Below are 230686 nucleotides of genomic sequence, written 5' to 3'. Positions count from 1 at the left end.
TTGCAACAATAATGTCGGCGCCGGCTTTTTCCGCTAAACGTGTATTTTCAGGTGTCGGATTAATATCGCGGTAAATAATTGCAATACCCGACTCTTTTAGTTCATTAAACAGCGAAGTGATAATAGCTCCTTCTCCGTAACCGGTATAAACAACAGCTTTTACTCCCTCTTCCTTTATTACCTGTAGGATAGGCGGAGTCCAGATGTCGTTTTCAGGGGTTGGAATAAGGTTCACCCCGAATGGTTTTTCGGTAAGTTTTTTGGTTTTACGAATTTCTTCACGCATTTTTTCTGCTGTTTCTTCAGGCGTTGATACAGCAGTTTCCGCTGTTAAGCCCGCATTTGGGCCAAGCACACCCAAACCACCGGCGTTGCTTACGGCTGCAACCAGTCTTGCATCGGTAAGCCAGGACAGTGGGCCTTGTATAACAGGTTTTTCGATACCCAGGATCTGGCAGATACGGTTGTACTTCATGACGTGATCTCCTTCGAACAAATTTTCAGCCAGCCTTTTAGGCGACTGTGGTAGTTAATTAATCTGAAGAAGATCTTAAACCTCTTTATTGTTACGAAAAACCATCCAATCTTTAAAACAGAATTACTGATAAAGTAACAATCTTCAGGTCGGGTATGCACGAAAGAGCGTTATCAGAGATGTGCATCCGGACCAAAAACCTCGCACAGCCAGTCGATGAATACGCGGACTTTAGGTGCCAGATACCGACGATCCGGGTAAAGCAGTGAAACCGGTTTTGGCGGGGGCGGGAAATCAGTGAGGATCTCTGTCAGCTCTCCACTGGCAATAAAGGGTGCAAGAGACGGACGCAATCCGTGTAGAACACCCAACCCCGCCAGCCCGCATGAAAGAAACGCTTCTGAATTGTCTACCAGGATGCTGGAGGGAATTTTTATTGACGCGATACTGCCATCAACCGTGAATTTCCACTCCATTATCTGCAGGCTGTGATTACTGAAAAAATTTACAGCCCGGTGGGACTTCATCAGCTCATCGATAGAGTGCGGCGTGCCATGCTTCGCAAGATAAGATGGCGCAGCACAAGTCACCATGGCTGCCGTACCCAGACGTCTGGCAACAAAACTGGAGTCATTAAGCTCACCAAGTCGTATGACGCAGTCCACACGCTCGGCAATCAAATCAATCTTGCGATCGGACGTGCCAAGTACAATCTCAATATCCGGGTATCGGTTCTGAAAATCTCCAAGAGCCGGAATGATGACTGCCCGGGCGAGCGTAATAGGGACGTCAAGGCGCAGGCGGCCTTTCGGCGGTTGCGTGCTGGAAAATAATCGCCGGACGTCGTCCAGCTCGCTTAAGAGCGACAGGCAACGCTGGTAAAACTCTTCCCCTTCATCCGTCATACTGACCTGTCGTGTTGTGCGATGCAGGAGCTTAACGCCCAGATCATGTTCCAGATTCTGAACAGCGCGGGTAACAGCAGGGCGGTGCAGTTCAAGCACCTCCGCCGCGCGGATAAAGCTCCCTTGCTCTACCACATTGACATAAATATTCATGGCTTCCAGCATATTCAGCTGCATCTGTTCTCAGTCCTCAACCATTATTTGTGTCGAAGGGGGAAGCTCCTTATAACATTCCTGTCTGCTGGAACATATCCCTTTCTGAGCTGCTTGTTTCATCTGGAGTAACATACTGCTATCGATATATGACTTTTACCGGGTGATTGAGGTAAGACATGCCATTTGTAAAATCGCTACCAATTCTTCGCAACCTTTTTGGATGTTCGGCTGCGCGTATACAAAAACAAACAGGCCAGGCGATACGGTTACGCATGTGCAGGTCATGCCAGGCGCGACGCTAAAATACGAGCCGATTATGTTTGACCGCCGCCAGTGTAGGTGGCGAGTGTGAATGCAAGACATTGGCAGACAGTGAATAATCAAACCTCATGAAATGAGGTTCCCATTGATTTTTTAGCCCATGTCAGCGCAGCGCAGGAAAATTGCCCGTCGTCTGGAAAGCCCGTCATTAAAACGGGAACTGTCGGAAATGGCTGTTGAGTCCTACGGCGATGCCGTGTTATCTGCAGCGCGTGAAAAGAGTTTTCCGTCTGAAATGCCGTGGGCGCTCGCTGATGCGCTGCGCGACGATTTCATCCCGGACTGACACACTGACAGTGACGAATCAGTCACAATGGCCGGTTTTTTATGCCTGCGCGGCGTGTGCTGCGTGAAATCGTGTGCAGGATAGCGGGTGCAAATCAACAGAATTCGCGCAGCGTCACGGTAGGGAAGGGATCAAACTTATGGGCCAGAAGTTTTTTGACATGCACGAATCCAGCCGCCTTAACATGTCTTTTAAATGTTCTGGTGTATTTAACATAATATACATTATGCGCACCATAATAGCGGAAGGCGAAAAGCAGCCCCCCAGCGTGAATCAGTCAGTTTTTGCGAAACGGATTAAGCAAATGCTTTAGCGGTGGTTCTGGCGGATAGTATGTTGTGATCGAGAAATTCCCTTTATCTACATTGAATGTCGTAAAAAAATCATCCATCAATGCCAGTGCTTCATCATCTTCCAACCGCAGATCTGAATCCAAATCTGTTGACGGTGTCAGTTCTTTTTTCTTAAAAAGGTAAATTCCATCATGGCTTCTTACCAGTTCATAAATCCGCTGTTCAAGAGTATCACTTACCATATTTTATCGCTTCCTCTGGCAATGCGTTTGAAGGACGAGCGCCGAAATGCACCTCCGCTTTGGTGAGGCTGAATCAGTCTTTGGTACATGATGAGTTAAGCCGCAGGGCTATCGGGAAGTATATCGAGGTCTGGCACTACCCGGATGGTCTTAAAGAACTCCGCCTTAATGACGCTGTTCTTCCCTACTCCACCTGTGATCGGCTCCTGGAAATCGGCCAGGGGGCTATCGTAGACAACAAACGACTCGGACGCACACTTGAATTTACCAAACTGGTTCACGAATATCATTCACCGAGGGAAGATTGCATTTTCTGAGTTTAATCGCCAAAAGAAAGCAGTAATAAAAATGATTCAGAATAAGAAGCTCATGCAGCGGTTTCATGATACTCCCATATAAAACAAGAGTGATGATGAGAAATGCAATCTTCCACACGTTCCTCAGGATAACGCTTCAACGTTGATCAGGACCTTAACGAAAAACGATTTTCGGTTGTAAAGCTCTGGCAAAAGTGATGGAACATCTTCCATCCGAACCTGCCGGGTAATCAATGGGGATACATCAATCTTTCCAGAACTGAGATAATGGATGGATGTCTGCCATTCTTTTCCAGGAAACGGTGCAGACATAGAGTTCCAGGAACCAATGACTTTCAGTTCATTACGCACAATTTTTTCAAAATTCAGCCGGGGTAAAGCAACGTCCCCATAAGGTATGCCCAGCAGTACTACCGCGCCGCCTTTTGCCGCCAGAAGCAGCGATGAGCTAATCCCAGCAGCATTACCAGATGATTCAAAAACGATATCGACACCTTTGTCATAGGTGATTTCATGGAACCGGGATAAATAGTTTTCATCTTTGACGCAGAAAGTTTCCGTTGCCCCTGTTTTCGTCGCGACCGCGAGTTTAGCTTCGTCGGTATCAAATGCGAACACGTCCCCCGCACCGCAGATTTTTGCCCATTGAACGGCAAGTAAGCCGATAGTCCCGCACCCGACAATGGCCACACTGCTACCCGGCTTGATATCAACTTGCCGCATGCCATGCACAACCACACTGGATGGCTCAATAAATTTACAGTAGTCGCAATGGAAGCATGGAAAGCAGTTACAGGCCGTAACGCGGTCGCCTTTGCTGACCGATGTAACCCCCCTCCCCGTGCTCTCCACGATACCGGAAAACTCATGCCCCCATGTCAGACCGGGATTATATGATCCTATTTTCCCGAAACGAGATATATCAGACCCACATATACCCGCTGTATTTACTTTAATCAGAACATCATTTTCTTTTTCAATTTCAGGTTTCCGCACGTCTTCATAGCGGACATCCTGTACACCATACAAATTCAGTGCCTTCATCGTGATCTCGCTTCTGTATCAGGTTAAACACACGAGTTTGAGTAAATGTCGCCCCCTAAAGGGCGACAACGACAAACGTACCGGCCATACCAGGGACTACTGCGTTGAATTCAGATCCATGGACAGCTGATGCCAGCTTTCCATGGCTGTTCTCTCAAACATTAAAGGCGTCACAGACACATATCCTTCTGAAACCGCACCGGCCTCACTATGTTCAGGAAACTCGGTGACCCCATGTTCCACGCGGATCCAGTAATAATTTTCTCCGTGTGGATCTGTTGTGGGAAGAACCTGTAATCCTTTCACCTTGCCGATACCCTGGCGCGTGGCTTTAATTCCCTTGATTTCTTCCATTGGCAGATCAGGGAAATTAATACTCAGGCAACAGTCAGTAGACAATCCCCGGCTTATTAACGTATCCAGTACGGGCAGACAAAATGCTTCTGCGGTTCGCCAGTTCACAGCATCCTCAGGTCGTTTGTCCTGACTTAATGCAACCGACGGAACACCGAGCAAGAGGCCAGTAATTGCCGCCCCGACCGTCCCGGAAAGAACTGTCTCAAAACCGATATTGGAACCATTGTTAATCCCTGACAATATCAGCTGCGGAGGACATTCCTTCATCAACTGCCGAACTGCCATCGTGACACAATCAGCCGGAGTACCATGCACGGCATACCGGCGCTCCGCTCGTTGTTCCACCCGGACAGGCTCCCTGAGGCTGACAGAGTTAGCCACGCCGCTTTTATCAGTTGCAGGTGCTACTACCCAGACTTCATCAGCAAGTTGTTTTGCCACACGTTCAAGCAATTTAATTCCCGGCGCATCAATACCGTCATCATTGACAAGTAAAATCCGTTGTAAATATTTTTGAGCCACAGCATTACCTCCCTTTCAGGGATAAATTGAGACCAGTCAGGGATATAAATTTTCCCGGAAATAAAGGGGTTTATTCTTCTTTTTCGCCAAAGCCACTGGCAAATAATTCTTTTATTTCATCCATCAGAATTTGTTCGTCAGGACCCTCGCAGATGATTTCAATACTGGACTTTCCTTTTACTCCGGCTCCTAATACACTCATCAGACCTTTAATAACGGTTTCTTTACCATTATTAATAAGCGTAACAGAAGACTCATATTTTTTTAGTGTTTTAATAAATGTGGCAGCAGGACGTGCGTGCAGGCCCGTGCTGTTTACAACACGAATATTTTCTCGAATCATTTTTACATCCAACTCTACTTGCTGAATTAAAAGAAAAAGTGTCAGGATGCCTTGTTCATCATCAGAATTTTACTGTAGACATCTGCTTCCACAGCTTCTTTCGCTCCCGACATTACTTTTGCCAGATTCGCTTCGTTGTTATTTTTCGTCCAGGCTTGCCCAACAGTGGTAATAAATGCCTTACGCAGATCACTGGCAATATTAAGCTTAACAACATTATATTTCACAAAACTACGGATGATAGCTTCATCGATCCCGGATCCTCCATGAATAACCAGCGGGCACGGACATACTTTGGCAATCTCCTGTAATAAAGGGATATCAATACGCGGGATATCTTCCAGTCCGTGAACGTTTCCGACGGAGACCGCCAGCATGCTGCATCCGGTCTCTTCCACAAAACGACGAACCTGATTAACATCCGTCTTACAGTCCGCTTCGCTGACGTGGTCATCTTCTTTACCCAGAATCGCGCCAAGTTCCGCTTCTACAGGTACGCCAAACGATTTACAGAAATCTACAGCCTCTTTAGTAAACGCAATATTTTCTTCATACGGCAACTCTGCACCATCAATCATCACGGATGTGAAGCCGGCACGAACAGCCCGCTTAACATCATCCAGCTCTTTACCATGGTCAAGGTGAAGACTGACTGGCACATCCATGGTCGCAGCGCGTTTCCGTACGATTTCATAGATATAATCATAACCTGACAATTTTGCGTTTGTTGGTGCAATCTGAATAAAGTTAGGCAATCCTGAACGCTCAATTGCGTCCAGGATAGAAATGGTTGTTTCCAGATTAGTGGTATTGAATGCACCTGCCAGAACACGTTTTTCACGAATGCGATCAAGCAGAATATTACCGTTTACTAATGGCATAAGATTTACCTCTTTCTTCGTTGAAGTACAGTACCTAAATAATATTTATCTGATTTCAGCCAGACATTACCGAAATCAAATGGCATGTGATTATCGAGGAATACCAGTTGTTCCAGATGAAGCACTGGCGCTTCTTCATTAACTTCCAGATAGTGTCCTCGTTCGCTGCCCACAATTTTTGCAGCGTAGCGGCTTTCCGAATATTCAATTTTTCGTCCCGTCATGGCTTCGACAGTCTGAAACAGGTTGTGCTTATTGAAATCAACTTCAGTTATTCCCGGGCACAGCGAAATATTGATTCTGTTTTCAATTAACATAACCCTTTCCCCATCCACACTCCGGATACGCTTAAGATAAAAAATGGGTGTTCCAGGTTCTATCTGTAACTTTGCAGCTACCCCTTTTGACGCCTTCTCTATGTAAGCATCAATAACCTCAGTCGTAAAAGATAAGTGCTGGCTTTCAAGCGATTCAGCGAAAGATAGCAACCCTTCGCCAAGTGAGTAGGAGATATTTTCCTTTTTAACAAAGGTTCCCTTTCCCTGCACCTGAACCAGTAACCCCTCATTTACCAGCATGGTGACACCTTTCTTTACCGTGCCCCGGCTGACCTGTAGGATTTCCATGATCTGATTTTCAGACGGGATCCTGTCCCCTTTACCCAGCTCACCTTTATAAATTTTTCCGCGAACCCATTCTGAAACCTGCATATATAATGGAACTTCAGAATCCTGCAGTATGGTACTCATGTGATGCTTCTCCCGTGTTTAGATCATCTGTATACAAGTATGAACAACTCCTGATAGTACAGCGTTTTTAAAAAATTAACTATATGACCTACTTCACAGTTTCAGCTCACACACTTAAAACCATACGTTAACCTTTACATTCTGTTGAGATGAGAGCCCCTGCACAGGCATACAGAGGCACATCCGTCATTCGTCAGCTTTGATAATGACTTTCAGTACGTCATTATCCGGATTGGAAGCAAAATCAATTGCTTCAGCAATACGGGACAGTGGCCAGGTATGAGTGATCATGTCCTTCGTATTGATTTTGTCTTTTTCCACAATCTCAATCGCTTCCTTCATGTCATATGGCGTCAGTGAATAAGTGCCAACGATTGAAATTTCGTCGCGGAACAACCTGCCAGCATCAATTTCTACGACAGGATTCTTATCAAATGGTGAGAACACAACGATTCTTCCCCCGCGACGTACAACGTTCACGGCCTGAGAAACCAGTGACGAGACCCCGGCGGCGATGATGACGACATCCGGACCTTTACCCTGGGTGATTTCTGCCACGCGGGTTTCAATATCTTCTTTTGCCGGGTCGATCGCGTGGGTTACTCCCACCTTCAGTGCCAGTTCACGCTTGAACCGGGAAAGGTCAGAAACAATCACGGTCGAGGCACCTTTCAGCGCCGCCAGCTGAGCGCTGACCAGCCCAATGGTCCCGGAGCCCAGAACCAGCACCGTATCTTTTGGATGAATGTTGGAAGATTTCAGACCATGTAAGCAGCAGGCAACAGGCTCAATCATTGCTGCCCGGTCCCAGTCAAGACTGTCGATAATACGATGCGTCAGATGTTCAACATGCTGGCGCGGGATACGAATAAACTCACTAAACCCACCGGGTTCCAGATTCGTTTTCTTGAACTGATCACACAGAGTGAAGAACCCCCTGTCACAGTAATGGCAGTTAAAGCAGGGAACATGAATGGCAGTCACTACACGTTCGCCAACCCGGTAGCGTGTAACATCCTTGCCAACTTTCACCACTTCTCCCGATACTTCATGACCGAGGATAATCGGACCGGTCACCGTCTGGTGCTGCGCTTTATGAATGTCAGTACCGCACAAGCCACAGGAGTGCATTTTGATGAGCATGTCCCCGTCGCCAATTTCTGGCTCCTCAACATCTTCATAGCGGATATCATTTTTACTGTAGTAAACACTGGCTTTCATTAGTTAACTCCATTGCAGAGACGCTCAGTACGCATCTTGGATTCATAAAGCGGTTTGTAGACCTGAGTGTAAATTGCCTGATAGTGAGTCACGGCATCACTCTCCGGCAGGTAGCGTCGGGTCTGTTCTTCACTTGTTCCGGGCAGGCACTCCACTTCCACACCGACAGCTTTCGCAGCCAGCATGGCGGCCCCTTTGCTCACGGCCTCATTGACATTACATGCCACGATTTCCCGGTTAAGAATATTGGCCTTAAGCTGTAACCAGTATGGGTTTTTGCAGGCAGCGCCAATCACATTCACTACAGGGTAATTATTCCCTGTCAGCGTTTCGTATAAATCCAGCAGATTGCGAAGTTCAAAACACAATCCCTGGAACACAAAGCGCAAAACATCCTGCGGTCGGGATTTATCATCAAGACCGTAAATTAATGCCCGGGACCAGGTATTTCTGTCCGGGGGACCGCTGCCCCGCAGATGGGGTATAAAGATACCGTCAAGCGCACTGGCCACAGCCATATCCTGCTCGTTACGCAGGGTATCCACCATTCTCAGGAATGCGGACATATCCAATTCAAAAAGGTTTCTGAACCATTCAATGGCATACCCGGCAGAAGGCAGTGAGGCATAAAGGGAATGAAGCCCCGGAAGCACATGCACACCATTAGACACTCTGGCGCGGAAAAAACGTCCGGAGTTATTGACCGATTCGGTCACCACCAGTAATCCCTCCGTCGTTCCTGTTGAATTAAGGATCTGATCTTCACGGGTCAGTCCCACCGCTACGGAACCGCACATATGATCATGCCCTGCGATGGCGACATGGGTATGCGTAGTCAATCCAGTCAGTTCAGAAACATCAGATGTGACGGTACCAATCGCCACCCCGGCCTGGACCAACGGACTGAATAAAGAAGGAGAAAGTTCAGCCGCATGAATGAGCTGCTCATCCCAGTTCATATCAGTGATGTTTAATGCCATCGTCCGTGATGCCAGGGAATATTCCGAGCGTTTCACGCCGGATAATTTGAAGGCAATATATTCCGCCAGACATAACCATTTCCAGCCTTCGTGGACACTGCTGATATTATCCTGCAACCACTTAATTTTGTTGATGCTGTAATTCGAATGCGCAGGGATACCTGTAATTTCATAGATATGCTCTATATCCATGGCAGAAATAATGTTTTCCAACTGCTGTTTCGGACGGGTGTCATACCAGGTCAGTGCCGGGCCCACAACATCATCATTATTATCAAGCAGGACACCGGCTTCGCCAACACTGGCGACCGCTACTGCACGAATTTGCTCTGCATCACCCAGATTATTGGTTATTGTTTTGAGGCCATAAAGAACGCCTTCCCAGATGAGGCGAACATTAAAATCAGTATTTTCTCCGTCTTCAATTTTGGGCGTCTCAAATCTGTACTGATTAATTAATTCCAGAGAAGGAATTTCGAACAAACACACCTTACAATTGGTCGTGCCAATATCGATCCCGATCGTATACATCACTCTCCCCTTTTTTTTGCAAGGGACAACGTTTGTTTGATTCAGAAGCAGAACTTTCTGCTTCTGAATAGACAGGCTTATTTTGCTACCGGAATATCAGTCGAGATTGCTTCATTTTCTGCTATCTCGTCTGCTTTTAGCTGTTTTTTGGTGACACGATATAGCCACAGGCACAACAGGAAGATGACGGGAATAAGCACCAGGGCAATGGTATTTCCTTCAAAGATTTTGACTGCCCAGAAACGATACGGGTTACCACCGTCCAGCAGGCTAGAAATTTCACCGCCTGTTTTCACTGGGAAATTCATATCCCGGGCAATTTTCGTCAGTATCGGCGCTGCTGCTGAAGCCACATACAAATTCACTGCCAGGCATGGAATACCAATGATAAATGCTCTGACAATATTGCCACGACAGGCCAGCACTACCATGGAAATCGGTACCCAGATGTTCGCCAGGTCACCCAGTGGCAGCAAGCGGTTACCCGGCAGAACCACGGATAGCAATACAGCGACCGGGATCAGCAGGAGTGCTGTGGACAGTACGGACGGATGCCCAACCGCAACGGCGATGTCCAGGCCGATATACAAATCGTGACGATCAGGGTAACGCTTCTTAAGGAAGCTACGCACGGCGTCTGACAGAGGCAATAGACCTTCCATCAGTAACTTAACCATGCGGGGCATAATCAACATCACGGCCCCCAGACTCATCGCCAGGTTAAGGACGCCTTTGAAATCGTATTCTGCCAGCAGGCCAATCCCTGCTCCCAGAATGACCCCTAACATCATCGGCTCGCCAAAGACACCAAAACGTTTCTGGATCTGATCTGGATCGGCATTCAGTTTGTTGATGCCCGGTACTTTATCAAGCACCATATTACCTAACACACCGATCGGGAAGAAAATAACCGATGATAAAGTTGGCAGGGAAATTCCCGGTAGATTGAAATATTTCTGAATCATCGGGGCACACCAGTCAGCCATCACAAACGTAATTGCTGCTGTGGCACCGGCAATCAGCAGGCCAAAGAAGAAATTACCGGTTACCCCGTAAACCATGGCGCCAACCATCGAGAAATGCCAGAAGTTCCAGACATCAATATCAACCGTCTTGGTCCAGTTCAACGTCAGCATCAAAACGTTAATACCAATCGTCATAGGTACAACAAACGGCGCGATCTGAGAAGCCCATGCAATAGCTGCCAGTGGAGTCCAACCCAGGTCTACAACCGGTAAATCGATTCCAGTGTGGTTGACCATTTCTTTGGCTGCTGGCCCCAGACTGTCGACCAGTAAGCCAAAAACCAGGAAGATACCGATGAAACCCATGCCGATGGTCAGCGCCGAGCGTATTGCCCGGCTAAAACCGGTCTGAAGACACATTGCCATGATAAATATAATTATCGGCAACATGACCGTCGGACCGAGCCCCAGAATATACTGGACGGCGGAAAATACTTTATCCATCATGCTCACCTTTATTTTTTCAGGATGGCTACGATTTTTTCCAGCAACTCTTCTTCGCCAAATCCTGTCAGCAGAGGAAGGCCATTAAGAACGGGCGTCTTCAGTTCTGTTTTAACCGCCGATGTCACGATAATTAAATCGGCCATGCCATCCTGTTTACCAATTGTGCCAATATTCGACTGTATTGGCTCAACGTTAATCCCTTGAGTTTTGCAGAACTGAACTACTTTTTCAGTTGCTACCGCAGAAGTCGCAATACCACTAGTACAAGCGAAGATAATTTTTTTGTTCATTTCAGACTCCAGATATTAATTAGGGTAATGGGGTAATAAAAAACTCAAGCTTAGAATTTTTAATAAAGATTCTTTGCCAGAAGTTCCATAACGTCATCCTTTGATTTCGCCCAAAGAATTTGGTCCATTTCATTGCTGCGCTGAAAAAGCGAAATTAGCTTCATCAGAAATTCAAGATGCGCATCTTTTTCCTTCAGCAGTAAAAAGAAAATGACATTCACTTTCATGGTGGAGTCGGGATCTTCAGCCTGATTGAATTCGATACCTTCAGGACAGGTGACCACAACCAGTTTTTCTTCACGGACATGCTCAACATCGACATGAGGGATCGCAACCCCCATTTTTTCCAACTGCATTGCTGTGGGGTGATTTTCTTCCCGGGCGATCAATGCCTCCGGATAACTCTTTTCTACATAGTTCTTTGAAAGCAATAAGTTACTGACAGAATTGAAAAGGATATTTCTGTCCAGGGGGGGCTTCATTCAGGAGAATGAGTTCGGGTTCGAGTCTGGAATTCAAAGACATAACACTTGGCCTCATAATGGCTGTCAATGTTTAAGGATTTAAACTGATGACAGGTATGCTTGTCTATATACAACTATGTTCAACTTGTCTAAAAGTTACTCCCGACCACGCGATTAACGCAACCAGAGTCGTTGAAATTTGAGTCTGAGTTCACAAAAAAGCTTTTAACTATTTTTTATCAGCATGTAGTAACTCAGAAAAAGACGTTTTAAATTAATTAGTTAATGAATTTTCACGTTCTATTAATGCACAAGAATTTAGCCATTAGCTTCATTCATTCAGAGCTACCTGAATCCGTGTTTTGGCATCTCCTGTTTGGAACGTGCGATGTCTGATCTGAACTTCCAGGCAATCTGCTTAATTCCAGCTCTATCCAAGAACGTATGGAATGCAACGCCCTGACGTTTCAGTTGCACCAGGTAAAGGAATTCCGGATCTGTGTGATTTCTTCAGTGGACGCAGTAATGAATATGCAGATGAATGTTAGGTTCTGGACATCTGAACTTAGCCTTGAAAAAACCGTCAGCTGCCCGCATCACTGACCGGGCTGGAGCTGAATCCCCTTCGTGAAGGATGCTTTTATTAGTACTATTAAAGGTGCTATATTTAGTCATCAACCAGGAGGTAAATTATGGCATTTCAAATTTTAACGACTACTGCAGCAAGCATTACAGAACTGAAACGTGATCCAATGGGAACTTTCAATGCCGGAGATGGCGCTCCAGTTGCCATTCTTAACCGTAATGAACCGGCTTTCTACTGTGTGCCTCCGGCACTTTATGCTCATCTTATGGATATTCTTGAGGATGAAGAACTCGGTCGTATTATCGATGAGCGTGCGAATGAACGCGTCATTGAGGTCAACATTGATGACTTATAAGCTGGCATTTAACGAATCAGCACTAAAAGAGTGGAAAAAACTGGGTCATACCATACAGGAACAGTTTAAAAAAAAGCTAAGGGAACGGCTTGAAAACCCTCGGGTTCCGGCTTCTCAATTACATGGAAGAAAGGATCAGTACAAAATTAAGCTGCGTGGTGCAGGATACAGACTGGTGTACAGCGTCGAAGATGAAATTATCACGGTAACTGTCATTGGTGTTGGAAAGCGTGAAAATGATGCCGTCTACAAAATGACACGACACAGAAGCTAATCACTCAGGAAATGCTCTCTTTCCCGTCAAGCGATACGACAAACAGGCTCAGTTCTTTTATGTGACGGCACCTTGACATATGCCACGTATATGAAACTATGACCTACGTTGTGTATGTGACATTCATTTTATTCCCGCCCGAAGTGTTTACGCTATCTGAGGATAACATTATGACGCAACGTATCGCGGTTTTTCCTGCTGACCGCCATTCTCTGTATGAGGAACATGGGTATTCCGCAGCCATCCGTTCTGGTGATTTACTGTTTGTTTCAGGCCAGGTAGGCAGTCACACAGACGGCACGCCGGAGCCTGATTTTCAAAAACAAGTGAGGCTTGCTTTTGAAAACCTGAAAGCAACACTGACTGCAGCAGGATGCACATTCGATGACATAGTGGATGTCACCACCTTCCATACCGATCCAGAGCAACAACTTAACGACGTGATGGCGGTGAAACAGGAGATATTTGCCCATCCCCCTTATCCTAACTGGACCGCTGTTGGCGTTAGCTGGCTGGCCGGCTTTGATTTTGAAATAAAGGTTATTGCCCGAATCCCCTGATGTTTATTCTCGGCAAAACCGGTAGCATTATATGTACCGGTTTTATTTTATTCACCCCTGCCCTTCATCCTGTATGATTAACATGCAATCACCAAACATATCGAACTGACATGACTGGATATCTTCTGAGGCATAGGCCTTCATGAGTAGATCAACCCCAGCAAACTGACCGGTTAACACCATATGCGTCGTTTTTGGCTGATGTAAGTTCGTTAGCAGGCAGTCAACCACTTTCAGTTGATAACCTGGATGTATATAAAGCGCAGTCCAGCCAGAACTTGCTTTGAGGCAATTGTGCTCCCTCGAATACGCGGATTCCAGGCATCGTGTAACGGTAGTTCCTACGGCAAAAATACGTCCGCCATTTTGCTTCGCAGTATTAATGATATCCGCTGTTGCTTGCGGAACCTCGTAGTATTCTTCGTTGATAGTCACTTCCTCTACACATTTTGTTTGTATTTTTCTGTTGGACAACATTTCTGTTGATGCAACATGTAAAGTAATAAAAGATATTAACCCACCTTTATCTTTGATTCTTTGGATAAGATCCCAGGTAAAATGAATGCCGGCAGAAGGTATTTCCAAAGAACCATACTTTTTAGAAAAAACGGAACGGTAAGCATCTGGATATTTATAAAACAAGCTGGAATCCACATACTCATCAAGACGCTCACCATGACTGGCTAAATAGCAAATTAAGGTCTCATGATTTTCTACAACGGCCCGGTACTGGCTCTCCTCGCTAAACTTTTGCTCTACCTTAATGGAAATTTCAGGGTTATCAACCAAATAGAAAACATCATTCGCGTTAAGCCTTTCTTTTAAAAGTCCGGAAATAATTATTCTATTATTTGGTAAAAATCCCTCTAAAACAATTTTAATTAACCTATTCTGTCTTGTTTTACAGATAAACATATGGTTTATTATAGTACTGTCGTTAAAACAGATTACATCACCTTCTTTGATATAATCTGTTAATTTACTAAAGTCTACCTTATGAATTTCCCCTTTACTCCGGTTGAGGACAAGCATTTTACACTTTTCCCTGTATGAATCATTGGCTATCCAATGAGGTCTGAGTGGGATAGTCATCTGATCGGTAATGCGAAAATCATATTTTTCGGTAAGCATATATTTACCCTTTGAAAAACCATTGATACGGCGATTGTTATATAGCCGTATTCTGCAGTATACGTTGGCCTTTCAAAGGGTGAAAATTAACTCAATAAATGTTGTTATTATATTTACTTTGCTGGCTATTTAATCAATGTCAGATACCGATATTAAGCTGGACGATCGGATTTGACCGCCCTTTTCTTTTGCTTATTCCGGCATTGAAGCATCGCTATCCATTGCATCGGCAAACTTTTGCATTAGCCGAACAAAGACATCAAGTTCATCCTGAGGCCAGTCTTTAAAAACAACGTTGCCCATTTGCTCTCGCGCAGCGTCTATACGCTCCGTCATCGCCTTTCCTGTACGGGAGATAACGGCCTCGCGTATACGACGATCGATGGCATTATGCTGCCGTATTATCAATCCCAACTTCTCCAGTTTGGCAACCTGTCGGCTTACCGTCGTATAATCACGACCGGCACGTTCGGCTAACTCAACAACGCCAATCGGCCCTAAACGTTCGATACTAATAAGGATCGAAAATAGCGCGCGATCGAGTTGTATCCCCGCCTCTGCAATTAATTTCTCATCATTACGAGGCCGGTTAAGCGCGCTCACCACGCGAATCAACGCACCGTGAAGCGCCTTCATTTGCTCGGAAATATGTGTATCTTGCACATTTTTATTTTCTGACATAGCATGTCTCCTCTTATGTGCATAATACACATATCGGAGAGACGATGACAAGATACACCACTACAGATGTACTGATCTGCGGCGCTGGCGTTACCGGGCTTACTTTAGCCATCGAACTGGCGCGTCACGGGGTCTCATTTCGCCTGATTGAGAAAAGAACGACGCCTTTTATCGGCTCCCGCGGTAAAGGTATTCAGCCGCGAACGCAAGAAATCTTCGAGGATCTTGGGATACTCAATAAAGTGGTCGCCGCCGGCGGGCTCTATCCCCGATTACGAACCTACCGTCATGACGGAAGCTACGTAGATTCAGATATTGCGCATCATACAAAACCGACCCACGCCGAACCCTACCATCTGCCATTGATGGTTCCACAGAACGTGACAGAAACGATTATGCGGGAGCAATTAAAAGCATGGGGACATCGGGTGGAGTTCGGCTGCGAGTTACGACATTTTGCGCAAACCCCACGCACGGTCACCGCGTATGTTGCCGGGCCGGCTGGAGAAGAGGTCATCATCGCGCATTATTTGATAGGCGCGGATGGCGGCGGAAGCTTTGTCAGAAAGAAATTAGGCGTTAACTTCCCCGGTCGTACGCTGGGAATCCATGCGCTTGTGGCTGACGCTTCGCTTTCCGGTCTAAACCGGGATGTATGGCACCATTTTAACGATGGCGATATGGCGCGGATGATAACGATTTGCCCTCTCGCCGGCACGCAGCTCTTTCAAATCCAGGCATTGTTGACCCCGGACGACTCGCAGAATTTCTCAGCCGACGTGCTCACGGCTTTTCTTACTGAACGAATCGGGCGGACGGATGTTCGCATCCATTCGATTCCCTGGGTATCGAAGTACCAGATGAATGCGCGCATAGCGGAACATTACCGTGTGGGTAAGGTATTTTTAGCCGGTGATGCCGCTCATGTGCATCCGCCGACGGGTGGGCAAGGGTTAAATACCAGCATCCAGGATGCCTATAACCTGGGATGGAAAATGGCAGCCTCGCTGCGGGGCGCAGGAGAAGAGCTTCTCGATAGCTATGAACAGGAACGCCGCCCGGTAGCCGAATCACTGCTCCACCTTTCTACCCGATTACTTGACTCTCAAAAACAGGGTGGCATCAAACGAGAACGCGACGTTCAACAACTTGACATCCAGTATACCAACTCCCCCTTAGCCCACACGTTGCCCGAACGTCAGCATGGGTTACAAGCGGGAGAAAGAGCTCCGGATGCACCTCTTTTGGGCGCCGGCGGCCAATCATTACGATTATTTCAGTTACTACAAGGTCCGGACTGGAATCTGTTGGCCTACGAAACCCACGGTAAGGTCATCGATGCGCGGCGAGGACTGCGTATTCATCACATTGGCGAGCAGGACGAGCTCATCGATACCCTGGGGCACTTCCGGGAGTCCTATCATCTGGCCCCGGGTCAATGCGTGCTGATCCGACCCGATGGCTATGTCGGCGCATTCTTTCACGGCAAACAGAGCAACGATATTGAAAATTATCTCTCTCGTTTTGCCATAGGGATTAAAGATGAATACTAATGTCTATGAGAACACCGACAGCGAAACTATTACCCCGCTCAACAAGCGGCGTATTTTGCCTGTTTTCCTGCTTGTCGGCCTTTACGCCGCCAGTACAGCGGCTGTAATGTCGGTACTGCCTTTTTATATCCGCGAGATGGGCGGTTCGCCGCTTATCATTGGAATCATCATCGCCACTGAGGCTTTTAGCCAATTTTGTGCGGCGCCCCTGATTGGCCACCTTTCCGATCGCGTTGGCCGCAAGCGAATACTGATTGTCACGCTGGCTATTGCGGCGATAAGTCTACTATTACTCGCCAACGCGCAATGTATCCTGTTTATCCTGCTCGCCCGCACGCTTTTTGGCATTAGTGCCGGGAATTTGTCAGCCGCCGCAGCCTATATTGCCGATTGTACGCACGTCAGAAATCGGCGCCAGGCAATCGGTATCCTCACAGGCTGTATTGGTTTAGGCGGTATTGTCGGGGCAGGCGTTTCAGGGTGGCTATCGCGTATCAGTCTGAGCGCGCCGATCTACGCCGCCTTTATACTTGTCCTTGGGTCTGCCCTGGTCGCGATTTGGGGGTTAAAAGACCCTTCCACAACATCACGTACCACAGATAAAATAGCGGCGTTCTCTGCCCGCGCTATTTTAAAGATGCCAGTCCTTCGCGTCTTAATCATCGTAATGCTTTGTCATTTCTTCGCCTATGGCATGTACTCTTCACAATTACCTGTTTTTCTTTCTGACACCTTCATCTGGAATGGGCTTCCCTTTGGGCCAAAAGCGTTAAGCTACCTGTTAATGGCGGACGGGGTTATTAATATTTTCGTTCAGCTATTTCTGTTAGGTTGGGTGAGCCAATATTTTTCGGAGCGAAAGCTAATTATCCTCATCTTCGCCCTTCTTTGTACTGGATTTCTCACTGCGGGTATCGCCACGACCATACCAGTGCTTATTTTTGCTATCGTTTGTATTAGCATCGCTGATGCGCTAGCCAAACCCACTTATCTTGCCGCCTTGTCCGTCCATGTATCGCCTGCCCGACAAGGTATCGTCATCGGAACGGCACAGGCATTAATCGCAATCGCTGATTTTATATCCCCCGTATTGGGCGGATTTGTCCTGGGTTATGCTCTGTATGGCGTCTGGATCGGTATAGCTATCTCTGTCGCCATTATTGGTCTGGTGACGGCAATGATTTACCTTTCAAAAAGTTCAGTGCTAATAGTGAAACCAGAAACAGAATAATGTGACAACGTCACAAATATTATTACTCCCTTCTTCCGTTATTTATCAAAAGTATTGTACTTATATTGAATGTTTAGGAGGTATTTATGGAAATTATGCTGGTTGGCATTTGCCCTTGTAACGCGCGGGGAAAGCATGAAAAAAATATATCTCGTTGTTATCGTACTGTTTTTCATTTCTACAAAAGTTTATACACTACTTCATAACAACATCTTCTTTTGTCGAAACAGCCCGGAGTGTGATTTGTCTCATGTTCTCCACGACTACCGGGAGCAGATTTCAGGCACACCGCTAAAATATACCTTGATTAATATAGCTCCATTAGCACAGGTGGTAGTCAGACACTATGAATTATTATCGCAACACTGGTCGCCAGATGACATGGTAACCCCTGCGCAATGGCGACATAACGTTGATATTTATATCCCTGAAACGGCAAAAGAGCACCATGCTTTGGTGGTTGTAAACAACGGAATTAATTATGATAAAGGCGTACAAATCACTGGTAAACCTGGTGATTTCCCCCAGGAAACACTGGCAAGCATCGCCCGTGATACGAATACCATCGTAATATCAGTGAGTGATATACCTAACCAATATTTAACCTTTCAGGATGACAAAAAACCATTGAAAGAGGACGAAAGCGTTTCCCGAAGCTGGGCATTATTTATGGAAGCGCCGGAGAAACGTGAGTTAATGCCTTTAAATATTCCTATGGTCACTGCCATATCGCAAGCGATGAGATTAGCAAAAAAGGAGTTAACGCAATGGAATATAAATTCCTTTATCATTACAGGTATTTCAAAGCGTGGGTGGACCACCTGGTTGTCAGCTATTGCCGATCCTGATGTTGAAGCAATTGTTCCCTTCGCCATTGATCTACTTGATATTGATGCTTCACTTGAGCATATTTATCAATCATACGGTGGAAATTGGCCCATTACATTCTACCCCTACTACCAGCAAGGCATAGATGAGAAAATAAAATCCCCCACATTTACCCAGCTAAGGCAAATAATAGATCCGCTAAGATATCTCAACACTATTTATCAACCCCGCCTTGCAATACCGAAATATATTATTAATGCAAGCGGCGACGATTTTTTCGTACCAGACAATACTCGCTTTTATTATAGCAAACTTCCTGGCGTAAAATCATTACGTATAGTGCCTAATATGAACCACTACTCAATTAACCAGTTCGCTGAAGAAAGCCTCGTTCCTTTTATTAATAGGTTTCAAAGTAAAAAAACATTACCACAGTTGATCGGCCTTATTCACCACCATCTTCTTACGGTCTATTTCTCAGAAGCGCCGGTAAAAGTCGTTCGCTGGACAGCCAACAATCCAAATGCGCGTGATTTCCGTTATGCCTGTGGCATCCGCTATCAGCCGCTTACAATAGATATTCCCGCCAACAATAAGATCAGTATTACGTTAAATGAACCGAAGACAGGTTGGGAAGCTACCTATATCGAAGCCACTTTTAATGATGGCTATGTCGCCACGAGTCAGGTTTATATTACGCCCGATGAAAAATACCCACAGACAGCGCCACCTTCCGTTAACGCCGCATGTCAAACGTTACCGGGGCGTGGATTAGGGGAAAACGATAGCCCCGATTGAATTTTCAAGTAATTGTCTGATTTTAAATAATTTTATCCATCACGCTTGCGATGGATAAAAATCCTCTGCGATAAATTTTGTTATATTGATCACGTTCTAACCACAAGAGAGGTGATTTGAAAATAACCTTAAAATATTGTGGTCAGGCCGCTAGACCACAATAAGAGGATTAATCATGAAAAGAAAAACAATGGGATGGCTTATCGTTTTTCTTCTATTTATAGTTTACATGCTCAACTATATGGATCGTTCAGCATTGTCGATAACTGCCCCCTTGATCGAAAAGGAGTTAGGATTTAACGCCGCGGAGATGGGAATGATCTTCAGCGCATTTTTTATCGGATACGCCCTGTTTAATTTTATTGGTGGCTGGGCCAGCGATAAAGTTGGGCCAAAAACCGTTTTTCTCATCGCAGCGTTACTATGGTCTGTATTTTGTGGCTTAACTGGTTTGGTCACCGGATTGTGGACAATGCTTATCGTGCGCGTTCTTTTCGGTATGGCTGAAGGACCGGTCAGCGCTGCCGGAAATAAAATCATCAATAACTGGATTTCCCGAAAGGAGTCTGCCACGGCGATCGGAATTTTTAGCGCTGGTTCCCCGCTCGGCGGCGCGGTGTCCGGGCCGATAGTGGGCCTGTTGGCGTTATCCTTAGGCTGGCGCCCCGCATTTGGCATTATTTTCTTATTTGGCCTGGTCTGGGTATTGCTGTGGTACTTTATCGTTAGCGATAAGCCAACAATGAGTAAACGCCTGGCGCCGGAAGAACGCATTGATTTTGAAAATCATGAGGACGTTATTTTATCTGATGATGGCCGGGCTACGCCTTCACTCGGCTATTACATGAAACAACCAATGGTATGGGCGACAACTCTGGCTTTTTTCAGCTACAACTATATTCTTTTTTTCTTCCTGACCTGGTTCCCAAGTTACCTGAACCATTCGTTACATCTCGATATTAAAGAAATTAGTATCGCCACGGTAATTCCCTGGGTCATCGGTGCCATTGGTATGGTGCTCGGCGGCGTCTGTTCTGATGTAATTTATCGGATTACCGGTAATGCTCTGCTCTCACGTCGACTTATTCTGGGCGTATGTCTGGCAGGCGCGGCGGTATGTGTTGCCGTTTCCGGTACTGTTAGCACTATCGGCAGCGCAATTACGCTCATGTCAGTTTCACTCTTCCTGCTCTATTTAACGGGCCCAATTTATTGGGCGGTTATTCAGGATGTTGTTCATAAAGATAAGGTAGGGAGCGTCGGCGGAGCCATGCATGGCCTGGCTAATATATCTGGCATTATCGGTCCGCTTGTCACCGGTTTTATCGTTCAATTTAGCGGTAAATATGACTATGCGTTCTATCTGGCTGGTGCTATCGCTATCGTTTCAAGCCTGTTGGTCTTCGTGTTTGTAAAAAGTAAAGGATTCAAAGCCAATGAAAGTCAAAGCTGTGTTCATTAATAAGCCTGGTGAAGTTGAAACCCGCTGGGTGGATTATCCCCATAAGAAAGAAAATGAAGTATTAATTAAGGTTGATGCCGCAGGCATTTGCGGATCGGATATCGGGGCTTTTCGTGGAACGAACCCACTGGTTACTTACCCAAGAATTATTGGGCATGAAGTGACCGGAATTGTTCTTCAGGAAGGTACCGGAATGCCGGACAATATTAAAAAAGGCGACCGCGTGATTGTTGACCCCTATATTTATTGTGGTCACTGCTACCCTTGCTCTGTCGGCAGAACTAACTGTTGTGAAAATTTAAACGTCATTGGCGTGCATGTCGATGGCGCAATGCAGGAGGTGGTTACTCATCCCGCACATTTAATTCATAAAATACCAGATAATGTGCCTTCTGAAATGGCGCCGCTGGCAGAACCGCTGACCATCGCTCTGCACGCGCTGCACCGGGCAAACGTTAAGGCTGGGGAATATGTTGCCATCATCGGCGCGGGGGCCATTGGTCTTATGGCGGCATTAAGCGCGCGACATTACAAGGCAACGCCTATTCTGATCGATATTGTGGAAGAAAGGTTACGCTATGCGCAAAAGCTTGGCGTTCCCTATGTGCTGAACGCCGCTGACGATCAGGTTATCGACGCTATTAAAAATATCACCCACGGCACCATGGCGCAGGTCGTGATAGAAGCCTCCGGCGCAAATAGCGCTATTCGAAATACGCTTGATTTAGCATCGTTTGCTGGTCGTATTTCGTTTACCGGATGGCCAAAACAGGAAACGTCGCTGCCGACGAACCTGATCACCTACAAAGAACTGGATTTACGCGGTTCCCGCACCAGTGCCGGTGAATTTGATGAGGCATTACGCATGCTGTCAACGCTGGAGATTAATCCGCAAGATATTGTCAGTAAGGTCGTCAATCTTGATGAGATCCCTGATGCAGTTAAAGAACTTGATCGCTATCCGGAGCGCTACTTAAAGATTAATGCTGTTTTCCATTGATTTACGGCGAGTTCTACCGCATGGCATATCCGCCATGCGGTGTTATTTACCGACAAACTTAGCCGCCGACAATCTTTCTCACATAGCGTAAATGTTCCAGAGATCCCTCATAGGCGCTGTCAGCATCAGACTGGCGCATCGCATCCACTATCGCTTTATGTTGTTTGTTGAGATTAAGTAAAACATTTCTGTCTCCAGACTGCTCATCGAGCCCGGCATAAGGGATATTAATCCGTTGTTCCCATAACATACGGGACATATCGAACAACACCCGGTTACGGCTGGCCTCAGAGATCGCAAGGTGAAACTCTTTATCCAGCGAGTAAAAGCCGTGGACGTTATTATCGTTAATGGCTTGATCCATACGATGATAAATCGCCTCTATTTGATTGATGACGTCAACGTTATCGTTTTGTGCGGCTAAGCGCGCACAATGGCTATCGACCAGCTCGCGAGTAGAGAGAATTTCTTCGATGGTATAGTCGCTGGCAAGGTGTTTTTTATCTGAAACGATAACCCCATTACCGGACTGAATCACGATCCATCCGGAGATCTCCAGTACAATAAGGGCTTCTCGCAAGGAGGCGCGGCTCACGCCAAGCTGTTTTGCCAGTTCGCGTTCTGGCGGTAAAAAAGTTCCCGGTGGAAAAATATTATCATTGATCAGCTTAATGATGAGGTTGGCTATCTTCTGATAGAGCCTCTCCTGCCTGACCTCAGGTATAACCATGCGCCCTCCAATCCATATCCAGGGGATTTTGAATGGATTTAGCATACCATCCTGGCGCTGGTGATCGTGATAATTAATTACCGTGCATGATAAAGAGAAGCAACCGCCGGTAGCCTCCATTACCTTCGCCGAGACTACCGGGGAAACTAAACCGAGATGAGCTATTTATCCTTTGACGTTGATTTTCTCGAACACGGGCGCTGTCGCGTTCTTAAACTGAGAAAGAGACCAGGTTTTATAGTTGATATCATTGTAGCCGCGCACCATCATCTCACCGTGCGTTAAGTCAGACAGCGTTGTCCAGACCGTATATTCTGAGACCGGTTTGCGGGTGGCGTTGCCTTCCCCTTCACTCCCCATATAGTCAACCGTAATATTTTTCGGACGATCGAAACGGCTCATAATATGCGCAAGCGTATTCATTGCATCGTGGGCAGATGTCGCTTGCGGCGCATATGTGGTGTAATAAACGCCGCGTATAAAACGGGAAACCGACGTATCGGACGATGGCAAGTCTGCAATAGCAATCCCGCTATCAGGCTGCATCACTTTTATCCCGCCCAGTGTGCCTGAAGAGCGGTCCACATTGGTTAATTGCGTATAATTATTCAGATTTGTCAGATGCCAGGGGAATGCGGGACCATTTGTCATCACGCGAGTGGGATTGTCATAGACATGGAATTTGCCATTTTCCACTTCAACGACAATGCTTCCTCCTTTCTTGTCGTAAAACGCATAATGAAATGGCGATTTCAGATCGCCAAACCGATGCAGTTCCGGTGACCAGAATTTGCCCTCTTTTATTGCCTGTTTTACCTCGCCGACAGTAGCAAAACGGGCCAGCGCCCATTCTCCCAACGAGGTGACAGGAATTGCCTGTTTATATTCACTCGCGGGCAATGGCGGCAACTGCGCATTCATGATCATGTTTTCACTAAATGACAATCCCGCGCTATTCATGCCTTCAAGTATGTCTCTGCTATCGCCATCAGTAATGGTGGAAGTAATGGCCAGTATCGGATACTTCGCCTGATAGCTTATCCCCTGGCTGCCATCCGGCGTTTTTTTATCAAACTGTGTTCCCGCCGGGTAATACGTTAACCATGAGGGTAAATCCTGCATATATTCCAGCGTACGCCCATGAAAAATATCGCCTTGTTTATCCTGAATAGCAAGGGTTGTGCAGGCCTGTGCAGCCAGGGCGTATGAAAACAGCGCCGGAGCGATAAATAACATTGCTTTACTTTTTTTCATCATGCTCTCCTTGTTTGTAAAATGGATTGGATGAATATATTAAATTAAACCTATCAATGGTTATGCGGCACGTAATTAATTGTGATCTTATTTTACAAGCTAATAAATTTAACTGACGGGTTTAAAGGAGAGTTAAACACAGCGAACTAACATGAAACGCGTTATTCGTGTGACCATTTTAAAAAATCCCACCATGTTATAAATAAAAAACACGGTTTCTTATCAACATTAAGAGATATCTTCACAACGCTATATTTACTCTACAACACCAATAACATTAAATTAATTTATGTTTTTGAGTAATGTGAGTAGCACACATGTAATCGGTTGTTACGAATTAGAAACATAATTGCTACTAAAACACGTTGAGAAAGACAAGAAATGCAACATATGATGCCCACACTAACTATAGTGGTTTGGGATAAACGTTATGCAAACACAAGATACATTTTATCAAGTTATGCGTAGACACGGCGTGACAAGGCGTAGCTTCCTCAAGTTTTGCAGCCTTACCGCAACGTCTTTAGGCCTGAGCAGTTCGATGATTCCTCAGATAGCTTATGCCCTGGAGAATAAACCGCGTACGCCAGTGATATGGCTGCATGGTCTTGAATGTACCTGCTGTACCGAATCTTTCATTCGCTCTGCGCACCCGTTGGCAAAAGATGCCATTTTGTCGCTCATTTCCCTGGATTATGACGACACCATTATGGCCGCCGCAGGGCAACAAGCTGAGCAGGCGTTGGCGGATGTGATGCGTGAGTACAAAGGAAATTATATCGTTGCCGTGGAAGGTAACGCGCCGCTGAATGAAGATGGGATGTTTTGCATACTGGCTGGCGAGCCGTTCCTGGAGAAGTTAAAACGCGTCAGCGCGGATGCTAAAGCGATTATCGCCTGGGGGTCCTGCGCATCATGGGGCTGCGTGCAGGCAGCCCGTCCCAACCCAACTAAAGCCACGCCGGTTCACAAGTTAATTACCGATAAACCCATTATTAAAGTGCCCGGCTGCCCGCCTATACCTGAAGTGATGTCCGCCGTTATCACCTATATGCTGGCATTTGATCGCATCCCTCCCCTTGATCGTCTTGGACGACCAAAAATGTTTTATGGCCAGCGAATTCATGACAAATGCTACCGACGCGCGCATTTCGATGCCGGTCAGTTTGTGGAAGCGTGGGATGACGAAGGCGCCAGAAAAGGGTATTGCCTGTACAAGATGGGCTGTAAAGGCCCGACCACCTATAACGCCTGTTCAACCGTTCGCTGGAATGATGGCGTGTCTTTTCCTATCCAGTCGGGTCATGGATGCCTCGGATGTTCGGAAGATGGATTCTGGGATTACGGTTCTTTTTACAGCCGGGCAACGGGCATTCCGCAAACCGGCATTGAGGCTACCGCCGATAAAATCGGACTGGGCGTTGCTGGCGTCGCGGGCGCTGCCGCCATCGCTCACGCCACGGTGAGCGCCATAAAACATGCCCGCAATAAAAACAACACGTCATCAGAAAACGCTCCGGAAGAGAAAAAATAATTATGGCATATCCTTATCAGACTCAGGGTTTTACGCTGGACAATAGCGGACGGCGAATTGTGGTCGATCCGGTTACTCGCATCGAAGGGCATATGCGCTGCGAAGTGAATATCGACAGTAATAATGTTATTACTAACGCCGTGTCGACCGGCACCATGTGGCGCGGCCTGGAGGTTATCCTGAAAGGTCGCGATCCGCGAGACGCCTGGGCATTCGTTGAACGCATTTGCGGCGTCTGCACCGGTACACACGCTCTGACCTCAATCCGTGCCGTAGAAAATGCGCTGGGAATCGCGATTCCTGACAACGCAAACTGTATCCGTAATATGATGCAGGCTACGCTACACGTTCACGATCACCTGGTGCATTTTTATCATCTGCACGCGCTGGACTGGGTTGATGTGGTTGCGGCCCTGAAAGCCGACCCGCATCAGACCTCCGCCATCGCGCAAAGCCTTTCCGCATGGCCGCTATCCTCGCCGGGATATTTCCGCGATTTGCAAAATCGACTGAAGCGGTTTATCGAGTCCGGTCAACTTGGCCCTTTCCGTAATGGCTACTGGGGACATCCGGCGATGAAACTTCCGCCGGAAGCCAATTTGCTGGCGGTCGCCCACTATCTTGAAGCGCTCGATTTTCAAAAAGAGATCGTAAAAATTCACACCGTTTTCGGTGGTAAAAACCCGCATCCTAACTGGCTGGTGGGCGGCGTTCCTTGCGCCATCAACCTTGACGAAACGGGCGCGGTCGGCGCAGTGAATATGGAACGCCTGAACCTTGTCAGTTCCATCATCCAAAAAGCTCGCCAGTTCTGCGAACAGGTTTATCTTCCGGACGTCTTGCTGATTGCCAGTTATTACAAAGACTGGGCAAAAATCGGCGGCGGGTTATCGAGCATGAACCTGCTGGCTTATGGCGAGTTTCCGGATAACCCTAACGATTATTCCGCCAGTAATCTTCTGCTTCCGCGTGGGGCTATCATTAACGGTCGTTTCGACGAAATTCATCCTGTCGATTTAACCGCCCCCGATGAGATTCAGGAGTTTGTCACTCACTCCTGGTATACCTATGGTAACGGCAATAACGATAAGGGCCTGCATCCCTGGGATGGTCTGACCGAACCGCAACTGGTCATGGGCGAACACTATAAAGGCACAAAAACTTTTATCGAACAGGTGGATGAGTCCGCTAAATATTCATGGATTAAATCGCCGCGCTGGAAGGGACATGCGATGGAGGTAGGTCCGCTGGCGCGTTATCTGATTGGATATCATCAAAATAAACCGGAATTTAAAGAGCCCGTGGATCAACTGCTGAGTGTATTAAAGCTGCCTAAAGAAGCGCTCTTTTCTACATTAGGACGTACTGCCGCGCGTGCGCTGGAATCCGTATGGGCAGGCAATACGCTGCAATATTTCTTCGATCGTCTGATGCGTAACCTCAAGTCCGGCGATACGGCGACGGCAAACGTCACGCTCTGGGAACCCGATACCTGGCCTACATCGGCAAAAGGCGTTGGTTTCAGCGAGGCGCCGCGTGGCGCGCTGGGGCACTGGATAAAAATTGAAAATCAGAAAATCGACAGCTATCAGTGTGTGGTACCGACAACCTGGAATGCCGGGCCACGTGACGATAAAGGTCAAATTGGCGCGTACGAAGCGGCGTTAATGGGGACTAAACTCGCCGTTCCCGATCAACCATTGGAGATTTTACGTACTCTGCACAGCTTCGAGCCCTGCCTGGCCTGCTCCACCCATGTTATTGATAATCATGGAGGGGAGCTGGTCAGGGTTCAGGTACGATGACGACGATTCGGAGGTCTCAATGCATCTCAAAGAAATAACCAGCCAGGGGTACTATATCTATGAAGCGCCGGTCCGTTTATGGCACTGGATCACGGCGTTATCCATTGTCGTCCTGGCTGTTACAGGATATTTCATTGGCCGCCCCCTGCCATCGATTCAAGGTGAAGCGACCTTTATGTTTTGGATGGGCTGGATACGACTGATCCATTTTACCACGGCGTATATTTTTACTGTCGCGCTGCTGTTTCGTATTTACTGGGCATGTGTCGGCAATGAGTACGCCAGGGAGATGTTTCTGGTTCCGTTCTGGCGCCGCGCCTGGCGCAAAGGCGTTATCAGCGAAATCCGCTGGTATTTTTTCCTCGAAAAAGAGGCCCATCGTTACTATGGACATAATCCGGTAGCGGGACTGGCGGTAATGTTCTATTTCTGGATGTCCGTACTGATGGTGTGTAGCGGCTTTGCGCTCTATGGCGAAGGACTTGGAACAGACAGTTGGGCGTATCAATGGTTTGGCTGGATGATTCGCCTGACTGGCAACGATAGCCTCGCGCTGCATTTCTGGCACCGGCTGGGCATGTGGTTCATTATCGCCTTCGTCATTGCGCATGTTTATACCGCTATCCGCGAAGACATTATGAGCCGACAAAGCGTGATTTCCGTCATGATAAGCGGCTGGCGCTGGTTCAGGTGATAACAATGGCAGAAGTAACAATCTTAGGGCTTGGCAACCTGCTTTGGGCAGATGAAGGGTTCGGCGTCAGAGCGGCGGAAAAGCTGTTTGAACAGTATGCCGATGACGAGAAAGTTGACGTTGTTGATGGCGGTACGCAGGGGCTGGCGCTGCTGCCCTGGCTGCAACAAACCGAAAAACTGTTAATCATGGATGCTATCGATTTTGGTATGGCGCCAGGTTCGCTGGCGATGTTTCGTGATGAACAGGTTCCCGCCTATCTGACGGCGAAAAAACTCAGTTTACATCAGACCAGTTTTTCTGAAGTGCTGGCATTGCTGCAATTAACCGGCGGCCAGTTATCGGAGATTGTGCTGATTGGCGTGCAGCCGGAATGTCTGGATGACTATGGCGGGAGTCTTACGCCGCAGGTAAAGGCGCAACTGATGCCTGCGGTCTGTCTCGCGCAGGAAGTGCTGGCGCAATGGGGTATCACCGCCTCTTCAGCGGCCTTGCCCACTGAAAGACTCAATCATTACAGCCTGTGTATGGAACGCTACGAAGATGAACGGCCAGATGCGCAAAGCGCTTGCCGGGTCGGCGATATTCGGGTGCTACAGAGAGAGAAATCATAATGTGTATCGGCGTTCCTGTGCAGGTTATTTCACCCGGTCAGTGGTTCGCCAAATGCCGCGACCGACACGGCAAGCTTATCGACGTTGATATTCGGCTTGTGGCTCCCCCCTTAGCAGGCGCATGGCTGCTGACATTTGGCGGCGCAGCACGACGAGAAATGGACGAAACGGAAGCCGTTGAGGTACTGGCGGCGCTGGACTCGCTGGAACAGGCCATGCTCACGCAAAGCGATCCGCTGACCGGTTTTGCCGATTTATTGTCTCGCACGCCTGAATTACCGGAGCATTTAAAAAAATGACTATCTCACCCCAAAATCCTGTTTGTCCACTGGCGGATAAAGGCTTTCTGGTTACCGATGCGCAAACGCTCCCGTCGTTGATTAATGCGCATCCGACTCTGCTGGTTTTGCTGCAAAGCGACCCCAACAAACATCCGGAAGTCGCCGACAGTTGGGTCATTATCCCGGAGCTCCTCAAGCAATTTCCGGCGACGTCTTATACCGCGGCATTTGCGGATAGCGAACAGAGTGAACTGATCGCCCGGGAGTATCGCATTCTGAAATATCCGGCGCTGCTTTTCTTTCGCCAGCACCGTTTTGTCGGCAGTCTGGCGGGATTATATAGCTGGCAAGAATACTCTCAGCGGGTGGCCGCATTGCTGACTACACCGGGCTATCGTCAGGATATTCCCGTTATTACGCAATAGAATGAAAGGTAACACACGTGAATCATTCCAGGACTATTCCAGTCGTTAATATTGCCGGACCAGGCTCGCAGCCAGAAGAGGAAGACTTTAACTTTCTTCCTATCCCCGCCGGCATTAATCTCCCACTGACGCCGGTTTTACCGGAACAGGCGCTGCCCGCTGAGCTTCGTGTTGCCAGACACATCCTGACTACGCTTATTCGCGATATGGATAACCCGGTGGCAACGCTCCCCTTTCCCCTGAGCTATAAGCTGAATGCCACTGAGCAACAGAATAGCGGTTTGTTGGATCAACTGCTCGGCGAAGGTGAAATCTCCGCCCGGGTACTATTATCCGATGGAAAAGAACAGCGTATTCAGGAGACGGTTTTTACGGGCGTCTGGCGTGTACGTGAATATAACGCTGACCAGCAACGGGTTGCCGATGAAATTATCATTGGCCCGATCCCGGAGAGCATCTGGCAGACGCATCCGCAGCCGCCGATTACGCCAGAATTGCCGCCGCAACCGGCGGGATTGATGAATGGCGCCTTTATCGCGCATGAAATAGCCGAGCGCGTAAAACAGCCGGTAAAAGAGCCGCATATCATTAACTTAACGCTGTTGCCAGTAAACGATGCCGATCGCGAGTATCTGGATCATTTTTTAGGCGAAGGGTGTAGCGCTATTTTTTCACGCGGATATGGTAAATGCCGGATTGTAAGCACGTATTTTCCCGGCGTATGGCGGGTCAATTATTTCAATGATATGAACACATTACTGCAAGATATGATTGAGATAGCGGACATTCCTGATATCGCCGTTGCAGGCATCGACGATATCGAAGATGCCTACGCGGGGCTAAAAAATACGTTGGAATGGTTGAAAGAATACCCGGTCACAGAAAATGAGCCAGTGGTGCGCATGGAGTGCAAAGTATGTTGGTGGGTTTACGACCCTGCGCTGGGCGATGATGTATGGCAAATTCCACCCGGCGTGCCCTTCAGCCAGTTACCTGATTACTGGTGCTGTCCGGTTTGCGAAACCAGTAAGTCCGGGTTTATGGTGATCGATGAAGGTAATAATTCGTGCAAAGATTGACCGTCTATTCTCACCCGCTACGGATTACCTGGCAGGAGGCGCCGATCGGTCGTTTGTTACAGGGCGCAACGCCGGTATACGCAAAAACGCTTATTTCACGTTTGTTTACGTTGTGCGCTCAGGCGCACAGCGCGGCGGCGGCTTTACTGTTGTTTCCTGAAGAGAAGCCAGATATGCAGGCCGCACAACAAGAGCTGGCGCGAGAAACGCTCCGTCGCGCGTTGACCGACTGGCTCCCCCTGTTTAGCCACCGACAGGCAACCGCTGAAGAATGGGCGTTGTTACGTCGCGGAGAGTTATCGCCGCTGGCAAGCACAATCTTTTTTGACGATGATCCTCAGACCTGGCTTGCCGCTGGCGTAAAGGGCTGGGAAGCCTGGTTTTTGCAAGAGCGTTCTGAAACCGCCCGCTGGCTGGCGGCAGTACAGAATATCATTACACCTACACTACCGATGGCGTCGTCCCCGGACCATACGTTAATAACCCATGGTCCCCTGGATGTCTCGCCTCTGGCTATCGAATATCCGCTGCTGTCAGCCTGTTGTCTTAGCGGAAAAACGACTGCGCTACGTCTGCTGGCCCGCTGCATTACGCTCGCCCGAAGTTTGAGCGCCCTTCCTACCCTGCGCTGGAATCGTTTTGATGATGGCGAATGGAAAATAGCGGTAGTGGAAACCGCCCGAGGATGGTTAGTTCATCAGGCCAGACTGACGACGTCAGGCAATATTCTTGATTACCGTATTATCTCGCCTACCACACGTCACGCCCAACCTGACGGCGTCATTGCTCGCGAACTGGCCACTATTCCACTCTCATTGTGGTCGCAACAGTTACGGGTAATTGATCCTTGTGTCGCCGTAAATATTGTTGAATGAAGGAGCTGGCCCATGCATGAATTAGCCCTGGCGCAAAATATTATCGAATTGCTGGAGGAACAGGCAGTAAATCACCAGTTCAGCAAGGTAAAGCAAGTCTGGCTGGAGATTGGCGTTATGGCCTGTGTTGAGGTGCCGGCGCTGCATTTTGGCCTGGACGTCGCCGCTCGTCATACCCTTGCTGACAATGCGAGTTTCCACATTACTATCGCACCGGCGCAAGGTTGGTGTCTGTCCTGTAATCAACCCTTCACCTCTCAAACATCCACACTCTGTTGTCCCTTTTGTCATTCAGGCAAAGTGCAGATAGATGACAGTAGCAGAATGCGCATTCGCGAGATCGAAGTCGAATAGTCAACGAATAATCAATAAAAAAGGACGCCAGAAGCGTCCTGAAATAATAAAAGAATAAATTAACAATAATAAAGGTTAAGCAGTGACACAGTTTTGGGAAAAGGAGGGTATCCCTAAACTGTCTTAATCAGCAAGTTTTATCAAAACTCGTAGACTAAGCCGAGCGCCACGGTGTTGTCTGTATTAGGATTCGATGGGTTGCCATCTTTTAGCAGATTGATTTTGTAGTCAACATACGCGGACATATTTTTATTGAAGTAGTAATAGGAACCCACATCAATATATTTCACAAGGTCGAACGAACCCAGTCCATCAACATCATTGGCTCTGGATTGCAGGAATGCCAGTGACGGGCGTAAGCCATTATCAAATTGATATTGCCCTACCATTTCCCAGTTATCGGTTTTATGTGCAAAGCCGCCCAATGTATCGCCCATATAGGTCATATCATAAGTACGGGTATAGTTTGCCGCCAGGTAAATATTATTGGCATCATACTTCACGCCGCCAGTCCAGGCTTCAGCGCGGTCGCCATTGTCGTATTTATCTTGCGTCATCTGATCAAGCGTGCGTTTGGAACTGGTATAGGCTGCCCCCAGGCTCACCCCCATGCCCAAATCATATGTCGCTGATGCCCCGAAACCATCGCCATTCTGGTACGCGATACTTTTTCTGGCATTATTACTTAAAGGATCGCCTTCTTTCGACAGGCCGTCATTTTTACCCTGATACTGCAACGCAATATTCAGACCATCAACCAGACCAAAGAAATCATTATTGCGATAAGTCAGAACGCCATTCGCGCGCCCGGTCATAAAATTATCGGAAGCTTCATACGAATCATTACCAAATTCAGGCAGTACGTCAGTCCATGAACCAATGTCGTATAACACACCATAGTTACGACCATAGTCAACAGACCCCATATCAGCAAATGCCAAACCAGCAAAACCGAGACGCGTCCAGCTTTGCGGGGAACCGCTGGAGTCACCATCTTCCGGACGATTGGCGTTGACCTGATACTCCCACTGTCCAAAACCGGTTAGTTGATCGGTAATTTGAGTCTCGCCTTTAATACCCATACGGATATAAGATTGATCGCCATCCGTACTATGATTACTGGAAAAATAATGCAGGCCGTCGACCTTGCCATACAAATCCAGTTTATTGCCATCCTTGTTATAGATTTCTGCTGCGTTGGCGGCTCCAGCCATCATCACGGCTGCGGCTACCGCAGATAACACCACTACTTTTTTCATTTTATATGCCTTATTTGTCTTATTTTTGGACTTTCCGCAAAACCTGCTCGCGGAACTGTCCGGGACAATATCACTAACAATTACCGTGCGTTAAGTTTCAAAGTGTAATATTAGCTTGCTATGTATTAGTGATGTTAAAATGCAAGTTAAGCATGGCTACATCAATGGTGTGCCCTGTTTTCTGCTGTAATAACAAGGGGGTTACCAGTAAAGAACTGGCTTACAGTCGGGGATGCCAGGGCGAGAATGGCACTGAACACTCGGCTGGCATTCGTTAAGACGGAATCATAACCAAGTCAGTTGAGGCCACAGTCCTTCTTATTTTTGCGTATAATTTGTTACGTTTACATTTATTTTTAAATTAGCGTTATGAAAATATCAGTACTACTGAAATAGTACTTCTTCGCTTCGCGTATTTTTACCATGGTTAATTATCACATAGCGCAAACGGTCATTTGTGTATCACTATTCATAAGATTAACTATTTACCAGTGGTAATAAACATAAAAATAAGTCAAAGGACAACAACAATACTGAAACTCTAAATGTTGATATTTTGAGTCATGTCGTTACAAACAAATACGATATTCTTAATTGCACTACTCCCTTTTCGGGGTAGTTTTATAGAAGGATGTTTTTATTGTTCGTGAGCCATGTTCCTTTAGTATAAAAGTGAACGTAACAGGAAAGATAAAGCGTCTCAAAAACAGACCATATGGGTATAACTATTATGCAAAAAACGTCACTATTGTTTTCGGCCGCCGCGATAACGTTAACTCTGATGGTGTCATCGGCATCAGCGGCAACGCCAACCGCCGCACAAAATGAAGCTACGTCGACCGTTAAACAAGAAATTACAGAAGGCATTAACCGTTACCTTTATTCAATAAATAAGGCAGACCCAACGTTAGGCAAGCAGCTCTTTTATGTTTCACCGGAAACCAGTTTTATTCATCCACGCGGTCACGAACGCGGATGGTCGCAGATCGCTGAAAATTTTTATGGCACCGCTATGGGTAAAACTTTCAGTAAACGCACATTAAAACTGGACGCTCCCCCTGCTATTCATGTGTATGGCAATGCCGCCGTTGCAGAGTTCGACTGGCATTTTACCGCGGTACGCCGTGATAATGGGCAGACTCAACACACGACAGGCCGCGAAAGCCAGGTGTGGGCGAAGATACCAAACACAGGATGGCGAATCGTTCATGTCCACTACTCCGGTCCAGCCAAAACCGGCGTTGGAGAAGGCTATTAAGCTTTGCTCTTCAGGTTATGGCGCAGATGAACATTCTGCGCCTGTTAAGACAAACTCAGGTCAGTTGATAGCGCTTATCCGGTATCCGTTTTGCCGGAATATCCCTTTCATCATTCATTTGCAGTAAATCGATTTCTATCGCATTGCATATCGCATCCAGCGGTAAATCATTATTTTCAGTACCGAACGGATCTTCCAACTCTTCCGCTAACGCATCCAACGCGATAAACGTATAAGAAATAAGCACCGAAATAAACGGCGTCATATAGTGCAGATCAACCACCAGTGCAAATGGCAACATAATGCAGAAAAGATAAACTGTACGATGCAAAATTAACGTATAGGCAAAAGGCACCGGCGTATTGGCGATGCGTTCACAGCCGGCCAACACTGACGACATATCATTTAAGCGGTTGTTGAGGCTATGAAATAAAATATCGGAAAGCTTTCCGCTGCGGCGGCGAATCGCCAGCCACTCTCCCATCAGCAATAAGATACGGTTAGCGGGGGAATGGGAAGCGACAACTTTCTGTAACGCCTCCTGGTCAAGATAGTTTCCCAGAACTTGCGTTTGAGGCTGTCGACGCAATGTCATACGCAAACAGTGGGCAAAAGCGATTTGTAACCGAACAAAATCCTCGATACCGCGTTCATCAGGTAAGGTTGTTTTCACCTCACGCAGTATTGAGCGTGAAGCGATCATCAACTGCCCCCACAAATGTCGCGCTTCGACGTAACGCGCATAACAGGCATTATTGCGAAACCCAAGAAAAATGGCGATAGCGACGCCCAGTATGCTAAACGGCGCAAGGGTAAACTTAATACCCAGCATTGTGTACCAGGGCAGCATGATAATAACGGCGATAGAAAGAAGAAAGTTAAGGAGCAGTCGTGAAAAGATTTTAGATAACACGGAACCATGCCAGACAAATATCAGGCGAATCCAGTGCTGTTGTGGTCTAACGATCATGATTATCTTCAGCAGGTAAAAAAGCACTGTCATTAAACGTGATCCAGATCAAGGTTGCAAGCTTCTGGTGATACACGGCTCCCCTGCCCTGTAGAACATTTTTTTGCACGGTGCTGACAGGCATTGAAAAAAAACAACCAAATGTATGTTGTAACTAAAAAGACACTTCAGCACATGAGATATATGACGGTCAACGGCTGCTATCAGTGGTATAGGGTGATTTATCGGGGAAAGCGTCAGCAACGACGCGCTGCTCTACCGCTGATTCATTTGTATGACCAGCCAGTAATGGATAACGCTGACAATATACTGTTGCTGCGCTTCGCTCAGCGGTTCTCCCTGAGGTATCTGGTGCCACTTCGCCAGGCACCCGCGACAGCAGGTTGCCGTCGCATGTTGCGCGATAAATACCGGATGGCCCCGCATCGGCGTTTGCTTACCATCATTCGCCGGGTGAGCTGGCGCCAGTCGCTGGGCGATAAAATCGGCGGCGTGTTTATCAATCACCTCCGCGCCTTTATCCCAGCAATATTGTCTTTCTTTTATCCCGAGACGAAAACGCGAACGAAATGTCGATCGCGCCAGGCGGGCAAAGAGCGGTTCATGCGCATTCATCAGTATACCGAACGTCCTAACGTTTGTGTTAATTGCTCAAGCGCGGCGATACCTGCCAGAGAGTTTCCCGCAGGATCCAGCTCCGGACTCCAGACGGCAATCGCCATTTCATGCGGCACTATGGCGACAATACCGCCGCCCACGCCGGATTTAGCGGGCAATCCCACCCGCCAGGCAAACTCTCCGGCATTCTGATACATACCGCTGGTCGCCATTAGCGCATTAATCTGCCGGGCCTGCATGGGGGTAACTACCGGCTCGTCGAGATGAAACGCCTCGCCCTGATTCGCCAGAAAGACAAACGTCCTCGCCAGTTCCATGCAGCTCATTTTCAACGCACAGTAGTAGAAGTAATTTTGCAACACGGTAGGCACATCATGATGAAAATTACCGAATGATTTCATCAGCCAGGCAATAGCGGCGTTACGGGCGGAATGCTCAAATTCAGAGCGCGCGACCGTAGCGTCATACGTAATATCCGATACGCCGCAAAGCGCGCGCACAACTTCCAGCATCCGCTGACGCGGCGCGCTAAGCCGCCCTTGCAACATGTCGCATACCACCAGCGCGCCCGCATTAATAAATGGATTACGCGGGATGCCTTGTTCCATCTCTAACTGAACCAACGAATTGAATGGCGAGCCGGAAGGATCTTTTCCGACGCGCTGCCAGATCTCCTCTTCCGGATAATGACGCATCGCCACCACCAGACTGAGCACTTTCGAAATAGACTGAATAGAGAAGCGTTCGTGCGCATCGCCCGCCTGATAATGCTGCCCGTCCACGGTACAAATCGCTATCCCCAGCTTTGAACCCTCGACGGACGCTAATGCCGGAATATAGTCAGCGACTTTGCCCTGGCCAATGAGGGGGCGAACGCGCTGTAAAATCGTCTCTAAAATTGCATTATCCATGGCCCTGGCCACAACATGCTCCTTGCTCGCAGGTCTGAAAAGGCCTGCGAGTATAGCAGAGGGCGCCACGCGACGTCAGGGCGATTAGACGCGGTTCTTCCAGACGGTCTGCACATTACAAAATTCGTGTAAACCAAAGTGCGAAAGCTCGCGACCGAAGCCGCTTTTCTTCACCCCGCCGAATGCCACACGCGCATCGCTGGCGCTGTACCCATTAATGAATACCCCGCCGCACTCAAGACGCGCCGCCATCTCCGCGGCCAGCGTATCGTCGGCGGTAAAGATCGTCGCCGACAGGCCAAACTCACTGTCATTCGCCAGCGCGAGGGCGTGCGCCGCATCTTTTGCAACGGTAATGGCGGCAACAGGCCCAAAAAGTTCCTGACGAAATGCCGTCATGTCAGGTGTGACATCCGCCAGAACGGTCGCGGCATAATAGTTGCCCTCCCCGGCGATTTTCTCCCCGCCCAACAGTAGCCGTGCGCCTTCGGCGACGGAAGCCTGCACCTGTTGATGGAGTTCATCACGCAAATCAAAGCGCGCCATCGGCCCCAGGTCATTCTCTTCAACCAGAGGATCACCTATCTTTAATGCTGCGGCAGCCGCCACAAAGCGATCGGTAAACGCCTGAGCAATGCCCTCTTCGACAATAAAACGTTTGGCGGCGGCGCAGACTTGTCCGGTGTTTTGATAGCGTCCGGCAACCGCGGCTTTTACCGCCAGTTCGAGATCGGCATCATTGAGTACAATAAACGGATCCGAGCCACCCAGTTCCAGTACGCACTTTTTCAGCGCCGCCCCAGCCTGAGCGCCAATCGCCGCGCCGGCGCGCACGCTACCGGTCACCGTCACCGCCGCGATTCGCGGATCGTTAATCATCTGACTCACGCCCTCATTATTGGCGTTCACCCATCCATAGACGCCAGCGGGAGTACCGGCTTCCGTCAATATTCGGGCTATCATCTGCGCGCAACCCGTGACATTGGGCGCATGTTTTAACAAGTAGCTATTCCCCGCCAACAGTATCGGCACTGCCCCGCGTAACACCTGCCATAAAGGAAAATTCCACGGCATTATCGCCAGGATGACGCCCAGCGGACGGTATTCAATCACCGCCTGCTGATTTTCTACCAGCGTAGGCTCAGGATTCAGCATTGCCGGACCATGTTCCGCATACCAGTCGCATAACGCGGCGGATTTCGTCACTTCCGCACGCGCCTGCTTTATGGGTTTACCCATTTCACGCGTAATACATTGCGCCATCTCTTCTGCATGAGCGCGAAGCGCCTGACCAATATCGCGTAATGTTTGCGCCCGTTGCGCTACTGATGCCAATTTCCACTTCTTGAAACCGCTCGCCGCCAGACTCAGCGCATGTTCAATCTCTTGCGCGTTAGCCCAGGGCATTGCCGCCAGCGTCTGGCCGGTCGCAGGATTCACGGATAACGCCTGTGTTGCAGTCATCATGGTCATGTTCTTTCTCTCGTTATCAGGGGAGTTGTACCATCATGACGCCCTTTACCCTTTCTGAAAAATGAATAATATTAACCAGACTATTCACGAATTGAGAAAACCATGGACCTGACGCAACTGGAAATGTTTAACGCTGTCGCTCTGACGGGCAGCATTACGCAGGCGGCGGCAAAAGTGCACCGCGTTCCGTCCAACCTGACCACGCGTATCCGTCAGCTTGAAGCCGACCTGGGCGTCTCTCTGTTTATTCGCGAAAACCAGCGACTCAGGCTGTCACCAGCCGGGCATAACTTTTTACGTTACAGCCAGCAGATCCTGGCGCTGGTTGATGAAGCCCGCATGGTGGTTGCCGGAGAGGAACCGCAAGGACTGTTTTCACTCGGCGCGTTAGAAAGTACTGCCGCCGTACGTATCCCCGCGCTGCTGGCGGGTTATAACCAGCGTTACCCTAAAATTCAGTTCGCGTTAACGACCGGTCCTTCCGGCGCCATGCTGGATGGCGTGCTCGAAGGAAAGCTGAACGCCGCCTTTATTGATGGCCCGCTAATGCATCCGGGGCTGGAAGGTATACCGGCTTACCAGGAAGAGATGATGATCGTCGCGCCACACGGCCATTCCGTCGTTTCGCGGGCCAGCGAGGTGAATGGTTATAACATCTATGCTTTTCGCGCCAACTGTTCTTACCGACGGCATTTCGAAAGCTGGTTTCATGCCGATGGCGCGACCCCCGGTACGATTCACGAAATGGAGTCATATCATGGAATGTTGGCGTGCGTAATTGCCGGCGCAGGTATTGCGCTGATGCCAGCAAGTATGCTCAACAGTATGCCAGGACATCATCAGGTGGAAGCCTGGCCGTTGGCGGAGAAGTGGCGCTGGCTTAACACATGGCTAATGTGGCGGCGCGGGGCGATGACGCGTCAGCTTGAGGCCTTTATCGAGTTACTTAACGCCCAACTGGCGAGCGTCGACTGAAGACGAAACGGCCTGGGAAGTAAATGAGAAGCAGGTCACAAAATGATTGTCTTTTCGCCAGTAAACGTTTTAAGATCGCGGTCTCACCTTCTCGCAACTAACCCGAAATATTTTTATGACAATCAATCCAGTTTCCCGCAAGGTCGCGTGGCTACGGGTAGTTACGCTTGCTATTGCCGCTTTTATTTTCAATACCACAGAATTTGTGCCGGTTGGTTTGCTATCAGACATTGCTGAAAGCTTTCATATGCAAACCGCGCAGGTCGGCATCATGCTAACCATTTACGCCTGGGTAGTTGCCGTCATGTCGCTGCCTTTTATGCTTCTTACCAGTCAAATGGAGCGCCGTAAGCTACTCATTTGTCTGTTTGTTTTGTTTATTGCCAGCCATGTGCTCTCCTTTCTGGCATGGAACTTTACCGTGCTGGTCATTAGCCGTATTGGTATCGCTTTCGCCCACGCTATTTTCTGGTCGATAACCGCCTCGCTGGCGATCCGCCTGGCCCCTGCCGGGAAACGCGCGCAGGCATTAAGTCTGATAGCGACCGGCACCGCGTTGGCCATGGTGCTTGGGCTGCCCATAGGTCGCGTTGTTGGTCAGTATTTTGGCTGGCGCACCACCTTTTTTGCCATCGGCATGGGCGCATTAATTACGCTGCTATGTCTGATTAAGCTTCTACCGAAATTGCCGAGCGAGCATTCCGGCTCACTAAAAAGTTTACCTTTGCTATTCCGACGCCCGGCGCTGATGAGCCTCTATGTACTGACCGTCGTTGTGGTGACTGCGCATTACACAGCTTATAGCTATATTGAACCGTTCGTTCAGAATGTCGCCGGGCTCAGTGCGAATTTTGCTACCGTCCTGTTACTGATCCTCGGCGGCGCCGGGATCATCGGCAGCCTTGTGTTTGGTAAACTGGGTAATCGTCATGCCTCGTCGCTCGTCAGTATCGCTATTGCCCTGCTGGTTGTCTGTCTGCTTCTGCTGCTGCCTGCGGCGGATAGCGAAGCGCATCTGGCCATACTGAGCATTTTCTGGGGCATCGCGATTATGGTGATAGGGCTCGGTATGCAGGTGAAAGTACTGGCGCTGGCCCCGGACGCGACCGATGTCGCAATGGCGCTATTTTCAGGCATCTTTAATATTGGTATTGGCGCTGGCGCGCTGGTAGGTAATCAGGTGAGTTTGCACTGGTCAATGTCGGCCATCGGCTATATTGGCGCCATACCCGCCTGTGCCGCGCTGGTATGGGCTGTGCTCATATTCCGCAAATGGCCAGTGACGCTGGAAGAACAACCGCATTAAGACATTCGTCTGCCGGGAACAGGTTTCCGGCAGACGACAATGCGCCTTAGTGGTACGTTTTAATAATTTCCAACACGCCGTTGATAATAAATTGCACGCCCATACACACCAGCAGGAATCCCATTAAGCGGGAGATCGCTTCAATCCCCCCTTTACCCACCAGCCGCATAATAGCGCCAGAACTGCGTAAGCATCCCCACAGGATCACCGCCACGGCAAGAAAAATAATCGGCGGCGCGACCATAATGACCCAGTCGGGAAACTCGCCGCCATGACGCACCGTGGAAGCGGAACTGATGATCATTGCGATGGTCCCCGGTCCTGCGGTGCTTGGCATAGCCAGTGGAACAAACGCAATATTGGCCGTCGGTTCGTCTGCCAGCTCCTCCGATTTGCTTTTCGCTTCCGGCGACTCATGCGCCTTCTGCTGCGGGAAAAGCATTCTGAAGCCGATAAACGCCACGATTAACCCCCCGGCGATCCGTAGCCCTGGAATCGAAATACCGAAGGTGTTCATAACTAACTGCCCGGCGTAGTACGCCACCATCATAATAGCGAAGACATAAACCGAAGCCATATAGGACTGCCGGTTGCGTTCCGCACTATTCATATTGCCCGCAAGGCCAAGAAACAGCGCCACGGTGGTTAGCGGATTGGCTAACGGGAGCAGTACGACCAGCCCCAATCCAATCGCTTTAAACAAATCCATCATAATACTATCTCTTACCCATCAGCGTTTCATGAACCGGAAGTATAAAGTGAAATTGCCCAGGCGCGCCATTTCGCCAGTGTGCAAATTAATATCCTCTACAACCTATAACCTGTAATTATCAATTAGTTACAAGTTATCACAGCACAATACTCCGGACGCCTTTTAGCAAATCGTGGCATCGGCCAATTCATTTAGTTGACTTATACTTGCCTGGGCAATAGTATCTGACGAAATTAATTACTTGCCGGGGCAACCATTTTGAAAAGCACCAGTGATCTGTTCAATGAAATCATTCCGCTGGGTCGCTTGATCTACATGGTAAATCAAAAAAAAGATCGCCTGTTAAATAACTATTTATCCCCGCTGGATATCACCGCAACACAGTTTAAAGTGCTGTGCTCGATACGCTGCGCGGGATGTATTACCCCGGTTGAACTTAAAAAAGTGCTGTCTGTCGATCTCGGCGCATTGACGCGGATGCTCGACCGCCTGCTGTGCAAAGGCTGGATCGAAAGACTGCCGAATCCTAATGACAAACGCGGCGTACTGGTGAAGCTAACGCCGGACGGCGCGGCAATTTGTGAGCAATGTCATCAACGACCAGGGCAAGACCTGCATCAGGAATTAACAAAAAACTTAACGGCGGACGAAGTGGCAACGCTTGAGTATTTGCTCAAGAAAATTCTGCCGTAGACAAAAAAGAGGTATGACGATGTCCAGACGCAACACTGACGCTATTACTATTCATAGCATTTTGGACTGGATCGAGGATAACCTGGAGTCGCCGCTCTCACTGGAAAAAGTGTCTGAGCGTTCAGGATATTCCAAATGGCACCTGCAACGGATGTTTAAAAAAGAGACCGGTCATTCATTAGGTCAATACATCCGCAGCCGTAAGATGACGGAAATCGCGCAAAAATTAAAAGAGAGCAACGAGCCCATTCTCTATCTGGCGGAACGCTATGGCTTTGAGTCACAGCAAACATTGACCCGGACGTTCAAAAACTATTTTGATGTGCCGCCACACAAATACCGGATCACCAATATGCATGGCGAATCACGGTATATGCTGCCGCTGAACCATGGCAACTACTAGTTTGTTTATGCGCCACGCGAAGAGCACCATGAAAATGCTGTTTCCCGCCCTGCCGGGTCTGTTACTTATCGCCTCCGGATATGGCATTGCAGAACAAACTTTGTTACCTGTGGCGCAAAATAGCCGCGATGTGATGCTTCTGCCCTGTGTGGGCGATCCGCCAAATGACCTTCACCCCGTGAGCGTGAACAGCGATAAGTCAGATGAATTAGGCGTGCCCTATTATAACGACCAACACCTTTAACCTCTTTGCCCCGTTTTGCGGGGCATTTTTTTAGTACTGTCTGGCGATGACAAGTCCGCCGCTATTACCTCGCGGCATGGTCTGAAATTAGCGTTTGTCTTCTTAGTAACATAATGCCTCATCCCCTGACGCGCGCAGTACGGCGCACACGAAATCCAAACATATTGATATAGAGTCCAGCCATAATCAGTACTGCGCCCGCAAGTTGCATCCCGGTCAACGTTTCCCCGAGTAACACCGCGGCGCTCGCCAGCCCGACTACCGGCACCAGCAATGATAACGGCGCCACGCGCCAGGTCTCATAGCGTCCCAGTAACGCGCCCCAGATACCGTAGCCAAGGATAGTGGCAACAAAAGCCAGATAAAGCAGCGACAATATCGTCGTCATATCGATGGTAATAAGGCTTTGCGTAATGTGATCCGCCCCCTCCAGTAGCAGCGATGACAGCAGGAACGGCAGGATCGGGATCAGCGCGCTCCAGACCACCAGCGACATCACCGCCGGGCGCGGACTATGTTGCATAATTTTTTTATTAAAGATATTGCCGCAGGCCCAGCTAAATGCCGCCGCCAGAGTCAGCATAAATCCCGACATCGCTATATGCTGTCCGTTGAGACTGGCTTCAATCAATACCAGTACACCTATAATCGCCAGGGCGATTCCCGCCAACTGCTTACGTTGTAACCGCTCGCTAAAAACAAACGCCCCTAACGCCATGGTAAAAAAGGCCTGCGCCTGTAATACCAACGACGCCAGTCCTGCGGGCATACCAAACTTTATCGCGCAAAAGAGAAAGGCGAACTGCCCAAAGCTTATCGTCAGCCCATAGCCCAGCAACAGCGTAAGCGGGACTTTAGGCCGGGCGACAAAGAAAATTGCCGGAAACGCTACCAGTAAAAATCGTAATCCTGCCAGCAATAATGGCGGCATATGGTGCAGGCCGACTTTGATGACAACAAAATTGAGCCCCCATACGACAACCACCAGTAACGCCAAAAAACCGTCTTTACGCGACATCATCGGCCCCTGTCATTATTAAAATTTTGTAAAAAGGTAAGTTATCGGAAATCAGTGCGCCATAACAGGACTTTTCTTTTTACCGTGAGCATGGCATTGAACAACACACGATGGGCAAAATCCTGCGTTATGGTATGTTAAGACTACGCTATAGCGTACAGACATCATGCTTTTGCGGGCACGGTAGATTAAAACGTCCCGATACGTAACCTCCATTTCAGGCAGGAAAAATGAATCCAGGATTGAGACGTTCGACGTTGGCTCTACTCGCCTCATCGCTGTTATTGACAATTGGACGCGGCGCCACGCTCCCCTTTATGACCATCTATCTTAACCGTCAGTACGGTTTAGGCGTGGATCTGATTGGCTACGCGCTGACCAGCGCGTTAACGATCGGCGTCATCTTTAGTCTTGGCTTTGGGATTCTGGCGGACAAGTTTGATAAAAAGCGCTACATGTTACTCGCGATTATCGCCTTCGCCTGCGGATTTATCGCCATCCCAATGGTGCATAATGTCGTACTGGTTGTCCTGCTTTTTGCGCTTATTAACTGTGCCTATTCGGTTTTTTCTACCGTCCTGAAGGCCTGGTTCGCCGATAACCTCACCGCGACAACAAAAACGCGGATTTTTTCGCTCAACTATACCGTACTCAATATCGGCTGGACGGTTGGCCCGCCGCTCGGCACGCTGCTGGTGATGCAAAGCATCAATTTACCCTTCTGGCTTGCCGCCATCTGTTCCGCATTTCCGCTGGTCTTTATTCAGGTATGGGTGACACGATCGGTTGCCGCCAGCGAGGGGAAAAATGCCGCTATCTGGTCTCCCTCCGTTCTGCTGCGCGACAAAGCATTATTGTGGTTTACGCTTTCGGCATTTCTGGCCTCCTTTGTGGGGGGCGCCTTTGCGTCCTGTATTTCACAGTACGTTATGGTCGTTGCCGATAGCGGCTTCGCGGAAAAAGTGGTAGCCGTCGTCCTGCCGGTTAATGCGGTTATTGTGGTCAGTTTGCAATACGCCGTGGGCCGTCGACTTACCGCCGTCAATATTCGACCAATGATGACGACCGGCACCGTCTTTTTTATCGCCGGGCTCATCGGATTTATTTTTTCAGGCGACAATCTGTTTTTTTGGGGACTTTCAGCGGCAGTATTCACGATTGGCGAAATTATTTATGCCCCCGGCGAATATATGTTAATTGACAACATTGCGCCTGCCGGGATGAAAGCCAGCTATTTTTCAGCGCAATCGCTGGGCTGGCTGGGTGCGGCGGTAAACCCGCTGGCCAGCGGCGTCATCCTGACGACGCTTCCCGCCTGGTCGCTTTTCGTTGTCCTGATAATCGCCATTGTGTTCGCCTGGGCACTGATGTTAAAAGGAATGCGGATTACCCCTACGCAACAGGCTATCACCTGTTAATTATCTGCAGCCAGTGATGTGCGCAGTTTCTGGCGCACCGGGTTAACCCTATATATTGCAGGCTAATTATCTGCTGTCACTGCGGTAATTCAGGAATATTCCTGGGCGCTGACGAAAATATTCTAATGCTTTACCCTTCCAGTAAAATAAATACGCAATTCAGACTTTGCTTAAGTATAAATTAGTACTATAGTCTGTACGAGGTTTTTTAAAAAAGAGGATGCACGCTAAAATAAGGAGAAACAAGATGTTAGGCAGTATTAACCTTTTTATCGTTGTATTAGGAATTATTTTATTTTCCGGATTTCTGGCCGCCTGGTTCAGTCACAAATGGGATGATTAATGAACGGAGATAATCCCTCGCAGAGCCGGCCCCTTGCTGCATCGTTGCGCAAGGGGCCGCTTTTGTCTGGATGGCAGGCAAAAAAAAACCGCCGGTTCACCAGCGGTAAATGCTTGCATGGATAGATTTGTGTTTTGCTTATACGCTACCGGGCAAATTCTTGCGAGGATAACGGATCGCTAACGACTGTAGCACCGTCAATATCAATGAAGCTTAAACGATACGCAACCAGACCTGAATAAGACATTATGGGACCTTTTGTCCCCCAGGCGCTTTTACAAGACCCATGGTATCAGGCCAACCGCATGCCCCGTATGGCTGACCTGGAGATTGTCGGTTAGCGCGCGTTATTTTTGCAGTCGGTTCACGCGAACAAGCGGTTCCTTCGCTTTCTTGTCCAGACTACCGTTAATGTTGATCATTTGATCCGGCTGAACTTCCCGCCCATCAAATACGGCGGAAGGAATTATCACGTTAATCTCGCCGGATTTATCACGAAATACATAGCGATCGTCGCCTTTATGATCAATAAGGTTGCCGCGCAGCGAAACGGTCGCGCCATCATGCAGGGTTTTTGCCTGTTCGATGGTCATTTTTTCTGCATCATCCGTACCGCGATAACCATCCTCAATAGCATGAGGCGGCGGCGGTGCCACGTCTTTTTTTAATCCCCCTTGATCATCCGCTAGCGCGTAAGGCATTATCAGAAAACTTAAAAATGCAGCCACCTGTAGTTTCATGCTCTCTCCTTAATAACGTCTATTTGACGTATTAAGTCTGGCCGCTATTTTTAGTTTTTACAAACATGAATTTACCCGCAGAATATTAAGCAATAAAATCAACCCATCCGGATTAATATGCAACCGATATCAGCGCCGGTGAGCGCGAAAGCGTAACGGCGTAATAGAGAACTTGCCACATAGCTGAAGTCATATGCATCAACGTTTTGATAGCAATTCAGAATAATCGTCTTTATTTTTTGAGGATAATGGCCTTACGCATAATCAATGACAGTCATCGCCGCAGGAAAATAGTCATTCACTGACAATGTCATAAAATAAATATGCCATACTTGAGAAGAACGAACATATTTCATTTGTCTCTGTAACGGAAAAATAAACGATGAGATTAGAACAGCACGATATTGTCACCCTTGATGAAGCCGAATCCGTCGATAGCCTGACAAAAAAACTTGGTGATTTACTGGTTAACCAGAAACTCCGTCTGACCACTGCAGAATCCTGCACTGGCGGGAAACTGGCTTCAGCATTGTGCGCAGCAGAAGATACGCCCTCATTTTACGGTGTGGGTTATGTCACCTTTACTGATGAAGCCAAAGCAAAAATCTTACGCGTACAACGCCACAGTCTTGCCGAACATACCGCCGTCAGCGAAGCGGTCGTTACTGAAATGGCACAGGGCGCTAAGGATCAGGCTGAGGTCAATATCAGCATAGCGATCAGCGGCTATGGCGGTCCGGAAGGCGGCGAAGATGGCACGCCGGCGGGCACAGTTTGGTTTGCCTGGAATATTAACAATACAACTTTTACAAGCCGACAACATTTCAACGGAGATTGTCAGGAAGTATTGGAAAAATGCGTACGCTTCGCCCTCGCTGAATTGCTTTTTCTGTTAACGAAGAAAGCATAAACAATAATTTCATCTGACCGGTCAGAATAACTCCCGGTCAGAATAAAAAAATGCGAGCCTATGGCCCGCATCGTATGCGCAATATTTCAGAATATATTTATGAAATATCAGCAGTAAAATTAATTGCCGGATTTCCGTCCGCCACTGTGGCTATTCTGGCCACCTTTTTTACCCGCTTCAGATGCACGCTGTGGGTCGTTTTTAAAGTTCCCACCGCTATGCTGGCCGCCTTTACGACCTGCTTCTGAGGCTTTCTCTTTATCTTCTGCAAAATTACCGGAACCGCCGCGATGTTCTGCCATAATATAATCCTCATGATGATGTTGCGTTTTAAATATGATATGTCTTCTCATATCATGTGATACAGTTCTAAATCTAGTCGCCCTGTGCGCAGTGTCAAATTCATTTCTGCATTATTTACATAATGCCAATGCATGGCGGAAAATATATTTTTTGAAAACATCAACAGCGAAGCGGTAATAAATCTTTGGCAATCAAGCCACCACGGGAAAATAAGTAGAAAAATCCGAATGCACGCCCTCTTTATATTCAGACAATTTAACCCCATAAATTTAACTGGCTGTCATCAGAAGTGCAGGATTCATTTTCAGGCGGTTGTTCGACAGTGCCGAACAACCGTATCAGCTTAGCGATCGAGCCCACGATATTGCAACATGGGGTCAATATGCGGTTCATGTCCCCGCCAGGCTGAATAAAGCGTTTCTAAATCAGTACTATTCCCCCGGGAAAGGATAGCATCACGAAAACGCTGCCCGTTTTCACGCGTCAGGCCGCCCTGCTCTACAAACCATTGATAACCGTCATCCGCTAACATTTGCGTCCACAGGTAGGCGTAGTATCCCGCTGCGTAGCCGCCGCCGAAGATATGGGCAAAATAACTGCTGCGATAGCGGGGCGGCACTGCCGGTAAATCAAGATGCTCGGCGGCCAGCGCCTGCTGCTCGAACTCAGCGACAGACTGCTCTGCTACGCTCTCCTCCAGCATATGCCAGCGCATATCCAGCAATGCGGCGCCGAGCAATTCAGTCATATCGTAACCTTTATTAAATAAACTCGCCTTGCGCATTTTTTCCTGTAAATCAGCAGGCATTTTTTCACCGCTGTCGACATGACGCGCGTAGCGTTCGAACACACGTGGATGGCTCGCCCAATGCTCATTAATCTGGGAGGGAAACTCGACAAAGTCGCGGGGCGTATTGGTACCTGAAAGCGTGGCATAGCGCTGGACGGCGAACAAACCATGTAACGTATGACCAAACTCATGGAAGAGCGTAATAACGTCGTCCCAAAGCAGTAATGCAGGCTGCCCATCAACCGGTTTCTGATAGTTACAAACATTGTATATAACGGGCCGGGTTTCGTTGAGTGTGGATTGCTCGACAAAATTCCCCATCCACGCGCCACCGCTTTTCGAGTCCCGCGCGAAGAAGTCGCCATAAAATAACGCCATGCCGACACCATCGGAGTCGAAAATCTCCCACACCCGAACATCAGGGTGATACACCGGAATGTCAAAACGCTCGACGAAGGTGATGCCGAATAGCTGGTTGGCGGTCCAGAAAACCCCCTCTTGCAAGACCGTATTTAAGGCAAAATAGGGCTTCAGTTGCGCTTCATCTAACGCATATTTTTCCCGCCGTACCTGTTCGGCATAGAACATCCAGTCCCAGGCCTGAACGGTGTAGCCGCCCTGCTCACCATCAATGACGTTCTGAATTTCCGCCTGTTCATTGAGTACACGCTGACGCGCTGGCGGCACAATGCCACGCATAAAGCTCAGTGCGGCTTGCGGCGTTTTCGCCATCTGATCGGCCATTTTCCATGCGGCATAATTGGGGAAACCCAGCAGTTTTGCCTGACAGCGACGAATCTCTACCAGACGCTGAACGATAGCGCGGGTATCGTGGGCATCTCCTTTTTCCGCCCGAGTCCATGACGCTGCGAATAAATTTTCGCGGGTCTGGCGATCGCGCAGCGTAGCAAGCGCAGGCTGTTGCGTCGTATTAAGGAGCGGAATGAACCAGCGCTCCTCCAGGCCTTTTTCACGCGCCGCTTCAGCAGCGACGGTCATTTCTTCCGGGCTTAATCCTGCCAGGCAATGCGCGTCATCTACCGCCAGCCCGCCCGCTTTACTTGCCGCCAGCAGACGCTGATTAAACTGACTCATTAAGGTCGCGGATTCAGTATTCAATACCTTCAGTCGCGCTTTATCCTCTTCGGCAAGCTGCGCGCCTGCCAACACAAAACGCTGATGGATAACATCGACCAACCGTAGCGACTCATCATCCAGCCCCAGTGAGTGACGCTGTTGCCAGACGGCGTCCACGCGAGCGAATAACGCGCTATTCAGATAAATATCGTTGGAGAGCGCCGCCAGCTCGGCAGAAAAGGCCTCATCCAACCGCTGGAGTTCATCGTTAGTGTGCGCAGCCGTCATCGCGAAAAAAACGCTGGTGACGCGTGACAGAAGCGCCCCGCTTTGCTCCAGCGCCAGAAGCGTATTCGTAAAGTCAGGGGCCGCCGGATGATTGACGATGGCCTCGATTTCTACGCGTTTTTGCCGCACGCCCTCATCAAAAGCAGGACGATAATGGCAATCTTTGATCCGATCAAAACGCGGTGCCTGATAAGGCAACATACTCTGGTCTAACAAAGGATTCGTCGACATTTTTCACTCCTGAAAATAGGTTGATCATAAGAGTAAGCTTCCCCCTATGCTGACCGCAACCGTGTTAACCAGGATTACCCTTTCATAAACGCCGCGTGCTATGGTAATACAACACAAAAAGCGTTGAGGAACTGTGTGATGATCGTTTTAGTAACTGGAGCAACCGCAGGGTTTGGCGAGTGCATTGCACGCCGTTTTGTTGAGAATGGACATAAAGTCATTGCCACGGGACGTCGTCATGAACGCCTGCAAGCGTTAAAAGATGAGCTTGGCGAGAACGTATTGACCGCCCAACTGGACGTGCGCAACCGCGCGGCCATCGAAGAGATGATGGCCTCTCTGCCTGCGCAGTGGCGCGATATTGATGTGCTGGTCAATAACGCCGGTCTGGCGCTGGGTCTTGAACCGGCGCATAAAGCCAGCGTAGAAGACTGGGAAACTATGATCGATACTAATAATAAAGGCTTAATTTATATGACCCGCGCCGTGCTGCCAGGAATGGTCGAACGTAATCGCGGTCATATCATTAACATCGGTTCAACCGCCGGCAGTTGGCCTTATGCTGGTGGCAACGTCTATGGCGCGACGAAAGCCTTTGTGCGCCAGTTTAGCCTGAATTTGCGCACGGATTTACACGGCACGGCGGTTCGCGTGACCGACATTGAACCGGGTCTGGTTGGCGGTACCGAGTTTTCCAGCGTCCGTTTCAAAGGCGACGATGAGAAAGCGGGTAAAACTTACGAAAATACCACCGCGCTCACGCCAGAAGACATTACCGAAGCGGTATGGTGGGTGGCCACGCTCCCCGCGCATGTGAATATTAATACCGTTGAAATGATGCCTGTTACCCAATCCTTCGCAGGGCTCAGCGTCCACCGTAGCTAAGGGGTTATACCCGGTCTGCGGGCCGGGTAATCCCTGGCAAACGTATCTGCAACCAGAAACATGATCGGTATAGACCGCCACGGAAAAGTGGTAGAGTATCCGGGTCAACCGCCTAAAAAGTAAGAATGAATGACCGTCGAAACGCAGCTTAACCCTACACAGCCTGTCAACCAGCAAATTTACCGTATTCTTCGGCGTGATATCGTGCATTGTCTTATCCCGCCTGGCACGCCGCTATCAGAAAAAGAGGTCTCAACCCGTTTTAACGTTTCGCGTCAACCGGTGCGCGAGGCTTTTATAAAGCTGGCGGAAAATGGGTTGATTCAGATCCGCCCTCAGCGCGGTAGTTATGTGAATAAGATTTCGCTTTCTCAGGTACAGAATGGCTGTTTTGTACGGCAGGCGATCGAATGCGCGGTGGTCCGCCGTGCGGCGGCGATGATTACCGACAACCAGTGCTATCAACTGGCGCAAAACCTGCACCTGCAACATATTGCCATCGAGCGCAAACAGATTGATGATTTTTTCCAGCTTGATGACGATTTCCACCAAAAGCTGGCGCAGATCGCCGATTGCCAGTTAGCGTGGGATACCATTGAAAATATCAAAGCGACAATCGACCGGGTTCGCTATATGAGTCTGGATCATGTTTCTCCGCCGGAGATGTTGTTGCGCCAGCACCATGATATTTTCTCCGCGCTGGAAAATCGTGACGGCAATGCGGTTGAGAGCGCAATGACCCAGCATTTGCAGGAAATTAGCGAATCCGTCCAGCTTATCCGTCAGGAAAACAGCGGCTGGTTTAGCGAAGACTAACCCCCCTTTAACGTCGGGGTGAGACGCCTTCTCCGCTTTCTCACCCTGCACATTCCCGCCTAAAAAGCCGTGAGCTTGATCAAAAACAAAAAAAATTCGCAACGATAAGCGTATTTATATGACGCCCGTCATGCGGGGAAACCTGCGGGCTTTGGCTGTAAGTTTGAAAGGAGAAAACACCATGATGACATACGATCGTAACCGTAACGCAATCACTACCGGTAGCCGGGTCATGATAAGCGGCACGGGTCATACCGGGATTATCAAAGCCATTGAGAGCGAAGGTCTGGATGCAGGTCAAATTCGCCGCGGCAAAACGGTGATTGTCGAAGGTTGTGAAGGTAAATTCGCGCCGGTCGAACTGATTCGTCTTGGCATGAACTGATACCACTGGCCGCTAAGAACCGCTCCGGCCTTCCCGGTAGCATAATGCTACCGGGTCTCTGTTGCGCTACTTCAACCGCTCGGCATATTTCGCCACGCTCGCTTTCGCGCCATATGTCAGTAAACTGTCATAGGCTTCTTGCACTTTTTGCGTAAACCGCGCCACCTGCGGCAAATCGTTGCCGAAAATTTCAGCCATTCCCAGCAGCGCCTTAACACGACTGGCGCCTTCTTCACTGTTTGCCACGGCGCGCTGAATAACCGGCAATAGCGGATCGCTAATGTCGATCGCCTTGCCCTGTTCATCCACGCCGCCAACGTAACGCATCCACCCCGCCACGCCCAGCGCCAGCAAATCAAAATCGCTATGATTAGCAAGATGCCAGCGAACGGAGTCCAGCATACGCTGCGGAAGTTTCTGGCTACCATCCATCGCAATCTGCCAGGTACGATGACGCAGCGCCGGATTACAGTAACGCGCAATCAACTGATCGGCATAACGCTGTAAATCTACCCCCTGGACTTTCAGCGTTGGTGCCTGCTCGCGTAACATTAACGCCTGCGCGGTCAGACGATAGTTGTCGTCGGCCATGCAGTCATTAATATGCTGATAGCCGGCAAGATACCCCAGATAAGCCAGGAATGAATGACTGCCGTTAAGCATTCGCAGTTTCATCTCTTCAAACGGAACCACGTCGGCGACCAACGTCGCGCCCGCGTTTTCCCACTGCGGACGCCCCGCCACAAACGTATCTTCTATCACCCACTGGCGAAACGGTTCACAGGCAACGCCCGCCGGATCGCGCACGCCGGTCAGCTGTTCGATTTTATCCAGCGTCTCCGGCGTGACCGCAGGGACAATCCGATCAACCATGGTTGACGGAAATGTCACGTTTTGCTCGATCCATATCGCCAGTTCCGCATCCACCTCCCGGGCGTAAGCCGTCACAACCTGACGCGTCACATGCCCATTTTCCGGCATGTTATCGCAGGACATCACGGTAAATGCCGATAAGCCTGCGGCTTTACGACGCGCTAACGCTTCGACAATAATACCCGGTGCCGTTAGCGGTTGATGCGGATTTTGCAGGTCGGCGGCAATCATGGGATGTTCCAGCAGAAGTTGGCCCGTGGCTGGCGAATGACAATACCCTTTCTCGGTAATAGTCAGAGACACAATCGCTATTTGCGGTTCGCACATCGCCGCCAGCACACGTTCCAGACCATCAACCTGAACATGCAACGCCGCTTTGACGACGCCCACCACACGCGCCGTCCAGGCATCCGCCGACATCTCCGCCACGGTATAGAGGTTATCCTGCTGCTTTAGATCGGCAATCTGCTGTTCGCCGCCAATAAGATTAACCTCATAATAGCCCCAGTCGCTATGCTGCTCCGCAGCCAGAATATCTGTATAAACCCCCTGATGCGCGCGATGAAACGCGCCAAAACCGAGATGGACCATCCGCGCCGCCAGCGCCGCGCGATCGTAATCAGGAAGCGTCGCCTTTGCCGATAAAAGCCTGTTTTGCATTTTATAACCTCTATATTCTGAAAGCGGAACAGTCGCAGAGTAACGCCTGCCCTGGTGCATTTGGATTTACGCTAATTAAACAAAAGTGACCGGACAGCATGGCCGAAACCGCATTAGCGTTCCGGCCATACCGCCAACACGATTTAACTCGTCTGAGTTGCGGAGTGGCGTAACTTCTCTGCCGCTGTCGCTTCCGCCGCATCCTCAGGCAAGCTCAGATCGCGATCTCTGACCTCCGGCATCAACAACGCAGAAATCAGACCAATACACGAGTAGAGCACCAGCATAATTAAGATGGGCAGCCAGGAATCGGTCATGTTACAAAAGATCCCTGCGAGGACGGGGCCAAAACCGACCGCCACCAGCCCCCCTGCCTCTTTTGAAATCGCCATCCGGGTGAAGCGATTACGCGATCCGAAAATTTCCGCCATGGTGATGTTTTCCAGCGCAAATAATCCCAGCACGGCAAAGTTATGAATAACAATGAGCGCCGCCATAATTACGCCAGGGCTATACGTTTTATCTACCACAATAGACAGCATCGGCCAGGCGAGAATAATCGCGGAGATATTCAATATTATATACGGCAGCCGACGGCCGTATTTATCGGACAACTACCCTAATAGTGGGATAGTGATAAAACCAATTACGGAACTTATCATTAACGCATCGGTTGGGATAGATTTGTTAAATAATAACGTCTGAACTAAATATCCGGCAAGGAAGGTTTGAATAAGTCCGGAATTCCCCGCTTGTCCAAAACGTAAACCTGTGGCCAGCCAGAAAGATTTGCTGGTAAACATCGCGCCCAATGTATTTTCTGACGCAGGCGTTAACGCTGGCGATTTTTCACCTTCGCTTACTTTTTCGAATACCGGACTTTCTTTCAGATTCATTCGCAGCCAGATCGCGAATATCATGACAACGACGCTCGCCAGGAAAGGAATACGCCATCCCCAGGCGATCAGTTGTTCGCGTTCAAGCGCAAAGAACATCACCGCCCAGATCGCCGTCGCGCTCAACGTACCGCAGTTGGTGCCCATCGCGACCAGCGAGGAAATGATGCCACGCTTTCCTTTCGGCGCATACTCGGCCAGCATGGTACCCGCGCCGGAAATTTCCGCCCCGGCGCCCAACCCCTGTATAATTCGCAATGTCACCAGTAATACTGGCGCAAAAATGCCGATTTGCGCATACGTCGGCAGTACGCCAATCAGCGTGGTGCAGATCCCCATCATGGTGATGGTAATAAACAATACTTTTTTTCGTCCGATGCGGTCGCCCATTTTACCAAAAACAAAGGCGCCGATAATTCTGGCTATATAACCTGCACCATAGGTGCCCATTGCCAGAATAAGCGCCATCGCGGCAGACTGTTCCGGAAAAAATATCTCATGGAAGACCAGAGCCGCGCCTAGTGAATATAACTGAAAATCCATAAATTCAAGCGCGGTGCCTAACCAGCCAGATACGGCAGCGCGCACTAAATCCTGAGTCGATCGTTCATGCTTTATTTGTGTCATATAGGCAATCTCTAAGAGGTAAGATGCGTACCACTTACTCGCAATTATTTATATTATTTCGCAAAAGTGAGTAAAACTTTGCAGCATTGACGCTGGTCTTTTTCAAATAATTCAATCGCGTCAGTGACATGTTGATAATCAAATGTATGCGTTATCAGCTTATCCGGATCAATAAGCCCTTTACTCAGCCAGTCAATCACGACCGGGAATTTATTGGCATTAAGACGCGATGAATAAATAGCCAGCTCTTTTCCGGTAATACCCTGCTGTACAATCTCACACGGGTCGCTGGAAAATCCCATCAGGACAATGCGTGCCGCAGGCGATGCAAGGGTAATCGCCTCTTGCAGGATAGCGGGATGACAGGCGGCATCGACAATCAAGGTCGGTTTTAGTGCCTTCTGCTGTAGAAATTCCGCCAGTGAATGTTGACCATTATTGAGGGTCCAGTCAGCGCCGCTCTGCTTCGCCATCGCTAAACGCTCTTCAATGCGATCAACGACTATGACCGTTTTGACCTGATAAACCCCCTTCAGCGCCTGTACGGTCGTCAGTCCCATCGGGCCTGCGCCATAGATAAGCGCCACGTCCTGCTCGGTCGGATTCACTTGCCCCGTCACATTTGCCGCAATGGTAAACGGCTCAACCATGACGGCATGATGATCTGCGATGTTGTCCGGTATGCGATGAGCATTACGGGCCGGCGCCACCGCATACTCGCTGAAACCGCCGTCACGATGCACGCCCAGCACCACCAGCGAGGTACACACATTGGGTTTACCGACTGAACAAGGGTAACAATGCCCGCAACTGATCACCGGATCGACGGATACCCGTTCTCCTATCCGGTCGCAATTGACGTTGTCGCCTACCGCGTCGATGACACCGAAAAATTCATGGCCTATGACACGGGGATATTTTGCAAAGGGATTATGTCCCCGATAAATATGACTGTCGGAACCGCAGATACCCGCCAGTTTCACTTTAATACGAACTTCACCCGGCGCAGGCTGCGGAAGCGCGCGCGTTTCGATAGTTAATGTATTCGGTTTTTCGATTACGATGCTTTTCATTTTTCGCTCCTTACCAGTTCCACAGTGTGCCGTCTTCCAGGCGGGCCACCGGCAAATAGGCTGGATCGTACGGATATTTCGCCGCCAGTTTTTCATCGAACTCAATGCCCAGTCCTGGCTTGTCGCCCGGATGCATATAGCCGCCCTCGAACGTCCAGTTATGCGGGAAAACCTCCAGCATCTGTTCGGAGTAGCCCATATACTCCTGTACGCCAAAGTTAGGCACCCACAGGTCGAAATGTAATGCCGCGGCCATACAAACCGGCGACAGATCGGACGGCCCATGCGAACCGGTACGCACCTGGTAGAGCGAGGCAAAATCGGCAATGCGGCGCATCCCGGTAATACCACCGGCATGGGTAAGCGTGGTGCGGATATAGTCAATCAATTGCTCTTCAATGAGCTGTTTGCAATCCCAGATACTGTTAAAGACTTCGCCTACGGCAATCGGCGTGACCGTATGCTGGCGGATGAGGCGGAAGCACGCCTGATTTTCAGCCGGCGTCGGGTCTTCCATCCAGAACAAACGATAGTCTTCAATACATTTGCCAAAGCGGGCAGCCTCAATAGGCGTCAGCCGGTGATGCATATCGTGCAGAAGATGTTCATTAAACCCGAACGTATTACGCACGGCGTCAAACAGCTTTGGCGTAAAATCGAGATACTTTTCTGTTGACCACAATTGTTCTTCCGGCCACTGGCCTTTTGTCGCGGGCTCATAGGCCAGCCCCTTGCCTTTCGCCATGCCGTAGGTGGTTTTCATCCCCGGAACGCCGCACTGCACGCGGATTGCTTTGAACCCTTGCTCTTTATGACGCGCGTAGTCTTCCAGCACATCGTCGATGGTGTGGCCTGTGGTATGGCAATACACCATGACGCCTTCACGCGAAGCGCCGCCGAGTAACTGATACAACGGCATATTGGCGGCTTTGGCTTTAATATCCCATAGCGCCATATCAACCGCGGAAATGGCGGACATGGTGACAGGGCCACGGCGCCAGTACGCGCCTTTGTAGAAGAACTGCCAAATATCTTCGATGCGGCGAGCATCCCGCCCGATGAGCTGTGGGCACAGGTGATCGGTAAGGTACGAGGCCACCGGGAGCTCGCGTCCGTTCAGGGTGGCATCCCCCAGACCGGTGATCCCGTCTTCCGTGGTTATCTTTAAGGTGACGAAGTTACGCCCTGGACACGTAACAAAAACTTCAGCCCCTACAATCTTCATTTTTATTCCTTACATCGCATTATGGGATGCAGGAAATTTACCCAACTGAGCTACTACCATACAAGTATATTGATGTAAAAAGCGCTGCCAGATCACAAAATGTTCTGGTCGCGCGGCAATGTTACGTACGTCCCCATCCGACGACGATAATCAGCATTCCACACAGCGCGATCAGCGCGCCGCACCAGTCATAAACCGTGAGCCGGACGCCATCGACAACACGTAACCACAGGAGCGCAGTACAGACATATACCCCACCGTAAGCCGCATAAACCCGCCCACTCGCCGCCGGATGCAAGGTCAAAAGCCAGACGAATAACGCGAGTGACGCGGCGGCGGGCAGAAGCCACCACACGCTGGCGCCGCGCTTAAGCCATAGCCAGGGAAGAAAACATCCAATGATTTCACAGAGGGCGGTGACAAAGAAAAGCAGAGTCGTCTTTAGCATGAGATTCATTTGGTTACGAAATGATAAGTGATAATACAACAGAATATCGTTACGGTTATCCGGCCATTCTTGTGTATATGCCAGGCATAAGGATTGGTGTAGAATTTACAGGTGGTTTACCGCTTTTTCCCCTCTAATGAAAGGATGTTGTGATGAACAATACGCTGAGCAAACGCCTGTGCCTGACGGCAATGCTTACGTTGGCGGCCGTTGTATATACTACTTCCGCATTCGCTGAAACCAGTAAACTGGTGATTGAATCGGGAGATAGCGCACAAAGTCGTCAGGAAGCGGCGATGGAAAAGGAACAATGGAACGACACTCGCAGTCTGCGTCAGAAAGTGAATACCCGCGCAGAAAAAGAGTGGGACAAAGCCGATGCCGCCTTTGATAACCGCGATAAATGCGAGCAAAGCGCCAACATCAACGCCTATTGGGAACCCAATACGCTGCGGTGTCTGGATCGTCGTACAGGTCGCGTTATTACGCCCTGATGCAGGATAACTAAAAGGAAGTGTAAGGATACAGTATGACAAGTGACTACAAGGTCAGACTGCGCCCGCTTGAGCGTGAAGATTTACGATTTGTCCACCAGCTTGATAATAATGCCAGCGTTATGCGTTACTGGTTTGAGGAGCCGTATGAGGCTTTTGTCGAACTGTCGGATCTCTACGACAAACACATCCACGACCAAAGCGAACGGCGCTTTGTCGTCGAATGCGATGGTGAAAACGCCGGGCTGGTAGAACTGGTGGAAATTAACCATGTGCATCGGCGGGCGGAATTTCAGATTATTATCTCGCCGGAGTACCAGGGAAAAGGCCTGGCGTCACGCGCGGCCAAACTGGCGATGGATTACGGATTTACCGTACTCAATCTCTATAAATTGTATTTGATCGTCGATAAAGAGAATGAAAAAGCGATTCACATCTACCGTAAACTCGGCTTTAGAGTAGAAGGCGAGCTGATTCATGAGTTCTTCATTAACGGCGAATACCGTAACACCATCCGCATGTGTATCTTCCAGCAGCAGTATCTGGATGAACATAAAACGTCCGGTTCTACGCTCCTGAAACCCACCGCGCAGTAAACGCGGCGCGGCAGTCACGGAGAGTCGCACCGCGCCCGGTTTAGTAGTAATCGATACGATTTTTAATGGTGTAATGGTGGGATACTGCCGGCTTAACGCTCTCATCGACGATAACAAGCCGGCAGTCAACAGGGTTCGCGTACGCATCATATTCGCAGCTCTGTGTGACGTTGCCGACCTGTCGATCATCCACCCGGCTGACTGCCGTGTAATCCAGCTTTTTACGCGGGTCCGCGGAGGGTTTTGCCGTCACAGAGAGCGTATTCTGCGAGTTTATGGTTGTCTTACCTAGCGGATAACCTTCGCTATCATAGCGATACTCGACTTTCATCTCTTTGCCCGTCGCCGATACCACAAAACCGTTGTCGTCCGTTTCCCAAGTCACGCCCGCCGAAGGCAACGCCGCCAGCTGGCACTTACCCTGTAACTGCACCTTTTTTTCCAGCGTCTGAGCATCCCGGTAATAATTGGCATCCAGCACGAGCGCCAGCCCCGTATTATTCTCCAGATCGTGTAACTCAAGCGTATCAAAACAGCCTTCCTGTGAAAGCGTACCGGTGACCTGCTTCGCCACTTCGCCATTCTCACTCATCAATGTCTGGCTGAAATCCTTTACCGGACCACGTAATGGATCAAAATCAAATTCGTTCGAAAAACTGGCCATTTCCGGCGTAAAAGACTCAAGGGATTTCGGGTTATCACAACCTGCCAGTATCATGCACAATAACGTCAGTAGAAGGGGTTTCTTCACACGTATCACCAGGATGAAAAGATATTTATCATCATATTAGCAAATACAGTTATTTACACGAAAAATGCTAAGCTTAGAACATCGTCATTAATCACAGGAGTTCATGATGAAAATCGCAACTGCAATAGCCGCTCTGGCGTTAGTCAGCGCCCCCTCGCTGGTGATGGCGGCACCGGGATCGTGCGAGAGAGTAAAAAGCGATATTGAACAACGTATCATCAATAACGGCGTGCCGGCGGATAATTTTACGCTCACTATCGTTCCTAACGACCAGGCCGATCAGCCGGACTCACAGGTGGTGGGCCATTGCGCGAACGACACGCATAAAATTCTTTATACCCGCACCAGCAGCGGCAATGCGCCAGCCAATACCTCTCCCGCTCAGGACGGTTCATCCGCCGAACCGCAATAACCTCCTCCTGCCCTCCGGGTCCGGAGGGTAACGCTCTTTGACATGGATTAATAATCCTTACTCCCAAAGGGGTAAACTCATTACATCATTAGCATGTTAATAATTTCGTTATAGTTATCAATATATAGCGAAATAATAACGACAATGGAGTGAGTGATGCCCGGAGAAAAGCAACAAACAGGCGTTAGCCGCAGGACGTTAGTGAAATCAGCGGCGCTTGGCTCACTGGCGCTGGCTGCCGGAGGCGTATCTTTACCGTTTGGGATGCGTACCGCGGCCGCGGCGGTGCAGCAGGCCATGCGCAACGAAGAAGATAAAATCGTCTGGGGCGCCTGTTCGGTCAACTGCGGCAGTCGCTGCGCTCTGCGTCTGCATGTAAAAGATAATGAAGTCTGGTGGGTTGAAACTGATAACACTGGCGACGATGTCTACGGCAATCATCAGGTTCGCGCCTGTCTGCGGGGCCGTTCAATCCGTCGGCGCATTAACCATCCGGATCGCCTTAACTATCCCATGAAACGCGTTGGCCGCCGCGGCGAAGGCAAATTTGAACGCATTAGCTGGCAGGAAGCGCTGGACACCATTAGCGCCAGCCTGAAAAAGACCGTAGAGACCTACGGCAATGAAGCCGTTTATATCCACTATTCATCCGGCATCGTAGGCGGCAACATAACCCGCTCGTCGCCTGCCGCCTCGCCGGTGAAGCGTTTGATGAACTGCTACGGCGGTTCGTTGAATCAATACGGCTCATACAGTACCGCGCAAATTTCTTGCGCCATGCCCTACACCTATGGTTCCAACGACGGCAACAGCACATCTGATATCGAAAACAGTAAACTGGTGGTCATGTTCGGCAATAATCCGGCTGAAACACGCATGAGCGGCGGCGGCATTACCTGGTTTCTGGAGCAAGCGCGTGAACGCTCAAATGCGCGCATGATCGTAATAGATCCGCGCTATACCGATACCGCTGCCGGACGTGAAGACGAGTGGATACCGATTCGCCCCGGCACCGATGCCGCGCTGGTGGCGGGAATTGCCTGGGTATTGATTAACGAAAATCTCGTTGACCAGCCTTTTCTCGATAACTATTGCATCGGCTACGATGAAAAGACCCTTCCGGCTGACGCGCCCCCCAATGGCCATTATAAGGCTTATATTTTGGGCCAGGGCGAGGACGGTATCGCCAAAACGCCGCAGTGGGCATCGCATATTACCGGCATCCCCGCCGATCGGATTATCAAACTGGCGCGCGAGATAGGCAGCGTCAAGCCGGCCTACATCTGTCAGGGTTGGGGCCCGCAGCGTCAGGCGAACGGCGAACAAACCGCTCGCGCCATCGCCATGTTACCGATTCTGACCGGCAACGTCGGCATTCATGGCGGTAATAGCGGCGCACGCGAATCCACTTACACCATTACCATTGAACGTCTGCCGGTCCTGGAGAATCCCGTTAAAACCGCTATCTCCTGCTTTAGCTGGACGGACGCCATTGCGCGCGGCCCGGAAATGACCGCCCTGCGCGACGGCGTACGCGGCAAAGATAAGCTGGATGTCCCGATCAAATTTCTATGGAACTACGCTGGCAACACCCTGATTAATCAGCATTCGGATATTAATAAAACCCATGAAATTCTTCAGGATGAAGCAAAATGCGAAATGATTGTGGTCATCGACAATTTTATGACCTCTTCCGCGAAGTACGCCGATATTTTACTGCCGGATCTCATGACCGTCGAACAGGAAGATATCATCCCCAATGATTACGCCGGCAATATGGGATATCTGATTTTTATCCAACCGGCGACGACGCCTAAGTTCGAGCGCAAGCCCATCTACTGGGTACTCAGCGAAATCGCCAGACGCCTCGGCGACGATGTGTATCAGCGGTTTACCGAAGGCCGTACACAGGCGCAATGGCTGCAATATCTGTACGCCAAAATGCAGGCAAGAGATCCGGCATTGCCCGCGTATGACGATCTAAAAAAAATGGGCATCTATAAACGTAAAGATCCCAACGGCCATTTTGTCGCCTATAAAAAATTTCGTGAAGATCCGCAGGCCAATCCGTTAAAAACGCCGTCCGGTAAAATCGAAATCTACTCAAGCAAACTCGCTCACATCGCCAGTACCTGGGAGCTGGCGGAAGGCGACGTGATAAGCCCACTGCCGATTTATACCCCTACTTTTGAAGGATGGGACGATCCGAAACGGAGCACCTTCCCGCTACAGCTGTTTGGCTTTCACTATAAATCCCGTACCCATTCAAGCTACGGCAATATTGATGTTCTGCAGGCCGCCTGTCGCCAGGAGGTGTGGATAAATCCGCTTGATGCGCAAAAACGCGGTATCGCGAATGGCGATAGGGTTCGCGTCTTTAACGATCGTGGAGAGGTGCGTCTACCCGCCAAAGTCACGCCGCGTATTCTGCCGGGCGTCAGCGCGATGGGTCAGGGCGCATGGCATAATGCGGATATGGCTGGCGATAAAATTGACCACGGCGCCTGCATCAATACGCTCACGACGCTGCGTCCTTCTCCCCTGGCAAAAGGGAATCCTCAACATACAAATCTGGTGGAAATCGAAAAAATCTAAGCCGCCTGCTCCGGGACGTTTTTACGCGCCCGGCGCTCCCCGTTTTGCGAACACAACGACATTTAAAACTCTTTTTTGGATGAGCATAGTGAGCTGTTATGAAAATCACCAACCCTGAGGCATTAATGGCGGCCAGTATCAGCCGACGAAGCCTGGTGAAAACCTCCGCTATCGGTAGCCTTGCGCTTGCCAGTAGCGCTTTCACCCTTCCGTTCTCCCGCATCGCCCACGCCGCAGCAGACCTCGCATCTGGCAATGTGGCAGAAAAAGCGGTCTGGAGTTCATGTACCGTTAACTGCGGCAGCCGCTGCCTGCTGCGCCTGCACGTAAAAGATGACACCGTATATTGGGTTGAGTCGGATACCACGGGCAACGATGAATATGGCAACCATCAGGTACGCGCCTGCCTGCGCGGTCGTTCTATTCGTCGCCGGATGAATCATCCCGATCGCCTGAAATATCCGATGAAACGCGTTGGTAAACGAGGAGAAGGCAAACTCGAACGTATCAGTTGGGATGAAGCGTTGGATACCATCGGCGATAACCTGAAACGTATCCTCAAGGATTACGGCAACGAAGCGGTACATGTCCTTTACGGTACCGGCGTGGACGGCGGCAATATTACCAATTCTAACGTACCGTATCGCCTGATGAACGCCTGCGGCGGCTATCTCAGCCGTTACGGTAGCTACAGCACAGCCCAAATCAGCGCGGCCATGAGCTATATGTTCGGCGGCAACGACGGCAATAGTCCGGATGATATCGCCAATACAAAACTGGTGGTGATGTTTGGCAATAACCCCGCGGAAACACGTATGAGCGGCGGCGGCGTGACATACTATGTCGAACAGGCGCGCGAACGCTCCAACGCCCGGATGATCGTCATTGACCCGCGTTATAACGACACTGCTGCCGGCCGCGAAGACGAGTGGCTGCCGATTCGCCCTGGTACCGATGGCGCGCTGGCGGCGGCAATCGGCTGGGTGCTGATTACCGAAGATCTTATTGATAAACCGTTTCTGGATAAATACTGCATCGGCTACGACGAAACCACTCTGCCCGCCTCGGCCCCGCGTAACGCGCACTATAAAGCCTATATTTTGGGTCAGGGCGACGACGGTATCGCCAAAACGCCGCAATGGGCCGCGCAGATTACCAGTATTCCGGCGGAAAAAATCATTCAACTGGCGCGGGAAATCGGCTCGGCGAAACCGGCTTACATTTGCCAGGGCTGGGGACCGCAACGCCACTCTAACGGGGAGCAGACCGCACGCGCAATCGCCATGTTGTCTGTACTCACCGGTAACGTCGGCATAAATGGCGGTAATTCCGGCGTGCGCGAAGGTACCTGGGATCTGGGCGTCGAATGGTTTTCTATGCTGGAGAACCCGGTAAAAACCCAGATTTCGGTCTTTACCTGGACCGACGCTATCGATCATGGCGCGGAAATGACCGCCACACGCGACGGCGTGCGGGGAAAAGACAAGCTCGACGTGCCGATCAAATTTTTGTGGTGCTACGCCAGTAATACGCTGATCAATCAGCATGGCGATATCGCCCACACCCACGAGGTGCTTCAGGACGACAGTAAATGTGAAATGATCGTCGGCATCGAGCACTTTATGACCGCGTCGGCAAAATATTGCGACATTCTGCTGCCTGATTTAATGCCGACCGAGCAGGAAGATCTGATTTCCCACGAATCCGCAGGCAATATGGGCTATGTCATTCTTGGTCAGCCCGCCACCTCGCCGAAATTTGAAAGAAAGCCCATTTACTGGATGCTCAGTGAAGTGGCTAAACGGCTTGGTCCGGACGTATACCAGACCTTCACAGAAGGCCGCACGCAGCATGAGTGGGTCAAATACCTGCACGCAAAAACCAAAGCGCGTAACCCGGAAATGCCGGATTACGAAGAGATGAAACAAACAGGGATTTTCAAGAAAAAATGCCCGGAGGAGCACTACGTCGCTTTCCGCTCATTCCGCGAAGACCCTGCCGCCAACCCACTGAAAACGCCGTCCGGTAAAATCGAAATCTATTCCGAGCGTCTGGCAACCCTCGCCAACACGTGGGAGCTGAAGAAAGATGAGATTATCCATCCTTTACCCGCCTATACGCCAGGCTTTGACGGTTGGGACGATCCGCTTCGTCAGCGCTACCCGCTACAGCTAACCGGCTTCCACTATAAAGCGCGTACCCACTCCAGCTACGGCAATATCGACGTCCTGCAACAGGCGTGTCCGCAGGAGATCTGGATCAACCCGATTGATGCGCAAGCGCGCGGCATTCAGCACGGCGACACCGTGCGGGTCTTTAACCAGAACGGAGAGATGCTCATTCCGGCAAAAGTCACGCCGCGCATATTGCCTGGCGTCACCGCTATCGGCCAGGGCGCCTGGTTAAATGCCGACATGTTTGGCGACAAAGTCGATCGCGGCGGCTCCATTAACATTCTGACGTCGCACCGGCCTTCCCCACTGGCGAAAGGTAATCCGTCACACAGTAATCTTGTTCAGGTTGAAAAGGCGTAAGGAGTAACCGATGACAACCCAGTATGGATTTTTTATTGATTCCAGTCGTTGCACCGGTTGCAAAACCTGCGAACTGGCCTGCAAGGACTACAAAGATCTCACTCCCGACGTCAGTTTCCGGCGGATATATGAATACGCGGGCGGCGACTGGCAGGAAGATAACGGCGTCTGGCACCAGAACGTCTTTGCCTATTATCTCTCCATTTCATGCAACCACTGCGAAGACCCGGCCTGTACCAAAGTCTGCCCGAGCGGCGCGATGCACAAGCGCGATGACGGTTTTGTGGTAGTGAACGAAGAGGTCTGTATCGGTTGCCGCTACTGCCACATGGCCTGCCCGTACGGCGCGCCGCAGTACAACGCCGCCAAAGGTCATATGACCAAGTGCGATGGCTGTTATGACCGGGTGGCGGAAGGCAAGAAACCGATTTGCGTGGAATCCTGCCCGCTACGGGCGCTGGATTTTGGCCCGATAGACGAACTGCGTAAAAAACACGGTGAGCTGGCTGCCGTCGCGCCGCTGCCGCGCGCGCATTTCACGAAGCCGAATATTGTGATTAAACCCAACGCCAACAGCCGCCCGACCGGGGACACTACCGGTTACCTGGCCAATCCGAAGGAGGTATAAGATGGGAAGTGGATGGCATGAATGGCCGTTGATGATCTTCACGGTCTTTGGTCAGTGCGTGGTCGGCGCGTTAATCGTTAGCGGACTGGGCTGGCTGACGGCAAAAGACGATACCATCGCCCGTCAGCGCATCGTGCGCAGCATGTTTTTTCTGTGGCTAGTGATGGGACTGGGATTCCTCGCGTCGATTATGCATCTCGGCTCGCCGATGCGCGCGTTTAACTCGCTTAACCGCGTAGGCGCTTCCGCACTGAGTAATGAAATCGCCGCAGGATCGGTGTTCTTTGCCGTAGGCGGCATCTGGTGGCTGGTGGCGGTACTCGGTAAAATGCCCCCGGCGCTGGGTAAAGTGTGGCTGCTGGTCAGTATGGCGCTCGGCGTTGCATTCATCTGGGCAATGACGCTCGTTTATCAGATAGATACCGTGCCAACCTGGTATAATGGCTACACCACGCTGGCCTTTTTCCTCACGGCATTCCTGTGCGGCCCGGTGTTTGCAGCGCTACTGCTACGCATCGCGCGCGTCCCATTTTGCAGCGTGACGTTTGCCAGTATTAGCGGCCTGGCATTGGTGGTGTGCGTGGCGGTCATCGTACTACAAGGACTGTCTCTCTCAACCATTCACAGTTCCGTGCAACAGGCCAGCCATCTCGTACCGGATTACGGTATGCTACAGGTCTGGCGCATTGTCTTGCTTGCTGCCGGATTAGGCTGCTGGCTATGTCCGCTAATCCGTCGCCGCGAACCGCATACCGTTGGTTTGCTGCTCGGTGTCGTGCTGGTGCTGGCAGGCGAAATTATTGGCCGCGGACTTTTTTATGGCCTGCATATGACCGTAGGTATGGCCGTCGCAGGTTAATTTATGCGTGCGGGGCGACCCGCACCTTTCGGGATTGTTTGAATGACCACTTTTTTACAACGTGATGATTTTTCAGTAACGGCGCGTGTTCTCGGCGCGTTGTTTTATTATTCGCCGGAAAGCCACGAAACCGCTCCTCTGGTTCAGGCGCTATTAACCGACGACTGGCAGGCGCAGTGGCCGCTTGATGCCGAGGCGCTTGCGCCTGTGGCGGCTATGTTTAAGACCCACAGCGAAGAGTCGTTGCCACAGGCCTGGCAGCGTCTGTTTATCGGCCCTTACGCTCTGCCGTCTCCGCCGTGGGGTTCCGTCTGGCTGGATCGTGAGAGCGTATTATTTGGCGATTCTACGCTGGCGCTACGTCAGTGGATGCGCGAAAACGGAATTCAGTTTGAAATGCAGCAAAACGAGCCAGAAGATCATTTTGGGTCGCTGTTGCTGCTGGCGGCCTGGCTTGCCGAGAATGATCGTCATCATGAATGCGAACAACTCCTGGCCTGGCATCTGTTTCCGTGGTCGTCCCGCTTTCTGGACGTATTTATCGATCATGCCGGGCATCCGTTTTATCAGGCGTTGGGGCAACTGGCGCGTCTGACGCTGGCGCAATGGCAAGCTCAACTTATTATTCCCGTCGCTGTAAAACCGTTATTCCGTTAATCCCCACAAAAGGCAGGATTTTACCTGCCTTTTCTCCCATTGCGGCCTATTTTTATCTACAAAAAGTGACAACGTCACACTACGCTTCTATTTTTAAGATAATTCTTTATCGTGAATGTTCACGCTAAGCCGCATAAGGGCAAAACATAATTGTTAATAGATGTTTAACAGTGTTAAACATCACGCTCCGCTGGAATCCTTCCCAACCTGTTGCTATAGCTCAAAGCACCCTGCCGGAACATGGCATAACAACACGCGACTCTTAACGTCGCCATAACACATGCAAACAGGGAGACACACCGCAATGCACACCCTCACCCTAAAACGTGTACTTGGGTTCACTATCGTCATTTTGCTGTTACTGGCGCTGTTTATCTGGGGAATCGGTCTGGAGACGCTGAAAGCACGTCAGGTCGATCTGCTGTATCTCGGACAACGGCATTTGATGCTGGTCTTTACGTCCATGTTTTTTGCTTTACTGGTCGGTATCCCGAGTGGGATTTTACTCAGCCGTCCTGCGGCAAAAGGATTTGCTGAATATGTCATGCAAATCTTTAATGTTGGTAATACCTTGCCGCCACTGGCCGTCCTGGCCTTAGCGATGGTGATTATCGGGATCGGCGATACGCCCGCCATTGTCGCGCTATTTCTGGCTTCTCTTCTGCCTATCGTCCGCAATACCTATGCGGGCCTCTGTTCCGTTCCCGCCTCACTGATTGAAGCGGCGAACGGGATTGGGATGACAAAATGGCAGCGGCTTCGTCAGGTAGAGCTACCTAATGCGTGGCCAGTGATGCTGTCCGGTATTCGCATCGCGACCGCCATCAATGTCGGCACCGCGCCGCTGGCCTTTCTGATTGGCGCCAGCAGCTACGGCGAGCTGATTTTCCCGGGAATTTATCTCAACGATTTTCCGACGTTGATCCTCGGCGCAACGGCCACGGCGTTATTCGCGCTGATTCTTGACACTCTGCTTGCCTGGTTTGGGCGACGCCTTAGCCCTCATACCGTCTGAACGCATAAATAACAATAAGGAGCGTTAAATGAGATTCAAAAAACACCTGTTGGGATGGCTTGCCGCAACGCTGTTGTTCAGTAGCCAGACGCAGGCCGCGCCGCTGGTTCTCGCCACCAAAAGCTTTACCGAGCAGCATATTCTTTCCGCTATGACCGTTCAGTATTTGCAGAAGAAAGGCTTTCAGGTTCAGCCGCAAACCAATATCGCCGCGGTGATTTCACGTAATGCGATGGTGAATAAACAAATTGATATTACCTGGGAATACACCGGTACATCGCTGATTATTTTCAACCGTATCGATAAGCGCATGAGTCCACAGGAAACCTACGACACGGTAAAACGCCTGGATGCGAAGCTGGGCCTGGTATGGCTCAAACCGGCTGACATGAACAATACTTACGCGTTCGCGATGCAGCGCAAACGCGCCGAGTCGGAAAATATCACCACCATCTCGCAAATGGTGGCAAAAATCGAACAGGTCCGGCAGAACGATCCTGACCACAACTGGATGCTCGGCCTCGATCTGGAATTTGCCGGGCGCAGCGACGGAATGAAGCCCCTTCAGCAAGCCTACCAGATGCAGCTTGATCGCCCGCAAATACGACAGATGGACCCAGGGCTGGTCTATAACGCCGTTCGGGATGGGCTGGTTGACGCCGGGCTGGTCTATACCACCGACGGACGGGTGAAAGGGTTTGATCTGAAAGTGCTGGAAGATGATAAAGGCTTCTTTCCAAGTTACGCTGTCACGCCCGTGGTGCGTAAAGAGGTGCTGGAAGCCAATCCTGGCCTTGATGACGCCTTAAACACCCTTTCCGGCCTGCTCAATAACGATGTGATATCGACCCTAAACGCCCAGGTCGATATCGAGCATCGCACGCCGCAACAGGTAGCCCATCAATTTTTGCAGGACAAAGGTCTGCTGTAAGGAGCGCCTATGGATACGATACATTATATGCTGGATAACGCAGGCTATCTCGCCAGCCTTACCTTTCAGCATCTCTGGCTGGTCGCGCTGGCCGTCGGTCTGGCGATTATCATCGGCGTACCGTTAGGCGTTTTGATTGTACGCCACAAATGGCTGGCAACGCCGGTATTGGGCGCCGCCACGCTACTTCTTACCATTCCGTCTATCGCGCTGTTTGGGTTAATGATCCCGCTCTTTTCGCTGATCGGACATGGTATTGGCGTTCTGCCCGCCGTGACGGCTGTTTTTCTCTACTCTTTACTGCCGATTGTCCGTAATACCCATACTGCGCTTGATAGTTTGCCGCCCGGTCTGCGTGAAGCGGGACGCGGCATCGGTATGACTTTCTGGCAACGGCTGCGCTGGGTCGAAATCCCAATGGCCCTACCGGTTATTTTCGGGGGTATCCGCACCGCGGTAGTGATGAATATCGGCGTAATGGCGATTGCCGCGGTGATCGGCGCCGGCGGTCTGGGACTGCTACTGTTAAACGGCATTAGCGGCAGCGATATTCGCATGTTAATTGCCGGCGCGCTGATGATCTGTCTACTGGCGATTGTGCTTGACTGGCTGTTGCATCGTCTGCAAGTCGTACTGACACCTAAGGGGATACGATAATGATAAAACTGGAAAATCTCACCAAACAATTTGTACAGAAAAAGGGTCAGCCGCTAAAAGCCGTCGACAACGTCAACCTGAACGTGCCGGAAGGCGAAATGTGCGTCTTACTCGGTCCCTCCGGCTGCGGCAAAACCACCACGTTAAAGATGATCAACCGGCTGATCGCGCCCAGCAGCGGTAATATTCTTATCAACGGCGAGAATACCAACGATATGGATACGGTAACGCTACGCCGCAATATTGGGTATGTTATCCAGCAGATCGGCCTGTTTCCTAATATGACGATTGAAGAAAATATTACCGTTGTGCCGCGCATGTTGGGTTGGGACAAAGCGCGCTGCAAGCAACGCGCCGAAGAGTTGATGGACATGGTGGCGCTGGATGCCAGAAAATTTCTGCATCGCTATCCAAAGGAGATGTCCGGGGGACAGCAACAGCGTATTGGCGTGATCCGCGCTCTGGCCGCCGATCCGCCGGTACTGCTGATGGATGAGCCCTTCGGCGCGGTGGACCCCATTAACCGCGAAGTGATCCAGAACCAGTTTCTGGATATGCAGCGTAAGCTAAAAAAGACCGTGATGCTGGTCAGCCATGATATCGACGAAGCGCTAAAACTCGGCGACCGTATCGCCGTGTTCCGTCAGGGGCGAATTGTACAGTGCGCCAGTCCTGATGAACTGCTGGCCAAACCGGCTAACGAGTTTGTCGGGTCGTTTGTCGGTCAGGACAGAACGTTAAAGCGTTTGCTACTGGTCTCCGCAGGCGATGTGACCGACCAACAGCCAACCATTACCGCGCGGCCTTCAATGCCGTTAAGCGAGGCGTTCGGCATTATGGATGATCACGATATTCGCGCCATTACCGTCATTGACAACGACGGTAAGCCACTGGGATTTGTGAAGCGCCGGGAGGCTCGGAACGCCAGCGGAATCTGCGCCGATATCACCCATCCTTTCCGTATTACGGGCAAAGCGGAAGATAATCTGCGTATTGTGCTGTCCAGATTGTACGAAAGTAATACTAGCTGGATGCCGATCGTTGATGAAGACGGACGCTATAACGGTGAAATCTCTCAGGATTACATCGCCGATTATCTCAGCTCAGGCCGCACGCGTCGGGCGCTAAATATTCACGAAAACAGCTAACGCTGCCGCCGGATGGCCTCTCGCTATCCGGCAATATCATTATTGTACGCAATATTATATCGCACATAGTGCTTTTGCGTCTGACGCCATTTCCCCGCAGAATAGGCTATCCTGAAACTCCCTGTTTACCCGCTCATGCATCGTTTACACGCTTACCCGGATCTGCGCGCGATGTTTCGTCGCCTGCTGATCGCTACGCTCATCGGTATTCTCGCGGCGCTGGCTGTCGCCGCCTTCCGTCATGCGATGCAATTGCTGGAGTGGATTTTCCTGAGCAATGACACTGGCAGTCTGGTGAATGCGGCTGAGGGGCTTTCGCCCTGGCGACGGCTGATTACGCCAGCGCTTGGCGGCCTGGCCGCTGGTCTGTTGCTGTGGGGGTGGCAAAAAATGAACCAACAACGCCCCCATGCGCCCACTGACTATATGGAAGCATTGCAAACCGACGGGCAATTTGACGTTGGCGCCAGTCTGGTGAAATCGCTGGCCTCGCTGCTGGTCGTGGTCAGCGGCAGCGCAATTGGTCGCGAAGGCGCAATGATCCTCCTCGCCGCGCTGGCGGCATCCAGCTTTGCCCGACGCTTCACGCCGCGTGAGGAATGGAAATTATGGATCGCCAGCGGCGCCGCTGCGGGCATGGCGGGCGCTTACCATGCGCCGCTGGCGGGCAGCCTGTTTATCGCGGAGATCCTGTTCGGTACCTTAATGCTGGCTTCCCTCGGCCCGGTTGTCGTTTCCGCCGTCGTCGCCCTGCTAACCACCCATGTATTAAACGGTAGCGATTCACTACTCTATACCGTACATCTGACCGTTGATCTCCACGCGCGGGAGTACGTCATGATAGTCAGTACCGGTCTGGTCGCCGGTCTGTGCGGCCCATTGCTGATGTGGCTGATGACGGCCAGCCATAATAGTTTCTTACGCTTAAAACTGTCCCCGCCCTGGCAACTGGCGTTGGGCGGGCTTATTGTCGGATTACTGTCGTTACTCACGCCCACGGTATGGGGAAACGGCTATAGCGTCGTACAATCATTTTTGCTCTCTCCGCCGCTATTCTCGCTGATTGGCGGAATTTTTGCGTGCAAAATCCTGGCGGTGCTCGCCAGCAGCGGGTCTGGCGCGCCGGGCGGCGTCTTTACGCCAACATTATTTGTCGGATTATCCATTGGAATGTTTCTGGGTCGGATATGGGGATTCTGGCTGCCAGGCTCGGATGAAATAGCGATTTTATTGGGGCTGGTGGGTATGGCGACGCTACTGGCGGCGACAACCCATGCGCCGATAATGTCCACCCTGATGATTTGTGAAATGACCGGCGAGTATCAGTTACTCCCCGGTCTGCTGATTGCCTGTGTAGTCGCGTCAGTGCTCTCGCGAACGTTACGCCATGATTCTATCTACCGCCAGCACGCTGCCGAGCATTGACAAACGAATATACTGCCCCAGCTCACGCTGCTCGGCGCGCGGCAGGTACGGTAACTCGCCAATCAGCGGCGCTGGCAGTTTTTTCCCAAGCACATCAATAATTTCAGCATAATGCGCCAGGCCAGGATTGATACGATTCGCCACCCAGCCAATTAATGGCAGTCCATCGTTAGCGACAGCTTGCGCAGTCAGTAGCGCATGATTAATGCACCCCTCCTGAATCCCTACCACCATCAATACCGGTAACTGTTCCTGTACCACCCATTCGGACAATGGACGTAAATCATTCATCAAACTACGCCAGCCGCCAGTACCCTCCACAACCACGTGGTCCACTTTATCGCTCAGGCTCGCCAGACCGTTGGACAGCAAGGTGTAATTTATAGGACAGCTATGCGCGACGCTGCTTTCTTCTTCGCTTAACGCGATCGGATTAATCGCCTCATACGGCAACTCCAGCGAAGAGACGCTTTGCAATACCAGCGCGTCTTTGTTGCGCATCCCTTCTGCAGTCTCTTTGCTCCCTTTAGCGACAGGTTTATACCCTGCAACGCTCTTACCACCCGACGCTAACGCTTGTAGTAATGCGCGGGAAACCACCGTCTTCCCAACAGAAGTGTCTGTACCTGTAATAAAGAAACGCTTCAGCATCACTAACTCCACCGTTATGCTTCGAAAATATAAGCCAGGAAAATAATACAGTGGAGAAAGTCTAAGATATGGCAAGGGCAATCAGCTTGAGTTAGCGCAAATTTTTGTACAACAGTTAAAAAATGTTAACCCTGTAATAGACGAATCAACAAAGAGCCGTTATACATCGCGTCTTTTACCAACGCCGCCCCGGCCATCGTACCCTGGTTGGTAAACTGCGTGCTTTCCACAACCGTATTCCTGCTGTAGGCGGGCAGCGCCTGCTGACGGATACTGTCAGCAATGGCCGGAAAAAGGATATCAGCCGCTTTACTTAGCGGCGAACCAATAAGAATTTTTTGCGGATTAAATAAATTCACCATGATAGCCAGAATGCGTCCGACATGCGCGCCAACGCCGCTAATAATATCTTTTGCTAATAGATCTCCCTGCATCGCCGCCTGACACAGTGAATCTACCGTTAACGGCTGGCCGTGCAACATTGAACTCATTGACTGATTAAGCCGAAGCTGCGTAAGTTCCAGCACGCTATCGACGCTGGCTATGGTCTCCAGACAGCCATGATTACCGCAATAACAGCGCTTACCATAAGGATCGACCTGGGTATGCCCAATCTCTACCAGACTGCTACTGCCCGCATGAAGCAAATGACCGTCGGTGATAACGCCCGCCCCCACATTATGATCAATCACCACCTGGATAACGTCGCGCGCGCCGCGTGAAGCGCCAAAAAGCGCCTCTGCCATCGTCCAGGCGCTAATATCATGCTGAATGTAAACCGGTACGCCGGTGTGCCGCTCCAGCGCATCTCCCAAAGGCATCTCTTTGACATCTTCGTAATACGGCATTCGGTGCACAACGCCGTTTTCGGTATCGATAATGCCCGGTAACGTAATGGCAATAGAGGTCAGACGCTCCAGTTTCTGCTGATGGCGGGTAAAAAACCGATCAACGTGCGTAATAATTCGCTCAAGCAACGGCGTGGCTTCGTTTAACGGCAGCGGCAGACACTCTTCTACCACCAGTTTGCTGCTAAGATCGCGCAGCGCAAGGAAAATTTCGCCACGGCTAATACGAATAGATAAATAGTGCCAGGCCTCCGTTTCCACCATCAGCCCGACGGCGGGACGTCCGCGACTGCCCGCCTCTTTAATTTCAAGTTCCTGAACCAAATGCGCTTCCAGCATTTCGCGAACAATTTTCGTAATACTGGCAGGCGCCAACTGCGCCAAACGAGACAGGTCAATTCGCGATACCGGTCCGAGCTGATCAATCAGGCGATACACTGCGCCAGCATTGGTCTGCTTAATTTGATCGATATGCCCAGGCTGACTATCAGCAACCACCGCTCACTCCCTTTATTTTCGCGCTCCGAAATAATCTGTGTGCTATGGTGAAACACTTCAATACTCGCCGTCAACTTTTTGCTTAGCCGTGTGATTAACTGCACATTTTCACCCTTTTTAAGCGTAATTAATCCCGTCGGGCAGCCAGTAATAGCAGTTGGCAAAACCGCTGTACGGCATGACTCTGTTCATGATGCTTTGGCCATACCAGCCACATTTCAGATACGGCGTCCTCTTCTGCCAGGGGAACCCAGCGCATCTCGCTCATCTGTACACGCTTAAAGGATGCCGGCAGAATCGAGACGCCCAGTCCCGCCGCCACCAGACCGATAATAGTCATTGCCTCGCCAACCTCCTGCGTGATGGTCGGCGACAGGTTATAGCGCCGCATCAGGCCGAGAATATCGTCGTAGAGGCCCGTCCCGACATGTGGATCGAAAAAGACGAAAGGTTCTTCCGCCAGTTCTGTCAGACTGACGACCGGCTTTTGCGCCAGCCGATGTTCGCGCGGGATCATGGCCATAAGCGGCTCATGCAAAATCACCTCGCGATTAAGTGTGTCGGGCAGCGGCGTATTCCGCAGCAAGCCAATATCCAGTACGCCTTCGTTGAGCGGCGCGATTTGCTCACGCGTATTCATTTCACGCGTTTGCATATGCACTCCCGGATAGGACTGGCGGAACAGCGAAAAGGTATGCGATACCGCCCGAATAAAAGGCGCTGAAGACGTAAAGCCAATACGGATTTCACCCGCTTCGCCCTGATGCAACCGCTCGGCGCGAGCGGCGGCGTCGTTTACCAGACTCAGGATGTGTCGGCTATCCACCAGAAACTGTCGCCCGGCGGCGGTTAACGCTACGCTGCGGTTGGTCCGCGCCAGTAATCGCGCGCCGACCTGCTGCTCCAGAATTTGTATCTGCTGACTCAGCGGCGGCTGCGAGATATTGAGGCGCGCGGCGGCGCGACCAAAATGCAGCTCTTCTGCTACCGCCACAAAGTAACGTAAATGACGTAATTCGATATTCATATTTTTAACGTCTTATTTGAGACAATTAATATATTAGACAGAATATTTTGCTTTTTCTATGCTTTACATGTCGGTTATACCCGTCTCCTGTTGACGGAGATGTAAAGCAAGGATTTAACGTGAGTCGTACAACTATTCTCGATGACGCCACGGCGAGCGATATCGATGAACAACGCCATTCTCAGCCGGTTCAATTTATTAAACGCGGTACAGCGCCTTTCATGCGCGTCACGCTGGCTCTTTTTTCCGCGGGCCTGGCGACTTTCGCGCTCCTTTATTGCGTCCAGCCTATACTACCGGTACTTTCCCAGGAGTTTGGCGTCTCCCCCGCCAGCAGCAGCGTTTCACTTTCTATTTCTACCGCCATGCTGGCTATCGGCTTACTTTTTACCGGCCCGCTTTCTGATGCGATAGGCCGTAAACCGGTGATGGTCACCGCCTTGTTATTAGCCTCCTGCTGCACATTGTTATCAACCATGATGACCAGCTGGCATGGTATTCTGATTATGCGTGCGCTGATCGGTCTGTCGTTAAGCGGCGTCGCCGCGGTGGGAATGACCTACCTGAGTGAAGAAATCCATCCCAGCTTTGTCGCTTTCTCTATGGGACTCTATATTAGCGGTAATTCCATCGGCGGGATGAGCGGGCGTTTATTAAGCGGCGTCATGACCGACTTTTTTAACTGGCGCATCGCGCTGGCGGCCATCGGATGCTTTGCGCTGGCGTCCGCGCTGATGTTCTGGAAGATTTTACCCGCCTCGCAACATTTCCGTCCCACGTCGCTACGGCCTAAAACGCTATTTATTAATTTCCGTCTCCACTGGCGCGATCGAGGGTTACCTCTGCTGTTTGCGGAAGGCTTTTTACTGATGGGCGCGTTCGTCACCCTGTTTAACTACATTGGCTATCGCCTGATGCTCTCCCCCTGGGAATTAAGCCAGGCCGTGGTCGGACTGTTATCCGTAGCCTATCTCACCGGCACATGGAGCTCGCCGAAAGCTGGCGCAATGACCTCACGCTATGGCCGGGGGCCGGTGATGCTGTTCTCTACCGCAGTAATGCTGGGTGGGCTTTTACTGACGCTTTTTACCTCGCTTTGGCTGATTTTTGCCGGGATGCTGCTTTTTTCCGCCGGCTTTTTCGCCGCGCACTCCGTGGCCAGTAGTTGGATTGGCCCGCGTGCGCGCCGGGCGAAGGGACAGGCCTCGTCACTTTATCTTTTCAGCTATTATCTGGGGTCCAGTATCGCCGGGACGCTAGGCGGCGTATTCTGGCATAGTTACGGCTGGAACGGCGTAGGTGGTTTTATCGCGCTAATGCTGGTGCTGGCCATCCTGGTCGGGACGCGGTTACATCATCGTCTTCACGCCTGAAAAGAAATAATCCGGCGATAGCAACGTGCGCTATCGCCGGGCTGGTTTCACGCCACGACTCACTGTTCACCATAGACCTGTCAGGCTTGATACGCCCATAACTTCTCTGATTGCATCCAGCGCCAGAAGCGTAAATACCACCCAGATTATCGGATTCATATACAGTGTGCCTGTTATTCTGGAGGGCGGATATTACCGACTCTGCGACCAAAAATAACGGCCGGTAACGTAAAGCTACCTATTATGGTGGGGGCTTACATCGCGTTACCGGGGGATTGTACATAGCGTTACATGCCGAAACCAATCACTCACGGAAGCCTTTTGATAACAGCGATATAGTCATTTCACCGGCCCCGCAGTGGGGTTGAATGAAAACCAAATCGAGGGTATCAAAATGAAAAAAGTATTAGCTCTGGTTGTTGCCGCTGCAATGGGTCTCTCTTCCGCAGCATTCGCGGCTGAGACTGCAACGCCTGCGAAAACCGCAACGCCTGCCAAAACAACCCAGAACACCCAGCACCACAAAAAACAGCATAAAAAAACCGTTGAGCAAAAAGCGCAGGCGGCTAAAAAGCACCAGAAAAAAGATGGCAAAAAAGCCCCAGCCAAATCTACGTCAAAACCAACTACTCAACCGGCTGCGTAAGTCGTAACATGCTGCGGCGCGCCCCCGCGCCCGTTTTTACGGCGCTAAATTGTTCTGGTTTAGCGCCGCCTTCCGGGAGGGCAAAAAAGTGTCTCGCTACCGCTTTGAGCTCATTCTTATCGTGCTTATTTTATGCGCCGTTATTGCCACGCATTTCTATCTTTCCTGAGTGTAGTTATCTGATTTTACTCCCACTTTCTTACCGTCACGTCTATAGTAGTACTGAGGGTTTGTTGTTAATAATCATAATTACCCACCAGAGTGTGATATGCATAAAACCATTGCTGTATTACTGGGCATAGTGTGTTTTTTACCGGTTATGGCGAAAGCCAGGGGGGCTGAAACAGACGCCACGGATGCCAGCGACGTCAAAACGCTTTTTTTTAACCATGATGATCGGGTGCCCGTCGCCGATCCTACCCAATCGCCGTGGGATGCCATCGGGCAACTAGAGACCGCCAGCGGTAATTTGTGTACGGCAACGCTTATCTCCCCGCATATCGCCCTGACAGCAGGTCACTGCCTGCTAACGCCACCGAAAGGAAAACCAGACAAGGCGGTTGCGCTGCGTTTTGTGGCGCGAAAAGGAGTATGGCGCTATGAAATCCACGGCATTGAAGGCCGCGTTGAACCGTCGCTGGGCCGACGCCTGAAAGCGGATGGCGATGGCTGGATTGTGCCGCCTGCCGCGGCAAGCTGGGATTTTGGTCTGGTAATATTGCGCTACCCACCTTCCGGTATCACGCCAGTGCCTTTATTTACCGGCGATAAAGCGGCGCTTACTGCGGCGTTGAAAGCCGCAGACCGAAAAGTCACGCAGTCCGGTTATCCGGAAGATCATCTGAATGCGCTTTATTCCCATCAGGATTGCGTCGTGACCGGCTGGGCGCAGAATGCCGTACTCTCACACCAGTGCGACACGTTACCTGGCGACAGCGGCTCGCCGCTCTTATTGCACACGGATAGCGGATGGCAGCTCATTGGTGTACAAAGCTCCGCTCCTGCGGCTAAAGATCGCTGGCGCGCCGATAACCGCGCCATATCCGTCACCGGCTTTCGCGATAAGCTGAAAGCCCTGGCGCAGGACTAATACGCGAATCGCTGCCTGACCGGCAGCGATCGTCTCAGGCAAATTTTATCATGACCATTCCGGCGAGCAGTAATATCACGCCAACCCAGCCTTTGGGATTTAAGCGCTGGCCGAAGAGCACCCAGCCCGCCGCCAGCGTGGCGGCAATACCAAAACCGCCCCATAACGCATACGCCACCGACAGGTCTATCCCTTTTACCGCCTGGGAAAGCGCGCTGAAGGCGGCCAGAACAGCGGCAAGCGATAAGATGCCATAGCATTTACGGCGAAAGCCGTCCGAAAATTTCAACAGTACGTTAGCCGCGATTTCCAGCATTATTGCCAGCCCAAGCCAGGCGCCGTGTATCCATTCAAATTGTTGCACGAGTCGCCTCCTTCACCGGTTTGCCGGGTTTACGCGTCCCTGATTTGATCAATACGATGCCAGCGACCAGCGTCAGCAAGCCGGCAATCTTCATGGTTGATAATGCTTCATCAAATAGCAGCACGCTAAAAATGGTAATAAATAAAATGCCGATCCCTTCCCATAAGGCATACGCTACACCCAGGGCAATCTTTTTTACCGCAAAAGAAAGAAATATATATGACAGCGTGATCATCACCAGCATTAAAATAAAACCCGCATTGCCATTACCCACGCTAGCCCATTTCATTGAGAGCGTGCCGGTAATTTCAGTCGCGATAGCCAGAGCTAATAAAATCCAGTAAAACATGACACTTCTCCTGCATGAGAATATACTCTTTCGAGTCTGCTGCACGCAGCAAACTAAAAAATAAAATCAGTTAGCACAGCGCATTGCGCCAGCTCAGGCAGAAGTGAGAGACTAAAGTGCGTTACGCCAGTGCTGCTCGCCGATAAGCAGGAAAAAGGAGGTAGAGTGAAGATGCGTTTGCGTGGAGAAAAAAGCGCTGAACATATTGTCCATAATATTACAATTATCCGCAGTGTTGCTTCTCGTCATCGCGGATGATAATTGTCCTCGGTAGTTGAACACGCCTGATTTGTATCATAAGCCAGGAATTAACTCAAAATATTTTCACTTCTTTACCTGAAGTGTTTGATTTTAACCAGAACAGGTCGACCGACATCACATTATTATTCGTGTCGGCATCAGAAAACAGGGACTGATATGGCAAAACCGATCATCACGCTCAATGGTCTAAAAATCGTCATTATGCTGGGAATGCTGGTGGTTATTCTGAGCGGTATCCGCTTCGCCGCAGATATCATTGTTCCCTTTATTTTGGCGTTATTTATTGCAGTCGTTCTCAATCCCGTTGTGCAACGGATGACCCGATGCCGAATTCCGCGCGTTATCGCAGTATCATTGCTCATTGTGATTATTGTTATGTTAATGGTACTGCTACTGGCCTATTTGGGGACATCATTAAATGAACTGGCTCGTACCCTACCGCAATATCGCTCCTCATTGGTGATACCGTTGCAACGTATTGAACCGTGGTTACAGCGAGCAGGCATTGGCGTGTCGGTTGATGAGCTGGCGAAATATATCGATCCAAACGCCGCCATGACTCTGGTAACGAACCTGCTCACCCAACTGTCCAATGCCATGTCGTCCATCTTTTTATTGTTATTGACCGTGGTATTTATGCTGCTGGAGGTTCCACAATTGCCTGAAAAACTGCAGCAGATGATGAGCCGTCCGGTGGAGGGCATGGCGGCAATTCAACGCGCGCTTGATAGCGTTTCCCATTATCTGGTGTTAAAAACAGCGATCAGTATCGTGACGGGGCTGGTCGCATGGGGAATGCTGGCCGCGCTGGATGTCCGCTTCGCCTTTGTCTGGGGTCTACTGGCCTTCGCGCTGAACTATATTCCTAATATTGGATCGGTGCTCGCTGCCCTGCCGCCCATTATTCAGGTGCTGGTATTTAACGGGTTTTATGATGCGCTGCTGGTGCTGGCAGGCTATCTGCTGATTAATCTGGTCTTCGGCAATATCCTTGAGCCACGAATCATGGGACGTGGTTTAGGCCTTTCAACCTTAGTGGTATTTTTGTCGTTAATTTTCTGGGGCTGGTTATTAGGTCCGGTGGGCATGTTGCTCTCCGTTCCGTTAACCATCATTGTCAAAATCGCCCTCGAACAGACCACCGGCGGGCAGAGTATCGCCGTTCTGCTTAGCGATTTAAACAAAAGATAAAATGCAATACATACACAAAATCATTCAAGATGCCTCGCGGCGGCAAGGGAAGAAATCCCCGGGAGCATAGATAACGATGTGACCGGGGTTTCTGAGCGCAGCCAACAAAGAGGCAGCTTAAAGGATGAAGTGTATAAAAACGGCCTCCAAAGAGGCCGTCGCACGTTTAAAAGATTAAAGCGCTTTCAGAATTGCATCCACGCTGGCTTTGGCATCGCCAAACAGCATTTGCGTATTCTCTTTAAAGAACAGCGGGTTCTGCACACCAGCATAACCGGTATTCATTGAACGCTTAAAGACCACGACATTCTGTGCTTTCCACACTTCGAGAACCGGCATACCGGCGATCGGGCTGCGGGGATCGTCTTGCGCCGCCGGGTTCACCGTATCGTTCGCGCCAATCACCAGCACGGTATCGGTATCGGCGAAATCATCGTTGATCTCATCCATTTCCAGCACGATGTCATAAGGCACTTTCGCCTCCGCCAACAGCACGTTCATATGCCCCGGCAGGCGACCCGCCACCGGATGAATGCCGAAACGCACGTTGATACCGCGTGCACGCAGTTTTTCGGTGATTTCCGCCACCGGATACTGCGCCTGCGCCACCGCCATCCCGTACCCCGGCGTAATAATGACGGAGTGGGAGTTTTTCAGCATCTCAGCGGTCTCTTCCGCCGTGATTTCGCGATGTTCGCCAGCTTCCTGATCGTCGCCCGTTGAGGAGCCGTCAGTACCGAACCCACCAGCAATAACGCTGATGAAAGAGCGGTTCATCGCTTTACACATAATGTAAGACAGGATCGCGCCTGACGAACCGACCAGCGCGCCGGTCACAATCAGCAAATCGTTGCTCAACATGAAGCCAGCCGCCGCGGCAGCCCAACCGGAATAGGAGTTCAGCATTGAAACAACCACCGGCATGTCCGCCCCGCCGATAGAAGCGACCAGATGCCAACCAAACGCCAGCGCGATAATGGTCATCAGCAGTAGCGCCAGAACCTGTAGACCCACGCTTTCGGTACGAACAAAAACCAGCAGCAACAGGAAAGAAACAACCAGCGCCGCCAGGTTCATTTTGTGACGGTTAGGCAACATCAACGGCTTAGAAGAGATTTTGCCGCGCAGTTTACCAAACGCTACGATCGATCCAGTGAAAGTGACTGCGCCAATAAAGATACCGAGGAAGACTTCGGTCAGATGGATATTCACCAGCACCGGCGCCAGACTGGCGTCATGGTACAGATAGCTGTTAAAGCCAACCAGTACCGCCGCCAGGCCCACGAAACTGTGCAGAATCGCGACCAGCTCCGGCATCTCGGTCATCTCAACTTTTTTCGCCATGCGGATGCCAATCGCGCCGCCAATAATCATGGCGACCAGAATCCATGCCACGTTGCCGGTATCCGGCCCAAAAATGGTCGCCAGCAACGCGATCGCCATCCCGGCAATACCGAAGTTATTCCCCTGGCGGGACGTTTCATGCTTTGAAAGCCCGGCAAGACTGAAAATAAACAGGATCGCGGCAACAATGTATGCAGCTGTAACTAATCCTCCAGACATGTGTTACCCCTTAGTTTTTCCGGAACATTTTCAGCATACGCTGAGTCACGGTGAAGCCACCGAAAATATTAATGCTGGCGATAAGCACCGCGATAAAGCTCAGGAAGCTGACCCAGCCGCCCTGACCAATTTGCAATAATGCCCCGACAACAATAATCCCTGAAATTGCGTTGGTCACCGACATTAATGGCGTATGAAGCGCATGAGACACGTTCCACACCACGTAATAACCAACCACGCAGGCGAGCGCAAACACGGTAAAATGGCCGAGGAACTCTTTTGGCGCGACATCGGCCAGCCAGCCAAAAAGAATGATCGCCAGCGCCATTAACGCATACTTCCGCCAGGGTGAAGTGGGCTTTTCCGGCTCTTTTGGCGCAGGTGCTGCTTTAGGCGCGGCCTGTGGCTGCGCGGAAACCTGGATTGGCGGCGCAGGCCAGGTAATGTCGCCGTCGCGAATCACCGTCACGCCACGGATCACGACATCGTCAAAATCCACGTCAATATTGCCGTCTTTCTCTTTGCACAGCAGCTTCAGCAGGTTAACCAGGTTGGTGCCATAAAGCTGGGATGACTGCGTCGGCAAACGCCCCGGTAGATCGGTGTAGCCAATCACTTTCACGCCATTGTCCGTCGTCACAACCTGATTGGCGACGGTATATTCGCAGTTACCGCCATTCTGCGCGGCCAGGTCGACAATCACGCTGCCAGCCTTCATAGAATCGACCATATCGCGGGTAATCAGCTTCGGCGCAGGTTTGCCCGGAATCAACGCGGTGGTAACAATGATATCGACTTCTTTGGCCTGGGCGGCAAAGAGCGCCATTTCCGCTTTGATAAACGCCTCGGACATCACTTTGGCGTAACCATCGCCGCTACCGGCTTCCTCTTTAAAATCCAGTTCGAGGAACTCAGCCCCCATACTCTGGACCTGCTCTTTGACTTCAGGACGAGTGTCAAACGCGCGGACAATCGCCCCCAGGCTGTTTGCCGCGCCGATAGCCGCAAGACCGGCAACGCCCGCGCCAATCACCATCACCTTCGCCGGCGGCACTTTCCCGGCGGCAGTGATTTGGCCGGTAAAGAAGCGCCCAAATTCATGCGCGGCCTCTACAATGGCGCGATAACCCGCGATATTCGCCATTGAGCTTAACGCGTCGAGCGACTGCGCGCGGGAAATACGCGGCACGGAGTCCATCGCCATCACCGTGACCTTACGTTCGGCAAGTTTCTCCATTAACCCAGGATTTTGCGCAGGCCAGATAAAACTGACCAGCGTAGTTCCGGGGTTCAGTAAAGCGATTTCCTCTTCTTCAGGCGCATTAACCTTGAGAATAATTTCCGACTGCCAAATAGCATTGCCGTCTACAATATCCGCGCCAGCCTGCGCAAACGCTTTGTCGTCAAAACTTGCCAGTTGACCCGCCCCGCTTTCGATAGCGACGCTAAACCCCAGCTTCAGTAGCTGCTCTACCGTTTTCGGCGTCGCAGCGACACGGGTTTCATTGGGTAACCGCTCTTTTGGTATGCCAATTCGCATAAATGTTCCCTTCCATCGGTATTTTTAATGATGGTTTGTCAGTAAGCGCGAGAAGCGTACGCCTGCCCGCGTTTGAGGTAAATGTTACCCCAGCAGAATAAAACCGTTACAAACTCTCTATAACCTACTGAAAATAACGCCTGTGATCTAGCGCCAAAAAACAGAATTTTTTATCAAATTTGCAAAACATGAACGATTCAGCCGCTAAGCAGCCATAATGCCTTGAAAATGGCCTGCGAGGGCTGATAATTCGCTCAAATTTGACAGCAAAACATCATTAAACCCCTGGCGCGATCAAGAAATTAACATTAAATTAACTTATTAAATTTATGCGCTTCATTAGCTTAGCCGCCCGGACGCTGTTTTTTTCGACATATCGGCAAATGTTATCATCAAAGATAGGATACATGACACGATGCGTGAAAAATCCCGCAGACATCCATATGGTTTAAATGCAATAATCAGCCACGTTTCTAGTCAATAACAATACCAGTACCTGGTTTGCGCAAGGCGAAGGATTATTTTTATGAAGCTTAAGAACACTCTCCTGGCGTCGGCTCTGCTTTCTGCGGCTGCTTTTTCTGTCCATGCAGCAACAGAACTGACGCCGGAGCAAGCGGCTGCACTAAAACCTTATGACCGCATCGTTATTACCGGTCGTTTTAATGCTATTGGCGATGCGGTCTCCGCCGTGTCCCGCCGCGCAGATAAAGAAGGCGCAGCCTCCTTCTATGTTGTCGACACCTCGGAGTTCGGCAACAGTGGTAACTGGCGTGTTGTGGCGGACGTGTATAAAGCCGACGCGCCGAAAGCCGACGCGCCCAAAAATCGTGTCATTAATGGCATCGTGGAATTACCGAAAGACCAGGCCGTACAATTAGAACCGTATGATACCGTCACCGTTCAGGGCTTCTACCGTAGCCAGCCGGAAGTTAACGATGCCATTACGAAAGCGGCGAAACAAAAAGGCGCATACGCTTTCTATATTGTTCGTCAGATAGATGCGAATCAGGGCGGAAACCAGCGCATCACTGCATTTATCTATAAACAAGATGCGAAAAAACGCATCGTCCAGAGCCCGGACGCTATTCCGGCAGACTCTGAAGCTGGCCGCGCCGCGCTGGCTCAGGGCGGCGAAGCTGCGAAGAAAGTCGAAATTCCAGGCGTCGCCACGTCAGCCTCGCCGAGCGCCGAAGTAGGCCGTTTCTTCGAAACGCAATCCTCCAAAGGCGGGCGTTACACTGTCACACTACCGGATGGCACAAAAGTTGAGGAGCTGAATAAAGCGACGGCTGCGATGATGGTGCCTTTCGACAGCGTTAAGTTCACCGGCAACTACGGCAATATGACAGAAATCTCCTACCAGGTCGCCAAACGCGCGGCGAAGAAAGGCGCTAAGTATTATCATATTACGCGTCAGTGGCAGGAGCGCGGCAATAACATCACCATCAGCGCCGACCTCTATAAATAAGGCGCGCGTCGCCATCAGGCTTTCTCGCCGGATGGCGGCATACCTGCCTTATCAGGCCTACACTATCGTTCAACGGCAGGCCTGATAAGCCGCCATCCGGCACTTTCTCGCGGGATGCCAGTTCCGTCAAATATCGCGATGAATCTCACTTTTCGCTTTTTTGGCGATAAATCTTATCCAGGCCGTTGCATGCGGTCCCTTCTCTCCGTAAAATCCCGCGCCTTAGTGGCTTTCACCATTTTTATGCGTTTTGCCATAATAATTATTCTTCCAATTTCATTTTTATAGCTGGATACCAATGGAAAAAAAACTGGGACTGAGCGCGCTGACCGCGCTGGTTTTAAGCTCAATGCTTGGCGCAGGTGTTTTCAGTCTGCCCCAGAATATGGCCGCCGTTGCCAGTCCGGCTGCGTTGTTAATTGGCTGGGCCATTACCGGCGTGGGGATACTCTTACTGGCATTCGCCATGTTAATCCTTACACGCATTCGCTCCGAGCTTGACGGCGGTATCTTTACTTACGCCCGCGAAGGCTTCGGCGAACTGATTGGCTTTTGTTCTGCCTGGGGCTATTGGCTGTGCGCGGTCATCGCCAACGTATCCTATTTGGTTATCGTTTTTTCAGCGCTGAGTTTCTTTACCGATACGCCTGCCCTGCGTCTGTTTGGCGACGGTAATACCTGGCAGGCTATTGTCGGCGCTTCAGTCCTGCTCTGGATTGTCCATTTCCTCATCCTGCGCGGCGTACAAACGGCAGCCAGCATCAATCTGGTTGCGACTCTGGCGAAACTGTTGCCGCTCGGCGCGTTTATTGTGCTGGCTATCATGATGTTCAAACTGGATACCTTCACTCTGGACTTCACTGGTGTTGAACTCGGTATTCCCGTATGGGAACAGGTCAAGAACACCATGCTTATTACGCTGTGGGTGTTTATTGGCGTTGAAGGCGCCGTCGTCGTCTCGGCCCGAGCGAAAAATAAACGCGATGTAGGCCGCGCCACGCTACTGGCAGTACTCGCAGCGCTGGGAATATATCTCCTGGTCACGCTGCTTTCTCTTGGCGTTCTTGCGCGTCCGGAACTGGCGGAGATGCGCAACCCGTCGATGGCCGGACTAATGGTAAAAATGATGGGGCCGTGGGGAGAAATTATTATTGCAGCGGGACTGATTGTGTCTGTCTGCGGGGCTTATCTAAGCTGGACTATCATGGCGGCGGAGGTGCCATTTCTGGCGGCAGCCTATAAATCCTTCCCGGGCATCTTCGCGCGACAAAATGCGCAAGGCGCGCCTTCTGCATCGTTATGGCTCACCAATATCTGTGTGCAAATCTGTCTGGTGCTGATCTGGCTGACCGGTTCGGACTACAACACGCTATTGACGATTGCGTCAGAAATGATTCTGGTGCCCTACTTTCTGGTCGGCGCATTTCTGCTGAAGATTGCAACACGTCCCCTCCATCGGGCGGTCGGTATCGGAGCCTGTATTTATGGCTTATGGTTATTATATGCGTCGGGTCCCATGCACCTGCTGCTGTCCGTCGTGCTGTACGCGCCTGGATTACTGGTTTTCCTGTATGCGCGTCGGACGCACAAGCATGACAACGTGTTAAATCGTCAGGAAGTCGTGCTGATTGGTTTATTGCTGGTCGCGGCGGTTCCGGCTACGTGGATGCTGGTGGGTTGACAACCTCCCCATCGTAATATCCGTCTGTATTACGATGGGGAAACCACGGTCTTTGCCAATATTAATGCCATTTAATCCAGCAAAAAATCAGCAGCCACGCGCTTAGCCCCCAGCAGACCACCGCACCGCCAAGCGCGACGGGCAGGCGCATCACGCCGCTGAAATACCATAGCGTTGCAAGATAAATGAAATAAGGAATGATCGACCACATGCTAAAGACGATGGTGGTACGCATCGCGTCGATGCCCCGCTCGCTGGCCACGATATAGTGCGCGATAAGCGCAAACGTTGGAAACAGAGGAATTAATCCGGCGATATAATAATTTTTTGTTTTTGACAGCAGACCAATCAATACGACGACCAGCGCCCCCAGGGCAGCTTTAATCACGAGTCCCATTACCTTGCCTTAACACGCTAATAACAACAGCGTGTAGCATAACGGAACCGCTCTCGTTTAGAAAAGATTTATGGAAGGGAAAACAGAGGCGGTGTATGTTGGCGTTTTCTATTCTCCATTTATAATATGAACCGCATTGTATTTGTTGAAGACGACGCTGAAGTGGGTTCTCTCATTGCCGCTTATCTGGCGAAACATGATATTGATGTCATTGTTGAGCCGCGTGGTGACCGGGCGGAGGATCTTATCCTCACCACTCAGCCCGATCTGGTTTTACTGGATATTATGCTTCCAGGTAAAGATGGCATGACGATATGCCGCGATTTACGCCACCGCTGGCAAGGCCCGATTGTCCTGCTCACCTCGCTGGACAGTGATATGAATCATATTCTGGCGCTGGAGATGGGCGCCTGCGACTACATCCTCAAAACCACGCCTCCGGCCGTTTTGCTGGCGCGTCTGCGCTTACACCTGCGGCAAAGCGAACAAACGCAACAGGCAAAAAGTCTTCAGGAGAGCGCGCTTACGCCGCATAAAGCGCTGCGTTTTGGCGCGTTAACCATCGATCCCCTTAACCGGGCGGTCCAGCTCAATGGCGATTTCATATCGCTCTCCACCGCCGATTTTGAATTGCTCTGGGAACTGGCGACACACGCCGGACAAATTATGGATCGCGACGCGTTGCTAAAAACGCTGCGCGGCGTCAATTATGATGGTCTGGATCGCAGCGTGGATGTGGCGATTTCCCGCCTGCGTAAGAAACTGCTGGATAGCGCTGCTGAGCCCTATCGTATAAAGACCATTCGCAATAAAGGCTATCTTTTTGCCCCTCATGCCTGGGACGAAACGACGGGATAAGTTAGCCGACAAATTTTACCTGCCTTTATCAAGTCATAGTGGCGATGCTCATCACCGCCACTGTTCAAAAAACAGACATTGTATACATGGATGCTATTTTTATTAGTCGAAACGGCCCCTTTATTACCGTTTTCTCTGCGTTGTGGTTCATGATTACGTCTTTTTCGCTCAAGAAAGTTAAATTAAAAAAACTCGAAGCCAGTTCACAAAATTGATAACAGAATGTCTGCCCGCCGCTATATTGCCATCTTTTTTCGCAAATTGTGAAATAAAACAAATCACAACCATGAATATACAATAACAAATATATTCACCATAAATATATGCGTTTCCGATAGTAACTTTTGTATTAATTAATAACATATAAGAAAAGTTAGCATTTGCTGAAATAATATTATTCAGATTAGGATGCCTTTGATTCAACGAATCTGTAGAAGTTCAATCTTTTGCAAATAAGTTAAGTTTTTAAGGATAAAAAAATGAAAAGAAAAGTATTGGCACTTGTCATCCCGGCTCTGCTGGCTGCTGGCGCAGCACACGCCGCTGAAATTTATAACAAAGACGGCAACAAACTGGACCTTTACGGGAAAGTAGACGGCCTGCACTATTTCTCTGATGACTCTTCTAAAGATGGCGATCAGACCTATATGCGTGTCGGCTTTAAAGGCGAAACGCAGATTAACGACCAACTGACCGGTTACGGCCAGTGGGAATATAACGTTCAGGCTAACACTACCGAAGGCGAAGGTGCTAATTCCTGGACTCGTCTGGCATTCGCCGGCCTGAAATTCGGCGACTACGGCTCATTCGACTATGGTCGTAACTACGGCGTCCTGTACGACGTAGAAGGCTGGACCGATATGCTGCCTGAGTTCGGCGGCGACTCCTACACTTACGCTGACAACTTCATGACCGGTCGTGCTAACGGCGTGGCCACCTACCGTAACACTGATTTCTTCGGTCTGGTAGACGGTCTGAACTTCGCGTTGCAATATCAGGGTGCCAATGAAAACCAGGTTTCTCATGAGCAGGAAGGCACTAATAACGGCGGCGATCGTAACGTGAAGAACGCTAACGGTGACGGCTTCGGTATCTCATCAACTTATGATCTGGGTATGGGCGTAAGTTTCGGCGCGGCATATACCACTTCCGATCGTACTAATGGTCAGGTTAATTACTCTACCGCTGGCGGTGATAAAGCGGATGCATGGACTGTTGGCGCTAAATATGATGCTAATAATATCTATCTGGCCACAATGTATTCAGAAACCCGTAATATGACGCCTTACGGCAATGACGATTGTCGCTCATGCGTAGCAAACAAAACGCAAAACTTCGAAGTTACAGCCCAATATCAATTTGATTTCGGTCTGCGCCCGGCGGTTTCTTTCCTGATGTCTAAAGGTAAAGATCTGACCTATAACAACGTTAATGGCGATGATAAAGACCTGGTTAAATATGCTGATGTAGGTGCTACCTACTATTTCAACAAAAACTTCTCCACCTATGTTGATTATAAAATCAACCTGCTGGATGATGACGACCCGTTCTATAAAGATGCCGGTATCAGCACTGATGATATCGTCGCGCTGGGTATGGTTTACCAGTTCTAATTATTCATTAATTCTTCTCAAGCCCGCCGTTTCGGCGGGCTTTTCTTTTTTCATTACCACCGTTCTAAAAACAGAACGCACTGTTCCCTGGGCACAGATTGAACAATTCTTGTTCGCTCTCTATGGTTTGCTTATCGCCCGACAAAAGGAACATGCTAATGATCAGTCTCGTCCCGCCTCTGCTTTCCAGAACCGCGCTTCTCTTTCTGCTCACGGCCACAGGCGCAGCCACCGCCGCCCGCCCGGCAGCGGATATTATTTTGCATAACGGTAATATCATCACTCTGAATGATGCCCAGCCGCAGGCCAGCGCGCTGGCGATTTCCGGCTCGCGGATTGTGGCGATTGGCGATGATACGGCGACAAATGAATGGCGCGGCAACCATACCCGTACCATCGATTTACAGGGTAAAACCGTGATACCCGGCCTGACCGATACCCACATTCATGCCATTCGCGGCGGACAAACCTGGACATTCGAAACCTACTGGTACGACAGCCCTTCGCTTAAAGACGCGCTGGATAAATTACGCGCCGACGCTAACCGTCGTCCCCACGATCAATGGGTAGCCGTAGTGGGATCGTGGATACCGGCGCAATTTGCAGAAAACCGGGCGCCGACGGTAGCCGAATTGAGTCACGCCCTTCCCGATCATCCGGCTTATATTCAGTATCTGTACGACTATGCGTTAGTGAATCAGCGCGGTATAGACGTACTTGGCCTTAACAACACCCCTCCTCCTGATTTAGCGGGAATCCGCGTAGAGCGCGACGCAAAAGGTAGCGCCACGGGGAAATTATTTGGTGACATCGCCGCGTTTAACCAGCTTTTTGCCAGCATAAGTAGTAACGCCGATCGCGAGGGCGGTCTGCGACAATTTTTCGCTGATATGAACGCTCGCGGCGTGACCGGCATCATTGCCCCCTCTGCCGGGCCTGCCGCCGCTTATGAGCCTTTATTTGCAATGCGAAACCAGGGGGATTTACCGCTGCGCGTGGGGTATCGCATTCCGGTACAGCCAGAAGCGAAAGGTCATGAAGCGCAGTGGTTCAGCAACCTGATGGCCTTTCGCCCGGCGCGTGCCGATGACGGGCAACTGGCTTTTCTTGGCCTGGGGGAAAGCCTGGTGGCCGGAATGAATGACGGCGTGCGGATGGCCCCAGGGTTTTCTTCCTCAGAGCAGGACAAAACCGCGCTTCGCCAGGTCGCGACGTTTGCGGCAAAACGGGGAATACCGCTTGAGATCCACGCCTATACCGATGACAGCGCCGACGCGATATTGACGATTTTTGAGCAGGTAGCGCAGCAGTACGATCTGCGCCCTCTCCGCTGGTCTATTGCGCATCTGAATACCGGTTCGCCACAGACGCTTGAGCGGATGCGTAAGCTGGGCCTGGCATACACTGTGCAAATGGGGCCTTACTTTGAGGGGCTTGCCATCCGTGACGCCAATCCATCCGGCGCGACGGACAATTCGCCGCCGGTTCGACTGGCGCTGGATAAAGGGCTTGTCGTAGCTGGCGGCACCGATTCGACGCGTATTGGCATTGCCGGTGTCTGGCACGCTATCGAATATCATATCACCGGTATAGCGTCAGGCGGTTCCGTGCGTAAACCCGCCAGCGAGCGGCTCACGCGTCTGGAAGCGCTAGCGTTATATACACGTCATGCCGCCTGGCTCGCCTTTGCCGAACAACACCGGGGCCAGCTTAGCGTCGGAAAACAGGCCGATCTGGCGGTACTCAATCAGCCATTTATGACGATGCCGGAAGACAGAATTGATACCATTCGCGCTGTTTTGACGCTTGTCGATGGACGCATTGTTCACGAAAGTCCGGACCTTAACGCCGGACAATGAGGTTGTCAGTTGACGCAAAGCCTGCTTTTATAACCCACCAGCGGCGCTGACGGGAAATCTTTTTCGTCAGCGCGCGATAGAGCTAATGTATTGAGATCCGGTGGGCGTTGATGAAAAAGCTGTTTGTGCAGTTTTACCTTTTGCTGTTCGTCTGTTTTCTGGTCATGACCTTATTGGTCGGACTGGTGTACAAATTCACCGCCGAACGCGCGGGCAGGCAATCGCTCGACGATCTGATGAAAAGTTCGCTCTATCTGATGCGCAGCGAACTGCGGGAAATCCCGCCGCGTGAATGGGGGAAAACGTTAAAAGAGATGGACCTGAACCTCTCTTTCGATTTACGCGTTGAACCGTTAAATCACTATAAGCTTGATGCCGCCACCACGCAGCGACTGCGTGAAGGCGATATTGTCGCGCTTGACGATCAATACACCTTTATTCAGCGTATCCCGCGCAGCCATTACGTCCTGGCGGTTGGCCCGGTTCCCTATCTCTATTTCCTGCATCAAATGCGACTGCTGGATATCGCCTTAATGGCGCTCATTGCCTTTTCTCTCGCCTTTCCTGTGTTTATCTGGATGCGCCCGCACTGGCAAGAAATGCTCAGGCTCGAATCCGCCGCGCAGCGCTTTGGCGAGGGTCACTTGACTGAACGCCTGCACTTCGATAATGGCTCCAGTTTCGAACGTCTGGGTGTCGCGTTCAACCAGATGGCGGATAACATTAATGCCCTGATCGCCAGTAAAAAACAGCTGATTGACGGTATCGCCCATGAGCTTCGCACGCCGCTGGTACGTTTACGCTATCGGCTTGAAATGAGTGAAAATCTGACACCGCCGGAATCACAGGCGCTCAATCGCGATATTGGTCAACTGGAAGCGCTGATTGAAGAACTGCTCACCTATGCGCGCCTTGACCGACCACAAAATGAACTGATGTTGACCGAACCCGACCTCCCCGCCTGGTTGCTCGCGCATTTGCAGGATGTGCAGAGCGTGACCCCGGAACGTGCCGTAAACCTTGTCACATGTGTAATCGGCGATTATGGCGCGCTTGATATGCGGTTAATGTCGCGAGTGCTGGATAACCTGCTGAATAATGCGTTGCGCTACAGTCATACCACCGTTCAGGTCAGTCTGTTACTCGACGGCAGTCAGGCAACGTTGATAGTCGAAGATGATGGCCCCGGCATTGAAGCGGATGCGCGAGAGCGCGTATTTGAACCTTTTGTCAGACTCGACCCCAGTAGAGACCGGGCGACAGGCGGCTGCGGGCTTGGACTCGCCATCGTACACTCTATCGCACTGGCGATGGGCGGTAGCGTCGTCTGTGACGAGAGCGAACTGGGCGGCGCAAAATTTAGCTTTCGCTGGCCGGTCTGGCACGCGATGCCCGACATGACCGCTGCCTGACGCATTTTGCACGCTGGTTGAGCGGTGGGAACTGTGCTATACAGATAGTATGTTGTAACTAAAGTGAGTGATACCATGTCACGCTACGATCTCGTTGAACGCCTGAATGGCACTTTTCGCCAGATAGAACAACACCTGGCGGCGCTGACGGATAATCTACAGCAGCATTCGCTACTTATCGCCCGTGTCTTTTCACTGCCGCAGGTGACCAAAGAGGCGGAACATGCGCCGCTGGATACTATCGAGGTAACGCAACATCTGGGGAAAGAGGCCGAAGCGCTGGCGCTACGTCACTATCGCCATTTGTTTATTCAACAGCAGTCCGAAAACCGCAGCAGTAAAGCCGCCGTCCGCCTGCCTGGCGTCTTATGCTATCAAGTGGATAATGCGACACAGTTAGATCTGGAAAATCAGATACAGCGCATTAACCAGTTGAAAACCACCTTCGAGCAGATGGTTACGGTAGAGTCCGGTCTTCCCTCAGCGGCACGTTTTGAGTGGGTGCATCGGCATCTACCCGGCTTAATTACGCTGAACGCTTACCGCACGCTGACGCTTATCAATAACCCCGCCACCATACGTTTCGGCTGGGCAAATAAACATATTATTAAAAATTTAAGCCGGGATGAGGTTCTGAGCCAGTTGAAAAAAAGCCTCGCGTCGCCGCGCAGCGTCCCGCCGTGGACGCGCGAACAATGGCAATTCAAGCTGGAACGGGAATATCAGGATATCGCTGCCTTACCGCAGCAGGCCCGACTCAAGATTAAGCGTCCGGTTAAAGTACAGCCGATCGCCCGCATCTGGTATAAAGGCCAGCAGAAACAGGTGCAACACGCCTGCCCCACGCCGATTATCGCATTAATCAACACGGACAACGGCGCTGGCGTGCCGGATATTGGCGGGCTGGAAAACTATGACGCCGATAATATTCAGCACCGTTTTAAACCACAGGCGCAGCCGCTGCGACTGATTATTCCGCGACTGCACCTGTATGTGGCGGATTAACGTCCCGGCGTCATACTGCCAACCATTAACTCCGGACGTACCCAGGCGTCGAACTCCTCGTCGCTAAGGTATCCTAATGCCACGGCTGAGGCTTTGAGCGTCAGCCCTTCTTTATGCGCCTTCTTCGCAATCTCCGCCGCTTTATCGTAACCGATGTGCGTATTGAGCGCAGTGACCAGCATCAGCGACTCATTCAGCAACTGCGTAATACGCTCGCGGTTTGGCTCGATTCCTGACGCACAGTGTTGATTGAAACTCGCCATGCCATCGGCCAGCAGGCGCACCGTTTGCAGAAAATTATGAATAACCATCGGACGATAGACGTTGAGCTCAAAGTTGCCCGATGCGCCCCCCATATTGATGGCCACATCGTTACCCATCACCTGGCAACATAGCATCGTTACCGCTTCACACTGGGTCGGATTCACTTTACCAGGCATAATGGAACTGCCTGGCTCATTCTCCGGGATAGCAATCTCGCCAATGCCGCAGCGCGGGCCGGACGCCAGCCAGCGAACATCGTTGGCGATTTTCATCAGCGAGGCCGCCAGTCCTTTTAATGCGCCATGCGCCTGTACCAACGCGTCACAGGTCGCCAGCGCTTCGAATTTATTCGGGGCGGTAACAAACGGCGCCGCGGTAATCGTCGCCAGTTCCTCGGCCACGCGCCGGGCATATTCCGGATGGGTATTAAGCCCTGTCCCCACTGCGGTTCCGCCGAGCGCCAGTTCCGCAACGTGCGGTAAACTGTGCTCAATGTGCCTGAGGTTATGTTCCAGCATGGCTACCCAACCGGAAATCTCCTGGCCTAAGGTGAGCGGCGTCGCGTCCTGCAGGTGAGTACGGCCAATTTTGACAATATCGGCGAAAGCGTGGGATTTATCGCGAAGCGTATCCGTTAATGCGGATAATTGCGGGATGAGGTGTTCGCGTAACGCCAGTAACGCCGCCACGTGCATGGCGGTTGGGAACACATCGTTTGAGCTTTGACTCTTATTGACGTCATCATTGGGATGCACCTTGCGTTCCATACCGCGAACGCCGCCCAAAATTTCACTGGCGCGGTTCGCTAACACCTCATTCATATTCATGTTGCTTTGCGTACCGGACCCGGTCTGCCAAATCGCCAGCGGAAACTCATCAGCATGTTTTCCCGCCAGCACTTCATCAGCCGCCTGGATAATCGCGCTGGCTTTTTCCGCCGCCAACAACCCTAAGTCCTGGTTGACCTTCGCAGCAGCGCGCTTGGTCAACGCCAGAGCGTGAATGAGCGAGACGGGCATTTTCTCCGTGGAAATCCGAAAATGCTCCAGCGAACGTTGAGTCTGCGCCCCCCACAGTTTATCTGCCGGGACTTCAATCGCGCCCATTGAATCTTTCTCGCGGCGTACCGTTACCATTACCTGCTCCTTACTCAAGTTGATGAGATCATGTGTCGACATTGCTCACATGTTTGCGGTCTTATGAGTATTAACGATAACAACACAACGGTGTAGACCGGATAAGGCGCTTGCGCCGTTCTCCGGCAAAATAGCGAATCATGTTACCGCCCCGCAGGGCGGCGACATTACTTAACGCAGCGTGCGCACTGCGATGACTGAATCTGCTGGAAGAAATCGTTGCCTTTATCATCCACCAGAATAAAGGCCGGAAAATCCTCCACTTCAATTTTCCAGATAGCCTCCATACCCAGTTCAGGATATTCCACGCACTCCAGGCGCTTGATACTGCCCTGCGCCAGAACGGCTGCCGGGCCGCCGATACTGCCCAGGTAGAAGCCGCCATGTTTCTTACAGGCATCGGTCACCTGCTGGCTGCGGTTGCCTTTCGCCAGCATGATCATACTGCCGCCCTGCGACTGGAGCTGATCAACATAAGAGTCCATCCGTCCTGCGGTAGTCGGCCCAAGCGACCCGGAGGCGTACCCTTCCGGCGTTTTTGCCGGCCCCGCATAATAGATAGGATGATCTTTGATGTACTGCGGCAAACCTTCGCCGCTGTCCATCCGTTCTTTCAGTTTAGCGTGCGCGATGTCGCGGCCCACAATAATTGTGCCGTTCAGCGACAGGCGCGTTGATACCGGATACTGCGACAGTTGTTGCAGTATCTCGCTCATGGGACGGTTAAGATCAACGCGCACCGCCTCGCCCTCTCCCGCCTGGCGCAGCGCCTCTGGAATATATTTACCGGGATTGCGCTCCAGCTTCTCGATCCAGATCCCTTCCCGGTTGATCTTCGCTTTAATGTTTCGATCCGCGGAGCAGGACACGCCCATACCTACCGGACACGATGCCCCGTGGCGCGGCAATCGGATGACACGAATATCGTGAGCGAAATACTTGCCGCCGAACTGCGCGCCTAAGCCAAGATTTTGCGCCTCAAGCAACAATTCTTTTTCCAGCTCAATATCGCGGAAGGCCTGCCCGTGTTCATTGCCTTCGGTTGGTAGCGCATCATAGTATTTTGCCGAGGCCAGCTTAACGGTCTTCAGGTTCGCTTCCGCCGAGGTGCCGCCAATGACAAACGCGATGTGATACGGCGGACAAGCGGCGGTGCCCAGCGTACGCATCTTATCAACGAGATAATTTTTGAGCTTACCCGGCGTCAGAAGCGCTTTTGTCTCCTGATAGAGGTAGGTTTTATTCGCCGATCCGCCGCCTTTAGCGATACAGAGGAATTTATATTCATCGCCATCGACGCTGTAGAGATCGATCTGCGCCGGCAGATTAGTACCGGTATTGACCTCTTTGTACATATCCAGCGCCGCGTTTTGCGAATAGCGCAGGTTATCTTCGATATAGGTGTTATATACGCCGCGAGCCAGCGCCGCTTCATCACCTCCGCCAGTCCAGACGCGTTGGCCTTTTTTGCCGACAATAATGGCCGTACCGGTATCCTGGCAGGTGGGCAACACGCCCTTGGCCGCGATATCGGAGTTTCGCAGGAATTGCAGCGCGACATATTTGTCGTTTTCACTGGCCTGCGGATCGCGCAGAATATCCGCCACCTGCTGCTGATGCGCGGGACGTAACATAAAAGACGCATCGTGGAAGGCCTGACGCGCCAACAACGTTAGCGCTTCCGGCGCGACTTTCAGGATCTCTTGTCCTTCGAATTCGGCGACGGAAACATGTTCGCTGGTCAACAAGTAGTACTCGGTATCGTCCTTTTTGAGGGGAAAAGGGTCTTGATAAAAGAAGGGTTTGTTTGACATTGTGCTCTCACTTACCGCTCGGTATGGTTATTCTCTGGGCAGGTGTTCCATTGCCCGACTCAAAGCGAGTAACACTATCCTACACAATTTTTTAACAAAAACTGAGACAAGTACGACTTTTTACGCCCGGAGGTTACTTCATGCGGGTTTCTTGGTTTAATACCTCCCATTGATCTCCACATTGAAACAGGGCTTGATAATGCAAAAACTCATTAACTCAGTGCAAAACTATGCCTGGGGAAGTAAAACTGCGTTAACGGAACTTTATGGCATCGCCAATCCGCAGCAGCAGCCAATGGCTGAACTCTGGATGGGCGCGCATCCCAAAAGCAGCTCGCGAATCACCACCGCCAACGGCGAAACCGTCTCCCTGCGTGACGCCATCGAAAAGAATAAAACCGCCATGCTGGGCGAAGCGGTAGCCAACCGTTTCGGCGAACTGCCGTTTCTGTTTAAAGTACTGTGCGCCGCACAACCGCTCTCTATTCAGGTGCACCCGAATAAACGCAACTCCGAAATCGGTTTCGCGAAAGAAAATGCGGCGGGTATCCCCATGGATGCCGCAGAGCGGAACTATAAAGATCCTAACCATAAACCAGAGCTGGTTTTTGCCCTGACGCCTTTCCTGGCGATGAACGCGTTCCGCGAATTTTCTGACATTGTCTCTTTACTGCAACCTGTCGCCGGCGCGCATTCCGCTATCGCCCACTTTTTGCAGGCGCCGAACGCTGAACGTCTGAGCCAGCTTTTCGCCAGCCTGTTGAATATGCAAGGCGAAGAAAAATCCCGCGCGTTAGCCGTACTCAAAGCGGCGCTTAACAGCCAGCAAGGCGAACCGTGGCAAACGATCCGCGTGATTTCAGAGTATTATCCTGACGACAGCGGGCTTTTCTCTCCTTTGTTGCTGAATGTGGTCAAACTGAATCCCGGCGAGGCGATGTTCCTGTTTGCCGAAACGCCTCATGCTTATCTGCAGGGCGTTGCGCTGGAAGTCATGGCGAACTCCGATAACGTTCTGCGCGCTGGCCTTACGCCAAAATATATCGACATCCCTGAGCTGGTCGCGAACGTGAAGTTCGAACCTAAGCCTGCCGGCGAGTTGCTGACTGCCCCGGTGAAAAGCGGCGCGGAGCTGGACTTCCCAATTCCGGTTGACGATTTTGCTTTTTCACTGCACGACCTGGCGCTTCAGGAGACGAGCATCGGCCAACACAGCGCCGCGATTCTGTTCTGCGTTGAGGGTGAGGCGGTGTTACGTAAAGATGAACAGCGTCTGGTACTGAAGCCGGGTGAATCTGCCTTTATCGGCGCGGATGAGTCTCCGGTTAACGCCAGCGGCACGGGCCGTTTAGCGCGTGTTTATAACAAGCTGTAGCAACGTACTGAATTTTTTAACAACTCTTGCTAAGCTTATAACAGACGTAAAACTCCTCCAGGCGGTTTAATCCGCCTGGTTTCATTTTTATGGACAATTGATATGAAAAAAACACTGGTAGCTGCAGGTGTAGTAATTGCACTTGGCATCGTCTGGACAGGCGGCGCCTGGTATACGGGGAAAAAGCTGGAGAACCATCTTGCAGAAATGGTGACTCAGGCCAATGAACAGCTCAAGCGTACTGCGCCGGAGGCCGGTGTCGAATTAAGTTATCAAAACTACCAGCGCGGCGTGTTCAGTAGCCATCTGCAACTGGTTGTCAAACCGGTTGCCGGCGCAGACAATACCTGGTTGAAGCCCGGGCAAAGCATTGTGCTGGACGAGTCCGTTTCACATGGCCCCTTCCCGCTCGCCCAGCTCAAAACGCTCAATCTGATCCCTTCTATGGCGTCGGTAAAAACCACTCTGGTGAATAACGATGCGGCAAAACCCCTCTTTGATATCGCGAAAGGCGACACGCCCTTTGTTATCAATACCCGCATTGGTTATGGCGGCGATACCCGCTCCGATATCTCTCTCAAGCCGTTAAACTACGAGAATGCCGGTGAAAAGGTCGCCTTTAGCGGCGGCGAGTTCCAGCTTAACGCCGATAAAGACGGTAATGTGGTTTCGCTGTCGGGCGAAGCGCAGAGCGGCCTGGTCGATGCCGTTAACGAATATAATCAGAAGGTCCAACTCACCTTTAATAATTTGAAAACAGACGGTACCAGTAAGCTGGCAAGCTTTGGCGAGCGTGTAGGCGACCAAAAGTTAACGCTGGATAAACTGTCCATCGCCATTGAGGGTAAAGAGATGGCGGTGCTGGAAGGGATGGAAATTGCCGGCAAGTCCGATCTCGTCAACGACGGAAAAACCATTAACAGCCAGTTGGATTACTCGCTTAACAGCCTGAAAGTGCAGAATCAGGATTTAGGCAGCGGTAAATTAACGCTGAAAGTCGGTCAAATCGACGGCGAAGCCTGGCACCAGTTTAGTCAGCAATATCATGCGCAAACGCAGGCGCTGTTGAATCAGCCGGACGTGGCGCAGAATCCTGAGCTTTATCAGCAAAAAGTCACTGAAGCGTTCTTTAGCGCTCTCCCCGTGCTGTTAAAAGGCGATCCGGTACTGACTCTGGCGCCGCTTAGCTGGAAAAACGCCAAAGGGGAAACCACGCTGAATCTGTCGCTGTTCCTCAAAGATCCGGCAACCACAACGGCACAACCGCAAACGCTGGCGCAGGAAGTCGACCGCTCCGTGAAATCGCTGGATGCGAAACTGGCAATTCCGATGGACATGGCGGTCGAGTTTATGACGCAGATAGCAAAGCTGGAAGGCTATCAGCAGGATGATGCGGAAAAACTGGCAAAACAGCAGGTGCAGGGGCTGTCCGCAATGGGTCAGATGTTCCGACTGACAACGCTGAAGGATAATACTATCGCCTCCAGTTTGCAGTACGCCAATGGCCAGATCACGCTCAACGGACAAAAAATGCCGTTGGAAGACTTTGTCGGCCTGTTTGGAATGCCAGCGCTTTCCGTACCGGACGTTCCGGCGCTGCCTCAACAATAATCGCCTTGCCGGGTGTCGCGACGCTGCACCCGGTCTGCGCCGAACGACGCGCAGCCTCTACTTTTGCGTTACCAGGCGAGCGGCTATCGTTTGACTCCGCACATGGTGCTCGTCGTGAGCAATACGCTGCAATATTCGTTCGGCCAGGGTATAGCCTATTTCTCGCGCCGGCGTACTGGCCCAGATAATCGGCAGGTCGTCGAGGGCGTTCTCCGCCACATCAGCAAACGCCGCCAGCGACACCTGCTGCTCGAAATAACGATCGACACCGCTCTCGCCACTCTGTCGTCCGGCTCTCAGCAGTCCAAACCACGCCCCCATCGCAATGGTTTCGTTGTAACAAACGACAGCGCTAATGGTCGGATTGTATCGCAACAGCGCGGTAATGCTTTCTGCTGCCTGTTTCTGACTGGAAGCGCATTCCACGACCCACTCGCTGTGAAACGGTAGACCGTATTTTAACAACGTCGCGCAATAGCCGCCCACGCGCTCCGCGCGGGTTAAAGATGCGCTTTGTCCTCCCAGCCAGGCGATGCGCTGATGGCCCTGACGAATAAGGTACTCCGTCAGGAGTTGCGCCGCCTGCATGTTGTCAGGCCGAACGGTATCCGCATCATCAAGATAGCTGGCGCGTGACGCAAACACCACCGGAATACCTTGTGCGTCGGCCTGCGCTCTTCTTCGCCAGCGGTGCTCTCGCTCACGGCGCATATTGCCGCGTATCAGCACGGCGCGCCGTGGCTGGATGCGTTACGCGCCTCGCTGGCGGCTAATATGCGCTATATTGAGCAGGCGCTGAATGGCGCCTTTCCGACGTTGAACTGGCAAGCGCCGCCATCGACCTATCTGGCCTGGATTGATCTCCGTCCACTCGGCATCGACGATCAAAAATTACAGCACACGCTCATTCATCAGGAGAAAGTCGCCATTATGCCCGGCGATACCTATGGCGCCGAAGGCCGGGGATTTGTGCGTCTGAATGCCGGATGCCCTCGCCTGAAACTTGAAAAAGGCGTCAACGGATTGATTAACGCTATCCGCACCGTTCGCTGATACTGTCTACAAGCGGGGGGTTGACCCTTTATCCTGAGAGGCGATAACAGAGACGGCCCCCGTGAGCTGACCGGGGGCGCGTTAAAGAGAATGATACAAAATTTCTCCCGCGCTCTCGCGAAGTTGCAACGTAATGACTCCGTTTTTGCAAAATTTCCAGAGCATTATCAATCTGTAGTATAATGGTGCGCACTTTTATTAAAAATTGAGTGCGCCCATGATTGATATTACGCTTCCTTTGACTGACATCCACCGCCACCTTGATGGCAACATTCGCGCCCAAACAATTCTGGATCTTGGTCGGCAGTTCAACATCGCCCTTCCCGCCCAAACGCTGGAAACGCTGATTCCGCATGTCCAGGTCACCTCAACCGAACCCGATTTAGTGAGCTTTCTCACGAAGCTCGATTGGGGAGTAAAAGTCCTGGCGTCGCTTGACGCCTGCCGCCGTGTGGCCTTTGAAAATATTGAAGATGCCGCACGTAACGGCCTGCATTACGTCGAGCTTCGCTTTTCGCCCGGCTATATGGCGATGGCGCATCAGTTACCGATCGCAGGCGTGGTTGAAGCCGTTATCGACGGTGTACGCGACGGCTGTAATACGTTTGGCGTCGAGGCACGACTCATTGGCATTATGAGCCGTACCTTCGGCGAGGCGGCATGTTTACAGGAGCTTGATGCGCTGCTGGCGCACAGAGAGAAAATCACCGCGCTGGATTTAGCCGGTGATGAGCTGGGCTTTCCCGGCAGTCTGTTTTTATCACACTTTAATCGGGCGCGCGATGCGGGCTGGCATATTACCGTTCACGCTGGCGAAGCCGCAGGGCCGGAAAGTATCTGGCAGGCGATTCGCGAACTGGGGGCCGAACGTATCGGACATGGCGTAAAAGCTGTCGAAGATCGCGCGTTAATGGATTTTCTTGCACAGCAGCGTATCGGTATTGAATCCTGTCTGACCTCGAATATTCAGACCAGTACCGTCGCATCGCTGGCAGATCATCCGCTCAAAACCTTCCTTGAGCATGGCGTTCTCGCCAGTCTTAATACGGACGATCCGGCTGTTCAGGGCGTAGATATTATCCATGAATATCACGTCGCCGCGCCAGCGGCAGGATTGAGCCGCGAACAGATTCGCCAGGCGCAGATTAACGGTCTGGAAATCGCCTTTCTGAGCGATGGCGAAAAACGTGCGCTGCGCGAAAAAGTGGCCGCGGCGTAAAATTGCTTTATTGATGCTAACGCCCTCTCTCCGCCTGCGGTTTAATGCTATCCCAGGCGGAGAAATGCGACATCTCAGGCAAGACACAGCGTCGCGCGATGTTTTGCCGATTCCATGCCCAGTTCAATCAACTCCATAATTTGAATCGCCTGACTTGCCGGCACGGGATTTTCACCGTTACCGTTTAACGCATCGCGGATGGCGGCATAATATGCCGGATAGTTACCCGGCAACGTAAGCCAGTTTTCTTCTTTGCGCGTCTCTCCCTCAACCAGGGTCAATACGCCGTCACGCATGTCGTATCCCCAGTCTTCCTGCGGTAAACGCTCGCCGTTTTTTAACCGTTCTTCCTGGGGATCGAGGCCATATTTTACATAGCTACCGCGCGAACCATGAACGATGTATCGCGCGGATTCCGCCGCGGCCAGCATCGTACCGTGCAAAATCACGCGGCGCTGGGGGTAGGATAAAATCGCGTGGAAATAATCTGTAGATTGCGCGCCCGGACGCAGTTGCGCTAAATCCACCGTCATGCTGACCGGCAGGCCAAAAAGTTGAATGGCCTGATCCAACAAGTGCGGCGCCAGATCGTACCAGATACCACTTCCTGGCCCGCCTTGCTCGCGCCAGCGGTCGCGCACCTGGGGACGGAAACGATCAAAGTGGGATTCAAACAAGGACACCTCGCCGAGCACGCCATCCGCCAGTAAGGCCTTCAGCGTCAAAAAATCGCTGTCCCAGCGTCGGTTGTGGAAGACGGAAAGTACCCGACCAGTGCTCCGCGCAAGCGCATCCAATTCTCGCGCCTGTGACAGTGTCACGGTAAAGGGTTTATCAACCACCACATGCTTACCGGCTTCCAGCGCAGCTTTCGCCAGCGGGAAATGGGTATCGTTGGGCGTCGGGATCACGATCAGGTCGATATGCGGATCGTTAAATAAATGTCGGGGCTCAGAGACCACGGAAACCGCCGGCCAGTCTGCTTTCACTTTTGTTTCATCGCTGCTGGATACCGCCGCAAGCTCTAGCCCTGGCGTTCCCATAATTAAGGGCGCATGAAAGGTTTTACTGGCGTAACCATAACCGATTAACCCAACGCGGATTTTGTCATTCATCTCACTGCCTCCGGTTTTAGATATCGCTATTCCACACCATCGTGCGATTAGCCGCAATAGCGTCCTGACCATCAACGTAGCATCAAATGATTAACTTGTTACAGAACAGAGGCTGAAAACGTTTCCCTCCCTCTTGCCGACCGTTCGCCAGGAAAGTAACATTTACCCCCTGTGTTTATGGATAAATCAAAGCAAATGTCGTCAATAATGAATCGTCTTATTGAATTAACTGGGTGGATAGTTCTCGTTATCTCAGTCATTCTTTTAGGTATTGCCAACCATATTGACAATTACCAACCACCAGAGCCCACGGCTTCCGTTCAGAAGAAGTAAGCGTCAGATAATGTAAAGGCATTTTCGCGTGGTACGGTAAGCGGCGCCCCGGGGGGTGCAAAGAAAAGTCAAAAACCGGCAAAAAAAACGAAATATGTCCTATCTGGTCTGACGTTTATTGCCTGTTGTAGGAAAGCGCGTTAACCTTTCGCCCCAGGCGCCATGTGGCGCCTGACTCTTTACCGGTAAGAATATTCCCTTTTTACCTGCACCCCTGACCTCTCACTGGTGCAGTTTTGTTTATTTTTTATCAGTGACTACTCCGTTGGCATTATATTTAATATGGATCAACTTTATATGACTGTTCAGGATTATCTATTAAAATTCCGCAAAATTAGTTCGCTCGAAAGTCTGGAAAAACTGTTCGACCACCTTAACTATACCCTTACTGATGACATGGACATTGTTAATATGTATCGCGCTGCAGATCACCGCCGTGCCGAACTGGTTTCCGGAGGACGCCTGTTTGATGTAGGTCAGGTTCCGCAATCCGTCTGGCGCTATGTGCAATAAAGAAAGTAGCGTTTAACATCAAAAACCTTATAATATTTGCCCCAAAATGAGCGGCATGACCGTTAATGCGCGTAACCCCGGAGAAGATATGACTACAACACCGCCACAACGAATTGGAGGCTGGCTTCTTGGCCCGTTAGCCTGGCTGTTAGTCGCGTTGTTGAGCGCCTCGCTGGCGTTATTACTCTACGTTATGGCGCTTGCCACACCGCAAACGTTCAAGACGCTTAGCGGACAGGAAACCGGTAATTTACTGCTATGGGGCATTTCATTTATTACCGCTATCGCCATGTGGTACTATACCCTGTGGTTGACGATCGCATTCTTCAAGCGCAGACGCTGCGTGCCGAAGCATTACATTATCTGGCTGCTGGTGTCTGTGTTACTGGCGGTTAAAGCATTTGCCTTTTCGCCCGTCTCAGATGCCTTTGCCGTGCGTCAGTTACTCCTCCCACTGTTGGCGACGGCGCTCATTGTGCCTTATCTCAAACGTTCAGCGCGCGTTAAAACAACGTTTGTTAATCCGTAATAACCCTACAGTTAACCTGTTGTCGCCTGTGGTAGTTTGACAGATAATAGGCGGCTTTTTTATTTCAGGCCGAAACATGACTGATTACCTGCTGCTCTTTGTCGGAACTGTACTGGTCAATAACTTTGTACTGGTCAAATTCCTGGGCCTTTGTCCCTTTATGGGCGTATCCAAAAAACTGGAAACCGCCATGGGGATGGGCCTCGCGACGACCTTTGTCATGACGCTGGCGTCGATATGCGCCTGGCTTATCGACACCTGGATACTTATTCCGCTGGATCTGATTTATCTGCGGACGCTGGCCTTTATCCTCGTCATTGCTGTGGTCGTGCAATTTACCGAAATGGTTGTGCGGAAAACCAGCCCGGCGTTATACCGCTTGTTAGGCATCTTCTTACCACTGATTACCACTAACTGTGCGGTTCTGGGCGTAGCGTTACTGAATATTAATCTCGGTCATCACTTTCTTCAGTCGGCGCTGTACGGATTTTCCGCCGCCGTCGGTTTTTCATTAGTGATGGTTCTGTTTGCCGCTATCCGCGAACGCCTTGCCGTGGCGGATGTGCCCGCCCCTTTTCGTGGTAACGCGATAGCATTGATTACCGCAGGATTAATGTCTTTGGCCTTTATGGGCTTTAGTGGTTTGGTGAAGTTGTAATGAATACTATCTGGATTGCCGTTGGCGCCCTGACCCTTCTGGGTCTGGTGTTCGGCGCCATTCTGGGTTATGCCTCCCGCCGATTCGCGGTTGAAGATGATCCGGTTGTTGAAAAAATCGATGCGATTTTGCCGCAGAGTCAGTGTGGTCAGTGCGGCTATCCCGGCTGTCGCCCCTACGCCGAAGCCGTGGGTCTCCAGGGCGAGAAAATCAATCGTTGCGCGCCCGGCGGCGAAGCCGTCATGCTGAAAATGGCAGAGTTGCTAAACGTAGAGCCGCAACCATGCGATGGTGAAGAACAGCAGGCCGCGCCAGTACGTATGCTGGCAGTTATTGATGAAAATAACTGCATTGGCTGCACAAAATGCATTCAGGCCTGCCCGGTTGACGCCATCGTTGGCGCAACGCGCGCCATGCACACGGTCATGAGCGATCTCTGTACTGGCTGTAATCTGTGCGTCGATCCGTGTCCGACGCACTGCATCGAATTACGTCCGGTGAATGAGACGCCCGACAGTTGGAAATGGGATTTGAACACCATTCCCGTTCGCATCATTCCCGTGGAACAACATGCTTAAACTATTTTCCGCTTTCAGAAAAGATAAAATCTGGGATTTCGACGGTGGTATTCATCCGCCCGAAATGAAGTCCCAGTCAAACGGCACGCCGCTGCGCCAGGTGCCTTTGGCGCCGCGCTTTGTTATCCCTTTAAAACAGCACATTGGCGCTGAGGGCGAGCTGTGCGTTAGCGTCGGCGATCGCGTGCTACGCGGCCAGGCGCTTACCCGTGGACGTGGGAGAATGCTGCCGGTACACGCGCCCACCTCCGGGACGGTTATCGCTATTGCCCCCCACTCGACGGCACATCCTTCGGCGCTGGCGGAGTTAAGCGTCATCATTGATGCCGACGGCGAGGACCGCTGGATTGAACGCGAGGGCTGGTCTGATTACCGCGCCCACAGCCGTGAAGCGCTCATTGAACGCATTCATCAGTATGGCGTTGCCGGGCTTGGCGGCGCAGGGTTTCCCACCGGCGTTAAATTGCAGGGTGGCGGCGATAAAATCACCACGCTTATTATCAATGCCGCAGAGTGCGAACCTTACATTACGGCGGACGATCGTCTGATGCAGGACTGCGCCGCGCAGATTGTGGAAGGTATTCGCATCCTGGCGCATATTCTGCAACCGCGTGAGGTATTAATCGGCATTGAAGATAACAAACCGCAGGCTATTTCCATGCTGCGCGCCGTACTGGCTGACGCTCACGACATTTCGTTACATGTTATCCCAACCAAATACCCTTCCGGCGGCGCAAAACAGCTCACCCAAATACTGACGGGAAAACAGGTTCCCCACGGCGGGCGCTCCTCTGATATTGGCGTGCTGATGCAAAACGTCGGTACGGCTTATGCCGTTAAACGCGCCGTGGTTGACGGCGAACCGATCACAGAACGCGTCGTCACCTTAACGGGTGAAGCGGTAAGCCGTCCGGGTAACGTCTGGGCGCGGCTCGGCACTCCCGTTCGTCATTTGCTTAACGATGCCGGGTTCTGCCCTTCCGCTGACCAGATGGTCATCATGGGCGGCCCGTTGATGGGATTCACCCTTCCCTGGCTTGACGTACCGGTCGTAAAAATCACCAACTGCCTGCTGGCGCCATCCGTGACTGAAATGGGGGCGCCTCAGGAAGAGAAAAGCTGTATTCGTTGCAGCGCTTGCGCTGACGCCTGCCCTGCCGACCTTTTACCGCAGCAGCTTTATTGGTTCAGCAAAGGGCAGCAGCATGACAAGGCTACCGCTCACCATATTGCTGATTGTATAGAATGCGGCGCCTGCGCCTGGGTCTGCCCCAGTAATATTCCGCTCGTCCAATATTTCCGTCAGGAAAAAGCGGAGATTAATGCAATCAGGCTTGAAGAAAAACGCGCCGCCGAAGCCAAAGCACGTTTTGAGGCTCGTCAGGCAAGACTGGAGCGTGAAAAAGCCGCCCGCCTTGCACGTCATAAGAGCGCAGCGGTACAACCAGCGGCAAAAGATCAGGATGCCATTGCCGCTGCACTGGCGCGGGTAAAAGAGAAACAGGCGCAGGCCACGCAACCGGTGGTTATTCAGGCGGGTAGTCTGCCAGACAATACCGCCGTCATCGCGGCCCGTGAAGCGCGTAAAGCGCAAGCGCGCGCTAAACAAGCCGCTCATCCGGTGGCTGACAGCGCGATACCCGGCGACGACCCGCGTAAAGCCGCAGTGGAGGCGGCTATCGCCCGCGCCAAAGCCCGCAAACAGGAGCAGCAGGCCGGAAGCGAACCTGCCGAACCGGTCGATCCGCGCAAAGCCGCGGTGGAGGCGGCCATCGCCCGCGCCAAAGCCCGCAAACAGGAGCAGCAGGCCGGAAGCGAACCTGCCGAAGCGGTCGACCCGCGCAAAGCCGCGGTGGAAGCGGCTATCGCCCGCGCCAAAGCCCGCAAACAGGAGCAGCAGGCCGGAAGCGAACCTGCCGAAGCGGTCGACCCGCGCAAAGCCGCGGTGGAAGCGGCTATCGCCCGCGCCAAAGCCCGCAAGCAGGAGCAGCAGACCGGAAGCGAACCTGCCGAACCGGTCGATCCGCGTAAAGCCGCGGTGGAAGCGGCCATCGCCCGCGCCAAAGCTCGTAAACAGGAGCAGCAGGCCGGAAGCGAACCTGCCGAACCGGCCGACCCGCGTAAAGCCGCGGTTGCTGCGGCTATCGCCCGCGTTCAGGCAAAAAAAGCAGCACAGCAGCAGGTTGTTAACGAGGATTAAATGGTATTCAGAATCGCAAGCTCGCCTTATACCCATAACCAGCGCCAGACATCGCGAATCATGTTGCTGGTAGTCATCGCCGCTCTGCCGGGGATTGCCGCGCAGACGTGGTTTTTTGGTTGGGGAACGCTTTTCCAGATCGTTCTGGCTGCTATCACGGCGCTCGTCGCAGAAGCCATTGTCCTCAGGCTGCGCAAACAATCGGTCGCCAGTCACCTGCAGGATTATTCCGCGTTATTGACGGGGCTTTTGCTGGCGGTCAGCATCCCTCCGCTTGCGCCCTGGTGGATGGTCGTGCTGGGAACCGGATTCGCCATTATTATCGCTAAACAGTTATATGGCGGGCTGGGACAAAACCCCTTTAATCCGGCCATGATCGGTTACGTGGTGCTATTAATTTCCTTTCCGGTACAAATGACAAGCTGGTTGCCGCCTTATGAAATAGCCGCAACAACGCCCGATATGCTGGACACGTTACGGATGATTTTTAGCGGGCATACCGCCAGCGGCGGCGATATGACGCTGCTACGTATCGGTATTGACGGTATCAGCCAGGCGACGCCGCTGGATACGTTTAAAACGTCCTTGCGCGCCGGGCACTCCGTTGAGCAAATCATGCAGTACCCGATATACAGCGGCGCGCTGGCTGGCGTGGGCTGGCAGTGGGTTAACCTCGCCTGGCTTGTCGGCGGCGTATTCCTGCTGTGGCAAAAAGCCATCCGCTGGCATATCCCGGTCAGTTTTCTGCTGACGCTGGCGCTATGCGCCGCGTTAGGCTGGCTTTTCTCGCCCGCTACGCTGGCCTCGCCGCAGCTTCATCTGCTGTCAGGCGCCACTATGCTGGGCGCATTTTTTATCTTGACGGATCCGGTTACCGCCTCCACGACCAACCGTGGACGTTTAATTTTCGGCGCGCTGGCTGGGGTATTAGTGTGGCTGATTCGTAGCTTCGGCGGCTATCCGGACGGCGTTGCTTTTGCTGTCCTGTTGGCGAATATCACGGTTCCTCTGATCGACTACTACACGCGCCCCCGCGTCTATGGACATCGCAAAGGATAAACCATGCTGAAAACGATTCGTAAACACGGTATTACGCTGGCGCTTTTTGCCGCAGGCTCTACGGGATTGACCGCGGTGATTAATCAGATGACAAAATCAACCATCCACGAACAAGCGCTGCAACAACAACATGCCCTGTTCGATCAGGTATTGCCGCCAGATCGTTACAATAATAATCTGCAAGAGAGCTGTTATCTGGTCGATGCGCCCGCCCTCGGCAAAGGCACACACCGTGTTTTTATCGCTCGCAAGGATGATAAACCCGTAGCGGCCATCATTGAGGCCACCGCGCCAGATGGCTATTCCGGCGCTATCCAGCTTATTGTTGGCGCAGATTTCAACGGTACCGTCCTGGGGACGCGTGTGACGGAACATCATGAGACGCCAGGGTTAGGTGATAAAATTGAGCGCCGTTTGTCTGACTGGATTACCCACTTTAGCGGTAAAACCATCAGTGGTGAAAATGATACGCACTGGGCGGTGAAAAAAGATGGCGGTGATTTTGATCAATTTACCGGGGCGACAATAACGCCGCGTGCCGTAGTGAATGCGGTTAAACGCGCCGGGCTGTACGCCGAATCACTGCCCGCTCAGCTCCCCCATTTAACCGCCTGTGGAGAATAACCATGAGCGAAATAAGAGACATTGTTGTTCAGGGGTTATGGAAAAATAACTCTGCTCTGGTGCAGCTACTTGGCCTGTGCCCTTTACTGGCGGTGACGTCTACGGCAACCAACGCTCTGGGGCTGGGTCTGGCCACAACGCTGGTATTAACGCTGACCAACCTTACGGTGTCCGCACTACGTCGCTGGACGCCGGCAGAAATCCGTATCCCGATTTACGTCATGATCATTGCCTCGGTGGTAAGCGCAGTACAGATGCTGATCAATGCGTATGCGTTCGGTTTGTATCAGTCTTTAGGGATTTTTATTCCTCTGATTGTAACGAACTGCATTGTTGTTGGTCGCGCCGAAGCGTTTGCCGCGAAAAAAGGACCGTGGCTTTCCGCGTTGGACGGTTTTTCCATCGGCATGGGCGCGACAGGCGCGATGTTCGTGCTGGGTTCGCTGCGCGAGATCCTCGGGAATGGTACGCTTTTCGATGGCGCGGATAGCCTGCTGGGAGGCTGGGCAAAAGTATTACGGGTCGAGATATTTCACACCGACTCGCCTTTCCTGCTGGCGATGCTGCCGCCAGGCGCGTTTATCGGCCTGGGGCTCATGCTGGCGGTAAAATATCTTATTGATGAAAAAATGAAGAAACGCCGCGCCGAAACCGCGCCTTCCGCAGTTCCGGCAGGTGAAACAGGGAAAGTCTGATGAACAAAGCAAAAAGGCTGGAAATTCTGACGCGCCTGCGCGACAGCAATCCGCACCCCACAACGGAACTCAATTTCACGTCGCCGTTTGAGTTGCTGATTGCCGTGTTGCTTTCCGCGCAGGCAACCGACGTCAGCGTGAACAAGGCGACCGCCAAACTTTACCCGGTCGCCAATACGCCAGCCGCGATGCTGGAACTGGGCGTTGAAGGCGTGAAATCCTATATCAAAACCATCGGCTTATTTAACAGTAAAGCGGAAAACGTGATTAAGACCTGCCGTATTTTACTGGACAAGCATAATGGCGAAGTGCCGGAGGATCGGGCGGCGCTGGAAGCGCTTCCCGGCGTGGGGCGTAAAACCGCTAACGTAGTACTAAATACCGCCTTCGGCTGGCCGACCATCGCCGTTGATACGCATATATTTCGTGTATGCAACCGAACGCAGTTCGCGCCGGGTAAAAATGTCGAGCAGGTAGAAGAGAAGTTGCTGAAAGTGGTGCCGAATGAGTTCAAAGTGGACTGCCATCACTGGTTAATTTTGCATGGCCGCTATACCTGTATCGCCCGAAAACCCCGCTGCGGCTCCTGCCTCATTGAAGATCTTTGCGAATACAAAGAAAAAGTCGATATTTGATATGGTCGGAGTGCGTCCGTCACGCCAGCGCGCTCCCACCTTCGGCCTGGATCTATTTTAGCCATCAATCATTCCAGTCTCTGTCCTTTTTCTGATGTAATGTGCTTTCGTTTTCACTCCACGTCAGGTTAATCATTTTTTTAATCGCAAAAAATTCTATCTATCCGTGATCAGGATCACTTTGATAACTTCATGTGAAATTTAATGACATCTAAGGTTACATTTACAACCGGATAGACTGACGCCCCGTTTTCACTACAAAACATTACTCTGCCATTTTTTCAGATAATGGCCTATATCACTGCTTTTCACCTTAAATAGCAGAAGATATCGCCTTTCACCCAAACCAATGGCCTTTTTGCAGTGTAAAAATCTGCCATTCTTCAAATGAAGAAATTTAACGCTGGATAACATTTCTGACATCGGACGATTCAACCAGAAGAGTTATATGTAACAGATTATTACAAAGCTCTTGTCTGGAGAGGAAAGATAGTGAACATTACCTGCCGTTTCCCCTCCAATATAACAATCGGACGGATGAGTCTGACTCATCACGCGCCAGACAATCCCTGTTAATACGGGGCGTAAAAAAGAGGTAAAAGTGTCTACTGCAAACAAAAAACCAACTGAAAGCGTCAGTTTGAACGCTTTCAAACAACCGAAGGCGTTCTATCTCATCTTCTCGATAGAGTTATGGGAGCGTTTTGGTTATTACGGCCTGCAAGGCATTATGGCCGTCTACCTGGTAAAACAACTGGGTATGTCAGAAGCGGATTCCATCACCCTTTTCTCTTCCTTCAGTGCGCTGGTGTACGGCCTGGTCGCCATTGGCGGTTGGTTAGGTGATAAAATTCTGGGCACCAAACGCGTTATTATGCTGGGTGCCGTGGTGCTGGCTATCGGTTATGCGCTGGTCGCATGGTCTGGTCATGACGCTGGCATCGTCTATATGGGCATGGCGGCTATCGCTGTGGGTAACGGTCTGTTTAAAGCTAACCCGTCTTCCCTGCTGTCTACCTGTTACGCGAAGGACGATCCGCGTCTCGACGGCGCATTTACGATGTATTATATGTCCGTCAACATCGGCTCCTTCTTCTCTATGCTGGCGACGCCGTGGCTGGCGGCGCGTTATGGCTGGAGCACCGCGTTTGCGCTTAGCGTCGTCGGTATGCTGATAACCGTCGTTAACTTTGCTTTCTGCCAGCTCTGGGTGAAAAGCTACGGTTCCAAACCCGACTTTGAACCGATCAACTTCCGTAATCTGCTGCTGACAATCGTGGGTATTGTCGTTCTGATTGCGGTCGCCACCTGGCTGCTGCACAACCAGGATATCGCGCGTATGGTGCTGGGCGTAATCGCTCTTGGCATCGTCATTATCTTCGGTAAAGAAGCGTTTTCCATGCACGGCGCGGCTCGCCGTAAAATGATCGTCGCCTTTATTTTGATGCTGCAGGCGATTATCTTCTTCGTACTGTACAGCCAGATGCCGACGTCGCTGAACTTCTTTGCCATTCGTAACGTCGAGCACTCTATTCTCGGTATCGCGTTCGAACCGGAACAGTATCAGGCGCTGAACCCATTCTGGATCATTATCGGCAGCCCGATTCTGGCCGCTATCTATAACAGGATGGGCGATACGCTGCCGATGCCGATGAAATTCGCCATTGGTATGGTGCTGTGTTCCGGCGCGTTCCTGATTCTGCCGCTGGGCGCCAAATTTGCGAACGATGCCGGCATCGTATCCGTAAACTGGCTGATCGCGAGCTACGGCCTGCAAAGTATCGGTGAGCTGATGATCTCCGGTCTGGGACTGGCAATGGTCGCACAGTTGGTTCCGCAGCGTCTGATGGGTTTCATCATGGGTAGCTGGTTCCTGACAACGGCAGGCGCTAACATCATCGGCGGTTATGTCGCCAACCTGATGGCTGTGCCGAGCGACGTGACTGACCCGCTGATGTCCCTGGAAGTCTATGGTCGCGTATTTATGCAGATTGGCATAGCAACTGCCGTTATCGCCGTCCTGATGCTGCTGACAGCGCCTAAGCTGAACCGTATGACCCAGGACGATGATACCGCTGAAAAAGGCTCTAAAGCCGCTACAGTTTAATTTTCCGGGAAACAACATTCAGGCCGCTAACTGTGCGTTAGCGGCTTTTTTTTTGCACGTCCCCGCACTACCATACTTTAAACCTCAGCAAAAAGGAGTTACCGATGAAACTGTTCTACAAACCGGGTGCCTGCTCTCTTGCTTCCCATATTACCCTGCGCGAAATTGGCAAAGACTTTACGCTTGATGGCGTCGATCTCGCAAAAAAACGCCTGGAAAACGGTGATGATTACCTGGCAGTCAACCCTAAAGGACAGGTTCCGGCTCTGCTGCTGGATGACGGCACACTGTTGACTGAAGGCGTCGCCATTATGCAGTACCTCGCCGACAGCGTTCCCGACCGCCAGCTTCTGGCGCCGGTAAGTAGTCTTGCTCGCTATCATACGCTGGAATGGCTCAACTATATTGCAACGGAACTGCATAAAGGCTTTACCCCGCTGTTCCGCCCTGACACGCCGGAAACACTCAAACCCGCCGTTCGCGCCGGTCTGGAAAAGAAATTGCAGTATGTGGATGAGTCGCTTTCAGACGACCAGTGGATTTGCGGCCAGCGTTTTACCATTGCAGACGCTTATCTGTTTACCGTATTGCGTTGGGCCTATGGCGTAAAACTGAATATGGACGGGTTAACGCATATTGAAAGTTATATGCAGCGTGTCGCAAAAAGACCGACCGTTGCGGCAGCGCTTAAAGCGGAAGGACTGAATTAATGTCATGTTGCCGGATAGCTCGCTGTACCGCCATCCGGCCTCTTTTTAGCAGCAATAATTACAGCCGCGTTGCGCTGAAGTAATGTTCAGGGTTAGCGATCCTGTCCTGGGCCGCCACGACCTGCAGTTCGTACTCCTGCATCGTTTTGGTGGCGATCATAATCTCATAGACTGCCGCCGTAACGTGCTCCAGCGCCTGCTGCAACGTCGCGCCCTGCAAAAGTTTGACCAGCAATAAACCACTGGTGACATCGCCAACGCCAACCGGCTGACGTGAGCCGAAATCCACCAGCGGACGGCTAATATGCCAGGCTTCCTGCGCTGTCACCAGCAGCATTTCAAAGCGTTCTGAACTGTAACCGGCGCGGGCGAGATGTTTTACCAGTACAATTTCTGGCCCCTGAGCAATCAGTTCGCGCGCCGCCTGCACGGCGTCATCCACACTATTCACGCTATGTTTGCTGAGAATTTCCAGTTCAATCAGGTTAGGCGCGATAATATCGCTGGCGGGTAGCGCATAACGCACATGGAACTCTGCGACGCCAGGCGCCACGATACAGCCCTTTTCCGGATGCCCCATCACGGGATCGCAGAAATATTTTGCCTGCGGATTTGCCGCTTTAACCTGGCGCACAATACCGAGAATGTGTTCTCCCTGCTCGGCAGATCCCAGGTAACCGCTAAGTACGGCGTCGCAGTGCGCTAACTGGCCAATGTCCGCAATCCCCTGGACAATCTCAGTCAGATGGCTGGGCGGCATGACACAGCCGGTCCATTTACCATATTGCGTGTGGTTAGAAAACTGAACGGTATTCAGCGGCCAAACATTCGCGCCAAGACGGCGCATGGGAAATTCGGCGGCGCTGTTGCCCGCATGTCCGAAAACAACATGGGACTGGATAGCGAGGATATTCTTCATTTTTTTACCTGAACATCAAAAATAAGGGAGTGATTTCTCACTCCCTGTTACTTAATGCCTTATTTCCAGCAAATCAGACAATAGTTCTTTTTGCCGCGACGTAATAAGGTATAGCGGCCAAACAGACGGTCCTCATCGTTAAAGATGTATTCAGGATCGGATTGTTTTTCACCATTGATAGTGACAGCGTTGGAGGCGATAGTCTTACGCGCCTGACCACGCGACGGCTGGAGTTCGGCGTCTACCAGCGCCTGCATCAGGTCGGCGCCTTTTTCCATTTCAACCATCGGTACGCCGTCCTGCGCCAACTGCTCAAAGTCAGCTTCGCTCAGCGCGCTCAGTGAACCGCTGAACAGGCATTCGGTGATCCGTTTCGCCGCGACCAGCCCCTCTTCACCATGAACCAGGCGCGTCACCTGCTCGGCCAGCACATACTGCGCGCGCGGCGCTTTACCGCTGTTTTTATCTTCTTCTTCCAGGGCATTGATCTCTTCAATGTCCATAAAAGTGAAGAATTTCAGGAAGCGATAAACATCGGCATCTGCGGTGTTAATCCAGAACTGGTAGAATTTGTACGGACTGGTTTTCTTCGGATCCAGCCAGACAGCGCCGCCTTCGGTTTTACCGAATTTCGTGCCGTCAGCTTTGGTGATCAGCGGAACGGTCAAACCAAATACCTGATTCTGGTGCAGGCGACGGGTCAGGTCGATACCGGAAGTGATGTTCCCCCACTGGTCAGAACCGCCAATCTGTAAGGCAACGCCGTGCAGTTTATTCAGACAAGCGAAGTCGTACCCCTGTAGCAGGTTATAAGAGAACTCCGTGAAAGAGATACCCTGATCGTCACGGTTCAGACGCTGCTTCACCGCTTCTTTGTTGATCATCTGATTAACGGAAAAATGTTTACCGATATCGCGCAGGAAAGTCAGCACATTCATGCTGCCGAACCAGTCATAGTTATTGGCCGCGATGGCGGAGTTTTCGCCGCAATCAAAGTCCAGGAATGGGGCAACCTGTTTACGAATTTTCGCCACCCACTCCTGAACGGTCTCTTCAGTGTTCAGTTTACGCTCGGCGGCTTTGAAGCTCGGGTCGCCAATCAGACCGGTCGCGCCGCCTACCAGCGCAACAGGTTTGTGCCCTGCCTGCTGGAAGCGTTTCAGGCATAACAATGGAACCAGATGCCCCAAATGCAAGCTGTCAGCGGTAGGATCGAAGCCGCAATAGAGCGCGATCGGGCCTTGCGCCAGTCGCTCTGCCAACGCGTCTTCGTCCGTCACCTGGGCTACCAGCCCCCGCTCTTGCAATTGTTTAATCAAGTTACTGCTTGCCATCAAAATCTCCATGTATAAAACGACTGCACCTTTGCCGGTACACGACTTTTCGCCAGACGCGAAAGAGACATAGCATAAAACGGCGGATTCATCCGCACCAGTGCTTAAAACAAGATTTTTGCATCTTTAGGGCGCAAGACGGTCGATTTTCCATGCGCCGTCGTCGCGTTGGTATAAAAAGCGATCGTGCAGACGATGTTCGCCGCCCTGCCAGAACTCCATCTGTTCGATACTCACGCGAAAACCACCCCAGAAGCTGGGTAACGGCACTTCGCCCTGTTGAAACTTCTGCTTGAGCTCCAGGAATTTGCTTTCGAGGATACCGCGCGCGGAAATGCGGCTGGATTGTTTAGAGACCCATGCGCCGATCTGGCTGTCGCGCGGACGGCTGTGGAAATACCTCACCACCTCAAGAGTGGAGAGACGCTCGGCTTTGCCTGTCACCATCACCTGGCGTTCAAGCATATGCCAGGGAAATAACAGGCTGATACGCGGATTGTGCTCAATTTGATGCGCCTTGCGGCTTCCCAGGTTGGTATAAAAGACCAGGCCTTTTTCATCGTAATGCTTGAGCAATACAATACGCTGGTACGGTTGCCCCTTGTCATCTACGGTCGCCACGACCATTGCCGTCGGATCGGCCAGTCTGGCGTCGCACGCTTGCCCAAGCCAGCGCTCAAATAAGGTTAACGGTTCAGCGGGTAAATCGCGGCGACGCAAGCCGCCTTTCGTGTATTCACGGCGCAGATGCGCGATCTGCTGCAATTGGTCGTTATCAGACATGGCGTTGATCAGAAATAATCAGTGGGTGGCGCTATTGTGCGCCCCCATACTGAAAATCTCAACGCTTCGGATTTTGTAACTGACAGTTATTAAGCACAATTCTGTCTCGCTTATAGACCGTGGCGCTCTCGCCTTGCGACCAGAAAACATAAATCCCGTCGGTATAACGCGCGCCCGAGGCCGAGATTCCTTGCTTCAGGGTCAGCAGCTTATTGTCATAAACAAAACTGACCTCTTCACGCGGGTTATTGACTTTAACGGTAAGCGGCTTCTCATCACACTGGTATTCCAGCGTATCCGTTTGCATACGTTCAACAAATTGTTGATAAACGCTACAGCCGGTCAGCAGCACAGGTAAACACATTATTGCGATCTTTTTCATAGGCATATCCCGAAAGCTCTCCTGCTTCTGGAAGGGCAAACGCCCCTTCCTGACCTTGCTAGTTTACTGATATAGGGTCCGGGAAAAATTCAGTTAACTCTGAGTTATTGGGTTAGCCGGGTAAATAGCGCCTAAAACACTGGCTTCTGTAGCCCCCGTCACGGAAGGTAAATTTCCCGGCAGGCCCGCGAGCGTTCGCCAGGCAAGCCATGCAAAGGCCAGCGCTTCCATATCATCGCCGCTGATCCCCGCCTTATCGGTGGTCGAAACCTCGATACCGGGCAACAGCGCCGCCAGACGGGCCATCACTAACGGATTCCGGCTTCCGCCGCCACAGACCATCAGCCGCTCGCAGCCGCCATTGAGCAGCACCTGTTGGGCGATGGAGACCGCCGTCAGCTCCGCCAGCGTGGCCTGTACATCGCGCGCGTCTGCGCCAGGGAAAGCCGTAAGATGGCGCTCTAACCAGCCATAGTTGAAATATTCGCGTCCTGTACTTTTGGGCGCCGACGCAGCAAAGTACGGATCGCGCAACATCTTTTGCAGCAATGGAAGAATAACCTGACCTTCTTTCGCCCATGCCGCGTCTTTGTCGTAGGGCTGCGCGCATTGTCGCCAAATCCACGCATCCATCAACATATTACCCGGCCCCGTGTCGTACCCGCGCACCGCCTGTCCGGGGAAAAGCAGAGATAAATTGGCGATGCCGCCGATATTCAGGACCATACGTTTTTCCGTCGGATGTCCCAACAGCGCGTGATGGAAAGCGGGCACCAGCGGCGCGCCTTGTCCGCCCAGCGCAATATCCCGCCGCCGAAAATCGCCGACCACTGTAATCCCCGTATGGGCGACGATGTGATTATTATCGCCAATTTGCAGCGTATGCGGGGCCTCGCCGGTCGGCTCATGCCAGACCGTTTGCCCATGACAACCAATGGCGACGATATCCCGCGGCTGCAAACGTTGTTGCGCTAACAGCGCATTAACCGCCTGTGCAAAAAGCCGGCCTAACTGGGTATCCAGCTGGCCGAGTTGCGAGAGCGTAAGCGGTTGTCCCTGGCAAATATCGAGAATGCCTTTTTTCAGATGAACGGGAATGGGCCAGGTGAGACTTGCCTGTTGCGCAACCATGGTTTCATCAATTGCCGCCAGTACAACATCCACGCCATCAAGGCTGGTCCCGGACATAACGCCAATAAAACGGCCCGATTTCATACCTCTTCCTTATTAAGCTGGGTTAAGCCTTAACACTCGGCATAACGTATTTTGCAATGCGATGCCCGCGTCACGTTTTTTGCCGTGCCGTCCACGGATATCAATAACCTATCTTTTCTTGCTTCCCACTTCGTTTAAGATTAGTTAATTAACTTCTGATTATGATTTTTACATTCTTTCGGCAGAAGATATGACCTTAACTGCATAAATGCCATATAATTTAGCTATAGGGATGCTGAAATAGCGTTTCGTGAAGAACAGGAGATGGGTAAATGATTAAACGTGTACTGGCCGTTTCACTGATGGGGTTATCCTTAGCTGGGTGTGTTAACAATGATAGCCTTTCGGGTGATGTTTATACCGCATCCGAGGCTAAACAAGTTCAGAATGTAACGTACGGTACTATCGTTAACGTTCGTCCGGTTCAAATTCAGGGCGGTGATGATTCTAACGTGATTGGCGCTATCGGCGGCGCGGTGTTGGGCGGATTCCTCGGCAACACTATCGGCGGCGGTACGGGTCGTTCACTGGCGACCGCGGCAGGCGCGGTGGCTGGTGGCGTAGCGGGCCAGGGCGTCCAGAGCGCAATGAATAAAACCCAGGGTGTGGAACTGGAAATTCGTAAAGACGATGGCAACACCATTATGGTTGTGCAGAAACAAGGAAATACGCGTTTCTCGGCAGGTCAGCGTGTCGTGCTGGCCAGCAACGGCAGCCAGGTTACTGTCTCTCCACGCTAAACCAGGCTTTACGTGTGGTCACATGGCCACACGTATGCCCCTGCACCTCAATCGTGAGAGTGCAATTCCATAATGTTGTGTTCAAGTTTAGCGACAAGTTTAATCAGAAGCTCAATCTCCTCTGAAGAAATCCCAGCCAAAATTTCACCGCGCGTTTTATGAATGACCTCTTCCATCTCAGCGATCAGCGGCTCCGCTTTTTCGGTCAGTTTAATCCGCTTAGCGCGACGATCGCTGGCGCAGGTTTGCCGCGAAATTAGCCCCTTATCTTCAAGTTGATCCAACGTGCGTACCAGCGATGGCTGCTCAATGCCTATCGCTTTAGCCAATTGAATCTGCGACTGGTCAGGCGGCAATTGATGAATATTGTGCAACGTGACCCAATGTGTCTGCGTCAATTCCAGAGGCTTGAGGCGATGGTCAATCAGAGCACGCCAAATGCGCACCAACCGTGCCAGATCAGAACCTAGTGGCGATTCCAATTTCATCTCCTTATAATTAGCTTGCTAAGTTATTATGCTGATTTTAGAATAGTGTGCAGTATTTGTATTCTCAAAACAAATGTATTGCTAAATTTGCTTACCAATAGACATTTTTTCAGACATAGTGCGCACCTGGCACCTGTAGCTTCAGTTTTGGCTAAAACTAAAGCATCGATGTCTGACGCAAAGGAACATTGCTTGTGAAGTGTATACTCAACGCCACAGGATTGCCCTTACAAGATCTCATGTTGGGAGCATCTGTTTACTTTCCGCCATTCTTTAAAGCCTTTGCGCTTGGGTTCGTTATCTGGTTGTTTATTCACCGACTCCTGCGTGACCGGATATACTCTGATGAAATCTGGCATCCCCTGTTAATGGATCTCTCCCTCTTTACGCTTTGCGTATGTCTGGGCCTCGTTTTACTGATCGCGTGGTAAATATGTCGTTAAAAACAATAAAATATTTTTCTACTCTCATTGTCGCCGTCGTCGCCGTTCTGGCCGCATGGTGGTTATGGAATTACTATATGCAGTCACCGTGGACGCGCGATGGTAAAATCCGCGCGGAACAGGTCAGCGTAACGCCGCAGGTTTCTGGCAGCATTACCCAACTCAATATCAAAGATAATCAGTTCGTCAACGCCGGGGACGTTCTTTTTGTCATTGATAAAACGCCCTTCCATATTGCAGAACTTAACGCGCAGGCGCAGTTGGCCAAAGCGCAGTCCGATCTGGCAAAAGCGAATAATGAAGCCGATCGACGTCGACATTTATCGCGTAACTACATCTCTGCTGAAGATCTGGATAGCGCCAATCTGAATGTTAAAGCGATGCAGGCCAGCGTAGATGTCGCACTGGCGACGTTAAAACAGGCGCAGTGGCAGCTTAGCCAGACGGAAGTAAAAGCGCCGGTATCCGGCTGGGTGACCAACCTTTCCACGCGTACCGGTGATTATGCCAGTACCGGTAAGCCGCTTTTCGCCCTGGTAGATAGCCATTCATTTTATGTAATGGGATATTTCGAAGAAACCAAACTACGCCATATCCGCGAAGGTGAACCTGCATTAATAACACTGTATAGTGGCAATATTAAGTTACAGGGTCACGTTGGCAGTATCGGGCGCGCTATTTACGACCAAAGCGTGGAAAGCGACTCCGGTTTAGTGCCCGATATCAAACCCAACGTACCGTGGGTACGTCTGGCGCAACGCGTACCGGTACGTATCGAATTTGACGCTTTGCCGCAGGATATCACGCTCGTCTCCGGCACTACCTGCAGCGTAGCCATTGGACAGCGGTAATGAAACTCTCCCTGCCGGCCCTGCGAAATACGCCCTGGTTTAAAGCGACCTCCGGCCAGTGGCGTTACGCGTTGCGCAATACCATTGCCATGTGTCTCGCGCTGACATTCGCTTATTATCTCAATCTGGATGAGCCCTACTGGGCGATGACTTCGGCCGCAGTGGTGAGCTTTCCGACCGTAGGCGGCGTAATCAGTAAAAGTCTGGGGCGTATTGCCGGGAGTTTACTCGGCGCGACCGCCGCGTTAATTATTGCTGGCCATACGCTGAATGAACCCTGGTTGTTCTTATTTAGCATGGCCGCCTGGATCGGTTTTTGTACCTGGGCCTGCGCGCATTTTACCAATAATGCCGCTTATGCTTTCCAGTTGTCCGGCTACACGGCGGCGATCATCGCGTTCCCGATGGTTAATATTGTAGAAATCACGCAGTTGTGGGATATCGCCCAGGCACGTGTATGTGAAGTTATCGTCGGCATCCTCTGTGGCGGCATGATGATGATGATCCTACCCAGCACATCGGATGGCACTGCCCTGCTCACCGCGTTGAAAAACATGCATGCACGCTTGCTGGAACATGCCAGTCTACTGTGGCAGCCGGAGACTACCGACGCTATCCGCTCCGCGCATGAGGGCGTGATTGGGCAAATCCTGACCATGAACCTGCTGCGTATTCAGGCCTTCTGGAGTCACTACCGTTTTCGCCGCCAGAATGCATTGCTAAATGCATTGTTACACCAGCAATTACGGCTAACCAGCGTGATCTCCAGTCTGCGTAGAATGCTTTTAAACTGGCCGACGCCGCCGGAAAACAGCCGCGAAGTTATTGAACAACTCTTAGCCGCGCTAGCGAAACCGCGCGCGGACAGCTACACCGTGGCGCGGATTATTGCGCCGCTACGCCCGCAGGATGAACAGGATTATCGTCACCTCGCGTTCTGGCAGCGATTACGCTATTTTTGCCACTTATATCTGCGCAGCAGCCGCCAGTTATATCTGATCGAAAGCGGCGCGCCGGTGGATCAAATCCATATCCGCCGCACTCCCGGCCTTGCACGGCATACGGATAACGCAGAGGCCATCTGGAGCGGCGTACGTACCTTTTGCACGCTCACGGTGATTGGCGCCTGGAGTATTGGCGCGCAATGGGAATCCGGGCCCGGCGCATTAACCCTGGCGGCGATCAGTTGCGTTCTCTACTCCATCGTCGCCACGCCGTTTAAGTCGCTCACCTTATTGATGCGTACTTTAGTGCTGCTGTCCTTATTCAGCTTCGTGGTGAAATTTGGCCTGATGGTGCAAATCACCGATCTGTGGCAATTCTTGCTTTTCCTTTTTCCGCTGTTCGTCACGATGCAACTGCTTAAACTGCAGATGCCTAAGCTGGCGGGACTGTGGGGGCAGCTTATCGTTTTTATGGGCTCATTCATCGCCGTGACCAATCCGCCGGTGTACGACTTCGCCGACTTCCTTAACGATAATACCGCCAAGATCGTCGGCGTCGCGATTTCCTGGCTGGCGTTTGCGATTTTGCGCCCCGGTTCCGATGCCGTAAAAAGCCGCCGCCATATCCGCGCGCTACGCCGGGATTTCGTCGATCAGCTTAGCCGTCACCCTTCCCATAGCGAAAGCGAGTTTGAGTCGCTGACCTATCATCACGTCAGTCAGCTCAGCAATAGCCAGGATGCGCTGGCGCGCCGGTGGTTATTACGTTGGGGAGTGGTACTGCTGAACTGCTCGCATGTGGTGTGGCAGCTGCGCGCCTGGGAGTCGCGTTCCGATCCGCTTTCCCGGGTGCGGGATATTTGTATATCCCTGCTGCGCGATGTGATGAGCGAGCGCGGCGTGCAGCAACGCCCGCTTGCCGTCACGCTACAGGAACTACAGCGTATCTGCGACACGCTCGCACATCATCATCAACCCGCCGCGCATGAGCTGGCGGCGATTATCTGGCGTTTACACTGTTCGCTGTCGCAGCTGGAACAGGCTCCAGCACAGGGAACGCTGTCTCCGGGTTATTTAATGACGCCGCAGGCGTAACGCATTCCGCCGCCGCCGAGCGGTTTCGGCTGATCGGACATGTTATCGCCGCCCACATGGATCATGAGCGCTTTATCTTTCACTTCATCAAGAGACTTCAGACGCGGCGCAGTAACCGGTTCGGTGGCGATACCATCATTATTAACGACTAACACCGGGAGGTCGCCCAGATGCCCCTGGCCTTCCGGTCCTTCATGCTTACCGGTATTTTGTGGGTCCAGATGACCACCAGCGGCTTCTGCGGCAACCGCTTTGCCGTCTTTAATCGCGGGCTGGCAGCTACCGTTGGCATGAATGTGAAAACCATGCTCGCCCGGCGGCAACGCTTTAAGGTGTGGGGTAAATTTTAAGCCGCCTTCGGTTTCATCGATGACGACGGTGCCGATAGACTGTCCTACGCCTTGCGCCGTCACCAGGTTCATCTCTACTTTCTCGCTGGCGGCCTGCGCACCCGCGCAGGCCAACAGCGTTACTATCGCTAAACTTAATCGCTTCATAAAACCTCCGTTACATGTGGTCGCCTGTTAAGTGTAAACCACTGGCGAAAACATGAACGGAAAGTCAACGAGTTGGCGATTACGGCACGTCATAACCCAGTGCCGCCTTGCGGATTCGGAACCACTGTTGACGCGACAATGACAGCGTTTCCGCTTCTAGTGCGGCGCGTACGCGTTCGATTTTACCCGAGCCAATAATCGGCAGCGGCTGCGACGGCAAACGTAAAATCCAGGCATAGACCACCTGTTCAATAGAACTGGCGTTGAGTTCTTGCGCGATAACGGAAAGTTCCTGGCGCAACGGCTGATAAGCCTCATCATTAAACAGACGACCGCCGCCAAGACATGACCAGGCCATCGGACGAATACGCAGTTGCTGTAATTGATCTAATGTGCCGTCCAGCAACAAAGGCTGGTGAACCGGCGAGATCTCCACCTGGTTGGTCGCCAGGGTGAACGGCAGGCGCGATTGCAGTAACGTAAATTGCGCTGGCGTAAAATTAGAAACGCCAAAATGGCGCACTTTGCCGCTTTGGTGCAGATGTTGAAACGCCTCGGCGACGTCATCCGCATCCATTAACGGATCGGGACGGTGAATTAACAACATATCCAGATAATCTGTCGCCAGATTTTTTAATGACTGTTCGGCGCTCAGAATAATATGGCGGCGATCGGTAATATAATGACCGAGCCTATTTTCCGCTCTGGCGGTGGTCGCAATACCGCATTTGGTAACGATTTGCAGTTTTTCCCGCAAATGCGGCGCCAGCGTTAGCGCCTCGCCAAACGCCGCTTCGCACTGATAACCGCCATAAATGTCCGCATGGTCAACGGTGGTGACGCCCAAATCCAGATGTTCTTCGATAAAACTCACTAACTGACGCGCGGAAATATTCCAGTCCATCAAACGCCAGTAACCCATGACAAAACGCGAAAACTCCGGGCCTTGTGGAGCGATGGTGACACGCTGAACCATAACAGATTCCTCATAGAGAATAATGAGGTTGAGTATACGCAATTCCGCGTTTAAAAGAGTGAAGGTTGTTGAGGATCTTCCGATGGGAGAGGCTTATTTGCGCGTATTTTACGCAAGAAACGCTGGCGACAAAGCCGCAGTACATTTTGTTTCTCGGCATCGCTCATTTTTTGCCAGTTAAAGCGTTCGTCGCGGCTGCGCATACATCCCCGACAAAAGCCACGCTCATCAGACTGACAGATACCGCGACATGGGCTTGCTACAGGAAAAAACTCCAACTGCTCGGCCACATCCCCTCCTCAACGTTTGGCGCTTATGACTATTGAAGACGCTAACTGACATTATGGCAACTCTGCTTGCAGTAGACCGACTGGTCTACTATACTGCCTGTCATGAATAAGCAAACCGAACACGATACCCGCGAACATCTGCTGGCCACCGGCGAGCAGCTTTGTATGCAACGGGGTTTTACCGGCATGGGGCTTAGCGAGTTGCTCAAAACCGCCCAGGTGCCTAAAGGGTCGTTTTATCACTACTTTCGCTCGAAAGAAGCCTTCGGCGTCGCCATGCTTGAGCGACATTACGCCTGCTATCATCAGCGTCTTACGGCGCACTTCACCTCCGGTCCCGGTAATCATCGCGATCGTCTTCTCGCCTGGTATCAGGAAACGTTAAAGCAGTTTTGCCAGCAAGGCGCCATTAGCGGTTGCCTGACGGTGAAACTGTCAGCGGAGGTCTGCGATCTGTCGGAGGATATGCGCTCTACGATGGATAAAGGGGCGCAGGAGATCATGGCACTGCTTGCACGCGCGCTGGAAGATGGCCGTAATAGCCACTGTTTACATTTCACCGGCCAGCCGTTGCCACAGGCGCAGGTACTTTATGCCCTGTGGCTGGGCGCCAATTTGCAGGCCAAAATATCCTGTAGCGCCGCGCCGCTGGAAAATGCGTTGGCGCATGTTAAGACCATCATTGCAACGCCTGAGCAGTAACGGGCGTTTTTATTTCCTTTATTACAAGACGACCGGTCTACTTATATCAGGAGCCACTATGTCATCAGCAAAACTGTTTACCCCCCTCAAGGTGGGTGCCATCACGGCGACAAATCGCGTATTTATGGCGCCTTTGACGCGTTTGCGGAGTATTGAACCGGGCGACATTCCTACGCCGTTAATGGCGGAATATTACCGTCAACGCGCCAGCGCCGGATTGATCATCAGCGAAGCCACACAAATCTCCGCACAGGCGAAAGGCTATGCCGGCGCACCGGGATTACACAGCGATGAGCAGATCGCCGCCTGGAAAAAAATCACTCAGGGAGTCCATGCCCAGGGCGGCCATATGGCGGTGCAACTGTGGCATACGGGCCGTATTTCACACGCCAGCCTGCAACCAGGCGGACAAGCGCCCGTCGCGCCATCCGCTATCAATGCGGGAACCCGCACCTCTTTGCGTGACGAAAACGGCCAGGCCATCCGCGTAGAAACTTCCACGCCGCGCGCGCTGGATACTCATGAGATCCCCGGGATCGTCAACGATTTCCGCCTGGCTATCGCCAATGCCCGAGAGGCAGGCTTCGATCTGGTGGAGCTGCACTCCGCGCACGGTTATCTGCTGCACCAGTTCCTCTCACCGTCTTCTAATCACCGTACCGATCAGTACGGCGGCAGCGTAGAGAATCGCGCCCGTCTGGTGTTGGAGGTGGTTGATGCCGGCATTAAGGAATGGGGCGCGGACCGTATCGGCATCCGCCTTTCTCCTGTCGGCACTTTCCAGAATGTCGATAACGGCCCGAATGAAGAAGCTGACGCCCTTTATCTGATTGAAGCGTTAGGCAAACGCGGCATTGCTTATCTGCATATGTCTGAACCAGACTGGGCGGGCGGCGAACCGTACAGTGACGCGTTCCGTGAAAAAGTGCGCGCGCGTTTCCACGGTCCCATCATCGGCGCGGGCGCCTATACGCCAGAAAAAGCGGAAGATCTGATCGAAAAAGGGCTGATTGACGCCGTGGCGTTTGGTCGCGATTACATCGCTAACCCGGATCTGGTAGCGCGTCTGCAATGTAAAGCGAAACTCAATCCACAGCGTCCCGAAAGTTTTTATGGCGGCGGCGCGGAAGGCTACACTGACTACCCTACTCTGTAATTTCATTGATAGCGGCCGCACATCGCCGCTATACTTTGAATATCTTGACTATTTTAAGGACAACGAAAATGCGTTTATTGCATACTATGCTGCGCGTCGGCGATTTGCAGCGTTCCATCGCTTTTTACACTAACGTTCTGGGCATGAAATTGCTGCGTACCAGTGAGAATCCGGAATACAAATACTCGCTGGCCTTTGTGGGATATGGTCCGGAAACGGAAGAAGCGGTCATCGAACTAACTTATAACTGGGGCGTTGAGAGCTACGACATGGGCAATGCGTACGGGCATATCGCGCTGAGCGTTGACAATGCTGCTGAAGCCTGTGAACGCATTCGTCAGAACGGCGGTAACGTGACCCGTGAAGCGGGGCCGGTAAAAGGCGGTTCGACCATCATCGCCTTCGTTGAAGATCCGGATGGCTATAAAATCGAATTGATTGAAGCTAAAGACGCAGGCCGCGGTCTGGGTAACTGATCCCCCGCCGGGCGCAGGTCACTGCGCCCGTTGTTTTACTGCATCCCGGCGTAAAATTTGCCATAATACGCGCTGCATTTTTTCGTATTAAGAGACTCAGATGTCCGATAACGCTCAACTTTCCGGTCTGTGCGACCGTTTTCGTGGTTTTTATCCTGTCGTCATCGACGTTGAAACTGCAGGATTTAACGCTAAAACCGATGCGCTGCTCGAAATCGCCGCCATCACGCTGAAAATGGATGAACAAGGCTGGCTGATGCCGGACACGACGCTGCATTTCCATGTGGAGCCGTTCGCTGGAGCCAACTTACAGCCGGAAGCGCTTGCGTTTAACGGTATCGATCCCTCTAACCCGCTACGCGGCGCGGTGAGTGAATATGAGGCGCTACACGCTATTTTCAAAATGGTGCGTAAAGGTATCAAAGACAGCGGTTGTAGCCGCGCCATTATGGTCGCGCATAACGCCACTTTTGATCACAGTTTTATGATGGCCGCCGCAGAGCGCGCCTCGCTGAAACGTAACCCGTTTCATCCGTTCGTCACCTTTGATACTGCGGCATTGAGCGGACTGGCGCTGGGACAAACGGTGTTATCAAAAGCGTGCCTGGCGGCAGGTATGGAGTTTGACGGTGAAAAGGCCCACTCCGCTTTGTATGATACCGAGCGGACAGCGGTGCTGTTTTGTGAAATTGTCAATCGCTGGAAGCGCCTGGGCGGCTGGCCGTTACCTTTGCCGACGGACAAATAACGAGGCTAACAACGCCGCTCTTGCTCACGATGGCGGTAAAAAAGCGACCTTTACAGGTCGCTTTCTCCTTGCACAGATTACTCTGCGTCCGGCTCCTGAGTTTTATATTTTGCCGCAGTTTCTTTAATAAGCTGCTGCAACTCACCACGCTGATACATTTCAATCACAATATCACACCCGCCGACCAGCTCGCCGTCCACCCACAGTTGTGGGAATGTCGGCCAGTTGGCGTATTTCGGTAATTCAGCGCGAATATCCGGGTTTTGCAGGATATCAACATAGGCAAAACGTTCCCCGCAGGCTGAAAGCGCCTGAACGGCCTGCGCAGAGAAACCACAGCTTGGCAGTTTCGGTGAACCTTTCATATACAGGAGAATCGGGTTTTCAGCGATCTGGCGCTGAATTTTTTCGATAGTGGTGCTCATTGTCTCGCTTCCTTAAACTACTTTTACGACTGAAGCCTGTCATTGTAACGGGTCAGGCTGGCAACGGAAAATAACATTTTCATCATGCCTTATTATTTTACCGTCTGCGGGAATAAGTTGTATACAAAATATCTTTTAAGCGGGTTGCCGCGCAGTGATTTGTAGATAACGCGTTCGTGTTTAGCATTAATTGCTATTTTTTTACATCTGTTAACGAAACATAGCTTCAGAAACCAAAAGCAATTACCAATCTGTGCTTTTGTAGATTAGAATTATCAGGTTTTGTAAATCATACGCAGGCATGAATTGCCTGCCTTTAACAGAGGATTGCTCAGTGGCGCGGATAAACAAAATCTCGATCACGCTCTGTGCTTTACTTTTTACTACTCTCCCCTTTACGCCAATGGCCCATGCTTCCAGGCAAGCCAAAGCGACGCCTGCTGTTTCTCATGTCACGAAAACGGCAGATAAAAAGAAAAGCACAACTAAAAAGATCAGTAAAACCAGCAAAAAAAACGTAAAAAAAACCTCAAAAACCAGCCATTCTTCTTCCGCTTCTACGCCAAAACGTACCACCGCCTCCACAAAATCTCGTCATACGACGCATCGTCGTAACAGAACCGCGCCCACGTCAATCGCCGCCCTCGACGTAACGGAAAAATGCACGACGCGTAAAGGCCGTAAGCCGCACTGCGTGAAGGGGAAAGGAACATTGCCGGTCTCTATTGCCGATGCGCATCGTGCAAAAGTACAAAAAGCGACGAAAACCGCGATGTCCAAGCTCATGAATCAGATTGGTAAACCGTATCACTGGGGAGGCGCATCGCCGCGCACCGGTTTTGATTGCAGCGGTCTGGTTTATTATGCCTATAAAGATTTAGTGAAGATCCGTATCCCCCGAACGGCGAATGAGATGTATCACCTGCGTGACGCGGCGCCCATTGAGCGTAGCGAGTTGAAAAACGGCGATCTGGTGTTCTTCCGTACGCAGGGGCGCGGCACCGCCGATCACGTTGGCGTCTATGTCGGCAACGGTAAGTTTATCCAGTCTCCGCGCAGCGGTCAGGAAATTCAGATCACCTCACTGAACGAAGAATACTGGCAACGTCATTATGTCGGCGCCCGCCGGGTGATGACGCCTAAAACAATTCGCTAATATTTTATCCTGTCGTTTAACGACAGGATAACTTCTTCTTTTGCGCCACCTCTCAATTTGCTACCCTATCCTTACGCGCACCAGGGTTATTGTGCGTGCGCAATATTAATAATAAGGAGAGAAGCAATGTCGTTCGAATTACCTGCATTACCGTATGCCAAAGATGCTCTGGCGCCGCATATTTCTGCTGAGACGCTGGAATATCACTATGGCAAACATCATCAGACTTACGTGACCAATCTTAACAATTTGATCAAAGGCACGGCGTTTGAAGGCAAATCGCTGGAAGAGATCGTGCGCACTTCCGAAGGCGGCATCTTTAATAACGCCGCTCAGGTGTGGAACCACACCTTCTACTGGAACTGCCTGGCGCCAAACGCCGGTGGCGAACCGACCGGGAAACTGGCTGATGCTATCGCGGCATCTTTTGGCAGCTTCGCGGAATTTAAAGCGCAATTCACCGATGCCGCTATCAAAAACTTTGGTTCCGGATGGACATGGCTGGTAAAAAGCGCTGATGGCAAACTGGCTATCGTTTCTACCTCAAATGCCGGTACGCCGCTGACTACGGATGCAACGCCGTTGCTGACGGTTGATGTGTGGGAACACGCGTATTACATCGACTACCGCAACGCCCGTCCAAACTATCTGGAGCATTTCTGGGCGCTGGTTAACTGGGAATTTGTTGCGAAAAATCTCGCCGCATAAGTCTGAGTACGCAGAAGGTACGCCTTCTGCGTTTTAGAGAGGGATAGAATAGAGGAGACGCCCCCCTCAGAAGAGAGGAAATCAGTGCAGAGCGGCCGTTAATCCACCTGCGACAATCACGCCCAGAACAATCAGCGTAGTAATCAACGAAAATTTCAGGTCGGTACTCATCAAGTTTTCTCCTTTTTATTCCCACACAAAAAGTGATATAGCGCATTTTTGCACATTCCCGCCCAAAAATCTCTCATGTTTTATATTGATAACTGTTTTTAACGCTTCCCCTTTTCCTCAAGATCAGACAAAATTCCAGGCTTACTGAATTAGCGTAACGGCCATTGACCCCTTCCTGACGTTCCGTGTCGTTTTTCCGGCGTGCCGCAACCCTGATGTTGCGATTAGGGTGTGTGTAGGCAAACGTTTACCTGGCGTTTCTCAGGAGCTTAGCGAGGGTCTGGAGTGAAATGTAATGGCAACAATTAAAGATGTAGCGAAACGAGCAAACGTTTCCACTACAACTGTATCACACGTAATCAACAAAACGCGTTTTGTCGCTGAAGAAACGCGTAACGCGGTCTGGGCGGCAATTAAGGAGCTGCACTACTCTCCCAGCGCCGTCGCGCGTAGCCTGAAGGTTAACCATACCAAGTCGATAGGCTTACTGGCGACCAGCAGCGAAGCGGCCTATTTTGCCGAAATTATCGAGGCAGTTGAAAAAAACTGTTTCCAGAAAGGCTATACGCTGATTTTAGGCAACGCCTGGAATAACCTGGAAAAACAGCGCGCCTACCTGTCCATGATGGCGCAAAAGCGCGTGGATGGCCTGCTGGTGATGTGTTCTGAGTATCCAGAACCTCTGCTTTCCATGCTGGAAGAGTACCGCCATATTCCGATGGTGGTGATGGACTGGGGTGAGGCGAAGGCCGATTTTACCGACACGGTGATTGATAACGCCTTTGCAGGCGGCTATATGGCGGGTCGTTATCTGGTTGAACGCGGCCACCGGGATATCGGCGTTATTCCCGGCCCGCTGGAGCGCAACACCGGCGCGGGCCGGCTGGCAGGCTTTATGAAAGCCATGGAGGAGGCGCTGATCAACGTGCCGGACAACTGGATTGTTCAGGGCGACTTCGAGCCGGAATCCGGTTACCACGCGATGCAGCAAATCTTATCGCAGTCACATCGCCCTACCGCCGTTTTCTGCGGCGGCGATATTATGGCGATGGGCGCGCTTTGCGCGGCTGACGAAATGGGGCTTCGCGTACCGCAGGACGTTTCGGTGATCGGTTATGACAATGTGCGTAACGCCCGTTTCTTTACCCCGGCGCTGACGACGATTCACCAGCCCAAAGACTCTTTAGGCGAAACCGCATTTAATATGCTACTGGATCGCATCGTCAATAAGCGTGAAGAGTCACAGTCTATTGAAGTTCATCCACGCCTGGTTGAGCGTCGCTCGGTCGCTGACGGCCCGTTCCGCGACTATCGGCGTTAATCCCCGCTGTCGGGAGCCTCTTCTGGCTCCCGCAGCCACTCCCGATTCAACGTTTCGCTATCGCCCAAATAGTCCAGCAGCCATGCCAGCGCGGGCGAGGCCTCGTTTTGCTGCCACGTCACGCAACAGGCCGCATCGGGAAACGGATTCTCTAACGTCAGCGCCACCCATTTTCCGCTGTCTATCCACTGTCGGGCAAAATGCGTCGGCACCATTCCCACGCATAGTCCTGCCGACAGGCAGGTTGCCGATGACTCCCAGTCCGGTACGACGACCCTTTTTTGGTTATCCAGCAGCCAGGTAATCCGTTTCGGTAAGGTTCGCGAAGTGTCCTCCCTGACCAGCGACGGCCAGTTGCGCAGGGTATCATCGCTTAACGGCCCAGGCATCGACGCCAGCGGGTGATCGCTTGCCACTACGCAGCTCCAGCTCAGGGTCCCCATATCCCGAAAAGCGTAACGCCCCCCTACCGGAATCGCCTGCGTCGCCCCAATCGCCAGTTCGACACGCCCGTCGGAGAGCGCGTCCCAGACGCCGTTAAACACCTCCTGAAAAACCAGCAGTTCAACATCGTCAAAATGACGATAGAAATCGACGATCATCTGCCGGGTACGTTCTGGTCTGACGATATTGTCCACCGCAATAGCTAACTGCCCGCGCCAGCCATTAGCAATTTGCTGACACTGCTGGCGAGTGATCTGCATTTTTTTGATAACAGAACGCCCTTCTTTTAAAAACCAGATGCCAGCAGGCGTTAGTTCAACATCACGGTGACGTCGTACAAAAAGCGGTACGGCCAGCCACTCCTCTAACTGACGAACGGTGTAACTGACTGCTGAAGGCACACGGTGCAGTTCTTGCGCCGCCGCGCTAAAACTGCCATTGCGCGCCACGGCGTCAACCACTTCAAGCGAGTATTCCGACCACATAATTTGCCTACAAAAATTTTGAATTCACTGGACAAATATTAACGTTTCACAACCGTAATTTCACTCCCTACACTCTGCGACAATGTCTGTTTGATAAGAAAGAGAAACAAATATGCAACCTGGAAAAGGTTTTTTAGTCTGGTTAGCCGGCCTTAGCGTGCTGGGGTTTCTGGCTACGGACATGTACCTGCCCGCGTTTGCCGCCATACAGGCGGATTTACAAACGCCTGCCGCCGCGGTCAGCGCCAGCCTCAGCCTTTTTTTAGCTGGCTTTGCCGTCGCGCAACTCCTCTGGGGACCGCTATCGGATCGTTATGGCCGTAAACCGATTTTACTGCTGGGGTTATCTATCTTTGCGCTCGGAAGTCTGGGGATGCTGTGGGTAGAAAGCGCGGCAGCACTGCTGACGCTGCGCTTTGTGCAGGCCGTCGGCGTTTGTGCGGCAACGGTAATCTGGCAAGCGCTGGTGACCGATTATTATCCTTCGCCAAAAATTAACCGTATCTTCGCCACTATCATGCCACTGGTGGGATTATCCCCGGCGCTTGCGCCCTTACTGGGAAGCTGGATACTGACGCATTTCTCATGGCAGGCGATTTTCGCCACCCTGTTCGTGATTACGTTGTTGCTGATGTTGCCGGCGCTGCGCTTAAAACCATCGGTAAAAGCGCGTACCGAAGGACAGGATAAACTCACTTTCGCGACGTTGTTACGCTCTAAAACCTATCGCGGTAATGTGCTGATTTATGCCGCCTGTTCCGCCAGCTTTTTTGCGTGGCTAACAGGGTCCCCGTTTATTCTCAGCGCGATGGGTTACAGCCCGGCAGTGATTGGCCTGAGCTATGTTCCGCAAACCATCGCTTTTCTGATTGGCGGATATGGTTGCCGCGCGGCGCTACAAAAATGGCAGGGCTACCAATTGCTTCCGTGGCTGTTAGGGCTGTACGCGCTGAGCGTTATCGCCACCTGGGGAGCGGGCCTTCTGAATAATGCCTCACTGGTGGAGATCCTGATTCCTTTCTGCGTAATGGCGATTGCTAATGGCGCCATCTACCCTATCGTCGTCGCGCAAGCGTTACGCCCTTTCCCTCAAGCCACGGGGCGCGCTGCGGCGCTACAAAATACGCTGCAACTGGGGTTATGTTTCCTGGCAAGCCTGGTGGTTTCATGGCTCATCAGCACGCCGCTGCTGACCACCACCAGCGTAATGCTCTCTACCGTTGTTCTGGCGGCGTTAGGCTACAAAATGCAGTCTCATGCAGAGTGCGCTGAGACCGGGTTTCCACATGCCAATGTCGCCCACGACAAGTCTCACTAAAAGCTTGTTAACCGCTGGTAATTAGCACGCTAACAATTTTCGGTTGAATCATCAAAAATTGCGGCCTATACTGATTCACGGTTGTTTATATTACGATAATTATTAGGCATTAACGGGAACCGGAGCGTTCCCGATTCACCATGGATGGCCTTTTCGGCAAGGGTTCCTCCCTTCCTCTGTTCTACGTCGGATAACTGGCTCACGGAATTGCCCGTGGGATTTCTCACAAAGCCAAAAAAGCGTCTACGCTGTTTTAAGGTTCTGATCACCGTCCAGTGATGGAGAAACTATGAGTTCATCGTGTATAGAAGAAGTCAGCGTACCGGATGATAACTGGTACCGAATCGCCAACGAATTGTTAAGTCGCGCGGATATTACAATTAATGGTTCCGCCCCGTCTGACATTCGTGTTAAGAATCCCGATTTTTTTAAACGCGTCCTTCAGGAAGGATCGTTGGGGTTAGGTGAGAGTTACATGGATGGCTGGTGGGAATGCGAGCGTCTGGATATTTTCTTCAGCAAAGTCTTACGTGCCGGTCTTGAAAATCAACTCCCCCACCATGTTAAAGATACGCTCCGTATCCTCGGCGCGCGTCTGATTAATCTACAAAGTAAAAAACGCGCCTGGATTGTCGGCAAGGAACATTACGATCTTGGTAATGACCTTTTTTCCCGTATGCTCGATCCCTATATGCAATATTCTTGCGCCTACTGGAAAGATGCCGATACGCTGGAAGCGGCACAGCAAGCCAAGCTGAAATTAATTTGCGAAAAGCTACAGCTACAACCGGGGATGCGTGTGCTGGATATCGGCTGCGGCTGGGGCGGCCTGTCGCAATATATGGCGACCCATTATGGCGTTAGCGTGGTGGGCGTAACGATCTCCGCTGAACAACAAAAAATGGCGCAGACGCGTTGCGAAGGTCTGGATGTCTCCATTCTCCTGGAAGATTATCGCGACCTTAACGATCAGTTTGACCGAATCGTCTCCGTCGGCATGTTCGAACATGTCGGGCCAAAAAACTACAACACCTATTTTGAGGTTGTTGACAGGAATTTAAAACCGGATGGTCTTTTCCTGCTCCATACTATTGGTTCTAAAAAAACCGATCATAATGTCGATCCGTGGATCAATAAGTATATTTTCCCCAACGGTTGTTTGCCGTCTGTTCGTCAAATCGCCGAGGCCAGCGAATCACACTTTGTAATGGAAGACTGGCATAACTTTGGCGCCGACTATGACACGACTCTGATGGCGTGGCATGAGCGCTTTATCAATGCCTGGCCAGAGATTGCGGGCAATTATAACGAGCGCTTTAAACGTATGTTCAGCTATTATCTCAACGCCTGCGCGGGTGCGTTTCGCGCGCGTGATATCCAGCTTTGGCAGGTGGTATTTACGCGCGGCGTTGAAAACGGTCTGCGCGTTCCTCGCTAATCATCACCCCCGCATTTCATGCGGGGGAATCTTATTTTCCGTTAGCCAATGTCGGCCTGATTTCTGACCGCATTTTCTCGCGCAGCCAGTACGCGTTCTACGGTATCGACAACCGCCTGCGTTTGCGGATCGATCTCGATATTCACACGCTCACCCAGTTTTTTTCTGCCAAGCGTAGTACGTTCCAGCGTTTCCGGAATGAGATGCACGCAGAAGCGCGTTGGCGTTACCTCGCCGACGGTCAAACTGATACCGTCAACGCCGATAAAGCCTTTGTACAGGATATACTTCATCAGGGACGCATCCTGCACTTTAAACCACACCTGATGGTTATTTTCGGAGGTCAGGATTTTCGCGATCTCCGCCGTCGTAATAATATGCCCCGACATCAGATGTCCACCGATTTCATCGCTGAATTTGGCGGCGCGCTCTACGTTGACCTCATCACCTACCCTCAACGCGCCCAGATTGGTGATGCGCAACGTTTCTTTCATCAGATCAAAGCTTATCTGGTTGCCGTTTATTTCAGTCACCGTCAAACAGCATCCGTTATGCGCTACCGACGCCCCCGTCTCCAGCCCCTCCAGCATGTAGTCCGGTAACGTCACCACATGGGTGCGAAAGTTGGGTTTTTCATCAATCGATACCAGTTTCGCGGTACCCTGTACGATCCCCGTAAACATATCTTCAACTCCTGAAATAAATAAAAGCAGAACTGTTCAGCACAATAGCAGGTGGAAAAACAGCTTGCCAGCAATGCGCCGTTAACAACTGTTTTTTCGCTGGAGAAATAGTAATACCCCGCTACAATAGACTGAAATTTCCCCTGCTATTTCTTTTGGCTGCCACTACGGCGGCTTTTTAGTCTTTCATATAACAACAAAATAAAAGGTGAATACGTGCAGAAGTATACCAGTGAAGCGCGTCAGTTATTAGCGTTAGCGATACCGGTGATCCTTGCGCAAGTGGCACAGACCGCAATGGGATTCGTCGATACCGTCATGGCGGGAGGCTATAGCGCTACGGACATGGCTGCCGTCGCTATCGGCACCTCTATCTGGCTTCCCGCCATTTTGTTTGGTCACGGCTTACTGCTGGCCTTGACGCCTGTGATTGCGCAACTCAATGGCTCCGGCCGTCGTGAGCGTATCGCGCATCAGGTTCGACAAGGGTTCTGGCTGGCGGGCTTTGTCTCCGTGCTGGTGATGATCGTCCTGTGGAATGCCGGATACATTATCCGCTCTATGCATAATATTGATCCGGCGCTGGCCGATAAAGCCGTGGGTTATCTTCGCGCGCTGCTGTGGGGCGCGCCAGGATACCTTTTCTTTCAGGTAGCGCGAAACCAGTGCGAAGGTCTGGCCAAAACCAAACCGGGTATGGTGATGGGATTTTTGGGCCTGCTGGTAAATATTCCGGTGAACTATATTTTTATCTATGGCCATTTTGGTATGCCGGAACTCGGCGGTATCGGCTGCGGCGTTGCGACCGCGGCGGTCTATTGGGTGATGTTTATCGCCATGCTTTCTTACATTAAACACGCGCGTTCAATGCGTGATATTCGTAATGAAACAGGCTTTGGCAAACCCGATAGCGTCGTCATGAAGCGCCTGATTCAACTGGGGTTGCCGATTGCGCTGGCGCTGTTCTTTGAAGTGACGTTGTTTGCGGTCGTTGCGCTGCTGGTTTCACCATTAGGTATTGTGGATGTCGCGGGTCATCAGATTGCGCTTAACTTTAGCTCGCTGATGTTCGTGCTGCCGATGTCGCTGGCTGCGGCGGTAACAATTCGAGTGGGTTATCGTCTGGGCCAGGGCTCAACGCTGGATGCGCAAACCGCAGCGCGTACCGGTTTAGGCGTCGGCATTTGTATGGCTGTGGTTACCGCGATCTTTACCGTTACTCTGCGTAAGCATATTGCTTTGCTCTACAATGACAACCCTGAGGTCGTGGCGCTTGCCGCGCAATTAATGCTGCTCGCTGCGGTTTACCAGATTTCCGACTCTATACAGGTTATCGGCAGCGGTATTCTGCGCGGTTATAAAGATACGCGTTCCATCTTTTTTATCACCTTTACCGCCTACTGGGTGTTAGGTTTACCCAGCGGTTATATCCTGGCGTTAACGGATCTGGTGGTGGAGCGTATGGGACCGGCAGGCTTCTGGATGGGGTTCATCATCGGCCTGACCTCGGCGGCGGTGTTAATGATGCTACGGATGCGCTATCTACAACGTCAGCCGTCCGCCATCATTTTGCAGCGCGCTGCGCGATAATACGACGATAGCCGTCGCATGGCGGCTATTTTCTCGACATGTTGCATATTTCCACCGCAATCAGGTGATTTCAGGAAGAAAATTGCGATTTCCCTCTTGCCTCATTGCAGTTGTGACGCTAATATTCGTCCCCGTTGTCACCTACAACGTTGCGTTCATAGCTCAGTTGGTTAGAGCACCACCTTGACATGGTGGGGGTCGTTGGTTCGAGTCCAATTGAACGCACCATCATTTTAATGCGTCTGTAGCTCAGTTGGTTAGAGCACCACCTTGACATGGTGGGGGTCGATGGTTCGAGTCCATTCAGACGCACCAATCCATTATTTTGTTTAATTTTATAATACGCTATCTGGCGCTTGTGCCAGGCTAAAAGCGATTATTTTCAGTCTCTCACCTTTATCGTCAAGCGCTGCTCTATACGCTATTACCCCTCTTAACCTTCGCAGTGTCTTGAAGAAGCATACCAAAAGCATTTATGGTGTTTCGGTAGAATGCGCATAATCTATCTTCATCACCATACGTAACAAGGCTGCAACGGGTTCAAATAACGTTTCAGGAATTTTATCTCCGCGTTCCACTTCAAAAAATAATGAGCGGGCCAGCTCAACATTTTCAACAACGGGGATGCAGTTGCGTTCAGCGATGTTAACAATATAGTTAGCTTGAGCATCACTGCCTTTTTCCAGGACGCGTGGTATTGGCATATCGGTGGGATGATAGCCAAGACAAACCGCAATATGCGTTGGATTACGCACTACCGCAACAGATTGTTTAACAGATTGAGCTAAACTCCCACTTTGTATTTCACTCTGCATTTCCCGACGCCGTGTCTTCATTTGAGGGTCGCCCTCCAGATCTTTATGCTCCTGTTTTACGTCATCTTTACTCATTTTTAGATCTTTTCTAATCTTATAATATTGAAAAGAATAGTCCAGTATGCCAACGACGATATAAAAAGCCATCACCCCTACCCATAACCATTTTATTAAAGAAGAAACCACAAGCACGCCACAGGCTAACCCACAGTACGGTAGCGCCCGAAAAGTACTGGCATAATAATAAAAGAAAAAGGCAAAGATAAGAGATAACATGATAACTTTCAGGCTGGATTTACATAATTCTACTACGCTATGTAAAGAGAATATCTGCTTAAAATTACTTACCGGATTTATGTGCTCGCTTTTAAAACCAATGGCCTTGCTGGCAATAACCACCCCCACCTGAAGAAACACGCTACCCACAGTAGCAACTATTACCCCAGCGCCCAGAAACAGCAGTGCAGAAGTCAATGACTCTATTAAAGCATGACTCAATTGCGTTAATGCATAAGAAAATGGTTTATTTACTAATTGTAATGTGAAAGTTATTGACTCAATCAGTATCAAAATCATCTTTTCAGTAAAGAAATGAAAATACAAATAAAGCGCAATCAGCTGAAATAATGATGTTATTTCGATACTTTTGACGACCTGCCCTTCCTTACGACCATCACGTAATTTCTTTTCTGTAGGCTGTTCTGTTTTCTCGCTCATACAGATGGGAACCAGTCTTTCAGATAAATATAAAACTTATCACTTTCAACCAAATAGTAATGAAGAGCATAAGGGAATGAGATCAGGAGCGTGAGTAGAACTAATATACTTTTGAGCGGCATTGAGAAGAAAAACACATTCAATTGTTGTGCCGACCGATTTAAAAGACCTAAAGCCAGATCGGCTAATACCATACATATTATGGCAGGAACAGAGAAACTGACACATAATTGATAAAGCGTTCTCCACTCTGCCTGGATATATTTTAAAAATTGCCGGTCAAATAATAAAGTACGCCCTGGTGGTAAATATTGATATGACCCATACAGAATATTTAATATAAACTCCATGCCGCCGCTTATAAAGAAAATAACACACAAAAACTGGCTGAAAAGCAAGCCAAAAAGTGAGGTTTCAGCTTCCATTGTAGAATTGAATATCGTACCCATTGTCGCGCCACGTAAAGTATCAAGCAGAAACCCCGCCATATCAACGGCCCAAAAGGGAACCGCCGCACAAAACCCAATTAAAAAACCAATAATCACCTCTCCGGTAACTAACCCTAACCAACTGTAATCTTTACCAATATGCATCATAATCTTCTGCTGGTAAATGATTGGTAATATCGGAAAGGTAAGTGACATAAGCACGCCATTACGTAAAAGTGCGGCCCCTAAACTGCCACTTTTTAATAAGGGAAGTAATAAAGAAAGGCTCAATGGTCGAATAAAAGCCACAGCCAATGCAATAAGCCACTCATTTACCTGTTGTGCCATTCAACCATGCTCTCCAATTCGTAACATTATCTGCCGGGTATAATTCAACAGGATACCGCTAAGCCATGGGTAGCTGACCATTAAGGTTATTGCAATTGCCAATAATTTAATCATAAACTGTAGCGTTTGGTCCTGTATTTGAGTCAAGGCCTGAACAAGGCTTACGATGACACCAACTACCGATGCCACCAACACTACCGGCATAGACGTAAAAAGGACGATCCATAAAAGTTGCGTTACAAATTGCGTCAATTCAGAATCATTCATGAAAAGCTCTGTACCAATTGCGCCAGTGTCAGATCCCAACCACCTGCCAGTAAAAATATTAGCAGCTTAAACGGTAATGAAATGGTCATCGGCGACACCATCATCATCCCCATAGCCAGCAGTATATTTGAAATAAGCAGGTCAATAGCCAGAAAGGGAAGATAAATAAGTAATCCAATCCGAAATGCCTGCGTTAACTGACTCACCGTAAATGCCGGAATTAATATGAGCAAAGAATCAGGTTTTATCTTTCTTTTTATGTCTTCAGGCCAGGTTCGTTTTATCAAATTCCGAAAATAATTGGCTTCCTTCTCTTCAGAGTTTTTTTGCAAAAACTGTCGATAAGGCGCTAATGCTTTACTGTCCCACTCAGACGTCCAGAAAGGAGCGCCAGCGACCTGAACCGGATGCCAGCGCTCTTTTACAGCTAATAGCGTCGGCCCCATAATGAATAAGGAAAGTACAAGCGCAAGGCCATACAGTGCGATATTTGGGGGAACTTGTTGAATACCCAGAGCATTTCGTAAAATCGAAAATACCACCGCCAGTTTAAGGAAAGAAGTTCCCATGACGATAATGAGAGGCAGTATTGAAAGCAGAAACAATATACCAATCAGTTGCAAAGGCGAATCGGGTAAAGACATACTGTATCTCTCATGACACGACCTGGAACGCTATTATATTGTTCGCATATTATTTTTCTTATCAGGTTTACGCTGTATTTTTGGAAAGATACCAACGTGTAATACGCACCATAAATTCATTGCCACAGGCAATCAACTCACCTTGCCCAATAATACGGTCATTTACTCTTATCGTCACCTCTGGCGCAAAACATCCCCCTACAGGCAAAACGTCCCCCGTTTTAAGTTGTCGTAATTGTCCAATTTCCAGACTCGCACGTCCGACCTCAAAGAGCACCTGTTGTGGTATCTGCTCAAGTTCGACTGAAGACGTTCCGTCACTCTTTGACATTGGGCTCCCTGACGCAAGTAGCGTTTCGATATCCTGGACTAATTCGTCAAATTTCATCGTGTTATCCTCTGTCAGCAACACCCTTGCGTAGATTCCCCCAGGTAGTTGAATAGCAAAAAAACCGAGTCTGATGTCGCCGAAGCAATGAATCCGAACGCCCATGCCGATTTCGATAGACTCAAGTTCAATTAATGTAAGCTGGCACCAGCCTGAATATACAGGGACTACCACAGGAGGGGCAGGATAAATCTGTTGACGCTCAGCAGAAAGCTCTCCGACTATATTGCGCAGAAAACCCGTTGGCCATGTAAAAATAATGCTATGGAACTCATGTTCTTCAACTATCCATTTAATATGCAACGCTAGCTGATGTGGTAGATTACTGCAGGATGTTGGCGGTTCGTTCTGACAGAGGGTTGCATCACTGGCTTGCAATAACGGCGCCAGCCCCCATTCAGCTATTCCATATAGCAATTCAGGATCGATAACCGATCGATTAGCGGTGCCAATTAACCCTTCACACCAGCGCTGCCAGCATTGTTCTGCAATCCACACCCTACCCAGCTCATTATGATAATGTATGGTAAATAATGTCCCTTGCTGTGCTGGATATTGTTGCATACTCAATGTCAGCTCACCAATGGTAGCGCCTTGCGTTGGAAGCATCTCCATCCACGGACGCTCTTCATTCGCTATTCTTAACATAGAATATCTCCAGGGAAATTATATACCCCATATGCAACAACTGAGACTCCAGCCACTGCTTTAGCGCTTTCATCGAACGGTAAATTTCATGATGAGGGACATTGACTCTTAACTGGATTAGCCCCCCTGATTCACATACTTCACACTCTACACCGTCAAGATAACCACCACTAACACGATAACGTTGCGTGAAAACCACGTTCTTGTTCAATGCTACAGGAGGATTATTCTCACCAATGGGCAATACCTGGTGCATGAGTTGTTCAAAGTCCATACGTTCCGCCTCCGCCTCGTTATCATCCTGATAAGACTGGCATGGCAACCCAAGACTTCCCTCAACTTTGGTAATACGCATCGCTTAATACCATAGTAATTTTTTCTTTCTTTTTCATAAGCGCATTAAAATTCTTCTGTAATTCGCTTCGCCGGGAGACAAGCTGCTGATACTGATTCTCTAACTGCTGCCGTTGCGTCAAAAAGCTCTGCGCCTGAGTGAATAACCCGGCCATTTGTTGTTTCTTATCCAACAATAAATGACAAGATAACGTACCTTGCCAGCCCATTAATTCTTTCAGTCTGGTAGACACTGCTAAAGCGCGCGTCTGGCAAATCTGCTGTTCCGTAATAATCGCCTGTTGCTGCTGATCAAGTACGGTAAGTTTGCCGCATAATTGCTTTTCACGCCGCGCGATTATCTCCAGCAAAGTTTCCATGATCACTCGGTGAGTATTTGGTGTAATTTTTCTATGAGTAGCTCGGGTCCGCATACTTCATCCTTACTTTGTCGCAAAAATGTGCAAATATCCGGATAGGTATCAATGGCTTTGTCAGTATCAGTATCAACTCCTCGCTGGTATTCCCCAATGCGTATTAATAGTTCAACCTCCTGGTAAAGCGCCAGGCACCGTCGCAATATCGCCGCCAGTTGACGATGCTCATGGCTGGTAACGACTGGAAAAACGCGGCTGAGCGTTGCCAACACGTCAATGGCAGGATAATGCCCCCTCTCTGCAAGCCGTCGGGATAGCACAATATGTCCGTCAAGCAGTGAACGGACTTCATCCGCCAACGGCTCATTCATATCATCGCCTTCCACCAGTACCGTATAAAATGCGGTAATACTGCCTTTTTCCCCCATTCCTGTACGTTCTAAAAGTCGTGGCAATGCACTAAATACGCCTGGCGGATATTCTCCAGAAACTGCGGTCTCTCCGGCGGCCAGAGCGATTTCCCGCGCGGCCCTGGCATAACGCGTCAGTGAGTCGGCAAGCAAGACGACTCGCTTTCCATTATCGCGAAAAAATTCTGCTATCGTGGTGGCCACAAACAGCGCCCTCACGCGCTCTAAGGCGGGTCTGTCAGAGGTTGCGACAACAATGACACAACGTTTTCGGGTCTCTTCAGACAGTGTAAAATCGATGAATTCGCGGACTTCTCGTCCACGCTCACCAATTAACACCAGAACATTGCTGTCTGCGTCTGGAGCATTACACAGCATCGCCAGAAGCGTGCTTTTCCCCACGCCAGGAGCAGAAAAAATACCCACTCGTTGCCCTTCGCCACAGGTCGCAACGCTATCAATAGCGCGAATCCCCGTCATTAATGGTTGAGTGATAGGCTGTCGAACCATTGCGGGAGGAGGCATTGCATCATAGTCTTTCCAGCAGACGTCGGGCAGTTCGCAGCCATCAAGGGGACGCCCAAAACCATCAATGACTCGCCCTAATAACGCTTCGCCCACGGGAACCTGATGGCGTCGCCTTAAGGCCATCACTTGCTGCCTGCAGTGAAGCCCGATAGTACTCGTAAAAGGAGATAGCAAAGCTTTGCTGCCATTAATCCCCACGACTTCAGCAAGTTCTTCTCCAGGCTTTATACAGCACAACTCGCCCATAAATACCCCAGGCAACCACGCATTTAACAACGTTGCGCTGACATCCTGAATTCGGCCCCATCGACAATAACCATCGGGGGGCGGATATTTCAGCCTCAGACGTTGCATCAATTCATTCTTCATTGTCCGCCAACTCCTCTTCGCTAAGGTCAATACTTTCTACCACTTGTATAAGGCTCTCCTCTCCTAATTCCTGCCATGACAAAATCGGTACGTCGAACAAGGTGGCTTCTGTAATTTTTCGCAAGAAACGTCGGGTGTCGACAGAAGTGACAATGAATAATTTGGCTGACTGCTTCAGCGCCTGCTCGATAAGTTGCAGGATCTGCGTCTTATGACGAGACGACAGCGCAGTATAGGTCCCCATTGCCGTCTGGCGAATGGATTCACGCACGAGGTTCTCAATACCTTCGCCGATCCGCAAAATCGGCAGCGGTTTTCCTTCCGGATTAAGACGACGCAGAATATGACGGCGAAGCGCGATACGGACATATTCTGTCAACATCAGGACATCTTTTTCACGTGGCGCCCAATCAATTAAGGTGCCGAAAATAAGACGTAAATCTCTAATAGAAACCCGCTCTGATACAAGCCGTTGCAAAGTTTCAGCGATTTTATTAATGGGTAACTGGCGCTGAAGCTCTTTCACCAGCTCAGAGTAGTTTTTTTCCATCGCATTCATTAGATAACGCGTTTCCTGAACACCAATAAACTCTCCCATATGCCGAAGCAGGACACATTTTAATAAGACAGAGATACGTTGGCTGCCTGCGAAAACGTCCAGTCCAAAACCTTGCGCCTTATGGGCCATATCTTTTGTAAGCCAACAGATCTGTCCCATCCCGTTCGGTAACGTCTGGCTGTCACCCACCACACTAGCGTCCGCGCCTATCAATAAATAATCCGCCTGGGCGGGAATAGATAAACTAAATACGGGTTCCTGATATAGCAGTACCGTTAATTTTTCGGTGGGTTCAGGCAAAACTTCAATATTCACCTCAGGGAGAGGAACGCCGGTATCCTCAAATAAAAACCATCGCATGGCGTCAATATCACGAATCAGGTCGGCAGAATGTAACGTCGGGGTAAGACGTAAGATTAGAGGACATGCGCCGGGAACCATACTATCTTTTTCCGGCGCTTCGACGCCATTTGCGGAAACCACAGACTTTTTGCGGCGAATGAGGATAATTGGCAATGCTAACAACGCTGAAAAGAAAGCGAGAGTGATAAAAGGAAAGCCAGGAATTAAAGCGAGGAGCATTAAAACAACAGCGGTTAATATGAGCGACTGAGGTTGTCTGGCAATTTGAGAACTCAACTCTGTCGCCAGGTTCTGGCGTTTCTCACCCGGAACACGGGTGACAATAATTCCCGCGCTAAGGGAAATCAGCAGCGATGGAATTTGCCCACATAAACCATCTCCGATTGACAGTACGCTATAAGTGTGAATAGCCTCACTCATCGACATATCATATTGCACGATAGCGATAATGATACCGCCGATAATGTTCACCAGAACAACAATAATACCGGCAATCGTATCGCCTTTAACGAATTTCATCGCACCGTCCATCGCACCGAGAAAGCGGCTTTCCTGCTGGACGTGCTGTCTTAATGTACGGGCATGGTCTGCATCGATAACTCCGGCACGCAAATCGCCATCGATACTCATTTGTTTGCCTGGCATCCCATCAAGCGAGAAACGTGCGCTAACTTCCGCCACCCTCTCGATACCTTTTGTAATGACAATAAACTGCACGATAGTAATGATGGTAAATACGACCAACCCAACGGTGAGATTTCCTCCTACGACAAACTTACCGAAGGCATCCACAATATTACCGGCATTATGTTGTAACAGTACCAGCCGTGATGTGCTGATTGTGAGTGACAAACGATATAATGTAGTAATAAGTAATAAAGACGGGAATACCGATAAATCGAGAGGGTCACTAAGATAAATAGCAATTAAGAGCAGGATCACTGAAAACATAAGGTTGATAGTAATCAGGATATCAACCATCCAGGTCGGTAAAGGTAACAGCATCATCACAATAGCGATTAATAACACCGTCGCCAGAACCATATCCTGCCGACCCGCGCATACACTGAGCCACTGTTGCGCCCTGATTCCCTCACCTAACCATGAACGCATTGCGACTCCAGAAATTTTATTTGTCGATGATGTAATCGTAACCAGAGCTCGGCGGAGCTGGAAAGAGGAGGAGAACAGCTCATTGCAAGCCCATCGCGCAACAAAAATAATCGCTGAGGAATACCCTGGAACGCTGCAGGTTTCCAGTGAGTTAAGGCTTTAAAAAGCAGATCTTCGTCTAAGAAGGTTTGCTTGAGTATCTGACATAAGTGAATACGACCGTTATGATAGTTTAGATAGGTTTCATATTGTCCTTGCCGCCAGAACATATTGGTTGCTAAAGGCCGTTGAGCTAATCCTGCTAATTGAATAAAAAGCTGAATATTACGTTCAGTAATGAGATCCCAATCCATCCTGCCGCCTCATGATGAGCCAGAACGCCAATTTACCTAAATATTGAAAGCCAGGTATCAGAATAAAACCTGATTTACCTTTACTTCACGAAGCGTTTCGAGAATTTGTTCACGTTGATCTTCGTCGTTAAAACAGTTATCGGGTATCAGCATAAACTGCGCATCAAGTTGTTGGAGTAACCGATTGAACATCTTCGATGAAGAAACTATAGCGGTAAGTCTATCAAGCAACCAATCACTGAAAAGCCAACGCTCACAAATGATATCGAGTAGTAGCGGCAGTAATGTATTAGGCGGCAACTGGCAAATCCACTCCTCACGCTGGCACTCTTTTTCAAGGCCAAGGAATAACAACAAACGACGCAAACGTACTAATGCTGCGGCCAAACGACTTTGCTCCGAGGGTTCGATGCATATGCTAAGTTCAAAGGCTATTGCTCTTAGCAAAATACGGACCCGTTCACAGCGATCCGGCCAGTCTGCCACTCGTCTGAACCACTGCGATAAGGGCATTTCATCGTTGTCTATCGCCTGTTGCATAAAACGCTTCAGCGAGGACAGCGTAGCGGTATCCACTTCGCCAAGTTCCAGTAAACTAAAAACGGCAAGTTCCCATCCCTCCTCCGCTGTAAGCGTATCCAGTTGCGATTGCAAATCGCGTTTTTTCTTTTTTGACAACCCGCCGGCAGTAAGCGCCATTGCAAGAGCGATAATTTGATACGCATTCTGTAAATCAGGATCACTATTCTCTTCAGTAAGCGGACGCAACGTTGCCCCATTATCCTCCTGTATTTGTTTTATCAAACGCAGCAAAGCCTGCTGTCTGCGCTCCAGTTTCTCAGCATCCGTGAATTTATAACTTTCGCGCAGTTTACCACTCAACGCCATTCCTATTTCTTCCATCGTCTCATAGAGCGCTGCCCCCGTCGTTTCCTGTAACTCCTGGAGAGCTAACATTGAAGGCGAAATAACCTCTTGTTCCTCTATAACCTGACCAGGGGTAAATGCTGTAGGGGGCGTCATTTTTATCTCATTAATTTTAATATTCATCGCTACCTCTTTTATCTTCACCATTACGTAACCATTTCAGTAACGCGTTGAAATGACGAGAAAGTGAAAATTCAACGGCATATCGTGTTGAGGAAAGTTCAGCCTGATCGGGAGAGAAACCAGGCTCGATAATCAACGTAAACCGCTTGCCAAAAGTTTCACGCATCAATGCCTCTTTTTCAGGATGAATACGCAAATAAAGCGCTCCCTCTTCCGCCATAGCCGTGGCCTGGCGTGCCAGACGATGGCACATAACACTGTCTACCGACTGTTGGTCGAACCAGGCCAACAGAACCTGTTCTATACTATTTTTAATATGATGCGCGGCGTGATCGACCAATGAACGAAATTGATTTTCATCGTCTTGTAAATGTTTTACATGCTGTTCCAGCCATTCCACTTCCATTTTTTCCAGCGTATTTTTACGCAACCACGCTAGTTCTTGTTGCTGCTCAACTTTCTGTTCACGCTGATAACGATAGGCGTCTCGGATGATTTTTTCAGCCTTACGGTAAGCGGAGCTCACAATAGCATGTGAAACTCTCTTAGCTTGTTGCTCTTGTGCAAATAAAGTTAATTGTAATGTTATCCACGGTGACTCAATAATATTTCGAGCGGGTAGCTTATGGTTAATTTCCGTCAGCGGAAGTGAAGTAAAACTCATAGCAAATGCTCCATGAAGATAATCTCGGTAAGAGAAGTCTTCGGCCAAAGTATACGCTGCGGAGGGGGTAATAATACTAATAGCGCATGTAAAACCGCATCATCATGCGCTTCCCGATTAAGAATGGCGGTACCGATCTGCAATGCAGTTTGTTGCATCACTTGCGGAGGAAGTAATTTGCCATCTTTTTGCCCCAACCAACCATATAGCTGCCAGATCTCATCCTCGCTAAACCACTGTAGAAGCAATTGCCGATACTCTGGTAGCATAAAATAGTCACTACACCTGAGTTTGAATAATCCCAGCCCAAAGGCAAATGCCGATATACGCGGCGCAAGACGAACCTGCCTTTTTTGCCTGTCATTTAAACAGGCTGGAATAACAGAGCTTCCTCTTAGTCTATTTAACGCTCTGTCAAGAAGACGATCCAACTCGGGCCGATCGCCATAACGCCAGCAGTTTGAAAGATGAAAGCCCAGCTTATCCAGCCATTCCGGTACAGCGTAACGAGCAGGTTGCCAGAAATAACGATAAAGTTGCAACACCTCGGGATCAGGTCGGCTCAAAAACGGCGTCTCAGGCAAAAATAGCCGATCAGGATGCCCACTCCTAATAACAGTCCTGTCAACGATAACATCAACTGATAAGGGTATTTCATCAACCACTTCTCCACCTTCCCTTTATTGGCGTTGATCACGTCCATAATCCAGAATGTTTGTCTCGCGGGTACATCAGGTACCATTCTGAATTCAGCAGGCTGCATCAAGATACTAATCTTACTGTATTGCAACCCAGGGATTGACATCTCTATTAAATCTTTAATTTTTACCCGAAAGGCCTCCATATTGACCTGAGGTGAATATTTTATAAATACGGCAACTGAGCTCGGAGAAGCGTTACTTCCCTCATCATAAGTCGGTAGCGCAATGGTCACTTTTGCATTAATCACGCCCTCCATCTGACTCAGCATTCCTTCAATTCTTTGTTCTTTTAAAAAATTAATCTTCTGCTGTTCTTCCTGGGGTGATACCACTAACTGATTAGCCGGAAACATCTTATCCGCCGTTGTAAACTGCCTATGCGGATAACCGTTAAGTCTAAGTAGCTCAACCGCATTAATAAACTGCGACTGCTCGACACGTAAGGTTACACCATCCTCTTCCTGTTTTTTTTCCGCATCAATATGATGCTGCATAAGTAATGCCAGCATTTGATTCGCCTCATCTTCTGGCAATGAGCGATAAAGATCCACATCACATGCCGTAAGAAAGAACGTAAGGACAGTAAGAAATACTATACGATGAACCTTCATGTCATATTATCCAGCTTATTAAGCGCTTGCGATGCTGCGCCTGATATTCTGGCAAGATAATCGACGCCTACCGTTAACTGCATATAATCCATTTGTCTGGTCAACATAACCTGCGGTAATAAAGCACTGGCGTTACTGGTGGATGCATCATCTTTCAGCAATTGTTCAAAAAAATTAATTTGCTCCTGGCTCGGTTCTGCAGAGGACTTTACATAAGATTGAGTGCTTACAGGCACTACGCTCATATCAGAAATATTCAATTTTCAAACCCCTCATTCGGTGCAGGAAATAACAGACGCAGCGCCATAGCCTCTGGCAAATCAATATCCGATAAAATTTTCGCGGCTTTTAGCGGCTCATTTAAACCCGCCAATAATAATGCCAGACATACCAACTGTAATTTTTTATCCGGAACAATAACCGTTAGCGCTGGTAACATCGCATGTACCTGGGAAATCAGGCTATGGTTAACGCCCGCAAACATGATTTCCAGCAGCAACCGTCGAACATCGTCGCTAATAACTTCAGATTTTAGCAATGATTCCACTAAGCATATCCTTGATCATTTTGATCAGTGAACTTTCGTAATTAATAAATGTAGAATACTGCTGTAAGGCAAATTGCGCTTTAATCATCGATTCTGGGTTTAGCAAATCATTACCATTCATTTTGTCATTAATGGCCTGACCTGCCTGGTGCGCCATATGGGAGAGCATATCCACTAATTGTGCAATATCCATAATGCTTTTCCTTAAAATAAATACATCGTAAGGATACTGGCAACATAGCAAAATTTTGAAAGCAATGAACATCCGGTATATACCTGAAAACGATTACTCCGGCGCACGTTGTTCTGGCGTCACCTGAGCCAGCAAACGATATAATGGGCTGCTGACCTGCATACCGGTCATTGCCATCCCATCCATACCGAAGCGAGTAAAACTCATTAGTCCATAGGTAATATCATTAAGACGCTCTAATAAATGAGGCTGTAATCCCAAACTACCACTCCAGTATGAATGCGTCATTACCGTCGCGGTTAAGGCTAATCTACCGCCCAGGGAGACGGCTTTAGCAATCGCCATACTTTTGCGTTGATTGGCGAAACAATTAGCAATATAAAAAACGGCATTGCCTATACTGTCGTGAGCCATAGGCAAATGATGTTTATGATGGTAGATAAGACAGGCGACATCCGCGATGGCAATAGCAAGGCCAATCCCTGCCAGGGCTACGAGCGGCGCGCCTCCACCACTTAGCACTGTTAATGCTATTCCAGCGGAACAGCATAAAATCTGTCCGCCCAAAATAACCGTTTGCCAACTAAAAATTTCTTTTGGAAAACACTCTATCACTCGTTTCGCAAGTCCGGCCAATAACCGCTCTTTTCCTTGTTGAGGACCTATTCTACCACTCTCCATATTGGTTTCCGGATGTGGCAATGAAGGACATGGAGGTGATTCCTCAGGCGCGTTAACAGGACGTTGCCCTGCTACCTGAGCATTTGGGCTAACAGGTTTCATGGTTCTCCCCGAGATGTATGACCAGAACTGTCCATTAATGCAGGTGCAGTAGCAGATTGACAGAGCGCTGCCATTTGTTCTGCCAATAACACACTGGAATCGGTATGAAGTTCATCAACAGAATTTTCCTGATCGTCGCCAGAGGGGCGGGCAAGGCAATAATCCAGTACCGCACCTATCGCCGTCAGGCTAACGGAGGTAATTACACTCCCCATGTCCAAAGAGGCCGCAATATTTTCAGCGGCGGGCAGCGGAAACTGTAGGTGTATAACCAACGAAGAAATAGCGATTCCTGAACGTATTAATAAAGAAAGACAATTAGCAAGGGTGTTAGCGCAGTTAAGACTTGCCCCACATTTTAAGGCCAGCGCACTGACCACAAGAGCAACGCTATCACTGGCGGTTTGTAACGGCTCCTTTTGCTGACATATCAATTGATAATTATGATACGCACAGCAAGCATCCCCAATAGCAATCACGAGCGCCGCCCCCGCAAGGATAGCAATGGGTAATCCTGCTCCGCCAGAAATTACCGCTGCAGCAACCGATAATCCAAACACGACTGTCGCACCCAGCGCACGAATAGTGTATTGCATAAAATGTATCGCATAATCCCTCTGCTGCCTTATTTGTTCAGGCGTAAGCAGTACTGGGGCTGCGGGGGTGCCAGGGGCTGGAATTTCAGGGGGAGGAAACGATGCCTCCTTCGCTTGTATATCGGAAGGAGGACTATTACCATCGACTATATTGCTTGCCGCTGACGGAATATGAATTTTCATATTTCGTTCTGTTATTTAAGCAATAAGAGTATCAACCATTATTTGCGCATTCTGGCGAATCTCACTCCATGAGGCATCCGCATAACTCATCTTGATTGCGGTTTGAAAAGCCTCTCTCGCCAACCCGGGTTCCCCCATCATTTTGAGACAGACGCCCGTTTGGTAAACCGGTTCTGGATGGCTGGCATCCAGCATCAAGGCATGTCCATAGAAATTAATGGCTGTCGTGTATTCTTTAAGCATCATCCAGGTGCCAGCCAATGCAATATGGGCACGCCAACTCCATGGCTGGGCCATCACCAGCCAACTAAAATCGATTACGGCGCGCGAATAATCCCCCTCCTGCCATGAGGCGTAACCACTGGCATAAACGCTTTCCGGATCAACGGATAAGAGCTGTTTCAGAATGTCTTCGGGTATTTTATTTTTCTGATCTTCTTTCATCATCATACCTATTGATTGTTATTTTCACGTGATAATGATTTACGTCAGGAAGGTTATTTAAAAACGTCGCTGGATAAGATGCTCGGCGGATAAAACTGTCCAGTTATCGCCATCAAGCTGTGTAAAGGTCGCTCCCATTACTGTCAGGATGCGCAATAATTTCCTGCGTAGCATGGCTTTTTTTTCATCCAGAACGTCGGTGATTATCAACATCTTTAAACATGTTAACTGCGGGTGATGCACAAATATCCCGCGTAAAAGTCCCAGTAAGTGAAACAATTGCTGTGGTCGAGGTTGCCCGGGCGTCAGGCGCCTGAACTCACAAATAATCATTTCTTTTGCCTCAATACGATAGATCACCAGGTAAGGCGATAATATAAACTGTTGCCCAAGTAATATGGCGGTCTCCCCTAAATATGCAGGCTCAGTAAACACCTGATGCCGACGCAACCATTGCTCTATTTCTTGCACCATGTTTACCTCGTTAATGCCCGGAGTATTTCAGCAAGAACCGCGACCATTGACGACCCCACGCCCATGATTTGCTGCATAATTTCAGCTGCTTTCTCCATAATTTCCGTCAGGGATTTATTATAAGATTGGGCCCCATTTTGTTGCAGGTCGGCAATCGCTTTATCCTGATCACTTTGACGTTGCGCTGCACCGGCCCCCAGGCCCATGACTCCCCCAGCTGTGTGGCCTACGGCTTGACCCGCTATAAGACCGGTCTCCCCGCCTACGGCCCCTAATCCTATCGTCAGCACGCCCGACAATATTGCGCCACCCGCAGTAATCATTGATGCTCTAAACGCTTCATCAATTGTTTTCATTTGCGTCTGTAAAACATTGACCTGTAGCCCCCAGGCCAGCTGTTGTTTTACTACGTTATAGTCGCGCATGATATTGCGCAGCTTTTTGGCAAGCTCCATTAGCTTCATCCAGATATCATCAAATAACAGAAGCATTGATTCAGTACCCATTCCCTCCCCGGAGGGAGATGGAGTGGAAGAAGGCGTTAACAAGGAAGGTGCTGGTAATACCAGTGCTACGTTACTCGCTTCCATATTTTTATCCTCAGATTAAGCGCGACAGCCAGCTATTCTCGACTGAACGCTACTATAGTGATCAATGGTATCTAATACATCTCTAAGCGCGGCACCGCTACTCTTATAAAGCTCCTCTAAGCGTTTTTGTTCTAACTTTTTTTGGTCTTCCGTTTGTTGCATTATGAAATCCAGAAACCGTTGCTGAGTTATTAATTGCTCTATTTTCTTTTCGAGCTTCGCTTTATCTGCGTTAACCATGCCAGTATTCATCTGATTGGCACCCTCGGTTGCACATCTGATAGCCTGTAAGCCTTTAAATGAACAATCACTCAGTAAGGCATACAGGATTTTTTTGAACATATTCCAGAGAACTTTATTACGAAAATTTTTTAACAGAAACTTTCCCCCTTCCTGCGCATATTTTTCCAGGGCTTCTTTTGCCGCTTCTTTTGCCATGGCTTTCACCCCCGCTTTCGTAAAACTTTTTCCCGCATTTTTTGTCATATTTTTTTCTACGTTACGAGAAAATTCGGCAGACTCCTCTTCCATCTCACCCGGCGAAACCATTTCACGTTCAATCGCCTCAAATTGTTTGGAAAAATTTTCGCTCACCTCTTCGCCAAACTTTTCAGCCAACTCCTCTATTTCTGCTTCCCCTGCACCTACCATACGCTCAACCATTTCTTCGCCTAAGCCGGAGTCAAGCACTTTTTCAGCTGCGCCAGATAAGCCTCTCGTCGCCATAAAAGCACGACCAATCTGGAAAACATCCAGTGCCATCGCGACGACTTCACAACCAACTTGAATTTTACTTGCCACGTCAATAATCGCCTGACAGGTATCGTGGTCAGCACCGCACATCATTGCCGTTTCAGCTCCGGCTTTAACCATTCCTGCACAACCTGCGGCTATATAAGCTACGCCGCTAGCCATTTCTGCGGGATTACCGGACAGAAAACCTTCCACAACTTTTAAGGCGCCAATCACGGTTTCAAATATGCCGGTAAGCCAGTCAAAAATAGCGCCAAAAATGCCCGCTTTACGCGCTTTATCCTCCTGCTCTATCGCTTTCTGGATCTGCTCCTGATACTCCTTTACCTGCTTATTACGCAATGCATTTTGCACCTCAGTTGCCCGCTCAAGCTGTTGGCATAACGATTGGGCGTTATTACCAAAGACGTTGAGTATTAATGTCGTCATCATCATTGATAAAACAGTGGGATTGATATGCAAAAAGTCAGGCAATGATGGACGCTTATGATTTCCGGGTACGGCATCAAGCAGTTGCTTCAACGCATTGCTTGCCTCCTGAAGACTAATTTTCCCTGATAGCAGAGACGTGGCGTTGCCATCGCCAAAAGTAGAATTCACACGATGCTGGCGCTTTCCCAGCGAACCTGAGGAAACGCAACTGACATTGCTTAAGTGATGATGTGTTAAGGCGGTTACTCCTGCGGCGCTATCGCTATTACTGTGAATTCGATTCATTTTTAGCTCCTGTCAGAAAGTTGCTGTAACATCTTTTCTGCACGCAATCGGAGGATTTGATGTTCACTGACCTCGCCGCAAATACGCACCACGGCCTTTAACGCTTTTATTGCATAACAAACGTTATCACACGCGAGGTAGCATTCCGCTGCGGCCCATGGCGCCTGCGGCGCATCAATCTTAATTTGTGCCGCGCGTCCATAAGCGTATATCGCTTCCCCCCAATGTTTTTGAGCCTGGCAGCATTCCCCTAACCGAAACCAGTAGTCAAATGACCAGGCATCATATATCGTCAGCAATTGAAAAAGTCGCGCTGCGCCAGCGAATTCTTTTACCTCCATAAGCTGCATGGCATAGCGATACAGAGTATTAAGCGGCTGTGTAACATCGTCATCCAACAACATACGCAGCGAGCCGCCACGCCGGAAAAACCGCATCGTGTCATGTGCCTGTTGTAGGGTCGGGTCTTTTTTCATGAATACGTTTTCTGCGCTATCATACTGGAAATCTCCCCCCACTTACTGATAAGCCCCGTCAGTTGGGTAAGGACAGCGTTAAGCTCCTGAGACATTTTTTGAATTATTATCTGCCCCTGACTCATAAGATCGGTATTCCGGTTGGCGTCATTATCCAAAGCCGCTTTGATCGCCTGTAGGCCACCTTTATCCAGCTTCCCATGATCGCCATATTTAGCCATGTATTCATCAATGGTCAGACCATCGATGAGAATACCATTATCACGCATGTATTTAATTACATCCTCAGGTACCTCCTCTTTGGTTTTAGCATCCCCTTTGGCTGCTTTAGCAATCACCTCATCCATCTCATTTGACTTTTCCTGGGTATTTCTGGCACGTTCAGCGTTCTTCTGGACTTCAATAAATTTATCGTTTGCAATAGCCTGAATAACCATAAGGAGAATAAGCAAAACACCATACCCTTCGGCAAACGGATTTTGCTGGGATAAGTCATCCTGCCCCCCGGTATCAGTGTTGCTAACGCCGAAACTATTTTTAAACACAATAGGGTTTTGACTTCCCCATAAGATGTTTCCTGAAGACATTATGCTTTACCTTTTTGTTTTTCCTGACGGTATCTCCATCGGGGCTTGAGCATTAAGTTGTTTCAGTCGTACTTCAAGTTGTTTAAACAAACTTACTATTTTCTTTAAATCCTTCTCGGCCTCCTGGTTAACCCCGGCAACGCCTTGTGGAAATAGGTTATGAAGAATACTCTCTGTCTCTCTGCTTTTTTTGGGGCTCTCTGCCCTTTCAGCAAGCTGTTGACTCACCTTAGCCCGGATTTGGTGAAATTTTTTAAGACAGTGATTTAGCTGCATGTAACTTTGCTCTAAATCACGATATTCACTAAACGCAGCCTTTTTCTTTATCATCATTCCCCTCCATATACACGATAGATAATTAACGTGCTAACTAAGAGCCTATCCCATTAGGGCTATTTTACTTGCCATTTTGGTCCTGGGCAGTGCTCGCCAAAACGCGTTAGCGTTTTGAACGCCGCTAGCGGCGGCCCGAAGGGCGAGCGTAGCGAGTCAAACCTCACGTGCTACGTGTACGCTCCGGTTTTTGCGCGCTGTCCGTGTCCAGGCTGGCTGCGCCAATAACGCCTGGTGGGATAGGCTCTAAGATATTTTTACTTTACTCTTGCTCACTCACTACAAGTGCGCTGTTATGGTAACGATAATAAATAATGTTGATGATATTTTCGGCCTGCTCGATCGCTTCAAGCAATAAGGTGTTTTGCTGATATTGCTGCGGATCCTGTAACCTACCGTTGTTCTCTTCTAACTGTTTCCGGGCAGCCCTTAATTGTAAAATTATGCCTTTGGCCTCTTCATGCGAATGAAGCAGCAAATCTTCTAACCGGGTCAGAGTTGTCATTTTCCACTCACTTAAAATCTAATGGATAGTTAATCAAAGTATCATAATGTTTAATCGTTACCACATCGGCACTCAGATGGACAATTTCTCCCCCATTGGGTAACAATGCCCCTACACGTAAACGCTCTTTATTCGTCAGTAATAAGTAATTACCATGGCGACTCTGTACAAAGCCAGCCACTGGCGCAGGCAGATACTTGCTTTCATCATGAGAAGGCGCAATATCCTGATAAATTAAAGAAAGAGCGGGGTCCTTTTTCTTTAATGCTGCTAACGTTTCTTGCAAAATGCGTTGATGAGATTCATCCAGTACACCACTGATAACAAAAGAGCGCCGCATTGGCGTAACATTGACAAGGCCCACTAAACCGTTCTCTATTATCGCAGAAATAATATCATCCCCCTGAGACTGATGAGAATGACTAATCTGCCAGTGCAATAACCCGGGAATATCTGCAAGTAATGGTTGAACCTTACGCCATTGCTGATCCATTTGTATATCATCATGAATTAACACGCTTCCCGGCCCTTCGCTGGATACTTCAGCATGCGGGTAACCCATTTTTATCAAAACATCCTGCACTTCTCGTATCAATAAGTCATCACAGATTACACCATCCCGATACATGACCCCCCATGATTCGAGAGTCGCTCTCACCTTTTGCATCTGTTCGCTTGACGAGCAATAACCGGACAACTGCAGGCTTCCATCTTCTTTCCATTGCGCCCGCACATAATGAATATTGCTTTTGTCTAATAAAAACTTAACCCGCAAAGGTAAATCATTTACCGTTTCAGGCTGACCGCCAATACTTAACAGGACACCCATTCCACCGATGAAAATCAAGAATACGCCAGCCAACCACCAGTACCCTGATCTGGAAACGGGTATTTGATAATCAGCAAGTTCACAATCCTGTTTACCAAACGCGATAGCCACTCCCGCAACCTGCAAAACCCCACTGGATGGTAGCGGCTTATTTGGATTAAATCTGCGGCCATTAACTCTAACTCTGGCTTTCCCGGCATCAACAAATAAACTATCTGCCTGTTCTCTCAGAATAATTTTTTCATTTATAGTAAGCGGAATACAAATATCGCATCCTTTCTCCCCCAGTGACAGGTTACCTTCATTCAGCCATACTTCCCGGCCTTGTAAAACGTGACCTAAAAAACGTATTTTCCAGGAGCTCTTTGGATTAACCATGAGATATGCCATTATTTACTACTGAGGCTTTAATCAAAAACAGCCTGATTACACTATGTACTTGAGTCGTATCATTGCGAAACAAATGGCCTACGACAGGAATATCGCCCAATAAAGGGATTTTGTTTTGCGAGTGGATTTGTTTACCTTGTTTAAATCCTCCCAGCAATAGACTCTGTCCGGCTAATAATGTGGCTTGCGAAGCAATTTCAGAATTTTGCACTTCGGGTAGCGGATCTGTTTCGCTTTGCGTATCACTTTGTTGTCCATCCTGAATATTAAGATTAAGCATTATTTTTTGCGTGCCATTGTCATTTAACAAGCGAGGTGTAATGCGCAACAAAGAACCCGTAGTGATGGATTCAAGTTTAGCCACTTTTTCTCCCTGCAGTTTGGTATAGAAAGTAATATTTTTATCCAGCACAGCCTGGATATTATTTAAAGTCACCACAGATGGCTGGGAAAGTACATAAGCCTGAGAGCTTTTTTCCAGGGCATTCAAACGCACCATAAAGTTTGAGGTATCGCTGATTACCGTTGAAAAACCGCTAGCAGCGCCGTCATTCAAACCTGTATTGAACGCAATTTTCTTGCCACCCAGCGACACTGCCGTTCCCCAGTCGATGCCTAACTGGTTAATATCTCCAGCATTAACATCGATAATTTTCACCGAAATCTCTATCATCTGCTGGCGTTGATCTAATTCTGTGATGAGTTTCCGATACCCGGCCATATTGGCCGCATAATCACGAACGATCACTGCATTCTGGCGTGGGTCGGCAGCAAACATGGGCAATGCCTGTGTAGCGGGTGAACCATTGGTCGTCGATGACGCCGGTACGCTGGTTTTACTCATCTCACGCAATACACTCACGCCCCCTGGAACCACGACGGACTGATCGCGATATTGGTATTGGGTATCCATCGCAGTGGCATACTTAAGCGTGTATATACTTACACTCACCGCACTGTCTTTTCGTTTGATTAACGCATTATCCAGCACTGAAGCTAATTGACTAATACGAGTCAGACAGCTGGGAACACCACTCACCTCCACAGCTCTGGTACCGGTAATTTCTTTAACCTCGCATCCCGGTGATGAAAGGATATTCTGGCTGCGTAAGTAATGAATGAACCGTCCAGTAGATAAAATATTGAAAGTGATAACCTGATGTTTTAATAACGATGCAGGATATACATATAACATGCTACCATCAAACCAGGTTAGCAAATCATATTGTGCTGCCAGGTTATTCAAAATATCGACCGGTGGTCCAGGCGGAATTTTTCCACTAAATGTAGCTGTTATCAATGGGCTAATAGTAATAGCCGTATCATAGTTCTCTGAGAGCAGATGTAAAACCTCTGCTAATGGCATTTGTCTGGCATAAAGGGTGAAGTCATTACCTTTCCATGATAACTCATCACTCTTTGCTGTATTGAGTATAAATAGTAAAATTAAGATTAAACGTTTATTTACTACCATTTTATACCCCACCCGAATAAAGTTTATGGTGATTGCGTATTACATTTTTTAAAATGCAAGTTAAAGCCAGGTGTTTTTCTATCTCAATAGCAATAAGCTCAGAGCTACTACTTGTGGTATAATAACCGTTTAACCATCCCCCATCCGCTGTGAGCTGTATAGCATAATCATGGACGTCCGGGTGTGCTGCAAGCAGTAGTGTCACATAGGCAAGACAAGGCTTAGGTAAGCTTTCCAGGTCATTTAAGAACAAAGAAATAGAAAATGCTTCTGAGAAAATTTCTCCTCTGGCAGGATGCCCATCAATAGTCATTATCCAGGATCGGCTATTACCTTCGGCCTTGATATCCTGAATTAATGGAATACCTTTTAAAACTGCCAGCATGAATCCCTCCTCAGACATAAATGGGAGTTTCTATCAAATTCGCTCACAACCACATCCGTAAAAAGCCTGATTCACATTTATTTCGACTATACTCTTCTTGTACAATATCAGGATGCTGTCTACATATACCTTGTCACAGGCGATTCTATCATTCGGATTTTCCGATAAATTCACAATTACACTTTCAGCATTGACATAAAAAATTACAATTTGAAAAATTATTTATTAAATAAACTGTTACGATGTTTTTACATCGCCACCTTATTAAAAAGTAATTGTAGTCATCGACTGGGTTATATATGAAGAAATTTATCTTCCTAATGATAACACCATCGATTAATCTTCTGATGAAACTATATGTACTGCGATAGTGATCAAGTGCCAAAGATTTTGCAACAGGCAACTGGAGGAAAGCATTATGAATTTGCTCAATCTCAAGAATACGCTGCAAACATCTTTAGTAATCAGGCTAACTTTTTTATTTTTATTAACAACAATAATTATTTGGCTGCTATCTGTGCTTACCGCAGCTTATATATCAATGGTTCAGAAACGGCAGCATATAATAGAGGATTTATCCGTTCTATCCGAGATGAATATTGTACTAAGCAATCAACGGTTTGAAGAAGCTGAACGTGACGCTAAAAATTTAATGTATCAATGCTCATTAGCGACTGAGATTCATCATAACGATATTTTCCCTGAGGTGAGCCGGCTTCTATCTGTCGGTCTTTCAAATTGCACGCCGACGCTAAACGGAGAGAAGCATCGTCTCTTTCTGCAGTCCTCTGATATCGATGAAAAAAGCTTTCGTCGCGATAGTTTTATTCTTAACCATAAAAATGAGATTTCGTTATTATCTACTGATAACCCTTCAGATTATTCAACTCTACAGCCTTTAACGCGAAAAAGCTTTCCTTTATACCCAACCCATGCCGGGTTTTACTGGAGTGAACCAGAATACATAAACGGCAAAGGATGGCACGCTTCCGTTGCGGTTGCCGATCAGCAAGGCGTATTTTTTGGGGTGACGGTTAAACTTCCCGATCTCATTACTAAGAGCCACCTACCATTAGATGATAGTATTCGAGTATGGCTGGATCAAAACAACCACTTATTGCCGTTTTCATACATCCCGCAAAAAATACGTACACAGTTAGAAAATGTAACGCTGCATGATGGATGGCAGCAAATTCCCGGATTTCTGATATTACGCACAACCTTGCATGGCCCCGGATGGAGTCTGGTTACGCTGTACCCATACGGTAATCTACATAATCGCATCTTAAAAATTATCCTTCAACAAATCCCCTTTACATTAACAGCATTGGTGTTGATGACGTCGGCTTTTTGCTGGTTACTACATCGCTCACTGGCCAAACCGTTATGGCGTTTTGTCGATGTCATTAATAAAACCGCAACTGCACCGCTGAGCACACGTTTACCAGCACAACGACTGGATGAATTAGATAGTATTGCCGGTGCTTTTAACCAACTGCTTGATACTCTACAAGTCCAATACGACAATCTGGAAAACAAAGTCGCAGAGCGCACCCAGGCGCTAAATGAAGCAAAAAAACGCGCTGAGCAAGCTAACAAACGTAAAAGCATTCATCTTACGGTAATAAGTCATGAGTTACGTACTCCGATGAATGGCGTACTCGGTGCGATTGAATTATTACAAACCACCCCTTTAAACATAGAGCAGCAAGGATTAGCTGATACCGCCAGGAATTGTACACTGTCTTTGTTAGCTATTATTAATAATCTGCTGGATTTTTCACGCATCGAGTCTGGTCATTTCACATTACATATGGAAGAAACAGCGTTACTGCCGTTACTGGACCAGGCAATGCAAACCATCCAGGGGCCGGCGCAAAGCAAAAAACTGTCATTACGTACTTTTGTCGGTCAACATGTCCCTCTCTATTTTCATACCGACAGTATCCGTTTACGGCAAATTTTGGTTAATTTACTCGGGAACGCGGTAAAATTTACCGAAACCGGAGGGATACGTCTGACGGTCAAGCGTCATGAGGAACAATTAATATTTCTGGTTAGCGATAGCGGTAAAGGGATTGAAATACAGCAGCAGTCTCAAATCTTTACTGCTTTTTATCAAGCAGACACAAATTCGCAAGGTACAGGAATTGGACTGACTATTGCGTCAAGCCTGGCTAAAATGATGGGCGGTAATCTGACACTAAAAAGTGTCCCCGGGGTTGGAACCTGTGTCTCGCTAGTATTACCCTTACAAGAATACCAGCCGCCTCAACCAATTAAAGGGACACTGTCAGCGCCGTTCTGCCTGCATCGGCAACTGGCTTGCTGGGGAATACGCGGCGAGCCACCCCACCAGCAAAATGCGCTTCTCAACGCAGAGCTTTTGTATTTCCCCGGAAAACTCTACGACCTGGCGCAACAGTTAATATTGTGTACACCAAATATGCCAGTAATAAATAATTTGTTACCACCCTGGCAGTTGCAGATTCTTTTGGTTGATGATGCCGATATTAATCGGGACATCATCGGCAAAATGCTTATCAGCCTGGGCCAACACGTCACTATTGCCGCCAGTAGTAACGAGGCTCTGACTTTATCACACCAGCAACGATTCGATTTAGTACTGATTGACATTAGAATGCCAGAAATAGATGGTATTGAATGTGTACAATTATGGCACGATGAGCCGAATAATTTAGATCCTGACTGCATGTTTGTGGCGCTATCCGCTAGCGTAGCGACAGAAGATATTCATCGTTGTAAAAAAAATGGGATTCATCATTACATTACCAAACCAGTGACGTTGGCTACCTTAGCTCGCTATATCAGTATTGCCGCAGAATACCAACTTTTACGAAATATAGAGCTACAGGAGCAGGATCCAAGTCGCTGCTCAGCGCTACTGGCGACAGATGATATGGTCATTAATAGCAAGATTTTCCAATCACTGGACCTCTTGCTGGCTGATATTGAAAATGCCGTATCGGCTGGACAAAAAATCGATCAGTTAATTCACACATTAAAAGGCTGTTTAGGTCAAATAGGGCAGACTGAATTGGTAAGCTATGTCATAGACATTGAGAATCGCGTAAAAATGGGGAAAATCATCGCGCTGGAGGAACTAACCGACTTACGCCAGAAAATACGTATGATCTTCAAAAACTACACCATTACTTAATATTATCTTAATTTTCGCGAGGGCAGCAAAATGAAAGAATATAAGATCTTATTAGTAGACGATCATGAAATCATCATTAACGGCATTATGAATGCCTTATTACCCTGGCCTCATTTTAAAATTGTAGAGCATGTTAAAAATGGTCTTGAGGTTTATAATGCCTGTTGCGCATACGAGCCTGACATACTTATCCTTGATCTTAGCTTACCTGGCATCAATGGCCTGGATATCATTCCTCAATTACATCAGCGTTGGCCAGCAATGAATATTCTGGTTTACACAGCATACCAACAAGAGTATATGACCATTAAAACTTTAGCCGCAGGTGCTAATGGCTATGTTTTAAAAAGCAGTAGTCAGCAAGTTCTGTTAGCGGCATTGCAAACAGTCGCAGTAAACAAGCGTTACATTGACCCGACGTTGAATCGGGAAGCTATCCTGGCTGAATTAAAGGCTGACACGACCAATCATCAACTGCTTACTTTGCGCGAGCGTCAGGTTCTTAAACTTATTGACGAGGGGTATACCAATCATGGGATCAGCGAAAAGCTACATATCAGTATAAAAACCGTCGAAACACATCGGATGAATATGATGAGAAAGCTACAGGTTCATAAAGTGACAGAGTTACTTAACTGCGCCCGAAGAATGAGGTTAATAGAGTATTAACCAGGGGCATCCGATGGTATTAAGCATTGGTCATATTTTGATGAGCCTTACGCCACGCAGTATTGCTCATCATCGACAAAATCCATACGGATGCCCTGGTATGCCGCACCATTTATCACTACCTTAGTCTTCATTTAATCATGATATAGTAGAATCCCCTTATTTAACGGGCTTTACCATGTCGTATTCTATCGGCGAATTTGCCAGACTATGCGGTATCAATGCCGCCACGCTAAGGGCATGGCAGCGACGCTATGGTTTATTGAAACCGCAGCGTACTGATGGCGGGCATCGCTTATACAGCGATGACGATATTCGACAAGCGCTTAGCATCCTCGACTGGGTGAGAAAAGGCGTACCGATAAGTCAGGTCAAACCCTTACTGTCGCGTCCGGTCATTCGCCTGGGCGATAACTGGATAACGATTCAGGAGACGATGCTTCAACATCTCCACGAAGGGCGAATTGACGCGCTGCGGCAGTTGATTTATGACTGTGGCCGGGAATATCCCCGCGCAGAACTGGTGACCCATTTATTGCGTCCGTTGCGCAGCAAAGTGTCCGCGCATCTTCCCGCCGTGATGACGCTGCGCGAAATACTGGATGGCATCATTATTGCCTACACCTCTTTTTGCCTTGAAGGCGACAGAAAAGCGCCTGGCAACAATGCCTTTATTAGCGGATGGCATCTCTCGGATCACTGTGAAATCTGGCTGGAAGCGTTGACTCGTACCGGACAAGAGCTGCGGCTCAATGTGCTTCCCTCTCCACCAGCCATGCTGGCGCCCGAGCTGTTCGCCCAGAGAAAATGGTTCCTGGTGACCACCGGAAAGCTCACTGCCGGGCAGAAAAAACAGCTTGCCCAGTGGCGCAACGTGGTCGCTTCGCTGGAGGTTATCACACTATAAGCGCTGAAATAGATTTCTTCCCCTCATTCTATCTTATTGATATTTAACTACGTCAAAAAAATCTCCGCGAAAACTTAGACAAAAAAACAAAGTTGTGTAAGTTTTAAATCAGCGTGAGATAACATTTTGCGCCATTGGCGTCAGTCGTCGTACTTTCAATAAGGGGGAATCATGAATAACAAACCCGTAGTCGGCATTAGCGGATGTCTGACTGGCGCCGCGGTACGCTTTGATGGCGGACATAAGCGTATGGATTTTGTCATGAACTCTCTGGCGCCGTGGGTGGACTACAAACCGATCTGCCCGGAGGTGGCGATCGGCCTGCCCGTTCCTCGCCCTGCGCTGCGTCTTATCCAGACGACCTGTGGCGACATTCGGATGCGCTATAGCCATGCCCCGCACGATGACGTCACCGAGCGAATGAATGCCTTTGCCGATCGGTTTCTGCCAACAATAGGCGAACTGGCGGGGTTTATTGTGTGTGCAAAATCGCCCAGTTGCGGAATGGAGCGCGTTCGCCTGTATGATGAAAAGGGTAACAGGGGCCGCAAAGCTGGCACGGGGCTGTTTACCGCCGCGATGATGGACAAATATCCCTGGCTGCCGATAGAGGAAGATGGTCGCCTGCACGATCCGGTACTACGCGAGAATTTCATCGCACGTATCTTCGCGCTACATGAATTAAATGCGCTACGCGCGCAGGGCTTGAGTCGTCACAGTTTGCTCGCGTTTCATAGCCGATACAAACTTCAGCTTCTCGCCCACCACCAGGCCGGCTACCGCGAAATTGGCCCTTTCGTCGCGCGTCTGCATGAGTGGGACGATCTGGATGCCTTCTTTGTCCGATACAGAGAAAAACTGATGGCTATCCTGCGACACCCCGCTTCACGTAAAAATCACACCAATGTGCTGATGCATATCCAGGGCTATTTTCACCGCGCGTTGAACAGCAGGCAACGCGCGGAATTACGCGAGGTGATTCTCGGCTACCGGGCGGGCCGACTACCTATCCTGGCACCGTTAACGCTGCTGAAGCACTATCTGGCGGAACATCCCGATGACTATCTACGCAGCCAGAATTATTTTGAGCCGTACCCTGATACATTAGGGCTGCGCTTAGCCATCACCTGATAACCCTGCGCATCGCTAACGGCGGGCAACCCGCCCGCCATGGTGACAATCGCGACAATTCAAAGGCGATGTCGTTATTGCCACCCTGATAGCGGCTATGACCGCGCCAGAGCGTTAATCACGGTTTCCATAGCCTGTTTTTCTAACGCGCTACGTTGGATGCGTTGATTCGCCAGCGCGGTTCTTAACACGCCCGCAATAACAATATATTTAGGCTCCTGCCCCAGATCGCGCATTTCCAGCACGACCTTGCCCACCACCCGGCACATCTCGCGGTACAGTTCGTCATCTTTTGTCGGTTTTGTCATACGTTTTACTCGTCGCCAGCTCAAACCAACAGAATATAACAGTCTTCTCAATTAAACAAAATTTGATGCAAATCAAAGAAATAACGCAGTTTATTATTCATGGCTCATACGTTGTTCGTATTCTGGTCTCTGGCGAGGCCATTTTTTCGAAACGCCTAATCAGTTCCGCCAGGCTACCGGCCTGCATTTTTTCCATGACTCTGGCGCGGTGCACCTCTACGGTGCGCACCGCGATATTCATCGCTTCCGCAATTTCACGGTTCATAAATCCTTTTGCCACCAGGCTGGCCAGCTCACGCTCTTTCGGCGTCAACTGCTGGTAACACAGTATAATCTCACGGCGCGCCACCGCTGCCGATGAAACCGTCAGCGCACGCTCCAGCGCCGCCTGTAGCGGTTTTACCGATACCGGTTTTTGCAGAAAATCGACGGCGCCGCGTTTCATCTGCTCCACGGCCATCGGTACATCGCCATGCCCGGTAAGAAAAACAACCGCCAGGGTACTTCCGCACTGGCGCAACGCATCATGAACGCCCTGCCCATCCAGTACCGGCATTCGCATATCCAGTAATACGACTCCGGCCTGATACAGACTGGCCTGCGCCAAAAAATCCGCCCCCTGCGTCCAGCATTTTACGTCATATCCCAGACTTTCCAGTAAAAACGCGCACGCGTTAGTGACCGCCGTATCATCATCCAGTAGATGAATTGTCGCCATCCCTGCCCCCATGTTCATGTAAGAAATGTATCGTGACCACCGTTCCCGACAGACCGTCCGGCGCGGTCTGGTTCCTGATGCTGATATCGCCCCGCCCATACCGCACCAGCCGCTGGCAAATCGCCAGCCCTAAGCCCATCCCCTCTTTACGGGTGGTCATAAACGGCTGAAACGCCTGACGTAATAGTGCCTCATCGATTCCCCCGGCGTTATCCTGTAAAACAATACTGATGCCGTTTTCAGTGCGTTCAGCAACGACCCATAAATGGGTGGCGCCCGCCTGAGCCGCATTAAGAATGATATTCGCCAGCACCTGTTCCAGCAGCATTGACGGCAGCGTTACGCGCAGCGCAGCGCTAACCTCGGTATGCAGAGTCACTGTCGGAAACTGTTGCGCCATACGCAACAATTGCCAGACATGATCAATCGCCTCGCGAATGGCTATGGCCTTCCACGCTTCGGTTAGCACCGGGTTGCCCTGCGCCTGGCTAACCCAGTGACGCAGGTTACGCAGAGTATCCGCACCGCGTTGCGCCTGCTGGTCAATCTGCTCCAGCGCCGGCAGCAAGGGATGCTGTTCATCTGCAGCGCGCAGTCGAATCAGGCACCCCTGGGCATAATGTCGAATCGCGGAAAGCGGCTGATTAAGCTCATGGGCAAACCCGGAGGTCATTTCACCCAACACGCTCATTTGCCGGGCGGTTTCCAGCGCCCGCTCATGCTGATGAAGAACTACGCTATTACGTTCCAGTTGCTTTCCACGTCGACGCACCAGCAGCATGACCCAAATATAATTGAGCGTGAGCAACAGGAACGCCAGAATCACGCCGCCGACCATTAGCTGGTGCTGGATTAACCAACTTTTGACATCCAGCCACAGTCGACGCTGCTGAGGGTGCTGACGAACATCACGCAGCAACGCTTCTACCTGACTGGTCGACGCTGGCGCGCCCCAGTGAAATGACGCGGCGGCGGGCGCGTTGAATAGCGCTCGCGTTACGCGATCCGCCAGCGCATCGCTTACCGCAGGTAGCGCCGCGAACGACCAGTCAGGATATAACGGCGTACTGGTTAAGCAAGGCAGGGGCGTCGGTCGGGCAAGCAGCGCGATAAAGTCCTTTTTATTAATCAATCCTTCCTGATCCATATTTTCTAACAGGCACACTGGCACAATTGCCGCCTGCACCGCTTTTTCGCGCAGCATATAGATTAAGGCATCGCCAGGAAATCCGGTAAAACGAAGATGAAAATCGCGCTCCGGGCGTAAGCCCGCGTCGCTGAGCGCTTTATAGCCTAATAAATAGCCGCCAAACGCCTGAGCATCAATCGCGCCGACTGTCTTACCGATGAGATCATGCGCCGTGGTGATGCCGCTATCGCGCCGGGTCAAAATCACGCTGCCAATAACATTACTCACCGCTTTCCCATCGCGCGTGGAGCGCAGGGAAGCTAACCAGCGGAGCGGCGCATGGCTGTTCAGTTGGACAAATTGCGCCGGGTTGGTTATCACAAACTGCACGGTTCCCTGGTTAACGGCCTCCTGCATTTGATGCAGATCCAGCGGCTGGATGTGAAAGGTTTCGCCTGGAAGCTGTTGGCTTAATGTCTTTGCCAACGGTTGCCAGTGGCTACGCGTAGACGCCTCGCCGCGCATGGCCAAAATACCGATATTCCACGTCCCTGCCCACGCGCCATGACAAAGTAGCCCTACTGCCGCCAACACCGCCAGGCGCCTTACGGTTTTACCTCTCACCCCAATATCCCTGTCAATTATGTTGTTTTAGATCAACAACAAGCCGGGTATGTGGTTAACCACAATAGAGCGCACCCCGCCTCGATTTTTACACTGTAAATCATCGACATTTTTTATTCATTACACATGAACCAACATCGTGACAAATGTTTCATTGTTGGCAATGTGGACGGGAGTCAATATGGACAGCAGTAAACGGCAATTTCTCCAGCAGCTCGGCGTCCTGACCGCTGGCGCCTCGCTGGTTCCGCTGGCTGAAGCGAAATTTCCTTTTTCGCCGGAGCGGCATGAAGGCTCTCCCCGACACCGTTACGCCATGCTTATCGACCTGCGGCGTTGTATCGGCTGTCAGTCCTGTACCGTAAGTTGCACTATTGAAAACCAAACGCCGCAGGGCGCGTTTCGTACGACGGTGAACCAATACCAGGTCCAGCGTGAAGGTAGTCAGGAAGTCACGAATGTGCTATTGCCGCGTCTGTGCAACCATTGCGATAACCCCCCCTGTGTGCCGGTCTGCCCGGTACAAGCCACCTTTCAGCGGGAAGATGGCATTGTGGTGGTGGATAACAAACGCTGCGTCGGCTGCGCCTATTGTGTCCAGGCGTGTCCTTACGACGCCCGATTTATCAATCATGAAACGCAAACTGCCGATAAATGCACGTTTTGCGTCCATCGTCTGGAAGCCGGGCTGTTACCCGCTTGCGTAGAGTCCTGCGTCGGCGGCGCGCGTATTATTGGCGATATCAAAGATCCCCATAGCCGCATCTCCACCCTGCTTCATCAACATCGCGACGCTATCAAGGTATTAAAGCCGGAAAACGGCACGTCGCCCCATGTTTTCTACCTGGGTCTGGACGACGCCTTTGTCACCCCATTAATGGGCCGTGCGCAGCCCGCGCTTTGGCAGGAGGTCTGAATGACGCATTCACTCATCATTGAAGAAGTGCTGGCTCACCCGCAGGACATTAGCTGGCTGCCGTGGGCGGTACAATATTTCTTTTTTATTGGCATTGCCGCCTGCGCCGCACTGTTTGCCTGTTATCTTCACTGGCGGAAAAAAGACGCCGCAACAGAAGAAAATCGGGCATTACTGATTGCCATTACCTGTGCGATTACCGCACCGCTGGCGTTGACGGCGGATCTGCACCAGACCGCCCGCGTCTGGCATTTCTATGCCTGGCCGACGCCCTGGTCGTGGATGCCCTGGGGAGCGTTGTTCCTGCCGCTGTTTACCGGATTTCTCGCTCTGTGGTTCCTGGCGCAGCAAATAAAACGATTACTCAATAAAAGTTACAACGTCACTAAATGGTTGGCGTTAGCCAGCGCGCTTTGCGCGGTGGGCCTGTTGATTTATACCGGCCGCGAAGTCTCCATTGTGCTGGCGCGCCCAATCTGGTTTAGCTACGCCTTCCCCGTGGCGATGTTTCTTAGCGCCTTACAGGCGTTCTTCGCGCTGATGATTGTCGCCGCCCGACGCGACTCGGTAAGGCTGCCAAAAATATTGTGGGGACAACTCTGGACGCTGGCGGCGCTGGGACTGGTGGTGGCTATGTGGGTTAGCGGCGATACGCTTTCCGGCACGGCAATCCGTCAGTGGATTACCGTCGCCCTGTCAGCCAAATATTACGCTGTCGGCTGGGTGGCGCTGTGGGTATTCACACTGCTGTTCTGTAGCCTGGCGCTACGCCATCCGTTATCGCAGCTAAGACGCGTCCTGCTGGTTCTGAGCGCGCTGGCGCTATGTTGGCTGATGCGCTGGACATTGTTGATTCAGGTACAAACCGTCCCCAAGTTCAACGCGCAATTTAACCCTTACTCGTTACCAGGCGGAACGGATGGCTGGCTGGCTATTCTCGGCACCTTCGGCCTGTGGATAGCGCTACTGATTATTATTCGTGAAACGCTGAACGGACTCACCAGGAGATTACAACATGGCTAATTTAACCCGTCGTCAGTGGCTAAAAGTCGGTCTCGCCGTCGGTGGGATGGTCACTTTTGGTCTGAGCTACCGTGATGTGGCGAAACGCGCAATTGATGGCCTGTTAAACGGGACGTCCGGCAAGGTAACGCGCGACCGCATCTTTGGCAACGCGTTAATTCCGGAGGCGCAGGCGCAAACACACTGGCAGCAAAATCCACAACAAACCATCGCCATGACGCAATGCTTCGGCTGTTGGACACAGTGCGGTATCCGCGCCCGGGTTAATGCCGATGGCAAAGTGATACGCATCGCCGGCAATCCCTATCACCCCTTGTCGCAGGAACACCCGATTGACTCGTCCGTCCCTTTTAGCGAAGCCATGGAGCAACTGGCGGGAGAAAGCGGTCTTGACGCCCGCTCAACCGCCTGCGCGCGCGGCGCCACGCTGCTGGAAAGCCTGTACAGTCCGCTACGACTGCTTGAACCGATGAAACGCGTGGGTAAACGCGGCGAAGGGAAATGGCAGCGCATCAGCTTTGAGCAACTTATTGAAGAAGTCGTGGAAGGCGGCGATCTGTTTGGCGAAGGTCATGTGGACGGACTGCGCGCTATTCATGCGCCGGATACGCCAATTGACGCAAAGCACCCCAGTTTCGGGCCCAAAACCAATCAGTTACTGGTCACGAATACCAGCGACGAAGGCCGCGATGCGTTTCTGCGTCGTTTTGCGCTAAATAGCTTCGGCAGCAAGAATTTCGGCGCGCATGGCGCCTACTGTGGACTGGCTTACCGGGCCGGCTCCGGGGCATTGATGGGCGATCTGGATAAAAACCCGCATGTCAAACCCGACTGGGAAAACGTGGAGTTTGCGCTCTTTATGGGCACCTCCCCGGCACAGTCCGGCAATCCGTTTAAACGCCAGGCACGTCAGTTGGCGAGCGCCCGACTGCGTGAGAATTTTCAATACGTCGTGGTCGCCCCCGCCCTCCCCTTATCAACGGTGCTCGCCGATCCTCGCGGTCGCTGGCAACCGGTCATGCCCGGCAGCGATTCGGCGCTGGCAATGGGGATGATCCGCTGGATCATGGATAATCAACGTTATAATGCTGATTATCTGGCGATTCCCGGCGTACAGGCGATGCAGCAGGCCGGCGAGCAAAGTTGGACCAACGCCACGCACCTGGTCATTGCGGATGAACTGCCGACGCTTGCCGGACAACACCTGACGCTGCGCCATCTTACGCCCGATGGCGAAGAGACCCCCGTCGTGCTGAATACCGACGGCGAGTTGGTCGATGCGTCCACTTGCCGACAGGCACGGCTTTTCGTGACGCAGTACGTTACGCTCGCCGACGGCCAACGGGTCACGGTGAAGAGCGGGTTGCAACGCCTGAAAGAGGCGGCAGAAAAGCTCTCGTTGGCGCAATACAGCGAACAGTGCGGCGTACCGGAAGCGCAAATTATCGCGCTGGCGGAAACCTTTACCAGTCACGGACGTAAAGCCGCGGTCATCAGTCACGGCGGCATGATGGCCGGCAATGGGTTTTATAACGCCTGGTCGGTCATGATGCTTAACGCGCTGATCGGCAACCTCAGCTTGTCCGGCGGCGTCTTTGTCGGCGGCGGCAAATTCAACGGCGTTAGCGACGGCCCCCGCTACAACATGAACAGTTTTGCCGGAAAAGTGAAACCGTCCGGGTTAAGTATTGCCCGTAGCAAAACCGCTTATGAAGCATCGGAAGAATACCGCGACAAAATTGCCGGCGGGCAATCCCCTTATCCAGCCAAAGCGCCGTGGTATCCCTTTGTGGCAGGCCAGCTTACCGAACTGTTGACCTCCGCGCTCGAAGGCTATCCTTATCCGCTTAAAGCCTGGATTTCCAATATGAGCAACCCGTTTTACGGTGTTCCCGGTCTACGCGCCGTGGCGGAAGAAAAGCTAAAAGACCCTCGCCGACTGCCGCTCTTTATCGCGATTGACGCCTTTATGAATGAAACGACGGCGCTGGCGGATTACATTGTGCCGGATACGCACAATTTTGAGAGCTGGGGCTTTACGGCGCCCTGGGGCGGCGTAGCCAGTAAAGCCACTACCGCCCGCTGGCCGGTTGTCGCCCCCGCCACTCGCCGAACGGTGGACGGGCAACCTGTCTCAATGGAAGCATTTTGTATTGCGGTAGCAAAACGGCTCCGTCTGCCCGGCTTCGGCGACCGGGCGATAACCGATCCGCAGGGCAATACTTTTCCACTGAACCGGGCGGAAGATTTCTATCTGCGCGTAGCCGCTAATATCGCCTTTATGGGCAAGACGCCGGTCGCGCTGGCAAATCAGGAAGATATTTCGCTTACCGGCGTCAGCCGCATTCTGCCAGCAATTCAGCACACGCTTAAAGCTGATGAGGTCGGTCGCGTGGCGTTTATCTACTCGCGTGGCGGCCGGTTTGCGCCCGAGGATAGCGGCTATACGGAGCAACGGTTAGGTAACGCGTGGAAAAAACCCTTACAGATCTGGAATGCAGATGTCGCCGCCCACCGTCACGCCATCACCGGGGAGCGCTTCAGCGGTTGCCCGGTCTGGTATCCGGCGCGTTTGTCAGATGGTCGTGCGATTGACGACCAGTTTCCCATTGGGCAATGGCCGCTGAAACTGATTTCATTTAAATCAAATACCATGTCCAGCTCAACAGCCGTCATCCCGCGCTTACACCATGTGAAGCCAGCAAACCTGGTGGCGCTGAATCCGCAAGACGGCGAGCGTTATGGACTGCAACATGGCGATCGGGTACGGATCATTACGCCGGGCGGTCAGGTCGTGGCGCAAATCAGTTTGTTAAATGGCGTGATGCCAGGCGTCATCGCCATCGAACACGGATATGGCCACCGCGAGATGGGCGCAACGCAGCACTCTCTGGATGGCGTGCCTATGCCGTATGATCCACAAATCAGGGCAGGCATAAATCTTAACGATCTGGGCTTTGCCGATCCGACAAGAACCATTACCAACACCTGGCTCGACTGGGTTTCTGGCGCGGCGGTACGTCAGGGGCTGCCGGCAAAAATCGAGCGTATATAACCCCAGGGCCGGAGAGCGATATCGTCTTATTTCGTCGAGGGTAGCGACTGATAAGCGAACGCTGTCCGGCTGCATATACTCACTGAATCGTGCAAGCCCAACTATTTTACGTTCACCCTGTCATATTACATAGAAAATATATGACAACACTCACAAAACTATTTTCCCCTTCTGTAAGCAATTAATATTTAACACATTGGCTGCGCTTCTGATTATTGACATTCATTTGGGGTTACTTCCGGTTGACCGCATAATCTGTGATTGAATTCACCGCATGACAACATTGCCATAAATACAATTCAACTCACTACCCGGAGGCAATATGTTTAAAGAAGAAAGACGTCATGCCATCATCAATTTACTGATAAAGGATAATAGTGTTAGCGTCAGTAAACTTTCAGACCTTTATAAGGTTAGCCAGGAGACTATTCGTTCCGATCTACGCTATTTCCAGAAATCAGGTATGCTTCAGCGTTGCTATGGCGGAGGAATTTTAAACCGTGACGCGCTGAGTAAGCTTATCACTGAAAATAAGATTGATATTTCCAGCACTATCGCCACGCCAATCCATCAGGATGCAAAACTGCGCCGGGAAAACACAAAAAAAGCAGGCAAGGTGTGTGTTTTAGGCTCATTCAATATTGATGTTTCAGCAACCGTGCCGTGGTTTCCACAAAGCGGAGAATCCATTCTGGCCAGTCAATTTGGATTCTATCCTGGCGGTAAAGGAGCCAACCAGGCTTTAGCGGCAAACAACGCTGGCGCTGCGGCACATTTTATTTTTAAAGTGGGCAAAGATCAGTTCAGCGCATTTGCTATGAATCATATTATTCAATCAGGCATCACCTCATACAGCGCGTATCAAACAGATAAAGCACCCACCGGTAGCGCATTGATCTATGTCTCCGCCGTAGATGGCGATAATATTATCGCCATCTACCCTGGCGCCAATATGATGCTCACCACACAAGAGATTAACGAGCAACACCGTTATATCGCCGAGTCTGACGTTATGTTAATGCAGCTCGAAACGAACATTGAAGCGTTGACTGAATTTATTCGCCTGGGCAAACAAGAAAATAAAATGATCATGCTGAATCCTGCCCCCTATACGAAACAGGTGACGCATTTATTATCTGATATTGACATCATCACGCCGAATGAAACTGAAGCCTCTTTTTTATCCGGCGTAACCATTACTGATATTAATGATGCGAAAAAAGCCGGAAATATTATTCTGCAATCCGGGGTGAAAAAAGTCATTATTACCCTTGGCGCCCGTGGTTCTCTGCTCTGTGAGCACGCCCGCACGTTGTATATTCCTGCGTGGAGCGCCGTGGTAAAAGATGCCGCCGGGGCCGGTGACGCTTTTAATGGCGCCTTAGCCGCCGCGCTGGCGCGACAAGCAGATATGGTCGCAGCCATTCAATATGCCTCCGCTTTCGCTTCTCTGGCGGTGGAACAAGTCGGTGCGTCGAGTATGCCTCAGCACTTGCAGGTTTTACATCGAATGCGTACCCAATCTAATAAAGTCATTCACATTAATTAACAGGTGACATAATGAAAATTTTATTTATTGGCGAATCCTGGCACATTCATATGATTCACTCTAAAGGTTTTGATAGCTTTACATCGAGCAAATATGAAGAAGGTGCAGACTATTTATTATCCTGCTTACGCCAGGGTAATATCGATGTGGACTACATGCCTGCCCATATTGTGCAAACTCGTTTTCCACAAACCGCCGAAGCATTAGCCTGCTATGATGCGATCGTCATCAGTGATATCGGTAGCAATACGTTCCTGCTACAAAACAGAACGTTTTATAATATGGACATTATTCCTGATGCATTACAACTTATCGCCGATTATGTTGCTGAGGGCGGCGGTCTGTTAATGATCGGCGGGTATTTATCCTTTACGGGAATAGAAGCAAAAGCCAATTATAAAAATACGGTTCTGGCGGAAGTATTGCCGGTTGATATGCTGGATGTAGATGACCGCGTAGAACTACCGCAAGGATGTAAAGCAGTAAATACTGCGGTAGAGCATATTATTACCCAGCCATTTAGCGAATGGCCGCCGCTGTTGGGCTATAACAAGCTTATCGCCAAAGAAAATAGTCAGGTCCTTGCTGAAATTAATGGCGATCCACTGTTAGTTATGGGTACTTACCATAAAGGGAAAGTATGTTGCTTTGCCAGTGATTGTTCACCGCACTGGGGAAGCCCGCAGTTTCTGCAATGGGAACAGTACGCCACCTTCTGGTGTAATGTTTTACACACAATAAAAAAATAATATTACCCAGGCGAATATAAATTTCGCCTGCCCTGCCACACACTGAGTCATTAAGAATATGAATGATACTTATCTCTATGGCGAAATGTTTTCTGAAAACATATTGACAAGCTATCGGATTTATGGAGACAGAAAATCATTACTCACGCCGCTCATTATCCTTCATGGCGGCCCTTCTGGCGGCTTTGATTATTTATTAAATTATCGCCGTCTGGCTGATGACGGGCGCATGGTAATATTTTACGATCAATATGGCTGCGGTCGTTCAACGCATTTTCCTCATGCTGACGCGTCTTTCTGGACTATTGCGCGTTATCTCCGTCAATTAACCCAATTAATTCATCACCTGGGTATTGGACACGGGTATTCGATACTGGGACATTCCTGGGGCGGAATGCTTGCCGCAGAGCACGCCTGCTTACAGCCTGCCGGGCTTCGCGGGACGATACTGGCCAGTTCGCCGGCCAGTATCGCCCTGTGGCAACAGGAAGCCATACGGCTCTTTAACGCTCTGACGCCAATGTCCGATGACGATATCAAAAACGTCATTATGCCCGCCGTCATTTATCAAAACCCACCGGAACAGCTGGTCGCTTATTATGCCAGGCACGTTTATACCCTCGCGGAAGAAGCCGTTCATGTTCAGCGATCTAATGCGCAGTTCGCCGCCGACCCTACGGGTTATCACATTTTATGGGGAACCAATGAACTGGCGGCAAATGGCAAACTTGCCGACTGGGATATTACGCCCCATTTGTGCCAGATACGCTGTCCTGTTCTGGTACTGCGCGGCGAAAACGATCAGGCAACCGAGCGCGTCGTCTCTCCGCTGCTCTCTCACATTTCAGACTGCCGCGCGGTCACTATTCCCGGCAGCAGCCATAACCCGCATGAAGAAAATATCGCGCCCTGCCTCGCAGCGGTAAGCGCGTTTTTACGCGATCTGGCATAAAAAGCCATTAAGGTATTTATCATGAAAAAAGTCAAAAAATTGTCTCTTACCGATTTAGTGCTTTATGGTCTGGTGTTTATGGTGCCTATCGCGCCAGTCTCTCTTTATGGCGTCGTTTATAATCTTTCGCACGGTATGGTTGCGCTGGTTTATATTATTGGCGCGATCGCGATGTTTTTTACCGCGTACAGCTACTCTACCTTATCGCAGCATATCTCCTCGTCGGGTTCGGCCTATGCGTATGCTGGCGTATGCATTAATCCCGCCGTAGGGTTTCTGACCGGATGGATATTACTGCTGGATTATCTTTTGTTCCCTACGCTCGTGGCAGTGCTGGGCGGCGTCGCGGTCCACGCTATTTTACCGCAAATCCCGGTCTGGGTCTGGCCGTTGATTTATGTGGCTATTGGCACCGGAGTCAACTATCTCGGGATACAGCAAACGGCGAAATTCGATAAGTTACTGGTCTTTATTCAACTCGGTATTCTGGCGATTTTCGTGCTACTCATTGTCCGTCTGATGCTGCTGGACAGTAGTCAGATAACGCTTTCCTTCCGGCCTTTTTTCGATTCACAGTGGTTCACCCCAGGGCTCATCGCGACGGCGATTTCGGTGGCTGCGCTGAACTTTCTCGGCTTTGACGCTATCAGTACATTAAGTGAAGAAAGCGAAGGCGGGGGACGCGCCGTCAGTAAAGCAACGCTGTTGGCGTTAGTTTTGGCGACGGTACTGTTTATTATCGTTGTGGCGTTTGCGGCGTTCGCCACCGGTAATGTCGACCGCTTCGCGGAAGGCAATGCGACGAATGAAGCATTTTTCACCATTGCCGGCAACGTTGGCGGTATCTGGCTCAAAGTGGCATTTTCCATCATTGTGGCGTTTGTGTGCGCCGTCGGCAACATTATTACCGCGCAAACGGCGGTGTCCAGAGTGCTATTTTCAATGGGGCGCGACCGAATGTTGCCCGCCTTCCTCGCTCACGTCCATACCACGCGTAAAACGCCGGATTATGCCATTCTGTTTACCGGCGGCGTCACCCTGCTGCTCAGCTACCTGTTTTCCGGCAAGATTGAATCTATCTCCACGCTGGTGAACTTTGGCGCGCTTTTCGCTTTTTTTGTCGTGAACCTGTGTGTGTTTATCCTGTTCAATTTCCGGATGAAAGCCCAGCGGCGCATTTTCGCCCATGTCATTTCGCCGATCATGGGGATGATCGTCATCGGCTACGTCTGTTTAAACATGAACATTCACGCTCTGATACTCGGAATTAGCTGGGCGGCGATCGGGATAGCGATTCTGTGCTATCGAAAAGCACACAACCAAAACATCGCCATCGACCTGGAAGGCAAAAAGTTGCTCGATTGACATTATGCGCAACAACACCCACTGTTGCGCAACGCCGCCCCTGTTCGGGCGGCGTTATCGCCAGCGACATCGTAAACAGCGTAATAACAAACCGTTGTGGATCTGCACAGATGTCTTTTGAAACAGGGTTTTCATTTTCCTTTTTTGTAAATTTCAGCGTATAATGCGCGCCAATTGTCTCTTGAATGGTTTCAGCGCATTGGACTGTAAAACTCAACGACTAAAATTATCCCCTTCCCGTTGGGCTGAAACGCGAGCACACATTCCTCTGCACGCTCTTTCGATGTCACCTATCCTTAGAGCGAGGCATCATCACTTTAGCAACACAGGCTTAGCTTCCGGGCCGTGCGCGCCCGAAGCCAGATTTCCATATCCTCCTCAACTTAAAGACTAAGACTGTCATGAAAAAGACGAAAATTGTTTGTACTATCGGTCCGAAAACCGAATCCGAAGAGATGTTAAGCAAAATGCTGGACGCGGGCATGAACGTGATGCGTCTGAACTTCTCTCATGGCGATTATGCAGAACACGGTCAGCGTATCCAGAACTTGCGCAACGTGATGAGCAAAACTGGTAAAAAAGCCGCTATTCTGCTTGATACTAAAGGACCAGAAATCCGCACCATTAAACTGGAAGGCGGTAACGACGTTTCGCTGAAAGCGGGCCAAACCTTCACTTTTACCACCGACAAATCCGTGGTCGGTAATAATGAAATCGTTGCCGTCACCTATGAAGGCTTCACCAGCGACCTGAGCGTTGGCAACACCGTCCTGGTTGACGATGGTCTGATCGGTATGGAAGTGACCGCCATCGAAGGCAATAAAGTCATTTGTAAGGTGCTGAACAACGGCGATCTGGGCGAGAACAAAGGCGTTAACCTGCCGGGCGTTTCTATTGCTCTGCCGGCGCTGGCTGAAAAAGACAAACAGGATCTGATCTTCGGTTGCGAACAGGGCGTTGACTTTGTTGCGGCATCCTTTATCCGTAAACGTTCTGACGTTGTCGAAATTCGCGAGCATCTGAAAGCCCACGGCGGCGAAAACATCCAGATTATCTCTAAGATCGAAAACCAGGAAGGCCTGAACAACTTCGATGAAATTCTCGAAGCTTCCGACGGCATCATGGTTGCGCGTGGCGACCTGGGCGTAGAAATCCCGGTTGAAGAAGTGATTTTTGCGCAGAAAATGATGATCGAAAAATGTATCCGCGCACGTAAAGTCGTGATCACCGCGACTCAGATGCTGGATTCTATGATCAAAAATCCGCGTCCGACCCGTGCAGAAGCAGGCGACGTTGCGAACGCCATCCTCGACGGTACGGATGCGGTTATGCTGTCCGGCGAATCCGCAAAAGGGAAATACCCGCTGGAAGCCGTTTCTATCATGGCGACCATCTGCGAACGTACCGACCGCGTCATGAACAGCCGTCTGGACTACAACAACGACAGCCGTAAACTGCGCATTACGGAAGCAGTATGCCGCGGCGCGGTAGAAACCGCCGAAAAACTGGAAGCGCCGCTGATCGTGGTAGCGACCCAGGGCGGTAAATCCGCTCGCGCCGTGCGCAAATACTTCCCGGACGCCACCATCCTGGCATTGACCACCAATGAAGTGACCGCCCGTCAGTTAGTACTGAGCAAAGGCGTGGTATCGCAGCTGGTGAAAGAAATCAATTCTACTGATGATTTCTACCGTCTGGGCAAAGATGTCGCCCTGCAAAGCGGCCTCGCCCAGAAAGGCGACGTCGTAGTGATGGTCTCCGGCGCGCTGGTTCCAAGCGGCACCACTAACACCGCCTCTGTTCACGTACTGTAATAATTGTTGTGTGAATTAATTTGTTTAAAAAAGCGCCCTTCCGGCGCTTTTTTTATTTAATCGATAGCCACTATTAATAAAAAAATCAAATCGGATTTTACTATCTAATTGCGGATTATCTAAGAAGAATCCGATGGAAGCCCCCTGTTTTCTTTCGGTTTTTTAGGGACTTTCATGCATTTCGATGCTTCTTTGAGCGAACGATCAAAAATAAGTGCATTCCCATCAAAAAAATATTCTCAACATAAAAAAGTTTGTGTAATACTTGTAACGCTACATGGAGATTAACTCAATCTAGAGGGTATTAATAATGAATCGTACTAAACTGGTACTGGGCGCGGTAATCCTGGGTTCTACTCTGCTGGCTGGTTGCTCCAGCAACGCTAAAATCGATCAGCTGTCTTCTGACGTTCAGACTCTGAACGCTAAAGTTGACCAGCTGAGCAACGACGTGAACGCAATGCGTTCCGACGTTCAGGCTGCTAAAGACGACGCAGCTCGCGCTAACCAGCGTCTGGACAACCAGGCTACTAAATACCGTAAGTAATAGTACCTGCGTAATAAAAATGGCGCACATCGTGCGCCATTTTTTTTACCTATATAACCACACAAAATACAAGGTTATTGTTATGAACCGCACTAACAAACTGATCTTAGGTGCAGTAGTTCTGGGTTCCACGTTACTGGCAGGTTGTTCCAGCAACGCTAAAATCGATCAGTTGTCTTCCGATGTACAGACGCTGAGCGCTAAAGTTGAGCAACTGAGTAATGACGTAAATGCAATGCGTTCCGACGTTCAGGCTGCTAAAGACGACGCAGCTCGCGCAAACCAGCGTCTGGACAACAAAGTAGTATCCCACGTCCGTTAGTAATTTGACGCACGATATAAAATGGCGCACATCGTGCGCCATTTTTTTGTCCGTCGTTTGCGCGAAGGCTACTGCGTGACGCGCGTTTGCCCCTCTTCCCCGACAAAACCGTTCTGAGCGGATTCGACTGCGGTCGTATTTACCGCTGGCGTCTGCCCGGCGCTCACGCTGACTGGATACCCGGCTCGCCGGTATAGCGCCTTATCGACCAGGCGACTATCCACCCCTTGTGCGTTTCTGAACGCGGTAAATTCCGCAGGCAACACATAGGGCATTGTCTGCACGTTTTGCTCTTCTTCCGGCGATAGCGGCCTGTGTACCTCTACATAACGAATGCCATTCGGCTCGACAGAGAATTTCACCGGCTGGTTAATCACTTTTACCGGCGTCCCCGTTCTGACCTGCGCAAATAACGCCTTGATGTCCGGCGCGTTCATGCGAATGCAACCGGAACTCACGCGCAGACCCACGCTATCCGGCGCGCTGGTGCCATGAATGAGATATTCCCCATTACCGTGCGCCAGACGCAGCGCATAGCGTCCCAGCGGGTTATTTGGCCCGGCAGGGATCACCGGTGGCAGCGTGATCCCCCGCTCAAGCGAACGTTGGCGTATGCCCGCCGTCGGCGTCCACGTCGGGTTGGGGATCTTTTGCCCTATCCGGGTGTCCATGACGGGAGTTTCCAGTCCCTGCAAACCGATGCCGATGGGATACACCTGAACGCGGTTTTCTCCCGGCGGGTAATAATACAACCGTAGCTCCGCGAGGTTGACGATAACGCCTTCCCTGGGCGCATCCGGCAATAGCATCTGCGAGGGAATGGTAATTAGCGTACCGGGCTTAGGCACCGGCGCAATCGTATTGTTCGCTTCAAGAATGAGCATCGCCGCCGTATCAAAACGCCGGGCGATAGCCTGCAGGTTTTTATCACCTTCCTGTACGGTATAGGTTTGATTCTGACCAATAAGACGGCTGCCTTCGGGCGGTAATGGATAATCAACCGCCCAGGCTGCCTGTAACGCGCTATACGCGCCGATAATAGTTAGCGTAATGAAAGACGCACGTTTCATACCAAACCTCCTGTATTCCTGGTGATGCCCTCTGCGACGACTGGTAGCGCTTCGCTTATCAGAACAACAAAATATACGCTCTGTCCACTCTGGATAAAGCGACGTCGCCGTCCGACAAAGGATTTGACATCAGGTAGAACGCTGTCTGTACAGTTTAGCTAAGAGTGGCGGCCTTAGCGCGAATTGCGCGAATCATTGCTTCCAGCCCCTGAGAACGAGAAGGCGTGAGGTGCTGCGTAAGCGCCATTTTTTCGAACCATGGCCGGACATCAAAATGTACAATATCCTGCGCCGTCATCTGGTGGTACAAAATAAATACCACCGCCATAAGGCCTTTAACGATCGCCGCGTCGCTGTCGCCCTGCAATTCGATAATGCCGTTGGCGTTTCGCCGCATCACGATCCACACCTGGCTCTGACAGCCATGAATCGTATTTTGCGGATTGCGATCCTGCGGATTTAACTCCGCCAGGCGCTGCCCCAACTCAATAATATATAAATATTTCTCTTCCCAATTAGCGCAACGCGTAAAGTTACGCAGCAATTTTTCTTTATCCGGTAACGCAGCCATAAAACCTCACTGTTATCCCAACAAGCGGTGGATACGCGTTAATCCTGCCACCAGTCGGTCCACTTCTTCATGGGTGTTATACATCGCCAGCGAAGCCCGGCACATTGCCGGCACGCCATACCAGGCCATGAGCGGCATTGCGCAGTGATGTCCCGTTCGTACCGCGATACCGTAATTATCAAGAAAGCTGCCGACGTCGTAAGCATGGTGTTTACCCAGATTAAACGCGATGACGCCCAACCGCTGCGCCGGACCATACAGCGTGATATCAGGCACCTGCGCCAGTTGCTCCAGCGCATAGCGCATCAGCATCTGCTCATAATCGCCAATCTTATCCAGTCCCAGCGACGTCACATAGTCAATCGCCGCGCCGAGACCGATGATGCCGCCAGTATTCGGCGTTCCCGCCTCAAAACGCCAGGGCGCTTTCGCCCATGTCGTTCCCTGTGTCAGGCTGACGGTCGAGATCATCGACCCGCCCCCTTCCCACGGCGGCATTTCTTGCAGCAACGCCTCTTTAACATACAGAATGCCGATGCCGGTCGGCCCGTAAAGTTTATGGCCGGAGAAAACGTAAAAATCGCAGTCCAGCGCCTGGACGTCAACAGCATGGTGCATCACGGCCTGGGCGCCATCCACCAGCACTTTCGCCCCATGCTGGCGCGCCAGCGCAATCATGTCCGGCAGTGGGTTTTCCGTCCCCAGCACATTGGAAACATGGGTAATGGCCAGCAGTCGGGTCCGGTCATCGAACAGCGCAGCTAAGGTCTCCAGCCGCAGCGTACCGTCAGGATGCAATGGGATCACGCGCAGTTCGGCGCCTTTGCGCTCGCACAGCATCTGCCAGGGAACGATGTTGGCGTGATGCTCCATCTCGCTGATAATAATGTTATCCCCGGCGCGAATATTTTCCGTTCCCCAACTGTTGGCGACAAGGTTAATGCCCTCCGTCGTACCGCGCACGAACACCAGTTCTTCTGCGGAGCGGGCGTTAATAAACCGCGACGCCTGCTTACGCACATTCTCCATGCTTTCGGTCGCCTGCGCGCTTAACGTATGGATACCCCGATGTACCGCAGCATAGCCGTGACGGTAGAAGGCAGATTCAGCATCAATCACCTGATTAGGTTTTTGAGCGCTGGCTGCGCTGTCCAGGTAAGCCAGCGGCAGGCCGTTAACTTCACGCTGCAGTATGGGAAAATCCGCCCGTACTTTTTCTACAGGAAATGTCATACCAGGCCTCCGGGCAGTCGCTGGCCGATTCGCGCCAGCACCTGCTGTTTAAGGGCGCTATCATGGATAGCTTCCGTTAACTCTGCGGCAAACGCGTAAAGAATCATGTGCCGCGCCTCCTGCTGTCTGATGCCGCGTGATTGCAGATAAAACATCTGCTCATCGTCAATACGCCCGATCGTCGCGCCGTGGCTGCACTTCACGTCATCGGCATAGATCTCTAATTGCGGTTTGGTATCGACTTCAGCCAGTTTCCCCAACAACAGGTTATTATTGGTCATCTGGCCGTCGGTTTTAATGGCGTGTTGCGCCACGTTAATCAGGCCATTAAAGACCGCGCGTCCTTTGTCGCTGACGATGGTCTTGTGCAACTGGCGGCTGTTACAGTAGCCTTTGTTATGTTCCAGCCATGTCCGCGTATCGCAAACTTCATTTTTCACCGGCATCGCCAGACTATTCAGTCGAAGCGTCGCGTTTTCACCATTCAGTTGTGAGCTGCTGTGGTGACGTAGTACTGCGGCGCCCAGCAGAAAACTGTGGCTAAACGCCGAGGCGTCTGTCGCCAGCAGAAGATCGTTATGCGCAAAGTGATAGCTGGACGCATTTTCAAACGCCAGTTTGATATGACGCAGTTGCGCATTGTCTGCAACGTTCATCGTCAGACGCGCGCCGGTAAAATGTTTTGCCGCTGTAAGGCTGACATAATGCTCAATAACCGTCGCTTCCGCGCCTTCCGCCAGCGCCAGATGGTGGCGATAATGCGCGGTGTTCAGCTCGTCGCCATCCACGCCCTGCGTGATATGCATTAACAGTAGCGGCCTGGTCGGACGCTGATTTCGCCGTACCTGTATATACGTGACACATTGTGCCAGGCTTTCCGTCAGATGCAGAAAAACCTCGGGATGTACCGGCGCGGCAAGCGTCTGGCGCTCATCCCTGACTCTTACGTCAAATCCGCTGTTTTGCGTGCTATCACTGAGCTCTGGCATAAACCGACCATCGACAAACACCAGCCGCACGGCATCGATTTGCAGCGCCAACGCATCACGCTGTGCGGCGCTGATAGTCGCACACTGCTGGATAAACTGGCTATGGGTTAAGCCCTCCAGCGGCGTGTATTTCCAGTCTTCATGTTTACGCGTCGGCAATCCCAGACGTAACATCTGTTGTAAATGTTGTCTTGCCTGCTCAGTTCGACTTTCTCCTTTTTCTTCAAAGAGATGTTGCCATTGCTGTAGCGCTTTACTGCTGTTCGGTAAGCCAGCCATAACCCTGCTCCTCCAGTTGTTTGACCAGAGTAAAATCGCCGGAACGGACAATTCGCCCCTGATAGAGGACATGGACGTAATCAGGCTTGATGTAGTCCAGTATGCGCTGATAGTGGGTCACGATAATAAAAGCGCGTTTATCGTCGCGTAACGCGTTGACGCCTTCCGCCACAATTTTCAACGCATCGATATCCAGTCCGGAGTCCGACTCATCAAGGATGCACAGTTCCGGCTCCAGCACCGCCATTTGCAAAATATCATTGCGCTTTTTCTCCCCGCCGGAAAAACCGACGTTTACCGAACGGGTCAGCAAATCTTCCGGCATTTTCAGCAATGCGATCTTCTCTTCCATCAGATCCTGAAAATCAAAGCGATCCAACGACGCCTGCCCGCGGTAGGCGCGCACGGCATTCAGCGCGGTTTGCAGGAAAAACTGGTTACTGACGCCGGGGATTTCTACCGGGTACTGGAAGGCCATAAAAATCCCTTCGCCCGCCCGTTCCTCCGGCGACAGTTCAAGCAGATCTTTACCTTTGAACGTAACCGAGCCGCCGGTGACCTCATAATCTTCACGTCCCGCCAGAGTGGCGGAGAGCGTGCTTTTCCCGGAACCGTTCGGCCCCATAATGGCATGAACTTCGCCGGGGCGAATCTCCAGATTCAGGCCACGCAAAATCGCTTTTTCTTCCACACTGACCTGTAAATCTTTAATGCTTAACATGGTTTTTCCTTCATCATTAACCGACGCTGTGCTCAAGGCTAATCGCCAGCAGTTTTTGCGCTTCAACGGCGAACTCCAGCGGTAGTTCCGAGAAAACGTCTTTGCAGAAACCGTTGACGATCATCGAAATAGCGTCTTCTTCGCTGATACCGCGTTGCAGACAATAGAAAAGCTGATCTTCACCGATGCGTGATGTTGTCGCCTCGTGCTCCAGCTGCGCGCTGTTATTGCGGCATTCAACATACGGGAACGTATGCGCGCCGCAGTCCGCGCCAATCAACATGGAGTCGCATTGGGTGAAATTTCGGGCGTTGGTTGCCGTCGGCATAATTTTTACCAGCCCACGGTAGCTGTTCTGGCTGTGGCCGGCAGAAATGCCTTTTGAGATAATGGTTGAGCGCGTGTTTTTACCGATATGGATCATTTTGGTGCCGGTGTCAGCCTGCTGATGTCCACTGGTCAGCGCAACGGAATAGAACTCGCCGATAGAATTATCACCGCGCAGGATACAGCTCGGGTATTTCCAGGTAATCGCCGAACCGGTTTCCGACTGGGTCCACGACATCTTGCTGTTTTCCCCTTCGCACAACGCCCGCTTGGTCACAAAGTTCAGAATGCCGCCCGTGTTGTTGTCGCCCGGGAACCAGTTTTGTACGGTGGAATATTTTACTTCAGCATCTTTATGGATGATGACTTCCACTACCGCGGCGTGGAGCTGATAACTGTCGCGTACGGGCGCGGAGCAGCCTTCGATATAACTCACATAGCTGCCTTCATCCGCCACCAGAATCGTGCGCTCAAACTGACCGGTTTTCTCGGCGTTAATGCGAAAATAGGTGGATAACTCCATCGGGCAACGCACGCCTTTGGGAACATAGATAAATGTCCCATCGGAAGCGACTGCCGCATTCAGCGCGGCAAAAAAGTTATCGTTCCCCGGCACGACGGTGCCAAGATATTTCCTGACCAGGTCAGGGTGATCGTGTATCGCTTCGCCAAAAGAACAGAAAATAATGCCCTGTTCCGCCAGTTTTTCACGGTATGTGGTCGCTACGGAGACCGAGTCAAAAATCGCATCGACGGCGACCTCTTTCCCTTCGCGAACCGGAACGCCAAGCTGCTCGAAGGCGTCTTCAACCTCTTTACTCAAAAAGGTATTCGCGCCCGTTTGCTGTACGGCTCCCGGCTGGGAAACGCAGCTATCGTCGCAGTTTCCGCATGATGGCGCAGAGTAATAGCTGTAGTCCTGATAGTTCAGTTTATCGTAGTGCGCCTTCAGCCAGTGCGGTTCATCCATGTCCAGCCAGGCTCTATAGGCATTGAGACGAAATTCCAGCATCCACTCAGGTTCGTTACGCTTTGCGGAAATCGCGCGCACCACCTCTTCGCTGATGCCTTTTGCCAGTTCATCAGTGGGTAGTTGCGTGAAAAATCCTTCTTTGTAATTAAGGCGTCCGCCTGTCCAGATGCCGACCTCTTCCGTTGCTTCAGTGTTACGAGACATAGTACCGCCTATACCCCAAAACTTTCGCCGCAGCCGCATTCATTCTGGGCTTTGGGGTTATGAAATTTAAATAACTGGTTCAGCCCTTCCTGTACGTAATCCACTTCTGTTCCGTCAATAAAAGGCATCGCCTGTAACGGTGCGAAAAGCTTTGCGCCTTCGGCTTCAAAAACCAGATCGTCTTTATCCGGCTCCCGAACGGTATCCAGAACATAGCCAAATCCGGCACATCCCGTCTGTTTTACGCTTAACCGCACGCCCAACATGCCCGGCTGCTTTTCTGCCAGCTCACGTATGTGCGCTGCCGCCGCTGGCGTTAGCGTCAGCCCTTGCCAGGGGAAGTCCTCCGGGTTAAACGTGTCTGAATGCAATTCCATAGAGTTACCTCGCGTTCTAAATCACCAGGATATAACAGCATGTTAGTGATAATGATTATCACTTCAACCCCTTAACCGCAGGGGCTTTCCAACAAATGGTCATATTGAGCGCCTTTTATTAAGCATAGACCCTGTCCGCCAGGTCATACGACAGACAAAAAACAACTTAACTTTTTGATAAGTAATGATTTATAAGATATTAACCGTTCTGACAGGTCAAAAACGAAAAGATGTATAGAAAATGACTATTTAATTAATAGGCTGTCGACATTGCCGGGCGGCGAGGTCAGAACCCCATTTTTTGTATGGATACCTGGCGTTGCGCTCTTTATAATCCGCTGCGGTTCTATAACTCAGTTTGAGCTATAGGTTTATGTAAACTCTTTCCGGCATTTCAGGTGCTGAATGAGGCAAGAGGCTTAAAATATGGTTGTTACGCTCGCGTATATCGCACTTTTTTTGGTTTTCTCGTGGGTCATCTTGAGAATTAATCAAAAAAGCGATTCCCTGTCGAAAAGCGTTTTTATCGCTATCTTTTTAGGGGCTGTTATTGGTTTATCCCTGCATTTTATTTCAGCAAATCACACTAAAACTATTATCGAATGGTACAGCATCGTCGGCAATGGTTACGTCCATCTGTTGAAACTGGTCGCTATACCGCTAATTTTTATTTCTATTCTTTCCGCCATCAATAAACTGGAAAATAGCGCCGGCATCGGAAAAATGTCGCTGACGATCGTCGGATGCATGTTATGCCTGGTGATGGTTGCCGGTTTTATCGGATTACTGACCGCTCATGTGCTGGGGCTTGACGCCAGCGCTTTTGTGCACATGCCGTCAATGTTAACTACAGAAGAAGTCAATAAGACTGCCGCGGTGTCGATTCCCCAGTTAGTGACATCGCTGATTCCGACTAATATTTTTCTTGATCTTACGGGGGCCAGAAGTGTTTCCGTTATCGGCATCGTTATCTTCACGCTAATAGCGGGGATCGCCCTGTTAAAGGTCAAAAAAGAGGCGCCGGAAGAAGGTCAGAAATTAAGCGCGGGCATTAACGCTATTCAGATCTGGGTCATGAAGATGGTACGTATCGTTATTGCATTAACGCCCTATGGCGTCATGGCATTAATGACTACCGTATTTTCATCATACCGCCTTGAACAATTCGCCAGCTTACTTGGTTTTATCTGCGCCTGTTATATCGCGATTTTCATGATGTTTATCGTGCATGCCATCTTGCTGATCCTCAGCGGTAATAATCCAGCGCGTTATTTCAGAATGGTGTGGCCCGTCTTAACCTTTGCGTTTGTTTCCCGCAGCAGCGCAGCCTCTATCCCGCTGGCCATTTCCGCCCAGGAAAAATTTGGCGTACAAAGCACCATTGCCAATATTTCCGCCTCGTTTGGCTCCAGTATGGGGCAAAATGGCTGCGCCGGGATTTATCCGGCTATTATGGTAGCGATGATTGCGCCCACCATCGGCATTGATCCGCTCTCGCTGCATTTTCTGGCCGCGATGTTGCCTGCCATTGCGCTAGGGTCTATTGGCGTAGCCGGCGTCGGCGGCGGTGGTACGTTCGCGGCGCTGATTGTCCTGTCGACGTTGAATTTTCCCGTTGCGCTGGTCGGTATTTTTATTGCCATCGAACCTATCGTTGATATGGCCCGCACGGCACTGAACGTTAACGGATCGATGATGTCAGGTGTGCTGGCTAACCGTATTTTGAATAATCATACGGCTGACGACATGCCAGCGGTTATTGACAGACCTTAGTTTTTTACGCGCCCGGAAAAGAAAAACCCTTAAGTCTGTTCAATACAGGCTTAAGGGTTCCGGCCCCATCCGGCGCTTATCTCCGGCACTCTTAATGGCTTAGCTCTTGAAGGGGCATAAGAATAATCTCATAAAGAGCGCGCGCCTTTTTAGCACAAATGGCGATCTGTATTTTTTTTAAACAAAATCAAGGGGGTTATCTATTACCTGGGGACAGGGTCTGGTGAGATTGCCTGGTAACATAGCCGGATGGCGGCTAACGCCTTATCCGGCCTACACAGACTTTATTAATGCACGCCCAACCGCCAGGCGAAATAGATCTCTTCTTTCAGTTCGGTTGCAGAGAGGGTGAGGAGATCGGCAAACTCTAACTCCAGCTGTTTTAAACGCTTCAAATACTGCGCGGGAGAAAGTTCGGTTTTATCACGGCGTAAAAATTCAATCGCCAGTTGGGTTGGGTCTAAATCAGTAGACATATCATCCTCGCTTATGTGTAAACGTGCACAGTATATCACCTTTTTCTGCGCACATTTTGACCAAAAGCAATATGCATCACACTTTTATGGTGACAACGTCACACAATCGCCGTAGTAAGGCGCGAAGAACAGCACAGACGTCCCTGTTCATCAAAGATCTCTATCTGCCAGACCTGATGGCGAGCCCCGGTATGCAACGCTTTACAGACGCCTCGTACGCGCCCCTGACGCGCCGACCGTACATGGTTGGCATTCACCTCCAGCCCCACCACCTTTTGCTCCCCCTGCGTACACAGATAGCCTGCGACCGAGCCGATACTTTCCGCCAGCACCACAGACGCTCCGCCATGCAGCAAGCCGAACGGCTGTTTGGTGCGATGATCGACGGGCATTGTCGCTTCCAGCGTATCGTCCCCAATACGCTCAAAGCGGATATCAAGCAGGCCAACCATATTCCCTTCCCCCATCGCATTAAGCGCATCGAGGGTCACTTCACGTTTCCAGATCAACCTATAATCTCCAGTAATGCCTGCAACGGGTGACGCACGCCCGTACCTTCAATGCGTTTAACCTGGCTTCGGCAGGAATAGCCGGTTGCCAGGCAGCGGTTTCGCGGTAGACGTTGCATCGCCTGATGCCAGGATAGCTCATAAATTCCCAGCGAATTTTTATGATTGGTGAGTTCATGTCCATAAGTGCCCGCCATACCGCAGCAGCCTACGCTGACATTTTCCAGCTTCGCGCCAAAATGGGCAAAGATGGCGGCCCACTGCGCAGGCGCGCCGGGTAAAGCCGTGACTTCCGTACAATGACCAAAAAAGTACCACGGTTCGCCGCTCACCTCGACGGACAGTCTTGCATTTATTTCCTGCGCCAGCCATTCATTCACCAGCAACACATGAAAATCGCCGCGCTGTTCGCCCAGAGCCAGTTTGTATTCGTCGCGATAACACAGGACCAGCGCCGGATCGACGCCCACCATTGGCATCCCCAACGCGGCGATCCGATTAAGGAATTCAGAGGTTTTTTTCGCCGTTTTCGCAAAGCGATTAAGAAAACCTTTAATATGCTGCGCCTTACCATTCGGCGAGAACGGTAACAATACCGGCCTCCTGCCCAGTTTTTCCGCCAGGCGGATAAAGTCCGCCACGACCCGGGCGTCGTAGTAGCTGGTAAACGGATCCTGAACCACCAGTACCGTTTTCGCTTTTTGCTCGGCGCTCATGCGCTCCAGTTGCTCAAGCGTCATATTAGCGGACGGATGGCCCACCAGTTGCTGTTGCAATGAAGGGGCAGAAAGCAGAGGTAAATCCACCATACCGATATGTTTTTTCGCCAGATTACGAACTACCGGTTGGTTAATAAAAAAGTTAAAGGTCTTTGGCGCACGCGCCATCAGCGGCGCGTAGGTCTCGACCGTCGCCACCAGATGATCGCGTACCGGACGCAGATAACGCGTATGGTAAAGCTGTAAGAAACGTGAACGAAACTCCGGAACATCGATTTTAATCGGACACTGGGTCGTACAGGCTTTACACGCCAGACAGCCGGACATGGCCTCTTTAACTTCATGGGAAAAGTCATACTCGCCTTTGCGTTTGTGCCAACTATTCCGGGTGCGGGCAATCAGCGTGCGTAAGCTGGCGCGTTTTTCTGGCAACTCCTTTTCCAGCTTCAACGGATCGACGCCGCGATCGGCCAATAGACGGAGCCATTCCCGCACCAGCGTCGCCCGCCCTTTCGGCGAGTGGATCCGGTTAAGGCTAATTTTCATCGACGGGCACATCGGGCTTTTCGCATCGAAATTAAAGCACAGGCCGTTACCATTACACTCCATAGCGCCGCGCCAGGTCTGCCGTACCGCCAGCGGGATTTGCCGATCCCAGGTGCCGCGTTTTACCGCATCCACCTTCATCATCGGCGCCTCTATCCCCTGCGGCGGACAGATTTTACCCGGGTTAAGTCGATTATGCGGATCAAAAGCCGCTTTTATTTTGCGCAGCTCGCCATACAGGACTTCGCCGAAAAAGGCCGGGCTGTATTCCGCACGGAAACCTTTTCCATGCTCGCCCCACAACAGCCCACCGTATCTGGCGGTCAGCGCGACGACCTCATCGGAGATCTGTTTCATCAACAGTTCCTGCTGCGGATCGCACATATCCAGCGCCGGACGCACATGCAGCACCCCGGCATCCACGTGGCCGAACATGCCGTAACTTAAGCCATGACCATCCAGCAGGGCGCGAAATTCGGCGATGTAATCGGCCAGATGTTCAGGCGGCACGCAGGTATCTTCCGCAAAAGGAATCGGTTTGGCAGCGCCTTTCGCATTACCCAGCAGCCCTACCGCTTTTTTACGCATCGCGTAAATACGCTCAATACCCGTCAAATCGGTACAAAGTTGCCAGCCGATCACGCCCGCTTCCGCTCGCGCCATCAGGCCATCCAGCCGGTGGCACAGCGCCTCGACCTGTCCGTCAATAAGCGCTTCATCGTCACCCGCGAATTCCACGATATTCAGGCCAAGCATCTCTTTATCCGGCACATCGGTAATCAATTCGCTAACGGAGTGCCAGACAATATCTTCCCGCGCGAGGTTAAGGACTTTGGAATCGACCGTCTCGACGGATAAGGCGCGCGCATCAACCATAAAAGGGGCGTTACGCAGCGCGGAATCAAAGGAGTCGTATTTTACATTTACCAGACGGCGGACTTTGGGTATCGGGGTAATATCCAGCCGGGCTTCAGTAATAAACGCCAGCGTCCCTTCCGACCCCGTTAAGATGCGGGTAAGATCGAAGCGGGTCATGTCATCGTTAAAGACGTGGCGTAAATCGTAGCCTGTCAGGAAGCGATTGAGCTTTGGAAAGCTATCGAGGATAAGTTGACGGTTTTCCAGGCAGGACTGATAGACGGTCTGATAGATGCGGCCTGGCATCGTCGTGTTTTCACCCAGCGTCCGGGCAAGCTCTACGGGCATCGATTGCGTGTCAAGGATATCGCCCCCCAACAATACGGCCCGTATGCCTAAGACGTGATCTGACGTTTTCCCATAGACCAGCGAACCCTGACCAGAGGCATCGGTATTAATCATACCGCCAAGCGTGGCGCGATTACTGGTGGAAAGTTCCGGCGCAAAAAAATAGCCATACGGCTTTAACGCCTGATTAAGCTGATCTTTTATCACCCCCGCCTCTACCCGCACCCATCCCTCTTCAGGATTAATTTCAATAATGCGGTTCATATAGCGGGACATATCAACAATAATGCCCTGGTTTAGCGCCTGGCCATTCGTGCCAGTACCGCCGCCTCGCGGGGTAAATATCAGCGACGTAAAGCGCGGCTCCGCCGCCAGACGGGCAAGAAGCGCGACATCCGCCGTAGAACGGGGAAACACAACAGCATCGGGAAGAAGCTGGTAGATACTGTTATCGGTCGACATTGTCAGACGGTCGGCATAGCTGGTTGCCGTATCGCCCGTAAACCCTTGCTGCTCCAGCGCCTGCAAAAAATTGAGCACCAGCTGAACGACGCCGGGTGCCTGAGAAATTTGTGGAATCATTATATTGACCTTTTCCTGCGGTCTATGTTGTGAACGGTGGCGCCCAACCCGGCGAGCGCGAGCGGTCTACGCACAGGAAGGGATGCTTAATCGTTTGCGTGTTGCGTTATTTGTTGTATCACATTTTTTTCCTGTGCGCCCAACAGAATTACATGCAGAATCGGCCTGTTAAAAACCGCTGAAATTGCTCATCATTATAGGGTGTGGTTTGCATGTTCACGTCGCGCCAACGTTCTGGCGCAAAGACAAAGGTGAAAAGTATTTATGGTAAATGTTCGTCAGCCCAGGGATATTGCGCAAGTGCTGCTATCGGTGCTGTTTTTAGCCATCATGATTGTGGCCTGTTTGTGGATAGTACAGCCTTTTATTTTGGGGTTTGCATGGGCAGGTACGATTGTTATCGCGACCTGGCCCGTTTTGCTGAAATTACAAAAAATATTGTGGGGCCGCCGCTCGCTTGCCGTACTGGTCATGACGCTGCTGTTAGTGCTGCTCTTCGTTATTCCCGTCGCCTTGCTGGTGAACAGCATTGTCGACGGTAGCGGCCCGCTCATCCATGCAGTGACCGGCGGCGATATGACGCTACCCGATCTGGCATGGTTAAATAATATTCCGTTGGTTGGCGCCAAACTGTATGCCGGATGGCATAGCCTGCTGGATATGGGCGGTAGCGCTATTATGGCAAAAGTGCGGCCTTATATCGGCACAACCACGACCTGGTTTGTCGGTCAGGCGGCGCATATCGGACGCTTTATGATGCACTGCGCCCTGATGCTGTTGTTTAGCGCCCTGCTTTACTGGCGCGGCGAACAAGTGGCGATGGGAATACGCCATTTTGCCTGTCGTCTCGCGGCTAAACGCGGCGATGCGGCGGTTCTGCTGGCTGCCCAGGCGATCCGCGCCGTGGCGCTTGGCGTGGTGGTCACCGCGCTGGTACAGGCGGTACTTGGCGGCGTCGGGCTGGCGATTTCCGGCGTGCCTTACGCTACCCTGTTGACGGTAGTGATGATCCTTTCGTGTCTGGTTCAGTTGGGGCCGTTGCCGGTATTGATTCCAGCCATTATCTGGCTTTACTGGACAGGCGACACCACCTGGGGCACCGTGCTGCTGGTTTGGAGCGCCGTCGTCGGCACTCTGGATAACGTGATTCGCCCGGTACTCATCCGCATGGGCGCCGATTTACCGCTGCTTCTGATCCTTTCCGGGGTAATCGGCGGCCTGATTGCATTCGGTATGATTGGTCTGTTTATTGGACCGGTGCTTCTGGCCGTGACCTGGCGTTTGTTCTCCGCATGGGTACATGAAGTTCCGGCGCCGACGAATGAACCAGAGGAGATCCTTGAAGAGCTGGATGACATCGAGGAAGCCAACAAGCAGTCATAATCCCGTCGGGCGGCATTGCCGCCCGATGCTTTAGCGACGTTTATAAATTCAACGCACACCCCATTTTGATTCGCCCGTCTGTTCCCCGCCGCATCTCATTTCTGTCGCAAATCCGTTACAGTTTTTAAACTATTGAGACGAATCTGATCGACGCAAAAAGTGCTCATGCCTACTATTAGCACACGGTTATAAATCAACACATTGATTTATAAGCATGGAAATCCCCTGAGTGAAACAACGAATTGCTGTGTGTAGTCTTTGCCCGTCTCCTACGATGGGCTTTTTTTTTAACTTTTTTCGCCGCATTGTTACATAAGCCAGCTCCCGTTTTCCTTCAACACCGCGATATCTGCAACGAACAAATAATATTGCACAAAATAGTGTGATTCTGTTCAAGTCGAAACGGTGTCGGTGGTGCTATTTATAGCATCACTTTTTTTATATAAAAGCCTAAAAAATGATGAACGCGTTAGAACTACAAGCACTACGGCGTATTTTTGATATGACGATTGAAGAATGCACAATCTATATCACCCAGGATAATAATTCGGCAACCTGGCAACGATGGGAAGCTGGCGACACTCCCATCTCTCCAGAAATCATTGCCAGGTTAAAGGAAATGAAAGCCAGGAGACAGCGACGAATTAACGCCATTGTTGACAAAATAAATAACCGCATCGGCAATAATACAATGCGTTACTTCCCTGATTTATCTTCTTTTCAGTCCATTTATACAGAGGGGGATTTTATCGAGTGGAAAATTTATCAATCTGTTGCTGCCGAACTTTTCGCACATGATCTGGAGCGGCTGTGTTAGACGTAAACTTTATCGCCGCATCGTATTGATACCGGATAGAAAACCACACAATCACGACATTGACTTGTCACCCTATCCAATATGCTTCCTGCCTGTGTATACCACTGTAACGTTCAGGCGGCATCTCTGAGTCAGATAATATGAAAAATCGTTATTTCCCTACCGCTGTAGGGTTGTATTTTAATTACTTTGTACATGGCATGGGGGTTATCCTGATGAGCCTGAACATGTCATCGCTTGAACAGCAATGGCATACCAGTGCCGCAGGCGTATCTATTGTGATCTCTTCGCTTGGTATTGGCCGGCTAAGCGTTTTGTTAATCGCCGGTATGCTTTCCGATCGCTTTGGTCGCCGTCCTTTTATCATTCTGGGGACCGCCTGTTACCTGATTTTTTTCATTGGCATTCTTTATGCTCAGACGATTTTTGTCGCTTATGCCTGTGGCTTTTTAGCGGGTATGGCCAACAGTTTTTTAGATGCAGGTACCTATCCCAGTTTGATGGAAGCCTTCCCTCGCTCCCCCAGTACGGCAAATATTCTGATCAAAGCATTTGTCTCTGGCGGGCAATTCTTGTTGCCCATTATTATCAGTTTATTAGTCTGGGCTAATATGTGGTTTGGCTGGTCCTTCCTGCTTGCCGGGGCGATCATGCTTATTAATGCTCTGTTTTTATTACGCTGCCCTTTTCCACCCTATCCTGGTCGGATATTGAAACCCAAAATCTCGCAAGCGCCTGTTGCAGGCGTACATCATTGCTCCCTCATCGATCTGATCAGCTACACCCTTTATGGCTATATCTCGATGGCAACCTTTTACCTTATCAGCCAGTGGCTGGCGCAGTATGGACAGTTCGTCGCAGGAATGTCGTATACCCAATCCATCAAACTGTTAAGTATTTATACCTGCGGCTCGCTACTGTGCGTTTTTATAACCGCCCCGCTGGTCAGAAAAACAATTCGCTCTACCACATTATTGATGTTTTATACCTTTATCTCTTTTATTGCGCTTCTGACGGTCTGCCTGCATCCTCAGGCCTATGTTGTTATGATCTTCGCATTCGTCATTGGATTCTCTTCCGCCGGTGGCGTAGTACAAATCGGCCTGACGCTGATGGCGGCCCGTTTTCCACAGGAGAAAGGTAAAGCGACCGGCATTTATTACAGCGCCGGCAGTATCGCGACGTTCACTATTCCGTTGATCACAGCGCGGATTTCAGAAATGAGCATTGCACATATTATGTGGTTTGATACCGGTATCGCCGCAGCGGGATTTCTCCTCGCACTGTTCATCGGTTACCGAAGTCGGGCTGAATCACAACATCACGCTGAAGCAGCGTCAACCGCGCAATAAATGTTAGCGTGCCAGTTGCAATATTATTGCCTTGCTATGCAAAATAAAACGTTAGCCATTATCACCGGGAAACAAAAAATGTAATTTTCGTGTTAATTATTATTCATTATCTTCACACTTATCAGAAAAATTGCGATGAGCATCACGAGTTATATGTGTTAAACAACAAATTCGCAGCAATTTTTATATTTCCTGGCTAACAAATGAAATGCTATCAATGCAATAAACCTGGCATTTTAAACGCCATGTTATGTACATATAACGACAGTACCGACTTATAGTGTTACTGAACAATCGCTGCATGTAGTAAAGCAGTAATAAGCAGGACATTGAATCAAACCATCAGCAAGGAGCTGTGAACAAATGTCTCAGAACAAGGCTCGCAACATGCCATATTTGCTGGCTGTTATCTGCATTTATTTTAGTTATTTTCTCCACGGCATGAGTGTTATTACACTAGCCCAGAACATGACCTCCCTTGCACAGAAATTCTCCACGGATAGTGCCGGTATCGCCTATTTAATCTCTGGCATTGGTCTTGGTCGTCTGGTCAGTATTTTATTCTTTGGCGTACTGTCCGATAAATTTGGCCGTCGGGCAATAATACTGCTTGGCGCCGTACTATATATGCTATTTTTCTTCGGTATTCCCGCCAGTCCTAGCCTGATGATCGCTTTCATATTAGCGGTGTGTGTCGGCGTGGCGAACTCCGCGCTGGATACTGGCGGATACCCTGCATTAATGGAGTGTTTTCCCAAAGCATCGGGCTCGGCAGTTATTCTGGTTAAAGCGATGGTCTCTTTTGGGCAAATGATTTATCCCCTTATCGTCAGCGCCTTGCTAGTCAACCATATCTGGTACGGCTACGCGGTGGTAATCCCCGGTATCCTTTTCGTCCTCATCACGTTGATGCTGTTGAAAAGCCGCTTTCCCAGCCAACTTGTCGATGCCAGTATTGCGAAGGAATTACCCCAGATGAACAGTACTCCCCTCGTCTGGCTGGAAGGCGTAGCTTCCGTTTTATTTGGCGTCGCCGCGTTCTCAACCTTCTATGTGATTGTGGTCTGGATGCCTAAATATGCGATGGCCTTCGCCGGAATGGCGGAATCCGACGCGCTGAAAACCATCTCTTATTACAGTATGGGATCGTTGGTTTGCGTGTTTATTTTTGCCGCATTGCTGAAAAAAATGGTTCGCCCCATCTGGGCCAATGTTTTCAATGCCGGGCTGGCGACACTCACCGCTGCGGCAATTTATCTGTATCCCTCTCCACTGATCTGTAATGCTGGCGCCTTCGTGATTGGTTTTTCCGCTGCTGGAGGTATTTTACAATTAGGTGTATCGGTAATGTCGGAATTTTTCCCTAAGAGTAAAGCTAAAGTCACCAGTATATATATGATGATGGGGGGCGTTGCTAACTTTCTTATCCCACTGATTACCGGTTATCTCTCTACTATTGGCCTGCAATATATCATTTTGTTAGATTTTGCCTTTGCACTACTGACATTTATCACCGCCATTATTGTATTTATTCGCTATTATCGCGTATTTAAGATCCCGCAAAACGATGTCCGATTTGGCGAGCATTATTTCCAGTAAAAATGTTAACGATGCGCAACAGGCATGCGCCCTGCTCTGCACTGTCCACTTATTAAGGAGTATAAAATGGATGTTACCGCAAAATATGAATTAATTGGTCTTATGGCGTATCCTATCCGTCATAGCTTATCGCCCGAAATGCAAAACAAAGCGTTAGAAAAAGCGGGGCTACCGTATACCTATATGGCTTTCGAAGTGGATAACACGACGTTTGCCAGCGCCATTGAAGGACTGAAAGCATTAAAAATGCGCGGTACGGGCGTCTCCATGCCAAACAAACAGCTCGCGTGTGAGTATGTCGATGAATTAACGCCAGCAGCAAAACTGGTTGGCGCTATCAACACCATTGTTAACGATGACGGCTATCTACGCGGCTACAACACGGATGGTACGGGCCATATTCGGGCAATTAAAGAAAGCGGTTTCGATATTCGGGGAAAAACCATGGTGCTGCTCGGCGCGGGAGGCGCGGCTACCGCCATTGGCGCCCAGGCAGCCATTGAAGGCATTAAGGAAATTAAACTGTTTAACCGTAAAGATGACTTTTTCGAAAAAGCGGTTGCCTTTGCGAAGCGGGTGAATGAAAACACCGATTGCGTCGTTACCGTCACCGATCTTGCCGATCAGCACGCTTTTACTGAAGCGCTTGCCAGCGCAGATATTCTGACGAACGGCACCAAAGTTGGCATGAAACCATTGGAGAACGAATCCCTGATCGGCGATGTTTCCCTGCTCCGCCCTGAATTGCTGGTCACCGAATGTGTTTATAATCCGCATATGACAAAGTTATTGCAGCAGGCGCAACAAGCTGGTTGCAAAACAATTGATGGTTACGGCATGTTGTTATGGCAAGGAGCCGAACAGTTTGAACTGTGGACAGGAAAAGCATTTCCATTGGACTATGTGAAGCAGGTGATGGGATTCACAGCCTGACCGGTAAAATTATAATTGCGACGAATGACAATGAAGGGTACCAAATGAAAACCGTAACTGTAAGAGATCTCGTGGTTGGCGAAGGCGCGCCAAAGATCATTGTGTCGCTAATGGGAAAAACCATTACCGATGTGAAATCGGAAGCACTCGCCTACCGTGAAGCGGATTTCGATATTCTGGAGTGGCGCGTTGACCATTTTGCCAACGTGACGACGGCAGAAAGCGTACTTGAGGCCGCCGGCGCCATCCGGGAGATTATTACCGATAAACCCTTGCTATTTACCTTCCGCAGCGCGAAAGAAGGCGGCGAACAGGCGCTAACCTCCGGACAGTATATCGCTCTGAATCGTGCAGCGGTTGACAGCGGTCTGGTCGATATGATCGATCTTGAGCTTTTTACCGGCGACGATGAGGTGAAAGCCACCGTCGGCTATGCTCATCAACACAATGTTGCGGTGATCATGTCTAACCATGATTTTCATAAAACGCCCGCAGCGGAAGAGATTGTTCAGCGTCTGCGTAAAATGCAGGAACTGGGCGCCGATATTCCGAAGATCGCCGTCATGCCGCAGACTAAAGCCGATGTCCTGACCTTACTTACCGCCACTGTAGAAATGCAGGAGCGCTATGCGGATCGTCCGATTATTACCATGTCGATGTCGAAAACCGGGGTAATATCTCGTCTTGCCGGCGAAGTGTTCGGTTCTGCAGCAACGTTTGGCGCGGTGAAAAAAGCATCTGCGCCGGGACAAATATCGGTAGCCGATCTGCGTACCGTATTAACTATATTGCACCAGGCGTAATACTTTATCGTGTGGCGGAATATTCTCTTTCTGCCACAATAAAATAAATAGTTATCTGATATGAATATGTTCCATATTCATTGAAAGCCGCTGTCTTTATTACCTTAACACGGTTATATCGATATTGCTTTCAGGGATAATAGTGGAGTAAATATGAAAATCAATAAGCCATCACGCATTAATGGCCGCGTTCCCGTGCTCTCTGCACAAGAAGCAGTAAATTATATTCCAGATGAGGCCACTTTATGTATTCTGGGCGCAGGCGGCGGTATTCTCGAAGCGACAACATTAATTACCGCACTGGCAGATAAATATCAAACAACCCAGTCACCACGAGATTTATCTATTATTAGCCCTACCGGATTAGGTGACCGCGCCGATCGCGGCATCAGCCCGCTGGCGCAGGAGGGATTGGTAAAATGGGCGCTATGCGGACATTGGGGGCAATCTCCCCGTATTTCTGAACTGGCTGAACAAAATAAAATCGCCGCCTATAACTACCCACAAGGCGTATTAACCCAGACGCTGCGCGCCAGCGCCGCACACCAGCCGGGTATTCTGAGCGATATCGGTATTGGTACCTTTGTCGACCCTCGCCAACAGGGCGGAAAATTAAACGACGTGACTAAAGAAGATCTCATTAAGCTGGTAGAGATCGATAATAAAGAATATCTCTATTATAAAGCGATAGCGCCTAATGTGGCTTTTATCCGCGCCACCACCTGCGACAGCGAAGGCTATGCATCATTTGAAGATGAGGTGATGTATCTTGATGCGCTGGTGATCGCCCAGGCCGTTCACAATAATGGCGGTATTGTAATGATGCAGGTGCAGAAAATGGTAAAAAAAGCCACGCTGCATCCAAAATCCGTGCGTATTCCCGGCTATCTGGTGGATATTGTGGTTGTCGACGCCGACCAGACGCAACTCTATGGCGGCGCGCCGGTGAACCGATTTATCTCCGGAGATTTTACTCTTGATGATAGTACCCAGCTTACCCTGCCTCTTAATCAGCGCAAGCTGGTAGCCCGACGCGCGCTGTTTGAAATGCGTAAAGGCGCGGTAGGCAATGTGGGCGTAGGCATTGCCGACGGTATTGGTCTGGTCGCTCGCGAGGAAGGCTGCGCCGATGACTTCGTGCTGACCGTAGAAACTGGCCCGGTGGGCGGTATTACCTCTCAGGGCGTGGCCTTCGGCGCTAATGTCAACACCCGCGCGATCCTTGATATGACCTCACAATTTGATTTTTATCACGGCGGTGGGCTCGATGTCTGCTATTTAAGTTTTGCCGAAGTGGATCAACACGGTAATGTCGGTGTACATAAATTCAACGGCAAAATTATGGGCACCGGCGGGTTTATCGATATTAGCGCAACGTCGCAAAAAATTATTTTCTGCGGAACTCTGACGGCCGGAAGTTTAAAAACTGAAATTACCGATGGCAAATTAAATATTCTGCAGGAAGGTCGCGTGAAAAAATTCGTCAGCGAACTGCCGGAAATTACGTTCAGTGGAAAAATTGCGCTTGAGCGCGGGTTAGACGTGCGTTACATCACTGAACGTGCGGTTTTCACTCTCAAACAAGATGGCCTGCATTTAATTGAAATTGCGCCTGGCGTCGATCTGCAACGGGATATTCTTGACAAGATGGATTTTTCACCGGTTATCTCACCAGATTTAAAACTGATGGACACAAGATTATTTACCGATAGCACTATGGGATTCACGCTTCCTGACGCAACACATTAAAAGGAGTACAAATATGGATTTTTCATTAACTGAAGAACAAGAACTATTACTGGCCAGTATTCGCGAGTTAATCACCAGCAATTTTCCGGAAGAGTATTTCCGTACCTGCGATCAAACGGGCACCTATCCCAAAGAATTTATGCAGGCGCTGGCGGAAAACGGTATTTCGATGCTGGGCGTCCCGGAAGAATTCGGCGGCATTCCGGCTGACTATGTAACGCAAATGCTGGCGCTGATGGAAATCTCAAAATGCGGCGCTCCGGCCTTTTTGATTACCAACGGCCAATGCATTCACAGTATGCGCCGTTTTGGTTCCGCAGAACAACTGCGTAAAACAGCAGAAAGTACTCTGGCCACCGGCGATCCAGCATATGCGCTAGCCTTAACAGAACCTGGCGCGGGCTCTGATAATAATAGCGCCACAACAACCTGGACGCGTAAAAACGGCAAGGTTTATCTTAACGGCCAAAAAACATTTATCACCGGTGCAAAAGAATATCCTTACATGCTGGTTCTGGCGCGCGATACGGAGCCAAAAGATCCTAAAAAAGCGTTCACGCTTTGGTGGGTGGACTCAAATAAACCGGGCATAAAGATTAATCCGCTGCACAAAATTGGCTGGCACATGTTGAGTACATGCGAAGTTTATCTCGATAATGTCGAGGTGGACGAAAGCGACCGGGTCGGTGAAGAAGGCATGGGTTTCCTCAATGTCATGTACAATTTTGAGATGGAGCGTTTGATTAATGCGGCGCGCAGTACAGGTTTCGCCGAATGCGCATTTGAAGATGCCGCCCGTTACGCCAACCAGCGTATCGCCTTTGGTAAACCCATCGGCCATAACCAGATGATCCAGGAAAAGCTGGCGTTAATGGCCATCAAAATCGAAAACATGCGCAATATGGTGTTGAAAGTCGCCTGGCAGGCCGATCGGGAAGAGTCACTGCGTACCAGCGCCGCGCTGGCTAAGCTGTACTGCGCACGCACAGCGATGGAAGTGATTGACGATGCGATTCAGATTATGGGTGGGCTTGGTTATACTGACGAAGCCCGTGTCTCCCGCTTCTGGCGCGATGTTCGCTGCGAACGTATCGGTGGCGGCACGGATGAAATTATGATCTATGTGGCAGGACGCCAAATTCTGAAAGACTATCAGAACAAGTAAGGATCGTACCGGAACGTCTTATTCGGCCTGACTGCTTTACGGCATCAGGCCGAATAAATCAGATAAATTTCGCCGTCAGGTATTTGGCAGCAAATACGCCTGCTCAACCAGACTATTTTTAAATTGCTTACGATAATCGTTGGGAGAACATCCTACATGCCGCATAAACAATTTGGCAAAATGGTCCACATTTTCATATCCTACCCGCCATGAAATTTCTGCCAGTGGCGACTCAGTGTTTGTCAGCGCAAACTTGGCCTCGGTCATACGTCGTTGAATAACATAGTTGATAGGGGATATATGATATTCTTTGGCAAATTCATGGCATATATAACTGACGCTGGCGCGAAATTTTTTCGATAGCTGGTCAAGCGTGATTTTTTCACGATAATTATTATTGAGATAAACAAGCACATCCTTAATTAATACATCTTTTTTAATGTAGCCTTGTTCAGAACGATAGGCATTTTTAAAATTTTCATAGTAAAGTGCGGTCAGAGTGTAAGCAAATGCATCGTATACAGAGGAAGCCAATACGTTTTTCCCCTGCGGAAGTAACACGCTTAATTCATTAAAGATACTTTTAATGACCTCTTTCCCCTGAACCACGGAAACCACCGGACAGGAATGACTCTGCAATAGTTGGTTTTCTTCCCAACCTGGAAAACAAAACCCATACAGCGCACAGGTATAGGTGGTAGCCGGCGAATTGCTGTCGGATGCTACAGCGTGTAGCCGCCCCCGCTCAACGACGACAATATCGTCCGCATGCGCGACGTAGAGTGAAGAGTCAATAATTAACCTGGCTATCCCTTTTTTGACGTAAATAAGCTCTGTTTCATTATCATGCATATGATGGCCAGACTCCCAGTTTGGATCATCGCTAATGACAAAACGTGAAAATCGAGGGGTCTTGTCCTGTTCAAAAATCGTCTCCGCGGCGGAGTCAAAACAGCGCTGATACATAATAACCTCTGTCAGGTTTAAAAAGATAACCAAGATAAAATAAAGCGAGCGTCAGTGTTGTACAACCGTGGAGATTACCAGCAAAACAAGATTATTCGTTCCGAATGCAAGATATTATGTTCTTTTGCAGACAGCTCAGATTACCTGTCGATAGCGTATTATCAGACAAAAATACATAGCCGACATATCTTTGATGTTTTCTTTTAACCTCACAGAAACAACATCGCACGTTTCATGTTAAAAAATGATGATATGCTTCGCACTTATTATTCTCACTACCGTATTTATATTTTTATGACGCCTTTTTCAGATGGTTGCTAACGATTCTCTGTTCGCAGATTTTTCGTGCAAGATTGTTGGCAAGGAAAACAGATTGACCCATCGAAAACCTCTTCAGACTGCCGCAGACTATTTTCAGTCAGATTTACGTTACTTATCCGCACGCGACTCACTGGAGATGCAATGAAAATAATAACCTGCTTTAAGTTGGTGCCTGAAGAACAGGACATTACCGTGACCCCGGAGCATTCGCTCAATTTTGATCGTGCCGAGGCCAAAATCAGCCAGTTTGATTTAAATGCAATTGAGGCCGCCGCGCAGTTAGCTGGCGATGGCGACGAGATCGCCGCGCTCACCGTCGGCGGCTCTCTGTTACAAAATTCAAAAGTCCGCAAAGATGTGTTATCCCGCGGGCCAGATGCGCTTTTTATGGTTCAGGATGCGCAACTGGAGCACGCCCTGCCCAAAGAAACCGCGCTGGCGCTAGCATCCGCGGCGGAGAAAATCGGCTTTGACCTGCTGCTCTTTGAAGAGGGCTCCGGCGATATTTATGCCCAACAAGTGGGCCTGCTGACTGGCGAACTCCTGAAACTCCCCGTCATCAACGCAGTAAGCCATATTCAACGCGACGGCGACAAAATCATCGTTGAACGCACACTGGAAGAAGACGTTGAAATTATCGAGCTCACGCTGCCCGCGGTGCTTTGCGTGACCTCAGATATTAACGTTCCACGCATCCCGTCAATGAAAGCCATTCTCGGCGCCGGGAAAAAAGCCGTTACGTCGTGGCTGGCGAGCGATATCCACTGGACCCCAACCACGCCAATGGCGGAACTGGTCGCCATCTCGGTACCGCCGCAGACAGAACGCAAGCATATCATTCTCGATAACGATTCGCCGGAAGCCATTACCGCACTGGCCGACCATTTGAAAAAATCCCTGAACTAAACCCAACGGAGAAAAATTATCATGAATCATTTAGCTAACGTATGGGTATTTAGCGATAACGTAGAGCGTTATGCCGAATTAATGACCGGCGCGCGGCAGTGGGGAGAAAAAGTTTACGCCATCGTGCAAGGAAACACGGAGATCGACTACGTGAAAGCGCTTGGCGCTGATGAGATAGTCATTCTTGAATCGCATACGGATTTGCAGCGCGTGGAAAACTATGCCGAAACGCTGGCCTCGTTATTAGGCGACCAAAATGGGCTGCTGCTCATGGCGGCGACCAAGCGCTGTAAAGCGCTGGGCGCCCGGCTGAGCATCCAGCTTGACGCCGTGATGGTGAACGACGCGACGTCTATTGACCTCCTCGACGGGACGCTACACGCAGAGCATCGCATGTACGGCGGACTTGCTTTCGGCAAAGAGAAATTAAACAGCCCGCAGGCGATTATTACGCTGGCACCCGGCGTGCTGGAACCCGCCGCCCCTCTCCCCGGTCATACTTGCCCGCAGACCACGCTGGCATATATTGCCCCACGCCACGAGGTATTGTGCCAGCAGCGGCGCGCGAAATCGTTAAGCAGCGTCGATTTGAGCAAAGCCAAACGGGTCATCGGCGTAGGACGAGGCCTGGCGGCGCAAAGCGATCTGGATATGGTGCATAAACTGGCGACCGTCCTCGGCGCAGAAGTGGGCTGTTCCCGCCCCATTGCGGAAGGTGAAAACTGGATGGAACGCGAGCGTTATATTGGCGTATCCGGCGTTCTGTTGAAATCCGATCTCTATCTGACGCTGGGCATTTCCGGCCAAATTCAACATATGGTGGGTGGAAACGGCGCAAAAATTATTGTCGCAATTAACAAAGATAAAAACGCGCCCATTTTCAATTATGCCGATTATGGTCTGGTGGGCGATATCTATAAGGTTGTTCCTGCCCTCATCGACCAGTTAAGCCGCTAATTCCTTTTTCAACGCACATCTCCCGTCGTCGATACGGCGGGAAAGGAGCATAAAGCATGTCGGATGATAAATTTGACGCTATTGTGGTGGGCGCAGGCGTAGCAGGAACGGTCGCCGCGTATGTGATGGCAAAAGCGGGACTGGATGTACTGGTTATTGAACGCGGAAACAGCGCGGGCAGCAAAAATATGACCGGTGGGCGGCTCTACGCTCACAGTATCGAAAGTATTATGCCGGGATTCGCAACGTCCGCCCCCATCGAACGTGTCGTTACCCGTGAAAAAATCTCCTTTTTAACCGAAGAAAGCGCCGTCACACTTGATTTTCACCGCGCGCCCCCTACTCCGCCCCTTACGTCATATACCGTACTGCGCAACAAACTGGACCCGTGGCTAATGGCGCAGGCGGAGCAGGCTGGCGCGCAGTTTATCCCAGGTGTACGGGTCGACGCTCTGGTACGTGAAGGCAATCGCGTCACTGGCGTTCAGGCCGGGGATGATATTCTTGATGCGAATATTGTGATTCTCGCGGACGGCGTGAATTCCATGCTGGGCCGTTCACTGGACATGGTGCCTGCCTCTTCTGCGCATCACTATGCCGTCGGCGTAAAAGAGTTGATTGGGCTCTCTCCGGCACTTATTGAAGAGCGCTTTAATCTGGCGTCCCATGAAGGCGCCGCCTGGTTATTCGCTGGCGCGCCCTCCAACGGGCTCATGGGCGGCGGATTTCTTTATACCAACCGCGATTCGGTTTCTCTGGGGCTGGTATGTGGCCTGGGCGACATTGCTCACGCGACCAAAAGCGTACCGCAAATGCTGGAAGATTTTAAACAGCATCCGGCGATACGCCCTTTGATTCAGGGGGGAACGCTGCTCGAATACTCCGCTCATATGGTGCCCGAAGGCGGCATAGCAATGATGCCGGAGCTGGTAAATGACGGCGTGATGATTGTCGGCGACGCCGCCGGTCTTTGTCTGAATCTCGGCTATACCGTCCGCGGCATGGATTTAGCCATCGCGTCCGCGCAAGCGGCCGCTCAAACCGCCATTGACGCTAAAGCGCGGCAAGATTTTTCCGCCGCGAGTCTTGCCGGTTACAAACGCGCGCTGGAGAAAAACGGCGTGTTACGCGATATGCGGCATTTCCGCAAACTCCCCGGATTAATGGAAAACCCACGGCTTTTTACCGAGTACCCGCGAATGGCGGCAAACATTGTGGGCGATCTGTTCACCGTTGATGGCGGTCCAGTCCCACCGTTGCGTAAAACTATCCTGTCACATGCGAAAAAAATTGGACTGGTGAATCTATTAAAAGACGGCATAAAAGGGGCTACGGCATTATGAGTTCGGACAATAAGGTGAATGTTGACGTCAAATTGGGCGTAAATAAATTTTACGTAGATGAAGGACACCCACATATCATTTTGCGCTCCTCGCCTGACATGCTGGAGTTTAATAAATTAATAAAAGCCTGCCCTGCCGGACTCTATAAGCTGGACGATGCGGGAAATATTCATTTTGACTCCGCGGGCTGCCTGGAATGCGGGACCTGCAGGGTTCTCTGCGGCAATACTCTTCTCGAAAAATGGGAATACCCGGCGGGAACGTTCGGCGTTGAGTTTCGCTACGGCTGACGCTCTGAAACACCGGATAACGACGCTACGGCGTCTTATTCGGTTTGCCCCCGGAGATTACGTCATTTGTATTAATAGAGAACAAGTCAATGAGTGTTACATTAACGTTTGACGCCGCAAGGCGGAAAACCTATCGCGAGTCCGGCTACTGGGGCGATGCTTCACTGGGCGACTACTGGCGGCAAACCGCACGCGCCGTACCCGATAAAATCGCCGTGGTCGATAATCATGGCGCGTCCTGGACCTACGCCGCGCTCGACTGCGCGGCAAGCCGCCTGGCAAACTGGTTACTGTCTCAGGGGATTCAACCGGGCGATCGCGTGGCCTTTCAGCTTCCGGGCTGGTGTGAGTTTACCCTCATTTATCTGGCCTGCCTGAAAACGGGCGCGGTATCTGTCCCGCTGCTTCCCGCCTGGCGAGAAGCAGAGCTGGTTTGGGTGCTGAACAAATGTCAGGCTAAAATATTCTTCGCCCCCACCGTATTCAAACAGAATCGTCCGGTCGATCTTATCCTTCCGCTACAAAATCAACTGCGCCATCTGACGCATATTGTCGGCGTGGATAAACTGGCGCCTGCCACCACAGCGCTTGCGCTTAGTCAAATCATCGACCGCAGCGAACCGTTGCAGTCAGACATTAACATTCACGGTGATGAACTGGCGGCAGTGCTGTTTACCTCCGGCACAGAAGGAATGCCGAAAGGGGTGATGTTGACCCACAATAATATTCTTGCCAGCGAACGGGCGTATTGCGCGCGGTTGAATTTAACCTGGCAAGATGTGTTCCTGATGCCTGCGCCACTGGGCCACGCCACCGGATTTTTACACGGCGTCACCGCGCCCTTTTTAATCGGGGCGCGTAGCGTATTGCTGGACATCTTTACCCCAGAAGCCTGCCTTACCTTATTAGCGCAGCAACGCTGTACCTGTATGTCAGGCGCGACGCCGTTTATTTACGATCTGCTTTGTGCCGTTGAGCAACAGCCTGCCGACCTCTCCTCACTGCGATTCTTCTTATGCGGCGGCACGACTATTCCCAAAAAGGTTGCCCGCGACTGCCAGCAGCGCGGTATCAAATTATTGAGTATTTACGGTTCTACAGAAAGTTCTCCACACTCGATGGTTAATCTGGGTGATTCGACTTCACGCATGATGAATACCGATGGTTATGCCGCCACCGGTGTAGAAATTAAAATCGTGGATGAAGATCGCAATACGCTTCCAGCAGGCCACGAAGGCGAAGAAGCCTCGCGCGGGCCGAACGTTTTTATGGGATACCTGGACGAGCCGGAACTTACCGCCCGCGCACTGGATAACGAGGGCTGGTATTACAGCGGCGACCTCTGCCGCATGGATGAAGACGGTTATATCAAAATTACCGGGCGCAAAAAGGATATAATTATACGTGGAGGTGAAAATATCAGCAGTCGCGAGGTGGAGGATATTTTATTGCAACACCCCCGCATACACGATGCTTGCGTCGTTGCTATGCCTGATGAACGCTTAGGCGAACGTTCATGCGCGTATGTAGTCTTAAAACCGCCGCACCTTTCGCTGACGCTGGAAGAGGTGATCGCTTTTTTCAGTCGAAAACGGGTAGCGAAGTATAAATATCCGGAACGGATCGTCATCGTAGAAAAACTGCCCAGAACCGCCTCTGGCAAAGTGCAGAAGTTTCTGTTGCGGCAGGATATTATTGAGCGGCTGCGCCAGGAGCACACCGCGGTATAAATTGCCGGATGGCGACGTTAACGCCGCCATCCGGTATCACATTACTTCTTCAGTTCCGCCAGACTCAGCCAGGTCTGAACCACGGTGTCCGGGTTCAGCGACAGGCTGTCGATCCCCTCTTCCATCAGCCAGGCGGCAAAGTCTTCATGGTCGGACGGACCCTGACCGCAAATTCCAACATATTTGCCCTGTTTTTTCGCCGCGCGGATCGCCATCGACAGCAGCGCTTTCACCGCGTCGTTACGCTCGTCAAACAGTTCAGACACCACGCCGGAATCGCGATCCAGCCCCAGCGCCAGCTGCGTCATGTCGTTAGAACCAATCGAGAAGCCATCAAAATACTCGAGGAACTGTTCAGCCAGCAAGGCATTGGACGGGATCTCGCACATCATGATGATCTTCAGCCCGTTCTCGCCGCGTTTAAGCCCCTGGCGCGCCAGCTCTTCGATGACCGCTTTCGCCTGGTCGACCGTCCGCACGAATGGGATCATGATTTCGACGTTGGTAAGGCCCATATCGTTGCGCACGCGTTTCACCGCTTCGCATTCCAGCGCAAAACAATCGCGGAAACTTTCTGCGACGTAACGACCCGCGCCGCGGAAGCCCAGCATCGGGTTTTCTTCATGCGGCTCATAACGTTCGCCGCCGACCAGGTTGGCGTATTCGTTGGACTTAAAGTCAGACAGGCGAACGATAACGCGTTTCGGGTAGAAGGCGGCGCCTAACGTCGCGATCCCTTCCGTCAGTCGACCAACGTAAAATTCACGCGGCGAGTCAAACCCTTTCATCATCTCACGAATGTCGTTTTGCAGCGCGGCATCCTGGTCGTCAAACTCCAGCAGCGCACGCGGGTGAACGCCAATCATACGGTTAATGATGAATTCCAGTCGCGCCAGACCTACACCTTCATTCGGCAGGCAGGCAAAGTCAAATGCCCTGTCCGGGTTGCCGACGTTCATCATGACCTTCAGCGGTAGCTCTGGCATGGTATCTACGCTGGAGCTTTTTACGCTGAAATCCAGCATGTCGGCATACACATAACCGGTATCACCTTCTGCACAGGAGACGGTTACTTTTTCGCCATCTTTCATGCGTTCGGTGGCGTCGCCGCAGCCGACTACCGCCGGAATGCCCAATTCGCGGGCGATAATCGCCGCGTGACAGGTGCGCCCGCCACGGTTAGTGACAATCGCCGCCGCTTTTTTCATGATCGGTTCCCAGTCCGGGTCGGTCATATCGGTGACAAGCACATCGCCAGGCTCAATACGGTTCATTTCGCCGATATCGTGAATAACTTTTACCGTACCTGCGCCGATACGATGACCAATGGCGCGACCTTCGGCAATGATTTTCCCCTGCGCATGTAGCGTATAACGCTCCATCACCTGGCCACGGGAGCGCACGGTTTCCGGACGTGCCTGCACAATAAAGAGCTTACCGGTATGACCGTCTTTCGCCCATTCGATATCCATCGGACGACCATAGTGCTGCTCAATCTGCACCGCTTGTTTCGCCAGTTCCTGCACTTCTTCGTTGGTGAGCGAGAAAATGTCGCGCTGTTCCTGCGGCACATCTTCAATCTTCACTTGCTTGCCGTGCTCCTGGGTGGCGGCGTAAACCATGCGGATTTTTTTCGACCCCATGGTGCGGCGTACGATGGCCGGACGGCCTGCCGCCAGGGTTGGCTTATGGACATAAAATTCATCCGGGTTAACCGCGCCCTGCACCACCATTTCACCCAGTCCCCATGCCGAGGTGATAAAGACCACCTGGTCAAAGCCGGATTCGGTATCGATAGAGAACATCACCCCTGACGAGGCGAGATCGGAGCGAACCATCCGCTGCACGCCAGCGGAAAGCGCTACGCCGCGATGATCATATCCCTGGTGAACGCGATAAGAGATGGCGCGATCGTTAAACAGAGAAGCAAATACGTGTTTCACTGCCACCAGTACCGCATCGAAGCCCTGAACGTTAAGAAACGTTTCCTGTTGACCCGCAAACGAAGCATCTGGCATGTCTTCCGCCGTGGCGGAGGAACGCACGGCAAAAGAGGCATTTTCATCATCCGACGAAAGCTGCGCATAGGCATCGCGGATGGCGTTTTCCAGCGCCGGCTGGAAAGGAGTGTCGATAATCCACTGGCGGATCTGCGCGCCCGCTTTCGCCAGCTGGGAGACATCATCAATATCTGTCTTATCCAGCAGCTCATAAATGCGCTGGTTTACGCCGCTTTGATCCAAAAACTGGTTAAACGCATCGGCAGTGGTTGCAAAACCATTCGGAACGGATACGCCCATGCCGGAAAGGTTAGTAATCATTTCACCCAGGGAGGCATTTTTGCCCCCAACTCTGTCTACATCATTCATGCCGAGTTGGTTATACCAAAGCACCAGCGGTGACGAGCCATTGTTGGACATCGAACAATCCTTTTGTGATAAATGAACGAGTTTAAGAAACACATAGTTGCGTATTTATCCTGGCATACTTAAACCCGCGAAAAAAACGGTGAATCGTTCAAGCAAATTTATTTTTTCATTTTTTCAGATTGTTTACGTAGTTGCGCAAACCCGCGCATAGCACGGCATTCCCTGAATAACCCCCGGTATAAACTGCGTTTCCAGGAAATGAAACACACTTTTCATTAATTATAAAAAGCGCCTGTCATTTTATAAAATAAGCGACAAGTTATACGTTTCCCGTTACTTTTAATTTATGCTTTCAGATAATTATGTTTACTCTTCAGGATGAACAGAATGGATAATGTTGTTGATCGCCATGTTTTCTATATTTCTGATGGTACCGCCATCACCGCCGAGGTCCTGGGTCACGCGGTCATGTCGCAGTTTCCGGTGACGATCAGCAGCATCACGCTGCCATTCGTGGAAAACGAAAGTCGCGCCCGCGCCGTCAAAGACCAAATTGACGCCATTTATCAGCAAACCGGCGTTCGCCCGCTGGTGTTTTACTCGATTGTTTTACCTGAAATTCGCGCCATCATCTTACAGAGCGAAGGTTTCTGCCAGGATATCGTCCAGGCGCTGGTGGCGCCGCTTCAGCAGGAGATGAAACTGGATCCGACGCCGATCGCTCATCGTACTCATGGGCTTAATCCGGGTAACCTGAACAAGTATGACGCCCGTATTGCCGCTATCGATTATACCCTGGCGCATGATGATGGCATTTCATTGCGCAACCTCGATCAGGCTCAGGTCATTTTGCTTGGCGTTTCGCGCTGTGGAAAAACGCCCACCAGCCTCTATCTGGCGATGCAATTCGGTATTCGTGCGGCTAACTACCCTTTCATCGCCGATGATATGGATAATTTGACGCTGCCCACATCGTTAAAACCGCTACAACATAAACTGTTCGGCCTGACAATTGACCCTGAACGCCTGGCGGCAATTCGCGAAGAACGCCGTGAAAACAGTCGCTATGCCTCGTTGCGTCAGTGCCGCATGGAAGTGGCGGAGGTCGAAGCGCTGTATCGTAAGAATCAGATCCCCTGCCTGAACAGCACCAATTATTCCGTTGAAGAGATAGCCACCAAGATTCTCGACATTATGGGGCTTAACCGCAGGATGTACTAGCAAACTAGTTTAATGGGTTGGTTTTTGTTATCATGCCGTTCTGCCTGCGAGGTGTGACACGCCTCGCACTTGAAATCAGCAGGGATTGGTTTATCGTGATGCCCATCACTTCCCGGTAGTCCTGCCGTTGAAGCAACAAATTTCTGAGACTTGTAATGAACAGAACCGACGAACTCCGTACTGCGCGTATCGACAGCCTGGTAACACCGACCGAACTCGCGCAGCGGTATCCTGTATCGTCCTCCGTCGCCAGTCACGTTACCGACTCCCGACGCCGGATAGAAAAGATTTTAAATGGTGAAGATCCACGGCTACTGGTCGTCATTGGCCCCTGTTCGATTCACGATCTGAATGCCGCCATGGAATACGCGACGCAGCTCCAGGCACAACGCCAAAAGCATCAGGCGCGTCTGGAGATCGTCATGCGCACCTATTTTGAAAAACCGCGCACCGTTGTGGGATGGAAAGGCCTGATTTCCGATCCCGACTTGAATGGAAGTTACCGCGTCAATTATGGGCTTGAACTGGCGCGTCGCTTGCTATTGCAGGTGAACGAACTGGGAGTACCGACCGCCACAGAATTTCTTGATATGGTCACCGGCCAGTTTATTGCCGATCTGATCAGTTGGGGAGCGATTGGCGCGCGTACCACCGAAAGCCAAATCCATCGGGAAATGGCTTCTGCGCTCTCTTGTCCGGTCGGCTTTAAAAATGGTACGGATGGCAATACTCGCATTGCCGTTGACGCTATTCGCGCCTCCCGCGCCAGCCATATGTTTCTCTCGCCGGATAAAGACGGACAGATGACCATCTACCAGACGAGTGGCAACCCGTATGGGCACATCATCATGCGCGGCGGTAAAAAACCGAACTACCACGCTGAAGATATTGCCGCCGCCTGCGACACGTTGCATGAATTTGATCTGCCGGAACATCTGGTCGTCGACTTCAGCCACGGCAACTGTCAAAAACAGCATCGCCGCCAGTTGGAGGTATGTGATGATATTTGCCAGCAGATTCGTAATGGCTCCACGGCAATTGCCGGGATTATGGCCGAGAGTTTTTTACGGGAAGGCACGCAAAAAATTATCAGCGGTCAACCATTAATCTATGGTCAGTCCATTACCGATCCTTGCCTGAACTGGGAAGATACGGAAGTTCTGTTGGAAAAACTGGCCGCAGCGGTAGACAGCCGCTTTTAATAGCTCGCCCATCCTGCCGGGATGGGCGTTTCTTCGATGCGTTACCCGCCCTTTTCTCTCCCCGCGCGTATATCACTCCGCAGAATTAGCACTTGCTGTTATCGCATTAATTATTGATAATAATAATCATTGTGAGTTTGATTATTAATAAATAACATGTCGCGTATGGATAACACCGAGCTGCCTCACCCTAAGGAAATGGACAATGAAACGCTTCTCCCTGCCGCTGAACGGCGCGTCAACAGTCAGGCGCTATTAGGTCCGGACGGCAAAGTCATTATCGATCACAACGGTCAGGAGTATCTGTTGCGCAAAACTCAGGCCGGGAAGCTACTGTTAACCAAATAGCGCTCCCGCCAGCAGACGATGCTGCTGGCGTCAGGCTAACTTGAACAACTGACCTCCAGCCGCTTTCCCCACTCCGGCGGTCGGCTGGCATAGTCATCATCTCGATCGGTAAAAGGTTGACGTAAAACTTCATGCAACCGATGCAGTTCCGCCATGTCTCCCTGTTCAGCCGCATCTATCGCGCGTTGCGCCAGCCAGTTGCGCAACACAACCGCAGGATTCACGCGTTGCATCTGCTGCTGGCGCAGCGCGTCATCCACCGCCTCTGTGCGCAATCGCGCCCGGTAGCGGTCGAACCAGGCATCGAACGCCGCGCGATCGATAAACGTATCCCGCAACGGCGAGGAAGCGCTCTGTTGCTCCGTATGGCTTAACATCCGAAATGTACGGGTATAGTCACTCCCTTCGTGCGCCATCAGACTAAATAATTCATTCAGTAAAGCGTTATCGTCTTTTTGCTCGGTAAAGAAGCCCAGCTTCTGGCGCATTCGCTGCCCATAGTGCGTTAACAACGCGTCCTGGTAGCGATCCAGCGCTCTGTTTAACGCGTCGATCTCAATAAAAGGGGTTAACGTCTGCGCCAGACGTTGTAAATTCCACAGCGCCACCGACGGTTGATTATCGAAGCGGTAACGTCCCTGATGATCGGAATGGTTACCAATGAAGCCGGGATCGTAGTCATCGAGAAAACCAAAGGGACCATAGTCGATGGTCAGCCCCAGAATCGACATGTTATCCGTATTCATAACGCCGTGCGAAAAACCGACGGTTTGCCACTCGGCGATGAGTCTTCCGGTACGCGCCGCCACCTCTTCAAACCACAAAGCATATTTTTCCGGGACATCCTGCCATTGCGGCCAGTAATGACGAATAGCGAAATCAGCCAGTTGCTGAACTTTTTCCGGCTCACGGCGGTAGTAGAAATGTTCGAAATGACCAAAACGCATATGACTTTGCGCCAGACGCATTAACATCGCGCCCGTTTCCTGCGTCTCTCGCTGAACCGGCGTATCGCTGGCTACGATAGATAACGCGCGCGTCGTGGGAATACCCAGATAATGCATGGCTTCGCTGGCAAGACTTTCTCGTATGGTTGAACGCAGGACGGCGCGCCCATCCCCCATTCGCGAATAGGGTGTTAATCCGGCGCCTTTCAGATGCCAGTCGAGGGTCGAGCCATCCGCCAGGAGCTGTTCGCCCAGCAAAATACCGCGTCCGTCGCCGAGTTGCCCCGCCCAGACGCCGAACTGATGCCCGCTATATACCTGCGCGACAGGCGACATACCGGGTAATAAGGTTTCGCCGCCCCAAACGCCAGCGCCATTGGTAGCGTCAAATAACGAAGCGGGAATGGCTAACTGCTGCACCAGTTCGTCGTTATACCAAATCAGTCGCGCATTTTTTAACGGTGTGGGTAAAAGCGCGGTATACGTTGCTGGCAATTCATCGCGCCAACGGGCAGTAAAAGACAGGGTCATAGGGCCTCCTGTCTTCAGTGTAGACGGTTAATCACCGGTTAAACACCGGCAAACAGAAAGGTTATCGCTGAACGAGTTTAATGAGCTGGCTTACCGGCACCGAAGGCCATAGTCCGCCCTGGAATGCGCTAAACCCCAATGGCGCTGCGCGCGCAAACATCGCCTCAGTATCAATACCGGCAATCATCAGCGACTCGCAGCTGGAGGAGATCTGGGCAACAATAGCGTGCATGAATGGTTCGAATGAGATCATTTCAGCTCGCTGCTGAATAAAATTTTTATCCAACATGACTCGTTTGAAAAGCCCATCGAAAATAGCTTTAGTCGACGCCTCGCCTGCCCCAAAATTTGCCAGCATTAATGGGAAATGCATTGCCAGATTAGCTAACGTTTCATTGTTTTTGCCCTGGTTTAACCCAGGATAATTCTCATTTATAGCTAATTCAAGAAACGGAAAGCGCGCTGCCCGGGAAAAAAGTTCGCTATCTAATAATAATAAGTCACTAATTGCAGGCGGTAAATTAAGCCATGCAATAAGTTTATGCTGAATAAAAAAGTGCTGACAGGTTTCTAACAACGCCAGTTTTTCAACAAACAGACAGTATTGTTCCTCCACCGAAAGGCGAGGCGATACCAACTCAGTCGGCATCCGCACGGCGCCGTCTTCAGCGGCAAACGTTGCAATAATCTCTAAACCAACAAGCCGAGCGTTTTCATCCATGACGGGAAGGAAAAAGAGTTCGGAATGGTAAAGCTCATCAAGTGAAGCAATCATTACGCCAGTCCCATGGTTAGGGCGCTATTCGCCATCCAGTCACTACGGACGGAAACAGACGTAACTTCAGATACTAATTGAAGCGTCATCATTTTTCTTGTTTACCGGTGAACCGGTTCCTTTTTTTAACTTACTCTGATTATAAACCAATATCCAATGTTGTACTTTTAACAGGGCGTGAGCACGCCCGTTTTTAATAAAAGTACGTTTGTAAATGCTACGGTTATATCATTATATATGATGACAACAGATGTCATAAGTTCAACCGGCGATATGTTAAAAATAGACTATAAAATTTATATCGTCTGCGAGGTTAAATTCGCCGTGCCTGCCAGAAGTTTTTTCGCCAGTACACATTATCCAGCGATGAACGCATCACGCCACGACTGGTAGAGGCATGAATAAACTCATTATTTGTATCGTAAATACCAACATGTAAACCACTTTCGCCCGAACCGGTTTTAAAGAAAACCAAATCTCCGGGCAGCAATTCATCTTTATCGATTCTGGTGCCGATTTTTGATTGTTCACGCGTATCACGAGGCAACTGCAAATCAAACTTGTCGCGCATAGTGACTACCACAAAGCCGGAACAGTCCACGCCTCTGCGACTCATGCCGCCGTAACGGTATGGCGTACCGCGCCAGGACTGCAACTGATCGTTCAGACCCGCAATGACGGTAATGGAGTCTGATAATCTGGCATTTGGCGCCGGTGCCCGATGAGTACTGCATCCTGCCAGGAACAATGCTGTGATAACAAGAAGCCAAAAACGCATGCCGCAACAATCCTCTGTTTTTATTTTGGTATTAATTTAGCGTCGAAATTACCTGCTTTTCAAGAAACGATTTTACTTAAGTGGCCGAAATGAGCATTGGATGCCCCTCGACGTCGAGTCGTCGAAAGCGCAGACCGTAGGCTTGCGCCAGATAAGAGGGGGTGAGCACCTCTTCCCGGCGGCCGCAGGCAATGAGTTTACCGCGCTTTAGTAACCAGGCTTTATGCGCATGGCGCAGCGTGTGGTTCAGATCGTGACTACTCATCACAATCGCGATTCCTGCCTGACACAAATGATGTAATACCCGATCCAGAGCGTTTTGTTGCGCAACATCGAGACTGTTCATCGGCTCATCAAGCAGCAATAATTGACCGACCGGATTAGCGTCGGGATGAATTTGTAGTACAACGGCAGCAAGGCGAACACGCTGCCACTCGCCACCGGAAAGCTGATTCACGCTTCGCCCCAGTTTGTCGCCCAATCCAAGCATATCGGCTACCTCGTTAAGCTGCCCGGTTCGCGTTTTATCAGGTTGATGCAATGTCAGGTAATGCCAGACCGGCATGGCGAACGGCGGATTTTGCTGTTGCGCAAGATAAGCGCGATGTTGGGCAAGCGTTGCCGTCGCCCATGCCTCCAGCGGCGCTCCGCCAAACCTGATGCTCCCCTCGCCGGAGGTTAACCCCGCCATACGCGCCAGTAGCGTGCTTTTCCCGGCACCGTTCGGCCCGACAAGATGAAGGATCTCTCCTGCGCTTACTTCGCCGGAAAGCGGCCCCAGGCGGGTGCTCTCGGCGACATCCTTTAATTGCATCAATTGAGACATTATTTTGCCAACGCGATTTTTATGCTTTCCATCACAATAGGATCTTCAGGCGTCATATCCGGCGAAAAACGCTGTACCACCTGACCATCCCGGCCTACCAAAAATTTTTCAAAATTCCACAGAATATCATCCGGATAGAGTGGCGTACGGCCTTTGCTTACCATCCGTTCGTAAAAGCCGCTCTTCTCCGGCGCGACTGCCGTTGGCGCAGCGGCTATCAGTTTTTGATACAGCGGATGGCGCGCGTCGCCATTCACATCAATTTTACTGAACATCGGGAACGTGACGCCCCAGGTGCTGGCACAATAGGTTTTAATCTCCTCTTCGCTGCCTGGCTCCTGCCCCATAAACTGGTTGCAGGGAAAACCCAACACGACAAACCCCTGATCTGCCCACGCCTTCTGGATATTTTCCAACTGTTCATATTGCGGCGTCAGGCCACATCTGGAGGCGACGTTTACAATGAGCAGCACTTTTCCGGCGTATTTTTCAAGTGTAGTGACCTCTCCATCAATCGTCGTAACGTGAGTATTAAGAAGCGAGTTTTGCATGGTGTCTCCCTGATGTCGGTAGAATAGCGGGTTTCATCGTTAGCCTTTAATCATAGACTGCGAATGATGAAAGCAGTTGTTTACCGATGCGCTAACGCGCGGATTTGAGTAGCAGCCAGATAAACACTGGTGCCCCCAATGTGGCGGTGACCACCCCGATAGGCAGTTCAGCCGACGCCAGCGCCAGTCGGGCGACCACATCTGCCAATAGCAGGGCGATAGCCCCGGCCAGCGCGCAGCCGGGAAGTAAAACCCGGTGATCGGTTAAACCACATAAGCGCAGGATGTGCGGAATAACCAGACCGATAAAACCAATCGCCCCCGCCATCGCCACGCTGACGCCCACCATCCAGCCGGTGGCGACGACCAACAAATTGCGCCAGAACCACAGCGGCAGGCCAAGCTGCCGCGCCGAGGTTTCCCCTAGTGCCAGCATATTCAGCGGTTGCGACTGGCAACATATCCAGATCAGTACCGGGATGAGCGCAATCATTAGCCAGCTCTGCTGCCAGTCAACGCCGCCAAATCCTCCCATCATCCAGTACATTAATTGCCGCAGATCGAAAGAGGTGGAAAAATAGATAGCCCACGTCATCAGCGCGCTACAGATAATGCCTAGCGCGACGCCCGCCAACAACAAGCGGCTGGTAGAAAGATGGCGACGCGCAAAACGCAGCAGGATTAACGTAATAATGAGCGCGCCGGCTATAGCGCACAGCCCCAGCGCCCATCCTGGCAGTTGCCCCTGCCCCAGTAAGACGGCGGCAATAAGCCCAACACCGGCCCCATTCGAAACGCCGAGCAGACCCGGTTCAGCAAGTGGGTTTTCAAACAGCGCCTGCATCACGGCGCCAGATAGCGCCAGCGCAGCGCCAACCAGCAATACCGCAAGCGTGCGGGGAAGGCGAATTTGCCAGACAAACAGTTCCCCCCGGGCGCTTAACCAGTCACCGGGGGCAATCCACTGTTCGCCTGCGCATAAGCTCAGAAGTGTAGCCAGTAGCACCAGCAGTGACAGGCTCAGAAGCCAGCGAACGTTTCGTCGCTGTTGTTGGCGGGCAAAAGTCAGCATGTTATCCATTCAGCTGAAAAGAGGTAGCGTGATTTTACGGTGGGTATCCTTTACTTGAAAGAAAAAAGGCCGCAATGCGGCCTTTTTAGTTATACGGGTCATCTTTCAGGCTGACAGATACGCTGTCATCCCGCTGATCTACTTTCGGGATGGCAGCGTATCTGCCGCAATACACCCTGATGGATGTTATGCCTGGATCTGATTACTCTTCTTTGGGCGAAGCGTTTTCGACCCGGCTCTTTAACTTCTGCCCGGGTCTGAAGGTCACCACGCGCCGTGCTGTAATAGGAATATCTTCACCCGTTTTCGGGTTACGCCCCGGACGTTGATTTTTATCACGCAGATCGAAGTTACCAAAACCAGAGAGTTTCACCTGCTCACCGTTTTCCAGAGCACGACGGATCTCTTCGAAAAACAGTTCAACCAGTTCTTTGGCATCCCGCTTGCTAAGCCCAAGCTTATCAAACAGATATTCTGACATTTCAGCTTTTGTAAGCGCCATAGGTTCAATCCCTCAATGATGCCTGGAATCGCTCTTTTAATGCCTCTACACATTTGGCGACGGTAGCGGCAATCTCCTCTTCTTCGAGTGTACGGTTGGTATCCTGAAGGATCAGGCTGATAGCGAGGCTCTTATAACCCTCCGCAACACCCTTACCGCGGTACACGTCAAATAAGTTTACGCCAACTACCTGATTTACGCCAACTTTCTTACATTCGGATAAAATATCCGCTGCGGGAACGTTTTCTGCAACAACAACCGCAATATCGCGACGGTTAGCCGGGAAGCGTGAAATCTCCCGCGCCTGCGGCACGATACGGTCTGCGAGCTTATTCCATTCCAGTTCAAACACCAGCGTACGACCATTCAGATCCAGTTTACGTTCCAGTTCAGGGTGAACAACCCCAATAAAACCAATACGTTCATCTTTCAGATAAATCGCCGCAGACTGTCCCGGATGCAGAGCCGGATTCATCTCCGCCTTAAACTGGATATCACCCAGTTTGCCGGTTAAATCCAGTACTGCTTCCAGATCGCCTTTCAAATCATAGAAATCAACGGTCTCTTTTGCCAGGTTCCAGTGCTCATCATAGCGGTTACCGCAAATCACGCCAGCCAGCATCAGATCCTGTCGAATACCCAGATTGGCTTGTGTATCCGGAACGAAACGTAAACCGGTTTCAAAAATACGCACGCGATTCTGCTGACGGTTTTGGTTATAGACCACCGTCGCCAACAATCCGCTCCACAGAGACAGACGCATCGCCGACATCTCAACGGAGATAGGGTTTGGCAGCAGCAGCGCTTCTGCGCCTGGATGGATGAGCTGTTGTACTTTAGGATCGACAAAGCTATAGGTAATCACTTCCTGATAGCCTTTGTCGTTCAGCATGGTTTTAACCCGCTTCAACGACAGATCGGCTTCACGGTGCGTCCCCATGATTAAACCGGCCTGGATTGGCTCGTCCGGAATATTGTTATAGCCGTAAACGCGGGCAACCTCTTCCACCAGATCTTCTTCAATTTCCATATCGAAACGCCAGGTCGGCGCTACGGCTTTCCACTCGTCCTGCCCTTCGGTCACTTCACAGCCCAGACGACGCAGAATATCACTGACCTGCTCATCCGCAATATGATGCCCGATCAGGCGATCCAGTTTACTGCGACGCAGAGTAATGGTGGCGCGTTTCGGCAACGTTGCTTCGTTGCTCACATCAATTATCGGACCCGCATCACCGCCACAGATATCAAGAAGCAGACGAGTAGCGCGCTCTATCGCTTTATATTGCAGCGCTGGGTCCACCCCGCGCTCGTAGCGGTGAGACGCATCGGTATGCAGACCGTGGCGGCGAGCGCGACCGGTGATAGACAGCGGATTAAAGTACGCACACTCCAGCAGCACATTTTGCGTTTCGCCGTTCACGCCGGAATGTTCGCCGCCAAAAATACCGGCTATCCCCAGCGCCTTATGGTGATCGGCGATCACCAGCGTGTCCGCATTTAACGTCGCTTCGCTACCGTCCAGCAGGACGACGGTTTCACCCTCTTTTGCCATCCGCACGACAATACCGCCATCAATGCGATCTTTATCGAAAGCATGCATTGGCTGACCCAGTTCGAGCAGCACATAGTTCGTGACGTCAACCACCGCATCGATGGAGCGAATACCGCAGCGACGCAGTTTCTCTTTCATCCACAGCGGCGTCGGCGCGTTAACATTGATGCCTTTTACCACCCGGCCCAGATAGCGTGGACACGCATCAGCGGCCTCTACTGTAATCGGCAGCGTATCGCTGATGGTTGCCGTAACCGGCGCCATTTCAGGCTCCTGGAGCGGCGCTTTGTTCAGTACCGCCACATCGCGCGCAACGCCGATGATACCTAAGCAATCCGCACGGTTCGGCGTGACGCTAATTTCGATGGTATTGTCGTCAAGCTTCAGGTATTCACGGATATCGGTACCCAGCGGCGCATCCGCCGGCAGTTCGATAATGCCGCTGTGATCGTCGGAAATCCCCAGTTCGGAGAAGGAGCACAGCATCCCTTCAGACGGTTCGCCGCGCAGTTTCGCCGCTTTAATTTTGAAATCGCCCGGCAGGATGGCGCCAATGGTGGCCACCGCTACTTTCAGCCCCTGACGACAGTTTGGCGCGCCGCAGACGATATCCAACAGGCGTTCTCCGCCAACGTTGACTTTCGTTACACGCAATTTGTCAGCGTTCGGATGCTGGGCGCACTCAACCACTTCCCCAACCACAACGCCATTGAAGCTTCCCGCGACCGGCTCAACGCCGTCTACTTCCAGGCCAGCCATCGTAATCTGGTTAGCCAACGCATCGCTATCAATTGCCGGGTTAACCCACTCGCGTAACCACAGTTCGCTGAATTTCATTGTTTTATCCTGCCTTTATTTAAACTGTTTAAGGAAACGCAGATCGTTTTCGAAGAATGAACGCAGGTCGGTGACGCCGTAACGCAACATGGTCAGACGTTCCATCCCCATACCAAAAGCGAAGCCAGAATAGATTTCCGGATCGATACCGACATTACGCAGCACATTCGGATGCACCATCCCGCAGCCCAGCACCTCCAGCCATTTACCGTTTTTACCCATCACATCCACTTCCGCAGAAGGTTCGGTAAACGGAAAATAAGAAGGACGGAAGCGAATCTGCAGATCCTCCTCAAAGAAATTACGCAGGAAGTCGTGCAGCGTACCTTTGAGGTTGGTGAAGCTGATGTTGGTATCAACAATCAGACCTTCCATCTGATGGAACATCGGAGTATGCGTCTGGTCGTAGTCATTACGGTATACACGGCCCGGCGCAATAATACGGATCGGCGGTTGCTGCGCTTTCATCGTCCGGATCTGGACGCCAGACGTCTGGGTCCGCAGCAGACGGGTCGCGTCAAACCAGAAGGTATCATGATCGGCGCGGGCCGGATGATGACCCGGAATGTTTAACGCATCGAAGTTATGGTAGTCATCTTCGATTTCCGGGCCAGTCGCCACGGTAAAACCAAGCTCGCCGAAGAAACTTTCAATACGGTCAATGGTACGCGTGACCGGATGCAGACCGCCGTTCTCAATACGGCGCCCCGGCAGGGAGATATCGATGGTTTCAGCGGCCAGACGGGCGTTAAGCGCTGCGCTTTCCAGCTCGGCTTTACGCGCGTTAAGAGCCTGTTGTACCTGCTCTTTCGCGGCGTTAATGACTGCCCCGGCTGCCGGACGCTCTTCCGGCGGCAGATCGCGTAGGGTCGTCATCTGAAGGGTTAAATGCCCTTTCTTGCCCAAATATTCGACGCGTACATTGTCTAACGCGGCAACATCTGACGCCTGGTTAATGGCGGCCGCTGCATTGGCAACCAGCTCTGCGAGATGTGACATGGTTTTCCTCATTGTGTCGGTGAAGACACCGGTTCATTGGACGTAATCTCTCGATTTCAGATACAAAAAAAGCCTCCATCAGGAGGCTTTTTTGCGCTGTTTTTCGTTTCGTTTTTCACGCGCTAGCCTCCTGGGATCAGGTGCTAAAGTAAAAAAAGAAACGGAAAATAGCAGCGTTCATGCTTGCGTTACCTTATGTGGTAAAACCGAATATCCTTTATTGAAAAGGGTTACAGGTCAATTGTCAACTCACTGAACAGTAAATAAAAGAGAGGGAGCCAGGCTCCCTCTTTTCACTGGCTTATGCCAGAGCTGCTTTCGCTTTTTCAACCAGCGCGGTGAACGCGACTTTGTCGAATACGGCGATATCAGCCAGGATCTTACGGTCGATTTCAACAGAGGCTTTTTTCAGGCCGTTGATGAATTTGCTGTAAGAAATACCGTTCTGACGTGCTGCTGCGTTGATACGCGCAATCCACAGTTGACGGAACTGACGCTTACGTTGACGACGGTCACGGTAAGCATACTGACCAGCTTTGATAACTGCCTGGAAGGCAACGCGGTATACGCGAGAACGCGCACCGTAGTAGCCTTTGGCTTGTTTCAAAATTTTCTTGTGACGTGCGCGTGCAATTACACCACGTTTTACGCGAGCCATATGTGCTCTCCTGTATCTATTCTAATTAAAAAGTTAAAAACGTTAACGGCTTATGCGTACGGCAGGCACGCGATAACCAGGCCCAGATCGCCTTTAGAAACCATGGCTTTCGGACGCAGGTGACGTTTACGTTTAGTCGCTTTTTTGGTCAGAATGTGACGCAGGTTAGCGTGCTTGTGCTTAAAACCACCTTTACCGGTTTTTTTGAAGCGCTTAGCAGCACCGCGTACGGTCTTAATTTTTGGCATTTTAATAACTTCCACTTCGCATTGTTAATAAACGAAACATAGGCGAACAAAACCTGTGAAGCCCGAAGGCTTCACAGAATTGTTACTTGAAGGCCTTACTGTTTCTTCTTAGGAGCAAGCACCATGATCATCTGACGGCCTTCGATCTTCGTTGGGAAGGATTCGACCACTGCCAGTTCTTGCAAATCGTCTTTCACGCGATTAAGCACTTCCATACCGATTTGCTGGTGGGCCATCTCACGGCCGCGGAAACGCAGCGTGATTTTGGCCTTATCGCCCTCTTCGAGAAAGCGAATCAGGCTGCGGAGTTTTACCTGATAGTCGCCTTCATCTGTCCCAGGACGGAATTTAATTTCCTTCACCTGGATAACTTTTTGCTTTTTCTTCTGTTCCTTAGAAGACTTACTCTTTTCATAGAGGAATTTGCCGTAATCCATTATACGACAAACCGGCGGCTCGGCGTTAGGGCTGATTTCGACTAAGTCTACTCCGGCTTCTTCAGCTTTTTCCAGAGCTTCTCTCAGACTCACAATACCAAGCTGCTCGCCTTCCAGACCTGTTAAGCGAACTTCTTGCGCGCGAATTTCGCTATTAATACGATTCGGACGCGCCGTTTGAACTCGTTTTCCGCCTTTAATACTTTATTCCTCCAGTTGTTGAAGACTGCGGCTGCGAATCTCTTGTTGCAGCTTCTCAATCACGTCATTTACGTCCAGACTGCCCAGGTCTTTACCGCGGCGGGTGCGAACGGCAACTTTGCCTGCTTCCACCTCTTTATCACCACAGACCAACATATAAGGGACACGACGTAAAGTGTGCTCGCGGATTTTAAAGCCAATCTTCTCATTTCTCAAGTCTGCTTTTACACGAATGCCCGCATTTTGTAGTTTCTGCGTCAATTCGTTAACGTATTCAGACTGCGAATCGGTAATATTCATCACGACTACCTGAACAGGCGCGAGCCATGTCGGGAAGAAACCAGCGAACTCTTCGGTCAGGATACCGATGAAGCGTTCCATCGACCCAAGAATCGCACGGTGAATCATTACCGGCACCTTACGCTCGTTGTCTTCGCCTACATAGGAGGCGCTCAGACGAGACGGTAAGGAGAAGTCCAGCTGTACTGTACCGCACTGCCATGCACGATCGAGGCAGTCATATAAGGTAAATTCAATTTTCGGACCGTAGAATGCGCCTTCACCCAGTTGATACTCAAACGGGATATTATTTTCTTCCAGCGCAACCGCCAGATCCGCCTCAGCACGATCCCACATCTCATCGCTGCCGATACGCTTGTCAGGACGAGTGGAAAGCTTGACGACGATCTTCTCGAAGCCAAAGGTGCTGTACATATCGTAGACCATACGAATACAAGCGTTAACTTCATCGCGGATCTGCTCTTCGGTGCAGAAGATATGCGCATCATCCTGCGTAAAGCCGCGTACGCGCATCAGACCATGCAGCGCGCCTGATGGCTCGTTACGGTGGCAGCTACCGAATTCCGCCATACGCAGCGGCAAATCACGATAGGATTTCAGACCCTGGTTAAAGATCTGAACGTGGCCCGGGCAGTTCATCGGCTTGATGCAATATTCGCGGTTTTCTGAAGATGTGGTGAACATCGCATCTTTATAGTTGTCCCAGTGCCCGGTTTTTTCCCACAGCACACGGTCCATCATGAACGGGCCTTTAACTTCTTGATACTGGTACTCTTTGAGTTTAGAACGAACAAAGACCTCCAGCTCGCGGAAGATAGTCCAGCCGTCGTTATGCCAGAACACCATGCCCGGCGCTTCTTCCTGCATATGATACAGGTCGAGCTGCTTACCAATTTTACGGTGGTCGCGTTTTGCGGCCTCTTCCAGGCGCTGCAGATAAGCGTTCAGGGCTTTTTTATCTGCCCATGCCGTACCGTAAATACGTTGCAACATCTTATTATTGCTGTCACCGCGCCAGTATGCGCCGGCAGTTTTCATCAGTTTAAAGTGATGGCAGAAACGCATATTCGGCACGTGCGGACCACGACACATGTCGACATATTCTTCATGATGGTACAAGCCTGGCTTGTCATCATGAGCAATGTTTTCATCAAGAATGGAAACTTTGTAGCTTTCACCACGCTTCACGAAGGTTTCACGCGCTTCGTGCCAGCTGACTTTCTTCTTGATAACGTCGTAATTTTTCTCGGCGAGCTCATGCATCCGCTTTTCGAGCGCTTCGACATCTTCCTGAGTTAGCGTGCGGTCAAGATCAACGTCATAGTAAAAACCGTTGTCGACAACCGGGCCGATCGCCATTTTCGTGTGCGGCCAAAGTTGCTTGATAGCGTGACCTAACAGATGCGCGCAAGAGTGACGAATGATCTCCAGACCCTCTTCATCTTTTGCGGTGATGATGGAAAGCGTCGCATCATTTTCAATCAGATCGGAAGCATCAACCAGCTCGCCATTCACACGGCCCGCAATGGTGGCTTTCGCCAGGCCAGGACCAATGTCCAGAGCAACATCCATCGGGCTTACAGGGTGGTCATAATGGCGTTGGCTGCCATCAGGAAGAGTAATAACAGGCATGTAATATCCTTATTTGCAGTGGTGACCCATACGCAAGATCACATACAAAGAGAAAATGAATTTATTGACAGTGAGTTGTGTATCCATCTAGCCAACCATTGCTAAATTGGCGCACAACCTTCGACACAGACGAAAATCGCTATTTTCGTCCGGCATGACGATGGTAACACTAAAAAAAGGGAGATTGCATCTTTCTGTTCTACAGAACCTGAATCCCAACACACTACCCAGCACGCGTATCGTTAATGATGTACATGGTCACTCTGAGTCTCGACTTACTGCCACCGTATGAGTCATTCACATCAGATAGCTTTCGACGACCGCTATCTATATTCTTCAGATGGGGACCTGGCAGCATGCGATAACGCACAATACGAAACCCACTTTCCAAAGCACATACCAGCAAAGAGCCATTACATGCTGCTATGAAGCTTCTATAACTAGCAACGTCTCCCTTATGATGCCGTACTTGTAATTCGTCTGTGTTGCTTGAAGTATGTCGCGGCACGATGTGAGATGAGTTACTCGTCGAGTGATAGCCCTTTCTCTGTATAGCCTTTTACAGGACTCGGGAACCTCATGATGAACCTTCGAATACTGCTGTATATAAACACAGTAACAATCATGCGTAATTATCAAAAGCATTTACATTGCTTGATGTTTGTGCTGCAAACGCTTGATAGCTTCATGCTATCGGAGGCGCAGTAGATAGGAGTGTTAATGAGTGTTAATATGTCAATAACACGGTTTTGATATCGGGAAGATAGTGATGAGTAATGATTATAGACTACCAGATTCAGAATATCTTGCCAGAAGATTTTCCGTACCACACCTTGTTTGCCTGATGGCAATATTATTAATATTTTCAATACTAAGCATTTTTTCTAAAGGCTCTATATGCTTATAATTTCATACATTGTATTATGCTTATTATTTATAGTTTATCTCTATACTCTTTCCGTAAGAATTGAGGGGAAAATAATAAATGTAATGGTCCCATACCTGATAATAACAGTGCCTACACTGTACGTGTTTGAAGGTATATTTGTATACCTCTCAGAGGTGCGGAAGTATACAGTGGAATATTTGTTTTTCTATACTTGCTATATAACATACATAGCATCATTTGTTATTTCTTATCTTTACACACAAAGAAAACCCATATACAACAAATCAAACACAAAAAATAAACCAAGGTATGTGTTTACTTCATTGTTATTCACCTTCCTTGCTTTTATCATTTACCTTCCAGTGTTGATGGAGTTCAGAGAGTACATACTTAGCCCAAGAAGAATATACGAATTAACCAGAACAGGGTATGGTATATACTTCTATCCTTCATTAATGTTTTCTCTTGTCGCTTCTATTTGCGCGTTCTTTACATACAAAAAATCAAAGTTATTTTGTATTTCCATAGTTTTATTTAACTGTATACTTATTTTCTTGCATGGTAACAAAGGACCAATATTTAGTATATTTATAGCATTCATCCTTTACCTTTCATATATTGAAAATAAAAAAATTAAATTTATGTTCCTGGTGAAATCGTTTGCTGTTATAGCAGTCATTGTAACGGCATTCTTTGCATATACGTTTACTGATGGGAATCCGATAGAAAATATGGCGAATTACTCGGATTATACCCGTAATGCTGTTCTTGTTGCTTCCTCAAACTTTGACTTTATGTATGGAAAATTACTAATGGAGAGCGAGGTTTACTCGAGGATTCCGAGGGCTATTTGGCCTGATAAGCCTGAAGATTTTGGCGCATTGTATCTGGCAAAAGTATTTTTCCCTGATGCATTCTACAGAAATCAGGGCGCTCCTGCTTTCGGGTATGGTGAACTATACGCAGATTTCGGGCTTTTTACACCAGTTTGGTTAGTTATATCTGGAGTATTTAAAGGCGTCCTGGCTAAGTATTTCTCCAATAAAACTCAGGAAACAAAGTCAGCGCATTATTTCATAATGTTCCTATTTTGCATTGGAATAAGTGTGATTCCTGTTAGCATGGGATGGTTGTTCCCTGAGCATTTGATGATTGCCTTTATGGTATACATTGCATCTTCCTTTGTTTTTTCAGCGCATATAAGATTCGTTTTACTAAGAAGCGATAAATAATTTATACGGCGGCAATGCCGCCGTTTTATTTAGTTTTGGAGCGTAAATCTTGTTGGGTTTGCTGAACAGCATTACCAACGTAAATTACTTTTGATGCATTCATGATAGTGCTTGAGTTTCCTAATAATGATTTATGAATAGCCCCTCAATTATGTATTTCTCGCCGCCGGTTATTATTAGTCCTGCCGCTACTCCGCCCTAATCCACATCTACTCATATGCGGATCATCCCGATGATTATCACCGTAATATAATCTACCATTGATACCAATAAACGCTGTGTTATGAATGACAGTTCCCTGCTTAAGTTAGATTAGGTACACACATCTTACGGCACGAAAGGGATCAATGTGAAACGGTATGAAACATATATATGCGTTATTACTAGTAATAACGCGGAACTGGTGAAACAGGTTTAAACGAACGTGAATGGATGTGAATGAAGGATAGTACTTATACGCAAGATCACATACAAAGAGAAAATGAATTTATTGACAGTGAGTTGTGTATCCATCTAGCCAACCATTGCTAAATTGGCGCACAACCTTCGACACAGACGAAAATCGCTATTTTCGTCCGGCATGACGATGGTAACACTAAAAAAAGGGAGATTGCATC

The 230686-nt window shown here is 50.3% G+C and carries 231 protein-coding genes, 2 tRNA genes, 1 other RNA gene, 5 pseudogenes and 1 other annotated feature (1 of these 240 cut by a window edge); of the genes and pseudogenes, 120 read left to right on the top strand and 119 right to left on the bottom strand.

All coding sequences use genetic code 11. The features are described from left to right. Together ABVN44_RS12180 and ABVN44_RS12175 are read right to left on the bottom strand one after the other, a co-directional pair. On the bottom strand, positions 1-475 hold the 5' portion of the coding sequence (locus ABVN44_RS12180) for a nitronate monooxygenase family protein (protein WP_023138151.1). The gene continues 506 nt to the left of window position 1, outside the view; the window shows 475 of its 981 coding nt (coding positions 1-475); the start codon lies at positions 473-475; the stop codon falls past the left edge of the window. Between the two features lie 173 nt (positions 476-648). Continuing rightward, entirely contained in the window at positions 649-1557 is a 909-nt protein-coding gene (locus tag ABVN44_RS12175; protein WP_001176641.1) for a LysR family transcriptional regulator, read from the bottom strand. A 400-nt stretch (positions 1558-1957) separates the two neighbouring features. Here ABVN44_RS12175 and ABVN44_RS12170 point away from each other — a divergent pair, with 400 nt between their 5' ends. Beyond that, positions 1958-2143, top strand: coding sequence for a DUF29 family protein (locus ABVN44_RS12170; RefSeq protein ID WP_023231783.1), 186 nt, complete (start codon positions 1958-1960; stop codon positions 2141-2143). Positions 2144-2420: 277 nt separating this feature from the next. Here ABVN44_RS12170 and ABVN44_RS12165 read toward each other — a convergent pair whose 3' ends face one another. Next, positions 2421-2678, bottom strand: coding sequence for a DUF1493 family protein (locus tag ABVN44_RS12165; RefSeq protein ID WP_023231782.1), 258 nt, complete (start codon positions 2676-2678; stop codon positions 2421-2423). Positions 2679-2758: 80 nt separating this feature from the next. Between ABVN44_RS12165 and ABVN44_RS12160 the strand changes: the two are divergent. Further along, positions 2759-2956, top strand: a pseudogene (locus ABVN44_RS12160) (ISNCY family transposase); the annotation flags it as partial. 162 nt (positions 2957-3118) lie between these two features. Here ABVN44_RS12160 and ABVN44_RS12155 read toward each other — a convergent pair. The 10 genes from ABVN44_RS12155 to ABVN44_RS12110 all read right to left on the bottom strand — a co-directional run bounded on the left by ABVN44_RS12155 (position 3119) and on the right by ABVN44_RS12110 (position 11867). After that, positions 3119-4039: a galactitol-1-phosphate 5-dehydrogenase gene (locus tag ABVN44_RS12155; RefSeq protein ID WP_063054244.1), complete on the bottom strand. Its 921-nt coding sequence runs from the start codon at positions 4037-4039 to the stop codon at positions 3119-3121. A 96-nt stretch (positions 4040-4135) separates the two neighbouring features. Then, positions 4136-4918 carry a 5'/3'-nucleotidase SurE gene (gene surE / locus ABVN44_RS12150; protein WP_023218032.1) on the bottom strand — a complete coding sequence of 261 codons (783 nt, stop codon included), beginning with the start codon at positions 4916-4918 and terminating at the stop codon, positions 4136-4138. 70 nt (positions 4919-4988) lie between these two features. Beyond that, entirely contained in the window at positions 4989-5261 is a 273-nt protein-coding gene (locus ABVN44_RS12145; RefSeq protein WP_023218031.1) for an HPr family phosphocarrier protein, read from the bottom strand. 41 nt (positions 5262-5302) lie between these two features. Then, on the bottom strand, positions 5303-6142 hold the full coding sequence (locus ABVN44_RS12140; RefSeq protein WP_023218030.1) for a class II aldolase: 840 nt from the start codon (positions 6140-6142) through the stop codon (positions 5303-5305). 5 nt (positions 6143-6147) lie between these two features. Continuing rightward, entirely contained in the window at positions 6148-6891 is a 744-nt protein-coding gene (locus tag ABVN44_RS12135) for a GntR family transcriptional regulator (protein ID WP_023218029.1), read from the bottom strand. 186 nt (positions 6892-7077) lie between these two features. Next, positions 7078-8112, bottom strand: a complete 1035-nt coding sequence (locus tag ABVN44_RS12130; RefSeq protein WP_023218028.1) for a zinc-dependent dehydrogenase — start codon at positions 8110-8112, stop codon at positions 7078-7080. After that, on the bottom strand, positions 8112-9623 hold the full coding sequence (locus tag ABVN44_RS12125) for an L-fuculokinase (protein WP_023231843.1): 1512 nt from the start codon (positions 9621-9623) through the stop codon (positions 8112-8114). The genes ABVN44_RS12130 and ABVN44_RS12125 overlap by 1 nt, the downstream gene beginning before the upstream one ends. Positions 9624-9700: 77 nt before the next feature. Further along, the gene (locus ABVN44_RS12120) at positions 9701-11095 is read right to left on the bottom strand and encodes a PTS galactitol transporter subunit IIC (RefSeq protein ID WP_024147325.1); all 1395 of its coding nucleotides are present in this window, start codon (positions 11093-11095) and stop codon (positions 9701-9703) included. A gap of 8 nt (positions 11096-11103) precedes the next feature. Next, positions 11104-11385: a PTS sugar transporter subunit IIB gene (locus ABVN44_RS12115; protein WP_023218025.1), complete on the bottom strand. Its 282-nt coding sequence runs from the start codon at positions 11383-11385 to the stop codon at positions 11104-11106. Between the two features lie 59 nt (positions 11386-11444). Beyond that, the gene (locus tag ABVN44_RS12110; protein WP_048348840.1) at positions 11445-11867 is read right to left on the bottom strand and encodes a PTS sugar transporter subunit IIA; all 423 of its coding nucleotides are present in this window, start codon (positions 11865-11867) and stop codon (positions 11445-11447) included. Between the two features lie 674 nt (positions 11868-12541). Between ABVN44_RS12110 and ABVN44_RS12105 the strand changes: the two genes are divergently transcribed. From ABVN44_RS12105 to ABVN44_RS12095, 3 genes are all read left to right on the top strand, one after another. After that, on the top strand, positions 12542-12790 hold the full coding sequence (locus ABVN44_RS12105; RefSeq protein WP_000885424.1) for a type II toxin-antitoxin system Phd/YefM family antitoxin: 249 nt from the start codon (positions 12542-12544) through the stop codon (positions 12788-12790). Continuing rightward, positions 12780-13064: a type II toxin-antitoxin system RelE/ParE family toxin gene (locus ABVN44_RS12100; RefSeq protein ID WP_000221343.1), complete on the top strand. Its 285-nt coding sequence runs from the start codon at positions 12780-12782 to the stop codon at positions 13062-13064. The genes ABVN44_RS12105 and ABVN44_RS12100 overlap by 11 nt, the downstream gene beginning before the upstream one ends. Positions 13065-13234: 170 nt before the next feature. Next, positions 13235-13624, top strand: a complete 390-nt coding sequence (locus ABVN44_RS12095; RefSeq protein WP_023206403.1) for a RidA family protein — start codon at positions 13235-13237, stop codon at positions 13622-13624. Between the two features lie 51 nt (positions 13625-13675). Here the strand turns inward: ABVN44_RS12095 and ABVN44_RS12090 are convergent, their stop codons facing one another. Then, positions 13676-14755 carry an S-adenosylmethionine:tRNA ribosyltransferase-isomerase gene (locus ABVN44_RS12090; protein ID WP_023231841.1) on the bottom strand — a complete coding sequence of 360 codons (1080 nt, stop codon included), beginning with the start codon at positions 14753-14755 and terminating at the stop codon, positions 13676-13678. Between the two features lie 192 nt (positions 14756-14947). Next, on the bottom strand, positions 14948-15436 hold the full coding sequence (locus ABVN44_RS12085; RefSeq protein ID WP_001293638.1) for a MarR family winged helix-turn-helix transcriptional regulator: 489 nt from the start codon (positions 15434-15436) through the stop codon (positions 14948-14950). A gap of 44 nt (positions 15437-15480) precedes the next feature. Here ABVN44_RS12085 and ABVN44_RS12080 point away from each other — a divergent pair, with 44 nt between their 5' ends. From ABVN44_RS12080 to ABVN44_RS12060, 5 genes are all read left to right on the top strand, one after another. Then, positions 15481-16989: an FAD-dependent oxidoreductase gene (locus tag ABVN44_RS12080; RefSeq protein WP_048348841.1), complete on the top strand. Its 1509-nt coding sequence runs from the start codon at positions 15481-15483 to the stop codon at positions 16987-16989. Further along, positions 16979-18220, top strand: coding sequence for an MFS transporter (locus ABVN44_RS12075; RefSeq protein WP_001618070.1), 1242 nt, complete (start codon positions 16979-16981; stop codon positions 18218-18220). Before ABVN44_RS12080 ends, ABVN44_RS12075 begins: the two co-directional genes overlap by 11 nt. Positions 18221-18289: 69 nt before the next feature. Next, entirely contained in the window at positions 18290-19846 is a 1557-nt protein-coding gene (locus tag ABVN44_RS12070) for a PhoPQ-activated pathogenicity-related family protein (protein ID WP_072103660.1), read from the top strand. Positions 19847-20021: 175 nt separating this feature from the next. Further along, positions 20022-21308: an MFS transporter gene (locus ABVN44_RS12065; protein WP_000824240.1), complete on the top strand. Its 1287-nt coding sequence runs from the start codon at positions 20022-20024 to the stop codon at positions 21306-21308. Continuing rightward, positions 21283-22308 carry a zinc-binding alcohol dehydrogenase family protein gene (locus tag ABVN44_RS12060; RefSeq protein WP_023216425.1) on the top strand — a complete coding sequence of 342 codons (1026 nt, stop codon included), beginning with the start codon at positions 21283-21285 and terminating at the stop codon, positions 22306-22308. Before ABVN44_RS12065 ends, ABVN44_RS12060 begins: the two co-directional genes overlap by 26 nt. Positions 22309-22366: 58 nt before the next feature. On the opposite strand, the gene ABVN44_RS12055 is transcribed toward ABVN44_RS12060, so the two are convergent. Continuing rightward, entirely contained in the window at positions 22367-23158 is a 792-nt protein-coding gene (locus tag ABVN44_RS12055) for a FadR/GntR family transcriptional regulator (RefSeq protein ID WP_000388417.1), read from the bottom strand. Positions 23159-23203: 45 nt separating this feature from the next. Continuing rightward, a complete protein-coding gene (locus ABVN44_RS12050; RefSeq protein ID WP_000976500.1) occupies positions 23204-24295 on the bottom strand; it encodes a choloylglycine hydrolase family protein in 1092 nt (363 codons plus the stop codon). 427 nt (positions 24296-24722) lie between these two features. Here ABVN44_RS12050 and ABVN44_RS12045 point away from each other — a divergent pair, with 427 nt between their 5' ends. The 9 genes from ABVN44_RS12045 to hypA are packed head-to-tail and all read left to right on the top strand — an operon-like array spanning position 24723 to position 31953. Continuing rightward, positions 24723-25826, top strand: a complete 1104-nt coding sequence (locus tag ABVN44_RS12045; RefSeq protein ID WP_001194448.1) for a hydrogenase small subunit — start codon at positions 24723-24725, stop codon at positions 25824-25826. Positions 25827-25828: 2 nt separating this feature from the next. Beyond that, positions 25829-27631 (top strand): nickel-dependent hydrogenase large subunit, encoded by a 1803-nt coding sequence (locus ABVN44_RS12040; protein ID WP_129339453.1) that lies wholly within the window; start codon positions 25829-25831, stop codon positions 27629-27631. Next, on the top strand, positions 27582-28325 hold the full coding sequence (gene cybH / locus ABVN44_RS12035) for a Ni/Fe-hydrogenase, b-type cytochrome subunit (protein ID WP_000924456.1): 744 nt from the start codon (positions 27582-27584) through the stop codon (positions 28323-28325). The genes ABVN44_RS12040 and cybH overlap by 50 nt, the downstream gene beginning before the upstream one ends. Before the next feature lie 5 nt (positions 28326-28330). Continuing rightward, positions 28331-28939 carry a HyaD/HybD family hydrogenase maturation endopeptidase gene (gene hybD / locus ABVN44_RS12030; RefSeq protein ID WP_023231920.1) on the top strand — a complete coding sequence of 203 codons (609 nt, stop codon included), beginning with the start codon at positions 28331-28333 and terminating at the stop codon, positions 28937-28939. After that, entirely contained in the window at positions 28939-29238 is a 300-nt protein-coding gene (hypC, locus tag ABVN44_RS12025) for a HypC/HybG/HupF family hydrogenase formation chaperone (RefSeq protein ID WP_023231921.1), read from the top strand. The genes hybD and hypC overlap by 1 nt, the downstream gene beginning before the upstream one ends. Beyond that, positions 29235-29645 (top strand): hydrogenase, encoded by a 411-nt coding sequence (locus ABVN44_RS12020; protein ID WP_000155981.1) that lies wholly within the window; start codon positions 29235-29237, stop codon positions 29643-29645. The genes hypC and ABVN44_RS12020 overlap by 4 nt, the downstream gene beginning before the upstream one ends. A gap of 17 nt (positions 29646-29662) precedes the next feature. Beyond that, the gene (locus tag ABVN44_RS12015) at positions 29663-30724 is read left to right on the top strand and encodes a hydrogenase expression/formation C-terminal domain-containing protein (RefSeq protein ID WP_023241915.1); all 1062 of its coding nucleotides are present in this window, start codon (positions 29663-29665) and stop codon (positions 30722-30724) included. Beyond that, on the top strand, positions 30712-31599 hold the full coding sequence (locus ABVN44_RS12010) for an ATP/GTP-binding protein (RefSeq protein WP_048348843.1): 888 nt from the start codon (positions 30712-30714) through the stop codon (positions 31597-31599). The genes ABVN44_RS12015 and ABVN44_RS12010 overlap by 13 nt, the downstream gene beginning before the upstream one ends. Positions 31600-31611: 12 nt before the next feature. Then, complete coding sequence (gene hypA, locus ABVN44_RS12005) at positions 31612-31953, top strand: hydrogenase maturation nickel metallochaperone HypA (protein ID WP_000544776.1); 342 nt, start codon at positions 31612-31614, stop codon at positions 31951-31953. Positions 31954-32093: 140 nt separating this feature from the next. Here hypA and ompC (ABVN44_RS12000) read toward each other — a convergent pair whose 3' ends face one another. After that, positions 32094-33212, bottom strand: a complete 1119-nt coding sequence (ompC, locus tag ABVN44_RS12000; protein ID WP_000758335.1) for a porin OmpC — start codon at positions 33210-33212, stop codon at positions 32094-32096. 715 nt (positions 33213-33927) lie between these two features. Between ompC (ABVN44_RS12000) and ABVN44_RS11995 the strand changes: the two genes are divergently transcribed. After that, a complete protein-coding gene (locus ABVN44_RS11995) occupies positions 33928-34470 on the top strand; it encodes an AtzH-like domain-containing protein (RefSeq protein WP_048348844.1) in 543 nt (180 codons plus the stop codon). A gap of 55 nt (positions 34471-34525) precedes the next feature. Here the strand turns inward: ABVN44_RS11995 and ABVN44_RS11990 are convergent, their stop codons facing one another. The 4 genes from ABVN44_RS11990 to sad all read right to left on the bottom strand — a co-directional run bounded on the left by ABVN44_RS11990 (position 34526) and on the right by sad (position 38442). Next, positions 34526-35440, bottom strand: coding sequence for a bestrophin family protein (locus ABVN44_RS11990; RefSeq protein WP_001670736.1), 915 nt, complete (start codon positions 35438-35440; stop codon positions 34526-34528). A 255-nt stretch (positions 35441-35695) separates the two neighbouring features. Next, positions 35696-36055 (bottom strand): DUF4186 domain-containing protein, encoded by a 360-nt coding sequence (locus ABVN44_RS11985; protein ID WP_023232273.1) that lies wholly within the window; start codon positions 36053-36055, stop codon positions 35696-35698. Next, complete coding sequence (gene glsB, locus ABVN44_RS11980; RefSeq protein ID WP_023232274.1) at positions 36055-36981, bottom strand: glutaminase B; 927 nt, start codon at positions 36979-36981, stop codon at positions 36055-36057. The genes ABVN44_RS11985 and glsB overlap by 1 nt, the downstream gene beginning before the upstream one ends. 72 nt (positions 36982-37053) lie before the next feature. Next, positions 37054-38442, bottom strand: a complete 1389-nt coding sequence (gene sad / locus ABVN44_RS11975) for a succinate-semialdehyde dehydrogenase (RefSeq protein WP_023260856.1) — start codon at positions 38440-38442, stop codon at positions 37054-37056. A 102-nt stretch (positions 38443-38544) separates the two neighbouring features. On the opposite strand from sad, the gene ABVN44_RS11970 reads away from it, so the two are divergent. Beyond that, complete coding sequence (locus ABVN44_RS11970; protein WP_000366539.1) at positions 38545-39417, top strand: LysR family transcriptional regulator; 873 nt, start codon at positions 38545-38547, stop codon at positions 39415-39417. Between the two features lie 115 nt (positions 39418-39532). Continuing rightward, positions 39533-40723, top strand: a complete 1191-nt coding sequence (locus ABVN44_RS11965) for a sugar transporter (RefSeq protein ID WP_000154617.1) — start codon at positions 39533-39535, stop codon at positions 40721-40723. A 46-nt stretch (positions 40724-40769) separates the two neighbouring features. On the opposite strand, the gene ABVN44_RS11960 is transcribed toward ABVN44_RS11965, so the two are convergent. Continuing rightward, positions 40770-41435, bottom strand: coding sequence for a MarC family NAAT transporter (locus ABVN44_RS11960; RefSeq protein ID WP_000968968.1), 666 nt, complete (start codon positions 41433-41435; stop codon positions 40770-40772). A gap of 258 nt (positions 41436-41693) precedes the next feature. Here ABVN44_RS11960 and marR point away from each other — a divergent pair, with 258 nt between their 5' ends. Genes marR through marB form a run of 3 tightly spaced genes read left to right on the top strand, consistent with a single transcriptional unit; the run spans position 41694 to position 42775 of the window. Further along, positions 41694-42128, top strand: a complete 435-nt coding sequence (gene marR / locus ABVN44_RS11955) for a multiple antibiotic resistance transcriptional regulator MarR (protein WP_000843434.1) — start codon at positions 41694-41696, stop codon at positions 42126-42128. A 19-nt stretch (positions 42129-42147) separates the two neighbouring features. Then, on the top strand, positions 42148-42531 hold the full coding sequence (marA, locus tag ABVN44_RS11950; protein WP_000091194.1) for an MDR efflux pump AcrAB transcriptional activator MarA: 384 nt from the start codon (positions 42148-42150) through the stop codon (positions 42529-42531). Positions 42532-42559: 28 nt separating this feature from the next. Further along, positions 42560-42775: a multiple antibiotic resistance protein MarB gene (gene marB, locus ABVN44_RS11945; protein WP_000783049.1), complete on the top strand. Its 216-nt coding sequence runs from the start codon at positions 42560-42562 to the stop codon at positions 42773-42775. Between the two features lie 118 nt (positions 42776-42893). Here the strand turns inward: marB and eamA are convergent, their stop codons facing one another. Continuing rightward, entirely contained in the window at positions 42894-43796 is a 903-nt protein-coding gene (gene eamA / locus ABVN44_RS11940; RefSeq protein WP_072103659.1) for an O-acetylserine/cysteine exporter, read from the bottom strand. A 227-nt stretch (positions 43797-44023) separates the two neighbouring features. Here eamA and ydeE point away from each other — a divergent pair, with 227 nt between their 5' ends. Together ydeE and mgtS are read left to right on the top strand one after the other, a co-directional pair. Further along, positions 44024-45211, top strand: a complete 1188-nt coding sequence (gene ydeE, locus ABVN44_RS11935; RefSeq protein WP_001068050.1) for an efflux MFS transporter YdeE — start codon at positions 44024-44026, stop codon at positions 45209-45211. A 247-nt stretch (positions 45212-45458) separates the two neighbouring features. Further along, positions 45459-45554 carry a protein MgtS gene (gene mgtS, locus ABVN44_RS11930; protein WP_000901531.1) on the top strand — a complete coding sequence of 32 codons (96 nt, stop codon included), beginning with the start codon at positions 45459-45461 and terminating at the stop codon, positions 45552-45554. A 347-nt stretch (positions 45555-45901) separates the two neighbouring features. Here mgtS and ABVN44_RS11925 read toward each other — a convergent pair whose 3' ends face one another. Then, on the bottom strand, positions 45902-46294 hold the full coding sequence (locus ABVN44_RS11925; RefSeq protein WP_000776348.1) for a YdeI family stress tolerance OB fold protein: 393 nt from the start codon (positions 46292-46294) through the stop codon (positions 45902-45904). Between the two features lie 382 nt (positions 46295-46676). On the opposite strand from ABVN44_RS11925, the gene ABVN44_RS11920 reads away from it, so the two are divergent. Continuing rightward, entirely contained in the window at positions 46677-47204 is a 528-nt protein-coding gene (locus tag ABVN44_RS11920; protein ID WP_001235357.1) for a 2-oxo-tetronate isomerase, read from the top strand. Positions 47205-47323: 119 nt separating this feature from the next. Here the strand turns inward: ABVN44_RS11920 and ABVN44_RS11915 are convergent, their stop codons facing one another. Together ABVN44_RS11915 and dcp are read right to left on the bottom strand one after the other, a co-directional pair. Beyond that, positions 47324-47506, bottom strand: coding sequence for a general stress protein (locus ABVN44_RS11915; protein ID WP_000807642.1), 183 nt, complete (start codon positions 47504-47506; stop codon positions 47324-47326). A 344-nt stretch (positions 47507-47850) separates the two neighbouring features. After that, on the bottom strand, positions 47851-49893 hold the full coding sequence (gene dcp / locus ABVN44_RS11910; RefSeq protein WP_000106261.1) for a peptidyl-dipeptidase Dcp: 2043 nt from the start codon (positions 49891-49893) through the stop codon (positions 47851-47853). Positions 49894-50031: 138 nt separating this feature from the next. On the opposite strand from dcp, the gene ydfG reads away from it, so the two are divergent. The 3 genes from ydfG (at position 50032) to ydfZ (ending at position 51979) form a co-directional block, all read left to right on the top strand. Continuing rightward, the gene (ydfG, locus tag ABVN44_RS11905; protein ID WP_000636564.1) at positions 50032-50778 is read left to right on the top strand and encodes a bifunctional NADP-dependent 3-hydroxy acid dehydrogenase/3-hydroxypropionate dehydrogenase YdfG; all 747 of its coding nucleotides are present in this window, start codon (positions 50032-50034) and stop codon (positions 50776-50778) included. A gap of 129 nt (positions 50779-50907) precedes the next feature. Further along, the gene (locus ABVN44_RS11900; protein WP_000215562.1) at positions 50908-51594 is read left to right on the top strand and encodes a GntR family transcriptional regulator; all 687 of its coding nucleotides are present in this window, start codon (positions 50908-50910) and stop codon (positions 51592-51594) included. 181 nt (positions 51595-51775) lie between these two features. After that, positions 51776-51979 carry a putative selenium delivery protein YdfZ gene (gene ydfZ / locus ABVN44_RS11895; protein WP_000989267.1) on the top strand — a complete coding sequence of 68 codons (204 nt, stop codon included), beginning with the start codon at positions 51776-51778 and terminating at the stop codon, positions 51977-51979. A gap of 66 nt (positions 51980-52045) precedes the next feature. Here the strand turns inward: ydfZ and ABVN44_RS11890 are convergent, their stop codons facing one another. From ABVN44_RS11890 to ABVN44_RS11870, 5 genes and pseudogenes are all read right to left on the bottom strand, one after another. Continuing rightward, positions 52046-53512 carry a mannitol dehydrogenase family protein gene (locus ABVN44_RS11890; protein WP_023231933.1) on the bottom strand — a complete coding sequence of 489 codons (1467 nt, stop codon included), beginning with the start codon at positions 53510-53512 and terminating at the stop codon, positions 52046-52048. 143 nt (positions 53513-53655) lie between these two features. After that, positions 53656-55035: pseudogene (locus ABVN44_RS11885) on the bottom strand (MFS transporter). A 53-nt stretch (positions 55036-55088) separates the two neighbouring features. Then, the gene (locus ABVN44_RS11880) at positions 55089-56108 is read right to left on the bottom strand and encodes a Zn-dependent oxidoreductase (RefSeq protein ID WP_023231934.1); all 1020 of its coding nucleotides are present in this window, start codon (positions 56106-56108) and stop codon (positions 55089-55091) included. A 10-nt stretch (positions 56109-56118) separates the two neighbouring features. After that, positions 56119-57333, bottom strand: a complete 1215-nt coding sequence (rspA, locus tag ABVN44_RS11875; RefSeq protein ID WP_000706265.1) for a starvation-sensing protein RspA — start codon at positions 57331-57333, stop codon at positions 56119-56121. 121 nt (positions 57334-57454) lie between these two features. Then, positions 57455-57781, bottom strand: coding sequence for a YnfA family protein (locus ABVN44_RS11870; protein WP_000921389.1), 327 nt, complete (start codon positions 57779-57781; stop codon positions 57455-57457). A 152-nt stretch (positions 57782-57933) separates the two neighbouring features. Here ABVN44_RS11870 and ABVN44_RS11865 point away from each other — a divergent pair, with 152 nt between their 5' ends. Both ABVN44_RS11865 and speG read left to right on the top strand, forming a co-directional pair. Further along, positions 57934-58275 carry a DUF1283 family protein gene (locus ABVN44_RS11865; protein ID WP_001066440.1) on the top strand — a complete coding sequence of 114 codons (342 nt, stop codon included), beginning with the start codon at positions 57934-57936 and terminating at the stop codon, positions 58273-58275. A 35-nt stretch (positions 58276-58310) separates the two neighbouring features. Further along, entirely contained in the window at positions 58311-58871 is a 561-nt protein-coding gene (gene speG / locus ABVN44_RS11860; protein ID WP_000199997.1) for a spermidine N1-acetyltransferase, read from the top strand. Between the two features lie 40 nt (positions 58872-58911). On the opposite strand, the gene ABVN44_RS11855 is transcribed toward speG, so the two are convergent. Further along, positions 58912-59622 (bottom strand): YnfC family lipoprotein, encoded by a 711-nt coding sequence (locus tag ABVN44_RS11855; protein ID WP_000743122.1) that lies wholly within the window; start codon positions 59620-59622, stop codon positions 58912-58914. Between the two features lie 103 nt (positions 59623-59725). Here ABVN44_RS11855 and ABVN44_RS11850 point away from each other — a divergent pair, with 103 nt between their 5' ends. The 11 genes from ABVN44_RS11850 to clcB all read left to right on the top strand — a co-directional run bounded on the left by ABVN44_RS11850 (position 59726) and on the right by clcB (position 72483). Further along, the gene (locus ABVN44_RS11850) at positions 59726-60034 is read left to right on the top strand and encodes a DUF1161 domain-containing protein (protein ID WP_000975516.1); all 309 of its coding nucleotides are present in this window, start codon (positions 59726-59728) and stop codon (positions 60032-60034) included. 156 nt (positions 60035-60190) lie between these two features. Continuing rightward, positions 60191-62629: a selenate/tellurate reductase subunit YnfE gene (gene ynfE, locus ABVN44_RS11845; RefSeq protein ID WP_048348846.1), complete on the top strand. Its 2439-nt coding sequence runs from the start codon at positions 60191-60193 to the stop codon at positions 62627-62629. Between the two features lie 98 nt (positions 62630-62727). Further along, entirely contained in the window at positions 62728-65163 is a 2436-nt protein-coding gene (gene ynfF, locus ABVN44_RS11840; protein WP_023232513.1) for a selenate/tellurate reductase subunit YnfF, read from the top strand. A 10-nt stretch (positions 65164-65173) separates the two neighbouring features. Beyond that, positions 65174-65791, top strand: coding sequence for a dimethylsulfoxide reductase iron-sulfur subunit DmsB (dmsB, locus tag ABVN44_RS11835; protein WP_000213069.1), 618 nt, complete (start codon positions 65174-65176; stop codon positions 65789-65791). Between the two features lies 1 nt (position 65792). Beyond that, positions 65793-66650 (top strand): dimethyl sulfoxide reductase anchor subunit family protein, encoded by an 858-nt coding sequence (locus tag ABVN44_RS11830; RefSeq protein ID WP_048348847.1) that lies wholly within the window; start codon positions 65793-65795, stop codon positions 66648-66650. A gap of 42 nt (positions 66651-66692) precedes the next feature. After that, on the top strand, positions 66693-67307 hold the full coding sequence (dmsD, locus tag ABVN44_RS11825) for a Tat proofreading chaperone DmsD (RefSeq protein WP_000206571.1): 615 nt from the start codon (positions 66693-66695) through the stop codon (positions 67305-67307). 304 nt (positions 67308-67611) lie between these two features. Continuing rightward, positions 67612-68322 (top strand): osmoprotectant ABC transporter permease OsmY, encoded by a 711-nt coding sequence (osmY, locus tag ABVN44_RS11820; RefSeq protein ID WP_000557304.1) that lies wholly within the window; start codon positions 67612-67614, stop codon positions 68320-68322. A gap of 28 nt (positions 68323-68350) precedes the next feature. Next, entirely contained in the window at positions 68351-69253 is a 903-nt protein-coding gene (osmX, locus tag ABVN44_RS11815) for an osmoprotectant ABC transporter substrate-binding protein OsmX (RefSeq protein ID WP_001211193.1), read from the top strand. A gap of 9 nt (positions 69254-69262) precedes the next feature. After that, positions 69263-69910 carry an osmoprotectant ABC transporter permease OsmW gene (gene osmW / locus ABVN44_RS11810; protein ID WP_000379677.1) on the top strand — a complete coding sequence of 216 codons (648 nt, stop codon included), beginning with the start codon at positions 69263-69265 and terminating at the stop codon, positions 69908-69910. Next, the gene (osmV, locus tag ABVN44_RS11805; RefSeq protein WP_000593088.1) at positions 69910-71058 is read left to right on the top strand and encodes an osmoprotectant ABC transporter ATP-binding protein OsmV; all 1149 of its coding nucleotides are present in this window, start codon (positions 69910-69912) and stop codon (positions 71056-71058) included. The genes osmW and osmV overlap by 1 nt, the downstream gene beginning before the upstream one ends. Positions 71059-71193: 135 nt before the next feature. Next, positions 71194-72483, top strand: a complete 1290-nt coding sequence (clcB, locus tag ABVN44_RS11800) for a voltage-gated ClC-type chloride channel ClcB (RefSeq protein WP_000554909.1) — start codon at positions 71194-71196, stop codon at positions 72481-72483. On the opposite strand, the gene bioD is transcribed toward clcB, so the two are convergent. The 3 genes from bioD to ABVN44_RS11785 all read right to left on the bottom strand — a co-directional run bounded on the left by bioD (position 72439) and on the right by ABVN44_RS11785 (position 75507). Beyond that, on the bottom strand, positions 72439-73134 hold the full coding sequence (bioD, locus tag ABVN44_RS11795) for a dethiobiotin synthase (RefSeq protein WP_000919206.1): 696 nt from the start codon (positions 73132-73134) through the stop codon (positions 72439-72441). The genes clcB and bioD overlap by 45 nt on opposite strands. Before the next feature lie 125 nt (positions 73135-73259). Further along, entirely contained in the window at positions 73260-74480 is a 1221-nt protein-coding gene (gene mlc, locus ABVN44_RS11790) for a sugar metabolism global transcriptional regulator Mlc (RefSeq protein WP_000225093.1), read from the bottom strand. Between the two features lie 127 nt (positions 74481-74607). Beyond that, entirely contained in the window at positions 74608-75507 is a 900-nt protein-coding gene (locus ABVN44_RS11785; protein ID WP_001019577.1) for a LysR family transcriptional regulator, read from the bottom strand. Between the two features lie 119 nt (positions 75508-75626). Between ABVN44_RS11785 and ABVN44_RS11780 the strand changes: the two genes are divergently transcribed. Then, positions 75627-76880: an MFS transporter gene (locus tag ABVN44_RS11780; RefSeq protein WP_000091796.1), complete on the top strand. Its 1254-nt coding sequence runs from the start codon at positions 75627-75629 to the stop codon at positions 76878-76880. Positions 76881-76946: 66 nt separating this feature from the next. Here ABVN44_RS11780 and ABVN44_RS11775 read toward each other — a convergent pair whose 3' ends face one another. Next, positions 76947-77039, bottom strand: a complete 93-nt coding sequence (locus ABVN44_RS11775; RefSeq protein WP_001068154.1) for a KPN_01571 family protein — start codon at positions 77037-77039, stop codon at positions 76947-76949. A gap of 235 nt (positions 77040-77274) precedes the next feature. On the opposite strand from ABVN44_RS11775, the gene asr reads away from it, so the two are divergent. Then, positions 77275-77526 carry an acid resistance repetitive basic protein Asr gene (asr, locus tag ABVN44_RS11770; RefSeq protein WP_023231952.1) on the top strand — a complete coding sequence of 84 codons (252 nt, stop codon included), beginning with the start codon at positions 77275-77277 and terminating at the stop codon, positions 77524-77526. Positions 77527-77794: 268 nt separating this feature from the next. Then, positions 77795-78616 (top strand): serine protease, encoded by an 822-nt coding sequence (locus tag ABVN44_RS11765; protein WP_000549649.1) that lies wholly within the window; start codon positions 77795-77797, stop codon positions 78614-78616. 34 nt (positions 78617-78650) lie between these two features. On the opposite strand, the gene mdtI is transcribed toward ABVN44_RS11765, so the two are convergent. Together mdtI and mdtJ are read right to left on the bottom strand one after the other, a co-directional pair. Further along, positions 78651-78980 (bottom strand): multidrug/spermidine efflux SMR transporter subunit MdtI, encoded by a 330-nt coding sequence (gene mdtI, locus ABVN44_RS11760; RefSeq protein WP_001183821.1) that lies wholly within the window; start codon positions 78978-78980, stop codon positions 78651-78653. Next, on the bottom strand, positions 78967-79329 hold the full coding sequence (mdtJ, locus tag ABVN44_RS11755) for a multidrug/spermidine efflux SMR transporter subunit MdtJ (RefSeq protein WP_000500278.1): 363 nt from the start codon (positions 79327-79329) through the stop codon (positions 78967-78969). Before mdtJ ends, mdtI begins: the two co-directional genes overlap by 14 nt. 417 nt (positions 79330-79746) lie before the next feature. On the opposite strand from mdtJ, the gene ABVN44_RS11750 reads away from it, so the two are divergent. After that, complete coding sequence (locus tag ABVN44_RS11750) at positions 79747-80781, top strand: AI-2E family transporter (protein WP_001118268.1); 1035 nt, start codon at positions 79747-79749, stop codon at positions 80779-80781. 174 nt (positions 80782-80955) lie between these two features. Here ABVN44_RS11750 and pntB read toward each other — a convergent pair whose 3' ends face one another. Further along, a complete protein-coding gene (gene pntB / locus ABVN44_RS11745; RefSeq protein WP_000014056.1) occupies positions 80956-82344 on the bottom strand; it encodes a Re/Si-specific NAD(P)(+) transhydrogenase subunit beta in 1389 nt (462 codons plus the stop codon). A 10-nt stretch (positions 82345-82354) separates the two neighbouring features. Further along, positions 82355-83884, bottom strand: coding sequence for a Re/Si-specific NAD(P)(+) transhydrogenase subunit alpha (pntA, locus tag ABVN44_RS11740; RefSeq protein ID WP_001219362.1), 1530 nt, complete (start codon positions 83882-83884; stop codon positions 82355-82357). 526 nt (positions 83885-84410) lie between these two features. Between pntA and ydgH the strand changes: the two genes are divergently transcribed. Both ydgH and ABVN44_RS11730 read left to right on the top strand, forming a co-directional pair. Continuing rightward, complete coding sequence (ydgH, locus tag ABVN44_RS11735; protein WP_000769294.1) at positions 84411-85355, top strand: DUF1471 family protein YdgH; 945 nt, start codon at positions 84411-84413, stop codon at positions 85353-85355. 298 nt (positions 85356-85653) lie between these two features. Continuing rightward, a complete protein-coding gene (locus ABVN44_RS11730; RefSeq protein WP_000412353.1) occupies positions 85654-87036 on the top strand; it encodes an amino acid permease in 1383 nt (460 codons plus the stop codon). A 61-nt stretch (positions 87037-87097) separates the two neighbouring features. Here ABVN44_RS11730 and ABVN44_RS11725 read toward each other — a convergent pair whose 3' ends face one another. Then, the gene (locus ABVN44_RS11725) at positions 87098-87433 is read right to left on the bottom strand and encodes a GlpM family protein (RefSeq protein WP_000524877.1); all 336 of its coding nucleotides are present in this window, start codon (positions 87431-87433) and stop codon (positions 87098-87100) included. 126 nt (positions 87434-87559) lie between these two features. Here ABVN44_RS11725 and rstA point away from each other — a divergent pair, with 126 nt between their 5' ends. The 5 genes from rstA (at position 87560) to tus (ending at position 94180) form a co-directional block, all read left to right on the top strand. Beyond that, positions 87560-88291, top strand: coding sequence for a two-component system response regulator RstA (gene rstA, locus ABVN44_RS11720; RefSeq protein WP_001080048.1), 732 nt, complete (start codon positions 87560-87562; stop codon positions 88289-88291). A gap of 479 nt (positions 88292-88770) precedes the next feature. Further along, complete coding sequence (ompC, locus tag ABVN44_RS11715) at positions 88771-89904, top strand: porin OmpC (RefSeq protein WP_023232588.1); 1134 nt, start codon at positions 88771-88773, stop codon at positions 89902-89904. 152 nt (positions 89905-90056) lie between these two features. Continuing rightward, on the top strand, positions 90057-91763 hold the full coding sequence (locus ABVN44_RS11710) for an amidohydrolase (RefSeq protein ID WP_129339449.1): 1707 nt from the start codon (positions 90057-90059) through the stop codon (positions 91761-91763). Positions 91764-91873: 110 nt separating this feature from the next. After that, positions 91874-93175 carry a two-component system sensor histidine kinase RstB gene (gene rstB, locus ABVN44_RS11705; protein ID WP_000732951.1) on the top strand — a complete coding sequence of 434 codons (1302 nt, stop codon included), beginning with the start codon at positions 91874-91876 and terminating at the stop codon, positions 93173-93175. A 75-nt stretch (positions 93176-93250) separates the two neighbouring features. Then, positions 93251-94180 (top strand): DNA replication terminus site-binding protein, encoded by a 930-nt coding sequence (gene tus, locus ABVN44_RS11700; RefSeq protein ID WP_000092489.1) that lies wholly within the window; start codon positions 93251-93253, stop codon positions 94178-94180. On the opposite strand, the gene fumC is transcribed toward tus, so the two are convergent. Both fumC and fumB read right to left on the bottom strand, forming a co-directional pair. Beyond that, the gene (gene fumC, locus ABVN44_RS11695) at positions 94177-95580 is read right to left on the bottom strand and encodes a class II fumarate hydratase (protein ID WP_000259117.1); all 1404 of its coding nucleotides are present in this window, start codon (positions 95578-95580) and stop codon (positions 94177-94179) included. The genes tus and fumC overlap by 4 nt on opposite strands. 167 nt (positions 95581-95747) lie before the next feature. Then, positions 95748-97394, bottom strand: coding sequence for a class I fumarate hydratase (gene fumB / locus ABVN44_RS11690; RefSeq protein ID WP_000066611.1), 1647 nt, complete (start codon positions 97392-97394; stop codon positions 95748-95750). A gap of 199 nt (positions 97395-97593) precedes the next feature. Here fumB and manA point away from each other — a divergent pair, with 199 nt between their 5' ends. After that, on the top strand, positions 97594-98769 hold the full coding sequence (manA, locus tag ABVN44_RS11685; protein WP_001170622.1) for a mannose-6-phosphate isomerase: 1176 nt from the start codon (positions 97594-97596) through the stop codon (positions 98767-98769). A 102-nt stretch (positions 98770-98871) separates the two neighbouring features. Beyond that, entirely contained in the window at positions 98872-100380 is a 1509-nt protein-coding gene (locus tag ABVN44_RS11680; RefSeq protein WP_000753328.1) for a YdgA family protein, read from the top strand. A gap of 57 nt (positions 100381-100437) precedes the next feature. On the opposite strand, the pseudogene malI reads toward ABVN44_RS11680, so the two are convergent. Next, positions 100438-101040 (bottom strand): annotated as a pseudogene (malI, locus tag ABVN44_RS11675) (Mal regulon transcriptional regulator MalI); the annotation flags it as partial. An 18-nt stretch (positions 101041-101058) separates the two neighbouring features. On the opposite strand from malI, the pseudogene ABVN44_RS11670 reads away from it, so the two are divergent. Beyond that, a pseudogene (locus ABVN44_RS11670) lies at positions 101059-101433 on the top strand (aminotransferase class I/II-fold pyridoxal phosphate-dependent enzyme); the annotation flags it as partial. A gap of 217 nt (positions 101434-101650) precedes the next feature. Further along, positions 101651-102652, top strand: coding sequence for an adenosine deaminase (gene add / locus ABVN44_RS11665; RefSeq protein WP_000565565.1), 1002 nt, complete (start codon positions 101651-101653; stop codon positions 102650-102652). Positions 102653-102726: 74 nt separating this feature from the next. On the opposite strand, the gene ABVN44_RS11660 is transcribed toward add, so the two are convergent. After that, positions 102727-103767 carry an oxidoreductase gene (locus ABVN44_RS11660; RefSeq protein ID WP_000998242.1) on the bottom strand — a complete coding sequence of 347 codons (1041 nt, stop codon included), beginning with the start codon at positions 103765-103767 and terminating at the stop codon, positions 102727-102729. Between the two features lie 207 nt (positions 103768-103974). On the opposite strand from ABVN44_RS11660, the gene blr reads away from it, so the two are divergent. The 12 genes from blr (at position 103975) to gstA (ending at position 114408) form a co-directional block, all read left to right on the top strand. Then, positions 103975-104100, top strand: a complete 126-nt coding sequence (gene blr / locus ABVN44_RS11655) for a division septum protein Blr (RefSeq protein WP_001708800.1) — start codon at positions 103975-103977, stop codon at positions 104098-104100. Between the two features lie 297 nt (positions 104101-104397). After that, positions 104398-104613, top strand: a complete 216-nt coding sequence (gene ydgT / locus ABVN44_RS11650; RefSeq protein ID WP_000217946.1) for a transcription modulator YdgT — start codon at positions 104398-104400, stop codon at positions 104611-104613. 88 nt (positions 104614-104701) lie between these two features. Continuing rightward, positions 104702-105142 carry a DUF2569 domain-containing protein gene (locus ABVN44_RS11645; RefSeq protein ID WP_023232210.1) on the top strand — a complete coding sequence of 147 codons (441 nt, stop codon included), beginning with the start codon at positions 104702-104704 and terminating at the stop codon, positions 105140-105142. Between the two features lie 76 nt (positions 105143-105218). Next, entirely contained in the window at positions 105219-105800 is a 582-nt protein-coding gene (rsxA, locus tag ABVN44_RS11640) for an electron transport complex subunit RsxA (RefSeq protein ID WP_000133179.1), read from the top strand. Continuing rightward, positions 105800-106378: an electron transport complex subunit RsxB gene (gene rsxB, locus ABVN44_RS11635; RefSeq protein ID WP_001092600.1), complete on the top strand. Its 579-nt coding sequence runs from the start codon at positions 105800-105802 to the stop codon at positions 106376-106378. The genes rsxA and rsxB overlap by 1 nt, the downstream gene beginning before the upstream one ends. Beyond that, positions 106371-108578 (top strand): electron transport complex subunit RsxC, encoded by a 2208-nt coding sequence (rsxC, locus tag ABVN44_RS11630; protein WP_393954268.1) that lies wholly within the window; start codon positions 106371-106373, stop codon positions 108576-108578. The genes rsxB and rsxC overlap by 8 nt, the downstream gene beginning before the upstream one ends. Next, complete coding sequence (gene rsxD / locus ABVN44_RS11625; protein ID WP_023258494.1) at positions 108579-109637, top strand: electron transport complex subunit RsxD; 1059 nt, start codon at positions 108579-108581, stop codon at positions 109635-109637. A gap of 3 nt (positions 109638-109640) precedes the next feature. Further along, complete coding sequence (rsxG, locus tag ABVN44_RS11620) at positions 109641-110261, top strand: electron transport complex subunit RsxG (RefSeq protein WP_000920822.1); 621 nt, start codon at positions 109641-109643, stop codon at positions 110259-110261. 2 nt (positions 110262-110263) lie between these two features. Next, a complete protein-coding gene (locus ABVN44_RS11615; protein ID WP_023232038.1) occupies positions 110264-110956 on the top strand; it encodes an electron transport complex subunit E in 693 nt (230 codons plus the stop codon). Next, positions 110956-111591 (top strand): endonuclease III, encoded by a 636-nt coding sequence (nth, locus tag ABVN44_RS11610; protein ID WP_001030325.1) that lies wholly within the window; start codon positions 110956-110958, stop codon positions 111589-111591. The genes ABVN44_RS11615 and nth overlap by 1 nt, the downstream gene beginning before the upstream one ends. Before the next feature lie 601 nt (positions 111592-112192). Then, complete coding sequence (dtpA, locus tag ABVN44_RS11605) at positions 112193-113698, top strand: dipeptide/tripeptide permease DtpA (RefSeq protein WP_052908347.1); 1506 nt, start codon at positions 112193-112195, stop codon at positions 113696-113698. A 104-nt stretch (positions 113699-113802) separates the two neighbouring features. Continuing rightward, a complete protein-coding gene (gene gstA, locus ABVN44_RS11600) occupies positions 113803-114408 on the top strand; it encodes a glutathione transferase GstA (protein ID WP_000765727.1) in 606 nt (201 codons plus the stop codon). 58 nt (positions 114409-114466) lie between these two features. Here the strand turns inward: gstA and pdxY are convergent, their stop codons facing one another. From pdxY to anmK, 5 genes are all read right to left on the bottom strand, one after another. Next, positions 114467-115327, bottom strand: a complete 861-nt coding sequence (pdxY, locus tag ABVN44_RS11595; protein ID WP_000789740.1) for a pyridoxal kinase PdxY — start codon at positions 115325-115327, stop codon at positions 114467-114469. 59 nt (positions 115328-115386) lie between these two features. After that, positions 115387-116661: a tyrosine--tRNA ligase gene (gene tyrS, locus ABVN44_RS11590; RefSeq protein ID WP_000168626.1), complete on the bottom strand. Its 1275-nt coding sequence runs from the start codon at positions 116659-116661 to the stop codon at positions 115387-115389. 126 nt (positions 116662-116787) lie between these two features. Further along, entirely contained in the window at positions 116788-117444 is a 657-nt protein-coding gene (gene pdxH / locus ABVN44_RS11585; RefSeq protein ID WP_001282334.1) for a pyridoxamine 5'-phosphate oxidase, read from the bottom strand. 58 nt (positions 117445-117502) lie between these two features. Next, positions 117503-117832: a C-type lysozyme inhibitor gene (gene mliC, locus ABVN44_RS11580; RefSeq protein WP_001132086.1), complete on the bottom strand. Its 330-nt coding sequence runs from the start codon at positions 117830-117832 to the stop codon at positions 117503-117505. An 87-nt stretch (positions 117833-117919) separates the two neighbouring features. Beyond that, positions 117920-119041, bottom strand: a complete 1122-nt coding sequence (gene anmK / locus ABVN44_RS11575; RefSeq protein WP_000835021.1) for an anhydro-N-acetylmuramic acid kinase — start codon at positions 119039-119041, stop codon at positions 117920-117922. A gap of 272 nt (positions 119042-119313) precedes the next feature. On the opposite strand from anmK, the gene slyB reads away from it, so the two are divergent. Then, positions 119314-119781 carry an outer membrane lipoprotein SlyB gene (slyB, locus tag ABVN44_RS11570; protein WP_000597179.1) on the top strand — a complete coding sequence of 156 codons (468 nt, stop codon included), beginning with the start codon at positions 119314-119316 and terminating at the stop codon, positions 119779-119781. 47 nt (positions 119782-119828) lie between these two features. Here the strand turns inward: slyB and slyA are convergent, their stop codons facing one another. Continuing rightward, on the bottom strand, positions 119829-120269 hold the full coding sequence (gene slyA, locus ABVN44_RS11565) for a transcriptional regulator SlyA (protein WP_000764554.1): 441 nt from the start codon (positions 120267-120269) through the stop codon (positions 119829-119831). A 194-nt stretch (positions 120270-120463) separates the two neighbouring features. Here slyA and ABVN44_RS11560 point away from each other — a divergent pair, with 194 nt between their 5' ends. The 3 genes from ABVN44_RS11560 to ABVN44_RS11550 are packed head-to-tail and all read left to right on the top strand — an operon-like array spanning position 120464 to position 123602. Then, a complete protein-coding gene (locus ABVN44_RS11560; protein WP_000649755.1) occupies positions 120464-120700 on the top strand; it encodes a DUF1656 domain-containing protein in 237 nt (78 codons plus the stop codon). 2 nt (positions 120701-120702) lie between these two features. Further along, positions 120703-121563 carry an HlyD family secretion protein gene (locus tag ABVN44_RS11555; protein WP_001518804.1) on the top strand — a complete coding sequence of 287 codons (861 nt, stop codon included), beginning with the start codon at positions 120703-120705 and terminating at the stop codon, positions 121561-121563. Then, a complete protein-coding gene (locus tag ABVN44_RS11550; RefSeq protein WP_000777612.1) occupies positions 121563-123602 on the top strand; it encodes an FUSC family protein in 2040 nt (679 codons plus the stop codon). The genes ABVN44_RS11555 and ABVN44_RS11550 overlap by 1 nt, the downstream gene beginning before the upstream one ends. Here the strand turns inward: ABVN44_RS11550 and sodC2 are convergent. The 3 genes from sodC2 to ABVN44_RS11535 all read right to left on the bottom strand — a co-directional run bounded on the left by sodC2 (position 123578) and on the right by ABVN44_RS11535 (position 125365). Then, on the bottom strand, positions 123578-124099 hold the full coding sequence (gene sodC2, locus ABVN44_RS11545; protein WP_000826812.1) for a superoxide dismutase [Cu-Zn] SodC2: 522 nt from the start codon (positions 124097-124099) through the stop codon (positions 123578-123580). The genes ABVN44_RS11550 and sodC2 overlap by 25 nt on opposite strands. A gap of 79 nt (positions 124100-124178) precedes the next feature. Continuing rightward, entirely contained in the window at positions 124179-125075 is an 897-nt protein-coding gene (locus ABVN44_RS11540; protein ID WP_063054242.1) for an aldo/keto reductase family oxidoreductase, read from the bottom strand. 50 nt (positions 125076-125125) lie between these two features. After that, complete coding sequence (locus ABVN44_RS11535) at positions 125126-125365, bottom strand: DUF1289 domain-containing protein (RefSeq protein WP_001538148.1); 240 nt, start codon at positions 125363-125365, stop codon at positions 125126-125128. Positions 125366-125467: 102 nt separating this feature from the next. Here ABVN44_RS11535 and ABVN44_RS11530 point away from each other — a divergent pair, with 102 nt between their 5' ends. From ABVN44_RS11530 to rnt, 4 genes are all read left to right on the top strand, one after another. Then, complete coding sequence (locus tag ABVN44_RS11530; protein WP_048348850.1) at positions 125468-126067, top strand: TetR/AcrR family transcriptional regulator; 600 nt, start codon at positions 125468-125470, stop codon at positions 126065-126067. A 58-nt stretch (positions 126068-126125) separates the two neighbouring features. Then, positions 126126-127223 (top strand): alkene reductase, encoded by a 1098-nt coding sequence (locus ABVN44_RS11525; RefSeq protein WP_023232036.1) that lies wholly within the window; start codon positions 126126-126128, stop codon positions 127221-127223. A gap of 68 nt (positions 127224-127291) precedes the next feature. After that, entirely contained in the window at positions 127292-127699 is a 408-nt protein-coding gene (gloA, locus tag ABVN44_RS11520) for a lactoylglutathione lyase (protein ID WP_001237787.1), read from the top strand. 100 nt (positions 127700-127799) lie between these two features. Next, positions 127800-128447: a ribonuclease T gene (gene rnt / locus ABVN44_RS11515; protein WP_001282272.1), complete on the top strand. Its 648-nt coding sequence runs from the start codon at positions 127800-127802 to the stop codon at positions 128445-128447. A 77-nt stretch (positions 128448-128524) separates the two neighbouring features. Here the strand turns inward: rnt and grxD are convergent, their stop codons facing one another. Further along, a complete protein-coding gene (gene grxD / locus ABVN44_RS11510) occupies positions 128525-128872 on the bottom strand; it encodes a monothiol glutaredoxin 4 (protein WP_000108176.1) in 348 nt (115 codons plus the stop codon). A gap of 334 nt (positions 128873-129206) precedes the next feature. On the opposite strand from grxD, the gene ABVN44_RS11505 reads away from it, so the two are divergent. Both ABVN44_RS11505 and sodB read left to right on the top strand, forming a co-directional pair. Further along, entirely contained in the window at positions 129207-130028 is an 822-nt protein-coding gene (locus ABVN44_RS11505; protein WP_048348851.1) for a C40 family peptidase, read from the top strand. A gap of 126 nt (positions 130029-130154) precedes the next feature. Continuing rightward, entirely contained in the window at positions 130155-130736 is a 582-nt protein-coding gene (gene sodB / locus ABVN44_RS11500) for a superoxide dismutase [Fe] (protein ID WP_000007299.1), read from the top strand. Positions 130737-130817: 81 nt separating this feature from the next. On the opposite strand, the gene ABVN44_RS11495 is transcribed toward sodB, so the two are convergent. Then, entirely contained in the window at positions 130818-130907 is a 90-nt protein-coding gene (locus tag ABVN44_RS11495; RefSeq protein WP_000102277.1) for a YnhF family membrane protein, read from the bottom strand. A gap of 295 nt (positions 130908-131202) precedes the next feature. Here ABVN44_RS11495 and purR point away from each other — a divergent pair, with 295 nt between their 5' ends. Then, positions 131203-132228, top strand: coding sequence for an HTH-type transcriptional repressor PurR (gene purR, locus ABVN44_RS11490; protein WP_000190992.1), 1026 nt, complete (start codon positions 131203-131205; stop codon positions 132226-132228). On the opposite strand, the gene punR is transcribed toward purR, so the two are convergent. Continuing rightward, a complete protein-coding gene (gene punR, locus ABVN44_RS11485) occupies positions 132225-133157 on the bottom strand; it encodes a DNA-binding transcriptional activator PunR (RefSeq protein ID WP_000269513.1) in 933 nt (310 codons plus the stop codon). The genes purR and punR overlap by 4 nt on opposite strands. A gap of 112 nt (positions 133158-133269) precedes the next feature. Here punR and punC point away from each other — a divergent pair, with 112 nt between their 5' ends. Beyond that, positions 133270-134475: a purine nucleoside transporter PunC gene (gene punC / locus ABVN44_RS11480; RefSeq protein WP_393954233.1), complete on the top strand. Its 1206-nt coding sequence runs from the start codon at positions 133270-133272 to the stop codon at positions 134473-134475. A 289-nt stretch (positions 134476-134764) separates the two neighbouring features. Next, positions 134765-135913: a cyclopropane fatty acyl phospholipid synthase gene (gene cfa, locus ABVN44_RS11475; protein ID WP_000098879.1), complete on the top strand. Its 1149-nt coding sequence runs from the start codon at positions 134765-134767 to the stop codon at positions 135911-135913. Between the two features lie 41 nt (positions 135914-135954). On the opposite strand, the gene ABVN44_RS11470 is transcribed toward cfa, so the two are convergent. Beyond that, on the bottom strand, positions 135955-136596 hold the full coding sequence (locus ABVN44_RS11470; protein ID WP_000493971.1) for a riboflavin synthase: 642 nt from the start codon (positions 136594-136596) through the stop codon (positions 135955-135957). 216 nt (positions 136597-136812) lie between these two features. Here ABVN44_RS11470 and mdtK point away from each other — a divergent pair, with 216 nt between their 5' ends. From mdtK to ABVN44_RS11455, 3 genes are all read left to right on the top strand, one after another. Further along, entirely contained in the window at positions 136813-138186 is a 1374-nt protein-coding gene (mdtK, locus tag ABVN44_RS11465) for a multidrug efflux MATE transporter MdtK (RefSeq protein ID WP_024148470.1), read from the top strand. 151 nt (positions 138187-138337) lie between these two features. After that, positions 138338-138414: transfer RNA gene (locus ABVN44_RS11460), tRNA-Val, on the top strand. A 10-nt stretch (positions 138415-138424) separates the two neighbouring features. After that, a tRNA-Val gene (locus tag ABVN44_RS11455) sits at positions 138425-138501 on the top strand. A 158-nt stretch (positions 138502-138659) separates the two neighbouring features. On the opposite strand, the gene ssaU is transcribed toward ABVN44_RS11455, so the two are convergent. The 30 genes from ssaU to spiC all read right to left on the bottom strand — a co-directional run bounded on the left by ssaU (position 138660) and on the right by spiC (position 160149). Next, positions 138660-139718 (bottom strand): SPI-2 type III secretion system apparatus protein SsaU, encoded by a 1059-nt coding sequence (gene ssaU / locus ABVN44_RS11450; protein WP_001291715.1) that lies wholly within the window; start codon positions 139716-139718, stop codon positions 138660-138662. Further along, positions 139715-140494 carry an SPI-2 type III secretion system apparatus protein SsaT gene (gene ssaT, locus ABVN44_RS11445; protein ID WP_023232000.1) on the bottom strand — a complete coding sequence of 260 codons (780 nt, stop codon included), beginning with the start codon at positions 140492-140494 and terminating at the stop codon, positions 139715-139717. The genes ssaU and ssaT overlap by 4 nt, the downstream gene beginning before the upstream one ends. Further along, the gene (gene ssas / locus ABVN44_RS11440; protein WP_000999982.1) at positions 140495-140761 is read right to left on the bottom strand and encodes an SPI-2 type III secretion system apparatus protein SsaS; all 267 of its coding nucleotides are present in this window, start codon (positions 140759-140761) and stop codon (positions 140495-140497) included. Continuing rightward, positions 140758-141405 carry an SPI-2 type III secretion system export apparatus protein SsaR gene (gene ssaR / locus ABVN44_RS11435; protein WP_000056367.1) on the bottom strand — a complete coding sequence of 216 codons (648 nt, stop codon included), beginning with the start codon at positions 141403-141405 and terminating at the stop codon, positions 140758-140760. Before ssaR ends, ssas begins: the two co-directional genes overlap by 4 nt. Before the next feature lie 67 nt (positions 141406-141472). Then, positions 141473-142441 (bottom strand): SPI-2 type III secretion system cytoplasmic ring protein SsaQ, encoded by a 969-nt coding sequence (gene ssaQ / locus ABVN44_RS11430; protein ID WP_023231999.1) that lies wholly within the window; start codon positions 142439-142441, stop codon positions 141473-141475. Then, positions 142422-142796: an SPI-2 type III secretion system apparatus protein SsaP gene (gene ssaP, locus ABVN44_RS11425; protein ID WP_023231998.1), complete on the bottom strand. Its 375-nt coding sequence runs from the start codon at positions 142794-142796 to the stop codon at positions 142422-142424. Before ssaP ends, ssaQ begins: the two co-directional genes overlap by 20 nt. Next, positions 142777-143154, bottom strand: coding sequence for an SPI-2 type III secretion system apparatus protein SsaO (ssaO, locus tag ABVN44_RS11420; RefSeq protein ID WP_129339501.1), 378 nt, complete (start codon positions 143152-143154; stop codon positions 142777-142779). The genes ssaP and ssaO overlap by 20 nt, the downstream gene beginning before the upstream one ends. Before the next feature lie 2 nt (positions 143155-143156). Beyond that, positions 143157-144458: a SctN family type III secretion system ATPase SsaN gene (gene ssaN, locus ABVN44_RS11415; protein ID WP_048348852.1), complete on the bottom strand. Its 1302-nt coding sequence runs from the start codon at positions 144456-144458 to the stop codon at positions 143157-143159. Next, a complete protein-coding gene (gene ssaV, locus ABVN44_RS11410; RefSeq protein WP_023232143.1) occupies positions 144448-146493 on the bottom strand; it encodes an SPI-2 type III secretion system apparatus protein SsaV in 2046 nt (681 codons plus the stop codon). Before ssaV ends, ssaN begins: the two co-directional genes overlap by 11 nt. Then, a complete protein-coding gene (gene ssaM / locus ABVN44_RS11405; RefSeq protein WP_000383706.1) occupies positions 146478-146846 on the bottom strand; it encodes an SPI-2 type III secretion system apparatus protein SsaM in 369 nt (122 codons plus the stop codon). Before ssaM ends, ssaV begins: the two co-directional genes overlap by 16 nt. 57 nt (positions 146847-146903) lie before the next feature. After that, a complete protein-coding gene (ssaL, locus tag ABVN44_RS11400; protein ID WP_000238886.1) occupies positions 146904-147920 on the bottom strand; it encodes an SPI-2 type III secretion system apparatus protein SsaL in 1017 nt (338 codons plus the stop codon). Further along, positions 147886-148560 (bottom strand): SPI-2 type III secretion system apparatus protein SsaK, encoded by a 675-nt coding sequence (gene ssaK / locus ABVN44_RS11395; RefSeq protein WP_023232142.1) that lies wholly within the window; start codon positions 148558-148560, stop codon positions 147886-147888. The genes ssaL and ssaK overlap by 35 nt, the downstream gene beginning before the upstream one ends. Beyond that, positions 148557-149105: a type III secretion system domain-containing protein gene (locus ABVN44_RS11390; protein ID WP_023199466.1), complete on the bottom strand. Its 549-nt coding sequence runs from the start codon at positions 149103-149105 to the stop codon at positions 148557-148559. Before ABVN44_RS11390 ends, ssaK begins: the two co-directional genes overlap by 4 nt. Positions 149106-149122: 17 nt before the next feature. After that, positions 149123-149872: an SPI-2 type III secretion system apparatus lipoprotein SsaJ gene (gene ssaJ / locus ABVN44_RS11385; RefSeq protein WP_000862878.1), complete on the bottom strand. Its 750-nt coding sequence runs from the start codon at positions 149870-149872 to the stop codon at positions 149123-149125. Then, a complete protein-coding gene (ssaI, locus tag ABVN44_RS11380) occupies positions 149869-150117 on the bottom strand; it encodes a SctI family type III secretion system inner rod subunit SsaI (RefSeq protein ID WP_023232141.1) in 249 nt (82 codons plus the stop codon). Before ssaI ends, ssaJ begins: the two co-directional genes overlap by 4 nt. Before the next feature lie 11 nt (positions 150118-150128). Next, complete coding sequence (locus tag ABVN44_RS11375) at positions 150129-150419, bottom strand: EscG/YscG/SsaH family type III secretion system needle protein co-chaperone (protein ID WP_000444713.1); 291 nt, start codon at positions 150417-150419, stop codon at positions 150129-150131. Next, a complete protein-coding gene (ssaG, locus tag ABVN44_RS11370; RefSeq protein ID WP_000350226.1) occupies positions 150397-150612 on the bottom strand; it encodes a type III secretion system needle filament protein SsaG in 216 nt (71 codons plus the stop codon). The genes ABVN44_RS11375 and ssaG overlap by 23 nt, the downstream gene beginning before the upstream one ends. 93 nt (positions 150613-150705) lie before the next feature. Then, the gene (gene sseG, locus ABVN44_RS11365; RefSeq protein WP_000805835.1) at positions 150706-151395 is read right to left on the bottom strand and encodes a pathogenicity island 2 effector protein SseG; all 690 of its coding nucleotides are present in this window, start codon (positions 151393-151395) and stop codon (positions 150706-150708) included. Beyond that, on the bottom strand, positions 151392-152174 hold the full coding sequence (gene sseF, locus ABVN44_RS11360; protein WP_023232140.1) for a type III secretion systems effector SseF: 783 nt from the start codon (positions 152172-152174) through the stop codon (positions 151392-151394). Before sseF ends, sseG begins: the two co-directional genes overlap by 4 nt. 15 nt (positions 152175-152189) lie before the next feature. After that, the gene (gene sscB / locus ABVN44_RS11355; protein WP_000979962.1) at positions 152190-152624 is read right to left on the bottom strand and encodes a SycD/LcrH family type III secretion system chaperone SscB; all 435 of its coding nucleotides are present in this window, start codon (positions 152622-152624) and stop codon (positions 152190-152192) included. Positions 152625-152675: 51 nt separating this feature from the next. Beyond that, the gene (gene sseE, locus ABVN44_RS11350; RefSeq protein WP_000249606.1) at positions 152676-153092 is read right to left on the bottom strand and encodes an LcrR family type III secretion system chaperone SseE; all 417 of its coding nucleotides are present in this window, start codon (positions 153090-153092) and stop codon (positions 152676-152678) included. A 2-nt stretch (positions 153093-153094) separates the two neighbouring features. Continuing rightward, positions 153095-153682 (bottom strand): SPI-2 type III secretion system translocon protein SseD, encoded by a 588-nt coding sequence (sseD, locus tag ABVN44_RS11345; protein ID WP_023232139.1) that lies wholly within the window; start codon positions 153680-153682, stop codon positions 153095-153097. A 15-nt stretch (positions 153683-153697) separates the two neighbouring features. Further along, positions 153698-155152: a type III secretion system translocon protein gene (locus ABVN44_RS11340; protein ID WP_048348853.1), complete on the bottom strand. Its 1455-nt coding sequence runs from the start codon at positions 155150-155152 to the stop codon at positions 153698-153700. A 2-nt stretch (positions 155153-155154) separates the two neighbouring features. Next, entirely contained in the window at positions 155155-155628 is a 474-nt protein-coding gene (gene sscA / locus ABVN44_RS11335; protein WP_000711023.1) for a SycD/LcrH family type III secretion system chaperone SscA, read from the bottom strand. After that, complete coding sequence (gene sseB / locus ABVN44_RS11330) at positions 155625-156215, bottom strand: SPI-2 type III secretion system translocon protein SseB (protein ID WP_023232138.1); 591 nt, start codon at positions 156213-156215, stop codon at positions 155625-155627. Before sseB ends, sscA begins: the two co-directional genes overlap by 4 nt. Positions 156216-156221: 6 nt before the next feature. After that, entirely contained in the window at positions 156222-156548 is a 327-nt protein-coding gene (sseA, locus tag ABVN44_RS11325) for an SPI-2 type III secretion system chaperone SseA (protein ID WP_023232137.1), read from the bottom strand. Positions 156549-156810: 262 nt separating this feature from the next. Continuing rightward, on the bottom strand, positions 156811-157053 hold the full coding sequence (gene ssaE, locus ABVN44_RS11320) for a YscE family type III secretion system co-chaperone SsaE (protein ID WP_023232136.1): 243 nt from the start codon (positions 157051-157053) through the stop codon (positions 156811-156813). Positions 157054-157060: 7 nt separating this feature from the next. Beyond that, on the bottom strand, positions 157061-158272 hold the full coding sequence (gene ssaD / locus ABVN44_RS11315) for a SctD family type III secretion system inner membrane ring subunit SsaD (RefSeq protein ID WP_023232135.1): 1212 nt from the start codon (positions 158270-158272) through the stop codon (positions 157061-157063). Then, positions 158253-159746 (bottom strand): SPI-2 type III secretion system protein SpiA, encoded by a 1494-nt coding sequence (gene spiA / locus ABVN44_RS11310; RefSeq protein ID WP_393954235.1) that lies wholly within the window; start codon positions 159744-159746, stop codon positions 158253-158255. Before spiA ends, ssaD begins: the two co-directional genes overlap by 20 nt. A gap of 1 nt (position 159747) precedes the next feature. Further along, positions 159748-160149, bottom strand: a complete 402-nt coding sequence (gene spiC, locus ABVN44_RS11305; protein WP_001562740.1) for an SPI-2 type III secretion system protein SpiC — start codon at positions 160147-160149, stop codon at positions 159748-159750. 400 nt (positions 160150-160549) lie between these two features. Here spiC and ABVN44_RS11300 point away from each other — a divergent pair, with 400 nt between their 5' ends. The 4 genes from ABVN44_RS11300 (at position 160550) to mlrB (ending at position 166019) form a co-directional block, all read left to right on the top strand. Next, positions 160550-163312 (top strand): two component system sensor kinase, encoded by a 2763-nt coding sequence (locus tag ABVN44_RS11300; protein ID WP_048348854.1) that lies wholly within the window; start codon positions 160550-160552, stop codon positions 163310-163312. A 30-nt stretch (positions 163313-163342) separates the two neighbouring features. Next, complete coding sequence (locus ABVN44_RS11295; RefSeq protein WP_000666334.1) at positions 163343-163981, top strand: two component system response regulator; 639 nt, start codon at positions 163343-163345, stop codon at positions 163979-163981. A gap of 178 nt (positions 163982-164159) precedes the next feature. Further along, positions 164160-164888: a MerR family transcriptional regulator gene (locus ABVN44_RS11290; RefSeq protein ID WP_000122318.1), complete on the top strand. Its 729-nt coding sequence runs from the start codon at positions 164160-164162 to the stop codon at positions 164886-164888. A gap of 171 nt (positions 164889-165059) precedes the next feature. Next, on the top strand, positions 165060-166019 hold the full coding sequence (gene mlrB / locus ABVN44_RS11285) for a transcriptional regulator MlrB (protein WP_001060723.1): 960 nt from the start codon (positions 165060-165062) through the stop codon (positions 166017-166019). 95 nt (positions 166020-166114) lie between these two features. Here the strand turns inward: mlrB and fumD are convergent, their stop codons facing one another. The 3 genes from fumD to ttrS form a co-directional block, all read right to left on the bottom strand. After that, positions 166115-166327, bottom strand: coding sequence for a fumarate hydratase FumD (fumD, locus tag ABVN44_RS11280; protein WP_000165779.1), 213 nt, complete (start codon positions 166325-166327; stop codon positions 166115-166117). A 97-nt stretch (positions 166328-166424) separates the two neighbouring features. Then, positions 166425-167045: a tetrathionate respiration response regulator TtrR gene (gene ttrR, locus ABVN44_RS11275; RefSeq protein ID WP_000190927.1), complete on the bottom strand. Its 621-nt coding sequence runs from the start codon at positions 167043-167045 to the stop codon at positions 166425-166427. Then, entirely contained in the window at positions 167020-168798 is a 1779-nt protein-coding gene (ttrS, locus tag ABVN44_RS11270; RefSeq protein WP_077248401.1) for a tetrathionate respiration histidine kinase TtrS, read from the bottom strand. Before ttrS ends, ttrR begins: the two co-directional genes overlap by 26 nt. 181 nt (positions 168799-168979) lie before the next feature. Here ttrS and ttrB point away from each other — a divergent pair, with 181 nt between their 5' ends. The 10 genes from ttrB (at position 168980) to ABVN44_RS11220 (ending at position 181090) form a co-directional block, all read left to right on the top strand. After that, positions 168980-169714, top strand: a complete 735-nt coding sequence (gene ttrB, locus ABVN44_RS11265; RefSeq protein WP_023206656.1) for a tetrathionate reductase subunit TtrB — start codon at positions 168980-168982, stop codon at positions 169712-169714. Continuing rightward, the gene (gene ttrC, locus ABVN44_RS11260; RefSeq protein WP_000149774.1) at positions 169715-170737 is read left to right on the top strand and encodes a tetrathionate reductase subunit TtrC; all 1023 of its coding nucleotides are present in this window, start codon (positions 169715-169717) and stop codon (positions 170735-170737) included. Then, a complete protein-coding gene (gene ttrA, locus ABVN44_RS11255; protein ID WP_048348855.1) occupies positions 170730-173792 on the top strand; it encodes a tetrathionate reductase subunit TtrA in 3063 nt (1020 codons plus the stop codon). Before ttrC ends, ttrA begins: the two co-directional genes overlap by 8 nt. Before the next feature lie 322 nt (positions 173793-174114). Then, on the top strand, positions 174115-175341 hold the full coding sequence (locus tag ABVN44_RS11250) for a PfkB family carbohydrate kinase (RefSeq protein WP_000471822.1): 1227 nt from the start codon (positions 174115-174117) through the stop codon (positions 175339-175341). A gap of 11 nt (positions 175342-175352) precedes the next feature. After that, the gene (locus ABVN44_RS11245) at positions 175353-176090 is read left to right on the top strand and encodes a glutamine amidotransferase (protein ID WP_023232085.1); all 738 of its coding nucleotides are present in this window, start codon (positions 175353-175355) and stop codon (positions 176088-176090) included. A 58-nt stretch (positions 176091-176148) separates the two neighbouring features. Further along, the gene (locus tag ABVN44_RS11240) at positions 176149-177042 is read left to right on the top strand and encodes a proline iminopeptidase-family hydrolase (protein ID WP_001000508.1); all 894 of its coding nucleotides are present in this window, start codon (positions 176149-176151) and stop codon (positions 177040-177042) included. Between the two features lie 21 nt (positions 177043-177063). Continuing rightward, positions 177064-178407: an APC family permease gene (locus tag ABVN44_RS11235; protein ID WP_000756089.1), complete on the top strand. Its 1344-nt coding sequence runs from the start codon at positions 177064-177066 to the stop codon at positions 178405-178407. A 401-nt stretch (positions 178408-178808) separates the two neighbouring features. After that, the gene (gene pykF, locus ABVN44_RS11230) at positions 178809-180221 is read left to right on the top strand and encodes a pyruvate kinase PykF (protein WP_000751447.1); all 1413 of its coding nucleotides are present in this window, start codon (positions 178809-178811) and stop codon (positions 180219-180221) included. Between the two features lie 310 nt (positions 180222-180531). After that, the gene (lpp, locus tag ABVN44_RS11225; protein ID WP_001082307.1) at positions 180532-180768 is read left to right on the top strand and encodes a murein lipoprotein Lpp; all 237 of its coding nucleotides are present in this window, start codon (positions 180532-180534) and stop codon (positions 180766-180768) included. An 82-nt stretch (positions 180769-180850) separates the two neighbouring features. After that, positions 180851-181090 carry a major outer membrane lipoprotein gene (locus ABVN44_RS11220; RefSeq protein ID WP_039590634.1) on the top strand — a complete coding sequence of 80 codons (240 nt, stop codon included), beginning with the start codon at positions 180851-180853 and terminating at the stop codon, positions 181088-181090. 68 nt (positions 181091-181158) lie between these two features. Here the strand turns inward: ABVN44_RS11220 and ABVN44_RS11215 are convergent, their stop codons facing one another. From ABVN44_RS11215 to sufA, 7 genes are all read right to left on the bottom strand, one after another. Then, entirely contained in the window at positions 181159-182160 is a 1002-nt protein-coding gene (locus tag ABVN44_RS11215; protein WP_000817060.1) for a L,D-transpeptidase family protein, read from the bottom strand. Positions 182161-182314: 154 nt separating this feature from the next. Then, positions 182315-182731 (bottom strand): cysteine desulfuration protein SufE, encoded by a 417-nt coding sequence (sufE, locus tag ABVN44_RS11210; protein ID WP_000729470.1) that lies wholly within the window; start codon positions 182729-182731, stop codon positions 182315-182317. A gap of 12 nt (positions 182732-182743) precedes the next feature. Further along, entirely contained in the window at positions 182744-183964 is a 1221-nt protein-coding gene (gene sufS, locus ABVN44_RS11205; RefSeq protein ID WP_000143859.1) for a cysteine desulfurase SufS, read from the bottom strand. After that, entirely contained in the window at positions 183961-185232 is a 1272-nt protein-coding gene (gene sufD / locus ABVN44_RS11200) for a Fe-S cluster assembly protein SufD (RefSeq protein WP_023232086.1), read from the bottom strand. The genes sufS and sufD overlap by 4 nt, the downstream gene beginning before the upstream one ends. After that, positions 185207-185953, bottom strand: a complete 747-nt coding sequence (gene sufC, locus ABVN44_RS11195; RefSeq protein WP_000948902.1) for a Fe-S cluster assembly ATPase SufC — start codon at positions 185951-185953, stop codon at positions 185207-185209. The genes sufD and sufC overlap by 26 nt, the downstream gene beginning before the upstream one ends. A gap of 16 nt (positions 185954-185969) precedes the next feature. Further along, entirely contained in the window at positions 185970-187457 is a 1488-nt protein-coding gene (gene sufB / locus ABVN44_RS11190; protein WP_000089383.1) for a Fe-S cluster assembly protein SufB, read from the bottom strand. Between the two features lie 8 nt (positions 187458-187465). Further along, positions 187466-187834 (bottom strand): Fe-S cluster assembly scaffold SufA, encoded by a 369-nt coding sequence (gene sufA, locus ABVN44_RS11185; protein WP_000418970.1) that lies wholly within the window; start codon positions 187832-187834, stop codon positions 187466-187468. Between the two features lie 426 nt (positions 187835-188260). Between sufA and ABVN44_RS11180 the strand changes: the two genes are divergently transcribed. Then, complete coding sequence (locus tag ABVN44_RS11180; RefSeq protein WP_048348856.1) at positions 188261-189607, top strand: L-cystine transporter; 1347 nt, start codon at positions 188261-188263, stop codon at positions 189605-189607. Between the two features lie 287 nt (positions 189608-189894). Here the strand turns inward: ABVN44_RS11180 and ABVN44_RS11175 are convergent, their stop codons facing one another. The 3 genes from ABVN44_RS11175 to ABVN44_RS11165 form a co-directional block, all read right to left on the bottom strand. Beyond that, positions 189895-190083: a YdiH family protein gene (locus ABVN44_RS11175; protein WP_001537749.1), complete on the bottom strand. Its 189-nt coding sequence runs from the start codon at positions 190081-190083 to the stop codon at positions 189895-189897. Positions 190084-190181: 98 nt separating this feature from the next. Then, on the bottom strand, positions 190182-190592 hold the full coding sequence (gene menI, locus ABVN44_RS11170; RefSeq protein WP_000637930.1) for a 1,4-dihydroxy-2-naphthoyl-CoA hydrolase: 411 nt from the start codon (positions 190590-190592) through the stop codon (positions 190182-190184). Then, positions 190589-193645, bottom strand: a complete 3057-nt coding sequence (locus tag ABVN44_RS11165; protein WP_015405972.1) for an FAD-binding and (Fe-S)-binding domain-containing protein — start codon at positions 193643-193645, stop codon at positions 190589-190591. Before ABVN44_RS11165 ends, menI begins: the two co-directional genes overlap by 4 nt. Positions 193646-193909: 264 nt before the next feature. Between ABVN44_RS11165 and ydiK the strand changes: the two genes are divergently transcribed. The 9 genes from ydiK to ABVN44_RS11120 all read left to right on the top strand — a co-directional run bounded on the left by ydiK (position 193910) and on the right by ABVN44_RS11120 (position 203446). Continuing rightward, positions 193910-195028 carry an AI-2E family transporter YdiK gene (ydiK, locus tag ABVN44_RS11160; protein WP_000248615.1) on the top strand — a complete coding sequence of 373 codons (1119 nt, stop codon included), beginning with the start codon at positions 193910-193912 and terminating at the stop codon, positions 195026-195028. A 182-nt stretch (positions 195029-195210) separates the two neighbouring features. Continuing rightward, positions 195211-195318: antisense sRNA RprA (gene rprA / locus ABVN44_RS11155), an RNA gene on the top strand. A 167-nt stretch (positions 195319-195485) separates the two neighbouring features. Beyond that, positions 195486-195845: a YdiL family protein gene (locus ABVN44_RS11150; RefSeq protein ID WP_000980455.1), complete on the top strand. Its 360-nt coding sequence runs from the start codon at positions 195486-195488 to the stop codon at positions 195843-195845. 140 nt (positions 195846-195985) lie between these two features. Continuing rightward, complete coding sequence (locus ABVN44_RS11145) at positions 195986-197197, top strand: MFS transporter (protein ID WP_000797666.1); 1212 nt, start codon at positions 195986-195988, stop codon at positions 197195-197197. Positions 197198-197560: 363 nt separating this feature from the next. Further along, positions 197561-198796, top strand: coding sequence for an MFS transporter (locus ABVN44_RS11140; RefSeq protein WP_023232201.1), 1236 nt, complete (start codon positions 197561-197563; stop codon positions 198794-198796). A gap of 66 nt (positions 198797-198862) precedes the next feature. Beyond that, on the top strand, positions 198863-199729 hold the full coding sequence (ydiB, locus tag ABVN44_RS11135) for a quinate/shikimate dehydrogenase (RefSeq protein ID WP_000383488.1): 867 nt from the start codon (positions 198863-198865) through the stop codon (positions 199727-199729). 44 nt (positions 199730-199773) lie between these two features. Further along, on the top strand, positions 199774-200532 hold the full coding sequence (gene aroD / locus ABVN44_RS11130) for a type I 3-dehydroquinate dehydratase (protein ID WP_048348857.1): 759 nt from the start codon (positions 199774-199776) through the stop codon (positions 200530-200532). A 153-nt stretch (positions 200533-200685) separates the two neighbouring features. Continuing rightward, positions 200686-202281, top strand: coding sequence for an acyl CoA:acetate/3-ketoacid CoA transferase (locus ABVN44_RS11125; protein ID WP_000700599.1), 1596 nt, complete (start codon positions 200686-200688; stop codon positions 202279-202281). A 13-nt stretch (positions 202282-202294) separates the two neighbouring features. Continuing rightward, positions 202295-203446, top strand: a complete 1152-nt coding sequence (locus ABVN44_RS11120) for an acyl-CoA dehydrogenase (RefSeq protein WP_000347819.1) — start codon at positions 202295-202297, stop codon at positions 203444-203446. A 75-nt stretch (positions 203447-203521) separates the two neighbouring features. Here the strand turns inward: ABVN44_RS11120 and ABVN44_RS11115 are convergent, their stop codons facing one another. Further along, positions 203522-204412: an AraC family transcriptional regulator gene (locus ABVN44_RS11115; protein ID WP_000284832.1), complete on the bottom strand. Its 891-nt coding sequence runs from the start codon at positions 204410-204412 to the stop codon at positions 203522-203524. Positions 204413-204874: 462 nt separating this feature from the next. On the opposite strand from ABVN44_RS11115, the gene ABVN44_RS11110 reads away from it, so the two are divergent. The 5 genes from ABVN44_RS11110 to fadK all read left to right on the top strand — a co-directional run bounded on the left by ABVN44_RS11110 (position 204875) and on the right by fadK (position 209959). Then, positions 204875-205639 (top strand): electron transfer flavoprotein, encoded by a 765-nt coding sequence (locus ABVN44_RS11110; protein ID WP_023232438.1) that lies wholly within the window; start codon positions 204875-204877, stop codon positions 205637-205639. 21 nt (positions 205640-205660) lie between these two features. Next, the gene (locus ABVN44_RS11105; protein WP_001015880.1) at positions 205661-206596 is read left to right on the top strand and encodes an electron transfer flavoprotein subunit alpha; all 936 of its coding nucleotides are present in this window, start codon (positions 205661-205663) and stop codon (positions 206594-206596) included. A 56-nt stretch (positions 206597-206652) separates the two neighbouring features. Next, positions 206653-207939 carry an FAD-dependent oxidoreductase gene (locus ABVN44_RS11100; RefSeq protein ID WP_048348858.1) on the top strand — a complete coding sequence of 429 codons (1287 nt, stop codon included), beginning with the start codon at positions 206653-206655 and terminating at the stop codon, positions 207937-207939. Further along, the gene (locus tag ABVN44_RS11095; protein WP_000093359.1) at positions 207936-208229 is read left to right on the top strand and encodes a ferredoxin family protein; all 294 of its coding nucleotides are present in this window, start codon (positions 207936-207938) and stop codon (positions 208227-208229) included. Before ABVN44_RS11100 ends, ABVN44_RS11095 begins: the two co-directional genes overlap by 4 nt. Before the next feature lie 89 nt (positions 208230-208318). Next, on the top strand, positions 208319-209959 hold the full coding sequence (fadK, locus tag ABVN44_RS11090; protein ID WP_000117492.1) for a medium-chain fatty-acid--CoA ligase: 1641 nt from the start codon (positions 208319-208321) through the stop codon (positions 209957-209959). Positions 209960-210000: 41 nt separating this feature from the next. On the opposite strand, the gene ppsA is transcribed toward fadK, so the two are convergent. Further along, the gene (gene ppsA / locus ABVN44_RS11085; protein WP_000069333.1) at positions 210001-212379 is read right to left on the bottom strand and encodes a phosphoenolpyruvate synthase; all 2379 of its coding nucleotides are present in this window, start codon (positions 212377-212379) and stop codon (positions 210001-210003) included. 336 nt (positions 212380-212715) lie between these two features. Between ppsA and ppsR the strand changes: the two genes are divergently transcribed. The 3 genes from ppsR to hemP all read left to right on the top strand — a co-directional run bounded on the left by ppsR (position 212716) and on the right by hemP (position 215099). Further along, complete coding sequence (ppsR, locus tag ABVN44_RS11080) at positions 212716-213549, top strand: posphoenolpyruvate synthetase regulatory kinase/phosphorylase PpsR (protein ID WP_000370992.1); 834 nt, start codon at positions 212716-212718, stop codon at positions 213547-213549. 155 nt (positions 213550-213704) lie between these two features. After that, positions 213705-214751, top strand: a complete 1047-nt coding sequence (gene aroH, locus ABVN44_RS11075) for a 3-deoxy-7-phosphoheptulonate synthase AroH (RefSeq protein ID WP_001082196.1) — start codon at positions 213705-213707, stop codon at positions 214749-214751. A gap of 156 nt (positions 214752-214907) precedes the next feature. Continuing rightward, positions 214908-215099, top strand: a complete 192-nt coding sequence (gene hemP / locus ABVN44_RS11070; RefSeq protein WP_000089118.1) for a hemin uptake protein HemP — start codon at positions 214908-214910, stop codon at positions 215097-215099. 35 nt (positions 215100-215134) lie between these two features. Here the strand turns inward: hemP and selO are convergent, their stop codons facing one another. From selO to thrS, 14 genes are all read right to left on the bottom strand, one after another. After that, the gene (gene selO, locus ABVN44_RS11065; RefSeq protein WP_023231435.1) at positions 215135-216577 is read right to left on the bottom strand and encodes a protein adenylyltransferase SelO; all 1443 of its coding nucleotides are present in this window, start codon (positions 216575-216577) and stop codon (positions 215135-215137) included. A gap of 61 nt (positions 216578-216638) precedes the next feature. Beyond that, a complete protein-coding gene (ydiV, locus tag ABVN44_RS11060; protein WP_023231434.1) occupies positions 216639-217352 on the bottom strand; it encodes an anti-FlhDC factor YdiV in 714 nt (237 codons plus the stop codon). 313 nt (positions 217353-217665) lie between these two features. Next, positions 217666-218130: a C40 family peptidase gene (locus tag ABVN44_RS11055; protein WP_001213256.1), complete on the bottom strand. Its 465-nt coding sequence runs from the start codon at positions 218128-218130 to the stop codon at positions 217666-217668. A gap of 76 nt (positions 218131-218206) precedes the next feature. Beyond that, entirely contained in the window at positions 218207-218956 is a 750-nt protein-coding gene (gene btuD / locus ABVN44_RS11050; RefSeq protein ID WP_000080607.1) for a vitamin B12 ABC transporter ATP-binding protein BtuD, read from the bottom strand. Further along, complete coding sequence (locus ABVN44_RS11045) at positions 218956-219507, bottom strand: glutathione peroxidase (RefSeq protein WP_001181565.1); 552 nt, start codon at positions 219505-219507, stop codon at positions 218956-218958. Before ABVN44_RS11045 ends, btuD begins: the two co-directional genes overlap by 1 nt. A 91-nt stretch (positions 219508-219598) precedes the next feature. Further along, positions 219599-220579 carry a vitamin B12 ABC transporter permease BtuC gene (gene btuC, locus ABVN44_RS11040; protein ID WP_000954984.1) on the bottom strand — a complete coding sequence of 327 codons (981 nt, stop codon included), beginning with the start codon at positions 220577-220579 and terminating at the stop codon, positions 219599-219601. A 202-nt stretch (positions 220580-220781) separates the two neighbouring features. Further along, positions 220782-221081 (bottom strand): integration host factor subunit alpha, encoded by a 300-nt coding sequence (ihfA, locus tag ABVN44_RS11035; RefSeq protein WP_001229266.1) that lies wholly within the window; start codon positions 221079-221081, stop codon positions 220782-220784. Positions 221082-221085: 4 nt separating this feature from the next. Further along, positions 221086-223473 carry a phenylalanine--tRNA ligase subunit beta gene (gene pheT, locus ABVN44_RS11030; protein ID WP_000672402.1) on the bottom strand — a complete coding sequence of 796 codons (2388 nt, stop codon included), beginning with the start codon at positions 223471-223473 and terminating at the stop codon, positions 221086-221088. A gap of 15 nt (positions 223474-223488) precedes the next feature. Further along, a complete protein-coding gene (gene pheS, locus ABVN44_RS11025; RefSeq protein ID WP_000018570.1) occupies positions 223489-224472 on the bottom strand; it encodes a phenylalanine--tRNA ligase subunit alpha in 984 nt (327 codons plus the stop codon). A gap of 62 nt (positions 224473-224534) precedes the next feature. Beyond that, positions 224535-224658 (bottom strand) — a sequence feature (Phe leader region). After that, positions 224609-224653, bottom strand: coding sequence for a pheST operon leader peptide PheM (gene pheM / locus ABVN44_RS11020; protein ID WP_001386830.1), 45 nt, complete (start codon positions 224651-224653; stop codon positions 224609-224611). Its footprint overlaps the feature before it by 45 nt. Before the next feature lie 115 nt (positions 224659-224773). Then, complete coding sequence (rplT, locus tag ABVN44_RS11015) at positions 224774-225130, bottom strand: 50S ribosomal protein L20 (protein WP_000124850.1); 357 nt, start codon at positions 225128-225130, stop codon at positions 224774-224776. Positions 225131-225180: 50 nt separating this feature from the next. Further along, positions 225181-225378, bottom strand: coding sequence for a 50S ribosomal protein L35 (gene rpmI / locus ABVN44_RS11010; RefSeq protein WP_001124225.1), 198 nt, complete (start codon positions 225376-225378; stop codon positions 225181-225183). Between the two features lie 95 nt (positions 225379-225473). Continuing rightward, positions 225474-226016: a translation initiation factor IF-3 gene (gene infC, locus ABVN44_RS11005; RefSeq protein WP_001574431.1), complete on the bottom strand. Its 543-nt coding sequence runs from the start codon at positions 226014-226016 to the stop codon at positions 225474-225476. A 3-nt stretch (positions 226017-226019) separates the two neighbouring features. Beyond that, on the bottom strand, positions 226020-227948 hold the full coding sequence (gene thrS / locus ABVN44_RS11000; RefSeq protein ID WP_001144226.1) for a threonine--tRNA ligase: 1929 nt from the start codon (positions 227946-227948) through the stop codon (positions 226020-226022). An 897-nt stretch (positions 227949-228845) separates the two neighbouring features. Between thrS and ABVN44_RS10995 the strand changes: the two genes are divergently transcribed. Next, positions 228846-230069: an O-antigen polymerase gene (locus ABVN44_RS10995; protein WP_023182074.1), complete on the top strand. Its 1224-nt coding sequence runs from the start codon at positions 228846-228848 to the stop codon at positions 230067-230069. Positions 230070-230376: 307 nt separating this feature from the next. Here ABVN44_RS10995 and ABVN44_RS10990 read toward each other — a convergent pair. Continuing rightward, positions 230377-230582, bottom strand: a pseudogene (locus ABVN44_RS10990) (hypothetical protein). Positions 230583-230686: the final 104 nt, after the last annotated feature.

This window comes from Salmonella sp. SJTUF15570 (assembly GCF_043357055.1).
Classification (GTDB): domain Bacteria; phylum Pseudomonadota; class Gammaproteobacteria; order Enterobacterales; family Enterobacteriaceae; genus Salmonella; species Salmonella enterica.
Note: the sequence above shows the minus strand (reverse complement) of the source record. Positions and strands in the feature narration are given on the sequence as shown.

Bases quoted from the DNA above. Each gene is read 5' to 3' on its own strand.
- ABVN44_RS11870 (WP_000921389.1), bottom strand. From the start codon at position 57,781: ATGCTAAAGACGACTCTGCTTTTCTTTGTCACCGCCCTCTGTGAAATC.
- eamA (WP_072103659.1), bottom strand. From the start codon at position 43,796: ATGATGTCGCGTAAAGACGGTTTTTTGGCGTTACTGGTGGTTGTCGTA.
- ABVN44_RS11850 (WP_000975516.1), top strand. From the start codon at position 59,726: ATGATGAAAATCGCAACTGCAATAGCCGCTCTGGCGTTAGTCAGCGCC.
- cfa (WP_000098879.1), top strand. From the start codon at position 134,765: ATGAGTTCATCGTGTATAGAAGAAGTCAGCGTACCGGATGATAACTGG.
- ABVN44_RS11295 (WP_000666334.1), top strand. From the start codon at position 163,343: ATGAAAGAATATAAGATCTTATTAGTAGACGATCATGAAATCATCATT.
- grxD (WP_000108176.1), bottom strand. From the start codon at position 128,872: ATGAGCACCACTATCGAAAAAATTCAGCGCCAGATCGCTGAAAACCCG.
- ABVN44_RS12115 (WP_023218025.1), bottom strand. From the start codon at position 11,385: ATGAACAAAAAAATTATCTTCGCTTGTACTAGTGGTATTGCGACTTCT.
- dmsD (WP_000206571.1), top strand. From the start codon at position 66,693: ATGACCACTTTTTTACAACGTGATGATTTTTCAGTAACGGCGCGTGTT.
- ABVN44_RS11765 (WP_000549649.1), top strand. From the start codon at position 77,795: ATGCATAAAACCATTGCTGTATTACTGGGCATAGTGTGTTTTTTACCG.
- ABVN44_RS11105 (WP_001015880.1), top strand. From the start codon at position 205,661: ATGAATCATTTAGCTAACGTATGGGTATTTAGCGATAACGTAGAGCGT.
- ABVN44_RS12120 (WP_024147325.1), bottom strand. From the start codon at position 11,095: ATGATGGATAAAGTATTTTCCGCCGTCCAGTATATTCTGGGGCTCGGT.
- fumB (WP_000066611.1), bottom strand. From the start codon at position 97,394: ATGTCAAACAAACCCTTCTTTTATCAAGACCCTTTTCCCCTCAAAAAG.
- ABVN44_RS12040 (WP_129339453.1), top strand. From the start codon at position 25,829: ATGGCATATCCTTATCAGACTCAGGGTTTTACGCTGGACAATAGCGGA.
- ppsR (WP_000370992.1), top strand. From the start codon at position 212,716: ATGGATAATGTTGTTGATCGCCATGTTTTCTATATTTCTGATGGTACC.
- ssaQ (WP_023231999.1), bottom strand. From the start codon at position 142,441: ATGTTAAGAATAGCGAATGAAGAGCGTCCGTGGATGGAGATGCTTCCA.
- rstB (WP_000732951.1), top strand. From the start codon at position 91,874: ATGAAAAAGCTGTTTGTGCAGTTTTACCTTTTGCTGTTCGTCTGTTTT.
- ABVN44_RS11165 (WP_015405972.1), bottom strand. From the start codon at position 193,645: ATGATTCCACAAATTTCTCAGGCACCCGGCGTCGTTCAGCTGGTGCTC.
- sscA (WP_000711023.1), bottom strand. From the start codon at position 155,628: ATGAAAAAAGACCCGACCCTACAACAGGCACATGACACGATGCGGTTT.
- ABVN44_RS11960 (WP_000968968.1), bottom strand. From the start codon at position 41,435: ATGATGGATTTGTTTAAAGCGATTGGATTGGGGCTGGTCGTACTGCTC.
- sseB (WP_023232138.1), bottom strand. From the start codon at position 156,215: ATGTCTTCAGGAAACATCTTATGGGGAAGTCAAAACCCTATTGTGTTT.
- rpmI (WP_001124225.1), bottom strand. From the start codon at position 225,378: ATGCCAAAAATTAAGACCGTACGCGGTGCTGCTAAGCGCTTCAAAAAA.
- hypC (WP_023231921.1), top strand. From the start codon at position 28,939: ATGTGTATCGGCGTTCCTGTGCAGGTTATTTCACCCGGTCAGTGGTTC.
- ydiV (WP_023231434.1), bottom strand. From the start codon at position 217,352: ATGATTGCTTCACTTGATGAGCTTTACCATTCCGAACTCTTTTTCCTT.
- ABVN44_RS11915 (WP_000807642.1), bottom strand. From the start codon at position 47,506: ATGGCAGAACATCGCGGCGGTTCCGGTAATTTTGCAGAAGATAAAGAG.
- ABVN44_RS11150 (WP_000980455.1), top strand. From the start codon at position 195,486: ATGATGAACGCGTTAGAACTACAAGCACTACGGCGTATTTTTGATATG.
- ABVN44_RS11990 (WP_001670736.1), bottom strand. From the start codon at position 35,440: ATGATCGTTAGACCACAACAGCACTGGATTCGCCTGATATTTGTCTGG.
- ssaD (WP_023232135.1), bottom strand. From the start codon at position 158,272: ATGGCATATCTCATGGTTAATCCAAAGAGCTCCTGGAAAATACGTTTT.
- sufS (WP_000143859.1), bottom strand. From the start codon at position 183,964: ATGACATTTCCTGTAGAAAAAGTACGGGCGGATTTTCCCATACTGCAG.
- ydgT (WP_000217946.1), top strand. From the start codon at position 104,398: ATGACTGTTCAGGATTATCTATTAAAATTCCGCAAAATTAGTTCGCTC.
- ssaG (WP_000350226.1), bottom strand. From the start codon at position 150,612: ATGGATATTGCACAATTAGTGGATATGCTCTCCCATATGGCGCACCAG.
- purR (WP_000190992.1), top strand. From the start codon at position 131,203: ATGGCAACAATTAAAGATGTAGCGAAACGAGCAAACGTTTCCACTACA.
- mdtJ (WP_000500278.1), bottom strand. From the start codon at position 79,329: ATGTTTTACTGGATTTTATTAGCTCTGGCTATCGCGACTGAAATTACC.
- aroH (WP_001082196.1), top strand. From the start codon at position 213,705: ATGAACAGAACCGACGAACTCCGTACTGCGCGTATCGACAGCCTGGTA.
- ABVN44_RS12145 (WP_023218031.1), bottom strand. From the start codon at position 5,261: ATGATTCGAGAAAATATTCGTGTTGTAAACAGCACGGGCCTGCACGCA.
- rplT (WP_000124850.1), bottom strand. From the start codon at position 225,130: ATGGCTCGCGTAAAACGTGGTGTAATTGCACGCGCACGTCACAAGAAA.
- ABVN44_RS12085 (WP_001293638.1), bottom strand. From the start codon at position 15,436: ATGTCAGAAAATAAAAATGTGCAAGATACACATATTTCCGAGCAAATG.
- speG (WP_000199997.1), top strand. From the start codon at position 58,311: ATGACAAGTGACTACAAGGTCAGACTGCGCCCGCTTGAGCGTGAAGAT.
- ABVN44_RS12075 (WP_001618070.1), top strand. From the start codon at position 16,979: ATGAATACTAATGTCTATGAGAACACCGACAGCGAAACTATTACCCCG.
- slyA (WP_000764554.1), bottom strand. From the start codon at position 120,269: ATGAAATTGGAATCGCCACTAGGTTCTGATCTGGCACGGTTGGTGCGC.
- ABVN44_RS11110 (WP_023232438.1), top strand. From the start codon at position 204,875: ATGAAAATAATAACCTGCTTTAAGTTGGTGCCTGAAGAACAGGACATT.
- ABVN44_RS11215 (WP_000817060.1), bottom strand. From the start codon at position 182,160: ATGAAACGTGCGTCTTTCATTACGCTAACTATTATCGGCGCGTATAGC.
- ABVN44_RS12130 (WP_023218028.1), bottom strand. From the start codon at position 8,112: ATGAAAGCCAGTGTTTACTACAGTAAAAATGATATCCGCTATGAAGAT.
- ABVN44_RS12140 (WP_023218030.1), bottom strand. From the start codon at position 6,142: ATGCCATTAGTAAACGGTAATATTCTGCTTGATCGCATTCGTGAAAAA.
- sufB (WP_000089383.1), bottom strand. From the start codon at position 187,457: ATGTCTCGTAACACTGAAGCAACGGAAGAGGTCGGCATCTGGACAGGC.
- ABVN44_RS11550 (WP_000777612.1), top strand. From the start codon at position 121,563: ATGAAACTCTCCCTGCCGGCCCTGCGAAATACGCCCTGGTTTAAAGCG.
- punR (WP_000269513.1), bottom strand. From the start codon at position 133,157: ATGTGGTCGGAATACTCGCTTGAAGTGGTTGACGCCGTGGCGCGCAAT.
- ABVN44_RS11900 (WP_000215562.1), top strand. From the start codon at position 50,908: ATGACCGTCGAAACGCAGCTTAACCCTACACAGCCTGTCAACCAGCAA.
- mgtS (WP_000901531.1), top strand. From the start codon at position 45,459: ATGTTAGGCAGTATTAACCTTTTTATCGTTGTATTAGGAATTATTTTA.
- ABVN44_RS11115 (WP_000284832.1), bottom strand. From the start codon at position 204,412: ATGTATCAGCGCTGTTTTGACTCCGCCGCGGAGACGATTTTTGAACAG.
- ydgH (WP_000769294.1), top strand. From the start codon at position 84,411: ATGAAGCTTAAGAACACTCTCCTGGCGTCGGCTCTGCTTTCTGCGGCT.
- ABVN44_RS12065 (WP_000824240.1), top strand. From the start codon at position 20,022: ATGAAAAGAAAAACAATGGGATGGCTTATCGTTTTTCTTCTATTTATA.
- ABVN44_RS11890 (WP_023231933.1), bottom strand. From the start codon at position 53,512: ATGCAAAACAGGCTTTTATCGGCAAAGGCGACGCTTCCTGATTACGAT.
- anmK (WP_000835021.1), bottom strand. From the start codon at position 119,041: ATGAAATCGGGCCGTTTTATTGGCGTTATGTCCGGGACCAGCCTTGAT.
- ssaR (WP_000056367.1), bottom strand. From the start codon at position 141,405: ATGTCTTTACCCGATTCGCCTTTGCAACTGATTGGTATATTGTTTCTG.
- ynfE (WP_048348846.1), top strand. From the start codon at position 60,191: ATGCCCGGAGAAAAGCAACAAACAGGCGTTAGCCGCAGGACGTTAGTG.
- sseA (WP_023232137.1), bottom strand. From the start codon at position 156,548: ATGATGATAAAGAAAAAGGCTGCGTTTAGTGAATATCGTGATTTAGAG.
- ssaT (WP_023232000.1), bottom strand. From the start codon at position 140,494: ATGGCACAACAGGTAAATGAGTGGCTTATTGCATTGGCTGTGGCTTTT.
- ABVN44_RS11540 (WP_063054242.1), bottom strand. From the start codon at position 125,075: ATGGTTCAGCGTGTCACCATCGCTCCACAAGGCCCGGAGTTTTCGCGT.
- clcB (WP_000554909.1), top strand. From the start codon at position 71,194: ATGCATCGTTTACACGCTTACCCGGATCTGCGCGCGATGTTTCGTCGC.
- ssaP (WP_023231998.1), bottom strand. From the start codon at position 142,796: ATGCGTATTACCAAAGTTGAGGGAAGTCTTGGGTTGCCATGCCAGTCT.
- ssaK (WP_023232142.1), bottom strand. From the start codon at position 148,560: ATGAGTTTTACTTCACTTCCGCTGACGGAAATTAACCATAAGCTACCC.
- ABVN44_RS11055 (WP_001213256.1), bottom strand. From the start codon at position 218,130: ATGCGTTTTTGGCTTCTTGTTATCACAGCATTGTTCCTGGCAGGATGC.
- ABVN44_RS11710 (WP_129339449.1), top strand. From the start codon at position 90,057: ATGCTAATGATCAGTCTCGTCCCGCCTCTGCTTTCCAGAACCGCGCTT.
- ABVN44_RS11125 (WP_000700599.1), top strand. From the start codon at position 200,686: ATGAAAATCAATAAGCCATCACGCATTAATGGCCGCGTTCCCGTGCTC.
- sufC (WP_000948902.1), bottom strand. From the start codon at position 185,953: ATGTTAAGCATTAAAGATTTACAGGTCAGTGTGGAAGAAAAAGCGATT.
- rsxG (WP_000920822.1), top strand. From the start codon at position 109,641: ATGCTGAAAACGATTCGTAAACACGGTATTACGCTGGCGCTTTTTGCC.
- hemP (WP_000089118.1), top strand. From the start codon at position 214,908: ATGTCGCGTATGGATAACACCGAGCTGCCTCACCCTAAGGAAATGGAC.
- ABVN44_RS12050 (WP_000976500.1), bottom strand. From the start codon at position 24,295: ATGATGAAAAAAAGTAAAGCAATGTTATTTATCGCTCCGGCGCTGTTT.
- btuC (WP_000954984.1), bottom strand. From the start codon at position 220,579: ATGCTGACTTTTGCCCGCCAACAACAGCGACGAAACGTTCGCTGGCTT.
- ABVN44_RS12055 (WP_000388417.1), bottom strand. From the start codon at position 23,158: ATGGAGGCTACCGGCGGTTGCTTCTCTTTATCATGCACGGTAATTAAT.
- ABVN44_RS12060 (WP_023216425.1), top strand. From the start codon at position 21,283: ATGAAAGTCAAAGCTGTGTTCATTAATAAGCCTGGTGAAGTTGAAACC.
- ABVN44_RS11180 (WP_048348856.1), top strand. From the start codon at position 188,261: ATGGTTGTTACGCTCGCGTATATCGCACTTTTTTTGGTTTTCTCGTGG.
- ydiB (WP_000383488.1), top strand. From the start codon at position 198,863: ATGGATGTTACCGCAAAATATGAATTAATTGGTCTTATGGCGTATCCT.
- tus (WP_000092489.1), top strand. From the start codon at position 93,251: ATGTCACGCTACGATCTCGTTGAACGCCTGAATGGCACTTTTCGCCAG.
- sseD (WP_023232139.1), bottom strand. From the start codon at position 153,682: ATGGAAGCGAGTAACGTAGCACTGGTATTACCAGCACCTTCCTTGTTA.
- ABVN44_RS12095 (WP_023206403.1), top strand. From the start codon at position 13,235: ATGACGCAACGTATCGCGGTTTTTCCTGCTGACCGCCATTCTCTGTAT.
- ABVN44_RS11045 (WP_001181565.1), bottom strand. From the start codon at position 219,507: ATGCAAAACTCGCTTCTTAATACTCACGTTACGACGATTGATGGAGAG.
- rsxD (WP_023258494.1), top strand. From the start codon at position 108,579: ATGGTATTCAGAATCGCAAGCTCGCCTTATACCCATAACCAGCGCCAG.
- osmV (WP_000593088.1), top strand. From the start codon at position 69,910: ATGATAAAACTGGAAAATCTCACCAAACAATTTGTACAGAAAAAGGGT.
- hypA (WP_000544776.1), top strand. From the start codon at position 31,612: ATGCATGAATTAGCCCTGGCGCAAAATATTATCGAATTGCTGGAGGAA.
- ABVN44_RS11525 (WP_023232036.1), top strand. From the start codon at position 126,126: ATGTCATCAGCAAAACTGTTTACCCCCCTCAAGGTGGGTGCCATCACG.
- ydiK (WP_000248615.1), top strand. From the start codon at position 193,910: ATGGTAAATGTTCGTCAGCCCAGGGATATTGCGCAAGTGCTGCTATCG.
- fumC (WP_000259117.1), bottom strand. From the start codon at position 95,580: ATGGTAACGGTACGCCGCGAGAAAGATTCAATGGGCGCGATTGAAGTC.
- pykF (WP_000751447.1), top strand. From the start codon at position 178,809: ATGAAAAAGACGAAAATTGTTTGTACTATCGGTCCGAAAACCGAATCC.
- ABVN44_RS12080 (WP_048348841.1), top strand. From the start codon at position 15,481: ATGACAAGATACACCACTACAGATGTACTGATCTGCGGCGCTGGCGTT.
- osmY (WP_000557304.1), top strand. From the start codon at position 67,612: ATGCACACCCTCACCCTAAAACGTGTACTTGGGTTCACTATCGTCATT.
- ABVN44_RS11530 (WP_048348850.1), top strand. From the start codon at position 125,468: ATGAATAAGCAAACCGAACACGATACCCGCGAACATCTGCTGGCCACC.
- ABVN44_RS11495 (WP_000102277.1), bottom strand. From the start codon at position 130,907: ATGAGTACCGACCTGAAATTTTCGTTGATTACTACGCTGATTGTTCTG.
- gstA (WP_000765727.1), top strand. From the start codon at position 113,803: ATGAAACTGTTCTACAAACCGGGTGCCTGCTCTCTTGCTTCCCATATT.
- ABVN44_RS11220 (WP_039590634.1), top strand. From the start codon at position 180,851: ATGAACCGCACTAACAAACTGATCTTAGGTGCAGTAGTTCTGGGTTCC.
- sad (WP_023260856.1), bottom strand. From the start codon at position 38,442: ATGACCATGATGACTGCAACACAGGCGTTATCCGTGAATCCTGCGACC.
- ABVN44_RS12090 (WP_023231841.1), bottom strand. From the start codon at position 14,755: ATGCTTACCGAAAAATATGATTTTCGCATTACCGATCAGATGACTATC.
- ABVN44_RS11785 (WP_001019577.1), bottom strand. From the start codon at position 75,507: ATGAATATCGAATTACGTCATTTACGTTACTTTGTGGCGGTAGCAGAA.
- marA (WP_000091194.1), top strand. From the start codon at position 42,148: ATGTCCAGACGCAACACTGACGCTATTACTATTCATAGCATTTTGGAC.
- fadK (WP_000117492.1), top strand. From the start codon at position 208,319: ATGAGTGTTACATTAACGTTTGACGCCGCAAGGCGGAAAACCTATCGC.
- ABVN44_RS11095 (WP_000093359.1), top strand. From the start codon at position 207,936: ATGAGTTCGGACAATAAGGTGAATGTTGACGTCAAATTGGGCGTAAAT.
- rsxC (WP_393954268.1), top strand. From the start codon at position 106,371: ATGCTTAAACTATTTTCCGCTTTCAGAAAAGATAAAATCTGGGATTTC.
- ihfA (WP_001229266.1), bottom strand. From the start codon at position 221,081: ATGGCGCTTACAAAAGCTGAAATGTCAGAATATCTGTTTGATAAGCTT.
- lpp (WP_001082307.1), top strand. From the start codon at position 180,532: ATGAATCGTACTAAACTGGTACTGGGCGCGGTAATCCTGGGTTCTACT.
- ydfZ (WP_000989267.1), top strand. From the start codon at position 51,776: ATGATGACATACGATCGTAACCGTAACGCAATCACTACCGGTAGCCGG.
- ABVN44_RS12100 (WP_000221343.1), top strand. From the start codon at position 12,780: ATGACTTATAAGCTGGCATTTAACGAATCAGCACTAAAAGAGTGGAAA.
- mliC (WP_001132086.1), bottom strand. From the start codon at position 117,832: ATGCCTATGAAAAAGATCGCAATAATGTGTTTACCTGTGCTGCTGACC.
- osmX (WP_001211193.1), top strand. From the start codon at position 68,351: ATGAGATTCAAAAAACACCTGTTGGGATGGCTTGCCGCAACGCTGTTG.
- rsxB (WP_001092600.1), top strand. From the start codon at position 105,800: ATGAATACTATCTGGATTGCCGTTGGCGCCCTGACCCTTCTGGGTCTG.
- ABVN44_RS11680 (WP_000753328.1), top strand. From the start codon at position 98,872: ATGAAAAAAACACTGGTAGCTGCAGGTGTAGTAATTGCACTTGGCATC.
- ABVN44_RS11725 (WP_000524877.1), bottom strand. From the start codon at position 87,433: ATGGGACTCGTGATTAAAGCTGCCCTGGGGGCGCTGGTCGTCGTATTG.
- btuD (WP_000080607.1), bottom strand. From the start codon at position 218,956: ATGTCTCAATTGATGCAATTAAAGGATGTCGCCGAGAGCACCCGCCTG.
- sseE (WP_000249606.1), bottom strand. From the start codon at position 153,092: ATGGTGCAAGAAATAGAGCAATGGTTGCGTCGGCATCAGGTGTTTACT.
- ssaM (WP_000383706.1), bottom strand. From the start codon at position 146,846: ATGGATTGGGATCTCATTACTGAACGTAATATTCAGCTTTTTATTCAA.
- ABVN44_RS12135 (WP_023218029.1), bottom strand. From the start codon at position 6,891: ATGAGTACCATACTGCAGGATTCTGAAGTTCCATTATATATGCAGGTT.
- ABVN44_RS11775 (WP_001068154.1), bottom strand. From the start codon at position 77,039: ATGAATCCGATAATCTGGGTGGTATTTACGCTTCTGGCGCTGGATGCA.
- ABVN44_RS11470 (WP_000493971.1), bottom strand. From the start codon at position 136,596: ATGTTTACGGGGATCGTACAGGGTACCGCGAAACTGGTATCGATTGAT.
- ABVN44_RS11245 (WP_023232085.1), top strand. From the start codon at position 175,353: ATGAAAATTTTATTTATTGGCGAATCCTGGCACATTCATATGATTCAC.
- rsxA (WP_000133179.1), top strand. From the start codon at position 105,219: ATGACTGATTACCTGCTGCTCTTTGTCGGAACTGTACTGGTCAATAAC.
- sodB (WP_000007299.1), top strand. From the start codon at position 130,155: ATGTCGTTCGAATTACCTGCATTACCGTATGCCAAAGATGCTCTGGCG.
- cybH (WP_000924456.1), top strand. From the start codon at position 27,582: ATGTTATTGATAATCATGGAGGGGAGCTGGTCAGGGTTCAGGTACGAT.
- aroD (WP_048348857.1), top strand. From the start codon at position 199,774: ATGAAAACCGTAACTGTAAGAGATCTCGTGGTTGGCGAAGGCGCGCCA.
- sodC2 (WP_000826812.1), bottom strand. From the start codon at position 124,099: ATGAAGCGATTAAGTTTAGCGATAGTAACGCTGTTGGCCTGCGCGGGT.
- ABVN44_RS12165 (WP_023231782.1), bottom strand. From the start codon at position 2,678: ATGGTAAGTGATACTCTTGAACAGCGGATTTATGAACTGGTAAGAAGC.
- ABVN44_RS12020 (WP_000155981.1), top strand. From the start codon at position 29,235: ATGACTATCTCACCCCAAAATCCTGTTTGTCCACTGGCGGATAAAGGC.
- ABVN44_RS12175 (WP_001176641.1), bottom strand. From the start codon at position 1,557: ATGCAGCTGAATATGCTGGAAGCCATGAATATTTATGTCAATGTGGTA.
- ABVN44_RS11300 (WP_048348854.1), top strand. From the start codon at position 160,550: ATGAATTTGCTCAATCTCAAGAATACGCTGCAAACATCTTTAGTAATC.
- pheT (WP_000672402.1), bottom strand. From the start codon at position 223,473: ATGAAATTCAGCGAACTGTGGTTACGCGAGTGGGTTAACCCGGCAATT.
- ABVN44_RS12045 (WP_001194448.1), top strand. From the start codon at position 24,723: ATGCAAACACAAGATACATTTTATCAAGTTATGCGTAGACACGGCGTG.
- ABVN44_RS11985 (WP_023232273.1), bottom strand. From the start codon at position 36,055: ATGAATGCGCATGAACCGCTCTTTGCCCGCCTGGCGCGATCGACATTT.
- bioD (WP_000919206.1), bottom strand. From the start codon at position 73,134: ATGCTGAAGCGTTTCTTTATTACAGGTACAGACACTTCTGTTGGGAAG.
- ssaL (WP_000238886.1), bottom strand. From the start codon at position 147,920: ATGGTGAAGATAAAAGAGGTAGCGATGAATATTAAAATTAATGAGATA.
- osmW (WP_000379677.1), top strand. From the start codon at position 69,263: ATGGATACGATACATTATATGCTGGATAACGCAGGCTATCTCGCCAGC.
- ABVN44_RS11925 (WP_000776348.1), bottom strand. From the start codon at position 46,294: ATGAAACTACAGGTGGCTGCATTTTTAAGTTTTCTGATAATGCCTTAC.
- ompC (WP_000758335.1), bottom strand. From the start codon at position 33,212: ATGAAAAAAGTAGTGGTGTTATCTGCGGTAGCCGCAGCCGTGATGATG.
- ppsA (WP_000069333.1), bottom strand. From the start codon at position 212,379: ATGTCCAACAATGGCTCGTCACCGCTGGTGCTTTGGTATAACCAACTC.
- ABVN44_RS12070 (WP_072103660.1), top strand. From the start codon at position 18,290: ATGTTTAGGAGGTATTTATGGAAATTATGCTGGTTGGCATTTGCCCTT.
- ssas (WP_000999982.1), bottom strand. From the start codon at position 140,761: ATGAATGATTCTGAATTGACGCAATTTGTAACGCAACTTTTATGGATC.
- ttrA (WP_048348855.1), top strand. From the start codon at position 170,730: ATGGCTAATTTAACCCGTCGTCAGTGGCTAAAAGTCGGTCTCGCCGTC.
- slyB (WP_000597179.1), top strand. From the start codon at position 119,314: ATGATTAAACGTGTACTGGCCGTTTCACTGATGGGGTTATCCTTAGCT.
- ttrB (WP_023206656.1), top strand. From the start codon at position 168,980: ATGGACAGCAGTAAACGGCAATTTCTCCAGCAGCTCGGCGTCCTGACC.
- ABVN44_RS12105 (WP_000885424.1), top strand. From the start codon at position 12,542: ATGGCATTTCAAATTTTAACGACTACTGCAGCAAGCATTACAGAACTG.
- fumD (WP_000165779.1), bottom strand. From the start codon at position 166,327: ATGACAAAACCGACAAAAGATGACGAACTGTACCGCGAGATGTGCCGG.
- ABVN44_RS12110 (WP_048348840.1), bottom strand. From the start codon at position 11,867: ATGAAGCCCCCCCTGGACAGAAATATCCTTTTCAATTCTGTCAGTAAC.
- gloA (WP_001237787.1), top strand. From the start codon at position 127,292: ATGCGTTTATTGCATACTATGCTGCGCGTCGGCGATTTGCAGCGTTCC.
- ABVN44_RS11100 (WP_048348858.1), top strand. From the start codon at position 206,653: ATGTCGGATGATAAATTTGACGCTATTGTGGTGGGCGCAGGCGTAGCA.
- ABVN44_RS12125 (WP_023231843.1), bottom strand. From the start codon at position 9,623: ATGTATACGATCGGGATCGATATTGGCACGACCAATTGTAAGGTGTGT.
- ttrR (WP_000190927.1), bottom strand. From the start codon at position 167,045: ATGGCGACAATTCATCTACTGGATGATGATACGGCGGTCACTAACGCG.
- pntA (WP_001219362.1), bottom strand. From the start codon at position 83,884: ATGCGAATTGGCATACCAAAAGAGCGGTTACCCAATGAAACCCGTGTC.
- sufE (WP_000729470.1), bottom strand. From the start codon at position 182,731: ATGGCTGCGTTACCGGATAAAGAAAAATTGCTGCGTAACTTTACGCGT.
- ssaO (WP_129339501.1), bottom strand. From the start codon at position 143,154: ATGGAAACTTTGCTGGAGATAATCGCGCGGCGTGAAAAGCAATTATGC.
- ABVN44_RS10995 (WP_023182074.1), top strand. From the start codon at position 228,846: ATGCTTATAATTTCATACATTGTATTATGCTTATTATTTATAGTTTAT.
- sseG (WP_000805835.1), bottom strand. From the start codon at position 151,395: ATGAAACCTGTTAGCCCAAATGCTCAGGTAGCAGGGCAACGTCCTGTT.
- ABVN44_RS11235 (WP_000756089.1), top strand. From the start codon at position 177,064: ATGAAAAAAGTCAAAAAATTGTCTCTTACCGATTTAGTGCTTTATGGT.
- ABVN44_RS11880 (WP_023231934.1), bottom strand. From the start codon at position 56,108: ATGAAAAGCATCGTAATCGAAAAACCGAATACATTAACTATCGAAACG.
- pntB (WP_000014056.1), bottom strand. From the start codon at position 82,344: ATGTCTGGAGGATTAGTTACAGCTGCATACATTGTTGCCGCGATCCTG.
- ssaN (WP_048348852.1), bottom strand. From the start codon at position 144,458: ATGAAGAATGAATTGATGCAACGTCTGAGGCTGAAATATCCGCCCCCC.
- pdxY (WP_000789740.1), bottom strand. From the start codon at position 115,327: ATGAAGAATATCCTCGCTATCCAGTCCCATGTTGTTTTCGGACATGCG.
- ABVN44_RS11995 (WP_048348844.1), top strand. From the start codon at position 33,928: ATGGGTATAACTATTATGCAAAAAACGTCACTATTGTTTTCGGCCGCC.
- ABVN44_RS11140 (WP_023232201.1), top strand. From the start codon at position 197,561: ATGTCTCAGAACAAGGCTCGCAACATGCCATATTTGCTGGCTGTTATC.
- ttrC (WP_000149774.1), top strand. From the start codon at position 169,715: ATGACGCATTCACTCATCATTGAAGAAGTGCTGGCTCACCCGCAGGAC.
- ompC (WP_023232588.1), top strand. From the start codon at position 88,771: ATGAAAAGAAAAGTATTGGCACTTGTCATCCCGGCTCTGCTGGCTGCT.
- add (WP_000565565.1), top strand. From the start codon at position 101,651: ATGATTGATATTACGCTTCCTTTGACTGACATCCACCGCCACCTTGAT.
- ABVN44_RS11250 (WP_000471822.1), top strand. From the start codon at position 174,115: ATGTTTAAAGAAGAAAGACGTCATGCCATCATCAATTTACTGATAAAG.
- punC (WP_393954233.1), top strand. From the start codon at position 133,270: ATGCAACCTGGAAAAGGTTTTTTAGTCTGGTTAGCCGGCCTTAGCGTG.
- ABVN44_RS11920 (WP_001235357.1), top strand. From the start codon at position 46,677: ATGAGATTAGAACAGCACGATATTGTCACCCTTGATGAAGCCGAATCC.
- ABVN44_RS11970 (WP_000366539.1), top strand. From the start codon at position 38,545: ATGGACCTGACGCAACTGGAAATGTTTAACGCTGTCGCTCTGACGGGC.
- dmsB (WP_000213069.1), top strand. From the start codon at position 65,174: ATGACAACCCAGTATGGATTTTTTATTGATTCCAGTCGTTGCACCGGT.
- ABVN44_RS11830 (WP_048348847.1), top strand. From the start codon at position 65,793: ATGGGAAGTGGATGGCATGAATGGCCGTTGATGATCTTCACGGTCTTT.
- ssaI (WP_023232141.1), bottom strand. From the start codon at position 150,117: ATGAGCGTAGTGCCTGTAAGCACTCAATCTTATGTAAAGTCCTCTGCA.
- tyrS (WP_000168626.1), bottom strand. From the start codon at position 116,661: ATGGCAAGCAGTAACTTGATTAAACAATTGCAAGAGCGGGGGCTGGTA.
- blr (WP_001708800.1), top strand. From the start codon at position 103,975: ATGAATCGTCTTATTGAATTAACTGGGTGGATAGTTCTCGTTATCTCA.
- ABVN44_RS11340 (WP_048348853.1), bottom strand. From the start codon at position 155,152: ATGAATCGAATTCACAGTAATAGCGATAGCGCCGCAGGAGTAACCGCC.
- dcp (WP_000106261.1), bottom strand. From the start codon at position 49,893: ATGTCGACGAATCCTTTGTTAGACCAGAGTATGTTGCCTTATCAGGCA.
- ABVN44_RS11175 (WP_001537749.1), bottom strand. From the start codon at position 190,083: ATGTCTACTGATTTAGACCCAACCCAACTGGCGATTGAATTTTTACGC.
- spiC (WP_001562740.1), bottom strand. From the start codon at position 160,149: ATGTCTGAGGAGGGATTCATGCTGGCAGTTTTAAAAGGTATTCCATTA.
- ssaE (WP_023232136.1), bottom strand. From the start codon at position 157,053: ATGACAACTCTGACCCGGTTAGAAGATTTGCTGCTTCATTCGCATGAA.
- rnt (WP_001282272.1), top strand. From the start codon at position 127,800: ATGTCCGATAACGCTCAACTTTCCGGTCTGTGCGACCGTTTTCGTGGT.
- asr (WP_023231952.1), top strand. From the start codon at position 77,275: ATGAAAAAAGTATTAGCTCTGGTTGTTGCCGCTGCAATGGGTCTCTCT.
- spiA (WP_393954235.1), bottom strand. From the start codon at position 159,746: ATGGTAGTAAATAAACGTTTAATCTTAATTTTACTATTTATACTCAAT.
- ssaV (WP_023232143.1), bottom strand. From the start codon at position 146,493: ATGCGTTCATGGTTAGGTGAGGGAATCAGGGCGCAACAGTGGCTCAGT.
- ssaJ (WP_000862878.1), bottom strand. From the start codon at position 149,872: ATGAAGGTTCATCGTATAGTATTTCTTACTGTCCTTACGTTCTTTCTT.
- ydeE (WP_001068050.1), top strand. From the start codon at position 44,024: ATGAATCCAGGATTGAGACGTTCGACGTTGGCTCTACTCGCCTCATCG.
- rstA (WP_001080048.1), top strand. From the start codon at position 87,560: ATGAACCGCATTGTATTTGTTGAAGACGACGCTGAAGTGGGTTCTCTC.
- ABVN44_RS11145 (WP_000797666.1), top strand. From the start codon at position 195,986: ATGAAAAATCGTTATTTCCCTACCGCTGTAGGGTTGTATTTTAATTAC.
- thrS (WP_001144226.1), bottom strand. From the start codon at position 227,948: ATGCCTGTTATTACTCTTCCTGATGGCAGCCAACGCCATTATGACCAC.
- ABVN44_RS11645 (WP_023232210.1), top strand. From the start codon at position 104,702: ATGACTACAACACCGCCACAACGAATTGGAGGCTGGCTTCTTGGCCCG.
- rspA (WP_000706265.1), bottom strand. From the start codon at position 57,333: ATGAAGATTGTAGGGGCTGAAGTTTTTGTTACGTGTCCAGGGCGTAAC.
- ABVN44_RS11660 (WP_000998242.1), bottom strand. From the start codon at position 103,767: ATGAATGACAAAATCCGCGTTGGGTTAATCGGTTATGGTTACGCCAGT.
- pheS (WP_000018570.1), bottom strand. From the start codon at position 224,472: ATGTCACATCTCGCAGAGCTGGTTGCCAATGCAGCGGCCGCCATTAAC.
- sseF (WP_023232140.1), bottom strand. From the start codon at position 152,174: ATGAAAATTCATATTCCGTCAGCGGCAAGCAATATAGTCGATGGTAAT.
- pdxH (WP_001282334.1), bottom strand. From the start codon at position 117,444: ATGTCTGATAACGACCAATTGCAGCAGATCGCGCATCTGCGCCGTGAA.
- ABVN44_RS11120 (WP_000347819.1), top strand. From the start codon at position 202,295: ATGGATTTTTCATTAACTGAAGAACAAGAACTATTACTGGCCAGTATT.
- hybD (WP_023231920.1), top strand. From the start codon at position 28,331: ATGGCAGAAGTAACAATCTTAGGGCTTGGCAACCTGCTTTGGGCAGAT.
- ABVN44_RS11555 (WP_001518804.1), top strand. From the start codon at position 120,703: ATGTCGTTAAAAACAATAAAATATTTTTCTACTCTCATTGTCGCCGTC.
- selO (WP_023231435.1), bottom strand. From the start codon at position 216,577: ATGACCCTGTCTTTTACTGCCCGTTGGCGCGATGAATTGCCAGCAACG.
- ABVN44_RS11240 (WP_001000508.1), top strand. From the start codon at position 176,149: ATGAATGATACTTATCTCTATGGCGAAATGTTTTCTGAAAACATATTG.
- ABVN44_RS12155 (WP_063054244.1), bottom strand. From the start codon at position 4,039: ATGAAGGCACTGAATTTGTATGGTGTACAGGATGTCCGCTATGAAGAC.
- ydfG (WP_000636564.1), top strand. From the start codon at position 50,032: ATGATCGTTTTAGTAACTGGAGCAACCGCAGGGTTTGGCGAGTGCATT.
- sufD (WP_023232086.1), bottom strand. From the start codon at position 185,232: ATGGCTGGCTTACCGAACAGCAGTAAAGCGCTACAGCAATGGCAACAT.
- ABVN44_RS12170 (WP_023231783.1), top strand. From the start codon at position 1,958: ATGTCAGCGCAGCGCAGGAAAATTGCCCGTCGTCTGGAAAGCCCGTCA.
- mlrB (WP_001060723.1), top strand. From the start codon at position 165,060: ATGAATAACAAACCCGTAGTCGGCATTAGCGGATGTCTGACTGGCGCC.
- ABVN44_RS11290 (WP_000122318.1), top strand. From the start codon at position 164,160: ATGTCGTATTCTATCGGCGAATTTGCCAGACTATGCGGTATCAATGCC.
- ABVN44_RS11730 (WP_000412353.1), top strand. From the start codon at position 85,654: ATGGAAAAAAAACTGGGACTGAGCGCGCTGACCGCGCTGGTTTTAAGC.
- ABVN44_RS11865 (WP_001066440.1), top strand. From the start codon at position 57,934: ATGAACAATACGCTGAGCAAACGCCTGTGCCTGACGGCAATGCTTACG.
- ABVN44_RS11615 (WP_023232038.1), top strand. From the start codon at position 110,264: ATGAGCGAAATAAGAGACATTGTTGTTCAGGGGTTATGGAAAAATAAC.
- nth (WP_001030325.1), top strand. From the start codon at position 110,956: ATGAACAAAGCAAAAAGGCTGGAAATTCTGACGCGCCTGCGCGACAGC.
- ABVN44_RS11965 (WP_000154617.1), top strand. From the start codon at position 39,533: ATGACAATCAATCCAGTTTCCCGCAAGGTCGCGTGGCTACGGGTAGTT.
- manA (WP_001170622.1), top strand. From the start codon at position 97,594: ATGCAAAAACTCATTAACTCAGTGCAAAACTATGCCTGGGGAAGTAAA.
- marB (WP_000783049.1), top strand. From the start codon at position 42,560: ATGAAAATGCTGTTTCCCGCCCTGCCGGGTCTGTTACTTATCGCCTCC.
- sufA (WP_000418970.1), bottom strand. From the start codon at position 187,834: ATGGAATTGCATTCAGACACGTTTAACCCGGAGGACTTCCCCTGGCAA.
- ABVN44_RS11750 (WP_001118268.1), top strand. From the start codon at position 79,747: ATGGCAAAACCGATCATCACGCTCAATGGTCTAAAAATCGTCATTATG.
- sscB (WP_000979962.1), bottom strand. From the start codon at position 152,624: ATGATGATGAAAGAAGATCAGAAAAATAAAATACCCGAAGACATTCTG.
- ssaU (WP_001291715.1), bottom strand. From the start codon at position 139,718: ATGAGCGAGAAAACAGAACAGCCTACAGAAAAGAAATTACGTGATGGT.
- ynfF (WP_023232513.1), top strand. From the start codon at position 62,728: ATGAAAATCACCAACCCTGAGGCATTAATGGCGGCCAGTATCAGCCGA.